204 protein-coding genes, 1 tRNA gene and 2 riboswitches (1 of these 207 running past the window's edge) are annotated in these 230,686 nt (G+C 70.1%); of the genes, 93 read left to right on the top strand and 112 right to left on the bottom strand.

Annotated features, from left to right (window positions below):
* From RZO50_RS08535 to RZO50_RS08490, 10 genes are all read right to left on the bottom strand, one after another.
* Positions 1-50: the 5' portion of a glycosyltransferase family 2 protein gene (locus tag RZO50_RS08535; protein WP_322599289.1), read on the bottom strand. The gene continues 1,681 nt to the left of window position 1, outside the view; the window shows 50 of its 1,731 coding nt (coding positions 1-50); the start codon lies at positions 48-50; its stop codon lies off the left edge, out of view.
* A complete protein-coding gene (locus RZO50_RS08530) occupies positions 40-789 on the bottom strand; it encodes an ABC transporter ATP-binding protein (protein ID WP_194383532.1) in 750 nt (249 codons plus the stop codon). Before RZO50_RS08530 ends, RZO50_RS08535 begins: the two co-directional genes overlap by 11 nt.
* Positions 789-1,664, bottom strand: coding sequence for an ABC transporter permease (locus RZO50_RS08525; RefSeq protein ID WP_322599288.1), 876 nt, complete (start codon positions 1,662-1,664; stop codon positions 789-791). Before RZO50_RS08525 ends, RZO50_RS08530 begins: the two co-directional genes overlap by 1 nt.
* 123 nt (positions 1,665-1,787) lie before the next feature.
* The gene (locus tag RZO50_RS08520; protein ID WP_322599287.1) at positions 1,788-4,568 is read right to left on the bottom strand and encodes an SH3 domain-containing protein; all 2,781 of its coding nucleotides are present in this window, start codon (positions 4,566-4,568) and stop codon (positions 1,788-1,790) included.
* Between the two features lie 72 nt (positions 4,569-4,640).
* On the bottom strand, positions 4,641-5,768 hold the full coding sequence (locus RZO50_RS08515) for a glycosyltransferase (protein ID WP_322599286.1): 1,128 nt from the start codon (positions 5,766-5,768) through the stop codon (positions 4,641-4,643).
* Positions 5,765-7,204: an LCP family protein gene (locus RZO50_RS08510; RefSeq protein WP_322599285.1), complete on the bottom strand. Its 1,440-nt coding sequence runs from the start codon at positions 7,202-7,204 to the stop codon at positions 5,765-5,767. The genes RZO50_RS08515 and RZO50_RS08510 overlap by 4 nt, the downstream gene beginning before the upstream one ends.
* Positions 7,201-7,668, bottom strand: coding sequence for a 5-(carboxyamino)imidazole ribonucleotide mutase (purE, locus tag RZO50_RS08505; protein ID WP_322599576.1), 468 nt, complete (start codon positions 7,666-7,668; stop codon positions 7,201-7,203). Before purE ends, RZO50_RS08510 begins: the two co-directional genes overlap by 4 nt.
* A 161-nt stretch (positions 7,669-7,829) precedes the next feature.
* The gene (locus RZO50_RS08500; RefSeq protein WP_322599284.1) at positions 7,830-8,966 is read right to left on the bottom strand and encodes a 5-(carboxyamino)imidazole ribonucleotide synthase; all 1,137 of its coding nucleotides are present in this window, start codon (positions 8,964-8,966) and stop codon (positions 7,830-7,832) included.
* 73 nt (positions 8,967-9,039) lie between these two features.
* Positions 9,040-9,630, bottom strand: coding sequence for a PH domain-containing protein (locus tag RZO50_RS08495; RefSeq protein ID WP_322599283.1), 591 nt, complete (start codon positions 9,628-9,630; stop codon positions 9,040-9,042).
* A 51-nt stretch (positions 9,631-9,681) separates the two neighbouring features.
* Positions 9,682-10,476: a biotin--[acetyl-CoA-carboxylase] ligase gene (locus RZO50_RS08490; protein ID WP_322599282.1), complete on the bottom strand. Its 795-nt coding sequence runs from the start codon at positions 10,474-10,476 to the stop codon at positions 9,682-9,684.
* A 164-nt stretch (positions 10,477-10,640) separates the two neighbouring features.
* Between RZO50_RS08490 and RZO50_RS08485 the strand changes: the two genes are divergently transcribed.
* Together RZO50_RS08485 and RZO50_RS08480 are read left to right on the top strand one after the other, a co-directional pair.
* Complete coding sequence (locus tag RZO50_RS08485) at positions 10,641-12,230, top strand: acyl-CoA carboxylase subunit beta (RefSeq protein ID WP_322599281.1); 1,590 nt, start codon at positions 10,641-10,643, stop codon at positions 12,228-12,230.
* Complete coding sequence (locus RZO50_RS08480) at positions 12,227-12,478, top strand: acyl-CoA carboxylase subunit epsilon (protein ID WP_322599280.1); 252 nt, start codon at positions 12,227-12,229, stop codon at positions 12,476-12,478. Before RZO50_RS08485 ends, RZO50_RS08480 begins: the two co-directional genes overlap by 4 nt.
* Positions 12,479-12,705: 227 nt before the next feature.
* Here the strand turns inward: RZO50_RS08480 and RZO50_RS08475 are convergent, their stop codons facing one another.
* The 4 genes from RZO50_RS08475 to RZO50_RS08460 form a co-directional block, all read right to left on the bottom strand.
* Positions 12,706-13,785, bottom strand: a complete 1,080-nt coding sequence (locus RZO50_RS08475) for a hypothetical protein (protein WP_322599279.1) — start codon at positions 13,783-13,785, stop codon at positions 12,706-12,708.
* Positions 13,785-15,050 (bottom strand): ATP-binding protein, encoded by a 1,266-nt coding sequence (locus tag RZO50_RS08470; RefSeq protein WP_322599278.1) that lies wholly within the window; start codon positions 15,048-15,050, stop codon positions 13,785-13,787. The genes RZO50_RS08475 and RZO50_RS08470 overlap by 1 nt, the downstream gene beginning before the upstream one ends.
* Positions 15,047-15,712: a response regulator transcription factor gene (locus RZO50_RS08465; protein ID WP_322599277.1), complete on the bottom strand. Its 666-nt coding sequence runs from the start codon at positions 15,710-15,712 to the stop codon at positions 15,047-15,049. Before RZO50_RS08465 ends, RZO50_RS08470 begins: the two co-directional genes overlap by 4 nt.
* Before the next feature lie 98 nt (positions 15,713-15,810).
* Positions 15,811-17,094 carry a class I SAM-dependent RNA methyltransferase gene (locus RZO50_RS08460; protein ID WP_322599276.1) on the bottom strand — a complete coding sequence of 428 codons (1,284 nt, stop codon included), beginning with the start codon at positions 17,092-17,094 and terminating at the stop codon, positions 15,811-15,813.
* Positions 17,095-17,125: 31 nt separating this feature from the next.
* Between RZO50_RS08460 and RZO50_RS08455 the strand changes: the two genes are divergently transcribed.
* The gene (locus RZO50_RS08455; RefSeq protein WP_322599275.1) at positions 17,126-17,779 is read left to right on the top strand and encodes a Maf family protein; all 654 of its coding nucleotides are present in this window, start codon (positions 17,126-17,128) and stop codon (positions 17,777-17,779) included.
* Positions 17,780-17,899: 120 nt separating this feature from the next.
* Complete coding sequence (locus tag RZO50_RS08450) at positions 17,900-19,669, top strand: acetyl/propionyl/methylcrotonyl-CoA carboxylase subunit alpha (RefSeq protein WP_322599274.1); 1,770 nt, start codon at positions 17,900-17,902, stop codon at positions 19,667-19,669.
* Between the two features lie 117 nt (positions 19,670-19,786).
* Here RZO50_RS08450 and RZO50_RS08445 read toward each other — a convergent pair whose 3' ends face one another.
* A complete protein-coding gene (locus RZO50_RS08445; protein ID WP_322599273.1) occupies positions 19,787-21,238 on the bottom strand; it encodes an NAD(P)H-quinone dehydrogenase in 1,452 nt (483 codons plus the stop codon).
* Between the two features lie 82 nt (positions 21,239-21,320).
* Between RZO50_RS08445 and RZO50_RS08440 the strand changes: the two genes are divergently transcribed.
* On the top strand, positions 21,321-22,154 hold the full coding sequence (locus tag RZO50_RS08440) for a purine-nucleoside phosphorylase (protein WP_322599272.1): 834 nt from the start codon (positions 21,321-21,323) through the stop codon (positions 22,152-22,154).
* A gap of 41 nt (positions 22,155-22,195) precedes the next feature.
* Positions 22,196-23,923 carry a phospho-sugar mutase gene (locus RZO50_RS08435; protein ID WP_322599271.1) on the top strand — a complete coding sequence of 576 codons (1,728 nt, stop codon included), beginning with the start codon at positions 22,196-22,198 and terminating at the stop codon, positions 23,921-23,923.
* 179 nt (positions 23,924-24,102) lie between these two features.
* On the opposite strand, the gene RZO50_RS08430 is transcribed toward RZO50_RS08435, so the two are convergent.
* Complete coding sequence (locus RZO50_RS08430) at positions 24,103-26,025, bottom strand: BglG family transcription antiterminator (protein ID WP_322599270.1); 1,923 nt, start codon at positions 26,023-26,025, stop codon at positions 24,103-24,105.
* 152 nt (positions 26,026-26,177) lie between these two features.
* Here RZO50_RS08430 and RZO50_RS08425 point away from each other — a divergent pair, with 152 nt between their 5' ends.
* The 9 genes from RZO50_RS08425 (at position 26,178) to RZO50_RS08385 (ending at position 35,216) form a co-directional block, all read left to right on the top strand.
* Positions 26,178-26,534, top strand: coding sequence for a PTS sugar transporter subunit IIB (locus RZO50_RS08425; protein ID WP_322599269.1), 357 nt, complete (start codon positions 26,178-26,180; stop codon positions 26,532-26,534).
* On the top strand, positions 26,531-26,803 hold the full coding sequence (locus RZO50_RS08420) for an HPr family phosphocarrier protein (RefSeq protein WP_322599268.1): 273 nt from the start codon (positions 26,531-26,533) through the stop codon (positions 26,801-26,803). The genes RZO50_RS08425 and RZO50_RS08420 overlap by 4 nt, the downstream gene beginning before the upstream one ends.
* 15 nt (positions 26,804-26,818) lie before the next feature.
* Positions 26,819-28,510 (top strand): phosphoenolpyruvate--protein phosphotransferase, encoded by a 1,692-nt coding sequence (ptsP, locus tag RZO50_RS08415; RefSeq protein WP_322599267.1) that lies wholly within the window; start codon positions 26,819-26,821, stop codon positions 28,508-28,510.
* Positions 28,507-30,066 (top strand): PTS mannitol transporter subunit IICB, encoded by a 1,560-nt coding sequence (locus tag RZO50_RS08410; RefSeq protein ID WP_322599266.1) that lies wholly within the window; start codon positions 28,507-28,509, stop codon positions 30,064-30,066. Before ptsP ends, RZO50_RS08410 begins: the two co-directional genes overlap by 4 nt.
* A gap of 124 nt (positions 30,067-30,190) precedes the next feature.
* Entirely contained in the window at positions 30,191-30,631 is a 441-nt protein-coding gene (locus tag RZO50_RS08405; protein WP_322599265.1) for a PTS sugar transporter subunit IIA, read from the top strand.
* Positions 30,628-31,776: a mannitol-1-phosphate 5-dehydrogenase gene (locus tag RZO50_RS08400; RefSeq protein ID WP_322599264.1), complete on the top strand. Its 1,149-nt coding sequence runs from the start codon at positions 30,628-30,630 to the stop codon at positions 31,774-31,776. The genes RZO50_RS08405 and RZO50_RS08400 overlap by 4 nt, the downstream gene beginning before the upstream one ends.
* Before the next feature lie 103 nt (positions 31,777-31,879).
* Positions 31,880-33,295 carry a flavin-containing monooxygenase gene (locus RZO50_RS08395; protein WP_322599263.1) on the top strand — a complete coding sequence of 472 codons (1,416 nt, stop codon included), beginning with the start codon at positions 31,880-31,882 and terminating at the stop codon, positions 33,293-33,295.
* Positions 33,292-34,260, top strand: coding sequence for a bile acid:sodium symporter family protein (locus RZO50_RS08390; RefSeq protein WP_322599262.1), 969 nt, complete (start codon positions 33,292-33,294; stop codon positions 34,258-34,260). Before RZO50_RS08395 ends, RZO50_RS08390 begins: the two co-directional genes overlap by 4 nt.
* A complete protein-coding gene (locus RZO50_RS08385) occupies positions 34,257-35,216 on the top strand; it encodes an SDR family oxidoreductase (RefSeq protein ID WP_322599261.1) in 960 nt (319 codons plus the stop codon). Before RZO50_RS08390 ends, RZO50_RS08385 begins: the two co-directional genes overlap by 4 nt.
* A gap of 190 nt (positions 35,217-35,406) precedes the next feature.
* On the opposite strand, the gene RZO50_RS08380 is transcribed toward RZO50_RS08385, so the two are convergent.
* From RZO50_RS08380 to RZO50_RS08345, 8 genes are all read right to left on the bottom strand, one after another.
* The gene (locus tag RZO50_RS08380; protein ID WP_322599260.1) at positions 35,407-36,522 is read right to left on the bottom strand and encodes an adenosine deaminase; all 1,116 of its coding nucleotides are present in this window, start codon (positions 36,520-36,522) and stop codon (positions 35,407-35,409) included.
* Positions 36,523-36,591: 69 nt separating this feature from the next.
* Positions 36,592-37,902: a thymidine phosphorylase gene (locus RZO50_RS08375; protein WP_322599259.1), complete on the bottom strand. Its 1,311-nt coding sequence runs from the start codon at positions 37,900-37,902 to the stop codon at positions 36,592-36,594.
* Positions 37,899-38,312, bottom strand: coding sequence for a cytidine deaminase (locus tag RZO50_RS08370; protein WP_322599258.1), 414 nt, complete (start codon positions 38,310-38,312; stop codon positions 37,899-37,901). Before RZO50_RS08370 ends, RZO50_RS08375 begins: the two co-directional genes overlap by 4 nt.
* 1 nt (position 38,313) lies before the next feature.
* Positions 38,314-39,600: an ABC transporter permease gene (locus tag RZO50_RS08365; RefSeq protein ID WP_322599257.1), complete on the bottom strand. Its 1,287-nt coding sequence runs from the start codon at positions 39,598-39,600 to the stop codon at positions 38,314-38,316.
* A complete protein-coding gene (locus RZO50_RS08360) occupies positions 39,597-40,925 on the bottom strand; it encodes an ABC transporter permease (protein ID WP_322599256.1) in 1,329 nt (442 codons plus the stop codon). The genes RZO50_RS08365 and RZO50_RS08360 overlap by 4 nt, the downstream gene beginning before the upstream one ends.
* Positions 40,922-42,454 (bottom strand): ABC transporter ATP-binding protein, encoded by a 1,533-nt coding sequence (locus RZO50_RS08355; protein WP_322599255.1) that lies wholly within the window; start codon positions 42,452-42,454, stop codon positions 40,922-40,924. The genes RZO50_RS08360 and RZO50_RS08355 overlap by 4 nt, the downstream gene beginning before the upstream one ends.
* Positions 42,455-42,532: 78 nt before the next feature.
* Positions 42,533-43,639: a BMP family lipoprotein gene (locus RZO50_RS08350; RefSeq protein WP_322599254.1), complete on the bottom strand. Its 1,107-nt coding sequence runs from the start codon at positions 43,637-43,639 to the stop codon at positions 42,533-42,535.
* A gap of 132 nt (positions 43,640-43,771) precedes the next feature.
* Positions 43,772-44,887 carry a mannose-1-phosphate guanylyltransferase gene (locus tag RZO50_RS08345; RefSeq protein WP_322599253.1) on the bottom strand — a complete coding sequence of 372 codons (1,116 nt, stop codon included), beginning with the start codon at positions 44,885-44,887 and terminating at the stop codon, positions 43,772-43,774.
* A 218-nt stretch (positions 44,888-45,105) separates the two neighbouring features.
* Between RZO50_RS08345 and sdhC the strand changes: the two genes are divergently transcribed.
* From sdhC to trpS, 8 genes are all read left to right on the top strand, one after another.
* Entirely contained in the window at positions 45,106-45,540 is a 435-nt protein-coding gene (gene sdhC, locus RZO50_RS08340) for a succinate dehydrogenase, cytochrome b556 subunit (protein ID WP_322599252.1), read from the top strand.
* Positions 45,540-45,986 (top strand): succinate dehydrogenase hydrophobic membrane anchor subunit, encoded by a 447-nt coding sequence (locus RZO50_RS08335; protein WP_322599251.1) that lies wholly within the window; start codon positions 45,540-45,542, stop codon positions 45,984-45,986. The genes sdhC and RZO50_RS08335 overlap by 1 nt, the downstream gene beginning before the upstream one ends.
* A 37-nt stretch (positions 45,987-46,023) precedes the next feature.
* Positions 46,024-47,829: a succinate dehydrogenase flavoprotein subunit gene (sdhA, locus tag RZO50_RS08330; RefSeq protein WP_322599250.1), complete on the top strand. Its 1,806-nt coding sequence runs from the start codon at positions 46,024-46,026 to the stop codon at positions 47,827-47,829.
* A complete protein-coding gene (locus RZO50_RS08325; RefSeq protein ID WP_322599249.1) occupies positions 47,829-48,608 on the top strand; it encodes a succinate dehydrogenase iron-sulfur subunit in 780 nt (259 codons plus the stop codon). The genes sdhA and RZO50_RS08325 overlap by 1 nt, the downstream gene beginning before the upstream one ends.
* A 32-nt stretch (positions 48,609-48,640) precedes the next feature.
* Complete coding sequence (locus tag RZO50_RS08320) at positions 48,641-49,897, top strand: YihY/virulence factor BrkB family protein (RefSeq protein ID WP_322599248.1); 1,257 nt, start codon at positions 48,641-48,643, stop codon at positions 49,895-49,897.
* Positions 49,898-49,942: 45 nt separating this feature from the next.
* Positions 49,943-50,791: an exodeoxyribonuclease III gene (locus RZO50_RS08315; RefSeq protein ID WP_322599247.1), complete on the top strand. Its 849-nt coding sequence runs from the start codon at positions 49,943-49,945 to the stop codon at positions 50,789-50,791.
* 105 nt (positions 50,792-50,896) lie between these two features.
* Positions 50,897-52,816, top strand: coding sequence for an NHL repeat-containing protein (locus tag RZO50_RS08310; RefSeq protein WP_322599246.1), 1,920 nt, complete (start codon positions 50,897-50,899; stop codon positions 52,814-52,816).
* Between the two features lie 46 nt (positions 52,817-52,862).
* Positions 52,863-53,867 (top strand): tryptophan--tRNA ligase, encoded by a 1,005-nt coding sequence (trpS, locus tag RZO50_RS08305; RefSeq protein WP_322599245.1) that lies wholly within the window; start codon positions 52,863-52,865, stop codon positions 53,865-53,867.
* Positions 53,868-54,002: 135 nt separating this feature from the next.
* Here the strand turns inward: trpS and RZO50_RS08300 are convergent, their stop codons facing one another.
* Positions 54,003-54,779 (bottom strand): endonuclease domain-containing protein, encoded by a 777-nt coding sequence (locus RZO50_RS08300; protein WP_322599244.1) that lies wholly within the window; start codon positions 54,777-54,779, stop codon positions 54,003-54,005.
* Positions 54,780-55,095: 316 nt separating this feature from the next.
* Here RZO50_RS08300 and RZO50_RS08295 point away from each other — a divergent pair, with 316 nt between their 5' ends.
* A complete protein-coding gene (locus tag RZO50_RS08295) occupies positions 55,096-55,674 on the top strand; it encodes a GNAT family N-acetyltransferase (RefSeq protein ID WP_322599243.1) in 579 nt (192 codons plus the stop codon).
* Between the two features lie 63 nt (positions 55,675-55,737).
* Positions 55,738-56,613, top strand: coding sequence for an Fpg/Nei family DNA glycosylase (locus RZO50_RS08290; RefSeq protein ID WP_322599242.1), 876 nt, complete (start codon positions 55,738-55,740; stop codon positions 56,611-56,613).
* A 3-nt stretch (positions 56,614-56,616) separates the two neighbouring features.
* On the opposite strand, the gene glpK is transcribed toward RZO50_RS08290, so the two are convergent.
* The 3 genes from glpK to RZO50_RS08275 all read right to left on the bottom strand — a co-directional run bounded on the left by glpK (position 56,617) and on the right by RZO50_RS08275 (position 61,893).
* Positions 56,617-58,146, bottom strand: coding sequence for a glycerol kinase GlpK (gene glpK, locus RZO50_RS08285; protein ID WP_322599241.1), 1,530 nt, complete (start codon positions 58,144-58,146; stop codon positions 56,617-56,619).
* A 61-nt stretch (positions 58,147-58,207) separates the two neighbouring features.
* Positions 58,208-60,046: a dienelactone hydrolase family protein gene (locus RZO50_RS08280; protein WP_322599240.1), complete on the bottom strand. Its 1,839-nt coding sequence runs from the start codon at positions 60,044-60,046 to the stop codon at positions 58,208-58,210.
* Positions 60,047-60,171: 125 nt separating this feature from the next.
* Positions 60,172-61,893, bottom strand: coding sequence for a glycerol-3-phosphate dehydrogenase/oxidase (locus RZO50_RS08275; protein ID WP_322599239.1), 1,722 nt, complete (start codon positions 61,891-61,893; stop codon positions 60,172-60,174).
* Between the two features lie 83 nt (positions 61,894-61,976).
* On the opposite strand from RZO50_RS08275, the gene RZO50_RS08270 reads away from it, so the two are divergent.
* Positions 61,977-62,954 carry a sugar-binding transcriptional regulator gene (locus RZO50_RS08270; protein ID WP_322599238.1) on the top strand — a complete coding sequence of 326 codons (978 nt, stop codon included), beginning with the start codon at positions 61,977-61,979 and terminating at the stop codon, positions 62,952-62,954.
* Positions 62,955-63,024: 70 nt separating this feature from the next.
* Here RZO50_RS08270 and RZO50_RS08265 read toward each other — a convergent pair whose 3' ends face one another.
* From RZO50_RS08265 to RZO50_RS08250, 4 genes are all read right to left on the bottom strand, one after another.
* Positions 63,025-64,353, bottom strand: coding sequence for an ABC transporter substrate-binding protein (locus RZO50_RS08265; RefSeq protein ID WP_322599237.1), 1,329 nt, complete (start codon positions 64,351-64,353; stop codon positions 63,025-63,027).
* Between the two features lie 82 nt (positions 64,354-64,435).
* Positions 64,436-65,335 carry a carbohydrate ABC transporter permease gene (locus tag RZO50_RS08260; protein ID WP_322599236.1) on the bottom strand — a complete coding sequence of 300 codons (900 nt, stop codon included), beginning with the start codon at positions 65,333-65,335 and terminating at the stop codon, positions 64,436-64,438.
* On the bottom strand, positions 65,332-66,267 hold the full coding sequence (locus RZO50_RS08255; protein ID WP_416211581.1) for a carbohydrate ABC transporter permease: 936 nt from the start codon (positions 66,265-66,267) through the stop codon (positions 65,332-65,334). The genes RZO50_RS08260 and RZO50_RS08255 overlap by 4 nt, the downstream gene beginning before the upstream one ends.
* Positions 66,264-68,279 carry a beta-galactosidase gene (locus RZO50_RS08250; protein WP_322599235.1) on the bottom strand — a complete coding sequence of 672 codons (2,016 nt, stop codon included), beginning with the start codon at positions 68,277-68,279 and terminating at the stop codon, positions 66,264-66,266. The genes RZO50_RS08255 and RZO50_RS08250 overlap by 4 nt, the downstream gene beginning before the upstream one ends.
* A 140-nt stretch (positions 68,280-68,419) precedes the next feature.
* Here RZO50_RS08250 and RZO50_RS08245 point away from each other — a divergent pair, with 140 nt between their 5' ends.
* The 6 genes from RZO50_RS08245 (at position 68,420) to RZO50_RS08220 (ending at position 73,573) form a co-directional block, all read left to right on the top strand.
* Positions 68,420-69,439 (top strand): LacI family DNA-binding transcriptional regulator, encoded by a 1,020-nt coding sequence (locus RZO50_RS08245; protein ID WP_322599234.1) that lies wholly within the window; start codon positions 68,420-68,422, stop codon positions 69,437-69,439.
* Between the two features lie 54 nt (positions 69,440-69,493).
* Positions 69,494-69,654: riboswitch (FMN riboswitch) on the top strand.
* 69 nt (positions 69,655-69,723) lie between these two features.
* A complete protein-coding gene (ribD, locus tag RZO50_RS08240) occupies positions 69,724-70,764 on the top strand; it encodes a bifunctional diaminohydroxyphosphoribosylaminopyrimidine deaminase/5-amino-6-(5-phosphoribosylamino)uracil reductase RibD (RefSeq protein WP_322599233.1) in 1,041 nt (346 codons plus the stop codon).
* On the top strand, positions 70,765-71,406 hold the full coding sequence (locus RZO50_RS08235) for a riboflavin synthase (protein WP_322599232.1): 642 nt from the start codon (positions 70,765-70,767) through the stop codon (positions 71,404-71,406).
* Positions 71,403-72,680: a GTP cyclohydrolase II gene (gene ribA / locus RZO50_RS08230; protein ID WP_322599231.1), complete on the top strand. Its 1,278-nt coding sequence runs from the start codon at positions 71,403-71,405 to the stop codon at positions 72,678-72,680. The genes RZO50_RS08235 and ribA overlap by 4 nt, the downstream gene beginning before the upstream one ends.
* Positions 72,677-73,153 carry a 6,7-dimethyl-8-ribityllumazine synthase gene (ribH, locus tag RZO50_RS08225; RefSeq protein WP_322599230.1) on the top strand — a complete coding sequence of 159 codons (477 nt, stop codon included), beginning with the start codon at positions 72,677-72,679 and terminating at the stop codon, positions 73,151-73,153. Before ribA ends, ribH begins: the two co-directional genes overlap by 4 nt.
* Positions 73,154-73,219: 66 nt before the next feature.
* Complete coding sequence (locus tag RZO50_RS08220; protein WP_322599229.1) at positions 73,220-73,573, top strand: Fe-S protein; 354 nt, start codon at positions 73,220-73,222, stop codon at positions 73,571-73,573.
* 24 nt (positions 73,574-73,597) lie between these two features.
* Here RZO50_RS08220 and RZO50_RS08215 read toward each other — a convergent pair whose 3' ends face one another.
* From RZO50_RS08215 to RZO50_RS08205, 3 genes are read right to left on the bottom strand one after another with little or no spacing between them, the layout of a single operon-like run.
* Positions 73,598-74,428 carry an ABC transporter permease gene (locus RZO50_RS08215; RefSeq protein WP_322599228.1) on the bottom strand — a complete coding sequence of 277 codons (831 nt, stop codon included), beginning with the start codon at positions 74,426-74,428 and terminating at the stop codon, positions 73,598-73,600.
* Positions 74,425-75,303: an ABC transporter permease gene (locus RZO50_RS08210; protein ID WP_322599227.1), complete on the bottom strand. Its 879-nt coding sequence runs from the start codon at positions 75,301-75,303 to the stop codon at positions 74,425-74,427. The genes RZO50_RS08215 and RZO50_RS08210 overlap by 4 nt, the downstream gene beginning before the upstream one ends.
* Positions 75,300-76,241 (bottom strand): ABC transporter ATP-binding protein, encoded by a 942-nt coding sequence (locus RZO50_RS08205; RefSeq protein WP_322599226.1) that lies wholly within the window; start codon positions 76,239-76,241, stop codon positions 75,300-75,302. The genes RZO50_RS08210 and RZO50_RS08205 overlap by 4 nt, the downstream gene beginning before the upstream one ends.
* A 96-nt stretch (positions 76,242-76,337) precedes the next feature.
* Between RZO50_RS08205 and RZO50_RS08200 the strand changes: the two genes are divergently transcribed.
* Together RZO50_RS08200 and RZO50_RS08195 are read left to right on the top strand one after the other, a co-directional pair.
* A complete protein-coding gene (locus RZO50_RS08200) occupies positions 76,338-77,678 on the top strand; it encodes an ion channel protein (protein ID WP_322599225.1) in 1,341 nt (446 codons plus the stop codon).
* A gap of 100 nt (positions 77,679-77,778) precedes the next feature.
* Positions 77,779-79,707 (top strand): ABC transporter ATP-binding protein, encoded by a 1,929-nt coding sequence (locus RZO50_RS08195; RefSeq protein WP_322599224.1) that lies wholly within the window; start codon positions 77,779-77,781, stop codon positions 79,705-79,707.
* Between the two features lie 39 nt (positions 79,708-79,746).
* Here RZO50_RS08195 and RZO50_RS08190 read toward each other — a convergent pair whose 3' ends face one another.
* Positions 79,747-81,615, bottom strand: a complete 1,869-nt coding sequence (locus RZO50_RS08190) for a phosphoenolpyruvate carboxykinase (GTP) (protein WP_322599223.1) — start codon at positions 81,613-81,615, stop codon at positions 79,747-79,749.
* 128 nt (positions 81,616-81,743) lie between these two features.
* On the opposite strand from RZO50_RS08190, the gene RZO50_RS08185 reads away from it, so the two are divergent.
* Positions 81,744-83,180 (top strand): helix-turn-helix domain-containing protein, encoded by a 1,437-nt coding sequence (locus tag RZO50_RS08185; protein ID WP_322599222.1) that lies wholly within the window; start codon positions 81,744-81,746, stop codon positions 83,178-83,180.
* Between the two features lie 102 nt (positions 83,181-83,282).
* Here the strand turns inward: RZO50_RS08185 and RZO50_RS08180 are convergent, their stop codons facing one another.
* Genes RZO50_RS08180 through RZO50_RS08170 form a run of 3 tightly spaced genes read right to left on the bottom strand, consistent with a single transcriptional unit; the run spans position 83,283 to position 86,043 of the window.
* Positions 83,283-83,933 carry a pyridoxine/pyridoxamine 5'-phosphate oxidase gene (locus RZO50_RS08180; protein WP_322599221.1) on the bottom strand — a complete coding sequence of 217 codons (651 nt, stop codon included), beginning with the start codon at positions 83,931-83,933 and terminating at the stop codon, positions 83,283-83,285.
* Complete coding sequence (locus RZO50_RS08175; protein WP_322599220.1) at positions 83,930-84,724, bottom strand: creatininase family protein; 795 nt, start codon at positions 84,722-84,724, stop codon at positions 83,930-83,932. Before RZO50_RS08175 ends, RZO50_RS08180 begins: the two co-directional genes overlap by 4 nt.
* On the bottom strand, positions 84,721-86,043 hold the full coding sequence (locus tag RZO50_RS08170) for an FAD-binding oxidoreductase (RefSeq protein WP_322599219.1): 1,323 nt from the start codon (positions 86,041-86,043) through the stop codon (positions 84,721-84,723). The genes RZO50_RS08175 and RZO50_RS08170 overlap by 4 nt, the downstream gene beginning before the upstream one ends.
* Positions 86,044-86,162: 119 nt before the next feature.
* Between RZO50_RS08170 and RZO50_RS08165 the strand changes: the two genes are divergently transcribed.
* Positions 86,163-86,762 carry a helix-turn-helix domain-containing protein gene (locus RZO50_RS08165; RefSeq protein WP_322599218.1) on the top strand — a complete coding sequence of 200 codons (600 nt, stop codon included), beginning with the start codon at positions 86,163-86,165 and terminating at the stop codon, positions 86,760-86,762.
* A gap of 14 nt (positions 86,763-86,776) precedes the next feature.
* On the opposite strand, the gene RZO50_RS08160 is transcribed toward RZO50_RS08165, so the two are convergent.
* Complete coding sequence (locus RZO50_RS08160; protein ID WP_322599217.1) at positions 86,777-87,829, bottom strand: methylenetetrahydrofolate reductase C-terminal domain-containing protein; 1,053 nt, start codon at positions 87,827-87,829, stop codon at positions 86,777-86,779.
* Positions 87,830-87,861: 32 nt separating this feature from the next.
* On the opposite strand from RZO50_RS08160, the gene RZO50_RS08155 reads away from it, so the two are divergent.
* Positions 87,862-88,458 (top strand): cyclodeaminase/cyclohydrolase family protein, encoded by a 597-nt coding sequence (locus RZO50_RS08155; RefSeq protein ID WP_322599216.1) that lies wholly within the window; start codon positions 87,862-87,864, stop codon positions 88,456-88,458.
* Positions 88,459-88,578: 120 nt separating this feature from the next.
* Here the strand turns inward: RZO50_RS08155 and RZO50_RS08150 are convergent, their stop codons facing one another.
* From RZO50_RS08150 to RZO50_RS08135, 4 genes are all read right to left on the bottom strand, one after another.
* On the bottom strand, positions 88,579-89,778 hold the full coding sequence (locus tag RZO50_RS08150) for a substrate-binding domain-containing protein (protein ID WP_322599215.1): 1,200 nt from the start codon (positions 89,776-89,778) through the stop codon (positions 88,579-88,581).
* A gap of 103 nt (positions 89,779-89,881) precedes the next feature.
* A complete protein-coding gene (locus tag RZO50_RS08145; RefSeq protein WP_322599214.1) occupies positions 89,882-90,760 on the bottom strand; it encodes an ABC transporter permease in 879 nt (292 codons plus the stop codon).
* Entirely contained in the window at positions 90,757-91,518 is a 762-nt protein-coding gene (locus RZO50_RS08140) for an ABC transporter ATP-binding protein (protein WP_322599213.1), read from the bottom strand. The genes RZO50_RS08145 and RZO50_RS08140 overlap by 4 nt, the downstream gene beginning before the upstream one ends.
* Positions 91,515-92,774: an amidohydrolase family protein gene (locus tag RZO50_RS08135; RefSeq protein WP_322599212.1), complete on the bottom strand. Its 1,260-nt coding sequence runs from the start codon at positions 92,772-92,774 to the stop codon at positions 91,515-91,517. The genes RZO50_RS08140 and RZO50_RS08135 overlap by 4 nt, the downstream gene beginning before the upstream one ends.
* A gap of 190 nt (positions 92,775-92,964) precedes the next feature.
* Between RZO50_RS08135 and RZO50_RS08130 the strand changes: the two genes are divergently transcribed.
* Complete coding sequence (locus RZO50_RS08130) at positions 92,965-93,951, top strand: PDR/VanB family oxidoreductase (RefSeq protein WP_322599211.1); 987 nt, start codon at positions 92,965-92,967, stop codon at positions 93,949-93,951.
* Positions 93,952-93,993: 42 nt separating this feature from the next.
* Here the strand turns inward: RZO50_RS08130 and RZO50_RS08125 are convergent, their stop codons facing one another.
* Positions 93,994-95,319, bottom strand: a complete 1,326-nt coding sequence (locus RZO50_RS08125) for an amidohydrolase family protein (RefSeq protein WP_322599210.1) — start codon at positions 95,317-95,319, stop codon at positions 93,994-93,996.
* A 206-nt stretch (positions 95,320-95,525) separates the two neighbouring features.
* Between RZO50_RS08125 and RZO50_RS08120 the strand changes: the two genes are divergently transcribed.
* A complete protein-coding gene (locus RZO50_RS08120; protein WP_322599209.1) occupies positions 95,526-97,187 on the top strand; it encodes a vWA domain-containing protein in 1,662 nt (553 codons plus the stop codon).
* A gap of 15 nt (positions 97,188-97,202) precedes the next feature.
* Here the strand turns inward: RZO50_RS08120 and RZO50_RS08115 are convergent, their stop codons facing one another.
* Entirely contained in the window at positions 97,203-98,672 is a 1,470-nt protein-coding gene (locus RZO50_RS08115; protein WP_322599208.1) for an NAD-dependent succinate-semialdehyde dehydrogenase, read from the bottom strand.
* 208 nt (positions 98,673-98,880) lie between these two features.
* On the opposite strand from RZO50_RS08115, the gene RZO50_RS08110 reads away from it, so the two are divergent.
* Genes RZO50_RS08110 through RZO50_RS08100 form a run of 3 tightly spaced genes read left to right on the top strand, consistent with a single transcriptional unit; the run spans position 98,881 to position 100,548 of the window.
* The gene (locus tag RZO50_RS08110) at positions 98,881-99,498 is read left to right on the top strand and encodes an SIMPL domain-containing protein (protein ID WP_322599207.1); all 618 of its coding nucleotides are present in this window, start codon (positions 98,881-98,883) and stop codon (positions 99,496-99,498) included.
* Positions 99,499-99,502: 4 nt separating this feature from the next.
* Positions 99,503-99,913: a hotdog fold thioesterase gene (locus RZO50_RS08105; protein WP_322599206.1), complete on the top strand. Its 411-nt coding sequence runs from the start codon at positions 99,503-99,505 to the stop codon at positions 99,911-99,913.
* 59 nt (positions 99,914-99,972) lie between these two features.
* The gene (locus RZO50_RS08100; RefSeq protein WP_322599205.1) at positions 99,973-100,548 is read left to right on the top strand and encodes a polyamine aminopropyltransferase; all 576 of its coding nucleotides are present in this window, start codon (positions 99,973-99,975) and stop codon (positions 100,546-100,548) included.
* Here RZO50_RS08100 and RZO50_RS08095 read toward each other — a convergent pair.
* Positions 100,542-100,841 (bottom strand): hypothetical protein, encoded by a 300-nt coding sequence (locus tag RZO50_RS08095; protein WP_322599204.1) that lies wholly within the window; start codon positions 100,839-100,841, stop codon positions 100,542-100,544. The two genes, RZO50_RS08100 and RZO50_RS08095, sit on opposite strands and share 7 nt — an antisense overlap.
* Positions 100,842-100,939: 98 nt before the next feature.
* Here RZO50_RS08095 and RZO50_RS08090 point away from each other — a divergent pair, with 98 nt between their 5' ends.
* From RZO50_RS08090 to RZO50_RS08075, 4 genes are all read left to right on the top strand, one after another.
* Positions 100,940-101,734, top strand: a complete 795-nt coding sequence (locus RZO50_RS08090) for a transglutaminase-like domain-containing protein (protein ID WP_322599203.1) — start codon at positions 100,940-100,942, stop codon at positions 101,732-101,734.
* A gap of 46 nt (positions 101,735-101,780) precedes the next feature.
* Positions 101,781-102,254: a hypothetical protein gene (locus RZO50_RS08085; protein WP_322599202.1), complete on the top strand. Its 474-nt coding sequence runs from the start codon at positions 101,781-101,783 to the stop codon at positions 102,252-102,254.
* A 74-nt stretch (positions 102,255-102,328) separates the two neighbouring features.
* Complete coding sequence (locus RZO50_RS08080; RefSeq protein WP_322599201.1) at positions 102,329-102,805, top strand: MarR family winged helix-turn-helix transcriptional regulator; 477 nt, start codon at positions 102,329-102,331, stop codon at positions 102,803-102,805.
* Positions 102,802-103,452 carry an NAD(P)H-dependent oxidoreductase gene (locus RZO50_RS08075; RefSeq protein ID WP_322599200.1) on the top strand — a complete coding sequence of 217 codons (651 nt, stop codon included), beginning with the start codon at positions 102,802-102,804 and terminating at the stop codon, positions 103,450-103,452. Before RZO50_RS08080 ends, RZO50_RS08075 begins: the two co-directional genes overlap by 4 nt.
* 35 nt (positions 103,453-103,487) lie before the next feature.
* On the opposite strand, the gene RZO50_RS08070 is transcribed toward RZO50_RS08075, so the two are convergent.
* Both RZO50_RS08070 and glyA read right to left on the bottom strand, forming a co-directional pair.
* Complete coding sequence (locus RZO50_RS08070; RefSeq protein ID WP_322599199.1) at positions 103,488-104,369, bottom strand: bifunctional methylenetetrahydrofolate dehydrogenase/methenyltetrahydrofolate cyclohydrolase; 882 nt, start codon at positions 104,367-104,369, stop codon at positions 103,488-103,490.
* Between the two features lie 103 nt (positions 104,370-104,472).
* Entirely contained in the window at positions 104,473-105,747 is a 1,275-nt protein-coding gene (gene glyA / locus RZO50_RS08065; protein ID WP_322599198.1) for a serine hydroxymethyltransferase, read from the bottom strand.
* A 38-nt stretch (positions 105,748-105,785) separates the two neighbouring features.
* A riboswitch (ZMP/ZTP riboswitch) is annotated at positions 105,786-105,869 on the bottom strand.
* 46 nt (positions 105,870-105,915) lie between these two features.
* On the opposite strand from glyA, the gene RZO50_RS08060 reads away from it, so the two are divergent.
* From RZO50_RS08060 to RZO50_RS08040, 5 genes are read left to right on the top strand one after another with little or no spacing between them, the layout of a single operon-like run.
* A complete protein-coding gene (locus tag RZO50_RS08060; RefSeq protein ID WP_322599197.1) occupies positions 105,916-107,412 on the top strand; it encodes a family 20 glycosylhydrolase in 1,497 nt (498 codons plus the stop codon).
* Positions 107,403-108,587, top strand: a complete 1,185-nt coding sequence (nagA, locus tag RZO50_RS08055) for an N-acetylglucosamine-6-phosphate deacetylase (RefSeq protein WP_322599196.1) — start codon at positions 107,403-107,405, stop codon at positions 108,585-108,587. The genes RZO50_RS08060 and nagA overlap by 10 nt, the downstream gene beginning before the upstream one ends.
* A 9-nt stretch (positions 108,588-108,596) precedes the next feature.
* On the top strand, positions 108,597-108,989 hold the full coding sequence (locus tag RZO50_RS08050; RefSeq protein ID WP_322599195.1) for a YrdB family protein: 393 nt from the start codon (positions 108,597-108,599) through the stop codon (positions 108,987-108,989).
* 8 nt (positions 108,990-108,997) lie between these two features.
* Positions 108,998-110,377 (top strand): FAD-binding oxidoreductase, encoded by a 1,380-nt coding sequence (locus tag RZO50_RS08045; RefSeq protein WP_416211589.1) that lies wholly within the window; start codon positions 108,998-109,000, stop codon positions 110,375-110,377.
* Positions 110,374-110,772 carry an NUDIX hydrolase gene (locus tag RZO50_RS08040; RefSeq protein ID WP_322599193.1) on the top strand — a complete coding sequence of 133 codons (399 nt, stop codon included), beginning with the start codon at positions 110,374-110,376 and terminating at the stop codon, positions 110,770-110,772. Before RZO50_RS08045 ends, RZO50_RS08040 begins: the two co-directional genes overlap by 4 nt.
* Positions 110,773-110,887: 115 nt before the next feature.
* Here the strand turns inward: RZO50_RS08040 and RZO50_RS08035 are convergent, their stop codons facing one another.
* The 6 genes from RZO50_RS08035 to RZO50_RS08010 form a co-directional block, all read right to left on the bottom strand.
* Positions 110,888-111,667: a glucosamine-6-phosphate deaminase gene (locus RZO50_RS08035; protein WP_322599192.1), complete on the bottom strand. Its 780-nt coding sequence runs from the start codon at positions 111,665-111,667 to the stop codon at positions 110,888-110,890.
* Complete coding sequence (locus RZO50_RS08030; RefSeq protein WP_322599191.1) at positions 111,660-112,583, bottom strand: ROK family protein; 924 nt, start codon at positions 112,581-112,583, stop codon at positions 111,660-111,662. The genes RZO50_RS08035 and RZO50_RS08030 overlap by 8 nt, the downstream gene beginning before the upstream one ends.
* A gap of 43 nt (positions 112,584-112,626) precedes the next feature.
* Entirely contained in the window at positions 112,627-113,598 is a 972-nt protein-coding gene (locus RZO50_RS08025; RefSeq protein WP_322599190.1) for a carbohydrate ABC transporter permease, read from the bottom strand.
* On the bottom strand, positions 113,595-114,572 hold the full coding sequence (locus RZO50_RS08020; protein WP_322599189.1) for a carbohydrate ABC transporter permease: 978 nt from the start codon (positions 114,570-114,572) through the stop codon (positions 113,595-113,597). Before RZO50_RS08020 ends, RZO50_RS08025 begins: the two co-directional genes overlap by 4 nt.
* A 103-nt stretch (positions 114,573-114,675) precedes the next feature.
* Positions 114,676-115,959 (bottom strand): extracellular solute-binding protein, encoded by a 1,284-nt coding sequence (locus tag RZO50_RS08015; RefSeq protein WP_322599188.1) that lies wholly within the window; start codon positions 115,957-115,959, stop codon positions 114,676-114,678.
* A 70-nt stretch (positions 115,960-116,029) separates the two neighbouring features.
* Positions 116,030-117,223, bottom strand: a complete 1,194-nt coding sequence (locus tag RZO50_RS08010) for an ROK family transcriptional regulator (protein ID WP_322599187.1) — start codon at positions 117,221-117,223, stop codon at positions 116,030-116,032.
* Positions 117,224-117,385: 162 nt separating this feature from the next.
* On the opposite strand from RZO50_RS08010, the gene RZO50_RS08005 reads away from it, so the two are divergent.
* From RZO50_RS08005 to RZO50_RS07995, 3 genes are all read left to right on the top strand, one after another.
* Positions 117,386-117,844, top strand: a complete 459-nt coding sequence (locus RZO50_RS08005) for a hypothetical protein (protein ID WP_322599186.1) — start codon at positions 117,386-117,388, stop codon at positions 117,842-117,844.
* Positions 117,845-117,947: 103 nt separating this feature from the next.
* Positions 117,948-119,456: a L,D-transpeptidase family protein gene (locus tag RZO50_RS08000; protein WP_322599185.1), complete on the top strand. Its 1,509-nt coding sequence runs from the start codon at positions 117,948-117,950 to the stop codon at positions 119,454-119,456.
* A gap of 74 nt (positions 119,457-119,530) precedes the next feature.
* Entirely contained in the window at positions 119,531-120,499 is a 969-nt protein-coding gene (locus RZO50_RS07995; RefSeq protein WP_322599184.1) for an acetylxylan esterase, read from the top strand.
* Between the two features lie 69 nt (positions 120,500-120,568).
* Here the strand turns inward: RZO50_RS07995 and RZO50_RS07990 are convergent, their stop codons facing one another.
* Positions 120,569-122,788 (bottom strand): NADP-dependent isocitrate dehydrogenase, encoded by a 2,220-nt coding sequence (locus RZO50_RS07990; protein ID WP_322599183.1) that lies wholly within the window; start codon positions 122,786-122,788, stop codon positions 120,569-120,571.
* Positions 122,789-122,917: 129 nt separating this feature from the next.
* On the opposite strand from RZO50_RS07990, the gene RZO50_RS07985 reads away from it, so the two are divergent.
* Entirely contained in the window at positions 122,918-123,370 is a 453-nt protein-coding gene (locus RZO50_RS07985) for a GNAT family N-acetyltransferase (RefSeq protein WP_322599182.1), read from the top strand.
* A gap of 186 nt (positions 123,371-123,556) precedes the next feature.
* Here RZO50_RS07985 and RZO50_RS07980 read toward each other — a convergent pair whose 3' ends face one another.
* The 8 genes from RZO50_RS07980 to RZO50_RS07945 all read right to left on the bottom strand — a co-directional run bounded on the left by RZO50_RS07980 (position 123,557) and on the right by RZO50_RS07945 (position 131,200).
* Positions 123,557-124,597, bottom strand: a complete 1,041-nt coding sequence (locus RZO50_RS07980; RefSeq protein ID WP_322599181.1) for an ABC transporter ATP-binding protein — start codon at positions 124,595-124,597, stop codon at positions 123,557-123,559.
* A complete protein-coding gene (locus RZO50_RS07975; RefSeq protein ID WP_322599180.1) occupies positions 124,597-125,397 on the bottom strand; it encodes an ABC transporter permease in 801 nt (266 codons plus the stop codon). Before RZO50_RS07975 ends, RZO50_RS07980 begins: the two co-directional genes overlap by 1 nt.
* Positions 125,391-126,227, bottom strand: a complete 837-nt coding sequence (locus RZO50_RS07970) for an ABC transporter permease (RefSeq protein ID WP_322599179.1) — start codon at positions 126,225-126,227, stop codon at positions 125,391-125,393. Before RZO50_RS07970 ends, RZO50_RS07975 begins: the two co-directional genes overlap by 7 nt.
* On the bottom strand, positions 126,224-127,312 hold the full coding sequence (locus RZO50_RS07965) for an extracellular solute-binding protein (RefSeq protein WP_322599178.1): 1,089 nt from the start codon (positions 127,310-127,312) through the stop codon (positions 126,224-126,226). Before RZO50_RS07965 ends, RZO50_RS07970 begins: the two co-directional genes overlap by 4 nt.
* 38 nt (positions 127,313-127,350) lie before the next feature.
* Positions 127,351-127,821: a DUF3830 family protein gene (locus tag RZO50_RS07960; protein ID WP_322599177.1), complete on the bottom strand. Its 471-nt coding sequence runs from the start codon at positions 127,819-127,821 to the stop codon at positions 127,351-127,353.
* The gene (locus RZO50_RS07955; protein WP_322599176.1) at positions 127,818-128,585 is read right to left on the bottom strand and encodes a gamma-glutamyl-gamma-aminobutyrate hydrolase family protein; all 768 of its coding nucleotides are present in this window, start codon (positions 128,583-128,585) and stop codon (positions 127,818-127,820) included. Before RZO50_RS07955 ends, RZO50_RS07960 begins: the two co-directional genes overlap by 4 nt.
* Complete coding sequence (locus RZO50_RS07950) at positions 128,582-130,072, bottom strand: aldehyde dehydrogenase family protein (RefSeq protein ID WP_322599175.1); 1,491 nt, start codon at positions 130,070-130,072, stop codon at positions 128,582-128,584. Before RZO50_RS07950 ends, RZO50_RS07955 begins: the two co-directional genes overlap by 4 nt.
* 117 nt (positions 130,073-130,189) lie before the next feature.
* Entirely contained in the window at positions 130,190-131,200 is a 1,011-nt protein-coding gene (locus RZO50_RS07945) for an Lrp/AsnC family transcriptional regulator (protein ID WP_322599174.1), read from the bottom strand.
* A gap of 286 nt (positions 131,201-131,486) precedes the next feature.
* Between RZO50_RS07945 and RZO50_RS07940 the strand changes: the two genes are divergently transcribed.
* Positions 131,487-132,320 (top strand): endonuclease domain-containing protein, encoded by an 834-nt coding sequence (locus RZO50_RS07940; protein WP_322599173.1) that lies wholly within the window; start codon positions 131,487-131,489, stop codon positions 132,318-132,320.
* 130 nt (positions 132,321-132,450) lie between these two features.
* Here the strand turns inward: RZO50_RS07940 and RZO50_RS07935 are convergent, their stop codons facing one another.
* From RZO50_RS07935 to RZO50_RS07920, 4 genes are all read right to left on the bottom strand, one after another.
* Positions 132,451-134,265 (bottom strand): ABC transporter ATP-binding protein, encoded by a 1,815-nt coding sequence (locus tag RZO50_RS07935; RefSeq protein ID WP_322599172.1) that lies wholly within the window; start codon positions 134,263-134,265, stop codon positions 132,451-132,453.
* Entirely contained in the window at positions 134,262-136,100 is a 1,839-nt protein-coding gene (locus RZO50_RS07930; protein ID WP_322599171.1) for an ABC transporter ATP-binding protein, read from the bottom strand. Before RZO50_RS07930 ends, RZO50_RS07935 begins: the two co-directional genes overlap by 4 nt.
* A 353-nt stretch (positions 136,101-136,453) precedes the next feature.
* Entirely contained in the window at positions 136,454-136,963 is a 510-nt protein-coding gene (locus RZO50_RS07925; RefSeq protein ID WP_322599170.1) for a methylated-DNA--[protein]-cysteine S-methyltransferase, read from the bottom strand.
* Positions 136,960-138,498, bottom strand: coding sequence for a DNA-3-methyladenine glycosylase 2 family protein (locus tag RZO50_RS07920; RefSeq protein WP_322599169.1), 1,539 nt, complete (start codon positions 138,496-138,498; stop codon positions 136,960-136,962). The genes RZO50_RS07925 and RZO50_RS07920 overlap by 4 nt, the downstream gene beginning before the upstream one ends.
* A gap of 162 nt (positions 138,499-138,660) precedes the next feature.
* Between RZO50_RS07920 and RZO50_RS07915 the strand changes: the two genes are divergently transcribed.
* Positions 138,661-140,088, top strand: coding sequence for a dihydrolipoyl dehydrogenase family protein (locus RZO50_RS07915; protein WP_322599168.1), 1,428 nt, complete (start codon positions 138,661-138,663; stop codon positions 140,086-140,088).
* 98 nt (positions 140,089-140,186) lie between these two features.
* Here RZO50_RS07915 and purH read toward each other — a convergent pair whose 3' ends face one another.
* From purH to RZO50_RS07900, 3 genes are read right to left on the bottom strand one after another with little or no spacing between them, the layout of a single operon-like run.
* Positions 140,187-141,791 carry a bifunctional phosphoribosylaminoimidazolecarboxamide formyltransferase/IMP cyclohydrolase gene (purH, locus tag RZO50_RS07910; protein WP_322599167.1) on the bottom strand — a complete coding sequence of 535 codons (1,605 nt, stop codon included), beginning with the start codon at positions 141,789-141,791 and terminating at the stop codon, positions 140,187-140,189.
* Between the two features lie 21 nt (positions 141,792-141,812).
* Positions 141,813-142,409: a phosphoribosylglycinamide formyltransferase gene (gene purN, locus RZO50_RS07905; protein WP_322599166.1), complete on the bottom strand. Its 597-nt coding sequence runs from the start codon at positions 142,407-142,409 to the stop codon at positions 141,813-141,815.
* 4 nt (positions 142,410-142,413) lie between these two features.
* On the bottom strand, positions 142,414-143,727 hold the full coding sequence (locus RZO50_RS07900; protein ID WP_322599165.1) for a cell division protein PerM: 1,314 nt from the start codon (positions 143,725-143,727) through the stop codon (positions 142,414-142,416).
* Between the two features lie 136 nt (positions 143,728-143,863).
* Between RZO50_RS07900 and RZO50_RS07895 the strand changes: the two genes are divergently transcribed.
* On the top strand, positions 143,864-145,318 hold the full coding sequence (locus RZO50_RS07895) for an NCS2 family permease (RefSeq protein WP_322599164.1): 1,455 nt from the start codon (positions 143,864-143,866) through the stop codon (positions 145,316-145,318).
* Between the two features lie 3 nt (positions 145,319-145,321).
* Here the strand turns inward: RZO50_RS07895 and RZO50_RS07890 are convergent, their stop codons facing one another.
* From RZO50_RS07890 to RZO50_RS07860, 7 genes are all read right to left on the bottom strand, one after another.
* A complete protein-coding gene (locus tag RZO50_RS07890) occupies positions 145,322-146,869 on the bottom strand; it encodes a polysaccharide deacetylase family protein (protein ID WP_322599163.1) in 1,548 nt (515 codons plus the stop codon).
* Positions 146,866-147,432 carry a hypothetical protein gene (locus RZO50_RS07885; protein WP_322599162.1) on the bottom strand — a complete coding sequence of 189 codons (567 nt, stop codon included), beginning with the start codon at positions 147,430-147,432 and terminating at the stop codon, positions 146,866-146,868. Before RZO50_RS07885 ends, RZO50_RS07890 begins: the two co-directional genes overlap by 4 nt.
* Positions 147,433-147,467: 35 nt before the next feature.
* Complete coding sequence (locus RZO50_RS07880) at positions 147,468-148,211, bottom strand: formylglycine-generating enzyme family protein (RefSeq protein WP_322599161.1); 744 nt, start codon at positions 148,209-148,211, stop codon at positions 147,468-147,470.
* A gap of 28 nt (positions 148,212-148,239) precedes the next feature.
* Entirely contained in the window at positions 148,240-148,680 is a 441-nt protein-coding gene (locus RZO50_RS07875) for a nitroreductase family deazaflavin-dependent oxidoreductase (protein WP_322599160.1), read from the bottom strand.
* Between the two features lie 164 nt (positions 148,681-148,844).
* Entirely contained in the window at positions 148,845-149,747 is a 903-nt protein-coding gene (gene sucD / locus RZO50_RS07870; RefSeq protein WP_322599159.1) for a succinate--CoA ligase subunit alpha, read from the bottom strand.
* A gap of 25 nt (positions 149,748-149,772) precedes the next feature.
* The gene (sucC, locus tag RZO50_RS07865) at positions 149,773-150,939 is read right to left on the bottom strand and encodes an ADP-forming succinate--CoA ligase subunit beta (protein WP_322599158.1); all 1,167 of its coding nucleotides are present in this window, start codon (positions 150,937-150,939) and stop codon (positions 149,773-149,775) included.
* Between the two features lie 100 nt (positions 150,940-151,039).
* Complete coding sequence (locus RZO50_RS07860; RefSeq protein ID WP_322599157.1) at positions 151,040-152,572, bottom strand: FAD-dependent oxidoreductase; 1,533 nt, start codon at positions 152,570-152,572, stop codon at positions 151,040-151,042.
* A gap of 74 nt (positions 152,573-152,646) precedes the next feature.
* Between RZO50_RS07860 and RZO50_RS07855 the strand changes: the two genes are divergently transcribed.
* The 5 genes from RZO50_RS07855 to RZO50_RS07835 all read left to right on the top strand — a co-directional run bounded on the left by RZO50_RS07855 (position 152,647) and on the right by RZO50_RS07835 (position 159,636).
* Positions 152,647-153,318 carry a TetR family transcriptional regulator gene (locus tag RZO50_RS07855; RefSeq protein ID WP_322599156.1) on the top strand — a complete coding sequence of 224 codons (672 nt, stop codon included), beginning with the start codon at positions 152,647-152,649 and terminating at the stop codon, positions 153,316-153,318.
* Positions 153,319-153,392: 74 nt separating this feature from the next.
* On the top strand, positions 153,393-156,098 hold the full coding sequence (locus tag RZO50_RS07850; protein ID WP_322599155.1) for a cation-translocating P-type ATPase: 2,706 nt from the start codon (positions 153,393-153,395) through the stop codon (positions 156,096-156,098).
* 40 nt (positions 156,099-156,138) lie between these two features.
* Positions 156,139-157,368 (top strand): acyl-CoA dehydrogenase family protein, encoded by a 1,230-nt coding sequence (locus RZO50_RS07845; RefSeq protein ID WP_322599154.1) that lies wholly within the window; start codon positions 156,139-156,141, stop codon positions 157,366-157,368.
* A gap of 71 nt (positions 157,369-157,439) precedes the next feature.
* Positions 157,440-158,591 (top strand): AI-2E family transporter, encoded by a 1,152-nt coding sequence (locus RZO50_RS07840; protein WP_322599153.1) that lies wholly within the window; start codon positions 157,440-157,442, stop codon positions 158,589-158,591.
* Positions 158,592-158,616: 25 nt separating this feature from the next.
* A complete protein-coding gene (locus tag RZO50_RS07835) occupies positions 158,617-159,636 on the top strand; it encodes an ATP-dependent DNA ligase (RefSeq protein WP_416211588.1) in 1,020 nt (339 codons plus the stop codon).
* A gap of 4 nt (positions 159,637-159,640) precedes the next feature.
* On the opposite strand, the gene RZO50_RS07830 is transcribed toward RZO50_RS07835, so the two are convergent.
* The 7 genes from RZO50_RS07830 to RZO50_RS07800 all read right to left on the bottom strand — a co-directional run bounded on the left by RZO50_RS07830 (position 159,641) and on the right by RZO50_RS07800 (position 168,458).
* A complete protein-coding gene (locus tag RZO50_RS07830; protein ID WP_322599151.1) occupies positions 159,641-160,114 on the bottom strand; it encodes a nitroreductase family deazaflavin-dependent oxidoreductase in 474 nt (157 codons plus the stop codon).
* 34 nt (positions 160,115-160,148) lie between these two features.
* Entirely contained in the window at positions 160,149-161,180 is a 1,032-nt protein-coding gene (ligD, locus tag RZO50_RS07825; protein ID WP_322599150.1) for a non-homologous end-joining DNA ligase, read from the bottom strand.
* 115 nt (positions 161,181-161,295) lie between these two features.
* Positions 161,296-162,405: an SseB family protein gene (locus tag RZO50_RS07820; RefSeq protein WP_322599149.1), complete on the bottom strand. Its 1,110-nt coding sequence runs from the start codon at positions 162,403-162,405 to the stop codon at positions 161,296-161,298.
* 52 nt (positions 162,406-162,457) lie between these two features.
* Complete coding sequence (locus RZO50_RS07815; protein WP_322599148.1) at positions 162,458-164,929, bottom strand: ATP-dependent helicase; 2,472 nt, start codon at positions 164,927-164,929, stop codon at positions 162,458-162,460.
* 42 nt (positions 164,930-164,971) lie between these two features.
* Complete coding sequence (locus tag RZO50_RS07810) at positions 164,972-165,850, bottom strand: CHAD domain-containing protein (RefSeq protein WP_322599147.1); 879 nt, start codon at positions 165,848-165,850, stop codon at positions 164,972-164,974.
* Positions 165,851-165,859: 9 nt separating this feature from the next.
* Complete coding sequence (locus RZO50_RS07805) at positions 165,860-167,896, bottom strand: ATP-binding protein (RefSeq protein ID WP_322599146.1); 2,037 nt, start codon at positions 167,894-167,896, stop codon at positions 165,860-165,862.
* Between the two features lies 1 nt (position 167,897).
* Positions 167,898-168,458 carry a response regulator gene (locus RZO50_RS07800; RefSeq protein WP_322599145.1) on the bottom strand — a complete coding sequence of 187 codons (561 nt, stop codon included), beginning with the start codon at positions 168,456-168,458 and terminating at the stop codon, positions 167,898-167,900.
* A 418-nt stretch (positions 168,459-168,876) separates the two neighbouring features.
* Here RZO50_RS07800 and RZO50_RS07795 point away from each other — a divergent pair, with 418 nt between their 5' ends.
* The gene (locus tag RZO50_RS07795; protein WP_322599144.1) at positions 168,877-169,281 is read left to right on the top strand and encodes a YccF domain-containing protein; all 405 of its coding nucleotides are present in this window, start codon (positions 168,877-168,879) and stop codon (positions 169,279-169,281) included.
* A gap of 12 nt (positions 169,282-169,293) precedes the next feature.
* Here the strand turns inward: RZO50_RS07795 and RZO50_RS07790 are convergent, their stop codons facing one another.
* Complete coding sequence (locus tag RZO50_RS07790; RefSeq protein ID WP_322599143.1) at positions 169,294-170,040, bottom strand: hypothetical protein; 747 nt, start codon at positions 170,038-170,040, stop codon at positions 169,294-169,296.
* A gap of 114 nt (positions 170,041-170,154) precedes the next feature.
* Here RZO50_RS07790 and RZO50_RS07785 point away from each other — a divergent pair, with 114 nt between their 5' ends.
* From RZO50_RS07785 to RZO50_RS07760, 6 genes are read left to right on the top strand one after another with little or no spacing between them, the layout of a single operon-like run.
* Positions 170,155-170,901, top strand: coding sequence for a CDP-alcohol phosphatidyltransferase family protein (locus RZO50_RS07785; RefSeq protein WP_322599142.1), 747 nt, complete (start codon positions 170,155-170,157; stop codon positions 170,899-170,901).
* Positions 170,898-171,896, top strand: a complete 999-nt coding sequence (locus RZO50_RS07780; protein WP_322599141.1) for a lysylphosphatidylglycerol synthase transmembrane domain-containing protein — start codon at positions 170,898-170,900, stop codon at positions 171,894-171,896. Before RZO50_RS07785 ends, RZO50_RS07780 begins: the two co-directional genes overlap by 4 nt.
* Entirely contained in the window at positions 171,893-172,909 is a 1,017-nt protein-coding gene (locus tag RZO50_RS07775; protein ID WP_322599140.1) for an ABC transporter substrate-binding protein, read from the top strand. The genes RZO50_RS07780 and RZO50_RS07775 overlap by 4 nt, the downstream gene beginning before the upstream one ends.
* Positions 172,899-173,693 (top strand): ABC transporter ATP-binding protein, encoded by a 795-nt coding sequence (locus RZO50_RS07770; protein ID WP_463605618.1) that lies wholly within the window; start codon positions 172,899-172,901, stop codon positions 173,691-173,693. The genes RZO50_RS07775 and RZO50_RS07770 overlap by 11 nt, the downstream gene beginning before the upstream one ends.
* A gap of 11 nt (positions 173,694-173,704) precedes the next feature.
* A complete protein-coding gene (locus RZO50_RS07765) occupies positions 173,705-175,282 on the top strand; it encodes an ABC transporter permease (RefSeq protein WP_322599138.1) in 1,578 nt (525 codons plus the stop codon).
* The gene (locus RZO50_RS07760) at positions 175,279-176,334 is read left to right on the top strand and encodes a glycosyltransferase family 4 protein (protein WP_322599137.1); all 1,056 of its coding nucleotides are present in this window, start codon (positions 175,279-175,281) and stop codon (positions 176,332-176,334) included. Before RZO50_RS07765 ends, RZO50_RS07760 begins: the two co-directional genes overlap by 4 nt.
* Before the next feature lie 122 nt (positions 176,335-176,456).
* On the opposite strand, the gene RZO50_RS07755 is transcribed toward RZO50_RS07760, so the two are convergent.
* A complete protein-coding gene (locus RZO50_RS07755) occupies positions 176,457-177,452 on the bottom strand; it encodes a glycerophosphodiester phosphodiesterase family protein (protein WP_322599136.1) in 996 nt (331 codons plus the stop codon).
* Positions 177,453-177,608: 156 nt separating this feature from the next.
* On the opposite strand from RZO50_RS07755, the gene RZO50_RS07750 reads away from it, so the two are divergent.
* The 9 genes from RZO50_RS07750 (at position 177,609) to RZO50_RS07710 (ending at position 188,417) form a co-directional block, all read left to right on the top strand.
* Complete coding sequence (locus RZO50_RS07750) at positions 177,609-178,517, top strand: Bax inhibitor-1/YccA family protein (protein WP_322599135.1); 909 nt, start codon at positions 177,609-177,611, stop codon at positions 178,515-178,517.
* Positions 178,518-178,760: 243 nt separating this feature from the next.
* Positions 178,761-179,987, top strand: coding sequence for a non-homologous end-joining DNA ligase (ligD, locus tag RZO50_RS07745; protein ID WP_322599134.1), 1,227 nt, complete (start codon positions 178,761-178,763; stop codon positions 179,985-179,987).
* Between the two features lie 73 nt (positions 179,988-180,060).
* A complete protein-coding gene (locus RZO50_RS07740) occupies positions 180,061-180,594 on the top strand; it encodes a pyridoxamine 5'-phosphate oxidase family protein (protein ID WP_322599133.1) in 534 nt (177 codons plus the stop codon).
* Between the two features lie 86 nt (positions 180,595-180,680).
* Positions 180,681-180,753 (top strand) — tRNA-Met (locus RZO50_RS07735).
* 79 nt (positions 180,754-180,832) lie between these two features.
* Positions 180,833-182,083 (top strand): ROK family transcriptional regulator, encoded by a 1,251-nt coding sequence (locus RZO50_RS07730; protein WP_322599132.1) that lies wholly within the window; start codon positions 180,833-180,835, stop codon positions 182,081-182,083.
* 118 nt (positions 182,084-182,201) lie between these two features.
* Positions 182,202-183,560: an extracellular solute-binding protein gene (locus tag RZO50_RS07725; RefSeq protein ID WP_322599131.1), complete on the top strand. Its 1,359-nt coding sequence runs from the start codon at positions 182,202-182,204 to the stop codon at positions 183,558-183,560.
* Positions 183,561-183,564: 4 nt separating this feature from the next.
* Positions 183,565-184,500: a carbohydrate ABC transporter permease gene (locus tag RZO50_RS07720; RefSeq protein ID WP_322599130.1), complete on the top strand. Its 936-nt coding sequence runs from the start codon at positions 183,565-183,567 to the stop codon at positions 184,498-184,500.
* A gap of 1 nt (position 184,501) precedes the next feature.
* Positions 184,502-185,344, top strand: coding sequence for a carbohydrate ABC transporter permease (locus RZO50_RS07715; RefSeq protein WP_322599129.1), 843 nt, complete (start codon positions 184,502-184,504; stop codon positions 185,342-185,344).
* Positions 185,345-185,384: 40 nt separating this feature from the next.
* Positions 185,385-188,417, top strand: coding sequence for an alpha-mannosidase (locus tag RZO50_RS07710; RefSeq protein WP_322599128.1), 3,033 nt, complete (start codon positions 185,385-185,387; stop codon positions 188,415-188,417).
* A gap of 182 nt (positions 188,418-188,599) precedes the next feature.
* Here RZO50_RS07710 and guaA read toward each other — a convergent pair whose 3' ends face one another.
* The 6 genes from guaA to guaB form a co-directional block, all read right to left on the bottom strand.
* Entirely contained in the window at positions 188,600-190,150 is a 1,551-nt protein-coding gene (gene guaA / locus RZO50_RS07705; protein ID WP_322599574.1) for a glutamine-hydrolyzing GMP synthase, read from the bottom strand.
* 89 nt (positions 190,151-190,239) lie between these two features.
* Positions 190,240-190,785: a DUF3817 domain-containing protein gene (locus RZO50_RS07700; RefSeq protein WP_322599127.1), complete on the bottom strand. Its 546-nt coding sequence runs from the start codon at positions 190,783-190,785 to the stop codon at positions 190,240-190,242.
* A gap of 16 nt (positions 190,786-190,801) precedes the next feature.
* Positions 190,802-191,605, bottom strand: a complete 804-nt coding sequence (locus RZO50_RS07695) for an SURF1 family protein (RefSeq protein ID WP_322599573.1) — start codon at positions 191,603-191,605, stop codon at positions 190,802-190,804.
* A 59-nt stretch (positions 191,606-191,664) separates the two neighbouring features.
* Positions 191,665-192,783, bottom strand: coding sequence for a GuaB3 family IMP dehydrogenase-related protein (locus tag RZO50_RS07690; RefSeq protein ID WP_322599572.1), 1,119 nt, complete (start codon positions 192,781-192,783; stop codon positions 191,665-191,667).
* A 171-nt stretch (positions 192,784-192,954) separates the two neighbouring features.
* A complete protein-coding gene (locus RZO50_RS07685; protein WP_322599126.1) occupies positions 192,955-193,233 on the bottom strand; it encodes a DUF2277 domain-containing protein in 279 nt (92 codons plus the stop codon).
* A 182-nt stretch (positions 193,234-193,415) separates the two neighbouring features.
* Positions 193,416-194,918, bottom strand: coding sequence for an IMP dehydrogenase (gene guaB, locus RZO50_RS07680; RefSeq protein ID WP_322599125.1), 1,503 nt, complete (start codon positions 194,916-194,918; stop codon positions 193,416-193,418).
* A 374-nt stretch (positions 194,919-195,292) separates the two neighbouring features.
* Here guaB and RZO50_RS07675 point away from each other — a divergent pair, with 374 nt between their 5' ends.
* The 5 genes from RZO50_RS07675 to RZO50_RS07655 all read left to right on the top strand — a co-directional run bounded on the left by RZO50_RS07675 (position 195,293) and on the right by RZO50_RS07655 (position 199,789).
* On the top strand, positions 195,293-196,552 hold the full coding sequence (locus tag RZO50_RS07675) for a branched-chain amino acid ABC transporter permease (protein ID WP_322599571.1): 1,260 nt from the start codon (positions 195,293-195,295) through the stop codon (positions 196,550-196,552).
* A 9-nt stretch (positions 196,553-196,561) separates the two neighbouring features.
* Positions 196,562-197,542 carry a branched-chain amino acid ABC transporter permease gene (locus RZO50_RS07670; protein WP_322599124.1) on the top strand — a complete coding sequence of 327 codons (981 nt, stop codon included), beginning with the start codon at positions 196,562-196,564 and terminating at the stop codon, positions 197,540-197,542.
* A gap of 28 nt (positions 197,543-197,570) precedes the next feature.
* Positions 197,571-198,569: an ABC transporter ATP-binding protein gene (locus RZO50_RS07665; RefSeq protein ID WP_322599123.1), complete on the top strand. Its 999-nt coding sequence runs from the start codon at positions 197,571-197,573 to the stop codon at positions 198,567-198,569.
* Entirely contained in the window at positions 198,566-199,303 is a 738-nt protein-coding gene (locus RZO50_RS07660; protein WP_322599122.1) for an ABC transporter ATP-binding protein, read from the top strand. The genes RZO50_RS07665 and RZO50_RS07660 overlap by 4 nt, the downstream gene beginning before the upstream one ends.
* 75 nt (positions 199,304-199,378) lie before the next feature.
* Positions 199,379-199,789: a VOC family protein gene (locus RZO50_RS07655; protein WP_322599121.1), complete on the top strand. Its 411-nt coding sequence runs from the start codon at positions 199,379-199,381 to the stop codon at positions 199,787-199,789.
* Between the two features lie 78 nt (positions 199,790-199,867).
* Here the strand turns inward: RZO50_RS07655 and RZO50_RS07650 are convergent, their stop codons facing one another.
* Complete coding sequence (locus RZO50_RS07650; protein WP_322599120.1) at positions 199,868-201,145, bottom strand: ABC transporter substrate-binding protein; 1,278 nt, start codon at positions 201,143-201,145, stop codon at positions 199,868-199,870.
* Between the two features lie 248 nt (positions 201,146-201,393).
* On the opposite strand from RZO50_RS07650, the gene RZO50_RS07645 reads away from it, so the two are divergent.
* From RZO50_RS07645 to RZO50_RS07635, 3 genes are read left to right on the top strand one after another with little or no spacing between them, the layout of a single operon-like run.
* Positions 201,394-201,612 carry a heavy-metal-associated domain-containing protein gene (locus RZO50_RS07645; protein WP_322599119.1) on the top strand — a complete coding sequence of 73 codons (219 nt, stop codon included), beginning with the start codon at positions 201,394-201,396 and terminating at the stop codon, positions 201,610-201,612.
* Positions 201,612-203,831 carry a heavy metal translocating P-type ATPase gene (locus tag RZO50_RS07640; protein ID WP_322599118.1) on the top strand — a complete coding sequence of 740 codons (2,220 nt, stop codon included), beginning with the start codon at positions 201,612-201,614 and terminating at the stop codon, positions 203,829-203,831. The genes RZO50_RS07645 and RZO50_RS07640 overlap by 1 nt, the downstream gene beginning before the upstream one ends.
* On the top strand, positions 203,828-204,142 hold the full coding sequence (locus RZO50_RS07635) for a metal-sensitive transcriptional regulator (RefSeq protein WP_322599117.1): 315 nt from the start codon (positions 203,828-203,830) through the stop codon (positions 204,140-204,142). Before RZO50_RS07640 ends, RZO50_RS07635 begins: the two co-directional genes overlap by 4 nt.
* Positions 204,143-204,178: 36 nt before the next feature.
* On the opposite strand, the gene rarD is transcribed toward RZO50_RS07635, so the two are convergent.
* Both rarD and groES read right to left on the bottom strand, forming a co-directional pair.
* Positions 204,179-205,117 (bottom strand): EamA family transporter RarD, encoded by a 939-nt coding sequence (gene rarD, locus RZO50_RS07630; protein WP_322599570.1) that lies wholly within the window; start codon positions 205,115-205,117, stop codon positions 204,179-204,181.
* 183 nt (positions 205,118-205,300) lie between these two features.
* On the bottom strand, positions 205,301-205,597 hold the full coding sequence (gene groES, locus RZO50_RS07625; RefSeq protein ID WP_194424000.1) for a co-chaperone GroES: 297 nt from the start codon (positions 205,595-205,597) through the stop codon (positions 205,301-205,303).
* A 320-nt stretch (positions 205,598-205,917) separates the two neighbouring features.
* On the opposite strand from groES, the gene RZO50_RS07620 reads away from it, so the two are divergent.
* The 4 genes from RZO50_RS07620 (at position 205,918) to RZO50_RS07605 (ending at position 212,161) form a co-directional block, all read left to right on the top strand.
* The gene (locus tag RZO50_RS07620) at positions 205,918-207,963 is read left to right on the top strand and encodes an Hsp70 family protein (RefSeq protein ID WP_322599116.1); all 2,046 of its coding nucleotides are present in this window, start codon (positions 205,918-205,920) and stop codon (positions 207,961-207,963) included.
* A 15-nt stretch (positions 207,964-207,978) separates the two neighbouring features.
* Positions 207,979-210,480, top strand: coding sequence for a LuxR C-terminal-related transcriptional regulator (locus tag RZO50_RS07615; protein WP_322599115.1), 2,502 nt, complete (start codon positions 207,979-207,981; stop codon positions 210,478-210,480).
* Between the two features lie 121 nt (positions 210,481-210,601).
* Positions 210,602-211,399 (top strand): IniB N-terminal domain-containing protein, encoded by a 798-nt coding sequence (locus tag RZO50_RS07610; protein WP_322599114.1) that lies wholly within the window; start codon positions 210,602-210,604, stop codon positions 211,397-211,399.
* Positions 211,400-211,654: 255 nt separating this feature from the next.
* On the top strand, positions 211,655-212,161 hold the full coding sequence (locus RZO50_RS07605; protein ID WP_322599113.1) for a hypothetical protein: 507 nt from the start codon (positions 211,655-211,657) through the stop codon (positions 212,159-212,161).
* Here RZO50_RS07605 and RZO50_RS07600 read toward each other — a convergent pair.
* From RZO50_RS07600 to RZO50_RS07590, 3 genes are all read right to left on the bottom strand, one after another.
* On the bottom strand, positions 212,090-213,607 hold the full coding sequence (locus RZO50_RS07600) for a dynamin family protein (RefSeq protein ID WP_322599112.1): 1,518 nt from the start codon (positions 213,605-213,607) through the stop codon (positions 212,090-212,092). The genes RZO50_RS07605 and RZO50_RS07600 overlap by 72 nt on opposite strands.
* Positions 213,604-215,487: a dynamin family protein gene (locus tag RZO50_RS07595; RefSeq protein WP_322599111.1), complete on the bottom strand. Its 1,884-nt coding sequence runs from the start codon at positions 215,485-215,487 to the stop codon at positions 213,604-213,606. The genes RZO50_RS07600 and RZO50_RS07595 overlap by 4 nt, the downstream gene beginning before the upstream one ends.
* Positions 215,488-215,623: 136 nt before the next feature.
* Positions 215,624-216,631, bottom strand: coding sequence for a hypothetical protein (locus RZO50_RS07590; RefSeq protein ID WP_322599110.1), 1,008 nt, complete (start codon positions 216,629-216,631; stop codon positions 215,624-215,626).
* 211 nt (positions 216,632-216,842) lie between these two features.
* On the opposite strand from RZO50_RS07590, the gene RZO50_RS07585 reads away from it, so the two are divergent.
* Positions 216,843-218,030, top strand: coding sequence for a class I SAM-dependent methyltransferase (locus RZO50_RS07585; protein ID WP_322599109.1), 1,188 nt, complete (start codon positions 216,843-216,845; stop codon positions 218,028-218,030).
* A 26-nt stretch (positions 218,031-218,056) separates the two neighbouring features.
* On the opposite strand, the gene RZO50_RS07580 is transcribed toward RZO50_RS07585, so the two are convergent.
* Genes RZO50_RS07580 through tsaB form a run of 4 tightly spaced genes read right to left on the bottom strand, consistent with a single transcriptional unit; the run spans position 218,057 to position 220,801 of the window.
* Positions 218,057-218,500, bottom strand: a complete 444-nt coding sequence (locus RZO50_RS07580) for a hypothetical protein (RefSeq protein WP_322599108.1) — start codon at positions 218,498-218,500, stop codon at positions 218,057-218,059.
* The gene (gene tsaD / locus RZO50_RS07575) at positions 218,497-219,585 is read right to left on the bottom strand and encodes a tRNA (adenosine(37)-N6)-threonylcarbamoyltransferase complex transferase subunit TsaD (RefSeq protein ID WP_322599107.1); all 1,089 of its coding nucleotides are present in this window, start codon (positions 219,583-219,585) and stop codon (positions 218,497-218,499) included. The genes RZO50_RS07580 and tsaD overlap by 4 nt, the downstream gene beginning before the upstream one ends.
* Positions 219,582-220,157 carry a ribosomal protein S18-alanine N-acetyltransferase gene (gene rimI, locus RZO50_RS07570; protein ID WP_322599106.1) on the bottom strand — a complete coding sequence of 192 codons (576 nt, stop codon included), beginning with the start codon at positions 220,155-220,157 and terminating at the stop codon, positions 219,582-219,584. Before rimI ends, tsaD begins: the two co-directional genes overlap by 4 nt.
* Positions 220,154-220,801, bottom strand: a complete 648-nt coding sequence (gene tsaB, locus RZO50_RS07565; RefSeq protein WP_322599105.1) for a tRNA (adenosine(37)-N6)-threonylcarbamoyltransferase complex dimerization subunit type 1 TsaB — start codon at positions 220,799-220,801, stop codon at positions 220,154-220,156. Before tsaB ends, rimI begins: the two co-directional genes overlap by 4 nt.
* Before the next feature lie 83 nt (positions 220,802-220,884).
* Here tsaB and RZO50_RS07560 point away from each other — a divergent pair, with 83 nt between their 5' ends.
* Positions 220,885-221,811 carry an alpha/beta fold hydrolase gene (locus RZO50_RS07560; protein WP_322599104.1) on the top strand — a complete coding sequence of 309 codons (927 nt, stop codon included), beginning with the start codon at positions 220,885-220,887 and terminating at the stop codon, positions 221,809-221,811.
* On the opposite strand, the gene tsaE is transcribed toward RZO50_RS07560, so the two are convergent.
* The 9 genes from tsaE to RZO50_RS07515 form a co-directional block, all read right to left on the bottom strand.
* Positions 221,795-222,295 (bottom strand): tRNA (adenosine(37)-N6)-threonylcarbamoyltransferase complex ATPase subunit type 1 TsaE, encoded by a 501-nt coding sequence (tsaE, locus tag RZO50_RS07555; RefSeq protein WP_322599103.1) that lies wholly within the window; start codon positions 222,293-222,295, stop codon positions 221,795-221,797. The genes RZO50_RS07560 and tsaE overlap by 17 nt on opposite strands.
* The gene (gene alr / locus RZO50_RS07550) at positions 222,292-223,395 is read right to left on the bottom strand and encodes an alanine racemase (RefSeq protein ID WP_322599569.1); all 1,104 of its coding nucleotides are present in this window, start codon (positions 223,393-223,395) and stop codon (positions 222,292-222,294) included. The genes tsaE and alr overlap by 4 nt, the downstream gene beginning before the upstream one ends.
* 20 nt (positions 223,396-223,415) lie before the next feature.
* Positions 223,416-223,799, bottom strand: coding sequence for a holo-ACP synthase (locus tag RZO50_RS07545; RefSeq protein ID WP_322599102.1), 384 nt, complete (start codon positions 223,797-223,799; stop codon positions 223,416-223,418).
* Between the two features lie 101 nt (positions 223,800-223,900).
* Positions 223,901-225,868, bottom strand: a complete 1,968-nt coding sequence (locus RZO50_RS07540) for a S16 family serine protease (RefSeq protein ID WP_322599101.1) — start codon at positions 225,866-225,868, stop codon at positions 223,901-223,903.
* Positions 225,869-225,956: 88 nt separating this feature from the next.
* Positions 225,957-227,804 carry a glutamine--fructose-6-phosphate transaminase (isomerizing) gene (glmS, locus tag RZO50_RS07535; protein WP_322599100.1) on the bottom strand — a complete coding sequence of 616 codons (1,848 nt, stop codon included), beginning with the start codon at positions 227,802-227,804 and terminating at the stop codon, positions 225,957-225,959.
* 65 nt (positions 227,805-227,869) lie between these two features.
* Positions 227,870-228,871, bottom strand: a complete 1,002-nt coding sequence (locus RZO50_RS07530) for an HTTM domain-containing protein (RefSeq protein ID WP_322599099.1) — start codon at positions 228,869-228,871, stop codon at positions 227,870-227,872.
* Positions 228,868-229,677, bottom strand: a complete 810-nt coding sequence (locus RZO50_RS07525; RefSeq protein WP_322599098.1) for a DUF5819 family protein — start codon at positions 229,675-229,677, stop codon at positions 228,868-228,870. Before RZO50_RS07525 ends, RZO50_RS07530 begins: the two co-directional genes overlap by 4 nt.
* A gap of 69 nt (positions 229,678-229,746) precedes the next feature.
* Entirely contained in the window at positions 229,747-230,133 is a 387-nt protein-coding gene (locus RZO50_RS07520) for an LPXTG cell wall anchor domain-containing protein (RefSeq protein ID WP_322599097.1), read from the bottom strand.
* Positions 230,130-230,686 (bottom strand): hypothetical protein (locus tag RZO50_RS07515; RefSeq protein ID WP_322599096.1); only part of this gene is annotated, 557 nt, incomplete at its 5' end. The genes RZO50_RS07520 and RZO50_RS07515, both read right to left, overlap by 4 nt.

The following is a 230,686-nucleotide window of genomic DNA, read 5'->3' as shown; positions in this document are numbered from 1 at the left end:
GTGGGGATCACCACCGACAGCAGCACAGCCGTCGACGAGTCAGCGGGCAACCTGATCCACCGCCTCGTCGATGGCTCCGTCGAAGATCTTGCGCCCCTTGCGGATCACGATGCCCCGGGCGCACAGCTCCTTGATCATCTTCGTGTCGTGGCTGACGACGACCATCGTCACGCCGCGGGCGGTCAGCTCGCGGATCTTCGCGTAGCACTTCGCGCGGAACGGTGCGTCGCCGACGGACAGCACCTCGTCCACGAGCAGGATGTCCACGTCGACGTGGATCGCGACCGAGAAGGCCAGCCGCATGAACATGCCGGACGAGTAGTGCTTGACCTCCTGGTCGATGAACTCGCCGATCTCGCTGAATGCGACGATGTCGTCGAACCGCTCGTCGATCTCCTTCCGCCCCATCCCGAGGATGGCGGCGTTCAGGTAGACGTTCTCGCGCCCCGAGAGGTCGGGATGGAAGCCTGCGCCGACCTCGATGAGCCCGGCCACGCGTCCACGCGTGAAGACGCCGCCGGAGTCGGGCTCGAGCACGCCGGAGATCAGCTTGAGCGTCGTCGACTTGCCCGAGCCGTTCAGCCCGAGGATGCCGACCGCCTCACCCTGCCCGATCTGGAAGGAGATGTCGTCGAGCGCGGTGAAGGTGTCGGCGCGGACCTTGCGCCGCTTGATCCAGCTGACGAAGGCCTCCTTGAAGGAGTGCGTGTTGCGGCGCAGGAAGCGCTTGGAGACGTGGTCGACGACGATGCAGGGCGAGGTCGTGGTCTCGACGATGATCTGTGACATCAGAGGTCCTGGGCGAAGGTGCGTTCGAAGCGGCGGAACGTCCACTGTCCCGCCACGAGGGCGATGAGAGTGACCCCCACGGCGACCAGCGAGGCGTAGCCGAACCACTCGGGAAGGACGTAGGACTGGGTGGTCGTCGGCTCCCAGAAGCCGACGTGGAACAGCTCCACGGCCACCGTGAGCGGGTTGGACATGTAGAGGAAGAGCAGCCAGTCGTGACCGCGGAGCGCGTCGGCCACAAGCGCCCACGTGTAGAGCACCGGCGATGTCCAGGTGGAGAACATCTTGATGAGGTCCACGAAGTTCTGCGCGTCGCGGAAGCGGACGTTGAGCCCGCTGAAGAACAGGCCCAGGCCGAGCGCGAAGGCCACCACGAGCAGGATGCCCAGCAGAGCGCCTCCCAAGCCGAGCAGTGTCGGCGTCCAACCGACGAGGAGGCAGACGAGGAGCAGGATGACCAGCTGGGGCAGGAAGTGAACGAAGGCCACGATGATCGCGGCGATCGGGAACAGCTCCCGGGGCAGGTAGATCTTCTTGACCAGGGCGCGGTTGTCGACAATCGCGTTGGTGGCGTTGCCGAACGCCTCATTGAAGAGGTTGACCACAACGACGCCGGCGAACAGGTAAATCGCGAAGTTCTGCACGTCGCGATGGAACTGGAGGATGATCCCCATCACGAAGTAGTAGATGAGGAACTGTGACGCCGGCTTGACGTACGACCAGACCCACCCGAGCACCGAGTTGCGGTAGCGGGTGGCGGTGCCCTTCCTCACCAGCAGGCGGAGGAGGTAGCGCCACTGGAAGACATCGAGCAGGCCGCGACCGCGACCGGGGACGTCGTATTCAGAGACGTCGAGACGGGTTCCTACCGACAAGGCGCATCACTCTCTCCCGTGTGAGGCCCGCTCGGGCCACAGAAGATCCTACTCGACGTGTCCGGGGACGCCGACCGAAGCCAATGCCGCGGGGCGACGCCCGGGCACCCCACCGCTGAACGGTCAGCCACCCGTCAAGCGCTCGGTGTCGGACCGCACAACCCAGTACTCCCCGCCCGGCAGGCGCAGCTTCAGCCAGTCCCGAGCCTCGTTCACCTCCACCGCAACCGCCACCGTGCCCGCGACCAGCGTCATGCTTCCAATCGTGCACTCCGTGTACGGCGCGGAGCGAGCAATCGTGTCCGTGGTCACGACATAGGTCAACCTCGCAGAGCTCGTGTTTGTGGGTTCGACACAAGACTCCAGATTCGTCGCATAGCGCACCGAGGAACGAGGTACCCAGAAGTCACCTTCCGAGACGCTCAGCTTCAGCCACTGACGATCTGCGGACACCTTGACCGCGGTGGCGATCGTGTCGGCCGCCAAGTCCACCGAGCCTCCCGAACAGTGATCGTAGGGCGCTACCCGGCCGGCGACGCCGCTCGTCAACACATACGTCAGCTTCGCCGTGCGCGAATCCGCGGGCTCGATGCAGCGATCGGCGGCGGTCGCATAGTCGACGTCGGATCGCGCAACCCAATACTCACCCTCGGCCAGCTTCATCTTTAGCCAGCTCCCGTCCGCAGTGACTTGGCTCGCGGTCGCAACGGTACCCGCCGCAACATCGATGGTGTCCAGACCGCATTCGTCGTAGGGCGCGATTCGGCCGGTGGTCGCGGATTTTACCGTATACGTCAGCCTTGCCGCGCGGGTGTCCTCAGGCGCGGCGCATGACTCCTGGCTGGTGGCGTAGCGCACCGTGCTTCTGTCGATCCAGCGATCCCCGTCCGGCAACGCCAGCTTCAGCCACGCACCATCGTCGGTAACTTCAATAGCCTTGGCGACCGCTCCGACGGCCAGCTGTGCGCCGTCAGAACACTCCGTGTACGGCGCGGTGAATGTCGAGCTCTCCTCGATGACCGCGTAGGTTAGCTTTGCAGGGCGGGTGCCTAGCGAAGCCTGTTGACAGAGTTCCTCCGCCGTAACCTTTTGGACGGCATCTCGGGGAACCCACCGGTCGCCGAATTCTGTAGTGACGACGAGCCAATCACCCTTATCGGTGCTGGAGTGCGGACGCAAGACTGTCCCGATCGACATCGGTTCCGCATCGCTCACGCACGCACGAGTCGCAGCGGAATACGATGCGGCAGAGTCCGACGTGACCAGGTACGTCATCTGGGCGTCCCGTGTACCAGGGGTGACAGAGCACACGGCAGACGACGAGATGTTCGTGAGGTGATCTCGGTCGATCCACATCTCCCCCCGCCCAGTGGAGACCTTGAGCCAGTCGCGCGCAGTGTTGGCCTCCAGCGCTTGGACGACCACTCCCCCAGAAATGCTCGCGCGTCCGATACCACACGTGGCTTCCGGCGCTGTTCGCGCTGACGTCCCCGCCTCGCGGACCACATAGAAGAGCTTCGCCGGACTGGTGCCACCGGGTGCGGCGCACACCGTCTCGGTGTCAGACGCGCGTCGAAGGTTCGATCGGTCAATCCAGTACGACCGGTCGTAGTAGTCAACCTTGACCCAGTCCTTGTCCGCGCTCACCGCGAATGCCTGCACGATCGTCCCAGCCAAAATTTCAGTCGCATCAGACGCGCAGTCTGAACTGGGGACGGCACGTCCTGTTGCCTGAGCCACGAGTACATAGGCGTACTGCGCTGATCCCGTCTTCGCCGGGAGAGCACATGCCGACTCGTCCGCGGTTGCATAGCGCAGATGCTCACGAGCGACCCATCGTGCGCCGGACTCCGTGTCGACACGAAGCCAACCGTCGACGACAGCAGTTGCCTGCAAAACCGTGCCCTGCGCCAATGCGGAAATGTTCTTGTCACACGCAAGGCTCGGCGCCGACCGCGCGTTGAGGCTGCTTGCCGTCACGACGTACGTCTTGACCGCTGTCCTTGGCGACGATGGCTGGGCGCACGCGTTCACGGGAGTCGTCGTCGAGCCGAACCAGTCGGTGAAGTACTGGTAGAAGTTGCGGTTTCCGTAGGACGAGCAGCCGTCTCCGGTGCCGTATCCCGCCTTGATGGCGGCGGCGTTGGGCTGATACGGCGTGTAGTAGTAGAGGTTCGCGGTGGCCTGATTCTGCACGTAGACGGGCGAGGAACCGCAAGATCGCTCGGGATTCCACAGGATGTTCCAGGTCTTCCCCGGCGCATACCACGTGAAGTACTGGCTCGTGCCGGGCGGGTTGGAGTATCGCTTCAGGTCCCAGGCGCCCTTGTACATCTGATTGAAGAATCCGTACGAGTCTTCCTCGCAACCGTAAGTGTCCGAACAGGTGGCGCCCATCGCCATGTCGAATCGCCACTCTGAGGGCCAGTCATGATTGACGAGGCTTTGCTCCTTCTGGAGCATGACCAGGAGGACCTGAGGATTGATGCCGCACGCCTGGGCGACCTTGTAGATGATGCGCGACGCTCTCTCACGCACTCCGCCCGAGTACGCATTGCACACGGAGTCAGCCGCCATCGATCGGCTCGTGTCGTACCAATCTTTCAGACATGTGTAGCCAGACCTGCACGATGGGACCCTCGTCTCGAGAAAGGACTGGATCTGCGACTCCGTCATTGTCGACGTGTCATAGAAGACCGCGTCGCTGATGATGTTGCCCGCCTGGAACTGCGAAAGATCGGCGGTCTGGATCGCATCTCCGATCGCGGTCTCGGCCTCGAGTGCGGCCTCGATCTCCACCGTGGACGTGACATCCGTCGACTCGGCCGCCGAGGCCGCGGGGGCGACGAGGAGACCGGCGAGCATGGCGAGCACAGCGAGCGTCGGCGCGATCAATCGCCTCATCGACCCGTCTCCTTATTTCACAGCGGATTCTGTGACTAGTGTGGCGAAAGTTACACCTGAAAACAATTGTGACTAGAGTTCGGCGTGCAGCGCCCAGATCTTGTCGGCCGCTTCGAGCCAGGAGAAGACGCGCCCGCGGTCGGCGGCCATGACGGCCAGGCGCTCCGCCGCCGCCGTCGAACCGAGCGCGTCAGCGACAGCCTCTCCGAGCGCACCGGCGGCGTCCTCGCCCGTCGCCACGAGGGTTCCGCCATCCACGACGACCTCGCGCAGCACATCGGAGGCGGACGCGACCACCGGCACACCGACCGTCATCGCCTCGACGGTGCGCCACGGGAAGGCCGCGCGTGCTGACGGGGACACGAACGCGACGGCCGCACCGAACACCGCTCCCCGGTCGGCGTCGTCGAGCGCACCTCGCACATGCACGAGACGCTCCGGAACCCCGGCCGCGGCCGCGAGCTCGGCGATCGCCGGCTCCTCCCCGTCACCCGCATCGATCACGACGACGGGAACCTCATGGCCGCTTCGCGCGACCGCGCCGAACCCGACCGTGAGCGCATCCGAGGGCGCAGCGGTCCCGGACAGGACGACGTACCCCTCGGGAAGACCGAGATCGCGACGCCGGCCGATCTCGTCGTTCGGCACGCGGAACCCTTCGGGTGCCGCGCCCGAGATGACCCGGATGCGATCGCTCAGCTTCGGAGAGATCTCCCCGAGGCGCCGCGCCATCGCATGCGTCGGCACGACAACGGCATCGGCGTGCTTGACCGCGCGCTTGAGCATCGCTTTGTGCCAGCCGGCGCTCGAGCGAGGGAGCTCGTCGGGCGCGTCCCACGGCCGCAGATCCCAGATCGTCACGGTGGTCTGGTCGTTCTCGTGCACCCGGTCGTGCTTGACCAGCGGCGCGAACAGGCTCGGCGCATGGATCATGCCGCCGCCGATCCCCGTCGCGACGCCGAGCTGCAACGCTCCCGCAAGTTCACGGCGAGCCAGCGCGGTCCGACGGACCCCCGCCATGCCGGGGATCGAGAGCGCTGCGGCGCCGTCGCCACCGGCCGCCGGGGCGATCCCCTCCACCTCGCACCCCTGGGGCGCGTGGGCGATGAGGGCGCGTGTGAGCTCCCGCGTCGCGGTCTGCAGGTCGTGATCGGTGGGTGAGACCAGCTGGTCGAGCATCACCCGCAGCACGGCGGTCACGATTCGGGCTCCGGCGCCGGAGTCGGCGGGTGCAGGGTCAGCTGCACCAGTTCGCGGATGTAGTCGTAGTCGGGGTCGTACTCGTCGATGCCACCCTCGGGTGTCAGCTCGATCGTCGACACCGGTTGGTCCTTCGCCTTCACGGCGAGATCGACCAGGTACGGAAGCATCGAGGTGGGGATGTCGGTCTCGACCAGGTCGGCACCGGCACCGGCCAGCTCCTGGAAGCGTGTCAGCACCGTCTGCGGCGTGAACTGGTCCAGCATCGCCTGCTGCAGCTCCCGCTGACGCTCCATCCGGTCGAAGTCGCTGGTCGTGTACCGGGAGCGGGCGTACCACTGCGCGGTATCGCCGTCCATGTGCTGCTCGCCGACCTCGATCCAGCCGATCGCCCACTCCTCGGCGGGCTGTCCCTCGTAGCTCGGGCCGCCGCCCTTCGGCAGGCGCTCGTCGACGGTGATCGTCACCCCGCCCAGTGCATCGACGAGGTCGGCGAACCCCTTCATGTCGACGAACACGTAGTACGGGATCTCGATCCCCATGATGCCCTCGGCGGCATCTTTGGTCGCCTCGACCCCGGGCGAGGATCCTGCGGCGTAGGCGTCGGGATACAGCTCGGTGCCGTCCTGACAGACCTCGACCTCGGTGCGCAGCTGGTTGATGCCGCTGCCCCACCCGCACGTCGGGTCGGCGAAGCCCTCATGACCGTTCGGGTACTTCTCCTGCATCGGCCCCTCGGCGAAGGGGAAATGCGGCATATCGCGCGGGATGCCGGTGATCGTCGTCGCGCCGGACTCGGCGTTGATCGACACGACCGAGATCGAATCGAACCGCATGCTGTCGCGACCCTCGCCACTGTCGGCCCCGAGGAGCAGGATGTTGTAGTAGCCGTCGGAGGGCTCGACCGGAGGGCCGCTCGCCCCGAAGATCGCACCCAGAGCGCCACGTGCTGCGCCCACCGACTGTGCCGCGTAGGCGGCTCCCCCGCTCGCGGCGATCACCAGCGCGATCGCGAGAGCCGGGATTCCCACGCGTGCCACCCCGGCGGTCTTGACCAGACGCACGAGCCGCAACGTGTCGATCGTGAGGACCACCCACAGCGCCGCGTACGCGATCAGGATGCCCTGGGCCAGCAGCAGCACGAACCAGTTCGTGCCCAGGGTGATCAGCATGCCGCGGGCGAACAGTGCGATGAGCACACCGATGATCGCCAGCACCCACATCGTCACCGTCGCCGCCAAGCCGATGCGGCCGAGGCGTCGGCTGCCGGCGAGCACCTGCGCGGAACCGGGCAGGAGGAAGTTCAATCCGACGAGCCACCAGCCGCGCCGGCTCATCACCTTCTCCGACGACACGTCGGGGTAGCGCAACGGCCTTTCCTCGATCGTGCGGGAGCGCGACGAGGTCGCGGGCCGCAGCGGCGCGGCGACACTCACAGCGCGTCCTTGAGCCGCCGGTTCTTCTCCTCGACCTGCGCCTCGAGGTCACGCGCGTACGCCTCGACACGGTCGCCGAGCGCCGCATCCGAGGATCCGAGCATGCGCGCGGCGAGGATGCCGGCGTTCTTCGCACCGTTGATCGACACCGTCGCCACGGGGATCCCCGCGGGCATCTGCACGATGCTCAGCAGCGAATCCATGCCGTCAAGCGTCGCCAGCTGCACCGGCACGCCGATCACGGGCAGGGCGGTGAGGGATGCGAGCATGCCCGGAAGGTGCGCCGCTCCCCCCGCCCCCGCGATGATCGCCCGCAGTCCGCGCCCGCGGGCCTCCCGGCCGTAGCGCAGCAGCTTGTCCGGCGTGCGGTGGGCCGACACGACCTCGACCTCGTGGGGGATGCCGAAATCGGTCAGCGCCTGCGAAGCGTCGCTCATCACGCGCCAGTCCGAATCGGAGCCCATCACCACGCCGACCAAGGGCGCGTCGGAAGAATGCAGCGGTCGGGTCACCCGTCCAGGCTAGGTGCGACGGCTGGAAGAACCCCGCAACGGCACGGCCCAATCACTCAGCACCAGTCGAAGTGCGCCGCGCGTCGCACCGACCGGGCGCGCCTGGGAGCAGCTCAGTCGTCGAAGAAGGCCGCGGCCGCACGGGCCTCGTACGCGACCTCGTCGAGGTCATCGCCCGACACGTTGACGTGCCCGACCTTCCGCCCCGGACGCGGCGCCTTGCCGTACGTGTGGATCTTCGCCGCCGGATGCGCCTGCATCGCCGCGGCGAAGCGCGCGTCCAAGGAGTCCGTCGCCGGCCCGCCGAGGATGTTGATCATCACCGCCCAGTCGGATGCCGCCTTGGCGGATCCCAGCGGAAGATCCAGGACCGCGCGCAGGTGCTGCTCGAACTGACCGGTCACCGCTCCGTCCTGAGTCCAGTGACCGCTGTTGTGCGGGCGCATCGCGAGCTCGTTCACGAGCACACGCTCATCCGTCGTCTCGAACAGCTCCACCGCGAGCATGCCGGTCACGTCGAGCCCCTCCGCGACACCGACGCCGATCCGCGCGGTGACCTCCTGCAGGCGGGCATCCTGGTGGGGCGCGGGCGCCACCACTTCGGCGCACACACCGCCCTTCTGCACGGTCTCGACCACCGGGTAGGCACGGACCTCGCCCGACGGGCGGCGCGCAACCTGCTGCGCCAGTTCGCGCGAGAAGTCGACGAGTTCCTCCACCAGCAGCGCCCCACCGTGGGCATCCTCGGCGAGCGCGGCGAACCAGTCGTCGGCTTCGGTCGCCGCCGACACGACGCGCACGCCCTTGCCGTCATAGCCGCCCCGCGGGGTCTTCACCACCGCGCGCCCGCCGTGGGTGTCGAGGAAGTCCTGCAGCGCGGCGCGTCCGGACACCGCCGCCCAATCCGGCTGCGGCATGCCGAGCTCGGCGAGCCGGGTGCGCATCTCGATCTTGTCCTGCGCGTACCGCAGCGCGTGCGGGCCGGGACGCACCGCGATCCCCGCGTCCACGAGGGCGTTCAAGACATCCTGCGGAACGTGCTCGTGGTCGAACGTGACCACGTCCACCTCCCGCGCGAAGGCGAGCACGGTCTCCGCGTCGCGGTAGTCGCCCACAGCGGTCGCGGCCAGCGAAGCGGCCATCCCCTCGGTCTCGGCGAGCACACGGATCTCGATCCCGAGCTCCACCGCGGGGGCGATCATCATGCGGGCCAACTGACCGCCACCGACAACTCCGACACGCAGCGCCATGCCGCTCCTTCCGACCGGTCCATTGTGTCTCACCGCGGTCCCGCCCCGCACCGCGCGAGCCCCGATCCGACGCTCAGGCCGGCGCGGCGGGCGCGGGCGGCCTCGGCGGAATCCCGGGATCCCCCGTCGGCGTGACGGTCTGCGCGTCGCGATGGGCGAGGATCTGGTTGACCTCCACCTGGTCGACCAGCGCCTCGTGCACGAGCGCCACGTGGGGGATGTTGCGGAGCCGCAGCGGCTCGTCCACCCCGTTGGAGAGGGTGAGCGTTCCGGCGCCCCACATCCGCTGGAGAACCCCACGACGCACGCCGATCGAGTAGCCGCGGACGTGGCTGAGTTCGCGGCGGCGCCGCACGAACACCCCGTGACGCTCGATCACCCGGCGCGTGGTGATCACATACGTGCGCGACCACCACGCCAGGAACGGCAGGAGGACGAGAAGGAAGACGATGACGGCCGCGGCGGTCAGCAGCATCCAGTTCTCGAACGGCGCCGGCAGGTTGCCGTAGAAGTAGCCGACGGCACCGGCGACGGCCAGCAGCACCAGGACCGACCAGAACAGCCGTCGGGCGTGCGGGCGCACCCTCGCGATGCGCAACTCCGGGGTCGGCGCGCCCGGAGCCGGCACAAGCGGCCTCGAGCCCGTCCCGATCGGCTGCGTCATGACCCCATCATGCCGCGAGCGCGAGAGATCGCGCGGATGCCGCGCCCAGCGTCAGCGCACGTGCACCACGTCGCCGGCCGAGACCGCGATGGGGTCGCCTCCGGCATCCACCACCAGTCGGCCCTCGACGTCGATGCCCGAGGCCTCTCCCGCGAGGGCCTCCCCGTTCGGCAACGCCACGGTCACCTGCTTGCCGACGGTCGCACAGCACCGCACCACGTCCGCGTGCAGTCCCGACACCGACGCGTCCCCCGCCGCCGTGACCAGCCCCGAGAGATGCCGGTCCAGCGCATCGAGGTAGTCCGCAAGAAGGCGATCGTCATCGACGTCGATCCCCGCGGAGAGGAAGGAGGTGGCCGTTTCGACCGGGAGCTCCGCGCGCGACATCCGCGTGTTGATCCCCGTTCCGATCACGACGCAATCGGGGTGGCTGGGCACGACCTCGGTGAGGATCCCGCACAGCTTCGCCCCGTCCAGGAGCACGTCGTTCGGCCACTTGAGCGTCGCCTCGTGCCCGCTGGAACCCAGCTGCGCGCGCACCGCCCGAACCAGCGCCGCGCCGGCGGCGAGCGGAATCCAGCCGCGCGCCGCGACCGGCAGATCCGGCACCCGGACGAGTGTGGACACCGCGAGCGCGGTTCCCGGAGGCGCCACCCAGGAGCGGTCCAGCCGCCCGCGACCGGCGCGCTGATCGGTGGTCACCAGCATCGACAGGTGCGGCCACAGCCCCGGCGCGTCACGGACACCCGCGATGACGTCGGCGTTCGTCGAATCGGTCGATTCCGTGACCTGCACGCGAGGGCTGAGCTCTGCAGTACGGGGATATCCGGCGGCGGGGATCGTCATGCGCCCACCGTACGCCGTCGCCCTCCGCCGCAGGCCGCTCTTCCCCTGGCCTCACGCCATCCGCTACGTTCCGCTCGACGCCTGATCGAACGCACCAACGACAGCGAGATCGGTTGTGCGAACCCTCCAACGGATCCGCGGGCGCCGCCGATAGGGTGGACTCCGTGACCGACGACATCGACCTCTCCACCACCGCCGGGAAGATCGCGGACCTGCGGGCGCGCTACCAGGAGGCGGTCGTGGAGGCGGAGAAGACCGCACACGACAAGCAGCACGCCAAGGGCAAACTCACCGCCCGCGAGCGGATCGAGCTGCTCGTCGACACCGGCTCATTCGTCGAGATCGACGAGTACGTGCGCCACCGCACGACCGCGTTCGGCATGGACCGCTCCCGTCCCTACGGCGACTCGGTCGTCACGGGCACCGGCACCATCCACGGTCGCGCCGTCGCGGTGTACGCGCAGGACTTCTCCACCTTCGGCGGTTCCCTCGGCGAGGTCGCCGGCGAGAAGATCATCAAGGTCATGGAGCTCGCGTTGCGAAGCGGGATCCCGATCATCGGCATCCTCGATTCCGGTGGCGCACGCATCCAGGAAGGCGTCGTCGCCCTCGGCAAGTACGGAGAGATCTTCCGCCTCAACACCCGCGCGTCCGGGGTGATCCCGCAGATCTCGATCATCATGGGACCCGCCGCCGGTGGCGCCGTCTACTCCCCCGCCCTGACGGACTTCGTGGTCATGGTCGACAAGAGCAGTCAGATGTTCGTCACCGGTCCGGACGTCATCAAGACCGTCACCGGCGAGGACGTCGGCATGGAGGAGCTCGGCGGCGCGCACACGCACAACACCCGCTCCGGCGTCGCGCACTACCTCGCCGACGACGAGGACGACGCAATCGACTACGTCCGCGCCATGCTCGGGTATCTGCCCGACAACAACATGGCCGAACTCCCCGTCTACGAGACCGAGTTCGAGTTCGAGACCACCGATTCCGACCGCGCGCTGAACGCGGTGATCCCCGACTCCCCCAACCAGCCCTACGACATCCACACCGTCATCGAGGGCGTGGTCGATCAGGGCGAATTCCTCGAGGTGCAGCCCCTGTTCGCCCCGAACATCGTGATCGGGTTCGGTCGCATCGAGGGGCGCTCGGTCGGCATCATCGCCAACCAGCCCTCGCAGATGGCCGGCACTCTCAACATCGATGCGGGTGAGAAGGCGAGCCGCTTCGTGCGGTTCTGCGACGCCTTCTCGATCCCCATCGTCACCCTCGTCGACGTGCCGGGTTACCTTCCGGGCACCGACCAGGAGTGGACCGGCGTCATCCGTCGCGGCGCCAAGCTCCTCTACGCCTACGCCGAGGCGACCGTGCCACTGGTCACCGTCATCCTGCGCAAGGCCTACGGCGGTGCGTACATCGTGATGGGCTCGAAGCAGCTGGGCGCCGACGTGAACCTCGCCTGGCCGACGGCGGAGATCGCCGTCATGGGCGGCCAGGGGGCGGTCAACATCCTCTACCGCGGCGAGATCAAGCGTGCCGCGGAAGCCGGCGAGGACGTCGCCGCCGTGCGCACGAAGCTGGCCACCGAGTACACCTACAACGTCGCGTCGCCGTTCCTCGCGGCCGAGCGCGGGGAACTCGACGGCATCATCGAACCCGCGCAGACGCGCGTGTCGATCGCCAAGGCGCTCCGGGCGCTGCGGGGCAAGCGGGCCAGCCTGCCGCCGAAGAAACACGGGAACATCCCGCTGTGACCGGCCGCGACGACACCGCCGACGCCGACCCCGGCGTCGCCATCGACGTGCGCCGCGGCAACCCCACCGACGAGGAGCTTGCCGCTCTGATCGCGGTGCTCTCGGAGGCGTACCGCACCGAGGTCGACGAAGCGACGGCGCCCGTGCCCCCGCAGCGATCGGCGTGGGAACTCACCCAGCGCGGATTGCGCGCCCCCCTGCGCCGCGACCTCGGGTGGCGACAGGGCGGTTGGCAGCACGGCTGCTGATCGCATTCGGCTGATTCCCAGCTCTTGTCCCCCGAAATACCTACAGACGGCCTGTCGCGGTCGCCACATACTTGAAGAGCTGGAACGCTGCGGCGTTCGGCTGACCTGCCTCCGCATCGCGGACTCGTCAGGTTCGGCCCCTGCGGACGGTTTTCGGGTAATCGTCCGCCCAGGCGGGGAGCAGGCGTCATCGCCGCTCCCCGCCTCTTTTTCCGCCGTCCTGCCGGTCAGCGGCGGGGGTGGGCGATCTCGCGCCAGAGATCCACGGCGTCTTCGTCCGAGAGCCCCGCGCCCGACCCGGAGCGGCCCACGACGGTGACGGCGACGCTCTCGTGGGGAGAGGTGCGCACGTACAGGCGTTCCGATGTGGCCTGGCTGAGGGTCTCGGCCAGCTGACCGCGGATGATCGACAGGGTGACGTCGTCCACGCGATCCAAGCCGCCTTCATCGAGGACGGTGACGCTGGCCCCTCGACGCCGCAGCCGCTCGAGTTCGGCGCGCACGGCGTCGTCGAGCAGGCGGGGTCCGCGCAGCTCGTCGCGCAGACTTCCCTCCGCGATCCGGGCGCCGAGCCGCTCGTCTTCGGTGAGTCTTCCCCGTTCGGCGACGACCCGCATGAGAACGGGGCCGGCGATCGCCAGCGCCCGCTGCACCTTGGTGCGGCGCTCGCGCTGCCGCACGCTCTGCGACGCTTCCACGCCCGAGGCCTGCCGCTGGAGCTTGGTCAGTTGGGCGGTGTCGCGCGCGGCGCGGTCGAGCGAGAGCATGAGCATCTGAGCAACGGCCACCCACACGACCGAGCCGACCAGCCCGAGCCCGAGGGCCGTGAGCGGCCCCATCCACACCGCTGCGGTGACACCCAGGGCCACGATTCCCAGCCACGCGATCCACGGTCGACGCCGGACCATCACCACGACCATGAGCGCGCCGATGCCGCCGAGGTACCACGTCGCGTACGGCGCCGTCACATGGTCGATCCCCACCGCGAGCGACAGGGCGTTCGGCACGACGATGGCCGCCCCGAGGGCGAGGCCGGCCGCCCAGCCGGGCAGTCTGCCGGTGCTGCGTGCGGCATCGAGGGCCGTGTCCACGCCGTCGCCGTCCACCTCGGGGATGGGCTCCGTCCCGGCGCTCGCTCCTCGGCGCGGTTCCCAGAGGACGACGATCCACGTCGTGCCGAGATAGACGAACAACGCCACGACGAGAAGCCCCGGAAGCGGGACCGGCGCGGTCCACCACAGACCACGCGCGGCGAGGTAGGCCGTGAACGCCAGGGCGAGCCCGACGAGGATGTTGCGCACGCTCATCACGCCGACGTCACCCCCGCCCACTCCAGGCGCACCCGGGTGCCGTCGGCCCCGGAACTGACGACGCCGACGCCGCTGACCGCTGCCATCCGGGCGATGATCGACGCCCGGATCCCGAGGCGGTCATCCGGCACCGCGCCCACGTCGAAACCGGCGCCGTCGTCGCGGACCTCCACCACCACCACGACCGGGTCGCCGTCGGCCTCGAGCGACACCTCAAGACCCTCGCCCGCGGCGTGTTGCAGGGAATTGGACACCGCCTGGGTCGCGGCCAGCACGAGCGAGCGAGCGACTCGGCCCGGCACGTCGGCCGCGTCGGGCGCGACCCGGCGTCGGACGGTGAGGCCGGCCCCCATCTCGTGGGCTCCCGCCTCGATCTCGTCGGCGATGCTGTCGGGGGTCCGGCCCGCGTCGCTGCCCTCGCTCGCGTCGCGGTCGGTGTTCGCGAGCCGGGTGAGGGCTTCACGCGCCATCGACACGGCGAGCGCCTGCTCGCGCGGGGTATCGGCACGCTCGGCGGCGATGAGGGCGGCCAGGACACTGTCATGCATGAGGGCCGCGACCGCGACGCGCTCATCCTCGGCGGCGTCGGCGGCCGCGGCTCGCGCATAGAGATCGACCGCGCGGGTGCGTGTCTCGTCGACGTTCGTGGCGATCGAGCGAAGCAGCCAGCCCAGCGTGATCAGCACGCCGCCGAGGATGAGCGCGAACGACACATCCAGGGCGAGGGAGAGCCAGAAGGACGGATCGAAGGCGCCGCCGATGAGGCGGATGACCCCGAACATCAGGGGCGCGAGGATGGTCCATGCGATCTGCGCCGGCAGAGGCAGCACCAGAACGCTCGCGACGGTGGCGACGTTGATGAGGAACCAGATCCACGGCTGCTCGGTCGGCGACGTGTAGAGGCCGACGTTCACGATCGGGAAGACGACGAGCACGACCGCGAACACGCCGATGAACACCCCCGCCGTCACCCGCACCGCACGGCCCACGACGCAGGCCACGAGCATCGCGGCGAGACTTCCGAAGGTCACCACCACGAGGGCGTTCTGCGCGACGGTGCCGGTGGCGAGGGTCCCCAGCGCCGAGATCAGCCCCTGCAGGCCGAGGAAGACCGACCCCAGCGCGATGGCGATCTGCAGCACGCGTTCGATGCGATGTCGCGTGAACGACCCGAGGTCGGGCTCGGCCCCGCGCAGGCGCGGCAGCCTCCCCCAGGCTTCATCGACCGCGGAGGAATCGGTGCGGGAGCGGGGCGATGTCATCGCGCGCCCTCGGCGTCGGCGTGACGGTCGAGCAGCCCGTCCTCCACGGCGCGATGAAGCAGGTCGATCTTCGTCGGGGCGGGACGCCCCACGTCGACGTACTTGGTCCGCACCCGGGTGATGTTCTCCTTGGCCGTCGAGTAGGCCACCCCCAGGCGCTCCGCGACGACTTTCAGCGGCAGGCCGGCCGCGTACAGCCGCAGCACGTCGCGTTCGCGGGCCGAAAGCTGCGCGTCGGCGAAGGCGCGATCGCCTTCCACCGCGCTGGCCCATTCGACGTTGTTCAGCGGCTCCCCCTGCGCCACGCTCGACACGGCATGGAGCACGTCGTCGATGCGGGAGGACTTGGAGACGATCCCGGCCGCACCGGCGGCGAGCGCCTCACGCACCGAGGCGGGGCGGTCGGCGACGCTGTGGATGATCACGCTCGACCCGTCTGCGACCAGACGGGTGACGTTCTCGGTCACGGTCGACCCGTCGCCGAGCGTCAGGTCGAGGACGACGACGTCGGCGGGTCGGACCCGCTGCTCCTGCCGCCAGGAAAGGTACTCCGCAACGGTGCTTCCGGAGAACACCACCGTCGCCGAGCCTTCGCGCGCGCAGCCCGCTTCGAGACCGAGTCGCACCGACTCGTGGTCGTCGATGAGCGCCACCCGTGTCATGCGATCACCTTACCTGTGAGAACGCTCAGACACCGGCGCGCACCGCGCAGTGGCGCGTGCGGTGCCACGCGAACGACGCGACCCCGAAGGGTGGACGCTCAGCGTCGGAGCACCGCGACGGCCTCGACGTGGTGGGAGTTCGGGAACAGGTCGTACGCGTCGATCCGGTCGGCGAGATACCCGGCGTCGCGGAAGGTTCCGAGGTCGCGCGCCAGCGCGACCGGGTCGCACGCGACGTAGACGATCGTGCGCGGACCGAGGGCGGCGACATCCTCCACCACGTGGCGGCCTGCACCCGATCGGGGCGGATCCAGCAGGACGACGCCGCGGGCCAGTCGCGCGCGCTGGGCGTCGGTGGCGGATGCGCGCAACGCCGCGACCCAGCGGTCGACCCGCGCCGTCTCGGCCCGCGCGCCGACCCATTCCGAGAGGTTGTGTCCCGCGTGCTCGGTGGCGCGTTCGTCGGATTCGACGGAGGTGATCCGGGCCGCCTCGCCACCGAGGACGCCCAGCGTCGCGGCGAACAGACCGACGCCGCCGTAGAGGTCCAGATGCCATCCCTCGGGGTCGACGGGAGCGTCGTCGCCGGCGCCGTCGACCAGTCGGCGCGAGACGGCGTCGGTGAGCGTGTGGGCGGCCAGCCGGTGGACCTGCCAGAAGCCCCCCGCGTCCACGCGGAAATCGCGCCCGCCGACGCGCTCGATGATCACCTCGCGCGCGGCGCGGGACCGCTCACCGGACGGCCGCGGCACGATCCGCACCGCACAGTCGGCGGCTTCGACGAGATCGAGGCGTCCGGGCCGGGCGCCGGTGAGACCCGCGAGGGCGCGCTCGACGGCCGGTGTGGCCAAGGGCATCGTCTGCACCGGGATGACGCGGTGGCTCCGCTGCGCGTAGGGCCCGACGGCGCCGTCGTCGTCGACATGGAGACTCACCCGCGTGCGCCATCCGCCGCCGTCGACCGTCTCATTGGCCACGACGGCGCCGTCGGCGTCGCGCAGCGGCGTGGCCGGTGAGATCGTGACCGGCAGGTCGAGTCGGCCGATGCGGGCCAGGGCATCGCGGACCACGTCGAGCTTCAGCGCGCGCTGGGCGGCGAGATCGATGTGGCCGAAGTCGGCCCCGCCCGGACGCTGCTCGGGGGGGACGCCGATGTCGGCGGGCGCCCAGATATGCGGCCGACGCGACGGGGCGGCCTCCACGACCTCGAGCGCCTCGGCACGCCAGAAGGACTTCTTCGACGTCTCGGTCAACCGCGCCCGGATCCGCTCGCCGGGGATCGCATCCGGGACGAAGACGACCCGACCCTCGTGCCGGGCGACGAAGACGCCGCCGTGGGCGACTCCGGTGATCTCGAGGTCGATGATGCTGCCGACGTCCATGCCTCGAGCCTGTCACAGCTATCGTCGTCGCATGCGCGTGTGCCTCGCTTCGACCTCGCCCGCCCGTCTCATGCTGCTCACGCAAGCGGGGATCACACCGGAGACGGCCGCTCCGGACGTCGACGAGGAGGCCGTGGTCGCCGCGGTCGAAGCCGCGGAGGCCCGCACCCTCCTCCCCGACGAGCACGTGCTGCTGCTGGCCCGCCGCAAAGCCGCCGACGTCGCCGCGCGGATCGCCGCCGAGCAGCCGGATTTCGACGGCATCGTCATCGGCGGAGACTCGATGTTCGAGCTCGACGGCGAAATCCTCGGCAAGCCCTACACCCCCGAGAACGCGACAGCACGATGGCACGGGATGCGTGGCCGCACCGGAGTCCTCCACTCGGGTCACGCGGTCTTCCGGCTGGCACCCGGCGAGCCCGCCCGCGAGGCGCACGCGGTGGCGGAGGCCTCGGTGACCTTCGCCGACGACGTCACCGACGCGGAAGTGGCCGCGTACGTCGCCACCGGCGAGCCCCTCCTGGTCGCCGGCGCGTTCACGGTCGACAGTCTCGGCGGGCCGTTCATCACCCGCGTGGAGGGCGACCCGTCGACCGTGGTGGGGATGTCGTTGTCGACTCTGCGACGCCTCACGCGCCGTCTCGATGTGGAGTGGACCTCACTCTGGAGCGCCCCCACCGCGTGAGGCGTCCATCCTGGCGACCGGAGCGCGCGCGGGGCGTTGTACGAGGAAGACCACGTTTATTCATGGGTTTTGTAAGAACCAGTCAAAAGGACCTCGTGCACCGTCGGTAGGCTGACATCCATGCCTCGAATCGCCAAGGTCCTCATCGCGAACCGCGGCGAGATCGCCGTCCGCGTCATCCGCGCCGCGCGTGACGCCGGCAAGTCCTCCGTCGCCGTCTACGCCGATCAGGATCGCGATGCGCTGCACGCGCGTCTCGCCGATGAGGCATACGCCCTCGACGGGTCCACCAGCGCCGAGACCTACCTCTCCATCGACAAGATCCTCTCGGTGGCGCGACGCTCGGGCGCCGACGCCGTGCACCCCGGTTACGGATTCCTCGCCGAGAACGCCGACTTCGCCCGCGCCGTCATCGGCGCGGGCCTCATCTGGATCGGCCCCTCTCCGGAAGCGATCGAGGCCCTCGGCGACAAGGTCACCGCCCGGCACGTGGCCGAGAAGGTCGGTGCCCCGCTCGCCCCGGGCACCCCCGGCCCGGTCGACGGCGCCGCGCAGGTCATCGAGTTCGCCCGCGAACACGGTCTGCCGATCGCCATCAAGGCCGCGTACGGCGGCGGCGGACGCGGCCTGAAGGTCGCGCGCGAGTTCGACGAGGTCGCCGAGCTGTTCGAGTCGGCCACGCGCGAGGCGATCGCCGCGTTCGGTCGGGGCGAGTGCTTCGTGGAGAAGTACCTCGACAAGCCGCGGCACGTCGAAACCCAGTGCCTCGCCGACGCCGCCGGCAACGTGGTCGTCGTCTCCACGCGCGACTGCTCGCTGCAGCGGCGCCACCAGAAACTCGTCGAGGAAGCACCCGCGCCCTTCCTGACCGACGAGCAGAATCGCGTCCTCTACGACGCGTCGAAGAAGATCCTGCGCGAGGTCGGCTACCTCGGCGCCGGAACCTGCGAGTTCCTCATCGGCGCCGACGGCACGATCTCCTTCCTCGAAGTCAACACCCGCCTGCAGGTCGAGCACCCGGTCTCGGAGGAGGTCACCGGCATCGACCTCGTGCGTGAGCAGTTCCGCATCGCCGAGGGCGAGGAGATCGGTTACGACGATCCGGCCCCGGTCGGTCACTCCATCGAGTTCCGCATCAACGGCGAGGACCCGGGCCGCGGCTTCCTGCCGCAGCCGGGCCCCATCCACGTCTTCAAGACCTTCGGCGGCCCCGGCATCCGCCTCGACTCGGGCGTCACCGCCGGCGATGCGGTCTCGGGCGCCTTCGACTCACTCCTGGGCAAGATCATCGTGACCGGACGCGACCGCGCCGAGGCGCTCGAGCGCTCCCGCCGCACCCTCGACGAGTTCGAGGTCGCCGGCATGCCCACCGTGCTGCCCTTCCATCGCAAAGTCGTCAGCGACCCGGCCTTCACCGCCGCAGACGGTCGGTTCGGCGTCTTCACCCGGTGGATCGAGACCGAGTTCGTCAACGACATCCCGGCATGGGACGGCGAACTCGACACGCCGCAGCCGGAGGAGGGCCGCCACACGGTCGTCGTCGAGGTCGGCGGCAAGCGCCTCGAAGTGAGCCTGCCCGACCGCGTCGTCTCCTCGGCGCCGCAATCCGGCCGACCCGCCGTCGCACCGCCGTCGCGACGCTCGCACGCCGCGGCTGTCTCCGGAGGCGGCGCGAGCGGAGATGCCGTCAAGGCTCCCATGCAGGCCACGATCGTGAAGCTCGCCGTCGCCGAAGGTCAGGAGGTCGTCAAGGGCGACCTGATCGTCGTGCTCGAGGCCATGAAGATGGAACAGCCCATCCAAGCCCACAAGGACGGCGTCATCGGCGCGGTCAACGCCACCCCCGGCACCACCGTCTCAGCCGGACACCAGCTGATGACCATCGCCTGACGCGGAACCGCCCCCGGGCATCCCGTCGTCGATGTCGGAGAATCACCCGGATGTCGGATGATTCGACGCGCATCCTCCGACATCGGCGCGCATCTCCGACATCGGCGTGCGTGCGAGTCAGGCGTCGTCTTCGCCGTGGTCGACGATGTGCATCGCGCGCGTCGCGTCGGTGATGCTCGTCGACAGCGACGGATAGACCGCGAAGACACGTGAGACCTGGTCGACGGTGAGGCGCCGCTCGACGGCGATCGCGAGCGGATAGATCAGCTCGGAGGCCTTCGGGGCGACGATCACACCACCGATGACCGTGCCGCTCCCCTGCCGCGCGATGATCTTCACGAACCCGTCGCGGATGCGCTGCATCTTGGCGCGCGGGTTCGCCGCGAGCGGCAGCTTGTGCACGACCCCGTTGATGGCGCCATCGGCGATGTCCTGCTCGGAGTAGCCGATCGTCGCGATCTCGGGTGCCGTGAAGATGTTCGCGGTGATGCGTCGCTGCTCGAGCGGGATCACGACGTCGCCGAGCGCGTGGAAGACCGCCTGGCGGCCCTGCATGGAGGCGACCGACGCCAGCGGCACGAAGGTCGTGCAGTCGCCGGCGGCGTAGATGTTGGGCACCGAGGTGCGGGCGACCCGGTTGACCCGGATGTGCCCGGACGGCGTCATCTGCACGCCCGCGTCCTCGAGTCCGATGTCTTTCGTGTTCGGGATCGAGCCGACCGCCATGAGGCAGTGGCTGCCCTCGACGACACGCCCGTCGGAAAGGGTCACCGTCACCCCGTCGCCGGTGTTCTCGACCGTGTCGGCGCGGGATTTCGACAGCACCGTCATGCCCCCGCGCTTGAAGACCTTCTCGAGCACGGCCGCGGCATCCTGGTCCTCGCCCGGAAGCACCTGGTCGCGCGAGGAGACCAGGGTGACCTTCGACCCGAGGTTCATGTAGGCCGACGCGAACTCGGCGCCCGTCACCCCCGAACCGACGACGATGAGGTGCTCGGGAAGTGCCTTCATGTCGTACAGCTGGGTCCAGGTGAGGATGCGTTCGCCATCGGGTCGCGCGCTGGCCAGCTCGCGCGGCGACGCACCCACCGACACGACGAGGGTGTCGGCTTCGACGCGGTCGAAGTCGGTGCCCCCGGGGCCGGTGGAGACGACGACCGCAGAGTCGCCCTCGAGGCGACCGTGGCCGTTGATGATGCGCACGCCCGCGTCGGCGAGCTGCTGACGCATGTCGTCCGATTGCTGGCGGGCCAGCGAGAGCAGACGCTTGTTGACCGCCGCGAGGTTGATCGCGATCTCCGGCTTGAGGGGCCTGCCCTCCGCCCCCTTCGCGAACAGCTGCACGCCGAGGTCGCCGGCTTCCGCGATCGAGACCGCGGCGTCTGCGGTCGCGATGAGCGACTTGGACGGCACGACATCGGTGATCACCGCCGAACCGCCGACACCGGCGCGCTCGACGAGGGTCACATCCGCCCCCAGCTGCGCGGCCGACAACGCCGCCTCATAGCCACCGGGGCCACCCCCGATGATTGCGACGCTCTGTGTCTGCTCGAAGCTCAACGACGACATGGCTCCATTGTTCCAGTCCCGCGGACGCGCCACGAACGCGTCCTTCCTGGCGGCGACGCCCCGGCGTTCCTAAAGTAGGGACATGCACGACGAGTCCCGCCACCCTCTCGACGACCCGAACACCGACCCGTTCGAGGTCGCCGCGGCCGCCGCCGCCGACATCGCGCGCCTCACCGGCGCGGCATCGCACGACATCGCCCTCACCCTCGGCAGCGGTTGGGGCAAGGCCGCCGACCTCATCGGCGAGACCACGGCCACCATCCCCGCCACCGAGGTCACCGGATTCAGCAAGCCGGCACTCGAAGGGCACGTGGGGACGCTGCGCAGCATCCTCACCGCCGACGGACGGCGCGTGCTCGTCATCGGGGCGCGCACCCACTTCTACGAAGGACACGGCCCGCGCCGCGTCGTGCACAGCGTGCGCACCGCCGCAGCCACCGGCGCGCGCACCATGGTCCTCACCAACGGCGCCGGCGGCATCCGCCACACGTGGAAACCCGGCCAGCCCGTGCTCATCAGCGACCACATCAACCTCACCGGCGCCTCACCTCTGGAGGGCGCGACCTTCGTCGACCTCACCGACCTGTACTCCACGCGTCTTCGTGATGTCGCACGCCGCATCGACCCGACCCTGGACGAGGGCGTCTACTGCCAGTTCCGCGGCCCGCAGTACGAGACCCCGGCCGAGGTGCAGATGGCGAAGACCTTCGGCGGCCACATCGTCGGGATGTCCACGGCTCTCGAGGCGATCGCCGCACGCCAGGCCGGCATGGAGATCCTCGGCTTCTCGCTCATCACCAACATGGCCGCCGGCATCCAGACCACCCCCCTCAGCCACGCCGAGGTCATCGAGGCCGGCCGCGAGGCCGAGCCGGTCATCAGCGACCTGCTCGCCCGCGTCGTGGCGGCCCTGTGATCGCGCCCGATCGCCCCGTCCCGAGCGTCGAGGAGGCCGCCATGGACAGCACCGCACACGAGGATCTGCTCGACCGGGCCCGCGCGTGGCTCGCGCAGGATCCGGATCCGGACACCCGCGCGGAGCTTCGGGCGCTGCTCGAAGCCGCGGAAGTCGGCGACGCCGATGCGCTGGATGCCATCCACGACCGCTTCGCCACGCGCCTGGCCTTCGGCACGGCCGGACTGCGCGGCGAACTGGGCGCCGGCACGAACCGCATGAATCGCGTCCTGGTCGCACAGGCCGCGGCCGGACTGGCCGCCTACATCGCCGAACGGGCGGGCGTGGCCGCCGCCGAGGACGAGGGGGCGGCGCCTGCCCCGCTGCGCCCTGAGGCACCGGTGGTCGTCGTCGGCTACGACGGTCGCCGCAACTCCGACGTGTTCGCGCGGGACTCCGCGGAGATCTTCGCGGGAGCAGGTCTGCGCGCGGTGCTGCTTCCGCGGATGCTGCCCACCCCCGTCCTCGCCTTCGCCGTGAGGCACCTGTCCGCGGCGGCCGGCGTCATGGTCACCGCCAGCCACAATCCCCCCAACGACAACGGATACAAGGTCTACCTCGGCGGCGACGACGAGGGCTCGCAGATCGTCAGTCCCGCCGACGCCGAGATCGCCGCGCACATCCAGCGGATCGCCGATGCGGGCGACATCGCCGCGCTCCCCCGGTCGCTGGCGTTCGAGACGGCACCCGAAGAGCTCGTCACCGCCTACATCGAGGCGACCGCCGCCGTCGCCCCCGCTCCCGAGAGCGCGGAGGGGATGACGTGGGTCTACACCGCGATGCACGGCGTGGGCTGGGAAACGCTCTCGGCGATCGTCGAGCGCGCGGGCTATCCCGCTCCGATCGTGGTGCCCGCACAGATCGAACCCGATGGATCGTTCCCGACCGTCGTCTTCCCGAATCCCGAAGAACCCGGCGCGATGGATCTGTCCTTCGCCGCCGCCGACGAAGCTCAGGCGGACTTCGTCATCGCCAACGACCCCGACGCCGACCGGCTCGCCGTGGCCCTCCCCGATCCGACCGGCGGGTGGCGGCGCCTGACCGGCAACGAGATCGGTCTTCTCCTCGGCTGGCGCGCCGCACGCCTGGCCCAAGATTCCGACGGACCGCGCGGCTCGCTTGCGTGCTCCCTGGTGTCCTCGCCGGGCCTGCAGGCCGTCGCCGAGGCGCACGGCCTGGACTTCCACGCCACGCTCACCGGCTTCAAGTGGATCTCCCGCGCCCCGGGAATCGTCTTCGGCTTCGAAGAGGCGCTGGGCTACCTCGTGAACCCCGAGACCGTTCGCGACAAAGACGGGATCTCCGCCGCCGTCGCGGTGCTGGGCCTCGCCGCCGACGCCCGCCGCGCGGGCCGCACCCTCGCCGATCTGCTCGCCGAGTTCGACGAGACCTTCGGGGTGTTCGCCAGCGACCAGGTATCGGTGCGCACCGACGACGTCGCCGCGGTCGGAACCATGATGAGCGCGCTCCGCGCCCAGCATCCCGAGTCCCTCGGCGGGGTGCCGGTCACGCAGGTCGACGATCTCCTGGAGGGGGTGGACGGGCTCCCGCCCGGCGACGTGCTGCGCCTGTGGTTGGACGACGGATCGCGCGTCATCGTGCGGCCGAGCGGCACCGAGCCGAAACTGAAGGTCTACCTCGACGTCCGCGCTGAGTCCGCCCAGGAGGCCACCGAGCGGCTGGCGAACCTCGCCGACGGCGCCCGCGTCCTGCTCGACGGCCTCGCCTGAGACGCCGCGGCCCGCTACCGGAAGGACCTGCACCGGCGACCGCGTGCACGAACTCAGGCTCAGCCCCTCCGGCACCGGCGTGTCGGCCGCAGTCACGGCTGTCCAGCCTGAGTTGTGGCCCCCGCCGGGCAGGCGGGTGACCGGGGCCGGGGCCGGGGCGGGGCGGGGAGCCGGGTGGATCAGCCGTCGATGACGGCGACCAGCTCGTCGAGGAACGAGGTGAAATCGGTGCCGCGGCGGACGATGCGCTGCACGCTCTCGCGCTCGCTGAAGACCTCGACGAACTGCTCGAAGACGGTCTGGAAGGCCTCGCGGTCGCTCTCCGAGAAGGCGACGAAGGCGACGACCTGCACCCGGCCGTCTCCCCACGGGATGGACGGGTCGGCGATGCCGATGGCGATCGCGGTGCGCGAGGCGGTCATCCCCATCGCATGCGGCACGGCCAAAGCGTCGGTGAACGCCGTCGAGGAGAGCTGCTCGCGCTCGATCGCGCGGTCGACGTACTCGGCGTCGATCGCTCCGAGATCGACCAGGCGCCCGCCGAGGTCTCGGATGACACCCTCTGTTCCCGCCGTCGCGTCGAGACCGCGGAGGAAAGCGGAGGGGGCGAAGTAGCGCTCGATGTCGGCGCGCAGCCTCGCCAGACGCCGCGCGCGTCGGACCCGTCCGGCTGCGGCCTGCACGCGATCCACGTCGCCTTCGGTGAGGAACGGCTGCACGCGGATCGCACGGTCACTGGGCATCGGCGGGTCGATCGTGGTGAGGACGAGATCGGTGTCGAGAGACCGCCAGTCCGGGTCGGCTCGCGTCTCGACGCCGACCACCTCGATCGAGCGGCCGAGGGACCGGTCCACGCTGGAGCGGAGAAGCTCGTGCAGCTCGTAGTACCCGGGGCATACGATCGTCGCCGTCAGCAGCTGGTCCGCGCGACGGCTGCGTTCCAGGCGCCCGCCGACGTGCATGGCGATGTAGGCGATCTCGTCGTCGAGGAGGGGGATGCCCAGCGATGTGTTCAACCCGCTGGCGATGAAGACCGCGACGTCGAAGATCATCGGGTATGTCGATTTCAACGACCGCGTGAGGGGGTTCCGCGACCACGCCTGCTCCTTCGCCCGCGCCCGAAGGTTCTGCACGTGCAACGCCAGACGGAGGATGAAGTCGTCGTGGGCGATGTCGACGAGGAACTGCGCGGCCGCCTGTTCGACGACCTCGCGGACCGCCTGCTCGACCTCCGGATCGAGTCGTCCGCGCACGGAGGGGGCGGACGCACCGGGCGCGACCACGCGGGTCAGCACCAGGGTCGCGAGGTGGTACTGGTCTCCCGCGCCGAGCGACACCCCGAGATGCTGCTCGCACAAGCGTCCGAGGATGGCTTCGACCGCCTCGTTCGAATCCTGCGACTCGTGTGCGATCGCGTCGAGTCCGCGGTTCTGCGCGACCCGGTCCGCGGCGATGGCGATGTGCATGACGACGTCGGCGATGCCGAGCTCGTTGACGTAGTAGCCGAGTGCACCGAGCTCGGCGACCAGGTCGTCTTTGAAGGGCCCGAAGGCACGCGCGCCGACGGAGGCGTCGCCGAGCGTGCGCCGCAACGCCTCCAGATCGAAGGCGCCGGCGTCCATCTCGTCGTGCGCGAGGCGGCTGAGCAATCGCCGCTGCGCCATCTCGTTGCCCCGCAGACGCGCCGTCGACGCAGACCTCTCGAGCGTCAACTCGGTCCCGCCGAGCAGCGAGCGCACGCGCGCGAGGTCCGCCTCGAGCGTCGCTGGGCTCACATGCAGGTCGTCGGCCGTCTGGAACACGTCGATCCCGTCGGGATCCTCCAACAGCAGCCGAACCAGCCGGTGGAGCCGGTCTCGGGGCGTTCCCGCGTCACTGCCGGAACCCGCGCGCTGCGCCGCGCCGGCATCCGGCCCGGCTCGATATCCCTGCGGGCCGGATTCGATGGCGGTCCCGCCGCGGACCCGGGCATTGACCGCCGTGACATAGGAGCGGACACTGCGGGGCGTCACCCCGAGCGCATCGGCGAGCGTCGCCGCCGTGGCCCACTCGCCGTCCCGCACCAGGATGCCGAGCAGGCGATCCTGCCGTGCCTTCGTCAAGGTCTCTCCTCGCCTCTTCCACCCGCAAGTCTTCCATGAGCACCTTCCGGCCGGGCGGAAGGCGACGCCTTTCCTCCGGGGCGGAAGGAGGACTGGTTGTGGCGGGTTCAGCTGATCTCCAGAATCGAATCATCAGCGAGGAGTGTGGATCGATGAGGATCTTGGTGGTGTGCGGCGCGGGAGCGTCGAGCACGTTCGTCGTCCAGCGGCTGCGCCAGGCGGCGCGGGAGCAGGGCGTGGACGTCCATGCCACGGTCGCAACGACACAGTCCCTTCCGATCGACCTGGAAACGGCCGACCTCGTGCTGGTGGGACCTCACCTCCATGGTGAGATCGACCGGATCCGAGCGGAAGCCGCCCATGGCGGAAGCATCGTCGTGCTCATGCCCGCCGATGCCTATGCCGACCTGGACGGATCCCGATCCCTCGCGCTCGTGCGCGAGGCGGCCGCCGGAACCTCACACGACACCACCTTCGCGCACCCCCGCATCAGAGAGGATCACTCATGACCGCCGTCAGCCGCACTGTCCGGGTCGCTTCCGCCCACGGACTCCACGCCCGCCCCGTCAAGCTCTTCGCGCAGGCGGCCAAGGAGACCGGCCTTCCGATCACGATCGCGAAGGGCTCCGGCGCCCCCGTGAACGCGGCGAGCATCCTCGGTGTCATCGCCCTCGGCGTCGAGCAGGGCGACTACGTCACCCTCACGGCAGAGGGCGAGAACGCCGACGCGGCGCTCGACACGCTGGCTGAGCTGCTCACCACCGACCACGACGCGTAAGCGAGGCGATACCCCATGGCACAGTTGCGAGGAGTCGGCATCGGGCTCGGTGTCGCCCAAGGACCGGTGGCCCGCATGGCGCCGCCGGTTCCGGCCCCGGAGGACACGCCCAGCGCTCTCAGCGTCGAGGACGAGACCGCCCGCGCCCGTGAAGCCGTGGGAGTCGTCGCCCGCGAGCTCGAGGCCCGCGGCACCCAGGCCGGCGGCGCTGCACAGGAGGTGCTCGAAGCCCAGGCGATGATGGCGGAGGACCCGACCCTCGAGGAGGAGATCGACTCCCGTCTTGCCCAGGGGAAGACGGCGGAGTGGGCCGTCCACGACGCGTTCGCGTCGTTCCGGCAGCAGCTCACCGCCCTCGGCGGCTACCTCGGCGAGCGCGCCGCCGACCTCGACGACGTCGCCCAGCGCGTCATCGCCCAGCTGCGCGGGGAGCCGGCACCCGGTGTCCCCGACCCGGGACACCCGTTCGTGCTGGTCGCCAAAGACCTCGCCCCGGCCGACACCGCACTCCTCGACCTCGACAAGGTGCTCGCCCTCGTGACCACCGAGGGCGGCCCGACCTCGCACACGGCGATCCTCGCCCGGGAGAAGTCGATCGTCGCGATCGTCGGCGCAGCCGGCGCGAAAGACCTCGGCGACGGCGAAACGGTGATCGTGGATGCCGCCTCCGGCGTCGTCACGACCGACCCCTCGACGGAGGAGCTCGACCGCGCGACGCATCGCGCCCAGGCCCGCGCCGAGGCGTCGAACGCGCCGCTGACCCCGGGCGCCCTCGCGGACGGCACCGCCGTCCCGCTGCTGGCGAACCTCGGATCGCCCGCCGCGGCCGCGGAGGCCGTCGAGCTCGGCGCCGAGGGCGTGGGACTGTTCCGCACCGAGTTCCTCTTCCTGAGCGCCAGCCAGGCTCCGACGGTCGAGCAGCAGCGTGCGTCGTACACGGAGCTGCTCTCGGCCTTCCCGGGCAAGAAGGTCGTCGTCCGGATGCTCGATGCCGGTGCCGACAAGCCGCTGCCGTTCCTCAACGACTCCCACGAGGACAACCCCGCGCTGGGTCTCCGCGGCCTGCGCGCTCTGCGCCAGAGCGAGGACATCCTGCGCGAACAGCTCACCGCCCTGTCCGAGGCGCATGAGGCGACGCGCCGGACCCCCGAGGGGCCGGCCGACCTCTGGGTGATGGCCCCGATGATCTCGACCGTGGAGGAGACGGAGTACTTCGTCACCCTCGCGCGCGAGTACGACATCAAGACCGCCGGTGTGATGGTCGAGGTGCCCTCCTCGGCCCTCCTGGCCGACCGCGTGCTCCGCCACGCGGACTTCGCCTCCATCGGCACCAATGACCTGACGCAGTACACGATGGCCGCCGACCGCCTGCTCGGATCGGTCGCCTCGTATCAAGACCCCTGGCACCCCGCCGTGCTGCGCCTCGTGCGCGAGGTCGGCGACGCCGGGAAGGCCAACGGGAAGCCGGTCGGCATCTGCGGTGAGGCTGCGGCCGACCCGCTGCTGGCCGTCGTCCTGGTCGGCCTGGGCGCGACCAGCCTGTCGATGGCGCCCACCGCCCTTGCAGACGTTCGGGCGACCCTGCTCGAACACACCCTCGACGATGCCCGACGCATCGCAGAAGCCGCCCTGGCCGCCGATGGTGCGGCCTCGGCACGAACCGCCGCGCAGTCCGCGGCGACCCGAGAGAAGGAGACACAGTCATGACAACGGCGTCATCGCCCGCGACGGCGGGCAGCAAGGCGCGAGTCGGAGTCCAGCGCTTCGGCACGTTCCTCTCCGGCATGATCATGCCGAACATCCCCGCGCTGATCGCGTGGGGCATCTTCACGGCCTTCTTCATCGAAGTCGGCTGGACCCCGAACGCCGACCTCGCCACGATCGTCGGCCCCTTCATCCATTACGCCCTGCCGCTGCTGATCGCCTACACCGGTGGATCGATGGTCTACAACGTGCGCGGTGGTGTCGTCGGCGTCATCGCGACCATGGGCGCGATCGCCGGATCCGACCTGCTCGTGGCGAACTTCAACGCCACGCTCCCCGAGGGCGAGAGCCCCCTCGGGCAGGTCCACATGTTCATCGGCGCCATGATCCTCGGCCCGCTGGCCGCGGTGACCATGAAGTGGCTCGACAGCCTGTGGGACGGCAAGGTGCGCGCGGGCTTCGAGATGCTCGTGAACATGTTCTCGGCCGGTATCTGGGGCTTCGTGATGGCCATCGTCGGGTTCTACCCGATCGCGTGGCTCGTGAACGGCCTGATGCAGGCCCTCGGCAACGCCGTGAGCTGGCTGGTCGACATGAACCTGCTGCCGCTGACGAGCATCATCATCGAGCCGGCGAAGGTGTTCTTCCTGAACAACGCCATCAACCACGGCGTCCTGACCCCGCTGGGTGTGACGGAGGCCTCGGAGACCGGCTCGTCGATCCTGTTCCTGCTCGAGGCCAACCCCGGCCCCGGTGTCGGTCTGCTGCTGGCGTTCACCTTCTTCGGTCTCGGTGCCGCACGCGCATCGGCTCCCGGTGCGGCGATCATCCAGTTCTTCGGCGGCATCCACGAGGTGTACTTCCCGTACGCCCTCATGAAGCCGGTGCTGATCGTCGCCCTGATCGCCGGTGGCATGACCGGTGTCACCACCAACATGCTCCTCGGTGGCGCCCTGCGCGCCCCGGCCGCGCCCGGCAGCATCATCGCGGTTCTCCTGCAGACCGCAACCGGTGCCTACTTCGCGGTGATCCTGTCCGTCGTCCTCTCGGCCGCGGTGACCTTCCTCATCGCCGCCGTGATCCTGCGGGCCTCGCGCAAGCGCGACCTGGCGGCAATGGCCTCGACCGATGACGCCTTCGGTGCGGCCATCACCCAGACCGAGGCCGCCAAGGGCAAGAGCTCGGATGCGCTGCGCAACCTCCGCGGTGGTGCGGCGACCCAGGCGGACGGCGACGGTGGCGCCGCCACCGTGACCGAGCGTCAGATCAACAACATCGTGTTCGCGTGCGACGCCGGAATGGGCTCGTCCGCGATGGGCGCGAGCGTGCTGCGCAACAAGATCAAGAAGGCCGGCGTCGAAGGGGTGACCGTCACGAACAAGGCGATCGCCGCCCTCGACTCCAGCGCCGACCTGGTCATCACGCAGAACCAGCTCACCGACCGCGCGCGTCACCAGACGCCGGATGCGGTCCACGTGTCGGTGGACAACTTCATGAACTCGCCGCGCTACGACGAGGTCGTCGAGCTGGTCCAGAACCAGCACGAGAAGAACTCCTGATCGGACACTGCGGGGCCGGGGGCGTCCCCGGCCCCGCAGTCATCCCCCGCGGCACTGGCCGCGGCCCTCGACAGATGCAACAGTGGATGCCGCCGGCATCCGACACGAACGAAAGGCGGCCATCATGGCACGTGACGTCCTCAGCCTCGGCCAGGTTCGCATCCACCCCGGAAGCGCCACGCGCGACGAGGCGATGAAGGAGGCGGCCGACATCCTGCAGGCCGCAGGCGCGGTCACTGCGGAGTACTACGACGCGATGCAGCAGCGCGAGCAGACGGTGTCGACCTTCATGGGCAACGAACTCGCCATCCCCCACGGCACCAACGAGACCAAGGACACCATCCTCGACTCGGCGCTGTCCGTCGTCCGCTACGACGGCGGCGTGGACTGGGACGGCGAGCAGGTCACGTTCGTCATCGGCATCGCCGGCAAGGGCGACGAGCACCTGGAGATCCTGTCGCAGATCGCGATCCTCTTCTCCGAGGAGGACGACGTGGCGCGCCTGAAGGCACTCACCACCCCCGAGGAGATCTACGCGGTCGTCAGCGAGGCGACCGGGTCATGAAGGCCGTCCACTTCGGCGCGGGCAACATCGGGCGCGGGTTCGTCGGGCTCCTCCTGCACGAGGCCGGCTACGAGGTCGTCTTCTCCGACGTCGCCGCGCCGCTGGTCGACGCGATCAACGCCGCGACCGAGTACACGGTGCACGAGGTCGGCGACGGCGGGCGCGACCTGACCGTCACCGGCTTCCGAGCGGTCAACAGTCAGACCGACCCGGACCGGGTCGTCGCCGAGATCGCCGACGCCGATATCGTCACCACCGCCGTCGGACCCACGATCCTCCGGTTCGTCGCGCCGCACATCGTCGCCGCTCTGGCCGAGCGCGACGCGTCCCTGCCCGCGCTGCAGGTGATGGCGTGCGAGAACGCCATCAACGCCACCCACCTCCTGCGCGACGAGATCGTCGCCGCCGCGGGCGACCGGTGGGCCGACCTCGCACCGCGCGCGATCTTCGCCAACACCGCCGTCGACCGGATCGTTCCCGGTCAGCCCGAGGGCGCGGGCATCGACGTCACGGTCGAGCCGTTCTTCGAATGGGCCATCGAGCGCGGCCCCTTCGGGGACGACGCGCCCGATATCCCGGGCGCCCACTTCGTCGACGACCTCGCGCCCTACATCGAGCGCAAGCTGTTCACCGTCAACACCGGGCATGCCGCCACCGCGTACTTCGGCGCCCAGGCCGGGGTGGAGAGGATCTCCGACGCGCTCGCCGACCCGCAGATCGAATCCGCCGTGGCCAAGGCTCTCGAAGAGACCTCGGGCATCCTGCTGGCCAAGCACGAGTTCGACGCCGCGGATCTCGCCGCGTACCGCGCGACGATCATCGGCCGCTTCCGGAATCCGGCTCTTCCCGACACCGTGTGGCGAGTCGGCCGCCAGCCGCTGCGGAAGCTCTCCCGACACGAGCGGTTCATCGGCCCCGCGGCCGAGGCAGCGGAGCGCGGTCTCCCCACGTCCGGACTGGAGACCGCCATCGGCGCGGCGCTCGCCTTCGCCGATCCCGAAGACGAGCAGTCGGTGCAGATGCGGCAGATGCTCGTCGAGCGCGATGCGGCGGCCTTCACCGCCGAGGTCACCGGACTCGATTCCGACCACCCGCTGTTCGACCGCATCCGGGCCCTCGTGGAGGCACGTCAAGCTCAGGGCTGATCCTCGCCACGTCGTCGTGGGTGTTCCGGTGAACGGACGTTAACGCATAGGCTTCTGTGCGTCCGCATCCCGACGGACACTCCACGACGACGTGCGAGGTTTTATGGAGCATCGAAGCCCCTCTCCCCGCCGGTATGCCATCATCGGCGCCGGCCCGTCCGGCCTGTCCGCGGCACGCGCGCTGCAGAAAGCCGGCATCCCGTTCGACGGCTACGAAGCAGCCGGCGGCGTCGGCGGCCTGTGGGACATCGACAACCCGCGCTCGACGATGTACGAGTCCGCGCACCTCATCTCCTCGCGAACGACCACCGAATTCGCGGAGTTCCCGATGGCTTCCACCGCGGACTACCCCGACCACCGCACCCTCAAACGCTACTTCGACGACTTCGCCGCCCACTTCGGGCTGACCGACGCGTTCCGGTTCCACACCGCCGTCACCCGACTCGAGCGCGACGGCGAGGGGTGGATGCTGCACGCCGCGGCGCCGGACGGCCCGACCTCCGCGCACTACGACGGGGTCATCATCGCCAACGGCACCCTCGCCGCGCCGAACGTGCCCACCTTCCCGGGAGAGTTCACCGGCGAGCTGCTGCACACGAGCGCCTACAAGCGCGCCACGCAGCTGACGGACAAGCGGGTGCTGATCATCGGGGCGGGGAACTCCGGGTGCGACATCGCCGTCGACGCCGTGCATCACGCGGCATCCGTCGACATGAGCGTACGACGCGGGTACTACTTCGTCCCGCGGTACCTGTTCGGCAGACCTTCGGACACCCTCAACCAGGGCCGACCGCTGCCGGCGCGTCTCAAGCAGATCGTCGACACCCGGGTCCTCAAGGCCTTCACCGGTGACCCGGTCTCGTTCGGGTTCCCCGAACCCGACTATCGGCTCTACGAGTCGCACCCGATCGTCAACACCCTGATCCTGAATCACCTCGGCCAGGGGGACCTGCGGATCCGGCCCGACATCGACCGATTCGCCGGACGCACGGTCCACTTCCGCGACGGCACGAGCGAGGACTACGACCTCGTGCTCCTGGCGACCGGGTACACCCTGGACTACCCCTTCGTCGACCGGGACGCGCTCAACTGGTCGGGGGCGAGCCCCGAGCTCTTCCTCAACGCCTTCCCCCCGTCCTTCAACGGGTTGTACGTGATGGGCATGATCGAAGCGTCGGGCATCGGATGGCAGGGGCGGTACGAGCAGGCCGAACTCATCGCGACCTACCTCGACGCGCTCGAACACCACCCCGAGCGCGCGGCCGCCTTCCGGCGCCGCGTGCGGTCCGAACCATGGCCCGACCTCAGCGGCGGATACCGGTACCTCGCCCTGGAGCGGATGTCGTACTACGTCAACAAGGACGCCTACCGGCGAGCGGTCCGCCACGCCACCGACGCACTGCGGAAAGGCGATGGCGCCGACGACGGCGGCGCAGTCCGCCGGCCGCGTGGCATCCGACGTCTCCGACCCACGCGCCCGGCCGCACGGCGACAGGACGATGCGGAGGTGACGACGTGAACCCGGACGACGTGCTGCTGAACTTCACGCCCGGGACGATCCTGATCCTCAACGTCGTGCTCGGGCTCATCATGCTCGGGATCGCCCTGGACACCGCGCCGTCGGACTTCAAGATCGTCGCGAAGAAGCCCAAGCCCTTCGTCATCGCGATCCTCGCGCAACTGGTGATCCTCCCGGCCGTGACGTTCGGCCTGACGCTGATCCTGCCGATCAGCGCGTCGATGGCACTCGGCATGATCCTTGTGGCCTGCTGTCCACCGGGGAACATCTCGCAGGTGCTCACGCACCGCTCCGGCGGGAACGTCGCCCTCTCGGTCTCGATGACCGCGGTCGGCAACCTCCTCTACATCGTGGCCATGCCGCTGTCGATCGCCTTCTGGGGGTCGTTGCACCCCACCGCGAGCGAGCTGCTGGAGGTGATCTCGCTCGACGCCGGACAGATGCTGCTGGACATCTTCCTCATCATCGGCCTGCCGTTCCTGGTGGGTCTGGCCCTCCGAGCGAAGTTCCCGCGGTTCGCCCGGCGCGTGCAGCCCTTCGTGAAGTGGTTCTCGCTGATCGCGCTGATGGGATTCATCGTCGGCGCCCTGGCCGGCAATTGGTCGATCTTCGTGATGTTCCTCGGGATCATCGTCCTCGTCGTCACGATCCACGACGCCGTCGCCCTCGCCATCGGCTACGGCACCGCGGTGGTCGGCGGCCTCGCCACTCCCGAGCGGAAGGCCATGACCTTCGAGACGGGCATCCGCAACGCCGGCCTCGGTCTGGGCCTCGTCTTCGCTTTCTTCGACGGGCTCGGCGGCATGGCGATCGTCGCCGGCTGGTGGGGCATCTGGGACATGATCGCCGGGCTCGGCGTCGCCTCGCTCTGGGCGTGGCACACCACGCGCCGGACCGGCTCGGCGAAGGGTGACGCCTCCGGTCGCAGCGGCACCGGCGACGTCACCGCCGAGGCGTCGTCATGACCGGTCGCCGGGTGCTCGTGACCGGGGGCGCCGGCTTCCTCGGCTCACGGGTGATCCACGCGCTGGCCGCCCATCCGGAGGTGGACGCCGTCGTCGCCGCCGACGTGCGCAGACCGCATGAGCGCCCCGAGGGCGTGGTCTTCGCGTCGTGCGACGTGACCGCCGACGACGTCGCGGGCCTTCTCACGCGCCACCGGATCGACGTCGTGGTTCACCTGGCCGCGATCGTCGATCCGGGCCGCGACGTGGCGAGGGAGTACCGTGTCGATGTCGCGGGGTCCCGCCGTGTCATCGACGCCTGCGTCACGGCGGGCGTCCGCCGTCTCGTGGTCTCGTCCTCCGGGGCCGCCTACGGCTACCATCCCGACAACCCCGCCTGGTTGCGGGAGACCGACCCGGTGCGCGGCAACGACGCCTTCCCCTATTCGCGGCACAAGCGCCTCGTCGAGGAGATGCTCGCCGACGCCCGCACCGCGCATCCGGAACTGGAACAGGTCGTCTTCCGCATCGGCACGATCCTCGGTCCGACAGTCCGCAACCAGATCACGGCCCTGTGGGACGGCCGTCTCCTCCTCGGCATCCGCGGCTCCGACTCCCCCTTCGTCTTCGTCTGGGTCGACGACGTCGCCGCGGCGATGCTTCGCGCCGCCACCGACGGTCCGACCGGCGTCTACAACGTCGCCGGATCCGGCCGTCTCACGGTGCACGAGATCGGAGAACGGCTCGGCAAACCGGTCGTCGCCGTGCCGGCCGGAGTGCTCGAGACCGCGCTGCGGGCAGGCCGCGCGTTGCACCTGACCGACCACGGTCCCGAACAGGTGCGATTCCTGCGGTATCGCCCGGTTCTGGCCAATGACGCGCTCATCCGCGACTTCGGCTACACGCCGCGGATGACCTCGGCCGAAGCGTTCGAGGCCTACCTCGCCGCCCACCCCGGCGTCGCCCGCCGCGGGTGACCGTCACCGGCGGGCCGACGCCCGTCGGTAACTCCCGCTCCGCATGCCGGCGAGGGCGCCGGGGACACGGCGGGGACGCCCAGCGAGAGCATTTGAGCCTGCCAGGTACGGGATCGTCGGCAGCCGTCGCGACCCGTCGCAACCGGCGATCTTGAGGAGTTCGCGACAGAACGCGCGGGGCAGAATCAGGTCAGCGTTCGAAGCCCTCGGCGATCAGTTCGATGAGCTCTTCGCGCTCCTCGACGGTCAGGAAGGCCCCCGCGGCGGCATTCAGCTGGAACGTCTCGAGATCGGCGAGGTCGTAGTCGAACGTCTCGGCGAGCAGGTGCAGCTCACGGGTGAGAGACGTGCTGCTCATCAGTCGGTTGTCGACATTGACGGTCACGGCGAACCCCAGCTGGTAGAGCAGATCGAAGGGGTGGTCCTCGATCTCTTCGCCCCACTGGGCGATCGCCCCGGTCTGCAGGTTGGACGACGGCGACAACTCGAGCGGGATCTCACGGTCGCGCACCCACCGCGCCACGTCACCGAACTGGACCTGGACCTCGTCGCCCTCGCGAGACACGACACGAAGGTCTTCGGCCAAGCGCACCCCGTGACCGAGACGGAGCGCGCGTCCATCGATCAGCGCCGAGCGGATCGAGTCGAGACCGGCGGCTTCACCGGCGTGGACCGTGGTCGGGAGGAACCGCGAGGCGAGGAAGTCGAACGCATCGCGGTGCCTGGACGGCGGGAAGCCGTCTTCGGCACCGGCGATGTCGAATCCGACCACGCCGCGCCCCCGCCAGGAGACGGCGAGTTCGGCGATCTCGCGCGAGCGATCGGCGTGACGCATCGCGGTGATCAGTTGCCCCACGCGGATGTCGTGGCCGGCGCTCTCCGCAGCGTCCTCGCCCTCTTCGAGCCCCTCCTGGACGGCCTCGACGACCTCGTCGAGCGACAGACCGCGCGCGAGGTGCTGTTCGGGCGCCCATCGCACCTCACCGTAGATCACACCGTCCGCCGCGAGGTCCTCGACGAACTCGCGTGCCACCCGCGTGAGACCTTCCCGGGTCTGCATCACGGCCGTGGTCACGTCGAACGTCTTGAGGTACTCGACCAGCGATCCGGAGTCGCTCTTCTCGGCGAACCACTCCGCCAGGTCATCGGCGTCGTCCTCGGGGAGGTCGAGATCGATGTCGTCGGCGAGCTCGACGATGGTCGCCGGCCGCAACGCGCCGTCGAGGTGGTCGTGCAGCGAGACCTTCGGCAGGCCGCGGAGCGAAACGCCCTGCAGGCGTGCGTCGCCGTCGGGTTCGATGGGCATGGGGGTACTCCTCGGCTCGGATGGGCGGTATCGACAGTAGCGCCTGCCGACGCGTGACGGGAGGGGCGGTCAGGCGGTGATGCGCTCGCGCACGATCGGCGACGCCGTCGGTGCCTCGTCGGAGAGGTCCCACGCCCCCTCGACCGAGGCCAGAGCACGGTCGAACCGGGCAGCGTCGTCGGCGAGCAACGTGAACAGCGGCTCGCCCTTGCGCACGCGGTCGCCGGGTTTGGCGTGCAGGTCGATGCCGGCGGCATGGACCACCGGGTCCTGCGCGCGCGCACGACCGGCGCCCAGCCGCCACGCGGCGACACCGAACGACAGCGCGTCCAGCCGCGTGACGAAGCCGTCCTCCGGGGCGACGACCGTGTGCGTCTCCTGCGGCGTCGGCAGCGCGGCATCCGGGTCGCCGTCCTGTGCGCGGATCATCTCGCGCCACGCGTCCATGGCGCGTCCGTCGACCAGCGCCTTCTCGACATCCGCGTCGGGCTGACCGGCGAGAGCGAGCATCTCGCGCGCGAGCGCGACGGTGAGCTCGACGACATCCGCCGGCCCACCGCCCGCGAGCACCTCGACGGATTCACGCACTTCGTTGGCGTTCCCGATGGCCAGGCCCAGCGGGGTGTTCATGTCGGTCAGCAGGGCCGTCGTCGACACTCCCGAGTCGGTCCCGAGAGCCACCATCGTGCGCGCCAGCTCACGCGCGCGGTCGATGTCGCGCATGAAGGCACCGGAGCCGAACTTCACGTCGAGGACGAGCGAATCGGTGCCCTCGGCGATCTTCTTCGACATGATGCTGGAGGCGATGAGCGGAATGGCCTCGACCGTGCCGGTGACATCGCGCAGCGCGTAGAGCTTCTTGTCGGCGGGGGCCAGGCCCGACCCGGCCGCGCAGATCACCGCCCCCACGCCCTGCAGCTGCGCGAACAGCTGGTCGTTGGTCAGCGCGGCGCGCCACCCGGGGATGGACTCGAGCTTGTCCAACGTGCCGCCGGTGTGGCCGAGCCCGCGACCGGACAGCTGCGGCACCGCCACTCCGAACGACGCCACCAGCGGCGCCAGGGGCAGGGTGATCTTGTCCCCCACTCCCCCGGTCGAGTGCTTGTCGACGGTGGGTATGCCGAGCCCGGCGAAGCTCATCCGCTCACCCGAGGCGATCATCGCCTCTGTCATGACCCGGATCTCATCGCGCTCCATGCCGTTGAGCAGGATCGCCATCGTGAACGCCGACATCTGGGCGTCGGAGACGTAGCCGCGCGTATACGCGTCGATCATCCATCGCAGCGCCTCCTCGGGGACGGCGGACCCGTCGCGCTTGGCGCGGATCACGTCGACCGCGTCATGGGGCTCGACGGCGGCGGCAGTGGTGGTGTCGGTCACGTCATCTCCGTGGTGCGTTCTGGAGCGAGGTCGCGCGGCCCGAACGCGTCGGGCAGCACGTCGTCGATGGTGCGGATGCCCGAGATCGTCTCGAGCAGCATGCCGGGGATGGCATGTTCGTACAGGAGCTGGCGGCACCGGCCGCACGGCATGAGCGTCCGGCCTTCGCCGTCGACGCACACGAACGCCACGAGCTGCCCGCCGCCGGACATGTGGAGCTCGGAGACGAGCCCGCACTCCGCGCAGAGGGTCACGCCGTACGAGGCGTTCTCGACGTTGCACCCCGACACGATCCGGCCGTCGGTCACCAGCGCCGCCGCGCCGACCTTGAACCGCGAGTACGGTGCGTACGCGCGCTGCATGGCCTCGGTCGCGGCGATGCGAAGCACATCCCAATCGATATCGGTCATGTCACCCCTTGATGTACGGCTTGCCGGCGGCGGCGGGGGCCTTGACCTGACCGGCGAACCCGACCACGGCCAGCACGGTCACGACGTAGGGCAGCATCGCCATGAACTCCGACGGGATCGGCGAGCCCAGGTTGGTCAGCAAGGTCTCGAGGTTCGTGGCGAAGCCGAACAGCAGCGCCGCGAGGGTCGCGCGCACCGGATCCCATCCGCCGAAGATGACCGCGGCGAGGGCGATGAACCCGAGCCCTCCGGTCATCTCCTTGTCGAAGGATCCGACCGAGCCCAGCGTGAAGTACGCCCCGCCGATCCCGGCGATCGCGCCGGCCAGCAGCACGTTCCAGAAGCGGGTCGGGTTGACCTTGATCCCCACCGTGTCAGCGGCCTGCGGATGCTCGCCGACCGCACGCAGACGCAGGCCCCACCGGGTCTTGTACAGACCCCACGCGACCAGCGGCACCGCGACGTACATGATGTAGACGATGAGCGTCTGATTGAACACGACCGGTCCGAGGATCGGGATGTCCGACAGGAACGGGATCGGCAGACGCGGGAAGCGGGGCGGCGAGTTCAGCGTCTCGGAGTTCGGGTTCAGCAGCGCCCCGTGCAGGAAGCTCGTCAATCCGATGATGAGCACGTTCAGCACGACACCGATGATCACCTGCTCGACGAGGTACTTGATCGAGAAGACGGCCAGGACCGATCCGACCAGGGCACCGGCGACCATCGCGCCGACGAGGCCCAACAGCACCGAACCGGTCATCGAGGCGATGACCGCGGAGCTGAACGCCGCGAAGAGGAACTGCGCCTCGATGGCCACGTTGACCACACCCGCGCGTTCGCCGATGACACCACCCAGGGCGCCGAAGACCAGCGGCACCGAGAGCGACACCGCTCCGAACAGCAGCCCGGTCACCGGGACGAGTCCCCCCGCGGCCGACCATGTGAGGAAGGCGAACACGGCCAACAGGGCGAAGACGATCGGCACCCACAGGCCGACCTTGCGGTAGGTCGCGACGGCCCAGAAGGCGTAGGCGGTCAGCAGCGCGAGCACGATCGCGCAGACGGTCACCGTCGCCGCGGTCGGGACGCCGACGTCGCCGAGGTCAATCGACGAGGTCCGGTCACCGAGCCGGTAGGTGCTGATCCCGTCGCGGCCGAACACGAAGGCCATCAGCCAGATCAGCGCCGTGCCGACGGCGAGGGTGATCGGCAGTTTGAAATGCCGCTGCCTCACCCGTTCGCGGGTGATCGCGCCGTCCTGAGCCGAGGTGGTGGTGTCGATGCTCATGCCGCACCCGCCTTCGCCGCGCGGCGGGCTCGTCGCTTCGCCGAGACCTCGCTGTCGTCCTTGGGAAGGAAGAAGATCGTCCGAATGAGCGGCGGCGCGGCGATGAACAGCACGATGAGCGCCTGGACGACCACGACGATGTCGACGGGGATGTCCTGCGACACCTGCATCGTGAAGCTGCCGGCTTTGAGGGCGCCGAAGAGGATGCCCGCGGCGAACACGCCCCACGCCTTGCTCCGCCCGAGAAGCGCCACGGTGATCGCGTCGAAGCCGATGCCGGCATCGATGCCGCTGCCGAAGCCGCTGGTGATCGTCCCGGAGATCTGATTGACGCCGGCCAGTCCCGCCAGCGCCCCGGCGAATGCCATCGCGTAGAAGATGATCCGCTCGACGTTCACCCCGGCGGCACGCGCGGCGAAGGGGTTCTCCCCGACGGCACGCATGCGGAACCCGAGACTCGAGCGCTCCACGAGCCACCACACGAACACGGTGGCCCCGATGGCGACGATGAACCCCCAGTTGACCGTCAGCGGCGCCGGGAACAGCGACGGGAACTGCGCGGTGACCGGGGTCGGCGACGAGATCGGCTGCGTGCCGCCGGGTCGCTGCAGCAGGCCCGGGGTGGCCAGCAGCCACGCGACGAAGTAGAACGCCACGAAGTTCAGCATGATCGTGAGGATGACCTCGTGGGCTCCGGTGCGGGCCTTGAGGAAGCCGACCAGTCCGCCCCACAGGGCGCCGCCGAGCAGACCGGCCGCGATGGTCAGCGGGAGGTGGATCAGCAGCGGCGCCTGCACGGTGGTGGCGACCGTGGCCGCCAGCGCGATGCCCATGAGCATCTGACCGCGGGCACCGATGTTGAACAGGCCGACGCGGAAGGCCAGGCCGACGCCCAGACCCGCTGCGATGAGCGGCGTGGCGAAGTTGAGGGTGTCGGTGATCGGCTTGATCGCCCGCACGAACGTGTCGGCCTCGTAGTTCCAGATCGCGCCGCGGAACAGCGCCGAATAGGCGCCCGCGAAGGACTGCCACACCGCGATGATCGTGTCCTGCGGGCGGGCGAAGAAGTACCCGGCCGCGGACTGGACCTCGGGGTCGGTGAGGGCGACGAGGATGCCGCCGATCAGCATCGCCAGCACGATCGCGAGGATCGTCGTGACGACGTTGCCGCGCAGGAGCTCGCGGATGACCTGGTTCTGCCGCGGCGGCGGGGGCGTCTGGCCGGCCGGCGTCTGGCTCGGGGCTTCACCCGCGGCACTGCGGGTGAGGACGGGATCGCTCCCGCCGGGGCCGAGGCTGCTGCTCTCGGGACTCTGACCGCTCACGCGGTGACCTCCTCATCGGCCGCCTCGAGCGGCGGCTTCTCACCGGCCATCATGAGGCCGAGGACTTCGCGCGGTGCATCACCGGGGACGATCCCGACGATGCGCCCGCGGTACATGACGGCGATGCGGTCGGCGAGGGCGGAGACCTCGTCGAGTTCCGTCGAGACGACGATCACGGGAACGCCCGCGTCGCGGGTGGCGACGATGCGCTTGTGGACGAACTCGATCGAGCCGACGTCGATGCCGCGGGTGGGCTGGGAGGCGACGAACAGCTTCAGGTCGCGGCTGAGCTCGCGGGCGAGGACGACCTTCTGCTGGTTTCCGCCGGACAGTCGCCCGGCGGCGAGGTCGGGGCCCTGCGTGCGGATGTCGAACTCGGCGATCTTCTCCTCGGCGAACGCGCGCAGCACGCCGCGCTTCATCGTGCCGGCCGAGAAGAACGGCGCGCCGCTGGAGCGGTTCAGGATGAGATTGTCGGCGACGCTGAACTCCCCCACGAGGCCCTCGACCTTCCGGTCCTCGGGGACGAACCCGACGCCCTTGTCGATCACCTGCTTGACGGTCTTGCCGGTGAGCTCGTCGCCGTCCAGCGCGATCGACCCGGAGACCTTGCGCTGCAGCCCGATGATCGCCTCGGTCAGTTCGGTCTGGCCGTTCCCCTGCACGCCGGCGATGGCGAGCACTTCACCGGGTCGCACCGCGAAGCTGACGTCGTCGACGACGATCTGGTCGGCTTCGTCGACGACGCGGAGGTTCTCGACGACGAGCCCGCCCTCGCGCAGCTGCGGCGCATCCTTCTGCACCGTCAGTTCGACCGCGCGACCGACCATGAGCGAGGCCAGTTCGGCGTTGTCGGCGGTGGGGTCGGCTTCCCCGACGACCTTGCCGAGGCGGATCACCGTGATGCGGTCCGCCACTTCGCGGACCTCTCGCAGCTTGTGGGTGATGAAGACGATGGAGGTGCCCTCGTCCCGGAGCTGGCGCATGATGCCCATCAGCTCGTCGGTCTCCTGGGGCGTGAGGACCGCGGTGGGCTCGTCGAAGACGAGCACCTTCGCGTCGCGCGAGAGCGCCTTGATGATCTCGACCCGCTGCTGGGCGCCGACCGGCAGGTCGCCGACCAGCGCATCCGGGTCGATCTGGAACCCGAACCGCGCAGCCACCTCGTTGACGTGGGCGCGGGCCTTGTCGAGGTCCAGGGCGCCGATGCCCGTGGTGTCCTCGTGGCCGAGCATCACGTTCTCGGCGACGGTGAAGACCGGGATGAGCATGAAGTGCTGGTGCACCATGCCGATGCCCGCGGCCATCGCGTCACCGGGTCCGGCAAAGTGCTGCACCTCACCGTCGATGACGATGTCGCCCTCCTCCGCGGTGTACAGACCGTAGAGCACGTTCATGAGCGTGCTCTTGCCGGCACCGTTCTCTCCCAGGAGGCAGTGGATCTCTCCCGGCTCGACCACCAGATCGATGTGGTCGTTGGCCACCAGCGCTCCGAAGCGCTTGGTGATCCCTCGAAGCTCGAGCGTCATATCCGCCAATCTATCGATTCGAAAGGCGGCCGGACAGATGCACGCATCTGCCCGGCCGCCGGGGTGTTCCCTCGTCGCTTACGGCGAAGCGGGCGAGGTGGCGTCGATCGAACCGTCGATGATGCCGGCGCGGATCTCCTCGAGCTGCGCGGCCAGGTCGGCGTCGACCATGTCCTCGAAGTCGTGGAAGGACGAGATGCCGACACCGTCGTTCTCGAGCGTGCCCACGAACGGGGTGACGTCGTACTCGTCGTTGGCGGCCTGGACGGCGGCCTCGTACACGGCGACGTCCATGCCCTTGAGGATCGAGACGAGCAGCAGGTCGGCGACCGACGGGTCGGTCTCGTACACGTCGGCGTCCACACCCATCAGGGCGATGTCGCCGCCCGAGTCGCGGATCGCCTCAGCGGCCGACTGGTAGATCGGGCCGCCGACGGGCAGCAGCACGTCGACGTCCTGGTCGATGATGCCCTGCGCGACCTGCTTGGCCTTGTCGTTCGCGGCGAACTCCTCGGTGAACTGGCCCTCCTGCGACTCGATGTCCCAGCCGACGACCTCGACGTCGGTGCCGTTCTGCTCGTTGAAGTACTCCACGCCGAGCTGGAAGCCGTCCATGAAGATCGTCACCGGCGGGATCTTCGCGCCGCCGAAGGTGCCGACCTTGCCCGACTCGGTGTACGACGCGGCGGCGTAGCCACCGAGGAACGCAGCCTGCGCGGTGTCGAACACCAGCGGCTTGATGTTCGGGGCGTCGGTCTCGCCGTCGAAGTCGTTGTCGGCCCAGTCGTCGATGATCGCGAATTCGACATCGGGGTTGGCCAGCGCGGCGGTCACCGTCGGGGCGCTCAGCAGGAAGCCGACCGAGACGATGAAGTCGCAGCCGTCGGCCACGAGACCGTCGAGGTTCGCGTCGTAGTCGCTGGCCGACGAGGACTCGGTCGTGGCGATCTCGAAGCCGAGCTCGTCCTCGGCGGCCTCGAGGCCCGCCAGGCCCAGCTGGTTGAACGACTTGTCGTTGAAGCCACCCTCGTCCGAGACCATGCAGGCCTTGAAGTCGGACATGCCCTCGGCGGCGCTGTCGGTGGTCGTGTCGTCCTCCGGAGCCGAGCCGCAGCCGGCGAGGGCGACGAGCAGGCCCGCGGCGGCTGTGACGCCGACGAGCTTCTTGGTGCGTGAGATGGTCAACTCAGCCTCCACATCTCGCCCCGCGACTCTCGCGGGGACTGCATCAAGTTACACAGTGTTAAGTGAAATCGACAGAGATCCCGCACGCTCGCAGGCCAATGGTTACAAACCTGCAATAAGTGCTCCCGCGGGTCAGAGCACGTCGCCTCGGCCGGAGAGTTTGAGAGCGTCGACGACACCCTTCACGCGCTGGGCGTTCTCGCTCGTGGTCACCAGCAGGGCGTCCTCGGTGTCGACGACGACGATGTCGCGCACCCCGATGAGACTGATCACGCGCGAGGTCTGGCTGACGACGATCCCGCTGGCGGCATCCGACAGGATGCGGGCGTTCTCACCGAGGATGGCCAGGTCGTTGTGGCGCCCGTGCGAGTTGAGTTTGGCCAGGCTCGCGAAGTCGCCCACGTCATCCCAGTCGAAATGGCCGGGGATCACCGCGAGGCGCCCCTTGGCCGCCGCCGGCTCGGCCACGGCGTAGTCGATGGCGATCTTGGTCAGCGACGGCCAGACCCGGTCGACGACCGGGCCGCGGCGCTCACGGTCGTCCCACGCCTCGGCGAGTTCCATCAGCCCGGCGTGGAGTTCGGGCCGGTTCGCCTCGATCTCGGCGAGGAGCACGTCGGCGCGCGAGATGAACATGCCCGCGTTCCAGAGATACGAGCGGTCCGCGAAGTAAGCCTTCGCCGTGTCGAAGTCGGGCTTCTCGACGAAGCTCTCCACGAGCGCCGCTTCGGGGGCACCGTCGATGACGATCCCCTCGCCCTTCTTGATGTAGCCGAACCCGATCGAGGCCTCGGAGGGCTGGATGCCGATCGTGCAGACGTATCCCTGGCGCGCGGTCTCGACCGCCTGCCGCACCGCCCAGTCGAACAGGTGGGGTACGCGGATGACATGGTCGGCGGCGAAGGACCCGATGATCACGTCCGGCTCTCGGCGGTGCAGGATGGCCGCGGCCAGTCCGATCGCGGCCGCGGAGTCCCGCGGCTCGGATTCGAGGAAGACGTTTTTGTCGGGGATGCCCGGAAGCTGCTCCTCCACCGCGGCGCGGTGGGCGCGACCGGTGACCACCGAGATGCGGTCTGACCCGGCGAGCCCCTCCAGGCGGTCCCACGTGTCGCGCAGGAGGGTCTGGCCCGATCCGCTCAGGTCGTGCAGGAACTTCGGTGCGTCCGCCCGGGACAACGGCCACAGCCGGCTCCCGATCCCTCCGGCGGGGATGACGGCGTAGAAGTCGTTGATCGGCTCAGGCATGCGGCCAGGGTAGCGGCCCCGTGCGTCGGCCACCTGACAGCGGCTCGCGACCCGCCACCGCGACGTTTCTCTCGACGTCGAGAGAGTTAGGTCGCCCTAATCGCCGGATCCGCGCGGCGCCGAATAAGCTGTGCACAGCGCCCGCGTGACGCAAGGGACCGCCTGGTCCCCGAGAGGGCACCTCGCTCTCACCGTGTACGAGTCCAGGGAGGACGACCGTGTCTGCTCCAGCACGCGAGGTACCGACGGTGTCGCAGACGACATCGCGAGTACCCCGAGGAACGCTCTACCGCGGCAATGAGGGGATGTGGTCCTGGGTCCTGCACCGCATCACCGGTGTCGCGATCTTCTTCTTCCTCCTCGTGCACGTCCTCGACACGGCGCTGATCCGCGTCTCCCCCGAGGCCTACGACATCGTCATCGGCGCCTACAAGAACCCGATCATGGGGATCGGCGAGATCGCGCTCGTCGGCGCGATCGCCTACCACGCCTACAACGGGCTGCGCATCATCCTCGTCGACTTCTGGTCCCGGGGCGCCCGCTACCAGCGGCAGCTCTGGTGGGGTGTGCTGGGGCTGTGGGCCGTCACGATGGCCGGCTTCGTGCCGCGGCACCTCATCAACGTCTTCTCCAACGTCGGAGGGGGTCACTGATGTCCGCGACCATCGCCGACCCCCGCTCCGCGCGCCCCACGGGACGCCGCCGCGGCAACCTCGAGAAGTGGGGCTGGATGTACATGCGCGCCTCGGGCGTGCTCCTTGTGGTCCTCATCTTCGGCCACCTGTTCGTCAACCTCATGACCGGTGACGGCATCCACCAGATCGACTTCGCGTTCGTGGCCGGAAAGCTCGCCAGCCCCTTCTGGCAGTGGTGGGACGTGCTGATGCTGTGGCTGGCGCTCATCCACGGCGCCAACGGCATGCGCACCATCGTCAACGACTACGTGACCCACGACACCACGCGCCGCGTGCTCGTGTGGGCGGTGTGGCTGGCCGCGGGCTTCCTCATCGTCCTCGGCACGCTGGTCGTGTTCACCTTCGACCCCTGCCTCGGCGTGACCCCCGAGAGCATCCTGTGGGCCGACTGCCAGGCCGCGTGAGCGACGAAACCCCTCAGAGACGAAAAAGCGAGAGCCTGTGAGCACCGACACCGCGGACAGCTACGTCAAGGACGGCGTCCACTACCACCAGTTCGACATCGTCATCGTCGGCGCCGGGGGCGCCGGCATGCGTGCGGCGATCGAGGCGGGTCCCGGCGCGAAGACCGCCGTGATCTCGAAGCTCTACCCGACGCGCTCGCACACCGGCGCGGCGCAGGGCGGTATGGCCGCGGCGCTCGCGAACGTCGAAGAGGACTCGTGGGAGTGGCACACCTTCGACACCGTCAAGGGCGGTGACTACCTCGTCGACCAGGATGCTGCGGAGATCCTCGCGAAAGAGGCCATCGACGCGGTCATCGACCTCGAGAACATGGGCCTGCCCTTCAACCGCACCCCCGAGGGCAAGATCGACCAGCGCCGTTTCGGCGGACACACCGCCGAGCACGGCAAGAACCCGGTGCGCCGCGCCTGCTACGCCGCCGACCGCACCGGTCACATGATCCTGCAGACGCTGTTCCAGAACTGCGTCAAGCTCGGCATCAACTTCTTCAACGAGTTCTACGTGCTCGACCTGCTCACGGTGAAGGACGACGACGGGACGACCAAGGTCTCCGGCGTGGTCGCGTACGAGCTCGCCACGGGCGACCTGCACGTGTTCCAGTCCAAGGCGGTCGTGTTCGCCACCGGCGGCTTCGGAAAGATCTTCAAGACCACCTCCAACGCGCACACCCTCACCGGAGACGGCGTCGGCATCGTGTGGCGCAAGGGTCTGCCGCTGGAGGACATGGAGTTCTTCCAGTTCCACCCGACCGGACTCGCCGGACTGGGCATCCTCCTCACCGAAGGCGCGCGAGGAGAGGGTGCGATCCTCCGCAACGCCTCGGGCGAGCGCTTCATGGAGCGGTACGCCCCCACCATCAAGGACCTCGCCCCGCGCGACATCGTCGCACGGTGCATGGTCCAGGAGGTCGCGGAGGGCCGCGGCGCGGGCCCGCACAAGGACTACGTGCTGCTGGACTGCACGCACCTGGGCGCCGAGGTGCTGGAGACCAAACTCCCCGACATCACCGAGTTCGCCCGCACCTACCTCGGCGTCGACCCCGTCGTCGAGCCGGTGCCGGTGATGCCGACCGCCCACTACGCCATGGGCGGCATCCCCACCAACGTCAAGGCCGAAGTCCTCAGCGACAACGACACCGTCGTGCCGGGCCTGTACGCCGCCGGGGAGTGCGCGTGCGTGTCGGTGCATGGATCGAACCGCCTCGGCACCAACTCGCTCCTGGACATCAACGTCTTCGGCAAGCGCGCCGGCCGCAACGCGGTCGAGTACGTCAAGGACGCCGAATTCGTCCCGCTCCCCGACGACCCCGCCGGCGCCGTCCGCGACATGATCGAGGGCGTCCGGTCCGGCCAGGGAACGGAGCGCATCGCGGTGCTGCGCAAGACGCTGCAGGACGAGATGGACAAGAAGGCGCAGGTCTTCCGCACCGACGAGTCGCTCGGCGAGATGCTCGAGACGATCGAGGAGCTCCGCGAGCGCTTCAAGAACATCCACGTCGACGACAAGGGCAAGCGGTTCAACACCGACCTGCTCGAGGCCGTCGAGCTCGGGTTCCTCCTCGACATCGCCGAGGTCGTCGTCGTCGCCGCCCGCAACCGCAAGGAGAGCCGCGGTGGGCACATGCGCGACGACTTCCCCAAGCGCGACGACGAGAACTACATGCAGCACACGATGTCCTACCTCACCGGCGACCCCCACTCCTCGCACGCCGACGACCACATCACGCTGGGATGGAAGCCCGTCGTGATCACCCGCTACCAGCCGATGGAGAGGAAGTACTGATGTCCACCGCTCTGGTCGAGCCCGACGCGATCGCCGACACCGAGGCGAACGATGACACCGGCATCCAGTCGTTCCTCGTCACCTTCATCATCCGTCGCTTCGACCCCGAGGTCGACGCGGAGCCGCGCTGGGTGGACTACGACGTCGAACTGTTCTCCACCGATCGTGTGCTGGATGCCCTGCACAAGATCAAGTGGGAGGTCGACGGGTCGCTGACCTTCCGGCGCTCGTGCGCCCACGGCATCTGCGGCTCGGATGCGATGCGCATCAACGGCCGCAACCGCCTGGCCTGCAAGACCCTCATCAAGGACCTCGACATCTCGCAGCCGATCTACGTCGAGGCCATCAAGGGCCTGCCGCTGGAGAAGGACCTCGTCGTCGACATGGAGCCCTTCTTCGCGTCGTACCGCGAGGTGCAGCCGTTCCTCATCTCCGGCTCGGCACCCGAGCCCGGCAAGGAGCGCGTCCAGTCCATCAAGGACCGCGCGATCTTCGACGACACCACCAAGTGCATCCTGTGCGCCGCGTGCACGTCGTCGTGCCCGGTGTTCTGGACCGACGGTCAGTACTTCGGGCCCGCGGCGATCGTGAACGCGCACCGCTTCATCTTCGACTCCCGCGACGACGCCGGCGACGTCCGTCTCGACATCCTCAACGACAAGGAGGGCGTGTGGCGCTGCCGCACCACCTTCAACTGCACCGAGGCGTGCCCGCGCGGCATCGAGGTCACCAAGGCGATCGCCGAGGTCAAGCAGGCGGTTCTGCGCGGCGGCGCGTGAGCGTCATCCGATCGACGTCATAGTCTGAAGGCGTGAGACGCGCGCGACACGGTCATCCCGAGACCCCGGTCTCCGATGAACCGCGCGATCTGACCGTCGCCGAGGCGACCCACCAGGAGCAGACCCTCCGCGCCCGGTGGGAGTCGACCCAGGAGGCTCTGCGCGAAAGGTTCGAGCAGCCGATCGATCGCGCCACGACGCTGACGCGCAAGACGCTCGCGTGGTTCCCCGTGCGCGTGTGGCGGCACTTCCTGCAGCACAACGGCTTCCTGCTGGCCGCCGGTGTCAGTTATCAGGCGCTGTTCGCCATCTTCGCCACCATCTACGTCGCCTTCGCGGTCGCAGGCCTCTGGCTCGGCGGCAGCCCCGAGGCCATCCAGGCCCTGATCACCGCGATCAACAGCTACATCCCCGGCCTCATCAGCGACGACGGCGAGGGGCTGTTCACGACGCAGCAGGTCACCGAGATCGCCACCAGCAGCACCGGAGTGCTCGGGGTCACCGGTATCGTCGCCCTCGTCACCCTGATCTGGACGGCGATCGGCTTCATCACCTTCGCGCGACGCGCGGTCCGCGACATCTTCGGGATCCCGCCGGATCGGCGCAGCTATGTCCTCCTCAAGGCGCGCGACCTCCTCGCCTCGGCGATCTTCGGCGCCGCCCTCTTGGTCGGCTCCGGGCTGGGGTTCGTCGGCACGTGGGCGTTGGGTCTGCTGTTCGACCTCCTCGGCTGGCCCACCACCTCCACGATCTACAACGCCCTCGGCCGCGCGGCGGCCCTGCTGGTGTCGTTCCTGCTGTACTCGGCGGCCCTTGCATCGCTGGTCAAGTTCCTCACCGGCACGTCGCTGCGGTGGCGGCAGATCGTGCCGGGAGCGGTGCTCGGCGGTGCCGCGATCACGGTGCTGCAGATCGGAGCCGGATGGCTGCTGATCTACACGCCGTCCAACCCGCTGCTGGCCACCTTCGCGATCTTCGTCGGCCTGCTGCTGTGGTTCCGCATCATCGGGGTGATCATCCTCGTCGCCTCGTCATGGATGGCGGTGGCGACGATGGACGAGAACCTCCCGATCCTGCAGCGCACCGAGGAGGAGCGACTCGCCGCGGAGCACGCGGCGCTGCTGACGGCGGCGCGGGTGCGGGTGCGCAGCGCGCGGGCCGCGGCCGACACAGCACCGTGGTATCGCCGGCTCGCCGCCCGCCGCACGCTCGCCGAGGCCGAGAAGGAGCTCGCCGACGTCGAACACGCCGCGCCCGCGCCGGTGAAGCAGGGCTCCCTCTTCGAGTAGCCCCTGTCGGCCGGGGTGTCGGAGGGCGCGGTTAGGCTGGCGGGCGTGCCAGAAGCTCTTCGCATCGTGTCCGTGAACGTCAACGGCATCCGAGCCGCCGTCCGGAAGGGCATGCTCGAGTGGCTCGATGCCGCGGAGCCCGACGTGCTCGCCCTGCAGGAGGTGCGCGCAGATGCGCAGCAGCTCCGGGCCGCGCTCCCGGGATGGGAGATCGTCTCGGACGAAGCCACCGCCAAGGGTCGCGCCGGGGTGGCCATCGCCACACGCGCCCCCGTCGACGCGGTACGCACCCAGATGGGCGAGCCCGAGTTCGACTCGGCCGGGCGCTGGATCGAGGCGGACCTCGACGTCGCCGGAGAGCGCATCACCGTCGTCAGCGCGTACGTCCACACGGGTGAGGCCGACACTCCCCGCCAGGATGAGAAGTGGTCGTTCCTCGACGCGATGGACCAGCGGCTCCCCGCACTGCGTGCGCACTCACCACTCGCCCTGGTGATGGGAGATCTCAACGTCGGTCACCGAGAGCTCGACATCAAGAACTGGCGGGGCAACCGCAAGAAGAGCGGCTTCCTCCCGCGCGAACGCGCCTACTTCGACCGTTGGCTGGGCGACGAGGGGGCCGAGATCGAGTCTGTGGACGGCACCCGCGGAACCGGCCTCGGCTGGGTCGACGTCGGTCGCCGCCACCACGGCGACGTGGAGGGGCCCTACACCTGGTGGTCGATGCGCGGCCGCGCGTTCGACAACGACACCGGGTGGCGCATCGACTACCACCTGGCCACACCCGAGCTCGCGGAACGAGCCGTCGACTACCGCGTCGACCGTGCGCCTTCGTGGGACGCCCGATGGAGCGACCACGCGCCCGTGATCGTGGACTACCGCCTCGGAGCCTGACCCGTCTCGCGCGATAACCATGGCGTCACGGCTGCCTATGAACGCCGGGACCTCCCGCACGCATCTCGATAGGGTGGGGCCGTCCACAAGCACTGGGAGGCATGGATGGGCCATCGACGTGCGTACGCGCGCCTCACCTTCGCGATGGCGGCGGCCATCGCCGTCGCGCTCACCGGTTGCGCGGCGATCACCGAGTCATCGGATGCCGATGGCGGCATCCACGGCTCGGTCGATCCCGTGACCGCCGGCGCCCCCACGGCCGGCTGGGAGGTGCGGGCTTGGGCCATCGGCGCGGGCGCGCCCCTCGAACTCGGCACGACCATGACCGATGACGAGGGCGACTTCCATCTCGATGCCGTCGCTGTGCCCGAAGACCGCCTCCTTCTGCTCGAAGCCGCCCTCGACGGCGCCGAGCGCGCCGATCTCGTCACGGTCAGCGCATCCCCCGAGACCACCGATATGACGGTGAACGAGCGCACGACGGTGGCGGCCTCCTATGGTCTCGCGCAGTTCTTCGGACGCGAACTGCCCTCCGGAGAAAACCCGGGCCTGACGAACGCCGCGGCGATGGCGGCGAACCTCGCCGACCCGGCCACCGGCGCGTACGGAGACGTCCTCCTGACCTCCCCGAACGCCTACGAGACCCAGACCCTCCCGACCTTCACGTCGCTGACCAACGTGGTCGGCGCGTGCCTCGTCGACCGCGAGGTCTGCCGAGACATCCTCGAGACGGCCGGGGCGGGCGACACCGCGTCGCTTCCCTCCGCCCTCGCCGCGATCGCGCGGGACCCTTCCGCCCACGCCGATGACCTGTTCGAGCTGTCGCAGCTGGGGCAAGGCGATCGTCCGGGTCTGGATGCGGCGCCGGCAGCCTGGACCCTCGCGCTGCGGTTCGACGGCGACGGCACCGACCTCGCCGGACCGGGCAATTTCGCGATCGATCCTGACGGCAACATCTGGATCAACAACAACTACGAGTACAACGCCGACCCGCAGACCCCCGTGTGCGGGTCGGACCAGATGTTCGCCTTCTCGCCGACCGGCGAGCTCCTGGCGACGTATGAGGGCGGCGGACTGTCCGGCTCCGGCTACGGCATCGACTTCACCAGCGCGGGCCTGCTGTGGTTCAGCAACTTCGGGTTCGCCGCTGCCGCCCCCGGGTGCCCGGAAGACCAGCAGCCACCGCACAACAGCATGTCGCTGTTCACCTACGACGGCGAACCGCTTTCCCCGGACACCGGCTTCACCGGCGGCGACCTCAGCTGGCCGCAAGGAATCGAGGTCTCGGCGAACGACGACGTGTGGATCGCCAGCTGCGGCAACGACACCGTCTCGCTCTACCCCGGCGGCGACCCCGAGCAGGCCGTGAACTTCGCCGACCTCGGTCTCGAACAGCCCTTCGACGTCGTTGACAACGGGGAGCACATCTACGTCACGGGCATCGCGAACAACACCGTCGCCGTGCTCGGGCGTGACGGAACGCCGGTCGACGGCTCGCCCGTCACCGACCCGGGCCTGCAGAACCCGATGGGGCTGACGGTCGATCCGCGCGGAAACGTCTGGGTCGCCAATTCCGGGACGACCACCCTCCCCTGCCCCGATCGTCCGGCTGACGCCGAGGGGACGCCCTCCGTTTCGCTGATGAGCAGCGACGGCGCGTCGGTGGCCGCGACGTACAGCGGTGGCGGAGTGACCCGCCCGTGGGGGATCGCCACAGACGGTGACGGCAACGTGTGGGTCGCGAACTTCGCCGACCAGCGGCTGTCGGCCTTCTGCGGGGCGGATCCGACCACGTGCCCCCGCGGCCTCGACACCGGCGACGCCATCTCCCCCGATGACACCGGCTACGCCTTCGACGGCTTCACGCGCAACACCGGCGTCGCCGTCGACCCGTCCGGGAACGTGTGGGTGGCCAACAACTGGGAGAACGTCCCGGTCCAGACCAACCCGGGCGCGCATCAGATCGTCGCGTTCGTCGGCGCGGCGGCACCGCTGCCGGTCGAGCCGTTCACCACCGCGGGATGAGCTCAGCCGGAAAAGGGTCGCGCGCGGGCACGCCTAGGATTGCAGGGTGAACAAACCGCGCCTGTACTCCGGAATGCAGCCCTCGGCCGACTCGCTTCAGGTCGGCAACTACATCGGCGCGCTCATGCAGTGGCGCGATCTCCAGGAGTCCTACCAGGCGTTCTTCTCCGTCGTCGATCTGCACGCCCTCACGCAGCCGAACGATCCCGCGGAGCTCCGCGCGAAGACGCGGCGCACTGCGGCGCAGTACATCGCTGCGGGCATCGAACCATCCAAGTCCACCCTGTACGTGCAGTCGCACGTGAGCGCGCATGCCGAGCTCGCCTGGGTGCTGTCGACGGTCACCGGCTTCGGTGAAGCCGGTCGCATGACCCAGTTCAAAGACAAGTCGTCGCGATACGGCACCGATGCGACCTCCGTGGGCCTGTTCACCTACCCGGTGCTGATGGCAGCCGACATCCTGCTCTACCAGACCGATATCGTGCCGGTCGGCGACGACCAGAAGCAGCACGTCGAGCTGACGCGCGACCTGGCGGAGCGCTTCAACGCGCGCTACGGCAAGACCTTCCAGGTGCCCATGCCGGTGATCCAGCAGGACACCGCCCGCATCTACGACCTCCAGAACCCGACGTCGAAGATGTCGAAGTCCGCCGAGTCCGACGCGGGCGTGCTGTGGCTGCTCGATGACCCGTCGAAGTCCGCCAAGAAGATCATGCGGGCCGTCACCGACTCCGAGGGTGCGGTGCGGTACGACCGCGAGAACAAGCCCGGTGTCTCCAACCTCCTGGTCATCTACGCGGCCCTCACCGGCCGTCAGATCCCGGCCATCGAAGACGAGTACGCCGGCCGCGGCTACGGTGACTTCAAGAAGGGGCTGGCCGAGGTCGTCGTGACGGAATTCGGACCGGTCCGCGAACGCGCCCTCGCTCTGCTGGACGACCCGGCCGAACTCGACCGCGTGCTCGCCGCGAACGCCGCGAAGGCCGAAGAGGTGGCCGATCGCACGCTGGGAGACGTCTACGACAAGATCGGCCTCCTCCGCCGCGTCTGACCGGCCCTCGCCCGCCCGAGCTACGCGCACCAACTCAGGCTGTGCGAGCGGGCACGCCCGGGAGCGGCGCGCAACGGCGCGGTGACTGCTGCCCCAGGGCGGCTCGCAGCCTGAGTTCGTGCCGTCGCCGCCCGCTCAACGGCCGCGGTGGGCTCCGAGGAGACCGCGAAGGCCGGCAGCGACCTCCTGAGGCTGGTACAGGATCTGCGCGGCGGTGACGCGCCAGGTCGCGTAGCCGCGCTGCGCGAGTGCGAGGTCGCGACGTCGGTCCTTCAGCTGCTGACGCCACGAGGAGTGGAATTCCTCGCTGTCGCACTCGATCACGAGCCAGCCGTCCACGAGGATGTCGACCCGACCGACGCCGTCGATGACGACCTGCAGGTCGTAGGTCGCGCCGGCGGCTCGAACCATCAGCCGCATCAACGTCTCCGTGCCCGACTCGGCCCGGTGATCGAGCAGCGCACGCACGATGCGGTACTTCGACGGCAGCGAGGCGAAGATCTCCGCGATCTCCGCCTCGCCGACCAGTCCTCGATGCAGCGCGCTGTCCAAGGTGGCGACCGCATGGCGCGCCGGCTGGCAGCGCACCGCGTGCGCGAGCGCATCGACCACGTGCACGCATGGGTCGTCCGCGCCGAGGGTCCGCAGCAGCGGCACCCAGTGGAGGACGACCTCGCGCGTATCCCGGCCGGCCAGAGGAGTGGCGCGATCGAGGGGGGACCGCATTCGACTGGCATTCGCAGACATCTGCACGTGGAGTCCCCCACGGGTGAAGACGAACACCTGCAGCAGACGGAGGAGGGCGAGGCAGGTCAGTCTCCCACCGACACGCACCGCGCGGATCAGGTCGGCCGGCGCGGTCGAGGCGAGGTAGCGATCTCTTCGGGCGCGGACGAGCCACCCCTGGTCCACCGCCCTCTCTATGCCCTGACGACTCATCCCCTCCGCTCGCAGCTCGCCACGGGTCCGTATCCGCCATTCCGATTCCACTGCGGCATCCTGCTGCCGGAGCGAGACCGCCACGCACCGCCGCCCGCCGGCTGTGGATGGCGGGCGGCGACCCCGCACGTGCGCAGGGGCGCCCGGCATCGCGCGGCGAGGCTCACCTCTTGCACCAACTCAGGCTCAGACCGCTCCTGGCCGCCTGCCGTCGGCTGCTGTCGCCGTTCAGCCTGAGTTCGTGCATGGAGTGACCGGAAGGCGGGATCGGGGGACGTAGGCTGGAATGATGCGTCCGGTCACCCTCACCTCCGACCGATTCGTGATGTCGGTGCCGGTTCCCGGAGACGCCGAGGCCGTCTTCGGCGCCTGCCAGGACCCTGAGATCCAACGCTGGACGACCGTGCCGTCGCCCTACGAGCGGGCGCACGCGGTCGAGTACTGCACCACGGCCGCCGCGCAGTGGCAGTCGGGTGCCGAGCAGCTCTGGGTGATCCGCGACGGCGGCCTCCTGCTCGGGGTGATCGGACTTCACCGGACCTCCGACGACTCCGCGGACCTCGGGTACTGGATCGGCCCGACGGCCCGCGGACGCGGAGTGCTGACGGAGGCGGCGCGGGTGGTCCTCGACTGGGGTTTCGCCGCGGACGGCGGCGCCTATGCGCGCATCGGGTGGCGGGCCGCCGCCGGCAACCGGGCGTCGGCACGCGCAGCCCGCGCCCTCGGCTTCCGCTTCGAAGGCACATCGCGCATGGCGTTTCCCAGCGCCCGCGGGCGTGAAGACGCGTGGTTCGCCGGGCTCCTCCCGGATGACGACCGGGTCCCCCGCGACTGGCCGATGCTCGCGGCGGCTTCGTCGCCGCCCTGAGGATGCGAGCCGGTCGCGGGAGGATCCGGCCCCGGCGTGGGCGACCCGTGCCAGGATGAGGGCATGCCGGAGATGCCGGAGGTCCAGGGACTCGTCGATTACCTCGACGGGCGGATCGCCGGGCTGAGCATCGCGAAGGTCACGGTCGCGAGCATCGCCGCGCTCAAGACCTACGACCCACCGGTGCACACGCTCCACGACGCGGCGATCGCCGGTGTGGCGCGGCGGGGCAAGTTCGTCGACGTGTCCGCGACCGCGCCCGACGGTGCCCCGCTGCACCTCGTCTTCCACCTGGCGAAGGCCGGGTGGCTGCGCTGGTACGACGCCCTTCCCACCACCGTGATCCGTCCGGGCAAGTCACCGATCGCCGTGCGCGTCGCACTGTCGGACGGCTCCGGGTTCGACCTCACGGAAGCGGGCACCAAGAAATCGCTGTCGGTGTCGGTGGTCAGGAGTCCGGATGACGTGCCGGGGATCGCCCGGCTGGGTCCGGATCCGCTGGATCCCACCTTCACCATCGACGCGCTCGCCTCCGTTCTCGCGGGGCGTCGAACCCAGATCAAGGGCGTGCTGCGCGATCAGAGCCTCATCGCCGGTATCGGCAACGCCTATTCCGACGAGATCCTGCACGCGGCGCGGATGTCACCGTACGCGCTCGCGTCGACGCTGGACGCCGAGACCGTCTCGCACCTGTACGACGCGATGCAGACCACCCTCGCCGAGGCGATCACGGCGGCATCGGGCAAGCCTCCGGCCGACCTCAAGGACGCCAAGCGACGCGGGATGAAGGTCCACGCCCGCCGCGGCGAGGCGTGCCCGGTGTGCGGCGACGAGGTACGCAGCGTCTTCTTCGCCGACAACTCCCTGGAGTACTGTGCGACGTGCCAGACGGGCGGCAAGGTCCTCGCCGACCGGCGCATGTCGCGCCTGCTCAAATGACGTTCAGTCGTCGGCGGTGCCCATGAGGACCCGGGCGTCGTCGTCGACCCAGTCGAGGGACTTCGACACCGCCTTCCGCCACAGCCGCCGGCGACGGGAACGCTCGTCTTCCGCCATGGTGGGCTCGAAGCGGCGATCTTCCTGCCAGTGCGCGCGCAGTTCGTCGTGGTCGGCCCACACCCCGGTCGCCAGGCCCGCGGCGTAGGCCGCCCCGAGGGCGGTGGTCTCGACGACCTTCGGACGGACGACCGGGATGCCGAGGATGTCGGCTTGGAACTGCATGAGCAGGTCGTTCTTGGTCATGCCGCCGTCGACGCGGATCTCCTCGAGCCGGTGGCCGGTGTCGGCCTCGACGGCTTCGATCACGTCCCACGACTGGAACGCCGTGGACTCGAGGGCGGCCCGCGCGATGTGATGGCGGTTGACGTAGCGGGTGAGGCCCACGATCGCCCCGCGCGCGTCGGGTCGCCAGTGCGGGGCGAACAGGCCGCTGAAGGCCGGGACGAAGTAGGCGCCGCCGGCGTCGTCGACGCCTCCGGCGAGGTCCTCGACCTCGTCGGAGGAGCGGATGATCCCGAGGTTGTCGCGAAGCCACTGCACGAGCGACCCGGTGACGGCGATCGACCCCTCCAGCGCGTAGCGCGCGGGTTCGTCGCCGATCCGGTATGCCACGGTGGTGATCAGCCCGTTGCCCGAACGGACGATCTCGGTGCCGGTTCCCACGAGGAGGAAGTTGCCCGTGCCATAGGTGTTCTTCGACTCCCCCGGCTCGAAGGCGGCCTGGCCGAACGTCGCCGCCTGCTGATCGCCGAGGATTCCCGCGATCGGAATGCCGGCCGCCGTGGCGGGTTCCACCACCTCGCCGACGACAGCGGAAGACGGGCGGATGTCGGGAAGCATCGAGCGGGGGATGTCCCACACCCGCAGCATCTCGTCGGACCAGTCCAGGGTCTCGAGGTCCATCAGCAGCGTGCGGCTGGCGTTGGTGACATCGGTGATGTGCTCGCGCCCGCCGGTGAGCTTCCAGATCACCCACGAGTCGGGCGTGCCGAACAGCAGGTCGCCGGCCTCGGCGGCCGCGCGGGCGCCCTCGACGTTGTCGAGCATCCAGGCGACCTTGGAGGCGGAGAAGTAGGTGGCCAACGGAAGGCCCGTCGTCCCGGCGAAGCGGTCCACGCCGCCGTCGGCGGCGAAACGATCGATGCGCGGTTGCGTACGGGTGTCCTGCCACACGATCGCATTGCCGATCGGGCGTCCGGTGTGACGGTCCCACACCACCGCGGTCTCGCGCTGGTTGGTCACGCCGATCCCGGCGATGTCGCCCGCGGAGAGCCCGGACTGCTCCAGCACCGTTTCGAGGACCCACGACGTATTGGTCCAGATCTCGTCGGGGTCGTGCTCGACCCACCCCGCTTTGGGGAAGATCTGCTCGTGCTCGCGCTGCGCGCTCGTGACGATGGACCCGCGGGCATCGAACACGATCGCCCGGGTCGAGGTGGTCCCCTGATCGATCGCGATCACGTGTTCGGCCACGTCGCCTCTTTCTTCTCGGATGGGATGCGGGGCACCCGTGGGCCGGGTGCCCCGCATCGGGTCATACGACGTACGTCAGCGTATTCGACGCGGAGATCATGGCAACGGCCGCCGCCATGATCAGCCCGCCGATGTACGGGTTGGACGTCTCTCGGTAGATCTTCCGCGACACGATCGCCGCGACCGGGAGGATCACCAGTACCGGGAACAGCCAGATGCTGAAGATGCCTCCGAAGCCCGGGATGAGGTGACCGCTCGACGCGAAGGTCACGTACTGCGCGACGACCAGCACGAGCGGGCCAAGCGCATTGAAGAACGCCAGCAGGGCGGTGTTGATCCACTCACGACCACCGATGGTCACACGGTTGAAGACGTTGACGGCGACGGAGTTCGCGACGAAGTAGATCACGAACAGCGGCAGGACGATCAGCGCGAGGCCGATCTTGTCGGGGGTGAACGCCCGCACCGCGAGGACCCACAGGCGGAAGTCGGTCTGGAAGAAGTAGTCCACGACGAACACGAGTCCGAACGCCGCGACCACGGTCAGCAGCGCGACGGCGACGCCGGCGCCGAACGGTCGCCATCCCTGCCAGAGACCGCGGACGGCGAGGTCGGCATTCCTGCCACGCAGGGTGAACCACCACGCGGCCACGAGCACCACGAGGGTGAACACGCCGTTGACCGCCGCCCAGAAGCCGATGAAGTACGGCGGACTCTGCGGGATGAACGGCGGCACCAGGCCGGTGAAGGCCTGCTGGCTCAACCACACATACGTGACGGCGCTGACGACGGCGGACACCGCCAGGCCGCCCCAGAACCACAGCTTCGCTGCGCGTCCGGCCAGAGGTTGCGCGTCAGGGGCGGGGAGGCGGGCCGCTGCGAACATCTTCGTCGTCACCAGAGCACGGGCGAACGCCACGAGGAAGATTCCGAATCCGATCAGTCCGAGGGTGTTGAAGAAGACCTTCCACTGCCACACCTGATCGGCGGCGTCGATCGGATTCGGCGACTCGAACACGGTGTCGAAGAATTCCACCAGGTCGCCTGCCGCCGTCGCGGAGGTGTGGGACCACGGGTGGGTCTGGTCCAGGCTGTAGATCACGCGGGAGCTGTCGGTGCCGTCGATGGTCTCGTCGTAGTAGACCCCGGCCTCGCGCTCGTCGGTGAACGACGATGGTTCGGCTCCGAAGTGCAGGAAGGACTGCGCGTTATCGGTCGTGACGTAGTCCCGAGGGGCGGTGAGCACGACGCCGTTCTCGTCGTAGGTGCGGAAGAAGAACTCGTCGTACTTCGCCTGGATGAGACCCGTGTCGCGGGCGCCGTAGACGTTGACCCACTCCCCCGTCTCGGGATTCTGGTAGATCGGGTCGTTGTCGACCAACAGGACGGCGGCGATGAGCGTTTCGGCGGCTTCGTTGTCCTCGAGCACGGAGAAATTCGCGGCACGGGCGCCGTTGGAGTGACCTGTCACGCCGATCTTCTGAGGATCGACGTATGGCAGGTCATGCATGAGCTTGACGGCGTCGTACATGCCGGTCCCGGCCACGGCCTCCTCGCCGGGGACGAGCCAGTCGCTGTCGCCGTGACCGTACATGTCGATCGACATGACCACGAATCCGCGCCGCGCAAGCTCGACGTAGTTCAGGTCCTGCATCTCACGGTTGTTGAACCAGCCGTGGCTGGCGACGACACCCGGGGCGGGGTTGTCGGCGGTGGCACTCTCAGGGACGTAGAGCAGTGCGCTCATCGTCTTCCCGGTGGGCGTCTCCCAGCGCAAGTCCTCGATCTCGACGCTTCCGGCGTCGGTCTGGACGAGCGAAGCCCCGACGCCGGACACGGCGACGAGGATCAGGGAGAGCACCAGCCAGAAGGCATTCCGGCGGTACAGCTGCGGTTTCACGTGGACACTCCTTCGTGAGTCGGGTGGAGTCGCAGGATCGATCACGTCACCGTGAGATCCTGCGACTCCGGAACCCTAGCCAGCGGGTGAACACCGTCGCAACCGCCGTGCACATATGTGCATTCTCACGCCGGAATGTTCGCGTCGGCCGCTGCCTGCCATCCGTGGAGGGCGGCCAGCTGGTCCATCGTGCGCGCGATCTCGGAGCCGACGCGGGCCTGATCCCATTCCAGGACCGGCGCGACGGCCTCGGCGACCTCGGCGAAGATCTCACGGGACAGCCGCCCCGTGAACGCGAGATCCGAGCGCCGCTGAAGCAGGTCGGCGAGGCGCTCGACGTCCTCGGTGAGCGCGAGGAATCGCAGTTCTCCCGTCGAGAAGTCCGGGAGGGTCTCGAGTGCGCGGTCGTCGTCATCCTCGACGATCGCGTCGATCACCTCGCGCGCGATCGTGCCGTAGCGCGCAAGGAGGACGGCCGCGCGCTCGCGTCCGACACCGTCGGCGTGGCGCTCCACCCACGCCTGACGCGATCGCTCGTCAGCCGGGTAACCTTTGCCGCCGCCGATCGCGAGGCCTCGCGTGGTCACCGAGCGCTCGCGGCCGAGCTCTTTCAGCGTGTCGTCGGTGAGGTGTTCCGCCGACGCGCGGAAGGTCGTCCACTTGCCTCCGACGAGCGTGATCAGGCGCGGCCCCCCCGCGACCAGCTCGCCATGCTCGACGCGGTAGTCACGAGAGACGAAGCCGGGCGGCAGGTCCTCGTGGCTGGGCAGCGGCCGCACGCCGCTGAAGCGGTAGACGATCTGAGATCGGTCGACGGCGATGTCGGGCAGCACCTGCGCGATGAGGTCGATGAAGTAATCGACCTCGTCTTCCGTGCACACCGCCGGCTCCGTGATGTCGTGCTCGAGGTCGCTCGTGCCCACCAGCACGCGGCCCTTGAGGGGGTGGATGAGCACGATGCGTCCGTCGCTGTTCTCGAAGAACAGCTCGCGCCCGCCGGTCGCGTCCAGCAGCTCGGGGTGGTCCAGGACGATGTGCGAGCCCTTCGTCCCGGCCATGTAGCGGGTCTCTCGCCCCAGTGCGTCGTTGACGAGGTCGGCCCAGGGGCCGGCCGCGTTGATGACGATCTGAGCGGAGAAGGGGATCCGCCGCCCGGTCGGCCCGTCTTCGAGCACCACCTGGTCACCGTCGATGGCAACAGCGGCCGTGTAGTTGACCGCGCGGGCGCGGTCACCCCCGGCTGCGCGCGCATCGCGGACGAGGTCCTGCCCGAGTCGCTCCGGGTCGCGGATCGCGGCGTCCCAGTACGTCGCGGTGTACTTCACGCCCGGACCGAGGTCCGGGAGCGCGCGAAGCGAACGCTTGCGCCCGTGGAACTCGTGCCGGGGAACGCGTCCGCCGTTGCGGGAGAAGGAGTCGTAGATCGTCAGCCCGACCTTGATCAGCAGCGCCCCGCGCTCCTTCGGCTTCCCCGACCGGTGCGTGAGCATGCGCAGCGGGGCATTGAACAGCCCCGAGAAGGCCGAGTGGATCGGGATGGTCGTCTGGAGGGGCTTGACGTGGTGCGGCGCCGTGCCGATGAGATCGTTGCGCTCGCGGACAGCCTCGTGGACGAGGCGGAACTCGCCGTTCTCGAGGTAGCGCACCCCGCCGTGGATCATGTGGGACGACCCGGCCGAGGCGCCGCTGATGAAGTCGTTCTTCTCGACCAGCGCGACATCCACCCCCTGCAACGCGAGGTCGCGGAAGGTGGCGACACCGTTGATGCCACCGCCGATGATCAGAACCTCGGCGTGAGGCCGGGCAGCGAGGTCGGTGCGGAGGGAGGGCGCGTTTCGATCCGTCATGGTCGTCCTTTCGATCCGGTATCCATCATCACACCGCTGCGCGATATTTCAGCGGGTGTGCACACATGTGCAACCATGTCGTCATGGACGATATCGACGACGGGCGCGACGGCGCGTTCCGTGTAGACCGCGCGCACACCGCGGCGCACCTGTACTACGTGCAGAACCGCACCATGGATGCGATCGCCCGGGAACTGCGCACCTCGCGCTCGACGGTCTCCCGGCTGCTCTCCTACGCGCGCGCCCAGGGCATCGTCGACATCAGGATCCGCTCGCCGCACGAGGCCCCTCATACGCTGGAATCGCGCATCGCGGCGCGCTTCGGCGTCACCGCGCACGTGGTGCCGATGCCCGGCGACCTGCCCGAAGCGGAACGTCTGGCGCGCGTGGCCCTCGGTGCTGCGCATGTGATCCACGACCTCGTTCACTCTGAGCTCACCGTCGGCGTCGCATGGGGGTCGACGCTGGCCGCGGTCAGCACACACCTCATTCCGAAACCCGTGCACGACACCACCTTCGTGCAGCTGAACGGCTCGGGGAACACGCATACGACCGGCCTGCTCTACGCCAGCGAGATCCTCAGCCGCTTCGGCGAGGCGTACCGCGGAAGCGTCCAGCAATTCCCGGTCCCGGCGTTCTTCGACGACCCCGAGACCAAGCGCCTGCTGTGGCGCGAGCGCAGCACGCGGCGCATCCTCGAGACGCAGGACAAGATGGGCCTCGTGCTCTTCAGCGTGGGGTCCGCATCGGCACGGGTGCGCAGCCACGTCTACTCCGGCGGATTCCTCGACCCGGCCGATCTCGACACCCTCGCCCGTGACGGGGTGGTCGGCGATGTCGCCACGGTCTTCTACCGCGCCGACGGTTCGAGCGACGGAATCGCCCTGAACGAACGTGCGACCGGACCGGACTTCGACGCGTTCCGCAAGGTCGCGCGCCGTTGCTGCATCGTCGCCGGCGAGTCGAAGCTGACGAGTCTGCGTGGTGCCGTCGCCGCGGGTCTGGTCACGGACCTGGTCATCGACGAGGGAACCGCCCGCACCCTCGCCGAAGCCGACTGACGCCTCCGCGGCACGGATGCGACGCCGGTGCGTCGACAGCGTGCCGCGGAGGCGCCGGGTCATCGTCGGATCACTCCGCGACGGGGATGGACTGCGCCTCGAGGGTGGCGATGGTCGACTCCTGAGCCGACTGGAGCGCCTCCTCGAGAGTGCCCTGTCCGGTGACCGCACGCTGGAAGCCGTCTGAGACGTCCGCGTAGGTCTGCGTCATGGTCGGGCCCCACAGGAAGTCGGGGTTGACCTCGCCCGCCGCCTCGGCGAAGACGTCGTAGATGGCCTGCCCGCCGTAGAACTCCACACCCTCGGCGAGAACGGGCAGCTCCAGGCCCGCTTCGGTGGCGGGGTACAGGTTCGCCCCCTGGTTGAGGGCGGTCAGCGCCTCTTCCGAGGTGTTCAGCCACAGCGCGAACTGCGTCGCCTCGTAGAGGTGCTCGGTGCCCTGGAAGACCGCGGTGGAGGACCCGCCCCAGTTTCCCGCGGCCGCTTCGCCCGCGTTCCACTGCGGGGACGGGGCGACCGACCAGTTCCCGGCGGTGTCCGGGGCGCCGCTGGAGATGGAGTTGGCGCCCCACACGGCCGAGTTCCAGGTCCAGACCTCTCCCGAGTTGTAGGCGTTGTTCCACTCCTCGGTCCAGGCCGGGTAGGTGGCGACGAGGTCGTCGTCGATCATGCCCTGCCAGTACTCGGCGACGGTCTGCGACTGTCCGCCGGCGAGGTCGACGGTCCAGGCGTCGCCCTCGGTGGAGAACCAGTCGCCGCCGGCCTGCCACACGAATCCTGCGAACTGGTTGATGTCGCTCGTGGAGAAGTTGGTGATGTACCCGCCCTGTTCGCGGACCGCCTCGGCGGCGGTGCGGTACTCGTCCCACGTGGTCGGCACGTCGATGCCGGCCTGCTCGAACAGGTCCGAACGGTAGAACAAGGCCATCGGGCCCGAGTCCTGCGGCACGCCGTAGACGCCGTCCGAACCGAGGGTCACCTGGTTCCACGTCCACGGGATGAACTGGGACTCGGCGGCGACGACGTCCTCGCAACCGGAGAGGTCGGCCAGGCCGTCCTGCACCCGGAAGCTGGCCAGGGCGTCGTACTCGATCTGCCCGAGGTCGGGGGCGTTTCCGGCCTCGAGCTGGCTGAAGAAGTTCTGGTACGTGCCGGAGTTGCCGTTCGGGCCGGTCTGCACCTCGACCTGGACGTCGGGATTCGCATCGTTCCACAGCGCCACGACGTCTTCGATCCCCGGGATCCACGAGGTGAATTCGAGCGTGACGGGACCGTCGGCCGGGGTGCAGGCGGCCGCGTCGCCGCCGTCACCCGATCCACCGTCGGAGGTGCAACCTGCCAGCGCCACGGCGCTGAGCAGTACGACGCCGGTGGCGACTGCTCTCTTGGTGTTGTGCATGATGTGCGTGCTTTCTGTGAGGGACGGACTTACTGATGGATGCCGGAGCCGGACTCCGACGTTCGGATTCCTGCGCGCCGGGTCATTTGACCGAGCCCGAGCCGAGGCCCGTGCGCCAGAAGCGCTGCAGCAGGAGGAAGGCGATGATGAGCGGGATGATCGACAGCAGCGACCCCACGAGGACGTACGTGCGAAGTTCCGGGATCTGGTTCAGCTGCGTGTTCCAGGTGTAGAGACCGTAGGTGACCGGGAACAGCTCCTGGCTGCGCAGCATGATCAACGGCAGGAAGAAGTTGTTCCAGATGGTGACGAACTGGAACAGGAACACCGTCACCAGGGCGGGTGTCATGAGACGGATCGACACGGTGAAGAAGGTGCGCACCTCCCCCGCGCCGTCCAGTCGTCCCGCCTCGATGAGCTCATCGGGGACGCTGGATGCCGCGTAGATGCGACTGAGGTACACCCCGAACGGGCTCACGATGCTGGGCAGCAGCACGGCCCAGATCGTGTTGGTCATGTTCACCTCGCTGAACAGCAGGAACAGCGGGAGGGCGAGGGCCGTGGCCGGGACGAGGACGCCGCCGAGGACGACGTTGAAGAACAGCTCCCTCCCGCGGAACGGGTACTTCGCCAGGGCGTATCCGCACATCGCGGCCAGGAAGGTCGCCACGAGCGCTCCGAATCCGGCGTAGAGCAGGCTGTTGCCGAGCCAGCGGATGTAGACGCCGTCGCTGTAGGCGAGCAGATCGCCGATGTTGGCGAACAGGTTGAAATCGGCGAACCACAGCGCGTTCGTCGTCAGCAGCTGACCGCGATCCTTGGTCGACGAGATGAACAGCCACCAGATGGGCACGAGGAAGTAGAGCGTGAACACGCCCATGATCAGCAGTGCGGCACCGCGGGAGAGCAGGCTCTCACGAGGACCCTTGCCCGTGCGGAGGTCGTCGGAGGTCGCGCCGGCGGTGCGGGTCAGAACGCTCATGAGTCGGCCTTCCGCTGGGTGAGCTTCAAGAACGTGAACGACAGCACGAACGTCGCCAGCGCCAGCACGACCGAGAAGGCCGCGGCGAGGTTGACGTTCGGGATGGAGTTGGTGGCGTACACGGTCATGTTCGGGGTGAAGGTGCTCGAGACCGCGGAACTGAACGAGCGGAACACCTGGGGCTCCGCCAGAAGCTGGAGGGTGCCGATGATCGAGAAGATCGCGGTGAGGATGATCGCCGGCATCACCATGGGGATCTTCACCGACCAGGCGATGCGGATCTGGCCCGCGCCGTCCAGGCGCGCCGCTTCGTACACCTCCGAGGGGATCGCGAGCAGAGCGGAGTAGATGATCAGCATGTTGTAGCCGACGTAGACCCACGTGACGACGTTGGCGATGGACCACAGCACGAGCTCGGGCGAGAGGAAATCGACCGCGCGGGTCACATCGGTGAACGGCGACAGGTTGGGCGAGAAGAGAAAGCCCCACATGATCGCGGCGATGACCGTGGGAACGGCGTAGGGCACGAAGAAGGCGAGTCGGAAGAACTTCTTGCCCTTCAGGACGGGCGAGTCCAGGAGCAGCGCGAACAGCAACGCCAGCCCGAGCATGACCGGCACCTGCACGATGCCGAACAGCAGCACGCGGCCGACCGACTCCCAGAACGGGCCGTTCTGCATCACGAGCGCGTACTGGGTGAACCAGCCGAAGACCTCCTCCGGCGCACCGTACGTGCCGTCGCGCTCGACGACGAGCAACGACTGCCAGACCGCGTACCCGATGGGCAGCAGGTAGAACAGCAGGAAAAGGATGCCGAAAGGCACCGTGAAGATCGCGATCGACGAGCGGTGGCTCACCGCACCGCGACCGGGCTTCGCGCTCCGCCGCCGCCCCGGAACCGGGACGGTGCGGGGCATGACATCGGCGGTCATGAGGCGCACTCCTCTCTGATGATGCGCACGGTGCCCGCGGGCACCTCGCAGGCGCCGCTCACCGGCGTCTGCGTGATGAGGTCGAATCCGGCCGCATGGACGCGGACATCCTCGACGGTGTGGTTGACGACGAACAGGTAGGAGCGGTCGTCGCCGCGGCGCCGCACCACCTCGACCTCGCGAGGTGCTCCCTCCACCCGGGCAGCGGGCGCGGCACCTGCCTCCGCGGCGATCCTCGCCGCGATGCGCCCGTACGTCTCGGCGTCCGGAAGGGTGGCCAGGTACCACGCCGCCCCATCGCCCCAGGCGTTGCGGGTGAGGGCGGGGGAACCCGCGGCGGGTCCGTCGACGACGGTGTCGATCACCTCGGCGGTCGTGGGGCGCATGCGCTCCGACCAGAGCGTCGCGGCACCCCCCGACTCGAGTCTCAGCACGGCGTCGACCGGCACGGGCGCGAACTCTTCGACGCGCACGCCGAGGGCCTCGCGGAACGGGCCGGTGTAGCCGCCGGTGTAGATGCGGTCTTCGGCGTCGACGGTTCCCGACAGGAACGTCACCAGAGCCGTGCCGCCGCGCGCCACCCAGTCCGTGATCACCGCCGCCTCCGCCTCGCGGACGAGGTGCAGGCCGGGCACCACGACCAGCCGGTAGTCCGCCAGCGGCGCGCCCGGCGCGACGATGTCCACGGTGAGGTGCAGGCCGGCGAGTGCCGCATAGGCCGCGTGCACCTGGTCGAGGTAGCCGAACGCGGCGCTCGGGCGGGTCTCGGCGTCCGTTGCCCACCACGACTCCCACGAGAACACCAGGGCCACGTCGGCGACCACGCGGGTCCCGGCGACCTCCCCGATGCGCTCGACGGTCTCACCCAGGTCGACGACCTCGCGCCACAGCGCCGAGTCGGTGCCGGCGTGCGGGAGCATCGCCGAGTGGAACTTCTCGGTTCCCTGCACGGACGCGCGCCACTGGAAGAAGCACACCCCGTCGGCGCCGCGCGCGACGTGGGTGAGGGAGTTCCGGGCGAGCTGCCCCGGGGCCTTGACGTGGTTGACCGGCTGCCAGTTCACCGCTCCGGTGGAGTGCTCCATGAGGATCCACGGCGTCCCGTGGGCCAGTCCCCGCGTGAGGTCGGCGGCGAAGGACAGTTCCGTGCGCGGGTCGCCGAGACGGTGGTCGAGGTAGTGGTCGTTGGCGATCACGTCCATGTCCCCGGCCCACTGCCAGTAGTCCATGTTCTCGATGTGCGCGGCGACCATGAAGTTCGTCGTGATCGGCACCTCGCTGTGGCGGCGGATGACCGCGGCCTCGGCGCGGTACAGCTCCAGCAACGCGTCGGAACTGAAGCGGTGGAAATCCAGCGCTTGGCCGGGGTTCCGCGCCGACAGCGCGGCCCGGGGGGTGAGGATTTCGTCGAAGGAGCCGTACTCCTGGGACCAGAACGCCGTCCCCCACGCGTCGTTGAGGGCCGCGACCGTGCCGTAGCGGGTTCTCAGCCAGCGACGGAAGGCGTCGGTGCTCGCGTCGCTGTGCGACAGCGCGTTGTGGCAGCCGAGTTCGTTGGAGACGTGCCACAGCGCCACCGCAGGGTGCGCGCCGTACCGCGAGGCGACGGCCTCGACGAGCCGGAGCGCGGCGTCGCGGAACACCGGAGAGCTGGGGCAGAAGGCCTGACGACCACCCGGATAGCGGTGCGTGCCGTCCTCGGTGACGGGGAGGATCTCGGGGTGCCGGTGCGCCAGCCACGGAGGCGGTGAGGCGGTGCCGGTGGCGAGGTTCACCCGGATCCCGGCGGCGTGGAGCATGTCCAGGATGCGGTCCAGCCCGGAGAAGTCGAACTCCCCCGGGCGGGGTTCGACGCGGGCCCATCCGAAGACGTTGACCGCGACGAGGTCCACCCCCGCTTCGCGCATGAGCGCCACGTCCTCGGCCCACACCGACTCGTCCCACTGCTCGGGGTTGTAGTCACCTCCGAAGGCGATGCCGTCGTGGGCGAAGGTTCGTGCGGGGGCCACCATGGTCTCCTCGAATCTGTGAACGTGCACAGATGATGATGAATCGTCATCGATACAGCTTGTGTGAACGTGCACAGACTATACACACCCCGACCGGACGGTCAACACCGCGGCGGCTGTGCGCGTGCACCTACGATGGTCCCGTGGATCAGCCCCAGCGCCGCCGTCGTGCCACGGTGCACGATGTCGCCGTGCAGGCGGGAGTCTCCCGCGGCACCGTCAGTCGCTTCCTCAACGGCCAGCGATACGTCTCCGACGACGCGCGGCAGGCGATCGAAGCGGCGATCGTGAAGGTCGGATTCGTTCCGAACCGCGCCGCACGCAGCCTCGTCATGCGACGCTCGCAGGCCGTCGGGCTCATCGTCCACGAACCCCACTCCCTCTTCGTGGAGGATCCGAACATCGGGTCGATCCTGCTCGGCGCCAACGAGACGCTCTCGGAAGCCGACTACCAGATGGCCACCCTCATCGCCGACTCTCCGCGCGATATCGCCCGCCTCGGCAACTACCTCAGCGGCGGCCTCATCGACGGCGTCATCATCGTCTCCGCCCGGGAGGGAGACGCGATCACCCGCGCCGTGTCGCGGCTCGACATCCCCGCGGCATACGTCGGGCACCCTCGTGACATCGGGCAGGCGGCGTATGTCGCGATCGACAACCGGCGTGCCGCTCACGCGATCACCACCCGCCTCCGCGAGACCGGACGCTCCCGGGTCGGGATGATCGCGGCCGCCCTCGACCGCGACTCGGGCGCCGACCGACTCGCCGGCTTCACGGACGCGCTGGGAGATGCGTTCGACGCGAGTCTGGTCGAAGCGGTCCCGCTGTACTCCTACGGCGACGGACAGGCCGGGATGCGCGCCCTCCTGGCGCGCCATCCCGACCTCGACGGCGTCTTCGCCTCCAGCGACGCCGTCGCCGCCGGCGCGGTGGATGTCCTCCAGGCATCCGGTCGCCGTATCCCGGAGGACGTCGGAGTCGTCGGATTCGACGACAGCAGCTGGGCGATGCGGTGCGAGCCGGCACTGTCCACGGTGCGACAACCGGCCGGTGACCTCGGGCGCGCCGCCGCTGCGGCGGTGCTGCGCCAGATCGACGGCGACCCGGCGACGGGGGAAGGGACCCTCCTCGACTGCCCCGTGATCTGGCGGGGATCAGCGTGAGCATGACGGCGGGAATGGATACCCGCGCGCCGCGTTGACCTAGAATGAGCTTCGACGTGCTCCGGGGTCGGTGAGAATCCGAACCGGCGGTGAGAGTCCGCGAACCCGCGACGGCATCGAACCAGATGCCCGATCGGGTTGATCCGGTGGAACTCCGGAACCGACGGTGATGCGATGGGGAGACCCACCGCGAGTCCGGATGGGAGGAAGCACGAGCGACGCTTCGCGCGTCGCCGCTTCCCGTTGCCCGCGCGCGCAGACCAGCCGTGACGAGGAGAAGACGGATGTCGGCCACACCGGTGGAGACCGAGGCGATGAGGCGCGCCCTCTCGCTCGCGCACCGGGGACCACGGGGCGCGAACCCCCAGGTCGGCGCGGTCATCCTCTCCCCCGACGGCGACGTCCTCGCCGAAGGCTGGCATCGAGGTGCGGGGACCGCCCATGCGGAAGTCGACGCCCTCGCGAAACTCCCCGCCGGCGCCGCGCGCGGCGCCACCGCGGTGGTGACCCTCGAGCCATGCGATCACACCGGGCGCACCGGCCCCTGCAGCGAAGCGCTGCTCGCGGCGGGCGTCGCCCGCGTCGTCTACGCCGTGGACGACCCCGGAGACGCCTCCTCGGGCGGCGCGGAGCGCCTCCGCGCCGCGGGTGTCGAGGTCATCGCCGGCCTCCTCGCGGACGAGGGCGGCCACCTGCTCACCTCCTGGCTCGACGCCCAGCGCCTCGGCCGGCCGCACGTGACCGTCAAGTGGGCGCAGTCCCTCGACGGTCGCGCCGCGGCAGACGACGGCACGAGCCAGTGGATCACCGGCACCGCCGCCCGGGAGGACGTCCACCGGCGCCGGGCCGACGCGGACGTCATCGTCGCCGGGATCGGCACCATCCTCGCCGACGACCCGGCGTTGACGGCGAGGACCCCCGGAGGCGATCTGCACGACCGGCAACCGGTGCCGCTCATCCTGGGGAGCCGAGACATCCCCGAGACGGCCGCCGTTCGCCGCCATCCGCGTCCTTTCCTCCACCGCCGCGGTCACGACCTGCCCGCCCTCCTGGCCGAGCTCCACGGCCTCGGTTTCCACCGCGTGTTCGTGGAGGGCGGCCCCACCGTCGCCGGCGCGTTCCTTCGCGCGGGGCTGGCCGACGAGATCCTCGCCTATGTCGCGCCGATGCTGCTGGGGGGTCGACACGCGGCGATCGGCGACATCGGCATCACCACCATCCGAGATGCGAGACGGCTGCAGACCGTCTCGGTCGACATGCTCGGCGACGACCTGCTGATCGTCGCCCGCCCCGCCCCGACGGCGGACCCCACGAAAGGCAACTGAATGTTCACGGGAATCATCGAGGAGCTGGGCGAGATCGTCGCCGTCACACCGTCCGGCGACGGCCTCCGTATGACGGTGGGAGCCCCGCTGGCCGTCTCCGACGCCGGCCACGGCGACTCGATCGCCGTCTCGGGCGTGTGCCTGACGGTCGTCGACCGGGGCGAGGACTGGTTCGCCGCCGATGTCATGAAGCAGACGGTCGACATGTCCACGCTCGCCGGGGCCGCGCCCGGCCGACGCGTCAACCTCGAACGCGCCACCACCACCGGGGGCCGCCTCGGCGGGCACATCGTCCAAGGCCACATCGACGGCACCGGCGAGGTGCTCGACGTGCGACCGGGCCACCAGTGGCAGGTCCTGAGGATCGCCCTGCCCGGCCATCTCGCACCGCTCGTCGTCGACAAGGGCTCGATTGCGGTCGACGGCGTCTCCCTCACCGTCAGCGCGGCGTCCGTGCCCGACGAGGAGACCGCGTGGTTCGAAGTGTCCCTCATTCCCGAGACCCTGACGGCGACGACCCTCGGCGAGCGTGCCGTCGGGGACCGCGTCAACCTCGAGACCGACATCCTGGCACGCCACGTGCAGCGCCTGCTCGCCTTCGCGCCGACGGCCGGCGCCGTTCCGGAAGGAGGCTCACGATGAGCCTTTCCCCCATTTCCGCGGCCCTCGAGGCGTTGCGCGCGGGCCGCCCGGTCCTCGTCGCCGACGACGAGAACCGCGAGAACGAGGGCGACGTCGTGCTGTCGGCCGAACTGGCGAGCCCGGAGTGGATCGCCTGGACCGTCCGATGGTCCAGCGGTTTCATCTGCGCGCCGATGCCCGCCGAACGCGCCGACGCTCTCGACCTGCCCCCGATGGTCGAGACGAACCAAGACGCCCGCGGCACGGCGTACACCGTCAGCGTCGACGCGGCCGACCGCATCTCCACCGGGATCAGCGCCGCCGACCGGGCCCACACCCTCAATGTCCTGGCGAACCCCTCCTCCACACCGACCAGCGTCATCCGTCCGGGCCACATCCTGCCGCTGCGCGCCGTCGACGGCGGCGTCCGCGAGCGCAGCGGACACACCGAGGCCGCCGTGGAGCTGATGCGTCTGGCCGGTCTCGAGCCGGTCGGTGCGATCGCCGAGGTCGTCGCCGAAGACGGCTCGATGATGCGCCTGCCGGGACTGCTCGAACTCGGCGAGCGCGACGGCGTGCCGGTCATCACCATCGAGCAGCTCATCGCCCACCTCGCCGAGGTCGACCCCGACGGTGCCCCCTCCGCGCACACCCACCGGCGGCGGGTGAGTCTGCGCGCCGAGTCCCGCGTGCCCACCGCACACGGTTCGTTCCGGTTCCTCGCCTACAAGGACCGTTCGACCGGGACCGACCACCTGGCGGTGGTCTCCGGGGACCTCTCGGCCGACGCGCCGCTCGTGCGCGTGCACTCGGAGTGCCTCACCGGCGAGGCGTTCCACTCGCTGAAGTGCGAGTGCGGCCCGCAGCTGGACGCGGCGCTGGATGCCATCGAGCAGGACGGCGGGGTGGTGGTGTACATGCGCGGGCACGAGGGACGCGGCATCGGCCTGATCAACAAGCTGCGCGCCTACGGACTGCAGGAGCGCGGGTACGACACCGTCGACGCCAACCTCGAACTGGGTCTCCCGGCCGACGCACGAGACTACGCCGCCGCCGCGGGCATCCTGGCCGACCTCGGCATCGAACGGGTGCGTCTGCTCACCAACAACACCGACAAGGTGCAGCAGCTGCGCGATTTCGGGCTGGACATCGTCGAGCAGGTGCCGCTCCTGGTCGGTGTCGGCCCCAACAACCACCAGTACCTCGAGACCAAACGCGACCGGATGGGTCACATCATCGCCGAGGACGACCTCGCCGACGCCGTCGCGCAGATGAAGGAAGGAGCCGGCGCATGAGTGGCACCGGAGCACCGAACACCCCCACCCCTGTCGACGCCTCCGGGCTGTCGGTCGTCGTCATCGCCGGCACGTGGCATGACACGATCACCGACGGCCTCATCGCCGGCGCGCGCCGCGTGCTGGATGCCGCCGGGGCCGACCACCGCCTCGTGCGGGTCCCCGGCTCCTTCGAACTCGCCGTGGCGGCGCAAGCCGCCTTCGCCGGCGGCGCCGACGCCGTCGTGGCGCTCGGCGTGATCATCCGCGGGGGAACGCCCCACTTCGACTTCGTCGCAGCCGCCGCCACCGACGGCCTCACCCGGGTGTCGCTCGATGCCGGCCGGCCGGTCGGGTTCGGGGTGCTCACCCTCGACGACGAGCAGCAGGGCCTGGACCGCGCCGGTCTCGAGGGGTCGACGGAGGACAAGGGCGCCGAGGCGGCGGATGCCGCCGTGCGCACCGCCCTGGTCGTGCGCTCGCTTCGCGGCTGACCGCATCCGCCCGGTGAGGGCGACCTTCCTGGCGGGAGGGTCGCGCCGGGTCGTAGGTTGTCACCCATGGAGATCGTTCGCCACCTCGTCGTCCTGGTCCACCTCGTGGGCTTCGCCCTGCTCTTCGGCGCGTGGGCGGTGGAAGCCTTCGGGGGACGTCAGCGGATCACTCGACTGATGAATGGGGGGCTCGCGGTCGCGGCGGTCGCGGGTCTGGCGCTGGCCGCCCCGTGGGGGACCGACGGCGATCTGAACTACGCCAAGATCGGCGTCAAGCTCGTCATCCTCCTCGTGATCGGAGCACTGCTCGGCATGGGCTCGGCCCGACAGCGCAAGAGCGGATCGGTCCCCGCAGGCGTCTTCTGGTCGATCGGTGCGCTGACCTTGGTCAACGCGGGAATCGCGGTGCTCTGGACCTGATCCCGTCGTCGATGCGTCGGCGGGTCAATCGAGGAACAGCGCGCGCAGACGTCGGGTCGTGAAAACCAGACCGACGGCGATCATCACCGCGAAGTAGAGCACGTGCCACAGCATGTCGGCGGTGAGGACCCCGATGGTGAGACCCCGGATGAGCTCCACCGCATGCCACAGCGGGAAGGCCATGATGATGTGCTGGATCGCCTCCGGGTAGACCGAGATCGGGTACAGCGTCGCCGAGAACAGGAACATCGGCAACAGGACGAAGTTGATCCAATCCATGTGCTGGAAGGTCTTCATGAAGCTCGTGACAGCCATGCCCACCGCGGCGAACCCGAACGCGATCACCAGCACCGCGGGAAGGGCGAGGATCGCCGTCCACGCCAGGTTGAGGCCGGCGATCTGCATGATGACCAGGAAGCCCGACGCGTAGACCAGTCCGCGCAGCAGCGCGTAGAGGATCTCCCCGAGAGCCACATCCAGCGGCCCGAGCGATGTCGCGAGCATCCCCTCGTAGAGCTTTCCGTAGTTGAGCTTGAAGAAGACGTTCCACGTCGAGTCGTAGATCGCCCCGTTCATCGCCGACACCGCCAGCAGCGCCGGAGCGATGAACGCGGCATACGAGACCTGCACGCCCTGGGCGGTCTGCACGTCGCCGATGATCACACCGAGGCCGATGCCCATCGACAGCAGATAGAACACCGGCTCGAAGAAACCCGAGAGGACGACGACCCAGCTCGAGGAGCGCGCGGCGATCAGGCCGCGCTGCACCACCGCCTGAGGGTTTCCGGCCCACAGCGACCGGACCCCGCCGGCACGCGTCGCGGGCGCAGTGCGGGTCGCCACGCCCCCGCTCATGCCGCGAGCCGCTTCGCGAACAGGCGGCGCCCGAGGACGAGCCCGCCGATGGTGAGCAGCAGCAGGTAGGCGAGGTGGACGGCGATCATCGCCGCGTCGGACTCCTTGCCGTAGGTGACCACGCGGCCCAGCTCGGTCGCGTGCCACAGGGGCGAGATCCAGCCGATCCACTGCAGGCCGATCGGAAGGTTCGTCAGCGGATAGAACGTGCCCGAGAACAGGAACATCGGCATGAACACGAATCGCTGCACCAGCGCGAACTGGCCCTTGTCGTCGACGATCGACGCGGCGTAGGCCAGCAGCGGCACGCCGAAGGAGAGACCGGCGAGCAGACCGATCGGCACCGCGAGCCACGCCGTGCCGACCACCAGCGCGTCGGGCTGGAGCACGGCGAAGAACAGGGCGATGAAGACGAAATAGAGCACGACGGTGACCATCATGCGAGCCGCCGCCCCCGCGACCACGCCGGTGGCGATCTGCCCCGGCGACAGCGGCGAGGCCGAGAAGCCGTAGAAGTAGCGCCGCCACTTGAAGCCGGCCATCACCGGGTAGGTGAACTCCTCGCTCGCCACCGCGATCGCCGAGGTCATCAGCAGGGCCGGGGCCACGAAGACGAGGTACGGCACCTGCTGTCCGCCGTCCTCGATCGGGGCCTGGATGAGCGCGGCCAGCCCCACGGCCAGGCCCAGCAGGTAGAGCACGGGTTGGCCGAGCGCACCCACGATGATCGTCCACCCGTAGGCGCGCATGGCTCGCACCATGTGCTCGGTGACATACAGCGCCCCCCGGGCGCGCGGCCGGCGACCCCACGCAAGGGCTTCCTCGCGCAGCTCGTCCAGAGCCGCCGACGGTGTGTCGGTGTCGTGCGGAATCATTCGATCAGCGACCGTCCGGTCAGGCGCAGGAAGACGTCTTCCAGGCTGGATCGACGCACCAACGAGGTCCTCGGGTGCAGGTTCCGCGCGGTGACCTCCTCGAGGGCCCGTTCACCATCGGGCGCGTAGACCAGGATCCGGTCGGGAAGCACCTCCACGCGGTCGCCGATGCCCGCCAGCTGCGCCGCGACCTGCTCGTTGCGGTCCGAGCCGAAGCGCACCTCCAGCACTTCCCGACTGGAGTGTCCGCGGATGAGCGATGCCGGCGATCCCTCCGCCATGATGCGCCCCTGGTCGACGACGATCAGTCGATCGCACAGCTGCTCGGCCTCGTCCATGTAGTGCGTCGTGAGCACGAGGGTGGTGCCGCGCTCCTTCAGCCGGAACAGGCGGTCCCACAGGACGTGGCGCGCCTGCGGGTCCAGGCCGGTGGTCGGTTCGTCCAGCAGCAGGATGCGGGGGTCGTTGATCAGGCCCCGTGCGATCGTCAGGCGCCGCTTCATCCCGCCGGAGAGCTGGTCGACCTTGTTCTTCGCCTTCTCCTCGAGCTGTGCGAAGGCCAACAATTCATCGGCCCGGCGATGGCACTCCCGCGACGGCAGCCCGAAGTAGCGGCCGTAGATGTAGAGGTTCTCCCGTGCGTTCAGCTCTCCGTCGAGGTTGTCCTGCTGCGGGACCACCCCCAGTCGGGACCGGATGTCCGGACCGTTCCGGTCGGGGTCCAGGCCCAGGATCGATAGGTCGCCCCCGGTGCGTCCCGAGACCGCACCGATCATCTTCATGGTCGTGGACTTCCCGGCCCCGTTGGGGCCGAGCAACCCGAACGACTCTCCGGGTTCGACCTGGAACGACAGGTCGTCGACCGCGACGAAGTCGGCCTTCCCCTTCACCCGATAGGTCTTCCGAAGGTGTCGCGCGGAGATCACGGGTTCGGGCACCAGGAGAGGATAACCCCACGGGGGCAGACCCGGTCCCCTATCCTGGCAACGCGCCGTCAGCCGCACGGACGGCGCTCGATGACCTTGGGGGTTCTGATGGCCGACGCCGATGCCCGTCCGGTTCCGGAATTCGGTCGCGAACACGATCACGCCGTGGCCGCGCGCCCCTCGCCCACCAAACGACTGCTCGCCCTGTCGCTGCCCGCGCTGCTGATCGGCATCGGCAGCGCGCTGGGGCTGATCGTCCTCGACCTCGCGGCGCTCGCCCTCGAAGACCTTCTGTGGGAGGCGCTGCCGGCGGCCGGCGGGATCGACCCCGACAGCGCCGGCTGGATCATCGGCATCCTCACCGGTGCGGGGCTGGCGACGGGCCTCATCGTGCGCTTCGCCCCGGGGCACGCCGGCCCCGACCCGGCGACCGAGTCCTTCTTCCCCCCACCGATGCCGCTGTCGACCCTTCCCGGTCTGGCTGCGGCCGCCATCCTCACCCTCGCCACCGGCGTCAGCCTCGGCCCGGAGGCGCCGATCATCACGATCAACGTCGCCCTGGCCGTCTGGGTGTGCCGCCGGCTCGTGCCGAAGATCCCCACGAAGCTCATCGTCCTCATGGTGGTGACCGGCACGTTCGGCGCCCTGTTCGGCTCCCCCGTCGGCGCCGCCCTCCTGGTCACGTCGGTCGCCGCGACGATCGCCTCGAAGGAACTGCTGTGGGATCGACTGTTCGCCCCGCTCGTCTCCGCGGCAGCCGGCTCGATCGTGATGCTCATGTCGCACCACGCCAGCCTCGCCATCCCGCTCCCCGACTTCGAGCTCGACATCCTGCGCGACCTGGGCTTCGCACTGGTCGTGGCTGCGGCGGCGATCGTCGCCGGTCTCGGGCTCCTCTTCGCCTTTCCCGTCGCACACCGGCTCTTCCACCGCTGGCGCGACCCCATCCTGCCCCTCACCGTCGCCGGGCTCCTGCTCGGACTGCTCGGTGCGATCGGCGGCCCGATCACCCTCTTCAAAGGCCTCGATCAGATGGCCCAGCTCGCCGAGTCCGCCGACGACTACACCGCCTGGCAGCTCGCGCTGATCGTCCTGGTCAAGCTGGCAGCCCTCCTCATCGCCGGCGCCGCGGGGTTCCGCGGCGGGCGCGTCTTCCCCGCCGTCTTCATCGGCGCCGCGATCGGCGTGCTCGCCTACGCCGTCTTCCCCGACATCCCGCTCACGATCGCGGTGTCGGCCGGCGTCCTCGGGGTGTGTCTGGTCGTCATCCGCGACGGCTGGCTGTCGTTGTTCATCGCCGCCGTCGTCTCGGGCGACCCCACCATGGTCCCGATCCTGTGCATGGTCGTGCTGCCGGGCTGGCTGGCGGTCGCCCGGTTGCCCGAGATGCGGATCACCCCGCCCGGCGGTCACGACAGCGGCGCGGACGCGGCCGCCAAACCCGCCTGAGCCGGCACACCCCGCCACATCGTTCGCGCACGGCGTCGTCGGGGCGCCGCGAAGCGAAGTACGGTCGAAGGTGAACCGTCCCCCTTCCCGAGGTCCCCGCATGTCCGCTGACACCCGCTCCACCCGCCCCCGTCGAGGATTCGGCCGCGGCGCGCCGGATGCGGGACCACGGGCGAGCTTCCGGCAGTTGCTGCCGTTCCTCTTCGAGCACCGCGCGGTGCTCGTGATCGTCGCGATCCTCAGCGTGTTCGGGGCGGTGACCACCCTCGCCCAGCCGCTTCTGGTCGGCCAGGTCATCGAATCGGTGCAGGCCGGCGAGTCCCTCGGGATGCTCGTGTGGGCCATCATCGCCCTCGTCGTGGTGTCGTCGGTGATCTCGGGCTACCAGCACTACCTGCTGCAGCGCACCGGAACCGCCGTCGTGTACTCCAGTCGGCGACGGCTGATCTCCCGCATCCTGCACCTGCCCATCAGCGAGTTCGACGCGCGCCGCACCGGCGACCTCGTCTCGCGCGTGGGCACCGATACGACCCTCCTGTACGCGGTGCTCACCCAGGGGCTGGCGGACGCGGTGGGCAACGCGCTCATCTTCCTCGGCGCGATCGTCGCGATGGCCCTGATCGATCCGCTGCTCCTGGGTGCGATCGTCATCGTTCTCGGTGTCTCGATCCTGGCCGTGGTCACCCTCAGCGGCCGGATTCGCAAAGCCACGTCGGAACAGCAGGTGAAGGTCGGCGAGCTCGCCTCCGGCGTCGAGCGCGCCGTCGGATCCATCCGCACCGTGCGTGCCGCCGGCGCGAGCGACCGCGAGGAAGCGGCGCTCAACGGCGTCGCGCGGGACGCCTACGGGGTGGGTGTGCGGATCGCGAAGGTGTCTGCCCTCGTCGTGCCGATCGCCGGCATCGCCCTGCAGGTGTCGCTGCTGGCGGTTCTCGGCCTCGGCGGCTACCGGGTCGCCGACGGGGCCATCGGCGTGGCAGACCTCGTGACCTTCGTCATGTTCCTGTTCCTGCTGGTCGGGCCGCTCGGGTCGTTCTTCGGCGCCATCACCTCGGTCAACCAAGCGCTGGGCGCGCTCGGACGCATCCAGGAAGTGCTGGATCTCCCCACCGAGACACAGGACGACGCCCGTATCGCCGCGACGGTGGCCCCCGAGGCCACGATCCCCGGCTCCCCCGCCGCCGTGGAGTTCCGTGACGTGCGGTTCGGCTATCCGGAGAACGTCGTCGCTGCGCGCCGCACGGCCGAGACCGAAGCGCGCGCGGTGCTGGAGAGCGCGCACGTGGACACCTCCGCCGTGCCCCTCTCCGATCACACCGCCGTCGCGTCGCCGGCCGCCGCGGGGTCGAACGAAGTGCTCCGCGGGGTGTCCTTCCGCGTGCCCCGTGGGTCGCGCGTGGCCCTGGTCGGACCGTCCGGGGCGGGGAAGAGCACCACTCTTTCGCTCATCGAGCGCTTCTACGACCCCACCGGCGGAGCGATCCTCCTGGACGGGCGGGACGTACGCACCCTCGACCGCGACGATCTGCGCGCGCGCCTCGGCTACGTCGAGCAGGATGCCCCCACCCTGGCGGGCACGATCGGGGAGAACCTGCGCCTGGCCTCCCCCGAGGCCGGCGACGCGGACTGCGAGCGGGTCCTGCGCGCGGTGAACCTCGGCGACGTGCTCGACCGCAGCCCCGAGGGCCTCGACGCCGCCGTCGGAGAAAGCGGCGTCATGCTCTCCGGCGGTGAGCGTCAGCGTCTCGCGATCGCGCGCGCCCTCCTCGCCGCGCCTCCCATCCTGCTCCTGGACGAGTCCACGTCCTCGCTCGACGGCCTCAACGAACAGCGCATGCGCGAGGCGATCGACGCCGTCGCCGCGGGGCGCACGTTGATCGTCATCGCCCACCGCCTGTCCACCGTCGTCGACAGCGATCTCATCGTCGTGATGGAGCACGGTCGCGTCGTGGGCGCCGGAACCCACTCCGAGCTCGTCCAGTCGACGCCCCTGTACCGCGACCTCGCCAAGCATCAGCTGCTGGTCTGACCCTCGGGTCCGCCTCCCGCCCGCCGGCCCGGGAGGGGGTCAGGGGTGGGTCAGGCGGTAGCGCAGGGCGTCGAGCTCGGCGCGCAGCGCGGCGGGGACACGTCCGTCGAAGGTGTCATAGAAGCCCTCGGTCAGCTCGACCTCGCGCAGCCACGAATCGCGATCGATCGCGAACAGCGCGTCGAGGTCGGACGGCGGCACGTCGAGGCCCTCGAGGTCGAGGTCCGAGGTCTCCGGCAGACGACCGATCGGGCTGTCCACCGCGGAGACCTCACCGTCGATGCGGCGGATGATCCAGTCGATCACGCGCGCATTGTCCCCGAATCCCGGCCACAGGAAGCGACCGTCCTCACCCTTGCGGAACCAGTTGACCTGGAAGATGCGGGGAGCCCGATCGAAGCGCAGGCGCTGTCCGATCCGGAGCCAGTGGCCGAAGTAGTCGGCCATGTTGTAGCCGCAGAACGGCAGCATCGCGAAGGGATCGCGCCGCAGCTCGCCGACCGTCCCCTCCGCCGCCGCGGTGCGCTCGGAGGAGATGTTCGACCCCAGGAAGACGCCGTGGGTCCAGTCGGTGGCCTCGACCACCAGCGGTACGTTCGTCGCGCGGCGCCCGCCGAACAGGATCGCATCCAGCGGCACCCCCTGAGGCGCATCCCAGTCGGGCGCGATCTGCGGGCACTGGGCGGCGGCGACGGTGAACCGGCTGTTCGGATGCGCGGCGGGCCGACCGGAGTCCGGGGTCCACGGCCGCCCCTGCCAGTCGATCAGGTCGGCGGGCGGGGTGTCGGTCAGCCCCTCCCACCACACGTCGCCGTCCGGACGGAGCGCCACGTTGGTGAAGATGGTGTTGCCCCAGAGCGTCTCGACGGCCGTGAGGTTGGTGGACTCCCCCGTGCCGGGCGCGACTCCGAAGAACCCCGCCTCGGGATTGATCGCCCACAAGCGCCCGTCCTCGCCCGGCCGCAGCCACGCGATGTCGTCGCCGAGGGTCTCGACGCGCCATCCCGGGATCGTCGGTTTCAGCATCGCCAGATTCGTCTTGCCGCAGGCCGACGGGAAGGCCGCCGCGACGTGGTAGGCGCGACCGGCGGGGTCGATGACGCGGATCAGCAGCATGTGCTCGGCCAGCCACCCCTGATCGCGCCCGATCACCGAGGCGATGCGCAGGGCGAAGCACTTCTTGGCGAGGATCGCGTTCCCCCCGTATCCGGAGCCGTACGACCACACTTCGAGCGTCTCCGGGAAGTGGACGATGTACTTCTCGTCGTTGCACGGCCACGCCACGTCGCTCTCGCCGGGCGCGAGCGGGGCGCCCACCGAGTGCACGGTCTTGACCCACGACGCGCCCGCGGCGATCTCGCGGAGCACGTCGGACCCGACCCGGGTCATCACCTCGATCGAGGCGACCGCGTATTCGCTGTCGGTCACCTGCACGCCGATATGCGACAGCGGTCCGCCGACGGCGCCCATCGAGAAGGGCACGACGTACATCGTGCGGCCCCGCATCGACCCGTCGAACAGCGGCGTGAGCGTACGACGCATCTCGTCGGGCGCGGCCCAGTTGTTGGTCGGTCCGGCATCCTCCTCGCGCTCGGACGCGATGTAGGTGCGCCCTTCGGTGCGGGCGACGTCGCTCGGGTGGGACCGGGCGAGGTACGAGCCGGGGCGCCACTCGGGGTTCAGTTTGATGAGCTTGCCCTGCTCGACCATGCCGCGCAGCAGGGCGTCGTTCTCGGCGCGCGAGCCGTCCACCCAATGGATGCGGTCGGGCCGGGTCAGCGCGGCGATCTCGTCGACCCATCGGATGAGTTCTGCCATGCCGTCGCCGTCGACGCGGGGTCGGGTGCCGAAGCGTCGCTGCTGCGGGGCATCGTCGGCGATGCGGGGGGAGATGTCTGCGATGGCCATGTCGCTCCTCGTGCGGTGGGGTCGGTCCAGGTCAGAACGTCGATCTGCACCCACTATTCGCCGAAACAGACCGCATTTACATGCCGAAGAGGGCGTATATTTCAAGAATCTTTCGTTATGCTCAAGGAATGCATGCGACCCCGCTCGAACTGTCGACCCTCGGCCACCGCATCCGGCACCAGCGCACCAGCAACGGCATGACCCTGGACGAGCTCGGCGCGAAGGTGGGCGTCGCAGGCAGCCACCTCAGCCTCATCGAGAACGGCAAGCGCGAGCCGAAGCTCTCGCTCCTGCAGGCCATCGCCGCCGCGACCGGGGTCGACGTCGGCGACCTGCTCTCCCCTGAGCCCCCCAATCGGCGGGCCGGGCTGGAGATCGAGCTCGAACGGGCGCAGAGCGGATCGGTCTTCCGCCGGCTCGGCATCGAACCGGTGCGGGTCACGAAGGGGATGAGCGACGAGACGATCGAGTCCATCCTGGGGCTGCACCGTGAGCTGCAGCGGCGCGAGCGCGAAGCCATCGCGACGCCCGAGGAAGCCCGCCGCGCCAACACCGAGCAGCGACTGCGGATGCGAGCGGTCGACAACTACCTGCCCGAGATCGAGCGGCTCGCCGAGAAGCAGCTGAAGTCGGCCGGGCACTCCACCGGAGCCCTCACCCACCGCACGGTGAGCATCATGGCCGAGCAGATCGGCTTCGAACTCATCTACGTCAACGATCTGCCCTCCTCCACCCGATCGATCACGGATCTCGAGAACGGCCGCATCTACCTTCCGCCGGCGTCGATCCCCGGCGGCCACGGCCTGCGCTCGATGGCCCTGCAGGCCATGGCCCACCGCCTCCTCGGGCACGAACGCCCGACCGACTACGCCGACTTCCTCCAGCAACGGCTGGAGATCAACTACTACGCCGCGTGCTGCCTGATGCCCGAGACCGCCGCCGTCGGCTTCTTGCAGCAGGCCAAGAAGGACCGGAACCTCGCCGTGGAGGACTTCCGCGACGCGTTCGGCGTGACCCACGAGGCCGCAGGAATGCGGATGACCAACCTCATGACCCATCACCTGGGGATGAGATTGCACTTCCTGCGCGTCGACGGCAACGGCGCCATCTCACGCGTGTACGAGAACGACGATCTGCCCCTGCCGGCAGATGTGACCGGCGCCGTGGACGGGCAGGTCGCGTGCGCGAAGTTCTCCGCGCGATCGGCCTTCTCCGAGCAGAACCGCACCACCGAGCACTACCAGTACACCGACACCCCGAGCGGCACCTTCTGGTGTTCGACGCAGACCGGCTCCACCGCCGACGGCGAGTTCTCGATCACCGTGGGCGTCCCCTTCGACGACGCCCGCTGGTTCCGCGGGCGCGAGACGACCAAGCGCGCCGCGTCGACCTGCCCGGACGAGGCGTGCTGCCGTCGCCCCGACATCGACGCGACGGCGCGATGGCAGGGCAAGGCCTGGCCGAGCGCCCGCGTCCACATGCAGATGTTCTCGCCCCTCCCCCGCGGCGCATTCCCGGGCGTCGACGAGAGCGAGGTGTACGCCTTCCTCGACCGTCACGCCTGACGCGGCGCGATCCATTCCCTCCGAGCCGCCCCTTTCCCGCCGAATCACCCCTTTCGCGACGTCGACAAAGGGGTGGTTCGCACCGAAAGGGGCGGCTCGGGGTCAGCCGGGGAGCGGACGGACGGTCCAGCCGGCACCCGAGGGGGTGTATTCGAGGCGGCGACTGGGCGCACCGGGGTGCGAGACCCAGAACAGCCAGCGCTCGGGGGCGACCGTGAAGCCCACCCACCCGGCGGGAGGCTCGGGGTCGGGATGCTCGGCGGCGAACCGCCGCCACCCGTCCTCGCGCTCGCCACGCGGGCGCGAGGCGAATTCCTCGGTGTTCACCCACGCCAACTGGCGCAGGTACGGCGATCGACGCGCGTAGGCCGCGGCCGCATCCTCGTCGGATGCGCGGGACGCGAGGCCTTCGACGACCAGCTGGCGGGTGAACCCCGGCCACAGGATCGTCAGGGCGACGCGAGGAGCGACCGCGAGGTCGGCGACCTTGCGGCTGCGCGCATCGGTGTGGAACGAGAATCGCGCTCCGTCGAAGTCGCTCAGCATCACCGTCCGCGCGTGCGGGGCCCCGTCGGGCGACACGGTCGACAACGTCATGAGCATGCGATCCTCGTCCGGCCCCGGAAGCCACTCGGCAGCGAGTGCCGCCGGGTCCGCGGGAGGCTGCTCCGCGTGCACCGGATCGGTCGCGTGGTCGATGACGGGCACCCGGACCGACATCGAGGTGGCAGCAGGATGCGCGGTGCCGCTCATGCGAACTCGAATCCGTCGATCTCGGCGAGCGCTTCGGTGACGAAGTCGACGCCACGGTCGAAGAGCACCTTGCCGTGGGCCGCGTTGGCCCCGGTCGCGTCACCGATCACTCCGGTCGGCCCGAAGTCGTCGCTGGTCCACCCGAACATGACCGGCTTGCGGTTGAAGCCGATGTGGGTGTGCCCGGCGATCTTCTCCGGCACGTTCCGGGGCGGCATCTCGGGCGCGACGAGGTGGGGTGCGAGGTGCATCACGATCGAGGTCTCCCCGTACCCGGCATGGATCCCCTGCCCCATCTCGTCCGGACCCTCGACCCCGTCGCCGGCGCCCCCGGCTCCCGAGGGCATCGAGAAGGACCGGAGACCGTAGCGGCGACGCAGCTCTCGATTCAGCCACCCCAGCAGCATGACGTTGCCGCCGTGCCCGTTGACCCACGCGACGCTGCGAACGGGGGTCTGCGCGATCGCGGCGCCGATCTGGACGAGTTCGTCCAGCAGTGTGGTGCCTTCCACCCACAGCGTTCCCGGTGCCCAGTAGTGCTCGTCGGACTTCGCGTAGGCCACCGTGGGCAGCAGCCAGGCGTCGATGCCGGCCGCGACCGCGCGGTCGACCGCGGCGGTCGCGACCGACTCGGCGATCAGCGCGTCGGTTCGCAACGGCAGGTGCGGGCCGTGGTGTTCGATCGCCCCGATGGGCACGACCGCGATGGACCGGTCGCTGGTGGCCGCGGTGATCGCGGGACCGGACAGATCCGCCCAGGCCCGGCTGGACGGGGTGAACGGGGCGGTCATCGGATGGCTCCCTTCGTGGGGCCGGCGTAGGCGGGATTGAGTTTGCCGGGGTTCAGCAGACCGTCGGGATCGGTCTCACGTGCGAGGGCGATCGTCTCGGCCAACCGGAAGTCGACGTTCCACTGGTGCGGATTGTGGGTCGACACGCCGAGTTCGTGCAGCGCCTCCATCCCCGCGTACACCGCCTCGGGGCTCTCGTAGATGCCGGCGAGCATGCCGATGGGCACCGTGTGACCGGCCTCGATGTGCAGCAGGCCGCCGGGGTAGACCGCATGCACCTCGTCGATCCGGTCCACGAGGGCGTCGCCGGACACCTCGACGTGGAAGTAGACGCCGGGCTCGGACTTCTGCAGCCACTCGATGGGATGGTTGTAGCTGAGCACCGAGATCGCCGACGAGACGGTCGGACCCTCCCGGACGTCTTCGATACGGCCGCCGGCGGCTTCGATCATCGCGGTCGCCTCGGCGACCGTCGACAGGTCAGCGATCATTCGGAGCGAACTCCGCCCCTCGGGGAAGGCGTCGTCGGGCGGCAGCTGCGCCGTCACCTGCGGCGTGTCGGCCGAGACCAACCGCGGCGACGGGGTGAGGCGTCCGAGCGGGCGGATCACGGACAGGGCACCGGAGAAGTCGGGGAACGACGCATACAGGCCGCGCCATTCCTGAAGCGGCTCCAGGCGCACGGTGGCGCGGGCGATGATGCCGGCGGTGCCGTAGTTGTGCACGAACCCCTGCGCGTGCTCGCCCTCGACGTGGACGAGGGTGCCACCGGATGCCGGGGTGGCCACGTCCAGCGCGACGACGAAACCGCGGTCGTTCGACCCGTGTGCGATGGTCCCCGTCCCGCCGGATCCCCCGCCGAGGAAGCCGCCGAGACTGGAGTGCACCGTCGAGGGGTACATCCACAGCTGTCGGCCGGCGGCACGGGCGGCCTGCTCGAGGGCGGTCATCGGCGCGCCGGCATCGGCCGTGATCGTGTCATCGGCGACCTCGACGATCGTCCGCGCCCGAGACATGTCGAGCACGAGACCGCCGGGCATGGGGATGGCCTGCCCGTAGTTGCCCGTCCCCTTCCCGCGCGGGGTGATGGCCACGCCATGGCGCGCCGCGAGACCCACCGCGGCGGCGATCTCTTCCGCCGTCGTGGGGAAGGCGACGAGGTCGGCGATCCCGAGAGGCAGCTGCTCGGCAATGATCGGCGACATGCGCGAGCCGTCCACCGACGCCTTCTCGCGCTGGCGCATGTCGGAACTCACACCGCGCGGGCCGAGAAGGTCGGCCAGATCTCGCTCGAGGGCGGCGTAGTCGGGGGTGGTCATGGGTGTCCTCCTTCATCACATCTCCCGAAGGCGGTGCGCGATGAGCCGGGTGATGAGTCACTCGTCGCGCGGGGTGGAAGCTGGCGGATGGCGACGCGCCGGCCGGGTAATCTGCTGGCATGGCCGAAGCGAGGGCGAAGCGTGCGGTGAACGACCCGGCGGACCCCGATGAGGCCGCGAGAGCCCTCGGGGCACGCATCCGGGTGTTGCGCAAGACGCGGGGCGCGACGCTGACCGAGATCGCCGCCGAGGCGCAGCTGTCGCACTCGTTCCTCAGCCAGGTCGAGCGCGGACTCGAGCGACTCAGCATGACCTCGCTGTTCCGCGTCGCCCAGGCGCTGGGAACCACCCAGCAGGCGCTGCTGACCGAGCAGCCGCGCGAGCGCTCGGACGGCGGCTTCCACCTGTTCCGACGTCAGGACGACTCGGCCGTCGACACCGAGAGCGGGCCGGTGCACGTCATGGCGCCGCAGTCCGGTCGCTTCGTCCCCATGATCATGATCGGTCCCTTCAGCGACGACGGTCTGTGGTGGGAGCATGCCGAGGACGAGTTCGTCTACGTGCTCGAGGGCGCCCTCGTCGTGGTCCTTGAGGACGCCGAGCACGAATTGCGCGCCGGCGACGCCACCTACTACGAGGGTTTCGTCCGTCACAAGTGGCGCACCCCCGCCGGTGAGACCAGTCGCGTGGTGGTCGTCAAGGAGCAGCACCGGTCCTGAACAGCTGGCGTCGGTCATCCGCCACCTCCGAGTTCGCGTGCGATCGTCGCGAGCGCCCGCGCGTACGGCAGCTCATCCCCGCGGCGGGCGCCGCCGGCCACCACGACGCCGGCCACCCCTGCGACCTCCAGCAGCGCGGAGCCGTACTCGATGGCGAGCCGGATGCCCTCGTCGCGCATGTCGCGCGCGGAGCGCAGTCGCTCGGCGTACCCGCGCGGCAGCAGCGCGGCGTGGAAGGAGGCGAGCAGTGCCGCGCCGTCGTCGTCGATGATCACCGGCACGCCGGGGAGGACCGGGGCCGTGGCGCCGGCCCGCCGACAGGCCTCGACGAAGTCCGCCACGTCGTCGACGTCGCCGCCGTACTGGGTCAGGCACAGCCGCCCGCCGGCGCGCTGCTTCTCGGCCACGCGCGCACCGCGCGCGGCGACCGGCGGCGCCGCGGGGGACTCGGCGAAGGACGCGAGCAACCCGGCGGCCGTCGCGCGGGGCAGAAGCGTGGTGGACTCGAGGTCGAACACCGCCGCCGCTTCCGGCCGGTCCCCGGTGTCGGTGTGGTCGCCGGTGACGCAGTGCACCCCGGCGACGCCGGCATGGTGGAGCGCGGCCAGTTCGCCCTCCAGAGCCACCCGGTTGCGGTCTCGGGCGTTGACCCCGATCCAGGCACGCACCCCGGCAGCGGTCATGAGGTGGCCTCGGTACGACGGCGGGAACTGGGTGCGTGAGGTCGCCGCATCCCCCGAGAGCGCCGCATCGGCGTGCGGCGCGAGGATGTCCGCGACGCGGCGGACGTCGTCCGCTGCCATCGGCCGGGTCGGGAACCCCGTCATGATGAGCGGGCGCCGGGCGAGGATGTCGGCGACCTCGCGCGCCGCGGCGGTCGCGGCGGGGACGCCGGCGCCGGCGGGCGGAACCGCGGACCAGCGCACCGGCAGGTCGCGCCCCAGGAAGACGCAGGGGTCAGGGTGCACCTCGCACGACCCGTCGGGGTTCACACCCCCGCAGGGGCCGTACGTCATGGACTTCGGGCACGCCGTGAGGGTCACGGCGCCGCCGGCGCGCGTGGTCATGGCCGCCGTCCCCCCGTGCATAGACTGCGGCGATGGAGATGACCACGCACGACGCACCGCTGGGCACCTGGACCGACCGCCTCGCGACCCCCGTCCCCGACCCGGGCGGCGGTGCCGCCGCAGCCGTCGTGACGGCCATCGGGGCCGCCGTCGCCGCGATGGCCGACGGGTACGTCGATGACGACCGGCCGGATGCCGCCCGACTGCGCGAGGCGCGCACCGAGGCCTGGGCGGTCGCCGATCGTGACGCGCAGGCCTCCGCCGACCTGGCGGAGGTGTTCGCCGTCGCCCCGGCGCAGCGCGACCCGGAACGGTGCCGGCGCATCCTGGAGCAGGCCGCCGCGTCGGCCACGGCCGTCACCGATCTCGTGGTCGGAATCGCTCCGGCCCTCCCCCGGATCGCCGAGCGGTGTCCGGATCCGCTCCGACCCGACATCGCCGTGGCGGCGCGTCTGCTGGCGGCCGGCGCGCGCGCCGGAGCCGTGAACGTCCGCGTCAACGCACGCGGCTGCCAGGACGCCGGGAGCGGAACGGAGGTCGTGGCGGCCCTGCGGGAGCGGGAGCGTCTGGCGCTCGCCGCGGCCGACGCCCTGGACGAGCTGGCCGCGGCGGTGACCGAGTCGCTCTGATCGCGTACGACCTCGACGACGAAGACCCCGCGGGTCGTCCGCTCCTCCGGCGACGGCAGTGCGTCGCACGGCGATGGCGGAAGGACGGCCCACGGGGTACTCCGGTGTCGATCGGGTCGGTCAGTCCATCGAGATGGACGTGTCGATGAACTCGTTCGTGTAGAGGTCGTCGATGGAGATCTCCTCCGCGTCGGCGGCGCTGATGCTGCCCGACTCGATGAGGAACGGCACGAACTCCTTGAGGATCGATTCCATGCGCTCGGGGTCGAACTGACCGAACACGCCCGAGGCCTCATCGTTCTGCACGATGCCGAGGGCGACCTGCTGCTCGACGGAGAAGTCGGCGACGCCCTCCGAGTAGGTCCAGCCGGTCTGGTAGGTGTCCACGAGCTCGACGATCAGCGCGTTCGTGTCGGCCGGGTCGGCGAGGTAGTCGATCTGGGACTGCTGCATGATCGGAACGAGCTTGGCCAGGCAGTCGCCGTACTCCTCGATCGCGTCGGCGCGCACCGCCAGCGGCTCCGGGTAGATCGTGTAGCCGACCTCGCTGAGCAGCTGGAACCCGACGGGCTTGCCCCACTCGGAGATCTCGTTCTCGTAGATGTAGGGCTCGGCCGTGGCGAACCCCTGCTGCAGGATGCTGGGGTCGGAGACGAACCGCTGCGCCGTGCCCTCGTAGCTGAGGTCGATCTGCGAGCTGTCGATGATCCCCTGCGCCAGCAGCATGTTGGGGATCACATCGCCCGAGGTCACCACGGGCGCACCGTCGGCGGTCGCTTCGGCGATCGTGGTCGCGCCGTCGTGGCTCTCGGGGTCCCACATGAGGATCTGGGGGCTCCAGGTCATCTGCGAGGTCACGGCCACGGTGGGCTGGTCGGCCGCCGCGACGATGGCCGCATCGGTGTTGACCGCGCCGATGAGGATGTCCTCGTCGAGGTACATCAGCGCCGGCACCGGCTGGAAGTTGACGTTCGGGCCGCCGGGCCGCACCTCCACGTCGACTCCGGTGTCCACTCCCTGGGCGACGAGGGAGCCGGTGACGCTCTTGATGTCGTTGTCGATCGTGTAGTCGTCGCCGACGAGGGCGTACATGGCGCCGTGCTCGGCCTCGGGCTGCCAGTCCTGCTGCATGACCACCGTGGCGGGGCACACATCCGACAGATCGAGCGCGCTGCCGGCTTCGGCGGTGGGTGCGGCCGGGGTCGTGTCCGCGGCGGGCTCGGCCTCGTCGCTGGCACAGGCGGCGAGCCCGAGGGCAGCCACGGAGAGGGCGATTCCGGCGGCGACGGAGCGGCGCATGCGGGGGTTGCGGGGTGTCATCTCGAAGTCCTCCTGGACGTGTGTGGGGTGGTGCAGGGCAGGGTGGAGCGAGGTGGTGCTGCGGGAGGTGGAGCGGGGTGGGACGACGGAAGAGGGGATGCGGTCAGCGGTTCTTCCAGCCGAACAGCCGCCCGACGACGGCACGGTCGAGCGCGGCGAAGACCGAGAAGACCGCGACGCCGAACAGGGCGGTGAAGATGATGGCCAGGAACAGCGGCTCCATGTTCAGGCGCAGCGTGTAGGTGCGCAGGAGCCCGCCGATGCCCTGCGAACCCTGCTGGAAGAAGAAGTCGCCCACGATCGCGCCGATCACCGACAGGCCCGCCGCATTGCGCAGACCGGTGAAGATCGAGGGGATCGCCGCCGGCAGCTGCAGCTTCATCAGTCGCTGCCATCGCGAGGCCTTGTTGAGGGTGAACAGGTCGTGCGCCGACGGGTCGGCCGACTGCAGGCCGAACAGGGTGTTGGAGATCATCGGGAACACCGCGATGATCACGCACACCACCACGCGGGCGGGGATGCCGTATCCCATCCAGATGCCGATCAGCGGCGTGAGGGCGAGGATCGGGATGGTCTGCAGGATCACCGCGTAGGGATACAGGACCTTCTCGGCCAGGTGTGACTGCGACATGAAGATCGCCCACGACATGCCGATGATGACGGCGATCGCGAGGCCGATGAGGGCCACCATCGTGGTCTGTCCGAGCGCCGCCAGCATCGGGCCGATGATCTGCGGGTTGCCGAGGGTCTCCAGGACGACCTCGTGCGGCGGGGGCAACAGGAATCGACGACTCTCGGTCAGCAGCAGATACGACACGGCGTACCAGATGACGAGGATGCCGATGATCGCCAGGATGATCGGCCCGGCGCTCGAGCCCGCGCGGCGCAGCGCCGACGGTCGTGCGGCGCGGGTCTGGGGCGGCGGGGCGGCGAGCTCGGCCGTGGCCGTGGCCGCCGGGGCGGTGAGGGTCTGCTCGCTCATGCGTGGGCCTCCAGCGTCTGGGAGAGGTGGCCGGCGATGCGGCCGAACTCGGGCGAATAGCGCAGCTCCGGCGGGCGCGGGTAGTCCCACGGGATCTCGATGTCTTCGACGATGCGACCCGGTCGGCCGCTCATCACCAGCACGCGGCTGGAGAGGTAGACGGCCTCGGAGATCGAGTGGGTGATGAACATGGCGGCGAAGTTCTTGAGCTGGAAGATGCGCTGGAGCTCGGTCTGCATCTTCAGTCGGGTGATCTCGTCCAGCGCGCCGAAGGGTTCGTCGAACAGCGCCAGCTGGGGTTCGGCGACGAGCGCGCGCGCGATCGACACGCGCATCCGCATGCCCCCCGAGAGCTCGCGGGGGTGCTGCTTCTCGAAGCCGTCGAGACCCACCAGGGCGAGGGCCTCCTGTGCGCGGCGCGCGCGCTCGGCCGCCGGCACACCGGCGAGCTCGCCGACCAGCTCGACGTTCTTCTGCGCACTGCGCCACTCCAGCAGGGTGGCGTCCTGGAACACGAAGCTCGTCACCGCCGCGTCGACCTCGAGCGTGCCGTGGCTGACGGTGTCGAGGCCGGCCGCCAGGCGCAGCAGCGTGGACTTGCCGCAGCCGGACGGCCCGACCACCGAGACGAACTCGCCTCGGGAGATGTCCATCGATACGCCGGTGAGGGCGCGGGTTCCGGTGGCGAAGTCCTTCGTGACATCGCTCAGGGCGAGGGTCGGTGCCGTGGTGACAGGCGCCGCGGTCGCGGTGGTCATACCGAGATCTCCTTCGAGACGTGGGTGTCGATGTCGACGGTGGCGGTGGACAGGTGTCTGGTCGCGACGACTCGGCCATCGCGCACGACGACCCGGTCGGGGGCGCGCTCGGCGAGGGCTTCGGCGATCGACCCGGCCCGAACCAGGAGCATGTCTGCGACGTCGCCGTGCGCCCCCTCCGCCGTGGGCAACCCCAGCAGGCTCCGTCCGGCTGCGGCCACCTGCCACGCCTCGTCGGGCGAGAGGTGCCCGGCGATCACGAGCGCGGCCGCCACATCGACCATGTCGCCGTTGCCGAGGGGATTGAAGGGATCCTGGACGTTGTCGCCCCCGGCCGCCAGCGCCACGCCGGCGCGTCGGATGGCGTGCAGGGGCGGGATCGCGCGCGGCGTCGCCACGGGATGCTCCCAGCCCTGCAGGTAGAGGTTCGTCAGCGGATTGGTGATGATGCTCAGGCCCGCCGCCGCGGCGGCGGCGAGGACGTCGTCGAGGACGTCCTCGGGCTGAACGGCAAGGCTCACGCAGTGACCGGCGGAGCGGGTCCGCCCGGCCGGCCAGGCCGCGGTCAGGCGGGAGAGGTGGACGATATCGAGTGAGGCGGGGTTCAGCGTTTCGTCGGTGTGCAGATCGACGCCGATCCCGGCCTCCTCCGCCAGCGCGATCGTCCGATCCATCTCGGCCGCGGGATCGGGAGACAGGTGGGGTGCGCCGCCGAGCAGATCCGCCCCCACCGCGATGGCCTCGCGGACGAGGTCGGAATCGTGGAGGTGACCGTGCATCGCGACGACCTGGAGGTCGACCAGTCCGGCGAACTCCTCGCGCAGCGCCACGACGGCTCGAAGTCCGCGCAGCGGGTCCTCCCCCTCGTGGAAGTTCACGTGTGTGCGCACCGCCGTCACGCCCGCACGCAACGCCGCTGTCAGCGCGCGACGCGCGTGCGCGGCGATGTCGGCCTGGGTGAGCCGCGCCCCGAAGGTCTGCCAGCAGGCGACGGCGTCCTCGAGGGAACCGGCCGGGCGTCCGGCCATCTCCCACGTGTACGCCTTGTCGATGTGCGCGTGCATATCGGCCAGCGGCGGGAGCAGCATCCATCCCGACGCGTCGATGCCCGCCGGTCCGGCGATGTCGTCGAGCGCCGTCGAGATCATCCCGTCGACCACGGCCACATCGCCGGTCGTCCCATCGGCGGTGGTGACGTTGCGGAGAACGTTCAGCGCGGCACCGGGGGCGAGCGTGTCGGGCGTCGGGAGGGTCATGGCGCTCGCTTCCTCGAGGGGTGACGGTTTGGGGAACTCTGTTGGCTTGACCAACAATGGCCATTGAACGCCGACCCTGTTTCGACGACCGACCGACCGTGTTGCGGGCCTGTTACGGCTCGCGGGATGCACCGGATCGGCGCGGATCGTCGATTACGGTCGACCCTCAGAACCACCCCGAGGAGCACCCGTGAGCTATTTCAGCGACGTCGAGAGAGACCTGGTCATCACCGCGCGAACCGAGGTCGCCGAGGGCGTCCTCGCCCTGGATCTGGCATCCCACAACGGCCGCGACCTGCCCGCCTGGACGCCCGGATCGCACGTCGACGTCATACTTCCCGGACCGACCCGGGGTGAGGTGCTCGAACGCCAGTACTCGCTGTGCTCCGACGCCGCCGATCGCGGCACCTGGCGGATCGCCGTGCTGCGCGAGGAGGACGGACGGGGCGGTTCCGTGCGGGTCCACGACACCGCCGAGGTCGGAGGACGTCTGCGGGTGCGAGGGCCCCGCAACCACTTCCCGTTCCACCCGGAGCCCGGACTGTCGTACCGCTTCGTCGCGGGCGGTATCGGCATCACCCCCATCCGCGCGATGGTCGCCGCCGCCGTCGCCGCCGGCGCCGACTGGCACCTCGACTACGCCGGCCGCTCCCGGCGCACCATGGCGTTCGTCGACGAGCTGCTCGCAGATCATCCTGAGCACGTCACCGTCCACGCCGCCGATCGCGGCGACCGGTTCGATGTCGGCGCCCTCGCGGCCTCCGCCGACGAGCGCACCCGCATCTACGCGTGCGGCCCGGCGCGACTGCTGGACGCGCTCGACGCTGCCCTCCCCGGCGAGGACGGCACGCGGCTGCACGTGGAGCGGTTCGAGGCGAAGGAGTTCGGCGACCCGGTGTGGCCCGAGCCCTTCGACGTCGAGTTGGCGCTGTCGGGAGACGTCGTGACCGTCACCCCCGGGCAATCGGTGCTCGACGCGATCGCCGAGCAGTCGCCCGAGACGGTCGTCCTCTCCAGCTGTCGACGCGGCACGTGCGGCACATGCGAAGCGCCGGTTCTGGAAGGGGAGGTCGAACACCGGGACTCCGTGCTCACGCCGCTCGAACAGCAGGACAACACCGTCATGATGGTGTGCGTCTCGCGAGCGGCCTGCCCTCGCATCGTCCTCGACCTCTGACCCGCACCGGCGACGGCGCCCGCCCCGCTGCCCCGCGTCGGGTCAGGGACGGATGCGGGTCATGAGGTCGTGCACGAGCGTCGCCTCGTCGGCGGTCACCAGCCGCCCGTCCCGGACCACCGCCGCTCCCCCGACGAACACGTCGCGAGGGCGTCGACCGGGGCATGCCCACAGCAGTCCCGCGATCGGATCGGCGACTCCGGCGTCGGCGACGCCCGAGACATCCCATACGCACACGTCGGCGCGGGCGCCGGTGCGGAGGTGTCCGAGATCGGCGCGTCCGAGGCCCCGCGCGCCCGCCTCGGTGGCCATGTCCAGCGCGGTGCGCGCGGGCAGCTGCGCGCCGACCAGCCCGGAGACCTGCATCGCCAGCCGCGCATCCGCCAGCAGGTGACCGGCGTCGTTGGAGCCGCCGCCGGAGGTCCCGAGGCCCACGACCACCCCTGCGGCCTGGAGGGCCGCGACCGGCGCGATCCCCCAGCCCATCGGCACATCGCAGCCGGGCGCATGGGTCGCGGTCACCCCGGCATCGGCCAGTCGATCGATCTCGGCGTCGGTGACATCGCACAGGTGGGCGATCGTCACGCCCGCTTCGAGCCACCCCCACTCCTCGAGAAGATCGAGCGGCCGACGGCCGTAGCGGGCGAGGGCGATCTCGGTGTCGACCTGCTCGTTCGCCTGCGTCCGGCGGCGCAGACCGTGACGCGCGGCCACCTCGCCCAGACGCCGGAACGTCGCCTCTCCATCGGAGTGCACCCCGGCGGGGCCGACGGCGACCTGCAGCATGCCGTCGTCGGCGACGCCCCGCTCGTGGCGCCCCCGCAGCAACGACTCAACGATCGCCTCGGCGCCGTCCGCGGCGACGCCCGCGTCGTCGCGCGCCGTGCCGCGGACGAAGACCAGGCGAGCGCCCAGCTCGCGCGAGGCCGCGGCGATCGCGGCGGCGATATCGGCCACCTCCCGCGCCGGTTCGGCACCCGGTGACGGCCAGTTGAGCTGATGGTCGGCGATCGTCGTCACCCCGGACAGCAGGGACTCGGCGATGCCCACCGCCGCGGTTCGCGCGACCAGCGACGGGTCGATTCCGGCGTCGGCATATGCCCCGGCCATGGCGGGGAGCCAGTCGCGCATCGCCACGCCGCGCGTGCCCGGCAGCGTCCGGAAACCCGACTGCAGAAGATGATGGTGGGCGTTGACGAGTCCCGCCGTCACCACGCATCCCGAGACGTCGATCTCCTCGACGCGGTGGGCGTCGCGGGTGTTCGGCGAGGGCGGTTCGATCACGCGACCGCCCTCGATCCACACATCGTCGGCGTGCTCGCACCGGCCATCGACGAGCACTCGCACCGCGCCCCGCAGTCTCAGCATCCCCCGTTGATATCACGCCCGCCGTTCCGGCATGTTTCGTCGATGCACATGAGTATTCGATGAGTATCGACCTCGCCGGGGCGGCATCCCATTCCGCACGTGGGAGCGGTTCCCTAGGCTGTGGCCACCCGTCGTACGACGCCGTGCTGTCCGGTACGGGGTCGACCCACCCGCGGGCATCACCTGCCAGTCTCCCGGAGTACCCCGTGCACCGAGCGCACCCGAACGCGCCCTCGACCGACGCCCCGAGCCCCGGCCCGTACCGCCGCCCCGTCGTGGTGCTGGCCGTCGTGGTCTTCGCGCTCCTGGTGGCCCTCGTCGCCGTCGTGACCGTCATGTTCGCCCGCGGCGCGGCGACCGCGACCGCGCCGAGCGAGGCGGATCCGCCGGGGTGCCTGCCCGCGGAGATCCGCGTGACCACGGACCCGGCGCTGGCCGACGTCGTGGACGCTGTCGCCGCGGACCTCGCCGCCGCCGGCGCCGCCTGCCCACCGGTCACGATCACCGTCGAGCCCAGCCGAGCGACCGCCGCGTCGCTGGCCGCGGGGGACGCCCCGACCTTCGACCTGTGGATCCCCGACTCGGCGATGTGGCCCGCGTGGGCGGCCGCGCAGGCCGAGCGCACCGAGACCCCCTCTGCAGGGCTCCTCGTCGGACCGACCGTGGCCACCTCGCCGGTGGTGTTCGCAACGACCGCCGAGACCGCCGCGACCCTCGGTGACGCACCCGGCTTCGCGACCGTCGCCGGCGGCGAGGTCGCCACCGTCATGGCCGACCCGGGAGCCGACGCGTCGAGCGCCGCGGCGCTGCTCGGCCTCCAGGTGGTCCTCGGCGGTGACGCGCGGGCCTTCACGGCGCTCGCACTCGCGTTGGACACGGCCGCGACTTCTTCGGCCTCGGAGGCGCTCGCCGCCGCTGGGGCCGCGACCTCGCCCACCCTCGCGGTGACGACCGAGCACGCGCTGCGCGCGGCGGACTCGTCGTTGACCGCCGTGCTGCCCGCGGACGTGACACCGGTCGTCCGCGCCACCGTGGTCACGCCCGAGGACGCAAACGACCAGGCGATGACCGCCGTCGAGCAGTTCGCCGGCGCCATGGTCTCCTCGCCGGAACTCCTCGCCGCTCACGGATGGCGGGGACCAGACGGCGAAGCCTTCGACAGCGCGACGACCGATGTCGACACCGCCGCCGACCCGGCGGGCGGCGCGAACGAGGCCGAGGCACTGCGCACCTGGCAGATGCTCACGGCGCCCTCGCGGATGCTGTCTCTCAACGATGTATCCGGCTCGATGCGCGAGCCGGTCACGGCGGACATGCGCCGCATCGACCTCTTCGAGCAGGCCGCCGTCCGTGCCATCAACTCCCTCTCCGACGATTCGTCCCTGGCGACCTGGGTCTTCTCCAGCAGACGCATCGGCGGTCAGGACTGGCAGGAGATCGACCCGTTCGGCCCGCTCGGCGACGCTGCCCACAAGGAACGGGTCATCGAGACCGCCAACGGCCTGGACCGCCTCGTCGGCGGCGGCACCGGGCTGTACGACAGCGTGCTGGCGGCCGTGACGTACATGCGGGAGACCTACGAACCCGACCGGGTGAACCTCGTGCTGCTCAACACCGACGGTCTCAACGAAGACGATCAGGGTCTGGATCTGCCCGAGCTGCTCGTCGAGCTCGAGAAACTGCGCGATCCGTCCCGACCCGTCGCCGTCATCGCCATCGGGTACGGTCCCGACACCGACCAGGCCGCCCTCGAGCAGATCGCCGCCGCGACCGACGGCGCCGCCTATCAGGCCCTCGAACCCACCGACATCGGGACGGTGCTGGTCGACGCGGTCACCCAGCGCGGCTGTCGGCCGAACTGCGGGTGACCCGCACCGATCGACTCAGAACGGGTTCGGGGTCAGGGTGTACTTCGTCTCCAGGTATTCGTGGATGCCCTCCGCTCCCCCCTCGCGACCGAGCCCGGACATCTTCCATCCCCCGAAGGGTGCTGCCGCGTTGGAGACGACTCCCACGTTCAGGCCCATCATCCCGGTCTCGAGGCGTTCGATCATGCGCTGCCCGCGCGCGAGGTTCTCGGTGAAGACGTAGGAGACCAGGCCGTACTCGGTGTCATTGGCCAGGTGCACGGCCTCGTCCTCGTCGTCGAACGGGACGATCGCCAGCACCGGGCCGAAGATCTCCTCGCGGAGGATGTCGCTGCCCGCCGGCACGTCGGTCACGACCGTGGGTTCGAAGAAGGTGCCGGCCCCCTCGAGAGGCGACCCGCCCGTGGCCAGACGCGCGCCCCGTTCCACCGCGTCCGCGACGAGCGTGCGCGCCTTCTCGACCGCCCGGTCGTCGATGAGCGGCCCGATGGTCACGCCCTCCTCGGTACCGCGTCCGATGCGCATCGTCTCGACGCGTTCGGTGACCCGGCGCGCGAACTCGTCCGCCACCGACCGGTGGACGATGAACCGGTTCGCGGCCGTGCAGGCCTGGCCGATGTTGCGGAACTTCGCCAGCATGGCCCCGTCCACGGCCTTGTCGAGGTCGGCGTCGTCGAAGACCACGAACGGGGCGTTGCCGCCGAGCTCCATGGAGGTCCGCAGCACGCCGTGGGCGGCCTGCTCGAGCAGCTTCCGCCCGACGGGGGTCGACCCGGTGAACGAGAGCTTCCGCAGACGGGGATCGCGGATGATCGGCTCGGAGACCGCCGCGCTGGCGGAGGTCGTGATGACGTTGACGACGCCGTCCGGGACTCCGGCGTCCTGCAGCAGCTTCGCGAACAGCAGGGTCGTCAACGGCGTCAGCTCCGCGGGCTTGACCACGACGGTGCACCCGGCCGCGAGTGCGGGGGCGATCTTGCGCGTGGCCATCGCCAGCGGGAAGTTCCAGGGGGTGATGAGGTAGCACGGGCCGACGGGATGCTGGGAGACGATCATCCGGCCGGTCCCCTCCGGATTGGCGCCGTACCGCCCCGAAGCACGCACGGCCTCCTCGCTGAACCACCGCAGGAATTCGCCGCCGTACGCGACTTCACCGCGTGCCTCCGCGAGGGGCTTGCCCATCTCGAGGGTCATCAGCAGCGCGAAGTCCTCCTTGCGCTCCTGCAGGAGGTCGAAGGCCCGGCGCAGCAGCTCCGCCCGTTCGCGAGCGGGCGTGCGCGACCAGGCAGCGAAGGCCTCCGCCGCGGCGTCCATCGCCGCGGCGCCGTCGGCGACCGACGCATCGGCGATCGTGAGCAGCCGGTCCCCCGTCGCCGGGTCGAACACCGGGAGGGTCGCTCCGCCCTCTGCCGCCCGCCACGCACCGCCGATCAGCAGCCCGTCCGGGACATGTGCCAGCAGTGCGCTCTCTCGGTCCAGCGTCATCGTCGAGTCCTCCTCCGTCGCGGTGGCCGTCCCGCCCATTGTGCCCGCCCGCGGGGGTCTCGGCGCTGTCCACGGTGTACAACCGCATACGCCGACCGGACGGCGCGGCGACCGTCGGATGCGGCGCGGCGATGGCGCCGACCGCCTCGACGTGGTTGCATGAGGGCGCAGGCGACGGCGCCCGGACCCGCCGCGCGGGGAGGCACCCATGACCGTCATCACCACCGTCGGATCGGCCGAGCGGCACATCGCGGCCGAACGCGCGACGCTCATCGCGCGCGTGTCGGTCTCGCACCACGATCGCGGCACCGCGATGGCGGAGGGGACCGCGCTCCACAACCGCCTCGCGGCGCGGGCGGGCGAACTGCACGCCTCCGGCGACGCGACATGGCACCACGCGTCGACGTTGTCGACGGGCATCCGCCAGTGGATCGACAACGACGGATCCCCTCACCGCGAGCACGTCGCATCCAGTTCGGTGCAGGTGAAGCTGTCGAATCTCGATCGCGTCGCCGGCACCGTCGAGGAGTTGAGCGCCATGGGCGCCTCCGTCCACACGTCGTGGGCGCTGACCGAGGTGACCCGGATGCGGGTGACACGCGAGATCCGGGCCGCCGCCGTCAGCGATGCGCGCGTCGAAGCCGACGACTTCGCGGCCGCGCTCGGCACGACCGTGGCCCGTGTCGCGACCCTCCGCTCCGGCGAGGCAGGACCTGCCCCGATGGGGCTTCGCAGTGCCGCGATGAGTGCCGGCGAGAGCGCCGAGGTCTCGGTCCCCGATATCACCGTGCGCGTCGAGGTGACCGCCGAGTTCGAAACCTCCTGACGTCATGGTCGATGCGCACGCCACCGCGCACTCCCGGCGGATCGCCGCGGAAGACGGCGTCATCGCCGCGCTCGGCATCCGCGTGGACCGCGCCGAACCGGGCTACGCCGCGGTGCGCATGACGGTGCGACGCGACATGGTCAACGGCGCCGGCGTGACGCACGGGGGCATGGTGTTCGCCCTCGCCGACACCGCGATCGCCCTGGCGAGCAACGACACCGCGGAGGCCGCACTGGTGGCGGGGGCCGATGTCGTCTTCCTCGCCTCCTCCGCGGAGGGGGACGAGCTCGTCGCGATCGCCGAGGTGCGCGCGGTCAGCGGTCGCACCGGGGTGTACGACGCGCGCGTCGAGAAGTGCGGCCGGGTGATCGCCGAGATCCGCGGCCGAGTGCGTCGACCCCGCGAGTCGCCGTGAGTGCCCGCACCCGTCCGACCTGGACGACATATCGCGCCTCGATCGGGGATCGTTCTGCGATGTTCGACGCGGTGCACCAGATGTGGGGCGTCGACCGTACGCTGTATGCGGGATCGTACGTCGACGCGTCGCCGTCGACCGCCATCCGGTCCGTGGACTACGTCGACCTCGATCGGCGGGCCGAACGGTACTTCGCCGACGCGGATGCGGTCCGCGCCGAGCTCCACGCACACGACCCGCACCGCGAGGACGCCGTGTTCCGCTTCCACCGCGCGGACTACCGCGAACCGCTGGACATTCCGGATGCGTCGGTCGACCTGCTGATCTCGCTCTACGCCGGCCCCGCCTCGGACCACTGCCGCCGATACCTGCGCCCCGGCGGACTGCTCCTGGCCAACACGAGCCACGGGGACGCCTCGCTCGCCGCCCTCGACCCCGCGTTCGACCTCGTCGGGGTCATCACCCACCGCGACGGCCGGTATGGGCTGCGCACCACGGACCTCGCGAAGGACCTGGTGCCCGCATCCCGCGTCGGCGTCGATGCCGATGTGATCCGCGCGTCCGGGCGCGGGGTGCGTTACACCCGGACGGCCTTCGCGTACGTGTTCCGCATCGCCGTTCCGGCCGGTCAGTAGGTCTCGGAGACCAGGCGCACGTTGTACTCGGCCACCCGCTGCGGAACCCCTGCGAACATCTCGGCGCGCGCGTCCGATGCGAGGTAGGCCTCCTCGCGCGCGAGGAAGGCCTCGGCGTCACCCTCCGCGCTCACCGCCCAGACGAACTCGTTCGTCTCGCGGATGCCGTACGCGAACTCGATGGTGAACCCGGCCGCGGCACGCACGCGGGGCATCCGCTCCGTGAACCAATCGACGAATGCGTCGTACTCCCCGTCGACGAGCGTGTATCGGCGAAGCTGAACTGTCCTCATGACTCCATCCTGCCTTCTCGACGCGGCAGCCCTTCGCGAACGACTCGCGGCGATGTCAAGCCTCGACGACATCGGCGCGGCTCCCCCAGACTCGGAGTATGCAGAGGAATGTCTCCGCCCATATCGCCCTCGACGTCACCGGACCCGCCGAGCTCGTCTTCGCGATCTCGGTGTCGCGCCACCACACACCCGAGGAGACGCTGACGGTCCGGCTCGACGGAACGCCCCTGGGCGTCGACGAGCTCCCCGATGCGCACGGCACGCGACTGCACCGCGTGAGGAGCGACTCCGGCCGCCTCGAGCTGTCCTATGAGGCCGACGTCGCCGGGACGGGTGACCCGGACACGGCCACCGACACCGATCTGGTCACCTACCTGCGCCCCAGCCGCTACGCCGAATCGGACGCCCTCGCCCCCACCGCCGCGGCCGAGTTCGCGGGGATCGATCCCGGCCCGGCCCTCCTCAAGGCGGTGTCATCCTGGGTCGGCACGAGGCTCTCGTACGCGCCGGGATCGAGCCTTCCGACCGACGGCGCGGTGCGCACGCTCCTGAACCGACGCGGCGTGTGCCGCGACTACGCGCACACGTGCGTGGCGCTCCTGCGCGCCCTGGGCGTGCCCGCCCGCCTCGTCGCGGTGTACGCGCCCGGCCTGGACCCGATGGACTTCCATGCCGTCGCAGAAGCCTGGATCGACGGAGCCTGGCGGGTCGTCGATGCCACGACCCTCGCGCCGCGTGCCACCCTGCTGCGCATCGCCACCGGGCGCGACGCGGCCGACACGGCGTTCCTCACGGTCACCGCCGGCGGCGCATCGCTGGTGTCGATGGAGGTGTCCGCCACGGCGGACCGGCTGCCCGACGACGACCTCGAACGCCTCGTCGGCCTCACCTGAACCGCGACCGCATGCACCCGGCGACCCGACATGCCAGGCTGGTGCCATGAAGACCTGGGTCGTACGCCTTCTCACCCTGTGGGCGTTCAACGTCATCGTGCTGCTCGTGATCGCCCTCGTGATGGGCCAGGTCGTCGCCGTCGGCTGGGCCGCCCCCTGGGCGGCACTGCTCCTGACCATCGCGACGGTGTGGCTGCGGCCGGCGATGCGGCGGTTCTTCCAGAAGCGCGCGGCCGGCTCGGTCCACAAGCGCACGAAGGTGGGAGAGAAGATCCTTCAGCTGGGAATCGTGCTCCTGGTCGCGCTGATCGTGTGGATCGCCGTCGTTCTGCTCTCGGGGGTGAACACGAGCGGGTGGATCTCGTGGTGGGTGTTCCCCCCGATCATCCTCGCGATCGCCTGGATGGTGTGGGATGCCATCGCCGCGCGCGTCGAAGCCAAGGGCCAGGAACTCTACGTGAAGGCCCTCGGCGGCCCCGCGTCCCCCGAGCCCGCCCGACCTCGCCGAGACCACCCCTGAGCTGGTCACCGCGACGCCCCGGCGCGAGGTGTCAACACGTTGACACGCACTGAGTAAACAGGTTTACTCAGTGCGTGGCCGATCGACTGACCTTCACTCTCCACGAACTCGTCGCCGAGATCGATGCGTACGCCGACGATGCCCTGCGCACACGACACGGTGTGACCTTCTCGGTCTTCGAGTTCCTCGCGGTCCTCGCCGACGCGCAGCCCGCCGACATGACGACACTCGCCCGGTGCCTCGGCGTGACCAAGGCCGCCGTGAGCAAGCGGGTTCCGGCGCTTGTCGAGCAGGGGTGGGTCCTTGCCCGCAACGCCCCGGGCGAGGGCCGCAGCATCCGCCTGTCGCTGACCTCCCGCGGAGCCGATCTCGTCCGGATCGCGGGAGATGACCTCGAAGCGGAGTTCCGCTCCGTCATCGCCACCTCCGCGGACGCGGGCGGGATCGCCGCACTCAACGGTCAGTTGAACACGCTCACCGACCTGTTCCGCCGGAAGAACTCCGCACCGCCCCCGACGAACACCCCTCACGAACGTGGAGACCTCGAATGACCGCCCCTCGCATCCTGGTGGTCGTCGGCACGCCCCTTGCCGACAGCCTCAACCACGCACTCGCCCGTGCCTACATCGACGCCGCGCGCGACACCGGCGCGGAGGTGCGTGTCACCGACCTGGCCGCCGCGCCGATTCCGGCCTTCCCCCGAGCCCGCGACGAGCTGCGGGCTCCGCGGACGGCCGGCGACGCGCCCCTCGACCCTGCCGCCGCCGCGTCGATCGACGACGTCGTCTGGGCCGACCATCTGGTGTTCTTCTTCCCCCAGTGGTGGGGAGGCGCCCCGGCGGTCCTGAAGGCCTGGATCGACCGCGTCTTCCTGTCGGGTTCCGCGTTCCGCTACCGCGAAACCGGTCGTCTGTGGGACAAGCTGCTCACCGGACGAACCGCTCGCATCATCATGACGATGGACTCGCCGGGATGGTGGAACGCGCTGACCTACCGCGACGCGGCGATCCGCCAGCTCCGCTCAGCCACTCTGCGGTACTGCGGCGTCGCCGTGCGCGGCGTGACCCGATTAAGCGAGGTGCGCCACCGCCGCCCGGCCGATCGCGACCGGTGGGTCGACGCGATGGCTTCGTTCGCCCGCACTGACGGCGAGGCGCTCCGAGCACACCCTCGCGCCCGCGTCGCCGTGGCGGCCTGACCGGCGACCCCCGGCTCAGATCAGCCGCGCGGCGATCAGGCCAGCGAGCGCTCTGCGGCCTCGACGACGTTCGTCATGAGCAGGGCCACCGTCATCGGCCCTACGCCGCCGGGGTTCGGCGAGAGGAATCCTGCGACCTCGGCCACATCCGGATGCACGTCGCCGTACACGACGCTCTTGCCGGTGTCGGGGTCGGTCTCGCGGGTGACACCGACGTCGAGCACGGCTGCGCCGGGCTTGACGTCGGCAGCGCGCACGATGTGCGCGACCCCGGCCGCCGCCACGATGACATCCGCCTGCTTCAGGTGGTGCGCCAGGTCGGCGGTGCCCGTGTGGGTGAGGGTCACGGTGGCGTTGATCTCCCGGCGCGTCAGCAGCAGCCCGATCGAGCGCCCGATGGTCACCCCGCGGCCGACGACGACGACATCCTTGCCGTTCAGGTCGTAGCCGTTGCGCTGGAGCAGTTCGATGACGCCCCGCGGTGTGCACGGCAGGGGGGTCGTGATCGGTGCGTTCACGTTCAGGACGAGGCGGCCGAGGTTGGTCGGGTGCAGGCCGTCGGCGTCCTTGGCGGGGTCGATCCGCTCCAGCACGGCGTCGGTGTCGATATGCGCGGGCAACGGCAGCTGCACGATGTAGCCGTGGCACGTCGGGTCGGCATTGAGCTCATCGATCAGCGCCTCTACGTCGGCCTGCGTAGCATCGGCGGGCAGCTCCCGCTGGATGGAGTTCATCCCGATCGCCTCGCTCGCGCGGTGCTTCATCCCGACGTACAGCTGCGAAGCCGGATCGGCGCCGACGAGCACGGTGGCGATGCCGGGGACGACGCCCTTCTCGGCCAGCGCGGCCACCCGGACCCTCAGCTCATCCTTGATCGCCGCCGAGGCGGCCTTTCCGTCCAGTTTCGTCGCGGTCATGACGTTCCCTCTCGGATCGATGAACCCCATCCGCCCCGAGACATCGGGCGTTGCGCGATGTCTCGGGGCGGACGTGGTGTGTCGGATGTCGCCGGTGCGGCGCTTACTGCTGCAGCTCGGGGTAGAGCGGGAAGGCGGCGGTGAGGGCCGCCACGCGGGCGCGCAGCGCCTCGACGTCGGCGCCGGGCTGCAGGGCGAGCGCGATGACGTCGGCGACCTCGGTGAACTCGGCGTCGCCGAAGCCGCGGGTGGCCAGGGCCGGGGTGCCGATGCGCAGACCCGAGGTGACCATCGGCGGACGCGGATCGTTCGGTACGGCGTTGCGGTTGACCGTGATGTGGATCTCGTGCAGCAGGTCTTCGGCCTGCTTGCCGTCGATCTCGGCCTCGCGCAGGTCGACGAGCACGAGGTGCACGTCGGTGCCGCCGGAGCGGACGGCGACGCCGGCCCCGGCGACGTCGTCGCGGGTGAGGCGTTCGGCGATGATCGACGCGCCACGCACGGTGCGCTCCTGACGGTCGCGGAATTCCGGCGTGCCCGCGAGTTTGAAGGCGGTGGCCTTCGCCGCGATCACGTGCATGAGCGGCCCGCCCTGCTGACCGGGGAACACCGCGGTGTTGATCTTCTTGGCGATGTCGGCGTCGTTGGTCAGGATGAAGCCCGAGCGCGGTCCGCCGATGGTCTTGTGCACCGTGGAGGAGACCACGTGTGCGTGCGGGATCGGCGACGGGTGCACGCCGGCGGCGACGAGTCCGGCGAAGTGCGCCATGTCGACCCAGAGGTAGGCGCCGACCTCGTCGGCGATCTCGCGGAAACGGGCGAAGTCGAGCTGGCGGGGGTAGGCCGACCATCCCGCGATGATCACCTTGGGGCGGTGTTCAACGGCGAGGCGGTGCACCTCGTCCATGTCGATGACGCTCGTCTCGGGGTCGACGCCGTACGCGACGATGTCGTAGAGACGCCCGGAGAAGTTGATCTTCATGCCGTGCGTGAGGTGCCCGCCCTGGTCCAGGGCCAGTCCGAGGATGGTGTCGCCGGGGCGCGCGATCGCGTGGAGCACCGCGGCGTTGGCGGTGGCGCCGGAGTGGGGCTGGACGTTGGCGTACTCGGCGCCGAAGAGCTCCTTGGCGCGCGCGATCGCGAGCTCCTCAGCGACATCGACCTCCTCGCAGCCGCCGTAGTAGCGACGTCCGGGGTATCCCTCGGCGTACTTGTTCGTGAGCACCGAGCCCTGCGACTGCAGGACCGAGACGGGCACGAAGTTCTCCGAGGCGATCATCTCGAGATAGCCGCGCTGGCGGTCGAGCTCGCGCTGGAGCACCTCGGCGATCTCGGGGTCGACCTCGGCGAGCGGGGCCGTGAAGAAAGAGTCGGTCATGGCGTTCTCCTTGCAGACGGGATCGGGATTCCGAGCGGTTGATCGGCCCAGGCGTGCGGTCGACGTGCCATGCGGTCGCTTCCCGGTGGTCTTCCACCTCAACGCCAGTCGCGACATCCCCGAGCATAACGGATGACGTCCGCATCCGAGTTTGTTAGGTTTCCTTACATGACCCTGCCGCTGGTGCCCCACCCGACGTCGGTCCGCGAGCACGATGCTCCCGCTTTCCGCGTCGGCGACCGTGTCGGGATCACCGGAGACGACGCCGCCACGGAGGTGCTGCGCCGAGGCCTCGCCCGTGTCGCCGGGGCCACCGCCGAGCGCGGCGAGGGGATCCGGCTCGAGATCGTCCCGGGCCGACCCGCCGAGTCCTATGCGATCGAAGCGGGGTCCCGCGGGGTGCTCGTCACGGGCGCAGACCCGGCCGGGCTCTTCTACGCAGCGCACACCCTGGTGCAGCTGCTGCGACGCGACGACACGGGTTGGCATGTGCCGGCCGTGTCGATCGCCGACGGCCCCCGGTTCGCCTACCGCGGGGTCATGCTCGACGTGGCACGCCATTTCTTCGACGTCGACACCGTGTGTGCCTGGATCGACCGGGCCGCGGCGCTGAAGATGAACCACCTTCACCTGCACCTCAGCGACGACCAAGGCTGGCGGATCGCGCTCCCCTCCCGACCCGAACTCGCCGCCCGGGCCTCGCAGACGGCGATCGGCCACGACCGCGGCGGTCACTACACCGCCGCGGACTACCGACGGATCGTCACCCACGCCGCACAGCGGCACATGACGGTCGTGCCGGAGATCGACATGCCGGGCCACACGCACGCCGTCGGGCTGGCATACCCCGAGCTCGTCGCCGAACCCGTCATCACCGACGACGTGCGCACCGCCGTCGAGACCTTCGGCGGCGGCCTCCCCCGCACCGGCACCCCCTACCAGGGTCTCGCCGTGGGATTCTCCTCGCTGCGGATCGCCGAACCCGCCACCGACCGTTTCGTCACCGACGTGTTCACCGACCTCGCCGCCCTCACCCCGGGTCCCTACCTCCACCTCGGCGGAGACGAAGCCCTCGGCACCGACCCCGCCCTGTTCGCCTCGTTCGTCGCCCGAGCGACCGAGGTGATCACGGCCCTCGGGAAGACCCCCGTCGCGTGGCATGAAGCCGGCGCGGCCGAGGCCCTCGCCCCCGGAACCGTCGGCCAGTACTGGGGGCTCGCGACACCCGCCGACGGCATGGACGACAAAGCCCGCCGGTTCGTGACCGGTGGCGGGTCCCTCATCCTCTCCCCCGCCGACGCGGTCTACCTCGACATGAAACCCGAGCCCGACTTCCCTCTCGGCCTCACCTGGGCCAACGGTCACACGTCGGTGCGCCGCGCGTACGAGTGGGAGCCGGCCGACGTGATCGACGGGATCGCCGAGACCGACATCCTCGGCGTCGAGGCGCCGCTGTGGACCGAGACCGTGCGCACCGCCGAAGACATCGACGCCCTCGCCTTCCCGCGCGTCGCCGCGGCCGCCGAGGCCGCGTGGTCGCCCGCGATGCGGGATTCCCCCGAACGCACGTGGGAGTCGTTCCGGTCGCGCGTGGGTGCGCAGGGGCCGAGGTGGCGCGCCGAGGGGATCCGCTACCACGCGTCGGAGGAGATCCCGTGGGTGTGAGCATCATCCACTCGGCCCGGCTGGTCTCTGGCACGGTATCGACCCGCGACGCCTGGGTCCGCTTCGACGGCGGGCGCGTGGCCGCCGTCGGCACCGGCGACGCCTGGCGCGCCGGGACGGATGCGACCACCGACGTCGTCGACGCCACGGCCGTCGCGGGGGCGGGCGCGATCCTCACACCGGGCTTCGTCGACCTGCACGGCCACGGCGGGGCCGGGGTCGCCTACGACGACGGAGCGGATGCCATCCGCACCGCCCGCGCCCTCCACCGTCGGCACGGCACGACCCGGGCGCTGATCTCCCTGGTCACCGCCTCGATCGACGACCTCGCCGCGCGAGCCGGGACGATCGCAGATGTCGCCGCCACCGACCCCGACGTCCTCGGTTCGCACCTCGAAGGCCCGTTCCTGGACCCAGCGCACAAGGGTGCGCACGACGCGCGCCTCCTCATCGATCCGAGCCCCGACGCGCTCGCGCGTCTCCTCGAGGCCGGGCGCGGCACCGTTCGACAGGTGACGATCGCCCCCGAGCGGCCCGGGGCCATGGCGGCGATCGCGGCGCTGCGCGACGCCGGAGTGGTCCCGGCCGTGGGACACACGTCGGCCGACGTCGACCTCGCCCGCGCCGCCTTCGAGGCCGGCGCCGGGATCCTCACCCACGCCTTCAACGCCATGCCGGGGCTGCACCACCGCGCCCCGGGGCCCGTGGCGGCGGCAGCCGCGTCGCCCGGTGTCACCCTCGAGCTCATCGCCGACGGCGTGCACCTGCATCCCGACGTCGTTCGCCTCGCCTTCGCCGCCGCCCCCGGCCGCATCGCACTGGTGACCGATGCCATGGCCGCCGCCGGCGCCCCGGACGGGCGCTACGTGCTCGGCGGGCTCGAGGTCGACGTCGAGGGCGGGGTCGCACGACTCGCGGGCGGAACGCGCGCGATCGCGGGGTCCACCCTCACGCAGGATGCCGCCCTGCGGCGGTGCGTCGAGGCCGGGGTCCCTCTGGGCGAAGCCGTCCACGCACTCACGTCGGCGCCGGCGCAGGCGATCGGCCGCACCGACCTCGGCGCCCTCGCACCCGGGGCGTACGCCGACGCCGTGCTGCTCACCGCCGACCTCGCGGTCCGTCACGTCTGGACCGCCGGTGTCGGCACCCCGGGCGCCGACGGGCACGCGGCGTAGAATCGCAGAATGCCCGAGAACGCCTCCCCCTCGTCGGCCGCGCCCGCAGCCCCCGCGCCGGGCATGCGCGCCCCCCTCACGCCGTTGGACATCGTCGCCTTCGTCTGCGAGCTGTTCGCGATCGGCTCGCTCGCCCTGTGGGGGTTCGTCGCCTTCGATCTTCCCTGGAACATCGTCGTCGGCATCGGCGCCCCGGCCCTCGCGCTCGTCATCTGGGCCCTGTTCGTCTCCCCGCGCGCCGTCTTCGCCGTGCATCCCTTCGTCCGCGGCATCGTCGAACTGCTCGTGTACGCCTCGGCCACGATCGTCTGGTGGAGTCTCGGCTACGCGTGGATCGGCCTCGCCTTCGCCGTCGTCGCCGTGGCCACCGGAGTCCTCGTCGGGCGTCGCCGCTTCTCGTGACCGACGCCATCGAGGTCGTCGCCCGTCTCGCCGACGCGCTGGGCGACCGCGTCGACGTGACCTTCGATTCTCGGCGCGCCGCACGCGCCGACAAGTCCGGCCATGCCGCCGCGGGGCTGCCGATCGCCGTGGTCCACGCCGAATCGGTCGAAGACGTGCAGGCCACCCTCCGCGTGGCGACCGCGACCCGGACCCCCGTCGTCACCCGCGGCGCGGGAACGGGCCTGGCCGGGGCCGCGAACGCCGGCGACGGGGAGATCGCGCTGTCGCTGCGGGGAATGGACCGCGTCCTCGAGGTCCGTCCCGACGACCTGCTGGCGGTCGTGGAGCCGGGCATCCTGAACGCAGATCTGAACGAGCGCCTCGCCGAGCACGGGCTGTGGTGGGCGCCCGATCCGGCCAGCCGCGCGATCTCGACCGTCGGCGGGAACATCGCCACGGGTGCCGGCGGACTGCTGTGCGCGAAGTACGGTGCCGTGCGCGACGCCGTCCTCGCCCTGGATGTCGTCCTGGCCGACGGGCGCCTGCTGCGCATGGGGCACCGCACCGTCAAGGGCGTCACGGGACTCGACCTCACCTCGCTCCTGATCGGATCCGAAGGCACCCTCGGGGTCATCGTGGGAGCGACCCTGAAACTGCGGCGGATCATCCCGGGCGAGACGTGCACGATCGCCGCGACCTTCGCCGGCGTGCGGGATGCCGCCTCGGCCGCTGCCGCCGTGACCGCCACCGGTGCGCAACCGGCCATCATGGAGCTGCTGGATGCGGCGTCGCTGGCCGCCATCCACGCGCACCTGGGGCTCGACGCGCCGCCGCCGGGCACCGCGCAGGTGACCGTGCAGACCGACGGCGCGACGGCCGCCGACGATGCCGCCGTGATCGCGCGGGTGCTCACCGGGTCGGGAGGCCGCGTCGCGATCACCCGCGATCCGACCGAGGGTGAACGACTCCTCGCCGTCCGACGGGCCTTCCACGGCGCGATGGAACGCCTCGGTACTACCCTGATCGAAGACGTCTCCGTGCCGCGCTCCGCCCTTCCGGCCATGTTCGACGAGATCAGCCGCATCGAACGCGAGTACGGCCTGGTCATCCCGACCGTCGCGCACGCCGGGGACGGCAATCTGCATCCCAATTTCGTCTTCGAGGCCGAAGCCGACTCCGCAGGGGTGGTGGAGGTCCCGCCGCGGGTGTGGGAAGCCGCCGACGCTCTGTTCCGTGCGGCGCTGGCCCTCGGCGGCACCCTCACCGGCGAGCACGGTGTGGGCACGCTCAAGAGCCGCTGGCTGGCGGACGAGCTCGGCGACGATCAGTGGGAGATCCAACGCCGGATCACGCGGGTGTTCGACCCGGACGGCATCCTGAATCCCGGGAAGGTCTTCGTCCGGTGAGCGCCACGATCCAGGTCTCGGCCGCCGTCGTCGTCTCGGACGACGCACGCACGCTCGTGGTGCGCAAGCGCGGTGCACGGGTGTTCCAGCAGCCGGGCGGCAAGCCCGATCCCGGCGAGGACGCGCTCGCGGCGGTCGTGCGGGAGGTGGCGGAGGAGACCGGGATCGTCGCCGCCCCCGGGGACTTCGTCCCGCTCGGACGCTTCACCGACGCGGCGGCCAACGAGCCCGGCCACGAGGTGGTGGGCGATGCGTTCCTGCTGCGGGTGCGGACCGCCGAGGCGACGGCGTCCGGCGAGATCGAGGAGGTGCGCTGGCTCACCGAGGACGATGTGCCCGACACGCCGCTGGCGAACCTGAGCCGCAACCACCTCATCCGTTTCGCCTGGCGCTGACCCCTTCGCCGAGCCGCCCCTTTCGCGCCGACCCACCCCTTTCTTCCCCGCAGGAACGGGCCGGGTCGGCGCGAAAGGGCCGGGTCGGCGAGTCGGGGGCGCGAGTCGGCGGGCGTCAGAGACCCTGCCAGGCGGGTTTGTTCGCGTAGGTGTAGCGGTAGTAGTCGGCGTGGGCGAGGCCGCGCGCGGCCGCCTCGTCGACGACGACCGTCACGTGCGGATGCAGCTGGATGGCCGACCCCGGCAGCGACGCCGACACCGGCCCCTCGACGGCCGCGGCGACGGCGTCCGCCTTCCCCTCGCCGAAGGCCAGCAGCACGAGGTGGCGTGCCCGCAGGATCGTGCCGAGACCCTGGGTGATGCAGTGCATCGGCACATCGTCGATCGAGGCGAAGAACCGCGCATTGTCGCGCCGCGTCTGCTCGGTGAGCGTCTTCACGCGGGTCGTCGAGGCGAACGAGGAACCCGGTTCGTTGAACCCGATGTGCCCGTCGGTGCCGATCCCGAGGATCTGCAGGTCGATGCCGCCCACCGCCTCGATCTCCGCCTCGTAGTCCTCGCCCGCGTGCTCGATGCCCTCGAGCGCCCCGTCCGGCACACGCACGAGCGCGGGGTCGAGCCCCAGCGGACCGACCACCTCGCGGGAGATCACCGACCGGTAGCTCTCCGGATGCGACGGGTCCAGTCCGACGTATTCATCCAGGGCGAAGCCGCGGACCCGGGACAGATCGGCGCCGGCGAGCCGCACCCGCAGCGCGTCGTACACCGGCAGCGGCGTCGATCCGGTGGCAAGGCCCAGCACCGCATCGGGGCGCCGCGCGATCAGACCCGCGATGGCGTCTGCGACGAGGCCACCGGCCTCCTGTGCGGTGGGGACGATGACCACTTCAGCCATGGGCGAGGACCTCCTCGGACGTGCGTCCGACCAGCGCGGCGCCGAGGGCGGCCGCCGGCGATCCGGCCGGCAGCAGCGTGGCGCGCTCGCGCAGGCGGAGCGAACGGATGAACGCGGAGGCGGCGGCCCCCGCGTCGAGCTCTGCCGCGACCGGCACCAGCAGCCGGTCGCCCAGGGCGCTGAGCCCCCCGCCGATGACGACCGTGTCGACGTCGGCGGTCAGGACCAGGATCCGGATGGCGGCTGCCACGCCTCGCGCCAGGTCGTCGCGCAGTGCGACCGCGCGCGGGTCGCCGGCGTCGGCGGCGTCGAACACGTCACGCACCGGCAGCGCACCGGGGCGCCCCCAGCGCGCCGCGACGGCGCCACCGCCGGCGAGCGCCTCGATGCACCCCCGTTGTCCGCACCGGCAGGCGGGACCGGCGGGGTCGATCGAGATATGACCGACCTCACCCGCACTGCCTCCCGCTCCGCGCCACAGCTGTCCGTCCACGACGATGCCCGCCGCCACCCCCGTCCCGACGTTGAGGTACGCCATCGTGCCGGACCCCTGTCCGTGCAGCGCGTGGGCTCCCCGCGCGGCGGCTTTGACGTCGTTCTCGACGCGCACGGGCAGGCCGAGCACGGGTTCCAGGATCCGGCTGACATCGAGTTCGTGCACGCCGAGGTTCACCGCGTGCACGACGCGGTTCGAGTCCGGGGCGACCTGCCCGGGCATCCCGATTCCGACCGACCGGATCCCGTCCCGGGCGATCCCGGCCTCCCCGGCGACGAGGTCGACCGCGCGCGCGATGGTCGCAGCGACGGCGTCGACCCCCCACCCGGTCGCCAGCCGCGTGCGGGCCAGGACCCGTGCGTCGTCGTCGACGACGACGGCGTCGGTCTTCGTGCCGCCCACGTCGAGCCCGACCCTCATCGGCCGCTCTCCCGACGGGAGGCGGCGGTGGTGCGCCGGACCATCAGCCCTTGACCGCCCCGGCCACGAGGCCCCCGGTCATCTTGCCCTGGACGATGAGGAAGAAGATCATCACCGGGATGGCGATGAGCGTCGACCCGGCCATCACGGCCCCCCAGTCCACGGATCCGCCGACACTGGAGGACTGGAAGGCGTTCAGCCACGGCATGAGGGGGAGGTTGTAGCCGCTCATGAGCAGCAACGCCATCGTGAATTCGTTCCACGACTGGATGAAGGCGAAGATCCCGGTCGAGATCAGTCCGGGCGCCAGCAGCGGGAAGGTGACCTTCCAGAACGCCTGCGACTTCGTGCACCCGTCGATCATCGCGGCTTCCTCGAGGTCGGCCGGGACCCCGGCGACGAACCCCCGGAGCGTCCAGATCGTGAACGGGATGACCGCCGCCGTGTAGACGATCCCGAGGCCGAGCAGCGTGTTCATCAGCTGCCAGTCGTCGATCATCCCGTAGATGGTGAACATCATCGCCTCCCCGGGGATCATCTGCACGATGAGGACCGAGATGATGAACCCGCGGCGCCCCTTGAAGTGGAAGCGGGCGACGGCGATCGAGGCGAGGAAGGCGAACAGCAAAGTGGCGACGAGCACACCGGCGGTCACCGTCAGCGAGGTCATGAGCGCGTGCGGGAAGTCCGTCTGCCCCGGCGCGGCCTCGCGCGTCCAGGCCGTGACGTAGTTCTGCAGCGTGGCGTCGAACGGCAGGAAGCTCGGCTCGCGCGTGATGATGTCGCTGTTGGGTGTCAGCGACATGTTCACCATCCAGTAGACCGGGAACACGCTCATGCCGAACACGATCGCGGCGGCGGAGTTCAGCAGCGTCCGGACGACGACGCGCCGACGGGACGGGCGGCGGGCGTGCAACGACCCCGGCTTCGGCGTCTTGGGCGACCCGGGCTCGCCGAGCACCTCGTCGACACCCACGGTGCCGACCTGGGTGGCGGTGGTGACCTGTGTGCTCACAGCTCCTCCTCCTTCAGGGTGGTGCGCACGTATCCCCACGACAGGACGAGCAGCAGGATGACCATGACGACGCCGATGGCGGCTGTGGAGCCGAATTCGCCGACGCCCTGGCGGAACAGGTAGGTGCCGAGCACATTCGTCTCGGAGGCCAGGCCCCCGCGGCTCTGCAGGGCGTAGACCTGGGTGAAGATGCGCAGGTTCCAGATGATCTGCAGCACGAGCACGACGGTGAGGATGCTGCGCAGGTACGGGAACACGATGAACCAGAAGCGCTTCCACGGGTGCGCGCCGTCGAGGGAGGCCGCCTCGAGGACTTCGCCGGGCACCTGTCCGAGGCCGGCGTAGGTGGTGAAGGCCACGAACGGCACCGACTGCCAGACGATGATGATGGTCAGCACGAAGAAGAACGACCACGGATTCAGCAACCACGAGTGGTTCGTCCAGTCGGTGGTGCCGGTGAGCGTGTTCATCGCCCAGTTGACGACGCCGTACTGCGTGTCGAAGATCCATCCCCACACGACGGTGGCCGTCAGGGGCGGCATCGCCCAGGCCAGGAGGAGACCGATCGACACGACGATCCGCCACGCCCGCGACAACCGCGTCATCAGGACGGCGACGAGGACGCCGAGGGACATGTTCAGCACCGTGAGGACGACCATCAGCCCGAGACTGCGCATGAGCACCGCGGGGAAGTCGGACTGGGTGAACAGGTCGATGTAGTTCTCGAACCCGATGAAGGCCGGGAGGGTGCCCTGGACCTTGTTCTTGACGGTGTAGTCGGTGAAGGACTGGATCACCATCAGCACGGCGGGGTATCCGACCATCACCCCGAGGATGATCAGCGACGGACTGAGCAGCGACCAGGCGCCGCGGGCTTCGCGACGACGCCGGGAGCGCTCGCGCGGGGTCAGCGACACGGTCGGGCGTCGCCCGGAGGACGGGCGCCGGACGGTGAGGGCGCGGGTCTCGCTCATGTCGCCTCCTCTCTCGATGGTGCGGATGCGGGGGTGCCGGCTCGACGCCGGCGGAAGGTGAAGGGGGCCCGGAGCCCGGGCCCCCTTCACCGGCGGACCGGGGTCAGCCGTTGAGGATGGCCTCGACCTGCTCGTCGAGCGTCGTGGCGATCTCGGTGACGTCGCCACCCTGGGCGATCTTGACCAGCGCATCCGGGATGATCTGCGCGGCTTCGACCTCGGCCCAGTTCGGGCTGGCGGGGGTGCCCTTGGAGTTGGCGAGCGCGGCGGCCTGAGCCTGGGCGACGGGGGTGTCCGGCAGCGCCGAGGCGGCCGAGACGATGCCCGGGGTCAGCCCCTGCTCCGCCAGCAGGACCTGGTAGTCCTCGGAGAGCATGATCTCCAGGGCCGCCTTCGCCTTCTCCGGGGCCGCGCTCTTGGTGGCGACGGCCACATTCGAGCCGCCGGCGAAGATCGGCGCGGTCTCGCCTTCGGTCAGGCCCGGCAGCGCGAAGGCGCCGAGGTCCTTGGCGTACGTGTCGGGGCATCCTTCGGAGACCTCTTCGCCGGCCGCCTCGTCACCCCACGGCCAGGCACCGGTCAGGTTGCCTTCGGCCCACGCGGGGCTGGAGATGAACCCGGCCTCGCCGTTGCAGAACGCGATGTTGGCCATCAGCTCGTTGCCGTCCGCCGGGGCGACCGAGGCGTTGAGGTAGACCTGCTGCAGCAGCTCGAGCCCCTCGAGGCTCTCCGGACTGGAGAACTGCGCGTCCCACGTGTCGCCGTCCTGCACGGCGATCTCGCCGCCGTAGGCCCAGATGTACGGAAGGGCGTTGTACCAGTCCTTACCCGGCGCGTAGATACCGGAGACACTGTCGGTGGTCAGCGCCTCGCCTTCGGCGACGTACTCCTCGAGGGTCGCAGGGACCTCGTCGACCATCATCGGGCTGTAGAAGACCACACGGCCGCCGGCGTAGTACGGGGCGGCGTACAGTGCGCCGTCGTAGGTGCCCGCGTCGACGAGACCGCCGAGGAGGTCGTCGCCACCGAGGTCCTCCTGGATGTCGGAGATGTCGAGGAACAGTCCGGCGTCGGCGAAGCCGAGCGCCTGGGTGTTGCCGACCTCGACGACGTCGGGGCTGTCGTTCGAGGACAGCGCCGCCGTGTAGGTGTCGGAGACGTCCGCCCAGGTCTTCTCCTCGATCGTGAGCGTCCAGCCCTCGTTCTCGGCCTCGAAGGTCTCGGTCAGGTAGTCGCGCGCCGTCTGGGGGGTGTCGGTCCCGACGAGCCAGACCGTCAGATCGCCGGTCTCCGGCTCTGAGGAGGCGGCGTCATTGCCACCGGCGCAGCCGGCGAGAGCGACAGCCGAGGCGCCCACGAGCGCGAACGCGCCGAGCTTGTGCTTCATGGTGTCATCCTTCGTTTTCTCTTGGTGGGGACGGGTCCGGGTGACCCGCCGGTGAGGGTGGTGCGTGGACCTACGAGACGCCGAGCTGTCCCGACAGGACCATGACGGCGGCGCCGCGCAGGACGATGTCCTGGCCTTGCTCCGTCATGCGGACCCGTACGCCGTCGTGGAACTGGGCGAGCGTGCGGGCACGGAGGGTCTCGACGGTCTGTGCGGCCAGCGCGCCGTCGAGCAGTTCACGGGGGCCGGAGAGAACGATCTCCGACAGGTCGAGCACACCCACGATGGGTGCCAGCGCGATTCCCAGGCGCTCCCCCGCGTCGCGGAGGACGGAGGTCTCATCGTCGGCCGCGGCGATGCGGGCGCTCAAGGCCGGCACCGCCAGCCAGGCCTCGAGACAGCCGATCTTGCCGCACGCGCAGCGGGGGCCGCCGTCGGTGCCGACGGTGACGTGGCCGATCTCGCCGGCTGCGAATCGCGCGCCCCGCATCGGCTGCCCGCCGGCGAGCAGGCCCGAACCGACACCGCGCCCGACCCGCACGAGCAGCACGTCATCGCGCGCGCCGCCGAAGGTGTACTCCGCGAGGACGGCCGCGTTGGCGTCGTTGGCCACGAGGACGGGAAGATCCAGGGCCGCGCGCAACTCGCCTTCCAGATCCAGACCGTCCCATCCGAAGTTCGGTGCGGTGAGGATCACGCCGTCGGCGTCGACGACACCGGGCGCGCCGACGCCCACGCCGAGCACGGGAGCGTGGGCGTCGTCCACGAGGTCGCGGGCGAGGCCGATCACCGCGGCCAGCGCCTGAGCGGCATCGGCGGGAACGGGGACCTCGGCCCGCGCGACGAGGTCGCCGTCGAGGGTGAGCACGGCGCCGAGGAACGTGTCGCTGCCGGAGAGGTCGAGGCCGACGATGCGGTGCCCGTCCCGATCGAGGTCGACGAGGATGGCAGGCTTGCCCGGCCGGGAGGACTCGCGCACGCCCTTCTCGGCGAGGAGCCCGTCGGCGATGAGACCCGCCACGAGGTCGGAGATCGTCACCCGCGTCAGCCCCGTCTCGCGTGCCAGATCGGCGCGGCTCATCGCGCCGCCGTGGAAGAGGGTCTGCAGGACGAGCGAGCGGTTGTGCCCGCGTGCGTGTTCGGGGAGCACCTTCGCGCCGGCGCGGTGGGCGCGGGCTCGCACGAAGGCGCCGGCGCCCGATGTCTCGGGGCGGAGCTCGCCGCCCGAGGAAGGGGTTCGGCGCTGCAGGTCCGGTGCTGACATGTTTGTTAGTAGACCTTACGAATTGAGCGCCCGCAACCCTTTCGCCCTATTTGCACGGCGTGTTTACAAAACCGTTACACGGCGGCCAACCGCGTGTGAGCGGATTCTCACGATCGCGTGGAGCGCCACTGGCCTACCCTGAGGAGACGGCGAAGGAGATCCATGAACCGCACCCTCACCGGCCTTGTCCTGTCGACCTCGGCCCTTCTCGCCCTCACCGGCTGCACCGGGGGCGGCGGGTCGGCCCCGCCGGACGACCCGGCCTCGCAGACGCAGGATGCCCCGGGCGACGACGGCCAGTCGGTCGCGGAAGCGTGCGAGGTGATCGCGGAGACGATCACCTCGGCCACGGCGCAGTTCGACGAAGGCGCCGGGGGCGATCTCGCGGACGTCGTCGCGGCGATGGAGGCGGCCTCGGCGGAACTCGCGACGACGACCCAGGCGATCACGAACGACGAGGTGGCCGCCCTGCTGCCGGACCTGCAGCGGATGTTCACCGAGGCGGAAGAGGTCTTCCAGGCCCTCGCCGACGGCGATGTGTCGGGCGCCGAAGACCTCGAGGAGATCGGCGGACGCTTCCAGGAGACCGGCGCCGCCTTCGAAGAGCTGTGCGCGAGCTGACCCCGGGCGGGAATCTTCAGCAGACCGTGATGATTCCGTAGCCGCCCCGTCGCCGCCCTCGCCTACCATGGAGAGGACGTGCAAGGCAGGCGGGGGTGAGCGCGTGACGGATGTCGTGACACGGCCGGGATCAGACGAGAACACGGCGGAGCTCGACGGTTCGCCGTCGACCCCCGATGGGACGCAGGCCGCACCGACCGAGCCGACCTACGAGTGGGCCCCCGCCGAAGCCGAGCCGCGCACGCGCCGGATCGGACTGTGGGCGGGGATCGGTGCGGGCATCGTCGCCCTCGGCGCCGCAGCCGCCTCGCTGGTGCTGATCGCCCCGGGGACCTCCGTCGCGGGGGTCGACGTCGGCTTCATGACGCAAGGCGCCGCCGCCGACGCCATCGCCGCGAACCTCGCGGACACGACCGTCGTCCTCACCGGTGACGGTGGCGGAGCGGCCATCACCGGAGCGGATCTGGGCGCGTCGATCGACGCGCGCGGGCTGGCCGAGACCGCCTTCGCCGAGCACCCGATGTGGAAGGTGACGTCGTGGTTCGCCGATCCCCTGCCGGGCACGATCCAGCTCGATGAGGCGGTGGCGTCGGCGGCCCTCGGCGCCGCGGTGCCGGCGATGTACACCGACCCGGTCGACGCAGAGGTCGCCTTCGACGACGAGAGCGAGACCTACGTCGTCACGCCGGGAATCGACGGCGCGGGCGTCGACGTCGCGTCGGTGCACGACGGACTGTCGACGGCGTTCGCCGCCGGACAGGCGACCGCGGAGATCGACACGGTCAGCGCCCCCGTGGTGCCCGAGCGACAGACCTACGTCGCCGAAGCGACCGCCGCGCGATTGAACGCGATGCTCGACGAGGCCGGGTTCTATGTCGGCGACGAACGCGTCGTCGCCGTCGAAGCGGCATCCCTCGCGTCCTGGATCACCCTCACGCCGGGTGAGCGCGGCACACTGGACATCTCGGTCGACCAGAGCGCCGTCCAGAAGGTCGTCGATTCGCTGCCGGAGACGGTGAACCGGGAAGCCGTGAACAACAAGGTGCTCGTCAACCTCGCCGGCACGACGATCGGCGGCGAGAACGAGGGCACGGTCGGACGCGAACTCGAGACGACCGACGGTATCGCCGCGGGCTTCTCCGAGCAGGTCGCAGCCGCCAACGGCGTCTACCAGCTGCCGGTCGTGGAGACCCCCTACGAGACCGCTGAGGTGGTGCGACTGCTCGAGGTCGACCTCAGCTCGCAGATGCTCTACCTCAAGGAGAACGACAACGTCGTCGACAGTTGGGCCATCTCCAGCGGCGTCAGCGACAAGCCGACCTACACGGGCCGCTACACGGTCCATGCCCACGTGCCGATCCAGACCATGCGGGGCTACGAGACCACCAACGGTGAGCGCATCTACGACGCCGACGGCGAGCCCGTGATGTACGAGACGCCCGATGTGAAGTGGATCATGTACTTCAACGGCGACCAGGCCTTCCACGGCGTGTACTGGCACTCCAACTGGGGAGCGCCGATGAGCCATGGGTGCGTCGGGATGCCCGAGTGGCGGGCCCAGCAGCTGTACAACTGGACCGCCCACGGCACCGACGTGTGGATCCACGACTGAGCATCGTCACGCGCTGCGGTGCGCCCTCTGCGCGCCGCCGGAACGCGCGGGAGCGCCGCCGCTAGCCTGACGGCATGCCGCGATTCGATCTGCCGCCGCACGAGCTGGACGCCTACCGGCCCGACATCGTCGAACCTGCCGACTTCGACGCGTTCTGGAGCTCGACGCTGGCCGGCTCCCGCGCGGCCGGCGACGACGTCGTCGTGTCGCCGGTGGACACGCCCCTGACAGAGGTGGATGTCTTCGATGTGACCTTCCCCGGGTTCGCCGGAGACCCGGTGAAGGCGTGGCTGTGGGCGCCCCGAGGCCGGGTAGGCGCGTTGCCCACGATCGTCGAATACAACGGCTACGGCGGCGGCCGGGGCCTGCCGCACGAGCGCCTCGCGTGGGCGGCGGGCGGGTACGCGCACCTGTTCATGGACACCCGCGGGCAGGGTTCCGGGTGGGGTGCGGGCGGCGAGACGGCCGACCCGCACGGCACCGGCGCGTCGACCCCCGGCTTCATGACGCGCGGCATCGATGACCCCGAGGGGTACTACTACCGTCGCGTGTTCACCGACGCCGTGCGCCTGGTCGATGCCGCCCGCACCCTTCCGATCGTCGATCCGGCCCGCATCGCCGTGGCCGGCGGCAGGCAGGGAGGCGGGATCGCGATCGCCGTGGCCGCCCTCTCCGACGGCATCGCCGCGGTGATGCCCGATGTGCCGTTCCTGTGCCACTTCGAGCGTGCCGTCGGTCTGACCGACCGCGACCCGTACGACGAGATCGTGCGGTACCTGCGCGTACACCGTGGCGCCGAGCAGAGGGTCTTCGACACCTTGTCCTACTTCGACGGTGCGACCTTCGCGACGCGTATCGATGCGCCGGCACTGTTCTCGGTGGGCCTGCACGACCTGACGTGTCCCCCGTCGACGGTCTACGCCGCGTACAACCGGCTCGCCTCGCGCACCCGCCGGATGGATGTCTACCCGTTCAACGACCACGAGGGCGGCCAGGCCTATCGCTGGCCACGGCAGGCGGCCTTCGTCGCCCAGCACGTCTGATCAGGCCGACAGAGACGGCGAGACGCCCCGACCCGCACGGGGTGGGGCGTCTCGTCGAGAGGGCCTCGCTCAGCTGAGGTCGTCGATGATCGCGTTCAGCGTGGCAGAAGGGCGCATCACGGCGTCGACAGCGGCACCGTCGGGTCGGTAGTAGCCACCGATCTCGACCGGAGAGCCCTGCACGGCGGCGAGCTCGTCGACGATCGTCTGCTCGTTGGCGGCCAGCGCCTCGGCGACAGGCGCGAAGATCTCCGCCAGCTCAGCGTCGGCCTCCTGAGCCGCCAGCTCCTGCGCCCAATACAGCGCCAGGTAGAAGTGGCTTCCGCGGTTGTCGATCGAGCCGAGCTTGCGCCCCGGCGACTTGTCGTTCTCCAGGAAGGTCCCCGTCGCCGCATCCAACGTGTCGGCGAGCACCTGGGCCCGCGCGTTGTCGGTCGTCGTGGCGAGGTGTTCCAGCGACGCGGCGAGGGCGAAGAACTCGCCGAGCGAGTCCCAGCGCAGGTAGTTCTGCTCCACCAGCTGCTGCACGTGCTTGGGCGCGGATCCGCCCGCCCCGGTCTCGAACAGACCGCCGCCGGCGAGCAGCGGGACGATCGAGAGCATCTTGGCGCTCGTGCCGACCTCGAGGATCGGGAAGAGGTCGGTGAGGTAGTCGCGCAGCACGTTGCCGGTCACCGAGATCGTGTCCTCGCCGCGGCGCATGCGCGCCAACGTGTAGCGGGTGGCCTCAGCCGGGGGCAGGATCACGATCTCGACGTCGGAGGTGTCCAGCAGAGCGAGCCCCTGGTGGACCTTCGCGATCAGCTGCGCGTCATGTGCCCGGTTGACGTCGAGCCAGAACACCGCCGGCGCGCCGGTGGCCCGCGCACGCGTGACGGCCAGCTTCACCCAGTCCATGATCGGGATGTGCTTGGTCTGGGTGGCGCGCCAGATGTCACCCGTGGCCACGGTGTGCTCGATGAGCACGGTGCCCTCGGAGTCGACGATCTGCACGACACCGGGAGCGGCGATCTCGAACGTCTTGTCGTGGCTGCCGTACTCCTCGGCCTTCTGGGCCATCAGGCCCACGTTCGGGACGGTGCCGATCGTGGCGGGGTCGAGCGGACCGTTCGCGATGACGTCGTCGATCACGGCCTGGTAGACGCCGGCGTAGGACGAGTCGGGGATCACCGCGAGGGTCTCGGCCTCGCCGCCGTCCACGCCCCACATCTTGCCGCCGTTGCGGATGAGGGCGGGCATCGACGCATCCACGATCACGTCGCTGGGCACGTGCAGGTTCGTGATGCCCTTGTCGGAGTTGACGTAGGACAGACGCGGTCCGGATTCCAGCGCCGCGGCGATCTCGGCCGTGATCTCCGCGCCCCCGTCCACGCGCTCGAGCCCGCTGAGGATCGAGCCGAGACCGTTGTCGGGGGTGAGCCCCGCGGCGGCGAGGGTGTCGCCGTGCCGTGCGAACACGTCGGGCAGGAAGGCCTTCACGACGTGGCCGAAGATGATCGGGTCGCTGACCTTCATCATGGTGGCCTTCAGGTGCACCGAGTAGAGCACATCGTCGGCCTCGGCCTGCGCCAGCGTGTCGGCGAGGAACGCATCGAGGGCCGCGGCCGACAGGAAGGTCGCGTCGATGACCTCGCGCGGCAGCACCTTCAGGTCGTCCTTCAGGATCGTCTCGGTGCCGTCTTCGGCGATGTGACGGATCGTGAGGGTGTCGTCGTGCGCGGCGACCCATGACTTCTCGTTGCTCTTGAAGTCGTCGTGACCCATCGTGGCCACGCGGGTCTTCGACCCGGCGGCGAACGGCTTGTTGGTGTGCGGGTACTTGCGCGCGTAGTTCTTCACCGCCCCCGGCGCACGGCGGTCGCTGTTGCCCTCGCGCAGCACCGGGTTGACCGCGGATCCCTTGATGCGGTCGTAGCGCGCACGCACGTCCTTGTCCTCGATGGAGGTCGGGTCGTCCGGGTAGTCGGGGATGTCGTACCCCTGCGACTGGAGCTCGGCGATGGCCGCCTTCAGCTGCGGGATCGACGCGGAGATGTTCGGCAGCTTGATGATGTTCGCTTCGGGGAGCGTGGCGAGCCCGCCGAGTTCGGCGAGGGCGTCGCCGACGTGCTGTTCATCGGTCAGCCGCTGCGGGAAGGCCGCGAGGATGCGGCCGCCCAGCGAGATGTCGCGGGTTTCGACGTCGACACCCGCCTTGCCGGTGACGGCCTTGATGATCGGGAGGAACGACGCCGTTGCGAGAGCGGGAGCCTCGTCGGTGTACGTGTAGATGATGGTCGAGTCGGTCACCTGTTCGTCTTTCGCTCGGTTGCGGATCAAGCCTAACGCAGGCGGTCGATTATCTTGATGTCAAGATAAATTCACCGCCGTGTTACGGGAAGCGTGTGCCGTGGCGGGGTTTGCGGCTAGCCTGTGCGTATGGCTGAGCTGCGACTTGTCGAACTGTCCGCCGCGACGATCGTCGCAGTCAACAACATGTCCCTCAAGCCCGGCCAGGAGCAGTACCTCGCTCCGGTCAGCTACGGCATCGCCGCCACGGTGGCCGATCCGCGCACCTCGTGGCAGCGCGTCGTGGTCGACGGCGACGAGGTCGTGGGCTTCGTCAGCGCCGGCTTCGACCCCGATGCGCCGGAGGAGCATTTCCGGTCCGTCCTGTGGCGCATCAACGTCGACGCCGACGATCAGGGGCGCGGTATCGGTCGATTCGCCATCGAGAAGCTGCTCGAAGAGGCCCGCGACCGCGGACTGGACAAACTGACGGTCATCTACGAAGAGGGGGAAGCAGGCCCGGAGGCCTTCTTCGCCCGAATGGGCTTCACCCCGGTCGGTGAGACCGAGTACGGTGAGGTCATCGCCGAGATCCGTCTCTGACGCACCGGCGACCGGCCGCTCCCGTCGAAGGTCCCGGCCGCCGCGTTCCGGCGGCGGGGCCTCGGATTCCCCTCCCCCACCGAGGCTCCGTCGCCCTCGCTCGGGAACGGCCGGAAGACCGCGGCGACGCCGGATGGCATGGGGGGCTTGCCACCCGACGCCGGCGCGGTCCGCCGGCCGCCTCGCTCAATCGGCGATCCAGCGCGCCGCCCCGTCGTGCCAGCGCACGGCCGCCGGCCCGGAGGGCAGAAGATCGGCGTGCCGGGGCATGACGATCCGCACCTCGTCCGCGCCCACGCGCGCGACGTAGACGACGTCGGCGCCGCGGTAGATGTGGGCGACGACCTCGACGGCGAGCGAGGCTCCCGCACTGCCTGCCGGAACGAGCTCGAGGTCTTCCTGACGCAGCATCACCCGTCCGGGACCATCGGCGCCTTCTCCGACCACGAGCACCTCGTCCTTCGTCGCGGACACCTGCGCGTAGCGGCCGGAACGGGTGGCGGGGAGCAGGTTCGCGGCGCCGATGAAATCGGCGGCGAAAGCCGTCTTGGGGGCCGAGTAGATCTCCTCCGGCGCCCCGACCTGTTCGATCACGCCGCCGTTCATGAGGACCACGCGATCCGACAGGCTCATGGCCTCCTCCTGATCGTGGGTGACGAAGACCGTGGTCAGTCCGAGGGAACGATGCAGCTCCTTCAGTTCGATCTGCATGTCTTCGCGCAGGCGCGCGTCGAGGTTGGACAGCGGCTCGTCCAGCAGCAGCACACGCGGTTCGACCGCGATCGCGCGAGCCAGGGCCACCCGCTGCTGCTGCCCACCGGACAGCTGCGGCGGCATCCGGTCGCCGAGGTGCCCCATCTGCACACGTTCGAGAGCTGCCTGCGCGAGTTCGCGTTGGCGCGCCTTCGGCTGATCCCCCGCCATCCGGAGCCCGAAGCGGACGTTCTCGCGGACCGAGAGGTGCGGGAACAGCGCGTAGCTCTGGAACATCATGCCGAGGTGCCGCTTCTCCGGCGGCAGGCCGGTGACATCCTGCCCGGCGATGTGGATGCTCCCCGACGAGGTCGTCTCGAGACCGGCGATGCACCGCAGCAGCGTCGTCTTGCCGCAGCCGGAGGGCCCCAGCAACGACAGGAACTCGCCGGAGGCGGCTTCGAGGGAGATGCCCTTGAGCACCTGGGTGCCCTTGAAGTCCTTCTTCAGGGCGGCGATGGTGAGAGTGGCCATCAGACGAACAACCTTCCGAGTCCGATGATGCGCTCCAGGGCGATCATGAGTACGACGGTGAGCAGGACCATCAGCGTCGAGACCGCAGCGACCGTCGGCGACGTGCTGAACTCCAGCTGCCCGTAGATCGCGATGGGCAGGGTCTCGAGCTGCGGCGTGCGCAGGAACAGAGCGATGACGGCGTCATCGAAGGAGATGTTGAAGGCGAAGAACGCCCCCGCGGCGATTCCCGGACGCGCCACCGGCAGCACCACCAGCCGGTAGCGATTCCAGGTCCCCGCGCCCAGGGTTCGTGCCGCCTCCTCGGTGAAGCGGTCCGCGCGGGCCATCACACCGGTGACGGTGCGCATCACGTACGGGATCGCGATGACGGTGTGCACGAGGATCAGCACGCCGACGTTCGGTGCCCCGATCGTGAGCGATGCGACCGACAGGGCACCGATGGCGAGGATGATGGTCGGGATCGTCAGCGGCGACATCAGGAACGCCTGGATCGCCCCGGCTCCCGGGATCGGGAAGCGGGTCAGGGCGAGGGCTGCAGCCGTGCCGACCACGGCAGCCAGAAGGGCGACGGTGACCCCCACGAGCAGACTCAGCCGGAACGGCTCCAGGTAGGTGTCGCTCGTGAGCGCGTCGACGTACCAGTCGAGGGTGAATCCGGTCGGCGGGAAGGTGAGGAATCGACTCTCGCCGATCGACGCGCCCGCGACGACCAGAAGGGGCACGAGCATGTACGCCGTGACGAAGACCCCGAAGACACCCGCGAGCACCTTCGTCCACAGCGGAAGAGATCTCACCATGCGGTGGCCCTCTGCTTTCCGATTCGGGCGACCGCGGCCAGCACCAGCATGACACCGGCGAACAGCAGCACAGCCTGGGCGGCGGCGAAGGGCCAGTCGAGGTTGGTGGTCGCGTCGATGTAGATCGTCTGCGCGAAGACCGGGATCTGCACGCCGCCGATGAAGCGCGGCGTGATGAACGAGCTCACCGACAAGACGAACACGAGGGACGCCCCCGCGACGATGCCCGGAACCGACAGCGGCAGCACGACAGTCCCGAGTGTCCGCCAGAAGCCGGCTCCGAGCGTGCGGGAGGCTTCTTCGAGCTGCGGGCTGATGCCCGCCATGACGCCGAGGATGCTGAGCACGGCGAACGGCAGGAGCACCTGGACCATGGCGATCACGATCCCCGCCTCCGTGCCGAGCAGGCCCTGGGTGCCGCCGACCAGCTCCTGCAGTCCGGGGATCTGCATGAGCGGACCCGCGGGGCTCATCAGCACGACCCAGCCGAAGGTGCGCACGACCACACTGGTCATCAGGGGGAGGATGACCACGATCAGCAGCAGCGATCGCAGGCGCGATCCCGCCCTCGCCATGATGTACGAGAGCGGGATCGCGATGATCAGCGCGACGACGGTCTGGATCACGCCCAGCCGTAGCGACCGCCACGCCGCCTGCATGTAGTAGTCACTGGAGAACAGCCGGATGAAGTTCTCCAGGGTGAACCCGCCTGCGGGCGTCTGCACGCTCATGAGGAGCATGCCCGCCACGGGTGTGACGAAGCCGATCCCGAGCAGGGCAGCCGCGGGCAGAAGAAGGAGCCAGGGCTCCTTGCGGGTTCGCACGCTCATCCGGTGATCAGCGCATTCCACTCATCGGTCCACGCGGTGCGTCCCTCGGCGATGTCCGCCGGGGCGTACACGACGACCTCGTCGAGGTCATCCGCCGAGAGGACCGAGTCCGCGGCGTCGCCGGAGACCTCGGTGGTCGTGTTGACCGGCGAGTACCGCATCTCCTCGGCGAAGACGGCCTGCGCCTCGGGGCTGAGCTCGTAGTCGACGAACAGCTTCGCCAGCTCCGGGTTGTCGCGACCGGCGACGACGTTCGACGTGATGAGCGAGGCGGTCACGCCCTCCTCCGGCACGATGAACTCGACCGGCAGACCCGCGTCGATCAGGGTGCCCGCGTAGTCCATCGCGTAGGGGGCCAACCACGTGTCGCGCTGCGCGAACGCCGTCTGCAGGTCGGGCGAGGTGGGCACGACGATCGCGTCGCCGTCGGCCGCCAGGGCACCGAGTTCGCCGATCGCCTCGCTCGGGTCCTCGATGCCGCCGCCGAGCGCATCCGACACGCGCAGCATCGAGAGCACGCCGTAGGTGTTGGAGAAGTCGGTCAGGGCGACATGCCCGGCGTAGGCCTCGTCGAACACGTCGAGCCAGCTGGTGGGCGCCGGGGCTCCCGACTCGGTGTTGTAGACCAGCCCGATGGGGGCGAGCTGGATGACCGGCCCTTCGCCGCGCTCCAGGCCCGCCGCGGCCACATCGATCAGATCGCCGGAGGTGGCCAGCTCGTCGGCCGCGATCGGCTCGAGCAGGCCGTCCGCGGCCGCGGTGTACTCCTGGCCGCCGGAGAAGTGGACGACATCGATCTGCGGAGAAGCCGCCTGAGCGGTGATCTGGGCCAGGGCGTCGCCGGAGTACAGCGTGACCAGCTCGACCTCGGCGCCGGTGTCGGCCTCGAAGGGCTCGACGACGGCCTTGATGAAGGCCGTCTCCCAATCTCCGCCGAAGGAGGTGACGACGAGAGTCTCGCCGGCGTAGTCGAGATCGGCGGAGGCGTCGGACGACGACGTGTCGTCGCCGGCGGAGCAGGCGGCCAGGACGAGCGCTCCGGAGACGGCGATCGCACCACCGGTGAGGATTCTGCGGGTGTTCATGTGGGGCTCCTTGTTTCGGGTGGGGGGAGGGAGGCCGCTCAGGAGACGCGGCCGATGGTGAGCTGTTTGGCTCCGTCGATGCGGATCGCCGCGCTCTCGCGCGCGAACTCCTCGAGACCTTCGGTCACCGAGGCCCAGATGTTCACGGGGGTCCATCCGAGGGGTCCGAGCACGCGGGCACCGCGGTCGTAGAACACGCCGACCTCGTACCATTCGAACGGCAGGCCGCCCATCTGCATGGGCTGCTGCCAGTACCACATCAGGTCGCCGGGGGCGGGGACGACCTGCTGGTTCTCGAACGGCACCGTCTGAGGGTCGAAGTTCTGCGCCTCTTCGGGAAGGCCGACCATCACCTCGGGGCCAGCGTACATCGCGTGCAGCGCCTGCATGGTGCGGGGAGTCTCGAACGCGCCCCACAGAGCCTCGCACGTGCGGGGGGCGTGCTCTTCGAGGAGCGTCGCCACGGCTCGCACACCGCTGTCGTACTGGAGGAAGATCTTCTTGGTCACGGAATGGTCTCTCTGATCGGGTTCGAGGGGTCGGTACGCATCTGGTGCGCGTGGGCCGCGGCGACCAGCGCCGCGAACAGGGGGGCCTCGGCCGCCGCTTCGGCGGGGTCGAGGAGCTTCTCGGGATGCCACTGGACCGCCCAGAAGGGCCATCCGTCGGGCCCGTCGAGGCCTTCGACGACGCCGTCGTCTGCTCGGGCACTGACCCGGAATCCCTCCGCGACGACATCGACGGCCTGGTGGTGGATCGTGTTCACGCGGTGTCGGGTGGTCCCGTACACCGCCGCGAGCGCGGATCCGGCGACGATGTCCACGTCGTGGCGGATGCGTGCTTGGTCTGCGGCGGCGAGCACGGGTGCGTGGTCGGCTGTGGCGGGGAGGTCCACCACGAGGGTCCCGCCGAAGGCGACGTTGACGACCTGCAGACCGCGACAGATTCCGAGCAGCGGCAGCCCGCGCTCCCGCGCGCCCCGCACCAGCGCGATCTCGAACGCGTCGCGCTCCGGGTCGTAGCGACGTCCGGATTCGGGGGCGCAGCCGTATCGGCCCGGATGCACATCCTGCCCGCCGGAGATCACGAGCCCGTCGAGCGAGTCCAGGAGCTCGTCGACGCCGGCGGTCGGCGGGAGCAGCACGGGAACCCCGCCGGCGGCCTCCACCGGATCGGCGTACTCGACGCCGAGCGAGTGGACGGGCCGCTGCGGGCCGAGGTCTGTGTCGACATGCCGCAGCCAGGTCGTGACGCCGACGAGCGGGCGGGTCATGACAGGTCGATCCAGGTGGTCTTGAGGTCGGTGAACTTGTCGATCGCGTGCAGGCTCTTGTCCCGCCCGTATCCCGATCCCTTGACGCCGCCGAAGGGGATCGTCATATCCCCCTCCTCGAAGCAGTTGACCCAGACCACGCCCGCTCGCAGCCGTCGGGAGACGCGGTGGACGGCCTTGAGGTCGTCACTCCACAGCGCGGCAGCCAGGCCGTACTCGGTGCCGTTGGCGATTCGCAGCGCATCGTCGAGGTCGTCGTAGGCGATCACCGACAGCACCGGACCGAAGATCTCTTCGCGCGCCACCTCGTGGGAAGGGTCGGCGGCGATGACGGCGGGGGCGAAGTAGCTGCCGCCGGGGATCACCTCTCGGCGCGCGGCCGATCCGGCCACCACGCGTGCGCCATCGTCCGGCGCGCGCCGGACGAACCCGGCGATGCGCTCGAGCTGGCGATCGCTGACGATCGCCCCCATGCCCGTGGCGGGGTCGAGCGGGTCGGCCGGCTCGGAGTCGGCCGCGACGGCCGCGGCGATCTCGAGCGCCTCGTCCCGCCGCGCGCGGGGCACGAGCAGCCGCGACGACGACGTGCACATCTGCCCCTGGTTGTAGAAGCAGCCATCGGCGGTGGCCCGCACCGCCTTGTCGAGGTCGGCGTCGGGCAGCACGAGGCTCGCCGTCTTGCCGCCGAGCTCGAGCCAGACACGCTTGCCGTTGGAAGCCGCGGAGTACCCGAGGAACCGACGGCCGACCTCGGGCGACCCGGTGAAGGTGAGGACGTCGACATCCGGATGCTCGCCGAGCGCGCGCCCGGCCACGGCGCCGTGCCCGGGGACGACGTTGAACACGCCCGCCGGAAGCCCGGCGTGGGCGGCGATCTCGGCCAGCAGCAGAGCCGAGTGGCTGGTGTGTTCGGCCGGCTTGACGACGACGCTGTTGCCCGCCGCCAGCGCAGGAGCGACCTTCCAGGCGGTCATCGTCAGCGGGAAGTTCCAGGGCACGACGGCGGCGACGACCCCCGCCGGCTCGCGTGTCACCAGCGCCAGACTGTCGTCACCGGTGACGGGCGACTCGTCGATCAGCTTGTCGGCGGCCTCGCCGTACCAGCGGAAGCAGTTCACGACGGCGCGCATCTCGGTCTCGAGGGCTTCGCGGATCGGCTTGCCCATTTCCAGCGCGATCAGCAACGCGAGCTGGTCGGCTCGCGCGTGGACGGCCTCGGCCACGTCCCGCAGCACCCGCCCCCGCTCACGCGGTGCGAGGCGGGAGAACTCCCCCTCGTCGAAGGCGCGCCGGGCCGAGCGCACCGCCGCGTCGACGTCGTCGGGGGAAGCGGCGGCGATGACCGGAAGCGCCCGGCCGTCGCGGGGTGCGGTGAGGGTCAGCGGGTCTCCGTGGCCGAGGACGATGCGCCCGTCGACGAAGGGACCGTCGTGGAAGGTCAGCGCGTCGATCCGACCGACCCAGTCCTCGCCCTGCGCACTGAACACTGACCGACCTCTTCTCCCGCGACCATCGCGTGGGAGAGAGTCTTGCCCTTTTCAGCCGTTTCAGCAAGCTTTGGTGGCGGATTTCGCCACAATTAACATTCCTGTAGCAATTTACGGCTACTCCGCGGCGTTCTCGTCCTCTCGATCGGGGCCCTCGTCGATCACGAGCGATCCGCGGAGGACGGGGGTGACGACCACGAGCGACTCGACGACCTCGAGGCCGTCGTTCTCGGCGATGACGGGGCTGGTGAGGAAGCGGTAGAAGTCGTCCTCGTCGCGCACGAGGACGTTCGCCAACAACGGCGTCGAGCCCGTCGTGGCCACGACGAACTTCACCTCGGGCGCGGCGGCGAGCGCCCGGCCGATCTGCTCCATGCGGGCCATCGGAGCCCGCATCCACACGAGCGCCTCCAACCCGAGTCCGAACAGGGCGGGCACGACCTCGGTCCTCGGATGCATGAGACCGCGTCGGTGCAGCGAATCCAGCCGACGCCGCGCGGTGGTGGCATTGACCTCGAGAGCGCGCGCGAGCTGCGCGATCGGCATCCGGCCCTCCAGGAGCAGCAGATCGATCAGGCGCTCCTCATCGGGCGAGATCGCATCGGCCGGATCGGCCGGCGGAGCCGTCTCGCCGCGCAGGGTGCGCGCCTGCTCGGCGGTCAGCAGCCCCGGGGCGATCCAATCGCTCCCCGAGCGGAAGAAGCGCAGCACCCGCGCGACGTTGACCGAGACGATGCCGGGGATGGCGGGGATGTCCCGGTAGAGCAGGCGCCGCACGGCCGCGTCGTCGCGGGGAAGCAGCATCGCGCCGACGTCGTTGCTGCCCTCGAGCACCGACACCGACGATGCATCCGTACGGCGGGACAGGGCGCGGGCGACATCCCACAGCGCCGCCGGCTCGGTGGTCACGCGGAGGACGGTCGCTCGGGCATGGAGGACGCGGGCCACGTCGACGTAGGTCGAGATGCGGACCCAGCCGCGATCGAGCAGACGCTGACCGCGCCGCGCGACCGTGCGCTCCGGCATGTCCAGCACGCGCGCGACCTCACCCCACGCCGCACGGCCGTTCACCTGCAGCGCAGCCGCGATCATCCGATCGACGTCGTCCGCTTCGTCCTGCGCCGCCACGGGCATCCCTGGAGTACTCACCTGCACGCCACCCGACGATACGGGACTCCCGCGTCGCTCCGATCCGCATCCCGGCCGCCACGCCGCCCACCCGCCGGCGAGCGGCGCGATGTCGGAGAATCGGCGCAATGTCGGAGGATCTGGCTCATATCCTCCGACATCGGCGCGACTCTCCGACGGCGCAGGCGGGGTTCCCGCCCCTCCACAGGTGCCGGGAGAGCCCTCCGCCGTCCACAGACGGCGTGACCGGCGGTCATCCACCGCGGCGCGGGGCCAGCCTTGCGGCATGGATCTGGTGGAATGGCTGGCCGTACGCGCGGGGATCGCGCACCGCGACGACGTGGCCCGGGCCGGCTTCACGCCGCGCGTGGTGGACGCCGCGATCGCGGCAGATCGCGCGCGCCGTGTCAGACGCGTGTGGATCGCGCTCGCCCACGCGGATGCGGAGCTGACGCGCGCTGCCGGTCTCGGGGGCCGGGTGGCCTGCCTTTCCGTCGCACGACGGCGGGGCTGGTGGATCCCCGAGACCGCAGACACCCGACCCCACCTCCACTTCCGCCCGCACGGGAGGGCGGAGCCGTTCGACGGGGTCTCGCATTGGACCAAGCCGATCTCTCCGGTGCCGCCGACATCCCTGCTGGAGTCCGTCGAGGATGCCCTCTCGCATATTGCGTCGTGCGTCGACCCGGAGACGTCTCTCGTGGTGTGGGAGTCGGCGATCCGAACCGAGAGGCTGTCCCTGGACGCGCTGCGCCGGGTCCGCTGGCCCTCGCGCGCCGCCGCCGCCTGCGCGGCCGAAGCCGACGGTCTGTCCGATTCCGGGCTGGAGACGATCGCCATCGTGCGCCTGTCGCGCTGGGGCGTGCCGATCCGACAGCAGGTGTTCCTCGCGGGGCATCCCGTCGACCTGCTGATCGGCGAGCGGCTCGTGGTCCAGCTCGACGGGTTCGCGCATCACTCCACGTCGAAGGACCGTACCCGCGACCTCCGGCATGACGCCGAGCTTCGATTGCGCGGCTTCACCGTGCTGCGCTTCAGCTATGCCCAGGTCGTCCACGACTGGCCGGCCGTCGAACGCACGATCGGGCGCGCCATCGCCGCAGGAGACCACCTCGCGTGACCGCCGCATCCGCTGACCATCGGCCCGATGTCGGAGAATCGGCGCAATGTCGGAGGATGTGGCTCATATCCTCCGACATCGGCGCGATGCTCCGACATCGGTGCGGCGAGAAGCCACCGGGGTGCAGGCGTCAGACCAGGGACTGCTGCCACGCGCTGTGGAGCTGCGCGAACTTGCCGTCACCGGCGATCAGGGCTGCCGGGGCGTCGTCCTCGATGATGCGCCCGTGCTCCATCACGAGCACCCGGTCGGCGATGGCGACCGTCGACAGGCGATGCGCGATGATGATCGCCGTGCGATCGGCCAACAGGGTCTGCAGCGCATCCTGGATGAGGCGCTCGCTCGGGATGTCGAGCGAGGCGGTCGCCTCGTCGAGGATGAGCACGGCCGGGTTCGCCAGGAACGCCCGCGCGAAGGAGATCAGCTGCCGCTGACCGGCCGACACCCGCCCGCCGCGCTTGTTCACGTCGGTGGCGTACCCATCGGGAAGGGCTTCGATGAAGCCGTGCGCACCGACCGCGCGCGCCGCATCCTGGATCTCCTCCAGGGTCGCGTCGGGCTTTCCGAGCGCGATGTTGTCGGCGACGGTCCCGCTGAACAGGTAGGCCTCCTGCGTCACCATGACGATCGCGCGGCGCAGGTCCTTGGGATGCATGCGTCGCAGATCGACGCCGTCGAGCGTGATCGCACCCCGCGTGGGGTCGTAGAAACGCGAGACGAGCTTGGCGAGGGTCGACTTGCCCGCACCGGTGGTACCCACCAGAGCGATCGTCTGCCCAGCCGGGATGTCGAGGGTGAAATCGGGGAGGATCGTCCGGTCCTCCGAGTATCCGAACCGCACGTCGTCGAAGCGCACGTGGCCGCGGGCCTCCCACAGGTCCACGGGGTCGCGCGGATCGGGCACGGTCGGCTCCTCCTCGAGCACCCCCGACACCTTCTCCAGGGCCGCCGTCGCCGACTGGTAGGAGTTCAGGAAGAACGCCACCTCCTGCAGCGGCGAGAAGAAGTTGCGGACGTACAGGACCGCGCCCACGAGCGTGCCGATCGCGATGGCGCCGTCGGCGACCCGCACGCCGCCCCAGAAGACGATGAGCGCCAACGAGAGCGACGCGATGGCCATGAGGCCCGGCTCGAAGGTGCCGAACAGGCGGATGGAACGCATGTTGACGTCGCGGTACTGCATCGCGAGGCCGCCGAACTCGTCGTCGTTGCGGGGCTCCTTTCGGAACGCCTTGACGGCGCGGATGCCGGTCATCGTCTCGACGAACTTCACGATCACCTGCGCACTGATCACCCGCGACTCGCGGTAGACCAGCTGCGAGCGCAGGTAGAACCAGCGCATCAGGAAGAACAGCGGAATGCCCATCACGACGAGGATGACCCCCGACTGCCAGTCCAACAGGAGCAGCGCGACGAGGGTGAAACCGCCGTAGAGCAATCCCGAGACGAGCTCGTTCAACCCACCGTCCAGCAGCTCCCGGATGGTGTCGAGGTCGCTGGTCTGTCGCGAGATGATCCGCCCGGAGGTGTAGGACTCGTGGAATTCCAGACTGAGGCGCTGGGTGTGCAGGAAGATCCGCTTGCGAAGGTCGAGCATGATGGCCTGCGTGAGCCGGGCCGCCACGACCGCGTACCAGCCGACGAGCCCCGCGCCCCCGAAGGCGGTGAGCAGGTAGACGGCGACCACGCCGATCGTGGGCATCCAGTCCATGCGATCGGTTGCCGCCGGGAGCGCGGTGTTGATGCCGTAGGTGATCAGCGCCGGCCCGGCCACCCGCAACGCCGTGGAGACGATGAGCACGGCGGCGGCCAGCACGAGCTGCCACCGCAGGTTGCCCACGAGGGACCCGAGCAGGCGCAGCGAGCGCCGCCGGATCGCCCGGCTCTCTTCGCGGGTGTAGTCGGAGCGGTCTTCGCCGCTGGTTCCGAGGATCGCGGTGCTCACAGGTTCACCTCCGTCTCGCGCGCACGCGCGTGGTCGTCTTCGAGGCTCGAGATCACATGACGGTAGTGGGCGCTTTCGCGCAGCAGGTCGGAGTGCGCCCCGACCGCGGTGACTCTCCCGGCTTCGAGCAGCGCGACCCGATCGGCCAGCATGACCGTGGACGGGCGGTGTGCGACGATCAACGCCGTGGTGTCGTGCAGCACCTCGCGAAGCGCGTCCTCCACGAGTGCCTCCGTGTCGACATCGAGCGCCGACAGCGGGTCGTCCAGGACGAGGATCGCCGGCCGAGCCGCCACCGCACGCGCAAGGGCGAGCCGCTGTCGCTGCCCGCCGGACAGGCTGAGGCCCTCCTCGCCGATGACGGTGTCCACGCCGCGCGGCAGGTCGTCGACGAAGTGCGCCTGCGCGACCTGCAGGGCTTCGCGGAGGATGCGCTCGGCTTCCTCGCTCCCCGGCTCGAGGTCCTCGCGCCCGAGCAGCACGTTCTCGCGCACCGTCTGGGAGAACAGGGTGGCGTCCTCGAACGCCATCCCCACGTGGGTGCGCAACTCGGCGAGGGTGAGGTCTCGCACGTCGACCCCGTCGACGGTCACGCTCCCCGCGGTGACGTCGTACAAGCGCCCCGGCAGGGTCGTCAGGGTCGTCTTGCCCGATCCGGTCAGTCCGACCAGCGCCATCGTCTCCCCCGGCCGGAGGGTCAGATCGACGCCGTCGAGCAGGTCGCGCTCGTGGTCGCGCGCGTCCTGGTAGCGGAAGTGCACACCCTCGAAGGCGAGCTCGCCGCGGGGCTCGGCGACGGTCTTCGGCTCGGCCGGATCGACGATGGGGTTCTCCTCGTCGAAGACCTCGAAGATCCGATCGGTCGCGGTGCGCGCATCCAGCAGGAACGAGAACAGGAACCCGATCGACTCGACCGGCCAGCGCAGGATCGTCGTCATCGCGAAGAACGCCACGAGCTCCCCGACGCCGAGCTGGCCCATCGCGACGAGGTAGATGCCCGCACCGAGGCACAGGGCGAAGGCGATGTCGGGCAGCAGCACGAGCCAGAACCAGATCCAGCCGACCGCGCGGGCCTTGTCGAGCTCGGTCTCGCGCAGGGTCTCGGCCTGGCGGGTGAACTTCTTCAGTGCGTGCGGACCGCGCCCGAACGCCTTGAGCACGCGGATGCCGTGGACGCTCTCCTCGACGCTGGTGGCGAGGTCTCCCGCTTGGTCCTGGCTCTGCCGCGCGAGGATGCCGTACGTCTTCTCGAAGCGGTAGCCGGCGTACCAGAGCGGTGCGGACGTGACCAGGAAGATCGTGCCCAGCGCCCAGTGCCAGCGGAACAGCAGCGCGGCGCCGACGAGGATCGTGAGGACGTTGACCACGAGCAGCACGAGACCGAAGGCGATCCAGCGACGCAGCATGCTGATGTCCTGCATCATCCGGCTCAGCAGCTGACCCGACTGCCAGCGATCGTGGAAGGCGACGGGCAGACGCTGCAGACGCGAGTAGAACGTCTGGCGGATGTCGTACTCCATGAGGGTGGCCGGAGCGAGGACGAACCACCGGCGCAACCACACCAGGAGGGCTTCGGCCAGACCGAGCCCCAGGATCGCCGCGGCGCCCCAGGCGATGAGCACCGTCGAACCGGAGGCGATGGGCCCGCGAACGACCTCCTCGAGGATCAGCGGGATCATCAGCGCGAGGATGCTCGCGCCGAGCGCGCTGACGGCGCCGAGCGTCAGGCGCGGGAGGACGGGCTTGGCGAACGGCAGGAGCCGTGCGAGGGCTCGGGGGGTGGAGAGGCGGTGCGGAGTAGGAGCGGCCTGGTCAGCGGAGGCGGTGGTGGTCATGATCCTCGTGGGAGTGGTGGAGCGAACCGCGGTGGCGGTGGAAAGGCGCCGATCGGCGCGGAAGACGAGGGCGTGCGTGAGAGACAACGCACGCGAGCGGTGGAAGATGCCCGGGCGGCGCTCCCGGGCGGGCGAGCGGCCCTCAGCGCGAGCGGTCGCGCGCCACCCCGGAACGGATGACCAGGACGGATGCGCTCTTCACAACGGCGGCGTGGGACATGGCATCCTCCTCGGTTCCGGGAAACGTCGCGATCGGCGACAGCCGTTCAGAATATCGGCGTCGCGACGGAAACCGCAAGCGCTTTCTCGATACGCGCGTCCTCACCCGACGGCACGGCGGCGGGGCGGGCTGGTCAGGCCACCGCTTCGCGGGCGAGGAGTCGATCCTTCACGTCCAAGCCCCAGGCGAATCCGCCGAGGGAACCGTCCGACCGCACCACGCGGTGACACGGCACGAACAGGGCCGGGGCGTTCCGGGCGCAGATCGCCGCCGCGGCCCGCACCGCGCGTGGCGAACCGAGCGACGCCGCGAACCCCGTGTAGGTGAGCGGATGCCCCGGCTCGATCCGACGCAGGGCATCCCACCCGGCGCGCTGCAGGTCGGTGCCCTGCTGCGACACGGCCACGTCATCGATCGCGCGGAGGTCGCCGTCGTAGTAGGCGCGGACCGCGTCGGCAGCCGACGAGGCGGGCCGGTCCCCCGTGACCGCCCGGACGTCGGCGGGGCGGCGGCCCGGGTGCAGTCGGCCCAGGATCGCGACGTCGTCGGCGGTCCATCCGGATACGAGCACCCGTCCCCCCTCGTCGGTGAGGATCGTGAACTCCCCGTCGGGCGTCTCGAGGGTCTGCAGAACGGCGGTCATGGTGCCTCCCGGGTCAGATCGACGGTCGGTTCGGATGCGGGCGCACCGGGTGCGCGACGCCGCGTCGTGCGGCGCACCGGCGCCGGCGCCGCGGCCCACAGGTGCGCGGTGAGGTAGCTCCGCCAGGGCGCCAGGCGCTCGGCCCATTCGGCGAAGCCCCGGGGGTCTGCCGGGATGCCGAGCGCGGCGGCGCCCGCGCGCACGGCGACGTCGCCGGGCAGGGTCACATCGGGATCGGCCAGCACGCGCATCCGCACGTAGTCGGCCGTCCACGGCCCGATGCCGGGGCGCGCGAGGAGCGCGGCACGCTGCTCGGCACCGTCGTCCCCCGGGCCGAGGGACAGCTCCCCCGATGCCAGAGCCGCGGCGGCTCCGGTGAGGGCACGGATGCGTGCCGCCGGCCCGCGCAGCACCTCGTGGCCGCGCTCGGCGATGGCCGCCATCGTCGGGAAGAGACGATCGCTGCCCTCGCGGGACTCGATGCGCTCGCCCAGCCGGTCGGTCAGCGTCGTCAGCGCCGTGCGCGCGGCGGCGACGGTGATCTGCTGACCCACCATCGCGCGGATGAGCATCTCGTGGGCGTCAGCGGCCCCCGGCACACGGATGCCGGGCAGCGCGGTGACGCGCGACGCCAGTTCGGGATGCTGCGCAAGAGCCTCGTCGACGGCGATCGGGTCGGCGTCGAGATCGAACAGTCGGCGCACCCGCGTGACCAGCACCGGGAGATCGCCGAGATGATCCACGCGGGCGCTCAGCCGCAGTCGGTCACCGTCCGCGCGCACGCGGAACCACGCCACGCCGCCGGGCAGACGGACGGTGCGCGCGAAGGAGGTCGAGGTGGCGGCCTCGACACCCGGGACGGCACGCGCGGCCATCCACGCGAACAGGCCCGCCGCGTCCAGCGGCCCCCGGTACGGCAGCGCGAGGTCGATGGCGCCCTCGGCCGGTTCGTCGGCGCGCGGTGCACGCCGACGCGCGCGCAGCTCGCTCGGGGTCATCCCGAACACCTCGCGCACGGTGTCGTTGAACTGCCGGACGCTGGCGAACCCGGCCGAGAAGGCCACCTCGGCGGCGGGCATGTCGGTGCCCACCAGCAGCATCCGCGCGGTGTGGGCGCGGTGCGCCCGGCTCAGTGCGAGCGGCCCGGCGCCGAGCTCGGCCGTGAGCAGGCGCGTGAGGTGACGGGCGGAGTACCCGAGACGCCGGGAGAGCCCCGGCACGCCGTCGCGTTCGACGGTCCCGTCGGCGATCAGGCGCATCGCGCGAGCGGTGACATCGCCGCGCAGGTCCCACTGCGGCGAGCCCGGCGCCGCTTCGGGGAGGCAGCGCTTGCAGGCGCGGTAGCCCGCCTCGTGCGCGGCAGCGGAGGTCGCGTAGAACGTGACGTTCGCCTCTTTCGGCGTGCGGGCTGGGCAGCTGGGGCGGCAGTAGATCCCGGTCGAACGCACGGCCGTGACGAACTGACCGTCGAAGCGACGGTCTCGCGAACGGATGGCGGCGTACCGTTCGTCGAAGCCCGTCAGCGCCGTGGTCATGTCTCCACCCTGCCACGCCTGCCGACCGGACACTGGCGGAAATCGGCCACGACGGTCGGGGCGGTGACGCGCGGCGCGGGCGCGCACCGCGGGCGTTGCATGCATGACGCGGGCACGCAAGACCCGGTGCGCCGCAACGACCGCGGCGGTAGCGTGACGCGCATGGCGCACACAGAGTTCGATGTCATCGTGATCGGAGCCGGAGCGGTGGGCGAGAACGTCGCGGACCGCGCGGTGCAGGGCGGTCTGCGCACCGCGATCGTCGAGGCGGAGCTCGTCGGCGGCGAGTGCTCGTACTGGGCCTGCATGCCCTCGAAGGCGCTCCTGCGCAGTGCCGCCGCGCTCCGAGCCGCGCGGGCGGTCGATGGGGCGAAGCAGGCCGTCACGGGAGAACTCGACGTCACCGGGGTGCTGCGACGACGCGATGCCATGACCCACGATTGGGACGATTCGTCCCAGGCGGACTGGGTGGCGGATGCGGGAATCGAGCTCATCCGCGGACACGCGCGCTTCACGGGCGAGAGGACCGTGACGGTGACGGACGCCGACGGCGTCGAGCAGACGCTCGTCGCCCGTCACGCCGTCGCCGTCTGCACCGGATCCGCTGCGCTGCTCCCGGACATCCCCGGGCTCGCCGAGATCGAGCCGTGGACCAGCCGCGATGCCACGAGTGCGAGCGAGATCCCCCCGAGCCTCGTGGTGCTCGGTGGCGGGGTCGTCGGTGCCGAGATGGCCACCGCGTACGCCGGCTTCGGCACCGAGGTCACCGTCATCGCGAGGTCGACGCTGCTGAGCGGCGCCGAGCCGTTCGCCGGCGACATGGTGGCCGAGGCGCTCACCGCTCGGGGCGTCACCGTCCGCACCGGCACAGAGGTCACCGCAGCACGCCGGACCGATGACGGCGCCGTGCTGGAGCTCTCGGACGGCTCCCGCGTCGAAGCCGCGCGGGTCCTCGTCGCCACCGGTCGCGTCCCCCGCACCGGCGACCTCGGGCTGGAGTCGATCGGGCTCGAGCCCGACACGTGGCTGACCACCGACGACACCCTGCGCGTGAACGGCGTGGACTGGCTGTATGCGGTGGGCGATGTGAACCACCGCGCCCTCCTGACCCATCAGGGCAAGTATCAGGCGCGGGCCGCCGGCGACGCGATGGTCGCGCGCGCATCCGGCGCCGCCGTCGACGACGAGCCGTGGGGCACCCACGTCGCCACCGCCGACCACGCCGCGGTGCCGCAGGTGACCTTCACCGATCCGGAAGTCGCATCGGTGGGATTCACGGCGGAGGCGGCACGCAAGGCCGGCATCGCGGTGCGCGCCATCGACTACGACCTGGCCTGGGTGGCGGGATCGGCGACGCACAGCGACGACTACCGCGGTACGGCGCGGGCGGTGATCGACACCGACCGAGGGGTGCTCGTCGGGGCGACCTTCGTCGGGGCCGATGTGGCCGAGCTGCTCCACGCCGCGACGATCGCCATCGTCGGCGAGGTGCCGCTGGAGCGCCTGTGGCACGCCGTCCCGGCCTATCCGACGATCAGCGAGGTGTGGCTGCGATTCCTCGAGGAGTACGGCCGCCCCGCCTCCCCCTGACGCAGCATGTCCCACTTTCCGTCGCCATGGTCATCGACCGGAGACGGAAAGTGGGACATGCAGGGGGGTGAGGATGCCGCGAGGGCATCCCGCGCGCGTCAGTGGAAGAAGTGGCGCTCGCCGGTGAAGAACATCGTGATGCCCGCGTCGCGGGCGGCGTCGACGACCTCCTGATCGCGCACCGAACCACCCGGCTGGATGATCGCGCTGATCCCGGCGTCGATGAGCACCTGGGGGCCGTCGGCGAAGGGGAAGAAGGCGTCGGATGCCGCGATCGAGCCCGCCGCGCGGTCGCCGGCGCGCTCGACGGCGAGACGGCACGAGTCGACACGGTTGACCTGGCCCATGCCGATGCCGACGGTCGCCGAGCCCTTGGCCAGCACGATGGCGTTCGACTTGACCGCCCGGCAGGACTTCCACGCGAAGATGAGGTTCGTCATCTCCTCGTCGCCGGGATGCTCGCCCGAGACGAGTTCCCAGTTCTTCGCGACGGACTCGATGTCGTCCGGGAAGCGGTCAGCGTCCTGGAGGAGGAGCCCGCCGGAGACCAGTCGCACGTCCATGCCCTCCTGCCGCCAGTCGGCGGGAAGCTGCAACACGCGCAGGTTCTTCTTCAGAGCGAAGACCTCGAGCGCCTCCGGCTCGAAGTCCGGGGCGACGATGACCTCGGTGAAGATGTCGCGGAGGTTCTCCGCCATCTTCAGCGTCACGGTGCGGTTGGCCGCGATGACCCCGCCGAAAGCCGATACCGGGTCGCATTCGTGCGCGCGCAGGTGGGCACTGGCGATGGGGTCGAGTGCCTGTGGGGCGGCAACGGCGATCCCGCACGGGTTCGCGTGCTTGATGATCGCCACGGCGGGCTTGACCATGTCGAACGCGGCGCGCAGGGCGGCGTCGGCATCGACGTAGTTGTTGTACGACATCTCCTTGCCCTGCAGCTGCGTCGCCTGGGCGATGCCGTGCCCGCCGACGCGGGAGTAGATCGCGGCCCGCTGGTGGGAGTTCTCGCCGTAGCGGAGGGTGGCCAGGCGCTCCGCCTTGATCGTGAGGTGCTCGGGGAGATCCTCTTCGACGAGGGTGCCCTCGGCGAACCACGTCGCCACGGCCGTGTCGTAGGCGGCGGTGTGGCTGAAGGCGCGGGCGGCGAGGTCCTTCCGCTGCGTGAGGCTGGTGCCCCCGGAGGAGACCGCGTCGATGACGGCGGGGTAGGACTCGGGCGAGACGACGATGGCGACGTTGGCGTAGTTCTTCGCCGACGCACGCACCATGGCCGGGCCGCCGATGTCGATCTGCTCGACGACCGCGTCGCCCTCGGCGCCCGAGGCCACGGTCTGGACGAACGGGTAGAGGTTGACCACGACGAGGTCGAAGGGCGCGATACCGAGCTCCGAGAGCTGCTTCTCGTGGTGCTCCAGGCGCAGATCGGCGAGCAGTCCCGCGTGCACGCCCGGGTGCAGCGTCTTCACCCGCCCGTCCAGCGACTCGGGGAACCCGGTCACCGCGGCCACATCGGTCACCTCGTGCCCGGCGTCGCGGATGGTCGCCGCCGTCGAGCCGGTCGACACGATCTCCACGCCGGCGGCGGCGAGGGCGCCTGCCAGCTCGAGCAGGCCGGACTTGTCACTGACCGAGACCAGCGCGCGGCGGATCGGGACGATGTCGCGGTCGCGGTACAGGGACGGATCGTGGCTGGGACCGGCCATGGGACTCCTTCGTTCGGGTGTTCAGGTCGCGGATGCGGCCGCGACCAGGTCGAGATCTCCCGTCGCGATGCGCTGCACCACGTCGATGAGAAGACGGCGCTCGACCGGCTTGATGCGGTCGTGCAGGGTGTGCTCGTCGTCGGTGGGCAGCACCGGAACCCGCTCCTGCGCCAGGATGGGGCCGGTGTCCACGCCGTTGTCGACGACGATGACGCTGGCCCCTGTGCGGTCGACTCCGGCGGCGAGGGCATCGCGCACGCCGTGGGCGCCGGGAAACTCCGGCAGATACGCGGGATGCGTGTTGATGATGCGGGGCGCCCAGCGCTCCACCAGAGCCGGCGGCAGCAGGCGCATGAGCCCGCTGAGAACGACCAGATCGGGATTCCACACCTCCAGCTGGGCGCCGAGCTGCGCCCCCCACTGTTCACGGGAGCCGTACTCGCTCCACGGGACGAGGAAGGTCGGGATGCCGTAGGCCTCGGCGTGACCGAAACCGTCGGCCTCCCGGTCTGCGCCGACCGCGATGACACGCGCGGGGAAGCCGGGTTCGGCCGCCGCGTCGAGAAGGGCCCGGAGGTTCGACCCGGCGCCGGAGATGAGGACGACGACCGAGAGCACCCGGTCAGTCTAGCGGCGGTGTCGGGCGCTCCCCACGGGTGCCCAGGTCGACCGTCTCGGACGCGCGATCGGGCGCTCCGAACCCGGCGGCGTCGGGCGCGTCCTCTCCCGCCATCCAGGCGAGGGCGCCGCGGGGGGACAGCAGCAGGATCGCCGCACCGACGAACACCTCGAGACCGACGGCGAGCGCGACGGCCCCCGCCTCGGGACCGACTTCGTCGAGGCGTCCCGGCCCGATGGATCCGGATGCCGCCCAGGACAACATCGCGACAGCACCGGCCGCGCCGGCGGCGATGCCGACCAGGGTCACGATCCGCGGCGCCCACTCCTCCACTCCCGAGGTCGCCAGGCGGGAGCGGGCGACCCAGCCGGCGAACGCGCCGACGGCGATCGGCACGAGGACGAGCAGCAGCAGCCATGTCGAGGTCGCCTCGGGAACGACGCCGAGCAGGGGGATGCCCGGCAGCACCCCGACGGTGGTCCCGCCCGGCGCGGCGGCGGCGCCGGTTCCGAGGAGGACGCCGGGACCGGCCACGAAGGACATGCCCCACACGATGAGGGTCGGCAGGTACGCGAACTGTCCGAGAGTCAACAGCACGGCGCCGAGGCCGTCGACGTGCGCCGACTGGTACAGGGCGAGGATCTCTCCGATCCGCACCGTGATCGCAAGCGCCACCAGGAGGGCCCCCGCTCCCACCAGCGCGCTGACCGAGAGCGCGATCCCCCGCGCGATCTCGCCCGGCACCTCGCTCCACCGGCCGGACTCACCTTCGGCACGATCGCGCACATCCGCCACCGGCCCTTCCGCGGCCTCGCGCCACTCGGTCACGATCGCCGCGAGGACCAGCGGCACCGCGTACACCAGCGAGGGCGCGACGACGGCCAGGACAGGGTCGGTCGCGGCGGTCTCATTCGCGGCCGTGAGTGCCACGGCCAGAGCGAGCGCCGTGAAGACCACGCCTCCGGAGAGGGCCCCGGTCATCCAGGCTTCGGCGCGCGATGCACGGATACCCGAGCGGATGCCGGCCACGGCCGTGAACACCGTGAAAGCCAAGGGTGCGAGGGACACCGTGAAGGTCGCGGCATCGTCGCTGACGCCGGCGTGCACGAGGTAGTCCTCGGCGAGGGAGATCTCGACCGGCACAAGATGGCCGAGCTGCCAGATCGTCGCGGAGGCCGGCCACAGCGCACCCCAGTCGACGGCGGCCAGACCGAAGACCCACACGAGGGTCATCGGCGCCAGGACCGCCGTCACGCCGACGGCCGCCGCGACAACGGAGTCGACGGCGGCGAGGAGGGCGACGGTGAGGCGATGCATGCGCCATCGACCCTACCCACGCGTCGGCGGCACCCCGTGCACGGCGCGGCGCGCTCCCACCGCACTGCCAGCGTGCCGGTGAAGCGCCGATCCTGCACTACAGTGATGCGGTCGCCCCCCGAGCCCCGAGGTCTCCATGACTCACACCCCCGCATCCGACGCGGCCGCCCCGGCCTCGCCGATCGACCGTTTCTTCGAGATCACCCGGCGCGGCTCGACGCCCGCCGCCGAGGTGCGCGGCGGGGTGGTGACCTTCGTCACGATGGCCTACATCGTCATCCTGAACCCGATCATCCTCTCCTCCGGTGTCGACGTGGACGGCGGGCGATTGCCGTTCGCGCAGGTCGCGGCGACCACGGCCCTGACCGCCGGGGTGATGACGGTGCTGTTCGGCCTCGTCACCCGCCTGCCGTTCGCGTTCGCCGCGGGGCTGGGCATCAACTCCTTCCTGGCCGTGGCGGTGGTCGGACAGGTGTCGTGGCCCGAGGCCATGGGGCTGGTCGTGGTCAACGGCGTGCTCATCGTGATCCTCGCCGCGACCGGCCTGCGTCGCATGATCTTCGACGCGGTGCCTCTGGAACTGAAGACGGCCATCACCGTGGGCATCGGACTGTTCATCGCCTTCATCGGCCTCGTCGACGCCGGATTCGTCACCGCCACCGGCCAGGCCTCTCCGCCGGTCGGTCTCGGCATCGACGGGTCGGTCGCGTCGGTGCCGACGGTCGTGTTCGTCGTGACACTGCTGCTCACGGCGATCCTGATGGCCCGCCGCGTCGCGGGTGCCATTCTGCTGGGCCTGGCCTCCGGCGCGGTGCTCGCCGTCATCGCCGAAGCGCTGTGGCGGGTGGGACCGCGCGTGGCCGCCGACGGGACCGTCGACCCGCGCGGGTGGAGCCTGACGGTGCCCACCCTGCCGGATCGGTGGGTGAGCCTGCCCGACCTGTCACTGGTCGGGCAGATCAGCTTCGGGGCGTTCGACCGCATCGGGGTGCTCGCCGCGACCATGCTGGTGTTCACCCTGGTCTTCACGAACTTCTTCGATGCGATGGGCACCATGACGGGCCTGTCGCGCGAGGCGGGACTGGCCGATGCGAAGGGCGACTTCCCGCGGCTGCGCTCGGCGCTGATCGTCGAGGGCGTGGGCGCCGTCGCCGGCGGCGTGACCTCCTCATCGTCGAACACCGTCTTCATCGAGTCCGGGTCGGGGATCGGCGAGGGCGCGCGCACGGGCCTGGCGAACCTCGTCACCGGCGGACTGTTCCTGCTCGCGATGTTCTTCACCCCGCTGACCTCGATGGTGCCGAGCGAGGTGGCCGCGGCTGCGCTGGTGCTCGTCGGCGCGTTGATGATGGCGCAGATCCGGCACGTCGACCTCACCGACCTGACCGCCCTCATCCCGGTCTTCCTGACGGTGACGATCATGCCCCTGACCTACTCGATCGCCAACGGCATCGGCGCCGGCTTCATCAGCTGGGTCGTCATCCGCGCCCTGACCGGTCACGCGCGCCGGGTCAGTCCGCTGCTGTGGATCGTCGCCGGCGGCTTCGTGGTGTTCTTCGCGCGCGGTCCGATCGAGGCGCTGACCGGATAGAGCTCATCGCCCGGATTGCCAGGCGCCGCGTTCGGGAAACGATCCGCCGAACAGCTGCGCGACGGTCACCAGCACGAACCCGCGGTCGCGCAGTCCCGACATCACGCGGTCCACGGTGCGACCGGTGTTGGCATGGATGTCGTGCTGGAGCACGATCGATCCCGGCCGCGGCTCGGTGACCGCCCGGCGCACGAGCTCGTCATCCCCGGGCTGCTTCCAGTCCTCCGTGTCGACGTCCCACAGGATCGCGGGGAGCCCGGCGACGCGGAGCACCTCGCGGTCCCAGGCCCCGTACGGCGGGCGGAAGGCGCGAACGGGTTGTCCCGAGGCCGCCCGCAGCGCCGCCGATGTGTCGTCGATCTCGGCACGGATGCGCTCGGGCTCCAGGGTCGTCAGGTCCGGATGGTTCCACGTGTGGTTCTCGACGAGGTGACCCTCGGACGTCGCGCGCGCGATCGTGTCGGCCCATGCCGCCGCCTTCTGGCCGAGCGCGAAGAAGGTCAGTCCCGCGTCGTGCTCGCGCGCGGCGTCGAGGATCGTCGGGGTCCAGTCGGAGGGACCGTCGTCGTAGGTGAGCGCGACGCACGCGAACAGGGCGCAGTCGACGTCCCGTCGACCCTCTGGCGGGCCCGCGGGCGCGGTGAAGGGGTCACCGCTCACGACGGCGGCGACGACGTCGGCTCCGATGGCGCTGACCAGCTCCGCCGAGCGCGGGGGCGCGATCGCGACCGGCGTGGCCGTGGTCGTCGCGGTCATCCCGAGCGCCTCCAGTTCCGGCGCGGTGAACCCCGCCGGGATGGTGACGACGAGAGAACCGTCGGACGCGGGCACCGTGGTGGCCAGAGCGGCATCGACGAGGGCGACGGCCTGTCCCTCGGGCGGGGCGACCGGGGCGAGGGAGAGCGACCCGGCGTCACGGCGGATCGCGTCGACGATGTCCTCCCACAGGCGGCTCGCGGCATCGCCGCGCCAGAGCGCGGCCGCATCGACCGTGCGCCCGTCGGCGGTGTCGACGTAGCGCAGGACCGCGGAGTCGGAGACGGCGTCGCCGTCCGCGGCGACCGTGCGAACGCGTTGGCCGAGGATCGTCCCGGCTGCCACGACGATGTCGCAGACGACCGCCGCCCCCCGGCCGCCGGTCGGGCCGAGCGCGGTGTCCGCGAGCACCTCGGCGGCGGGCAGCAGCGTCGAGCCCGTCACGCATGACCGGTCGCCGAGCCGCGCCTCGGTGCCGAACACCTGCGGTGCGTAGGCGACGCCGGTCGCCGCCTCCTGCGCACGGATCGCCTCCCGCACCGCGGTCAGCGCGCCTTCTTCCACCGCCGCGGAGCCGGGCAGCCGCATCCACCGCGACTGGATGCCGATGTCGTCGTTGCGAAGCCGCTCACCCACGAGGCCGGGCACCGACGCCGCGTCGAGAGGGCGGGGCGGGTCGACGACGCTCACATGCGGAGCGGGCCAGGTCGGCGGACTCCAGCTCGGATCGGTCGGCACGGCGCAGGAGGTGAGGGCGAGGGCTCCCGCGAGCGCGACCGCCGCGACCCGTCTCATGCGTCGCCCTCGGCGACGGGGGCGGAGGCATCGATCCGGATGCCGTCGAGGATCATCGCCAGCGCCGTGTCGTAGCGGCCGAGCTCGGCGCCCGGCGCCGCCTCGGCACGGACCACCACGGCCGTGCGGCCGGAGCCGACCGCCGCGACGAAGCCGTCGGCCGCGAACACGTGCCGCGCGTCCAGGCCGGAGGCCAGGCGCTCGGTGACCGCACCGGGCGCATCGGTCGCTACGGCGAAGGCCGCGTCGACCCCGGCATCGGTGGCCACCAGCGAGACGGTCAGCTCGGCGTCGGGCGACCCCACCCGGAGGGCGCCCTCACCCACCGCGGACCGCTGGAGGACCCAGCCGGCGGGGACGAGGACGCTGGCCTCGTCGCCGTCGGCGATCGGCACGCGGGTGTCGGCCTCGACCGCCTGCGCCGACAGATTCGCCAGCGCCGGGGGCAGCACCGTCAGGGCCAGGATTCCGACGAGCACGGCGATCACCGCCGAGATGCCCGCGATCACGATCAGCGCCTCGCGAACGCGCCAACGCGCCGCGGTGTCCCCAGACGACCCCATGCGGACAGGTTATCGAGCGCGAACGACTCCCCCGGTCAACGGCGCGGCGTCCACCCCGATGGCAGCGGCCCGTCGGGCTCGCTCCGCTCGGCGTCGGCGCGCGCCGACCAGCCCTGCGCGGCATCCACCGCATCGAACCCGCCGCGCGCCAGGCGCATCCCGACGTCGTCGTGGTGCATACGCGGCCCGCCCCCGCGCCGGGTGCCCGCCCGTACGCTGTGCGCGTCGTCGGCGAATCCGCCGCCGCGGAAGACGCGGTAGCCGCCGTACCGCGCGGGATCCAGATGGTCCCAGCACCACTCCCAGACGTTGCCGAGCGTGTCGAACAGGCCGAACAGATTCGGATGCCGCCCGCCGACGTCGTGCGGCGCCGACAGGCCGTCGGCGGCCGTCCAGGCGATCTCGGACAGCGGCCCGTAGTGCGCACCTGTCGAGCCCGCCCGGCACGCGTACTCCCACTCCGCTTCGGTGGGCAGCCGATACCCGTCGGCATCCACGTGCCAGGTGACCTCATCGCCGTCGACGCGGTACGCGGGGTCGAGCCCCTCCCACTCCGACGCCGCATTGCACACGCGGATCGCACGCAACCACGAGATGTCCGTCGCGGGCCGGCGCGGGTGCTCCGCGGTCTCTCCCAGGAGCTCGCCGAGCTCGGCCTGGGTCAGCGCGAAGCGTGCGATCTCGAAGGGCTCGAGGTCGACGGCGCGGCGGATCTTCCGTCGGGCGTCGTGCAGCACGACGCGGCCCGCCGGGATGCGGACGGTCTCGATGTCGTTCATCGCGCCGGTCCGATCCGGTCGGTGGACCTCACCCCTCGCGGGGTTCGAGGAGGAACACCGCGATCAGACGGTCGGTCTTCGTCTGATACTCGTCGTAGTCGGGCCACACCGCCGCCGCGCGCGCCCACCACAGGTCCCGTTCGGGCCCGGAGAGCTCACGCGCGTCGTAATCGCGCCTGTCGGCGCCGTCCTGCAGCTCGACGTGCGGGTGGGCGCGCATGTTGCCCGCCCAGCGCGGTTCGTCGGGAGCGCCGCCCTTGGAGGCGACGACGGCGTAGCGACCGTCATGTTCGACCCGCATGAGCGCGGTCTTGCGCAGGCCGCCGCTGGTGGCCCCGACCGTGGTCAGGACGATGATCGGCACACCGCGCATGGTGTTCGCCTCGGTCCCTCCGGAGGCCTCGAACTGCTCGGCCTGTTGACGGGCCCATTCGGACGTGGACGGGATGTACTCACCACTCAACGGCATACCGCCACCCTACGCGCCCCGCGTCCCCCCATCGCCACCCCTCCGGCCCTGCCCGCCGAGCCACCCCCGTACACACGAGCCGCCCCCTTGCACACCGCCCCGAAAGGGGCGGCTCGTGTGCAAAGGGGCGGCTCGGTGGAGCGCTCGCGAGAGACGCGCGCGAATCAGAGCGATTCGATGATCTCGCGCATCAGGGCGGCGGTCTCGGACGGAGTCTTCCCGACCTTCACCCCGGCGGCCTCGAGGGCCTCCTTCTTCGCCTGGGCGGTTCCGGCCGAGCCGGACACGATCGCGCCGGCGTGGCCCATGGTCTTGCCCTCCGGCGCGGTGAAGCCCGCGACATAGCCGACGACGGGCTTGGTCACGTTGGCCTTGATGAACTCCGCCGCACGCTCTTCGGCGTCGCCGCCGATCTCGCCGATCATCACGATCGCCTGGGTCTCGGGGTCGGCCTCGAACGCCTCGAGGGCGTCGATGTGGGTGGTGCCGATGACCGGGTCCCCGCCGATGCCGATGGCGGTCGAGAAGCCGAGATCGCGCAGCTCGAACATCATCTGGTACGTCAGGGTGCCCGACTTCGACACGAGACCGATGGGTCCCTTTCCGGTGATGTTGGCCGGGGTGATCCCCACGAGCGACTCGCCGGGGGTGATGATGCCCGGGCAGTTCGGTCCGATGATGCGGGTGGTGTTGCCCTTGCTCTTGGCGTAGGCCCACGCTTCGGCGGTGTCACCGACGGGCACGCCCTCGGTGATGACCACGAGCAGACCGATCTCGGCGTCGATGGCCTCGACCATCGCATCCTTCGTGAAGGCCGGGGGCACGAACGCGATCGAGACGTCGGCGCCGGTCTTCTCCATGGCCTCCGCCACGGAGCCGAACACCGGCAGCTCGACGGCGTTGCCGTCCTTGTCGGTGTGCGAGACGGTCGTGCCGGCCTTGCGGGCGTTCACGCCGCCGACGACGTTCGTGCCGGCCTTGAGCATCAGCGCGGTGTGCTTGGTGCCTTCGCCGCCGGTGATGCCCTGGACGATGACCTTGGAATCCTTGTTGAGGTAGATCGACATTTTCTGGTCCTTATCCGGATGCGGTTCAGGCGGCGGCCAGCTCGGCGGCCTTGTCGGCACCCTCGTCCATGCCCGCGGCGAGCGTGACGAGGGGGTGGTTCGCGGCGGCGAGGATCTCGCGGCCTTCCTCGACCTGGTTTCCGTCGAGACGCACCACGAGGGGCTTGGTGGCCGCGTCACCGAGGATCTCCAGGGCCTTCACGATGCCCTCCGCCACCGCGACGCACGAGGTGATGCCGCCGAAGACGTTCACGAAGACGCTCTTGACCTGCTCGTCGCCGAGGATGACGTCCAGCCCCGCGGCCATGACCGTCGCGGAGGCACCACCGCCGATGTCGAGGAAGTTGGCGGGCTTGACGCCGCCGTGCGCTTCACCGGCGTAGGCGACGACGTCGAGGGTCGACATGACCAGACCTGCACCGTTGCCGATGATGCCGACCTCGCCGTCGAGCTTGACGTAGTTGAGGCCGGCTTCTTTGGCCTTGGCTTCGAGCGGATCCGCTGCACCCTTGTCCTCGAGCTCTTCGTGCTCGGGGTGACGGACCTCGCTGGCGTTGTCGTCGAGGCTGACCTTGCCGTCCAGGGCGATGACGTCGCCCTCTTCGGTACGCACGAGCGGGTTGACCTCGACGAGGGTGGCACCCTCGCCCTTGTACACGTCGTAGAGCCGCACGAACACGTCGGAGACCGCCTCGACGAGGTCCTCCGGGAAGTTCGCAGCCCGGGCGATCTCGACGGCCTTGGCCTTGTCGACGCCGGCGAGCGGGTCGACCTCGACGCGGGCGAGGGCCTCGGGCTTCTCGACCGCGAGTTGTTCGATCTCCATGCCGCCCTCGACCGAGCACAGGCTCAGGTAGGAGCGATTCGCCCGGTCGAGCAGGACCGAGAAGTAGTACTCCTCGGCGATGCGGGCTCCCGCGGCGACCATGACGCGCTGGACCACGTGGCCCTTGATGTCGAGGCCGAGGATGCTCTTGGCCGCCTCGTAGGCCTCGTCCGGTGTCTTGGCGACCTTCACGCCGCCGGCCTTGCCGCGGCCTCCGGTCTTGACCTGGGCCTTGACGACCACGACACCGCCGATCTTCTCGGCCGCCGCGCGCACCTCCTCCGGCGTGTCGGCGACGATGCCCGGGAGCACCGGCACCTCGTACTTCTCGAACAGATCGCGTGCCTGGTACTCGTACAGATCCACAGTGCGTTCCTTCGCTGTTGCGATGGGTGGGTGATGTGGTGAACCTTCTCGGCGCCGAGGGATCGCTTGACGTCGAGATATCGACCAGTCATCGAGCCTACTATCTCGCGACCGGCTCCCCGGGCACACGGGGAAGGCGACGCAGATCGCACACCGCGGGCCCCTCGATCCTCGTTCCTTCGGCGGTGAACCGGGACGCGTGCAGGGGGCAATCCCACGTCGACTCGCTGTCGTTCCACGCCAGCACGCCGCCCAGGTGCGGGCAGACCGCGTCGACGGCGCGGGTGACGCCGTCGACCGTGGAGATGCCGATCGGTCGCACGCCGCGGTGCGCGACCACGCCCCGGCCCTCCTCGGGCCGGGTGACCGGCACGGCGCGACGGTGGGCGTTCATCCACCCGGATGCGGCCTCCCATCCCACACGGAGGTTCTCGACCCCGCCGCGTCCGATGTCAGCCGGGACGGTCAGCCGACGGGAGATGGTGTTCATCCACGCGGGACGATCGCGGCGGGGCGTGCGGATGATCTCGGCGGTGATGCGCTGCGCGGCGGCGGGGCCGTTCGAGAGCCCCCACTTGCCGAATCCCGTCGCGAACCGCACGCGCCCCAGGGTCCGCGGCATGGCCCCGACGAACGGGATGAGGTCGTGGGACTCGTAGTCCTGCGCCGACCAGGACGCGACGGGATCGGCGCCGGGGAAGTGCTCACCGGTCCAGGCGATGAGGTCATCGACGGCTGCGCGCGGTGACGCCGAGCGCCCGACCGGGTGGCCGTTGCCGCCGATCACGAGACGGGCGCTGCCGGTGGGACCGTCGGCAGCGGTGACCGATCGCAGCGACCGGCTCGGCGCGTCCACGGAGAGGTAGAGGCCCTCGGGGACGTCGCCGTCGACGTCGAACGCGACGCAGTACGACCGCAGGCCGCGGGTCTTGGCGAAGTACAGGCCCCGATCGGTCAGGGGAGCGCCGGTGGCGAGCACCACATCGTCGGCCGCGACGAACCCGGCGCTGGTGTCGAGCACGGGGTGCGGCACGACCCGGACCCCCGTCACCCGCACGCCGGTGTGGAGGGTCACACCGGCCGCGAGCGCCGCGCGGGCCAGCGCTGTGACGACGCGGTACGGGTCGATCGCGACCTGGTCGTCGAGGGCGACGGCGTCGAGGATCGGGAACGGCAGATCCGCGTCCGGTGTCGCGCGCCGCACGGGCAGGCCCGCCTCGGCGGCGGCCCCTGCTTCAGCCGCCACCCCCGCGACGCCGTCGGCGGACTGCGCGTACGAGTACGCGGTCCTCCTCGAGAAGGGCACCCCGGCCTCCTCGGCGAAAGAGGTCAGCCACTGCGCGCCGTCGCGGTTGGCGTCGACGTACGCGCGCACGAGCGACGCGGGGTGGTGCCGCCGCAGCGTCGAAAGGACCGCCCCCTGGAGCAGGGAGAGCTTGCCGGTGTTCGATCCCGATGCGAGAAGGGCGACCTCCCCCGCCTCGAGCACCGCGACGTCGCGGCCGGCGCGAGCGAGCATGAGCGCGGTGGAAAGCCCCGTGATGCCGGCGCCGACCACGACGACGTCGGGACGCCTGCCATCCCATGGAGTCGACGGGATCGGTTCGGGCGTCTGCGTCCACAAAGAGGTCATGGGTCCATGCAACGCCTCCGTCCGGGGCGGCGGCACTGGGTTGACAGGCGCGTCCGGTCTAGGCTCGGGGCACCATGAGCGACGCATCCGCGAGTCCCGACACCCGCACCGCGGTGATCGCCGCCGCCCTCGATTTGTTCGCCGCGCGGGGATTCGAGGCGACGTCGGTGGAGCAGATCGCGCAGGCCGCGGGGGTGTCGCGATCGACGTTCTTCCGGCAGTTCGGCGGCAAGGACGACGTCGTCTTCGCCGATCACGAACTGCTGCTCGACCGGGCGCGGGAGTGGCTGGCGAAGGGGCATGCGGACCCGTGGGAGGCCGTGTGCCGGGCATCTCTCGACGTCTACCGGCATTTCGCCGCCGATCCGGACCTTGCCCGGCGCCGCTACACGGTCGTGCGGGGCGTTCCGGCACTGCGTGACCGCGAGATCGTCACGGTGTTCCGATACGAGCGCCTTTTCGACGAGTACCTGCGCGGAGCCCTCCCGGGACTCGACCCGGTCGATGCCGTCGGATTCTCGGCCGCTGTGACGGCCGTGCACAATCACGTGCTGCGGCGCCTCCTGCGAGGCCCGAAGCGCGTGCCGGCCTCGACACTGCGCCACGCCCTCGACGGCGTACGGCGACGCTTCGGCGTCCTCGCCGACGACGCGGCCGGCGAGGACGAGGTCGTCGTGGCGGTGTTCCCGAAGCGGATGCCGCTGGCAGAGATCTCGCGACGCCTGCGCGACCGGATCGAGGACTGAACCCGCGCGCCGTCCACCCCGCACCGGACGCGGAGGGGGTGCCGTTCGCACGCCGAGGCGAGTAGCTTTCGGACATGACCACCGTCGATCCTCGCCCGACGACCTCCTGGTACGACCAGTCCGCCGATGCGGCGCTGACCGCATTGAGCACCGACCGCGACCGCGGACTGTCGGCGTCCACGGCCTCGACGAGGCTGGCCGAGCACGGCCCGAACGCCATCGTCTCCGAACCCCCGCCGTCGGTGTGGCAGGTCGCGTTGCGCCAGCTCGCCGACCCGATGAACGTCATGCTCGTCGTCGTCGCCATCGTGAGCCTGTTCATCGGTCAACGCAGCGTCGGGATCATGGTCGCCGCGCTCGTGGTGCTGAACGTCGTGCTCGGTACGCGCCAGGAGATGAAGGCCAAAGCTTCGGTCGACGCCCTGGCGAAGATGCAGGTTCCCCAGGCGAAGGTGATCCGCGACGGGTCGGTCCGCGAAGTGGATGCCACGACCCTCGTCCCCGGCGATGTCGTCACCCTTGAGGCCGGCGACATGGTGCCCGCCGACGGCAGGCTGCTGCGCGCGGCGACCCTGGAGACCCAGGAGGCCGCGCTCACCGGGGAGAGCGCGCCCATCGCCAAGGACGCCGGCACGGTCCTCGACGCCGACACGACCCTCGGCGACCGGGTCAACATGGTGTTCCAGAACACCCAGGTGACCCGGGGAACGGCGACGATCGTGGTGACCGACACCGGGATGGGCACCGAGATGGGCCGCATCGCCTCGATGCTCTCGGCGGTGGCCCCGGCGAAGTCCCCGCTGCAGCGGGAACTGGACTCCCTCACCGGTGTGCTCGGGTGGATCGCGTGGGGCGCGGTGGCCGTGATCGTCGTGTTCGGTCTGGTCCGCGGCCAGGAGATCGCCTCGGTGCTCCTGCTCGGCATCTCGATGGCCATCTCGGCCATCCCGACGGGCCTGCCCACGTTCGTGCAGGCGATGCTCTCCAACGGATCGCGTCAGCTGGCCGAGCACAACGCGGTGGTCAAGAACCTCACCGACGTCGAGACGCTGGGGGCCACCAGCGCGATCAACTCCGACAAGACCGGCACGCTCACCATGAACGAGATGACCGTGGAGTCGCTGTACTACCTCGGCGAGTGGTACTCGGTGTCGGGGAGCGGCTACGCCAAGAGCGGCGAGATCCGCCACGCCGCCGGCCAGGACGTGCCGGAGTTCCACCGCCTCGCGTACGGCCTCACGCTGTGCAGCGACGCCACCGTCTCGGACGACGGGGCCGTGGTGGGAGACCCGACCGAGGCGGCCCTCATCGTCCTCGCCGCCAAGATGGGGGTGGATGCCGAACTCAGTCGCGCCCGGTACCCCCGGCTGACCGAAGTCCCCTTCGACTCCGAGTACAAGTTCATGGCGACCTTCCACCGCGTCGACTTCGGCCACGGAGAGGTGCAGGGCGCCTTCGTCAAGGGCGGCCCGGATGTGATCCTCGCCCGCTGCGGCTCCGCGGCCACCGCCGACGGCGTGGTCCCGATCGACCACGAGCGCGAGGCGATCGTCGCCGCCAATCGCTCGCTGTCGGAGAAGGGGCTGCGCGTGCTCGCCTTCGCGTATCGCCGGCTCGCGGACGACGCGGCGATGCCCACGGACCCGATGGGGGCCGTGGACGACCTCACGTTCGTCGGGCTCGTCGGCATCATCGACCCGCTGCGCCCGTCCTCGAAGGAGGCCGTGCGGATCGCCCGCGAGGCCGGCATCGAGGTGCGGATGATCACCGGGGACCACGCCATCACCGCCGCGGCCATCGGCGCCAAGCTCGGTCTCGGCACCGGCGCCGCCAGCGGCGCCGAGATCCAGGCGATGAGCGATGAGGAGCTCACCGCGAGGCTGCCCGACCTGCACGTCTTCGGCCGCGTGACCCCGCAGGACAAACTGCGCCTCGCCCGTCTCATGCAGGAGGACGGCGCGGTGGTGGCGATGACCGGCGACGCGGTCAACGACGCCGCGGCGCTCAAACAGGCCGACATCGGTGTGGCGATGGGTTCGGGCAGCGACGTGACCAAGCAGGCGGGGAAGATGATCCTCGTCGACGACAACTTCGGCACCCTGGTGGAGGCGGTGCGGCTGGGGCGGGCGATCTACGACAAGGTCGTCAGCTACGTCCGGTTCCAGATGTCGCAGCTGTTCGCCCTGGTCCTGCTCTTCCTCACGGCGAGTGTCTTCGCCATCAACGAGGGCGTGCCGCTGACACCGGTGATGGTGTTGTTCCTGAACTTCTTCATCACGATCTTCCCCGTGATCGTGATCATGATCGATCCGGCGCCGGACGGGATCATGCGAAAGCCCCCGCGCGACCCCGCCAAGACGATCGCGAACCCGGGCGCGGTGGGACTGTGGCTGCTGTACGGCGGCACCCTGTTCCTCGCCACGCTCGTGCCGCTGCTGCTGTTCCCGGACCAGCTCAGCCCGACCGAACCCAACGCCCCCGTGACGATGTCGTTCGTCGTGATCGCCCTCGGATCGGTGCTGGCGGGTCTGGTCATGCGCCACGATCCCGAGAGCGGGCTGGTGGCGCTGATCCTCGGCGCGGTGAAGTGGTTGTCGATCCCCGCCGCGTTGACGGTCGCGGCCGTCGAGGTGGGGTTCCTGCAGGAGTTCCTCGGCACCACGGGTCTCGACGGCACGCAGTGGCTCACGGCACTGGGCCTCGCCCTGATCCTGCCGACGGTCGTCGAGATCGAGAAAGCGATCCGTCGCCGCCGTGACACTCAGTACCGCGCCACGTGACACTGCGTGTCGCTAGAGTGGTGGGGAGCGAAAGGATGCCATGGACGACACCTCCCTCCCGGGTGAGCGCATCGCGCGGTACGACCTCGACGCGCGCCTCGACACCGACTACTACGCCGTCTTCGCCGACCTCGATCCGGCCGATCGCGCGGTATGGGACCGGGCGAAGACGCTCGTCGACGAGACCGCCCCGCGCATGCGCGACGCGTGGGACACCGCGGCGTACCCCGTCGACGTCGTCCGACGGTTCGGCGAGCTCGACCTCCTGACCGACGGGATCGATCACCCCGACCTCACGCCCATGTCGCCGCTGGCAGCCGGCCTGGTGAACATGGAGGTCTCTCGCGGGGACGGCTCTCTGGGCACCGTGCTGGCGGTGCAGGGCGGTCTCGCCCTGCGCACCCTGGCCCTGTTCGGCAGTCCCGAGCAGCAGGCGCGCTGGCTGCAACCGCTCGCCCGCGCCGAGGTTCTCGGCGCCTTCGCCCTGACCGAGCCCGACCACGGCTCCGATTCGGTCTCTCTCGAAACCGTCGCCCGGCGCGACGGCGACCAGTGGATCCTGCGCGGAACGAAGAAGTGGATCGGCAACGGCGCATCGGGCGGCATCACCTTCGTGTGGGCCCGGGTCGAGGACGACGGGGCCGAGGACCACGGCGCGGTGCGCTGCTTCCTCGTCGAGCAGGACACCCCGGGATACACCGGGACCGTCATCACGGGAAAGGTGTCGCTGCGCGCGATCCACCAGGCCCACATCACCCTCGACGACGTACGCGTGGCGCGGGATGCGGTCCTCCCCGGCACCCGCTCGTTCAAGGACGCCTCCGTTGTGCTGTACTCGACCCGCTCGGGTGTCGCCTGGTCGGCGCTGGGCCACGCCACCGCCTGTTACGAAGCGGCGCTGTCGTATGCCCAGCAACGCACGCAGTTCGGCAAGCCGCTGGCGAGATTCCAGATGGTGCAGGAACGGCTTGCGCAGATGCTCGAAGAGCTCACGGCGATGCAGTTGTACTGCCGCCACCTCGCCGACCTCGAATCCACCGGCGGGCTGCGCCCGACCCAGGCGTCGCTGGCCAAGTACCACAACACGCGCACGGCGCGGCGGATCGCCGCGACCGCTCGGGACCTGCTCGGCGGCAACGGCATCCTTCTGGAGAACGGTGTGATGCAGCACATGGCCGACATCGAGGCGATCCACACCTACGAGGGGACCGAGAGCATCCAGGCCCTGCTCATCGGCCGCGACATCACCGGGATGAGCGCCTTCGCGTGATCCCTTGCCGACGCGGGTGACCTCCCGCAAGGGGGCCCACCCGCATCGGCGGTGTCGGTAGCCTCGAGCCCATGGGCCTCTTCCGCCGCGAACCACAGCACGTCCAGCTCGACCCGTCCCTGGCCGAGGAGCAGACGCGGCGCGCCCCGTGGCGACTGTGGACCGACGGCTTCGGGCGCCTGGCGACCCGGGCCCTGCAGATCATCGTCGTGGTCATCGTCGTCGCCGCGGCGATCTGGGGCATGCAGCAGCTGACCGTGGTGGTCATCCCGCTCATGCTCGCTCTCATCATCGCGTGCGCCTTCTGGCCGGTCATGGGGTGGATGCGCGCCCGCGGCGTCCCCTCGATCCTGGCCACCCTGCTCGCTCTGCTGGCGATCGTGCTCATCCTCACCGGCGTCGGCTGGCTCATCGTGTGGGCGGTGCGGGACCAGTGGGACGAGCTGTACTCGTCGGCGCAGGATGGGATCTCCTCGGTCATCGCGTGGGCGCAGGACCTGCCGATCGCGCCGTCGCAGGAAGACATCGACGCGTGGCTGGCGACAGCGACCGACTTCATCACCAGCGCGCAGTTCGGTTCCGGTGCGCTGGCCGGTGTGAGCGCGGTCGCGAACTTCGTCACCGGCTTCGTGCTCCTGGTGGTCATCCTGTTCTTCTTCCTGAAGGACGGTCCGCAGATGTGGGAGTTCCTCCTGCGTCCCTTCCGCGGCGACGACTACGTCCGGGCCCGCCGGATCGGCGACAAGACGGTCTCGGTGCTCGGGTCGTACGTGCGGGGAACGGCCACGGTGGCGCTCGTCGACGCGGTGGGCATCCTCATCGGCCTGCTCATCCTGCAGGTGCCGCTGGCGATCCCCCTCGCCGTGCTGGTGTTCCTGCTGGCATTCATCCCGATCGTCGGGGCGACCCTGGCCGGCACCCTCGCCGCGCTCGTCGCACTGGTCGCCAACGGCTGGGTGAACGCGCTGTTCGTGGTCGGCGTGGTGGTGCTGGTCAACCAGCTCGAAGGCAACTTCCTGCAGCCCTTCCTCATGGGTCGTTCCATGAAGCTGCACGCGTTCGTCATCCTGGTCGCGTTGACCGTCGGCACCGTGCTCGGCGGCATCGTCGGCGCGGTCTTGGCCGTGCCGATCGCCGCCGCGGCCTGGGGCGTCATCCAGGTGTGGGACGGCCCCGGCCGCCCCGCGCGCTGGGCGCGTCCGAAGGATCCGATCGAGGCCTGACGTGATCCATCAGATCCCGCAGCCGATGCTCGCCTCGTCGGTGGCGAGCATCCCGGATCCGGCGAAGACGCCCGGAGGCCTCGCGTTCGAACCGAAGTGGGACGGCTTCCGCGCCCTGGTGGCCTTCGACGGCGAACGGGTCGAGATCGGCAGTCGCGGCTCGAAGCCGTTGACCCGCTACTTCCCCGAGCTCGTGGCGGCGTTCGCGCGGAGCCTCCCGGAGCCGTGCCTCATCGACGGCGAGATCGTGGTTCCCCGTGGCGCCCCCGGAACCCAGCGTCTCGATTGGGAGGCTCTCACCCAGCGCATCCACCCCGCCGCGTCGCGCGTGGCCTTGCTGTCCGAGCAGACCCCCGCGATGCTGATCGCCTTCGATCTGCTCGCGCGCGGCGAGCGGGACCTGCAACCCGAGCCGTTCGAGACCCGTCGCGCCGAGCTGGTGGATCTGCTGGGAGAGGTTCCGCATCCGGTCCATGTCACCCGCACCACCGACGACCCCACCGTCGCCGAACGGTGGCTGGCGCAGTTCGAAGGGGCCGGCCTCGACGGCGTCATCGCCAAGCCGCTCGCGCAGCCGTACGCGCCGAACAAGCGCGCGATGTTCAAGATCAAGCACGCCCGCACCGCCGATGTGGTCACGTTCGGCTACCGCGTGCACAAATCAGGGTCCGGCGTCGGCTCGCTCCTGGTCGGCCTCTACGACGGCGACGGGAAGCTGTGGAACGTCGGCGGTGTCGCCGCCTTCACGGACAAGCGCCGACGAGAGCTCATCGACGAGCTCGAGCCCCTCGTCGTCCGGGACGACGAGGGGGCGGCGGTGACCGGCGAGACCGAGAAATCCAGGTTCTCGGGGGGTCGAGACGCGGGCTTCGTCCGTCTGCGCCCGGATCGCGTCCTGGAAGTGCGCTACGACCAGCTCGAGGGGCGCCGCTTCCGCCATACGGTGCAGTTCGCCCGCTGGCGGCCGGACCGCGAACCGGCGTCGTGCACATACGACCAGCTGGAGACGGTCGCCGCCTACGACCTGGGTGACGTGCTCGTCTGACCGCTCACCCGGCTCGCGGCGGGGTGAACTCGATCACGGGGATCACCGCGTCACCGCCGGCGATGCTGTCCATCGCGCCCTTGAGGTGCTTCCAGGCGGTGGGGTTCGCCCGCGCGTACGCGGCCAGCACACGGTCGGATTCCGCTGCGGACAGGATGCGCACGCGCGCCGGAACGCGGCGAGCCCTCCCGGTGGACAGGTACGCGACGCCGTTCGCGACGAGGTTTCTGTACCACTGCGACCGGGTGCCGAACCCCGAGGCGACCCGGATCACGTTGCGATCGCGCGAGATGATCTCGACGACGACGAAGCGCGGCTCGCCGCTGGAGCGCCCGAGGTGTTCGATCATGACGAAGCGGTCCCCGAGCATCCACCCGAACCCGTGACGGTACATCGGGATCGGCAGCCTCATCAGCCGCGGCGTGGCGAGCAGGCGTGCGAAGACGCGGTCGAGCAGGGGCGCATCGGCAGCGATCAAGACGGTTCCTCCCGCGGGCGGTGTCGCGTCGAGCCTAACCGTCCTTCTTCGCGCGACTGGGCTGCACGCGGGGCGGCTCACCCGGCATCTTCGGGAAGTCGGGTGGGAACGGCAGCTCGCCCAGACCCGCGTCGAGGTCGCGTGCCCACCACTCCAGGAGGGTGTCGATCCGTCCGGGCCGTGCGGCGAAGTCCGCCCACGGATCACCGACGGACTCGAGCCGCTCCGGGATGCTCCGGACCGTGAACGCGGCCGGGTCGACCCCCGCCTCGAGCTCGTCCCACGCGATCGGCGTCGACACCGGTGCGCCGGGCAGCGCACGAGGGCTGTAGGCACCGGCCATCGTGCGGTCGCGATTGGCCTGGTTGAAGTCGACGAACACCCGATCGCCGCGCTCCTCCTTCCACCACGCCGTGGTGACCCGATCGGGGAGGCGACGCTCGAGCTCGCGGCCGACGGCGATGACGGCGTGTCGGACGTCGAGGAACTCGTGGGTCGGCTCGATCGGGCAGAACACGTGCAGTCCCCGGCTGCCGCTGGTCTTCACGCAGGGCTCCAGCCCCGCGTCCCGGAGCACCGCGCGAAGCTCGGGCGCCACCGCCGCGGCATCGTCGAAGTCCGTCGCCCCGTGCGGATCGAGGTCGATGCGCAGCTCGACCGGCCGGTCGGTATCGGCCGCGAGAGAGGCCCACGGGTGGAACACGACGGTGTTCATCTGGACCGCCCACACGGCGGCAGCCGCTTCGGTGAGCACGAGTTGCGGATGCCGACGCCCACTGTTGTAGGTGACGGTCACCGCTTCGACGAACCCCGGCGCCCCTCTGGGCGGATTCTTGGAGTAGAACCGCTCACCGTCGATGCCGTCGGGGAAGCGTTCGAGCGAGACGGGGCGTCCGCCGTTCGCGGCGAGGAACGGCCCGGCGACGGCGACCACGTACTCGGCCAGGTCGCGCTTGGTGATCCCTTCATCCGGCCACAGCACGCGGCGAGGACTGGACAGCCCGACTTCGCGGTCGCCGCCGCCGTCCGGTCCGGGAACGGTCAGGGTGATGCGCTCGGACGCCATATCCCGACCCTAGGCCGCGCACCGCATCCCCGAAACCACCAGGATGCGACGAAACCACCCCGACACGAGGCGGATTCGGGGTGGTCTCGACGAGAAGGGGTGGTTTCGGGTGCGGTCAGGCGAGTGCGATCACCGGCGCGAGCTGCTCGCGGCTGAGCCGGATCCACGGGCCGGCGGGGTCGATCACGACACCACCGATCTCGGGGTCGGCGGTGAGGGCCCCGGCCAGTTGGGCGGCGGTGATCGGCGCGGGCTGATCGTTGCGCTTCATCGCCGCCACTTCGAGGGGATGGGTGAAGACCTCGAGGTAGCGGGTGCCGTCGTCGGCTCGGCCCTGGGCGATGCCCATCTTCTCGCCATCGGCTGCCTTACCCACGGCCACCCACAGCCGCGCATCCGGGATGGCCTCGACGACCGCATCGGCAGTGGTCTCGGTGCGCGGAGTCGACAGCAGGGTCTTGACCGCCAGCTTCTCATCGGCCTGCTCGAGCATCTTCTCGATCAGCTCGCGCGGCACGACGGCGCGAGCGGGCGCCGATGCCGGATCGATGATCAGGCCCGCGTAGGAGCCGCCGAGGACGTACTTCAGAACCGCCGGCACGGGCTGCCCGACCGCGGAGGTCTGCGCATCGTTGTCGGCGGCGAGGCTCTTCTGCAGGGCCGCCCCACTGCTGTAAGCGAGGACGAACTGCTTGTCGCCGATCTTGGTGACCGCCAGCGGCAGGCTCTTCCCCTCGGACAGCAGGGCGCGCGCGTCGCCCTTGACCCGCAGGAAAAGGTGCCCCTGCAACAGCTGGCGCGCGACATCCATCAGCCCGTCGGCCGGTGCGGCGTCGGGCAGCTTCTTGATGGCCTCGCGCACCGGCACGTTGTCGCGCACACCCGGGATCGACTCGGCGCGCACCGGTCCGCCCGAGGCCGACCGGGGCGCGGCGTCGCCGGCCGGTTTCGATCCCGCGGCGGCCTCGGCATCCGCGACCATCGACGAGGAGGCATCGGATGCCCGCGGCGTCGACGGTCTCGCCGGGCCGCCACCCAGCCCGCGGAACGCCGACGTCGAGATGTTCATGGATGCGGCGGCCTGCGCAGCGGCCGCATCGGCCTCTGCGGTCGAGGCGACGTCAGCGTCGGTCGGGGCGTCCGTCGACTCCGTGGGCTCGGACGCTCCCTCACGGGAGCGATCGGGCTGGGGGTCTTCGCGCTTGCGGCGGGAGAAGAAAGCCATCACTTCGAGCCTAGCCCGTGACCGCCGGCGAACCACCCGATGCGGCGTACCCTCAGCCGATCTTCTCGATCGGCGCGATCTTGACCAGCAGCTTCTTCGACCCGGCACCGTCGAAACGCACGTGCGCGACGCGCTTGGCGCCCTCGCCGGTGATCGTGTCGACGCGTCCCTCCCCGAAGTCGTCGTGGCGGATCCGATCACCGGGGGCGAGCGCCATGTCGCCGTTGTCGCGAACCTTCGCCGGAATGCGATTGGTGAACTTCTCCAGGCCCGGCTTGGGCTCGCGTCGCCCCAACGGGACGAGGTCGTCGCCGTAGCGACCGCCGCCCCCTCCCCGGGGCGAGCCGCCGCGAGCGTTCAGCGCGCGCGAACGCGTTCCTCCGCGGGAGTTGACGTCTCCCGGCGATTGTCGCCAGTGGAGCAGCTCGGCCGGGATCTCCTGCAGGAAGCGGCTCGGCATGGCGACGGTCACCTCGCCGAACTGCGCGCGCGTCATCGCCAGCGAGAGGTAGAGGCGCTTGCGCGCGCGGGTGATGCCGACGTAGAAGAGCCGACGCTCCTCCTGGGGCCCGCCCGGCTCTCCCGCCGAGATGCGGTGCGGAATGAGGTCTTCCTCCACGCCGGTGACGAAGACCGCGTCGTACTCGAGCCCCTTCGCGGTGTGCAGCGTCATGAGCGACACCGACCCCGAGGCGTCGTCGAGGTCGTCGGCGTCGGCCACGAGCGCGACTTCGGTGAGGAAGTCGATGACGGTCCCTTCCGGGTTGTTGCGCGCGAATTCGCGCGCCACGGCGACGAGCTCGTCGAGGTTCTCCAGGCGCGCCTCGTCCTGCGGGTCACGGCTGGCGCGCAGCGCATCGGAATAGCCGCTCTTGTTCAGGAGCAGCTGCAGCCCTTCGGCGACGACGGTCGGCGACGGGATCTCGCCCGATCGCGGCAGCATGAGGTCGGTGGCCTCGGCGATCACGGCATCGAGCTGCGCGATCGCCGCCTGGATCTTCGGCCCCACCCCGAGTGCAGAGGAGTTGGCGAGCGCGTCGCGGAAGGTGATCTGTTCGTCGGCGGCATAGCGGGCGATCGCCGTCTCGGTGACGTCGCCGATGCCGCGACGGGGCTTGTTGAGGATGCGCCGCACCGCCATCTCGTCGGCGGGATTGGCCACGGCGATCAGGTAGGCCAGGGCGTCCTTGATCTCGGCACGCTCGTAGAACTTGGTGCCGCCCATGATCTTGTACGGCAGCGCGGAGCGGATGAAGATCTCCTCGAGCGCCCGCGACTGACTGTTGGTGCGGTAGAACACAGCGATCTGGGAGTAGTCGACACCGTCGCGGTGCAGCCGCTCGATCTCGTCGGCGACGAACTGGGCCTCGTCGTGCTGCGAGTAGCCGGTGAAGCCGACGATCCGCTCCCCGGCACCGACGTCGGTCCACAACTTCTTGTCCTTGCGGTCGAAGTTGTTGCCGATGACGGCGTTGGCGGCGGAGAGGATGTTCTGCGTCGACCGGTAGTTCTGCTCGAGCAGCACGACCTTGGCGCCCGGGAAATCGCGCTCGAACTCGCTGATGTTCCGGATGTCTGCGCCGCGGAAGGCGTAGATCGACTGGTCGGAGTCGCCCACGACCGTCAGCGACGCCGCGTCGCCCTCGTCCGGCTCCGCATCCCAGATCATCAGGCCCCCGCCGCCGTCGACAGGTTCGGCGTCGGTGCCCGGCGGACGGGTGAGCTCGTGGATCAGCGCGTACTGCGCGTGGTTGGTGTCCTGATACTCGTCGACGAGGATGTGCCGGAACCGACGCCGGTACGTGTCGGCGACGTTCGGGAACGCCCGGAAGAGATAGACGGTCTGGGCGATGAGGTCGTCGAAGTCGAAGGCGTTCGCCCGCTGCAGCGAGCGCTGGTAGTCACCGAAGACCTCCACGAACACGCGCTCGGCGGGGTCGCTCATGTTCGCCTGACGCGCGTAGGACTCCGCGTCGGCGAGCTCGTTCTTGAGCTTGGAGATCTTGGACTGCACCGCTGCCGGGGTGAGCCCGAACGCGTCGGCCTCGTGCTCTTTGACGAGCCGCTTGATCAGTGCGCGCGAATCGCCCGAGTCGTAGATCGTGAACGACCGGGTGAAGCCGAACTGCTCCGCCTCACGGCGGAGGATGCGCACGCAGGCCGAGTGGAAGGTGGAGATCCACATGCCCCGTGCCCGGTCGCCGATGAGCTGTTCGACGCGCTCGCGCATCTCGCCGGCGGCCTTGTTGGTGAAGGTGATGGCGAGGATCTGGCTCGGCCACGCGTCGCGCGTGCGGAGCAGGCTCGCGATGCGGTGGGTCAGCACGCGCGTCTTGCCGGAGCCGGCTCCGGCGACGATCAGCAGCGCCTTGCCCCGGTAGGTCACGGCGTCGCGCTGGGGCGGGTTGAGCCCGTCGACGAGGTCGGCATCGACGCGGTCCGCGCCGGAGCGGGGGCCGTGGTCGGGGTCGACGATGAGAGGGACGGATGCCGCGTCGGAGGCGGCCGCGGAGGCGTCGGTCATTGCCGCACCAGTCTACGGCGCCCCGCCGACACGCCGTCGGCGTCAGCCCAGCGCGCGGCGTGCTTCGCGGATGCGGGCGAGAGGCTCCGCCAGCGCCGGCGGCTCGGCCCCGATGTCCTCGAGGGTCGACCGTTCGATGTCGTCGTACACGTCCGTGGGTTCACCCGCGCGTCCCGCGAGCACGGCGTGACGGCGGACCGCGGCGGCGAAGGTGTGGGCGTCGCGGTACGCGCCCAGGCGGTCGTGCACGGCATCGCCCGCCTCGGCGAGCGCCGACACCTCCGCGGCGTGCAGATCGGGGGCCGCCGCGGCCACGGCCTCGGCGATGTACCGCAGGCGGCGTCCGGCCTTCCTCAGGGCATGCACCGTCGCGTCGGTGCCGTCACGCTCGCGCGCGCGCCGTCGCACCCGTCGTGCTTCGTGGCGGAGCACCGTCGAGACCAGCACGCCGGCGTCGGAATCAGCGTCCGTCACGCGGAGATCGCCGACGAAGTGGGCCAGCAGACGCGCGCGCTCGCGGGCGCGACGAAGATCGCTCATCTCGACCAGGCGCGCGTGTGCGCGGGCGTACTCGGCCCGGGGCTCGTCGACGAGGCGCTCGAAGGCGGGACCGTCGGCGATGCCGCGCGCCTCGAGCGCCTTCTCGGCCGCGGCGGCGAGTACCTCGACGTCACGTGCCACGCCGAGTTGCCGACCCCACTCGGCATAGAGCACGCGCAGTCTTTCGACCGCCGGCTCGTCGAGCGAGCCGCGGAAACCGGCGAGCACGCTGCGAAGCCGCCGCACGCGGGTGCGGTGCTGGTGGAGTCCGTCCGGGACGTCTTCGAGCATGGGACGGTGCGTCGACTCCATCTCCGCAGCGGCGGTGCGCACGATGTCGGAAACGAGATCGCCCGCGCGGGGGTCGGGCCGGCTGGACATGCCCACACTCTAGGGGCGCGGCGAGGACGCCGCGGTCTCCAGCGGCAACATCACGGTGAACTCCGCCCCCTCGCCGAGTGCGCTGCGCAAGGTGACATCGCCGCCGTGGGCGCGCGCGATCCGGCGGGTGAGAGTCAGGCCGAGGCCGGTCCCGGTGTGCTGCCGCGCCAGTGACGAGTCGATCTGGACGAAGGGCTCGAAGACCGCCTCGCTCATATCGGGCGCGATGCCGATACCGCTGTCGCGCACCACGATCGCGAGCGCATCCCCCCGATGCTCGGCGGTGACCTCGATCCGCCCGCCGACGGGGGTGAACTTCGCGGCGTTGCCGAGCAGGTTGATCACCATCTGCACCACGCGCCGACGATCGGCGGTGATGCGCGGCAGCACGGGGGGCGTGCGCACCACGAGGCTGAGGTCGCGCTGGTCGGCCAGTTCGCGCACGACCGACGCCGCCTCGTGCACCGCCTCGACGAGGTCGACCTCGGCCACGTCGAGGGTCAGTCCCTCCGCGTCGGACTTGGCGGCGTCGAGGATGTCGTTGATGACGCCCAGCAGGTGCCGGCCACTGCGCTCGATGCGCACGACGGCGTCCCGTTGTCGTTCGTCGAGGTCGCCGTAGATCCCCCGACCCAAGATGGAGGCCAGGCCGATGACGGAGTTCAGCGGCGTCCGCAGCTCGTGGCCCATGCCGGCCAGCAGGTCGTCTTTCGCGCGTGCCGTGCGCTCGGCGGTGTCCTTGGCACGCCGCAGCTCCGCCTCGATCTCCTTACGAGCTGCGATGTCCCGACCGATCAGCGCCGTGACGGGCGAGCCGGAGATGGTCGAGCGCACGACGGTCACCTCGACCTGGACGTCGGCGCCGTCGACGGTCTGGACCGACAGGTCGATCGCCTCACCCGACGTCAGGGCCGCCATGGTTCGTTCCCGGTACTCGCGTCCCGTTCCCGCGGGCAGGAGGCGCCGCAGCGGGGACCCGATGAGGTCCTCCCGGGAGGTCGCGAACATGCGCGCCGCGGCGGCATTGGCCCCCTGGATCACCCCGTCGTCACCGAAGGTCAGCATCGCGTCGGCGGCTTGGGCGAAGATGGCGCGCGCCAGCTCGGTGACATCGCGCTCGCGCTGTTCGGCGACGCGACGGTCGTGCTCGGCATCCGTGGCGGCGATCAGACTGCCCGCCGCCGCCGCCAACGGGGTGAGGTAGTCGATGGCCCAATCGTCGAACCCGTCCGGCGCGTTCGCGAGGGCGATCACGCCGAACACGGAGCCGCCGCGGACGATGGGCACCGCGACGATGTTGCGGAGCTCCTGCACCGTCTCCGGCACGCCGGACGCCGCCGCCTGCGGGTCGTTCGACAGCAACGGAGCCCGCGTGCTCACCACCAGGCCCAGGGGGTTCCCGACGATCGGGATCTCGCACATCGACCGGCCGTCGGGAAGGACCTGCCGACCCTGTCGAGGGTCCCAGTGGAACCGCGAGGTCGCCCAGCTGCGCAGGTGCGGCGCCTCCTGATCGCCGCGCATGTCGGCGATGATCCCGTGCTCGGCACCGAGCGAGTCCATCAGCGCCTTCAGGACGTCTTCGAGCAATGCGGCGAGCGCGTCTCCGGCCAAGAAGCCCGTCTGCATCGAGGTGACGGCATGCAGGAGTGCGTTCGACCGCGTCAGCTCGTGGTCGGCGCGGGTGAGGTCGGTCACATCCTCCATGACGCCCTCGAAGAAGGACACGGCACCGTCCTCTCCGGCCACCGCGCGCGAGCGCACGCGGACCCACACCCGCGTGCCGTCCAGTCGGCGCAGCTCGATCCGCTCGGCGGGCACACTCTCACCGGCGAGCGCACGATTGAGCAGGAACTCCCGGCGGGTGGGATCGGCGTACAGGTCTCGCACGTTCACGGCAGCGAGGGAGTCGAACGACTCCGCGCCGAGCAGCTCGACCAGCGCGTCGTTGCCGGCGACGAAACGGCCGTCGACGGTCGTCCGGTAGACGGCGACGGGGAGCCCGGCGATGATGTCGCCGAGCACCGCGGAGTCGACGGGCGACACGTCAGTCCAACGCCTCGAGGGTCTCGGTCATCACCCGGGCGAGCTGATCGAATTCGAGCGGCTTGTTCAAGACCGAGTGACCGAGGGATTTCGCACGGGTCAGCACCTCGGCGCTCTGCGACGCGGTGACGAAGACGACGCGCATCTTCTCCAACCCGTCGATGGCGGGCAGTCGCCGTGCGACCTCGAGGCCGTCGATGCCCGGCATCATGACGTCGAGGAAGAGCAGCTGCGGCTGTTGCGCACCGCAGGCGACGAGGCCCTCCCAGCCGTCGAGCGCGGCGCCCACGGTCACGGACGCGTCGACGCGCCGTGTCGCCGCCCGCACGATCTCGGCGGTGACCGGGTCGTCGTCGATCACGAGCACCGACAGCTCCGCGCGGATGCCGAGGGACTCCGCGAGGTCTTCCAGCTCGCGCCGGCGGGCGGGGTGCGGTTCGCTGCGGCCGCGCTCCCAGGAATTGATCGTGGGATAGGACACGCCGAGGCGACGCGCGAGACCCTCCTGGGTGTCGCCGTTCGCACCGCGGATGCGGGCGACGAGATCGGAGGTGGTGAGCACAGGATGATGATACAAGACTTTATGAAGGTTTACGGTGCGGGCGGATAGATGCTTGTCGACACCGACGCCCCTCGACGCGCGGACGATGTCCGGGCGTCGGAAGCCGGCGAGAGCGTCGGCCAGGAGCGCGCGGCGGTCCTTCGACTGGGGGCACTCGACCCCGCGCGCTCGACTGGCGTGAGCCCGGGCGTTGCATCGGGCGCCGGTGTCGACAAGGACGGCCGGGCGCGCCGCACGCACGCCCGGCCGGATACGCGACGGAGACGGCAGGACTGCCTCTTGGGGGGTTCGGCAGTTCGGCTCATCGCCCTCCCCTTCCGTCAGGACCGTCGCGATCGCCTCCACTCTACATAACTTTATAGCTCCTCATAGCGTCGCTCCCAGAGGTTTTCCCGAAGAGCACGACAGGATGGGATGCATGCGCTTCGTCCTCAACGTCATCTGGCTCGTGCTGTCGGGCTTCTGGATGTTCCTCGCCTACCTTCTCGCCGGCGTGCTGCTGTGCATCCCGATCATCACCATCCCGTGGGCGATCGCCTCTTTCCGGGTCGGGCTCTACGCCCTCTGGCCCTTCGGTCGCACCATCATCGACAAGCCCGGCGCCGGCGTCGGGTCCTTCCTCGGCAACGTCATCTGGGTCGTCTTCGCCGGGATCTGGCTCGCCATCGGACACATCACCACGGGGATCGCGATGTGTCTGACGATCATCGGCATCCCCCTCGGGATCGCCAGCTTCAAGCTCGTCCCGATCTCACTGATGCCGCTGGGCAAGGACATCGTCGACGTCGACGAAACCCGGGCCGTGCCGCTCGTGCGCGCCTGACATCCCGCGCGGTCAGCGCGCGGCAGTCCCCCGGGGCGGTCGCTGGCGTTGCGTCGCGAGGGCCCAGCCGGCGGCGACGAACACCCACACGAACAGGGCGAACACCGCCGCGACGTAGAGCGTGCGCAAGACCGGACTCGCCCACACCGTCGCCCAGAACCCTCCGGGGCCGGCCACCGACATGGCCGCGAGGATCACGACACAACGCCCCACCAGCGCGCCGCCCGCCGCCGCGAACACCGGCCAGGGCGATCTCCGCCATGCCGACAGGCGCAGCACCACCGCCACCGCACCCCAGGCCAGGACGGTGACGACGAGCTCGGTCACCGCCAGGAAGGACGCCTGCACCACGCTCGTCCCCACCACCAGCGCCGCCGGCACCCCGAACGTGAGTCGGCGATCCAGCGGCAGCATTCCGAGTGTGGACTCGCGGGCGCGCCACGGACGGGTCGAGGACAGCCACGTCGATCGCGCGGCCGCCGCACCGGGGCGCCGGACCAGGCGTGTGCGTGCCGCAAGCATCCCGATCACCAGCCACGCCGCCGCCAACCCCAGCAGGACACGGGCCACCCACGCCATCGCGACATCCCGATCGGCGCGCTCGGCGGGGGTGATCGGATCGAACGAGGCCTGCTCGAGCGCACCGGCCCAGCGCCGCAGATCCTGCTCGGGGACGACCAGGGCGAGCACCGTCCCGATCGCCAGCAGGAGGAGGAAGGTGACCACGGCGAGGGTTCCTCGCCGCGCCGCCGTCGTCATGTGATCACGTTAGTCGATCCGCACGCGCGCTCTCGACGACGTGGTCTCTACCACAGCGACCCCGCCGCCGTCATGACCGGCGACGAAGCGGGTCCGCGTTGCTAGCGTGCCGACATGACCACTGCCGGCCGCCTGCGCGCACCTCGACACGCACGTGCGTCCCGCGTGCGTGCGACGCGGTCGCTCACGCTGCGGTTCGCCGGGTGGTCGGCGGCGTGCGCGGCCACCGTCGTCGTGGTCGCCGCCTCGATGCGGCTCCCCGCACCGGCCATCACCGTCGCCGTCGCGCTCCTCGCCGGCGCGCTGGCCGTGGCGGTCACGACGATCGGCGCGGGACACCCGCACCCCCGGATCGGCGCGGCGAACGTCGTCACCCTCGCGCGGCTGGGCCTGGTCGCCCTGTTGGCCGCCGTCCTCTTCGGCGGGTCCGAGCGCCCCGCGACGGTGATCGCGCTCGGAGTCGTCGCCCTCGCGCTCGACGGCGTGGACGGCCACCTGGCTCGCACCCAGCGCCTGTCCTCCCGCTTCGGCGCGGCGTTCGACATGGAGGTCGACTCCGCCTTCGGGCTCGTCCTCGCCCTCTTGGCGTCGACCGGTCCCGCCGGTCTCGCGGCGCTCGCCCTCGGGGTCCCTCGCTATCTCTTCGGGGCCGCGGCAGCCCTCGCGCCCTGGCTGAACGGCGACCTCGCGCCCCGCACCAGCCGCAAAGTGATCTGCGTCCTCCAGCTGATCGCGCTCCTCGTTCTGCAGCTGCCCGGCCTGCCCGTGTGGACCGCGCTCATCATCGTGGCGGCGACGACCGCGGCGCTCGCCTGGTCGTTCGGCGTCGACATCCTCGCGCTGCGCAGAGCCGCATCGTGAGCGCCCCGCACACCCCGGCGGGCACCCGCGCCAGGTGGGTCCGGCTCGCTCAGGCCGGCGTCACGATCCTGTTGCTCGTGCTGCTGTGGCGGCTGGTGGACGGTGCCGACGCGCTCGCCCTCCTCGCCTCCGCCGATCCGCGGTGGCTGGCCGCGGCAGTCGCTCTCGTGATCGCCCACACCCTGCTGGTGGCATGGCGGTGGAAAGTGACCGCCGCACCCCTGGGCCTGCACCTGTCGGCCCGCACCGCGGTCGAGGAGTACTTCCTCGCGCAACTGATCAACTCCGCCCTGCCCGGCGGCGTGCTCGGCGACGTCGGGCGCGCTGCGCGCTCTCGCCACCGTGCGAGCCTCCGCGTCTCCACGGGCGCCGTGGCCGTCGAGCGCGGCGTCGGCCAGGTCGCACTCGTGACGGTGTTCACCGGCGGCGTGATCGCGACGCTCCTCACCCCCGCCGGCTTCCGCCTCCCCGATGGCTGGCTCACCGGCGTCGCCGTGGCCCTCGCCGTCGCGTCCGTCATCGGCGCCGGCGTCTTCGCCGCGGGGATCGTCGCCGCTCGCCGACCGGGCTCGTGGGCCGCGCGTGTCGCGCGGGGACTCCACCTGAGCGCCCTGTCGCGGCGGGTCCTGCCCGCTCAAGCCGGGCTGAGCCTGGCCGCCGTCGCGTGTCTGCTGATCGCCTACGGATGCTGCACCATCGCCGTCGGTGCGCCCCTTCCCGCCGGCGCGCTCGTGACGCTCGTGCCGCTCATCCTGATCTCGATGGTGCTGCCGATCTCGATCGGAGGCTGGGGCGTCCGCGAGACGGCCGCCGTCAGCGTCCTCCCCGCCGCGGGTCTCACCGGCGCTCAGGCCCTCGCCTCCAGCGTCGCCTTCGGGCTCGTCGCCCTCGTGGCGACCCTGCCCGGACTGCTCACGCTCTGGACCTCGCGCCACCGCCCGCCGCTCCCCCACGCATCCCACCCGCCTCGACCCCTGCCGGAGGATTCGCCATGAACGACAGACTGCTCTTCACCCGCCGGACGCTTCTCGGCGCGGGCCTGGTCGGCGCCGTCGGCCTGGTCGGCGCCGCCTGCGGTGTGCCCGGGCGCACCGACGACGCCGCCGCGACACGGGCCGCGACCTTGCAGCTGTCGTGGTTGCACTCCGTCCAATTCGGCGGCAGCTACCTCGCATCGGACCGCGGCTGGTGGCGCGACGCGGGCCTGCAGGTCGACCTCCTCCAGGGAGGGCCGAACGCACCGGTCGAACCGCCGGTCGTGGCAGGCACGGCGCTGGTCGGGGTCTCGGCCGCCGACTACACGGCCGCGGCGGTCGCCGAAGGTGCGCCGTTCAAGATCATCGGCGTGGCGATGCAGAAGAACCCGTTCGTCATCGCCTCCCTCCCGGAGCGCCCCGTGAACGTCCCCGCCGACCTCGAGGGGATGCGCATCGGCATGGCCACCGCGAACACGCCCGTCCTCGAGACGCTGTGCACCCTCAACGGCGTCGACATCGACGCCATCGAAGTCGTCCCCACGCAGTACTCCGCGCAGCCTCTCCTGGCCGGTGAGGTGGACTGCCTGCTGTGCTGGGAGACCGATCTTCCGGTCGCGATGGCCGTACAGGGCGTCGAGAGCGTGACGATGCTCATGGCCGACCACGGCTACGAGCTGCACTCGCAGACCTACATCGCCACCGAACAGTCCCTCGCCGAACGCCGCGACGATCTCGTCGCGCTGATGAGCGGCGAGGTGCGCGGCTGGGATGCCTACCGCGACGATACCGACGCGGCCGCCGCCCTCACGGTCGAGATGTTCCCGGATGCGGGATTGGACCTGCAGACTCAGCAGCTGCAGGCCGAGCGGCAGGTCCCCCTGATGTTCTCGGAGACCACCGACCGCAACGGGTTCGCCTGGTGGACCGACGAGTCGGTGCAGCGGAACATCGAGACCCTGGCCCTCCTCGGCCAAGACGTCGACGCGTCGCTGTGGGATCGATCCATCCTGGAGCAGGTGCATGGCGGCTGATCCGACGAAGCCTCCCCGGGTGCAGATCCGGGCCGCGGCGAAGACCTATCCTGACGGCACCGAAGCGCTCGCCCCGATCGATCTGGAGCTCGGATCGGGCCTGACCACCGCCCTGGTCGGCCCTTCGGGGTGCGGCAAATCCACACTGCTGCGAATGATCGCCGGCCTCGAGGAGGCGACGTCCGGAGAGGTGCGCATCGAGAGCGACGCCCCCGGCGCCGTCGCGGCGCGGGGTGAGCTGGCCGTCGCGTTCCAAGACCCGTCGCTGCTGCCGTGGCGGACGGTGCGCCGTAACGTCGCGCTGGCCCGCCGGCTCGCAGGACGCCCCGCCGACGACGCGGCGGTCACCGAGATGATCGGCCTCGTAGGCCTGGGCGGGTTCGAGGACGCCCGGCCGGCGGCGCTGTCGGGGGGCATGCGGCAACGCGCCGCCATCGCGCGCGCGCTGGTCACCGCACCGCGTCTTCTGCTCCTGGATGAACCGTTCGGCGCGGTGGACGAGATCACCCGCGGCGACCTCGTCGCCGAGCTGCCCCCGCTCTGGCGGCGCCGGGGCACGACGACGCTGCTGGTGACCCATTCCCTCCGCGAGGCCGTCCGCATCGCGGACCGCGTGGTGGTGCTGAGCCCTCGCCCCGCGCATGTGGTGGCCGACATCGCGGTGCCCCTCCCGCATCCTCGCACCGACGACGTGGCCCACGGCCCCGACTTCGCGTCGCTGGTGGACACGGTCGCGGCCGCCCTCGCGCGGTCGCGACGGACCGGACCCGGCGCGCGATCGTGACGGCGCCGGTCGTGTCCGCACCCCAGCGGCCACTGCGCCGCCGGCGCAGCGAGGTGCTGGTCGCTGCGGCGGCCTCGCTCGTCGTCTGGGAACTGGCCGCCCGCGCCCTCGGTGGCGCCTACGTCCTGGCGGCGCCGACCGAGATCGCGGCGGTGATGTGGACCGACGCCGACCTGCTGTGGCGCGCGCTGGTGACGACCGGTCGCGCGGCCGTGATCGGGTTCGTCCTCGGCAACCTCGCCGCCATGCTGCTGGCCATAGTCGCCGTGCTGCTCCCGGTCACCGAGCGCGTGATCACCGCCGTCGCGCTCGTCGTGTTCTGCCTGCCGCTGGTGGCCACGGGGCCGGTTCTGCGCGTGGTGTTCGGCGCCGGCGACGGGCCGCAGATCGTCCTGGCGGCCCTCGCGGTGTACTACACCACCATGATCCCCCTCCTGGTGGGCGTACGCGCAGCTCCGGCCGCCTGGTTCGATCTCGTGCGCAGCTACGGGCGGGGACGATGGACGCAGCTGCGCGTCGTCCGCGCACGGGCCGCGGCGCCGTACCTCATCGCCGGACTCCAGATCGCCGCGCCCGCGGCCTTCCTCGGCGCCATGGTGGGAGAGTTCACCGGAGCGGAAAGCGGCATGGGGGTCCTGACCCTCCGGGCCTCCCGCGACCTCGACGTCGATCTGACGTGGGCACTGGCGGTGATCGCCACCGCCGTGTCGGTCCTCGCGTACGCGGCGATCGGCGCCGTCGGCAGGCGATGGGACACCGGGCGCCCGGCTCTGATCCTCGCACCGGTCCGCGCCCGGGCGTCCGCCCGACACCGCGCCCGGGACGCCCTGCTGACGGCCCTCGGCGCGACCGCCGTGCTCCTCGGGCTGTGGTGGGGCGGCATCCAGGCGATCGGGCTGTCCCCTTTCTTCGCCCGCACCCCGTGGGATGTCGCCGTGGTGCTGTCGGGGACCGTCGACGGTGGCGCGGTGGTCGGCGCGCTCCTGGACGCCGTCGGCGAGACCGCCGCCCTCGCCCTGCCGGGCTACCTCGCGGGGCTGGTCGCGGGGGCCGGGCTCGCGATCGCCCTCACCCTCGCCCCACGAGCCGCCGCGGTGTCGATGCCGTTCGCGATCGCACTGCGCGCCGTCCCGATCGTGACCACCGCCCCGTTGGTGGTGCTCCTGCTCGGCCGCGGCGTCGTCGGGGGCGTCGCCCTCGTGGCGGTCATGGTGTTCTTCCCCACCCTCATCGCGAGCCTGGAGGGGCTGCGGCAAGCTCCCGGCCAGGCGCTGGATGTGCTGCGCTCCTACGCCGCACCCCCGCTGACGCAGCTGATCCGAGTGCGCATCCCCGCGATGCTGCCGGCGTTCTTCGCCGCCGCGCGCATGAGCGTTCCCGCCGCCGTCTTGGCCGTGACCGTCGTCGAGTGGCTCGCCCTCGGCACGGGCGTCGGCAGCCTCATGGCGTTGGCCGCTTCCCGGTCGGGCTACGACCTGCTGGCGGGCGCGGTGGTCGTCGTGACCGCACTGTCGGCGGTCGGCTACGCGCTGGTGAGCGCGATCGAAGCGCGGGTGCTGCGCATCTACGCCCCGGAGCAGGGCACGTGAGGTCGGCGGCGTTCGCCGTTCCCGGCGACCTCGACACGGTCACCGGCGGGTATCTCTACGAGAAGCGCCTGCTGCACGGCCTGCGCGAGATCGGCGTGCCCACCCGGCACATCCGGCTCGGCGGGTCGTTCCCGGACCCGACCGCGGCCGACGAGGCTCACGCGCGCTCCGCGCTGTCCGCCGTCCCCGCGGACGTGCCGCTCATCCTCGACGGGTTCGTCTTCGGCGCGCTGTCTCCGGCCGCGCTCACGGCGGTGTCCGCCCCGGTGATCGGGATGGTGCACCATCCGCTCGCGCGCGAGGAAGGACTCTCCCCCGAACGTCGCCGCGCCCTCTACGACACCGAGCGTGCGAACCTCCACCGTGCGGACGCGGTCCTCGTCCCGAGCCCCCACACCCGACGCATCCTCATCGCGGAATATGATGCGGATCCGCGTCGCATCACCGTCGCGCGCCCGGGCACCGACCCGGTTCCCGCCGGCACGCTCGGCGCCTCGGAGCCGGGCCCGCCGCTGATCCTGTCGGTGGGGATCCAGCACCCCCGCAAGGGTCACGACGTGCTGCTCCGGGCCCTCGCCCTGCTCGACGACGTGGAGTTCCGCGCCGTCATCGCCGGAACGGAATACGACCGCTCTCATACCGCGGAGCTCGCCCGTCTGCGCGACGAACTCGGCCTCGCCGATCGCGTCCGACTGGCCGGTGGCATCCGCGATGCCGAACGCGACCGCCTGGCCCGCGCCGCGAGCGTCTTCGCCCTCGCCACGCGGTACGAGGGCTACGGGCTGGTCTTCGACGAGGCCCTCGCGCACGGCTTGCCGATCGTGTCCTGCCGGGTCGGGGCCGTCCCCGACACCGTGCCCGCCGACGCGGGCCTGCTGGTCGCTCCCGAGGACCCCACCGCCTTCGCCGCCGGCCTGCGGCTGCTGCTCACCGACCCCGCACGGCGCGACGCGATGGCCGAGGCTGCCGCCCGCGCCGGCCACGGCCTTCCCACGTGGCGCGATACGGCCGAGACGGCCCGACGCGTCCTGGAACACGTCTCGCCCACCTGAGCCAGGGCCTGCCGCCCTTCCCGCGCGATGTCGGAGAGTCTCGCCGATGTCGGAGAATCCAGCCCGAATCCTCCGACATCGGGCCGCATCTCCGACATCGGGGGGGGCGGGTCGGGGGGCTGTCAGGAGTGGAACAGGGACACGCCGAGGTCGGGATGGTCCACGAACACCCCGTCGACGCCGGCATCCCGCAGCAGCATCCACTCGGAACGCCAGTCGCCGTGGGCGGCGCGACCGAGGCCTGAGCGGAACTGCGGGATGAGGAAGGCGTTCTCGGGCCGGCACGTCCACGTGAACACCGACAGGCCCCGGTCATGGGCGTCGGGGATGATGCGCGAACGGTCGGTGGCACGACCGAGCGCGTCGGGCGCCAGCAGCATCCGTTTGGGGACGCTGATGCCGTCGACTGCTCCGACGAGGGCATCCAGGCCGTCGGGCGTGGCGACCGAGGCGTAGGTCGGCGCGTCGGCGCCATCGCGCGCGACGAGATCGGCGGGGCTCCCCGAAGCCTCCAGCAGATACACGAAAGAGGCCACGACCCCCTGCGCACGCACGTCGGCGAGCACCGTCTGCTCGAACGATTCGACCGTCAGCGGGAGGGCGCCCTCGCGCCACCCCGCTACGGCGAGTTCCGCCGCGACGAGTGCGGCGACGTCCCACCCGATGTCGGCGAAGAAGGTCGCGTGCTTGATCTCCAGCACCACGCCCACGCGTCCACCGCCGGAGACCCGCACCAGGTCGAGCACGTCGCGCAACCGCAGCACCGGGTCGCGGTCATCGTGCGCTGCACTGCCGGGGCGCAGCGCCGGAAGCCGTTCCCGGCAGCGGAGGGTCGACAGCTCCTCCCACGTGAAGTCCTCCACGAACCAGCCCGTCCACTCGACGCCGTCGATCGTCTTCGTCGTGCGCCGCTCGGCGAACTCCGGCCGGTCGGCGACGTCGGTCGTGCCGGAGATCTCGTTCTCGTGCCGGACCACCAGCACCCCGTCTCGGCTGATCACGACGTCCGGTTCCACGGCATCCACCCCTGAGGCCAGGGCGAGCTCGTACGCGGAGCGGGAGTGTTCCGGGCGATGACCGGATGCACCGCGATGGCCGATCACGAGGGGGCGGGACACCGCTCCAGGCTACGGCGTACGACTCCGCGCGCGTGCCACCGGCATCCGTTCATAGCCCTCTCACAGCCCGCCGACTCCCGTGGAATAGCGCGGTTCCGTTAGTGTTGAAAAACAGCACGATGCTGTGAAACCCCGCGACTTTGGAGTGTGAGAGCAGTGGCCCTCAACAACCCCGCATTCAACAACCCGGCGTTCCAAGACGCACGCGCCGTGCAGAGCTATCCGGGAGGTGCGAACGCGGCCAACCTCGGCGGCGCCACCTCGACCGCACAGCGCGCCGGCACCGACGCCGCCGCCCAGGCCCACCTCGAGGGCATGTATGCCGCGCCCCCGGCCGGCTCGTCCGACACCGGCCGCATGACCGTCGAGGACACCGTCGCCAAGACCGTCGGCCTGTTCGCGATCCTCCTGGTCGGCGCCGTGGCCGGATGGCTGTGGACGATGTCCCCGGTCACCGCGCAGAACCCCGTGCCGACCGCCCTGCCGATGATCGTCGGCGGCCTCGTCGGCTTCGTCCTGTCGCTCGTGGTGATCTTCACCTCGCGCAAGAAGGTGCGCCCGGGCCTGATCTTCGCCTACGCCGCGGCGGAGGGCCTGTTCGTCGGCGGCATCTCGGCGTTCTTCGAGTTCATCTACCCCGGCATCGTCACGCAGGCGACCCTCGGGACGCTCGTGGTCGTCGGCGTGACCCTGGCGCTGTTCGCCAGCGGAAAGATCCGCGCCTCCAAGCGCGCCACCAAGATCTTCCTCATCGCGATGGTCGGCTACCTGGTCTTCTCGCTGGTGAACGTCGGCCTGATGCTCTTCGGCGTCACCGACAGCGCGTTCGGTCTGCGCAGCGAGGTCCAGATCTTCGGCATTCCGCTCGGTGTCATCATCGGCCTGCTCGTGGTCGTCATGGCCGCGTACTCGCTGGTGCTCGACTTCGACCAGATCCAGCAGGGCGTCCGCAATGGCGCCCCGCGTCAGATGGGCTGGCTCGGCGGCTTCGGCATCATGGTCACCGTCGTCTGGCTGTACGTCGAGATCCTGCGCATCATCGCCATCGTCCGCGGCGGTGAGTGACACCCCCTCCACATGAAGGGCCGTCCCGCTCGGGGCGGCCCTTCGTCGTTCCCGCCCACCCCGCGGCACGAATTCAGGCTGAGCGAAGAGGCGACACCGTCGGGGCGCGAACGTCACACCCGCGCCCCGCTCCCAGCCTGAGTTGGTGCACGCCACGCGGCCACACCGCGTGGCGTCTACGCATAGGTGCGGAGAGGAGGCAAGCTCTGGCCGCAGCGAGGCGGTCCGGGTAACGTCCGGCGCATGACACCCGCGAAGGGACGCGCCGAGATCCTCGAGATCGACGGCGCCGAGGTGCGTATCTCCAGTCCCGACAAGGTCGTCTTCCCCGACCCGGGACTGACCAAGCGCGACCTCGTGCGGTACTACCTCACCGTCGCCGACGGTGCGCTGCGCGGCGCGGGAGGCAGGCCGATGGTCCTCAAGCGATTCCCCCGCGGGATCGACGTCGAACCGTTCTTCCAGAAGCGGGTGCCCGAGAACCACCCGGCCTTCATCGACACCGCCACCCTCCACTACGCCCGAGGCACATCCGCAGAAGAGACGGTGATCCGGGATGCCGCCGGGCTGGCGTGGGTGGTCAATCTCGGCTGCCTGGACCTCAACCCGCACCCCGTGCGCGCCGAGGACCTCGAGCATCCGGACGAGCTCCGCATCGACCTCGATCCGATGCCGGGGGTGGGCTGGAGTCAGATCGTCGACACGGCGTTCGTCGCGCGTGACGTGCTCGACGACGTCGGGCTCGTCGGATACCCGAAGACCAGCGGCTCGCGCGGCCTGCACATCCTGGTGCGGATCACCCCGTCGTGGGACTACCCGGCCGTCCGCCGCGCCGCCGAGACACTGGCCCGCGAGATCGAGGCGCGCGCGCCGGGCTTGGCGACCGCACGGTGGTGGAAGGAGGAGCGCGGCGAGAGCGTCTTCGTCGACTTCAACCAGAACGCCAAAGATCGCACCGTCGCCTCCGCCTACTCGATCCGTCCGCGCGCGGATGCGCGAGTGTCGGCGCCGCTGCGGTGGGACGAGGTGCGCGAACGCCGCCCCGAGGAATTCACCGTGGTGACGGTGCCGGAGCGCTTCGCGGCGATCGGCGACCCGCACGCCGCGATCGATGAGACACCGGGCGACCTGGCGGCCCTCCTCGCGCTCGCCGACGAGATGGGTCCGCCCGACAAGCCCCCGAGGCTCAAGGATGGCTCGGGGCGACGGTCGAGCTCGATGCCCCTGATCGAGGTCGCCCGCACCGAAACACGGCGCGAGGCTGAGGCGGCTTTCGAGACATGGCGCACCCGGCATCCACGCGCGGCCGCGCAGCTGCATGCCGCCGACGTCCTCCTCGACGGGATGCGCGGGTCCAGTTCGCTCTGGTACCGCGTGCGGGTGAACCTCCAGCACGTAGAGGACGCCGACCGACCGCCGCAGGAGGAGCTCGTCGCGACGTACGATCCGTGGGCCGGGCGCTCAGCCTGACACACGCCGTCACACCCCTTGCTCCCGGCTCACCACGGCGGGATCCTGGAGGAAGCAACGGGAAGGAGAAGCCATGACCACCTCCACCCAGCACCACCTGAGCACCGCGGAGTGCTGGACGCTCATCGAAGGGGAGAGCGTCGGCCGCCTGGCGATCGTTCGAGACGACGGCGGACCCGACCTGTTCCCCGTGAACATCGCCTCCTACGAGGGCGCGGTGTATTTCCGCACGGCATCGGACACGAAGGTCGTTCGCCTGACGACGCACCCGGCCGCCGCCTTCGAAGTCGACGGACACGACGACGAGGGATGGTGGAGCGTCGTGCTGCGCGGACGGGCCGTGCGGCTCGCCGACCCCGCCGAGATCGAGCGCAGCGGAGTGTCACGCCTGCTCACCGCGAGCCCGCGCTACAAGCCGCACGTCTTCCGCCTGACTCCGGATTCGATCACGGGACGACGGTTCGCCGACCGGGACGTCGTGCGTGCCCCGAGGCACACGACGGTCGTCGACCAGGAGACCGGAGCGCCGGCCGACACACGGGCGCCGCGGCCGGCTCACGAGCGCCACGAGCGCCCCACGTCCATCCCCTCCCACCGCCCGTACTGAACACGACGGCCGTCTCGCACCACCGACGGCGTCATCGGGCGACACACTCCCCCGCCGGCGGCTGCGTCCCGCTAGCGTGGGGACATCGCGGCGATCCGGGCGGTCCCGGGCGACGGTTCATACCCGATCGCGTTGCGGGTTCGACTCCCGCCGTCGCGTCTGAATCAGCCGCCGCAGCCCCCAGCGGCCGCGCATCCCCCGGGCATCCCCGCGTTTTCCGTGAACCGCCGTATGATCGGTGGCCGCAACATATTCCTCCGGGGGGACGATGAAACGCGGCTCGAATCTGCCGGCGGTCGGGACCTACAACCAGACGCTCGTGCTCGACCTCATTCGGCGTGCGCCGCGCGGACTCAGCCGTGTCGAGCTCGCCGATCGGACGGGCTTGAGCGCGCAAACCCTCAGCAATGTCGCCCGCCGACTCACCGAGGGCGGTCTGATCATCGAAGGTGCGAAAGTACGTTCCGGGCCCGGCAAGCCACGGACCATGCTGGCCCTCAACCCCCGCGCACGTTACGCCGTCGGCGTGCACCTGGACCCCGCGATCGACACGTTCGTCGTCGTCGATCTCGCCGGAACCGTCGTCGCACACGCCGAACATCCTCCGCGCTCGAGCGGATCCACCACGGAGCTGATCGAAGGCGTCGCCGATGCGATCGCCGACCTGGTCGCCCGTGCCGAGGTTCCCCGAGAGAGTCTGCTGGGCATCGGCGTCGCCGCACCGGGCCCCCTGGATGGCGAAACCGGCACCCTGCTGAATCCTCCCCTGCTACCCGCGTGGCACGGCGTAGCCTTGCGCGACGAGCTGGCAGCTGCGACAGGTCTTCCAGTCGAACTCGAGAAGGACGTCACCGCCGCGATGGTCGGCGAGATGTGGGTCGACACGGACGACGATCTGCGCGACGCGATGTTCCTGTACTACGGCGCCGGCGTCGGTCTGGGACTGGCCGTCGACGGCGCCGTGGTTCGCGGTCGCACCGGCAATGCCGGCAACATCGCCCATCTGCAGGTCGATCCGCAGGGCATCCGTTGCGAGTGCGGCCATCGCGGGTGCCTGGGTCAATCCATCGAACCGGGGCACCTGCTTCGCTCAGCGGGCATGCGAGCGTCGACGGACGACGAGCTTCGCCTCCCCGACGCGCGCCTCGAGCTCGACGCGTTGCTCCGACGCGATGACGAGGGCGATGCGGCGGCCAGCGCGACACTGACCCATACCGCGGGCCTCATCGCCCACGCGATCGTGGCGCTGAACAACCTTCTCGACGTGGACGTCGCGGTGATAGGCGGACCCGTGTGGACCCGCCTCTCGCGCGGTCTGCTCGAGCGTGTGCGCCTCGCAGTCGCCACCGACGCCTCGGCGACCACCACCCGCACCACGCAGATCTTCGAGACGCGACTCGGCACCGACGTGGCTGCCCTCGGGGCCGCGTGTCTGGTTCTCGACGGTGCTTTCACCGCCCGTCCCGCCGACATGATGATCACCCCCTGACCTGGGACGAGCGGCTCAGCGAGGCACGGCGAAGATTCTCTTCTTGACGAGTTACTCCATTTGATTTATAAATGTGAGTGCGCGCAACGCAGCCCGATTCCAAGCAAGGGAGCTTCACATGAAGAAGAGCACGCAGGCGACCCTGGGAGTGGTCGCCGTCACCGGCATCACCGCCGCACTGGCCGGATGCTCCAGCAGCGGCGGTTCCGACGGCGACACCATTCGCGTCGCGTACCAAACCACCGCCACCTTCAACTCCATGCAGCTTCTCATGGAGGCCGCCAAAGAGCAGTTCGAAGCCGCCAACGAGGGCGTGACCGTCGAGCTCGTTCCGATCCAGGCCGAAGGCGCCGACTACTACACCAAGCTGGCGCTGATGAACGGCTCTGCGAGCACCGCCCCCGACGTGCAGTACGAAGACACCTTCAAGGTTCAATCAGACGCTGCTGCCGGATACCTCCTCCCCCTCGACGAGTACCTCGCCGAGTGGGAGGACTGGGACCAGTTCGCCGAAGGCGCCAAGCAGGCCGGCCTCGGCCCCGATGGCCAGACCTACGGCGTCTCGCTGGGCACCGACACGCGCGCACTCTGGTACAACACCGAGCTCTTCGAGCAGGCCGGCATCGACACCCCGTGGGAGCCGCAGAGCTGGGACGACGTCATGGACGCTGCGGAGAGGATCAAAGCCGCGCTGCCCGACGTCATCCCGATGAACCTCTACTCCGGCAAGGCCGCCGGAGAGGCCGCCTCCATGCAGGGCTTCCAGATGCTCCTGTCGGGCACGCCGGACTGGCTCTACGACTACGACACCCAGAAGTGGGTCGTCGGCAGCCAGGGTTTCAAGGACTCGCTGCAGTTCGTCGCCGACCTCTACCAGAACGAGCTCGGACCGACTCCGCAGCAGGCACTCGACCCGAACATCTTCACCAATGTCACCGCAGAGTGGCTGCCGAACGCCGAGCTCGCCATCGCGCTGGACGGATCCTGGCAGTCGGCGGCGTGGGTCGAAAGCGGAACCTCCCCGTGGCCGGAGTGGAGCGAGGTTCTCGACATCGCCCCGATGCCGACGCAGGATGGCCAGGAGCCCGGCGCGACGAGCATGTCCGGCGGCTGGACCCTCGCCCTCGGCGCGAACACCGACAACCCGAAACTGGCGTTCGACTTCCTCACCACGGCGCTGAACTACGACAATGCCCTGTCGTACGACGTCGACAACAGCCAGATCGCCGTGCGCGCGGACGTCGCCGAATCCACGGACTACATCGACGCGAACCCGAGTTTCGCCTTCTTCTCCAGCCTCGTCGAGGTCACGCACTTCCGGCCCGCCACGGAGGACTACGACCAGATCTCCAACGAGATCGTCGTCGCCATGGAGGCCGTCATGACCGGTCAGCAGAGCGTCGAGGACGCCGCCGCGGCATATGACGCCGCCGTGATCGGGATCGTCGGCGAAGAGAACACGCAGACGGCCGACTGATCGCATGACCACCACAGCCCCTCACGTCACACCGACGGGCTCGAGCACCCCGGGGTCGCGCGCCAAGGCGCGCGGCCTCCGGGTCGCCGGACGCTCGCTGCCGCTGCTGCCCGCGACGATCCTCCTGACGATCTTCCTCGTCGGTCCGATCATCGTGTCGCTGTGGGGCTCACTCACCGACGCGACACTCTCCGGCACGTCCGCCGTCTCGACGACCTTCGTCGGACTCGACAACTACGTCGCGCTCTTCCAGGACCCCGACTTCCCGATCGCGGTCGTCAACACCGTCGTCTTCGTCCTGTTCTCCGCCGTCATCGGTCAGAACATCCTCGGACTCGGGCTGGCATTCCTCATGCGGGGAGCGAGCCGCGTGGTCGGGGCGGTCGTCGGCACGATCGTGGTCACCGCGTGGGTGCTGCCGGAGATCGTCGCCGCGTTTGCCATGTACGCCTTCTTCCGCGACGACGGGTCCCTCAACACGGCACTCGAGCTCTTCGGGGTCCCCACGACGAGCTGGCTGTACGAGTTCCCCATGCTCATCGTGATCATCGCCAACATCTGGCGTGGAACGGCCTTCTCGATGATGGTCTATTCCGCCGCCCTCGCCGACGTCCCGCCGGAGATCACTGAGGCCGCCCAGATGGACGGCGCCAGCGGGGCCAAGCGCCTCTTCCTCATCACCATTCCGATGATCCGCCCGACGATCGCCACGAACTCCATGATCGTCACGCTCCAGACCCTCTCGGTGTTCACCCTCATCTTCGTCATGACCGGCGGAGGCCCGGGCGTGAACAGCACCACGCTGCCGATCCTCGCCTACCAGGAGGCCTTCAAGTTCGGCCAGCTCGGCTTCGGCACCGCGATCGCCACGATCATGCTGATCGTCGGAGCGGTCTTCTCGATCTTCTACATTCGCGCCCTGCGCTCGGAGACCCGCTGACATGACCACCTCGATGTCCTCCCCGAACCGCACCGGCATGCGCGCACTGTCCAACGGTGTGCTCATCGTCATCGGGCTGCTCTTCACGATCCCCTTGGTGTGGCTGATCACCGCCTCCCTCGATGCGGACCCGACCCTCGCGATCGGCATCCCCGAGGTGATCACCCTCGACAACTTCGCGGCAGTGCTGCAACCGGACCTCACCTTCATCCCGCTGTGGAACAGCATCCTGCTGTCGGGTTCGACCGCCCTGCTGACGGTCGTGTTCGCCGCCCTGGCCGCCTACCCGCTCTCGCGCTACAACATGCGGATCACCAAGCCCTACCTGTACGCGATCCTGTTCGGGACGTGCCTGCCGATCACGGCGATGATGGTCCCCGTCTACAGCCTGTTCGTGCAGTTGAACCTGATCGACTCCCTCGCCGGAACGACCCTGTTCATGACCGCCTCGTCCCTGCCGATCGCAATCTGGATGATGAAGAACTTCATGGACGGCGTACCCGTCGAGCTCGAAGAAGCCGCGTGGGTCGACGGCGCCTCGTCGATGCGGACCCTCACCCGCATCGTGCTGCCTCTCATGCGCCCGGGAATCGCGGTGGTCTTCATCTTCGTGTTCATCCAGGCATGGGGGAACTTCTTCGTCCCCTTCGTCCTGCTGCTGACCCCTTCGCTCCAACCGGCCGCCGTAAGCATCTTCAACTTCTTCGGGTCCTACGGAGCCGTCGCCTACGGCCAGCTCGCCGCCTACTCCATCGTGTATTCGCTGCCGGTGCTGCTGCTGTACGTCGTCATCCAGCGCGGCATCGGCGGATCGTCGGCGCTCGCCGGTGCCGTCAAGGGCTGACCCATCTTTCTTCCCCTCCCGTCCCGGAAAGGACGACCTCATGCACGACCGTACGGCTCTGGCCGAACTGCGCATCGACCGCTTCATCCGTGAACGCCTCCAGGCCAACATCCACCGGACCACCGCCCCGCTACAGGTGACCGCCTGGGAGGCCCCGGGGGAGCCTGTCTCCTTCGAAGAGGCCGCGGCGGGCGACTTCCAGCCCTTCGCCACCGGACATCTGTGGGGCCGCCCCTGGGGCACGACCTGGTTCCGGGTCACCGGCGACCTCCCACGCTCCTGGCGCGATGACCACGGGAGCCTGCCGGCGAACACCCGCGCTGAGGTCGTGATCGACCTCGGATTCACCAGCGGGCAGTCTGGATTCCAGTGCGAGGCACTGCTCTGGCGCCCCGAAGGAACCCCCCTTCGCGGCATCGCCCCGTTCAACAACGTCGCCGTCGAAGCAGTCTCCGACTCGGGATCCATCGACGTGTTCGTCGAGGCCGCATCCAACCCCGACGTCGGAAGCCTCTTCACCTTCGAGCCCACCGACGTGGGCGACCCGGAGACCGCCGGCACGGACCCTCTCTACCGACTGCGGCAGGTCGATGTGGCACTGCGCGACCTCGAGGTCTCCGCCCTCCTCGCCGACACCGTCGCGCTGCGCGGACTCGTCGCCGAACTGGATACCGGCTCCCCCCGTCGCGCCGAAGTCCTGGTCGCCCTCGAGCGGATGATCGACGCCGTCGATCCCCACGACGTCGCAGGCACCGCTTCCGCCGGACGCGCCGTCTTGGCGCCGCTGCTGGCACGCGGCGCGCACGACAGCGCCCACACCCTGCACGCGATCGGCCATGCGCATATCGACTCGGCCTGGCTGTGGCCGGTGCGCGAGACGGCCCGGAAGGTCTCCCGCACCTTCTCCAACGTGCTGTCACTGATGGACGAAGACCCCGACTTCGTGTTCGCGAGCTCTTCTGCACAACAGTTCGCGTGGATCAAACAGCACTACCCCGACCTCTGGGAACGTGTGAAGGCGCGTGTCGCCGAGGGCCGATTCATCCCCGTCGGCGGGATGTGGGTCGAGTCCGACACGAACATGCCCGGCGGCGAAGCCCTGGCCCGGCAGTTCGTCCAGGGCAAGGGCTTCTTCCAGCGCGAGTTCGGCATCGACACCCCTGAAGTGTGGCTGCCCGACTCCTTCGGCTACACCGGCTCCCTGCCGCAGATCGCCAAGGCCGCGGGCGCCCGCTGGTTCCTGACCCAGAAGATCTCGTGGAACGAGACCAACCGGATGCCGCACCACACGTTCCTGTGGGAAGGCATCGACGGCACGCGGCTATTCACGCATTTTCCGCCGGTGGACAAGTACAACTCCGACGTCTCATCGGCGGACCTCGCCCACGCCGAGCGCAACTACTCCGACAAGGGACGCGGGACGGTCTCGCTCCTGCCCTACGGGTACGGCGATGGCGGCGGCGGCCCGACCCGCGAGATGACGGCGATGGTGGCCCGCACCGAGTCGCTGGAGGGATCCCCGCGCGTCGTCCACTCCACCCCGCGCGCGTTCTTCGAGGCCGCGGAGAACGAGTATCCCTTGCCCGAGGTGTGGGCCGGCGAGCTGTACCTCGAGTTCCACCGCGGCACGTACACCAGCCAGCTGGCGACCAAACAGGGCAACCGCCGCTGCGAGCACCTGCTGCGCGAGGCCGAGCTGTGGGCGACCACCGCGTCGGTCCGCACGGGGGCGGCCTACCCCGCCGACCGTCTCGCCGAACTGTGGCAGACGGTCCTCCTCCAGCAGTTCCACGACATCCTGCCCGGCTCGTCGATCGCGTGGGTGCATAAGGACGCGGAGCGCAACTACGCCCACGTCGCCGCGGAACTCGAGAAGATCATCGGCGACAGTCTCCGAGCCCTCGCCGGTACCGGGTCGCGACGCCTCGAAGCCAACGCCGCACCGCACACCCGCGACGGGATCCCGGCCCTGGGCGCATCGGCCGCCACGCCGGCCGCACGGGTCACCCCGCTCGCGCACGACGACGGCTACGTGCTCGAGAACACGCGGGTCCGCGTGGTGATCGACGGGCGCGGCGTGCTCAGCAGCATCCGCGACCTCCGTGCCGACCGCGAAGTGGTCGCCCCAGGACGCGTCGCGGGGCTCCTTCAGCTCCACCGCGACACCCCGACCCAGTGGGATGCCTGGGACATCGACACGCACTACCGGCATCACGTCGAAGACCTCCTCGGTGCGGACGCGCTCGAGCTGGACGGCGATGCCGTCGTGGTGACGCGCTCCTTCGGCGACTCGCGCATCGTGTCGCGCATCTCGCTGGCCGCAGATTCGAGCGTGGTCGACTTCGACTTCGACATCGACTGGCACGAGCGCCAGAAGCTGCTGAAACTCGCATTCCCCGTCGACCTCCACACCGACAGCGCCGCCTCAGAGATCCAGTTCGGCCACATCGAGCGTCCGACCCACACCAACACGTCGTGGGACGCGGCACGCTTCGAAACCGTGGCACACCGATGGGTGCGCGTGGCCGAGCCCGACTTCGGCGTGGCCGTGGTCAACGACTCGACCTATGGTCACGACATCACCCGCGACGCGCGAGACGGCGGAGGGACCATCACCGACGTGCGACTCTCGCTCGTGCGCGGCGCCCTGTTCCCCGACCCTGGTCAAGACCAGGGCCGCCACGTGCTCCATGTCGGCCTGGTCGTCGGCGCGGACGTATCGGACGCGGTCGTCGAGGGGTACCGTGCGAACCTGCCCGTGCGCTCCGTCACGGACTCCGCCGTCGACGAGATCGCACCGCTGGTCTCCGTGGCGGACGCCGGGGTCGTCATCGAAGCCGTGAAGCTCGCTGAAGACGGATCGGGCGACGTCGTCGTGCGCCTCTACGAGGCCCTCGGCCGGCGAGCCCGGACGACCCTTTCATGGGGCTTCGCCCAATCCGGCACGCACGAGACCGACCTGCTCGAACGCCCCCTGCCCGCCGATGCGCTGACGGCCGAGTCGGAAGCCGTGGTCGAGCTGTCGCTGCGTCCGTTCCAGCTCGTCACGCTACGGGTCTCCCCCGCGCGCTGACGTTCCGCTGGAAACCGGGCCCGCCCTCTCCGGAGGATGGGCCCGGTTTCGTCGTCCACCCGGTATCCGACCGCCGTCCCGAACAACGAACGCCGCCCCGGAGGACGGCGTTCGACAGCGGGCTCACTCCCACTCGATCGCTGACGCGACCGAGTGCCACCGGCATCAATGCGAGCGGGAGCTCACTCCCACTCGATCGTCCCCGGGGGCTTGGACGTCACATCCAGCACCACCCGGTTGATGTCGCGCACCTCGTTGGTGATGCGGTTGGAGATCTTCGACAACACGTCGTAGGGCAGACGCGTCCAGTCCGCCGTCATGGCGTCCTCGCTCGAGACCGGACGCAGCACGATCGGGTGACCGTAGGTGCGCCCGTCCCCCTGCACCCCCACGGACCGCACGTCGGCGAGCAGCACCACCGGGCACTGCCAGATCTCACCGTCGAGGCCGGCCTTGGTCAGCTCCTCGCGGGCGATCGCGTCGGCGTCACGCAGGATCTCGAGACGGTCAGCGGTGACCTCACCCACGATCCGGATGCCGAGGCCGGGCCCCGGAAACGGCTGCCGGGAGACGATGACCTCGGGCAGTCCGAGCTCCCGGCCGATCGCGCGCACCTCGTCCTTGAACAGCGTCCGAAGCGGCTCGACGAGTTCGAACTGCAGGTCTTCGGGGAGCCCGCCGACGTTGTGGTGGCTCTTGATGTTGGCCGTGCCGGTTCCGCCGCCGGACTCCACGACGTCGGGGTACAGCGTGCCCTGGACGAGGAAGCGGATCGGCTCCCCCTCGGCTGCCGCTTCGGCGATGAGGTCGGCCTGCGCCTTCTCGAACGACCGGATGAACTCCCGGCCGATGATCTTTCGCTTCTGCTCGGGGTCGCTCACGCCCTCCAGAGCGGAGAGGAACTGCTCGCGCGCATCCACGGTGACCAGACGCACCCCGGTCGAGGCGACATAGTCCTGCTCGACCTGTTCGCGCTCGCCCTTGCGGAGGAGCCCGTGGTCGACGAAGACCGCGACCAGCTGGTCGCCGACCGCTTCGTGCACCAGAGCCGTCGAGACGGCCGAATCGACCCCACCGGACAGGGCGGACAGCACGCGGCCGGTGCCGACCTGCGCGCGGATCTTCTCCACCTGCTCGGCGATGACGTTGCCGCTGTTCCAGTCGGCAGGGAGCCCCGCCGCCTTGTGCAGGAAGTTCTCCAGCACGGCCTGGCCGTGATCGCTGTGCTTGACCTCCGGATGCCACTGCACGCCGTACATGCGGCGCTCGTCGTTCCCGAACGCCGCGACCGGCGTCGCTTCCGTCGAGGCCAGCACGTCGAAGCCGTCGGGCGCGCGGGAGACCTGGTCGCCGTGGCTCATCCAGACGTTCTGCGTGGCCGGCTGTCCGCCCAGCAGCACGCCGCCCTCACCCGCGAGAGCGGCGTCGGTCGCGCCGTACTCGCGAAGACCCGTGTTGGCGACCTCGCCGCCGAGCGCACGGGCCATCACCTGGAAGCCGTAGCAGATACCGAGTGTGGGCACACCGAGGTCGAACACGCCTGCGTCGAGCGAGGGCGCGCCCTCCTCGTACACCGACGAGGGCCCTCCAGACAGGATGATCCCGAGCGGGTTGCGGGCCGCGATCTCGGCGGCGGATGCGGTGTGCGGCACGATTTCGCTGTAGACGCCGGCCTCGCGCACACGGCGGGCGATCAGCTGGGCGTACTGCGCACCGAAGTCGACGACGAGCACCGGCCGGAACTCGGTGTCGCCCTCGAGCGCGGGGCTGGTCTCAGCGCCGTCGAACGTGTCGGCGCGGTCGATGTGGTCGGGGGATTCTGTCACCGGTGGTTCTCCGTGGGAATCTCGTGGGTCAGCGTCGAGTGGGCGGCGTGGGTGTGGAGCTCGGCGTCTTCGCGGCTGCGCAGGTAGTCCTTGACCTCGCGGGCGACACGGGCCTCCATGAAGAACGACAGGAGCGGAACGATGCCGCCGAGGGCCAGGGTGATGAAGCGCCCGAACCGCCACCGCATGAGACTCCAGATGCGGAAGCAGGCGAACAGGTACACCACGTAGAACCAGCCGTGCGCGACGAGGATGAACAGCGAGATGTTCAGCCCGTCGCCGGTCGAGATCATCTCGCAGTCGTTCGTCGAGGGCGCGAACAACGACCACCACTGGCAGTCGGCGCCCGGGATGACGGTCGCGAACCACAGCGCTCCACCGGAACCCCCAGCGAACAGCTCGACGTGCAGCGGCGTGTACTTCAGGATCATCTCCGCCACCAGCAGCAACAGGCCGACCCCGGTGATGATCGACGCCACCTGGTAGAACTTCAGAGCGCCGCGGATCGCCGGGAACGAGGAGAGTTTCGGGGCGCGCGGCATGTCTTGATTCTACTCGTCACGCCTGGGCGGCCGATCCGCGCGACCCGTCGGCGGCCGCGTCCTCGATGTCCTCGACCTCCTTCTCCCACGCGTCGCGGGCCAGGCGGTACCACATGTAGAACGCGAAGCCCGCGAAGATCGCCCATTCGGCGGCGTAGAAGACGTTCAGCCAGTTGACGCCGGCCCCCTGGTCGGGCGGCCGTGTCGTGATGTCCTCGAGCGGGCCGGACGCGGTCTCGGACACGAGGTACGGCCGGTAGACATCCAGATCTTCCACATCGCTCCAGCGGCTGAGGAGCGCCGCGGGCGACATACGCGTCAGGGTGGACGGATCGGCGCTCTGCGGCGGCGGGACAGGGCCCTCGTCAGAGATCAGTCGGCCGGTGATCGCGAGCGCCGCAGCATCGGGCGCGCGGGTCGCGGCCGTTTCGGCCAACTCATCCATGGCGGCCAACGCCTGCTCCACGGTCGCCGCCCACCCCACGGCCACGGCGACAGAGGTCGGCTCGTCCGCCGTCGCCACCCGGAACTGCCCGGTCACCCAGTACCCCTCGACCCCGTCGTTGAACCGGGAGGAGACGATGACGAAGTCGTCGGCGACGAACTCGCCGGTGACCGTGACGCGTTGGCCGACCAGGGGCTCGGGGAGGTACTCCCCCGGCGGCACGACCTCGTCGATCGGCTGCACCTGCTCGGTGACGCCCTCGGGGAGCGGCTGCATGTCGATCGCACGTGCGAGCTGCCACTGGCCGAGCCACGCGAAGACCCCGGCGACCACCAGACACAGGCCGAGGACGCCGAGCCACTGCGGCCGCAGCATGACCTCGCGCAGCGTCGGGGGGAAGACCTCCGGTGGCGCCGGGTCGGTGTCGGGTGCGGTCATCCTGCGTGATAAGGCGCGACGACGACCTCGCAGCGCTGGAATTCCTTGAGATCGGAGTATCCGGTGGTGGCCATCGACTTCTTCAGCGCACCGATGAGGTTCACGGTGCCGTCGGCGACCGGGGCCGGGCCGTAGAGCACCGCTTCGAGGGTCGCGAGCTGGTTCACCGCGACGCGTCGGCCGCGCGGGAGCTTCGGGTGATGCGCTTCGGGCCCCCAGTGGTAGCCGAGGCCGGGAGCATCGGTGGCGCGGGCCAGGGCGACGCCGAGCATGACCGCGTCCGCCCCCATCGCCAGAGCCTTCACGACGTCTCCCGAGGTGCCGACACCGCCGTCCGCGATGACGTGCACGTAGCGTCCGCCCGACTCATCGAGGTAGTCGCGACGAGCGCCCGCCACGTCGGCGACGGCGGTGGCCATCGGGGCGTGGATGCCGAGGGTCGCCCGGGTCGACGAGCTCGCCCCGCCGCCGAAACCGACGAGCACGCCGGCGGCGCCGGTGCGCATCAGGTGGAGAGCCGCGGTGTAGGTGGCCGCACCGCCGACGATGACCGGCACATCCAGGTCGTAGATGAACTTCTTGAGGTTCAGCGGGGCCGCAACGGACGAGACATGCTCGGCGGAGACGGTGGTGCCGCGGATGACGAACAGGTCCACCCCCGCGGCGACGACCGTCTCGTACAGCTCCTGCGTGCGCTGCGGGGTGAGCGATCCCGCCACGGTGACGCCCGCGGCGCGGATCTCGGCGATCCGGTCGCGGACGAGCTCGGGCTTGATCGGCTCGGCGTACAGCTCTTGCATGCGACGCGTGGCCTGCTCGTCGGGCAGCGACGCGATCTCGGCCAGGAGCGGCTCCGGGTCGTCATAGCGGGTCCACAGACCCTCGAGGTCGAGCACGCCGAGTCCGCCGAGCTGACCGAGCATGATGGCCGTCTTGGGGCTGACCACCGAGTCCATCGGCGCGCCGAGGACGGGGATGTCGAACTGGAACGCGTCGATCGTCCACGCCGTCGAGACGTCTTCGGGGTTGCGCGTGCGGCGGGAGGGCACGACGGCGAGGTCGTCGAACGTGTATGCGCGGCGGGCGCGCTTCGCGCGGCCGATCTCGATCTCCATGCTCACCGGGCCAGCCTACCGGGACCGCCCGACGCCCGCCGCGCCGCCCGCCCGCATCCCCTGTCGGCACCCTCATGCCGATGTCGGAGAATCGGCCCGATGTCGGAGAATGCCGCGTCGATCCTCCGACATGCACGCGATTCTCCGACATCGCGGAGAGGGATGCGCGGGTCAGGCCGCGGAGTATCGTCCCTGCGCCTCAGCGCGGGCGCGCTTCTTCGCGGCCTCGGCCTCGCGATTCTTCGGCGGCGCATGGGTGACGAGATCATCGAGAAGGTGCTGCGTCGCATGCGCGATGTCGGCGACAGCACGATCGAACGCCTCGCGGTTGGCCGCGGACGGCTTCGAGGTCCCCGCGATCTTGCGCACGTACTGCAACGCTGCCGCGTGCACCTCTTCGCCCGTCGCCGCCGGCTCAAAGTTGTGGAGCGTGTGGATGTTCCGGCACATGCCGCCGAGGGTACGCCCCGTCCGGCCCCGCGTCACCCCGTGCCCCCTGCTCCGGGGATCCTCAATGCCGATGTCGGAGAATCGGCCCGATGTCGGAGACTGCCGCGTCGATCCTCCGACATGCACGCGATTCTCCGACATCGGCGGAGGGATGCCCGGGTCGGCGCTCGGAGCGACCCGGGTCAGCGCTTGTAGTTGGGGGCCTCGACCACGATCTGCACGTCGTGGGGGTGTGATTCCTTCAGCCCCGCCGAGGTGATCCGCACGAAACGGCCCTTCGACTTGAGCTCGTCGATGGTGCGCGCGCCGACGTAGAACATCGACTGACGCAGGCCGCCGACCAGCTGGTACGCGACAGCCGAGACCGGGCCGCGGTAGGCGACCTGACCCTCGATCCCCTCGGGGATGAGCTTGTCGTCGTTGGGGACATCGGCCTGGAAGTACCGGTCCTTCGAATAGGAGGTCTTCTTGCCGCGCGTCTGCAGCGCGCCGAGCGAGCCCATCCCGCGGTACAGCTTGAACTGCTTGCCGCCCTGGAAGACGACCTCGCCCGGAGACTCGTCGGTCCCGGCCAGGAGCGAACCGAGCATGACGCTCTCGGCGCCGGCGACGAGCGCCTTGGCGATGTCGCCGGAGTACTGCAGACCGCCGTCGGCGATCACCGGCACCCCGGCCTCGCGGGCGGCCAGCGACGCCTCGTAGATGGCCGTCACCTGCGGCACGCCGACGCCGGCCACGATGCGGGTGGTGCAGATCGATCCCGGGCCGACGCCGACCTTGACCGCATCCACACCCGCGTCGATCAGCGCCTGAGCACCCTCGCGGGTCGCCACGTTCCCGCCGATGACGTCGATGTGGTCGAACGACGAATCCGCCTTGATGCGACGGACCATGTCGATGACTCCCGCGGACTGACCGTTGGCGGTGTCGACGACCACGACGTCGACGCCCGCATCGCGGAGGGCCTCGGCGCGTTCCCACGCGTCCCCGAAGAACCCGATGGCGGCGCCGACCCGCAAGCGTCCGTGCTCGTCCTTGGTCGCCAGCGGGTACTTCTCGCTCTTGTCGAAGTCCTTGATCGTGATGAGTCCGGCCAACCGGCCTTCGTCGTCGATGAGCGGAAGCTTCTCGACGCGGTGCTCGGCGAACAGCGCGATGACCTCGTTCGCGCCGATCCCCACCTTCGCCGTGACCAGGCCCTCGCTGGTCATGACGTCTTTGACGAGGGTGGTCTGCCGCTCGAAGCCCGACACGAAGCGCATGTCGCGGTTGGTGACGATGCCCACGAGACGCCCGTCGTCGTCGACCACGGGCAGCCCCGAGATGCGGTACTGCGCGCACAGCCCGTCGACCTCTTCGATGGTCGCGTCGGGCGTGGTCGTGATCGGGTCGGTGATCATGCCCGACTCACTGCGCTTGACGCGGTCGACCATCGCGGCCTGATCGGCGATGGAGAGGTTGCGGTGGATGATGCCGATGCCGCCCTCACGCGCGATCGCGATCGCGAGCCGCGTTTCGGTGACGGTGTCCATCGCCGCCGAGATGAGGGGGGTCGCCACGGTGATACGGCGGGTGACACGACTGGAGGTGTCCGCCTCGCTCGGGATCACGTCGGTGTGTCCCGGAAGAAGCAGGACATCGTCGTAGGTCAGTCCGACGAAGCCGAAGGGGTCGTGGTGCTCCATGGGTCCTCCTGCGCCGTGACGGACGGGCGCGTGCAGATCGGGGATGTCGACGGCCGAGGCGAAAAGCCGGCGTCTCGATTCTAAGGCGCGCAGGTCGTCATTCATTCCCGCCTCTTTAGGATGCGACGCTCGCGAAGACAAGGGGTTGCGGGAGCGCTCTCTTGTATCGAGATCAAAAAGTGATCCATGCCACGAATGTGTTGTTGGCCTGAAACAACGGCGACACATTACGCTCGTACCGTCGATCATCACAGCCGATGCGACTCGAAGCTTCGGTGCGCTGATGTGCCGAACTGGGAGGTTCAGTGAGTCCTTCGACCACGATCGCGACGCCACGATCGCGTCTGCGCGCGATATCGGTCGTCTTCGGTCTGATGCTGGCGCTGCTGGGCGTCCTCGCGGCCGCGACACCGGCGAGCGCTGCAGAAGGCGACCCGTATCGCATCAGCGGAAACGTCCAACTCGACGGTGAGCCGTTGCCCGGCGTCGTCCTCGTCATCGACGGGCCCGGCGGCGCGCAGGAGGTGGAGACGGACGAGAACGGCCAGTGGAGCGTGCAGGTCCCCGAGCGCGGTGATGAGAACGAATACACCGTGACCCTGGACGAGAACTCCCTACCCGAAGGCATCGCGGTCGTCGACCCCGAGGACGACACCCCGAACGTGCTCGAAGTGGTCGTCGGCCCCGGCGGATTCGCGGCGGTCAACTTCTTCATCGGCGAGGGCGAGCGCAACGTCACCTCCTTCTTCGACCAACTCGTCCAGCGGGTCGTGCAGGGCATCAGCTTCGGCCTCATGCTCGCCCTCGCGGCGGTCGGCCTGACCCTGGTCTACGGCACGACCGGCATCTCGAACTTCGCGCACGGCGAGATGGTCACCTTCGGCGCGATCGTCGCCTTCGTCCTGGTCGGCCCCGCGAGCCTCGCCCTCCCCTGGTGGCTGGGCTACCCGCTGGCGGTCGTGTTGAGTGCGGCTCTCGGGCTCGTGATGGATGCGGCGCTGTGGCGGCCCCTCCGTCGGCGCCGGGTCGGTGTGGTGCAGCTGATGATCGTCAGCATCGGCTTGTCCCTGGCCCTTCGCTACACGTTCCAGTTCTTCATCGGCGGCGGCACGGCACAGCTGCCGGGCGCCTCGGCACCGAAGATCCCGCTGTTCGGCGCGGTCCAGATGAGCGTGATCGACCTGGCATCGATCGTCATCTCGATCGTCGTGATCATCATCTTCGCCCTGTGGCTGACGCGGTCGCGGATCGGAAAGGCGACGCGGGCGATCTCCGACAATCCCTCCCTGGCGGCCGCCTCCGGCATCGACGTCGACTACGTCGTGCGCGTGGTGTGGGTGCTCGCCGGAGCCCTCGCGGGCCTCGCGGGCATCCTGTACGCCTACTACCGCCCCGGCATCCGCTGGGACATGGGGGCTCAGCTGCTGCTGCTGATGTTCGCGGCGGTCGTCCTCGGCGGCCTCGGCACCGCATACGGCGCCCTCATCGGCGCGCTCATCGTCGGCATCGTCGTCGAGGCGTCGAGCCTGTGGATCCCGTCGGATCTGAAGTTCGCCAGCGGACTGTTCATCCTCATCGTGATCCTGCTGTTCCGACCACAGGGCATCCTCGGTCGACGCGAGAGAATAGGTTAGGCGCAGACAATGGACTGGCTTCAGATCCTCTCCAACTCGGCAAGCTCGATTCTGAGCCCTGCCACCATCGGCTACGCCCTCGCGGCGCTCGGCCTCGCGATGCACTTCGGCTACGGCGGCCTGATCAACATGGGTATCGCCGGGTTCATGGCCATCGGCGCATACGGCTATGCGATCTCGGTCCTCACCTTCGGGCTGCCGTGGTGGCTCGCGGCGATCCTGGGGCTGGTGGCCGCGGCGATCTTCGCGCTGATCCTCGGCATCCCGACGCTGCGGCTGCGAGGCGACTACCTGGCGATCGTCACGATCGCCGCGGCGGAGGTGGTGCGACTGCTGTTCCTCACCACCGCGTTCGACGACGTCACCGGTTCGGCCGACGGGCTGAGCGGCTACCACGCGAGCTTCCGCGCATCCAATCCGATTCCGGACGGCACGTACGGGTTCGGGCCGTGGACGTACAACGAGACCCAGTGGTGGGTGCGCATCATGGGCCTGCTGACCCTCGCGTTCGCGGTGCTGGTGGTGTGGATGCTCACGCACAGCCCCTGGGGACGCGCCCTGAAGGGCATCCGCGAGGACGAGGACGCCGTGCGCTCGCTCGGCAAGAACGTCTTCGCCTACAAGATGCAGACCCTCGTGCTCGGCGGTGTGATCGCCGCCGCGGGAGGCATCGTCTACGCCCTGCCCGCGGCCATCAGCCCCGGCGTGTACGTGACGTCGCTGACGTTCTTCGTGTGGACCGCTCTCCTGCTCGGTGGCGCCGCCACCGTGTTCGGTCCGCTTCTCGGGTCGCTCATCTTCTGGGTGCTGCAGACCTTCCTCTCCAACGTCCTTCCCGCGATGGCCTCGGCCGGTCTGCTGTTCGGCATGTCGTCCATCCAGGCGGCGACGCTGCGATTCATCCTCGTGGGCGTGGCTCTCATGCTGCTGGTGATCTTCATGCCGCAGGGCCTGCTCGGCAACAAGAAGGAGCTGACCTTTGTCAAGTGATACGCCGGCGGGCGCCGAGCCGTCCACGATGACCTCTCCCACGCCGCGCCCGAAGACGACGGGTCTGCACAAGGGCGACCCGGCGCCGGGATGCGCCAAGGTCGACCCGATCATCGTCGCCGACAATGTGCGCCGCTCGTTCGGTGGCGTGCACGCCGTCGACGTCGATCACCTGGAGGTCCCACGCGGGGCGATCACCGCCCTCATCGGGCCGAACGGCGCGGGAAAGACCACCCTGTTCAACCTCCTGACCGGGTTCGACAAGCCCGACGAGGGCACGTGGAGCTTCGACGGACGCGATCTCGCGGGCGTGCCCGCCTACAAGGTCGCCCGGATGGGCCTGGTGCGCACGTTCCAGCTGACCAAGGCCCTGGGCCTGCTCACGGTGCTCGACAACATGAAGCTCGGCGCGACCGGTCAGCGGGGCGAGAGCTTCTGGGGCGGCCTGTTCCCGCCGCTGTGGCGCAAGCAGGACAAGGACATCGAGACCCGTGCGACGGGGATTCTGAAGAAGTTCAAGCTCGACACCAAGTCGGCCGACTTCGCCGCGAGCCTGTCCGGCGGTCAGCGGAAGCTCCTCGAGATGGCGCGCTCGCTCATGACCGACCCGACGCTGGTCATGCTCGACGAGCCCATGGCCGGTGTGAACCCGGCGCTGACCCAGTCGCTGCTGGACCACATCCTCGATCTGAAGGACGAGGGCATGACGGTGCTGTTCGTCGAGCACGACATGCACATGGTGCGGCACATCGCCGACTGGGTGGTCGTGATGGCCGAGGGCAAGATCGTGGCCGAGGGCGACCCGCACTCGGTGATGAAGGACCCCGCGGTCATCGACGCCTACCTCGGCGCACATCAGGACGTCGACCTCGGCGAGGTCACCGGTCGCATCCCCGTGCAAGGCGAGGGCTCGGTCTCGCCCGGCGTCTCCAAGGCCGACATCGAAGCCGAGGCCGAGGCGGAGCTCGCGGCCGAGGAGGCCGCCCACTCCGCCAAGCGGCGTCACGACGAGGAGGATGCCCGATGAGCACCGCCACCACCACCGACACGGTCGTCTCCGTCGATGACGTGCACGCCGGCTATCTGCCCGGCGTCAACATCCTCAACGGCTGCAACCTCGTGGCACGCCAGGGCGAGCTGATCGGGATCATCGGACCGAACGGCGCGGGCAAGTCGACGCTGCTGAAGGCCATCTTCGGGCAGGTGAACGTCCGCAGCGGCACGGTGACGCTCGAAGGCGACGACATCACCGGCCTCAAGGCGAACAAGCTCGTCGCCCGCGGCGTGGGCTTCATTCCGCAGACGAACAACGTCTTCCCCTCGCTCACGATCGAGGAGAACCTCCAGATGGGCCTGTATCAGCGCCCGTCGGTCTACGCGGAGCGCCTGGAGTTCGTCACCGGCATCTTCGCCGAACTCGGCAAGCGCCTCAAACAGCGCGCAGGGTCACTCTCCGGCGGTGAGCGCCAGATGGTCGCGATGAGCCGCGCGCTGATGATGGACCCGAAGGTCCTTCTTCTGGATGAGCCCTCGGCGGGCCTGTCCCCGGTGCGGCAGGACGAGGCGTTCATCCGGGTGTCGGAGATCAACAAGGCGGGCGTGACCTGCATCATGGTCGAGCAGAACGCCCGTCGGTGCCTGCAGATCTGCGACCGTGGCTACGTGCTCGACCAGGGGCGTGACGCGTACACCGGTTCTGGACGCGAGCTCTTGAACGACCCCAAGGTCACCGAGCTGTACCTCGGCACGCTCGGGGCCTGATCACGCGAAGGGTCCGCGGCTTCCAATCCGGGAGCCGCGGACCTTTCGCGCGCGGGCGGGAGTAGGGTCGGCGCCATGAGCGACGATGCACACCTCGACCTGGGCGCTTTCTCGGTGAGCCTGGCCGTCCGCGACCTGGCCGCCTCCACCGCCTTCTACGAGAAGCTCGGCTTCGCCTCGATCGGCGGGGATCCCGCCTCCGGGTGGCGGATGCTGCGCAGCGGCGGCACGGTGATCGGTCTGTTCCAGGGCATGTTCGACCGCAACATCCTCACCTTCACCCCCGGCTGGTCGGCCGAGGGCCCCACGGGTGCGCCCTTCACGGACGTGCGTGACCTGCAGCGCGCGATCCGCCAGCGGGGTGTCGAGATCGTCGACCCCGTCGACGACGCCGGCGACGGACCGGCGAGCGTCACCGTGATCGACCCGGACGGCAACCCGGTCCTCATCGATCAGCACGTTCCCCGCCCCACGTCCGAGGCGTGACCGCCCCCCTCACGGGGTGCGTACGGGAAGACCCCCGGGAGCCGAAGCTCCCGGGGGTCTTCCGTGGGTCGGCGGGGCTCAGCCCTGCCAGGCGGCGTAGGTGTTGTCGTCGCCGTACTCGTAGATGCCGATCGACGCCTCGGTCGGGTCGCCGACCTCGTCGAAGGTGATCGGACCCGAGACACCGTCGTAGTCGGCGGTGCCGCCGCCCACGATGATGTCGGCGCACTCGGCGTACGACGTGCAGGTCTCACCGTCGCCCGAGCCGCCGGACACTTCCTGCAGCGCCGCGGCCATGTCGGCCGGGTCGGTCGAGCCGGACGCGAGCGAGGCGAGGGCCAGCAGGATCGTGGCGTCGTAGGACTCCGCCGCGTAGCTGTACTCCTCGAGCGGGTCCGAGCCCTCGGCCTCGAGGAAGGAGTCCAGCTCACCGGTGAACTGACCGAGCGTGTCGATCGAGAGACCGGGCAGCGTGCCCTTCGCGCCGGTGAGCGAGCCCTCGGGGAACTCGTCGCCGAAGTTCGACAGGTTGCCGTCGACGAAGTACATGCTCTCCGCCGGGAACTGACCGAACAGGCTCGGCAGGATGGTGGTGATCTCCTCGAACGTGATCAGGGCGATCGCGTCGGGGTCCGCCGCCAGCACCTCGTTGATCTGCGCATCGAAGGTCGTGTCACCCGTGTTGTACGTCGGCGCGGCCACGACCTCGCCCCCGGCGGCCTCGAAGGCCTCGGTGACGTATCCGGCCAGGCCGGTGCCGTAGGAGTCATTCAGCACGATCATGCCGAGGGTCTGGGCGCCGTCGGCGGCGATCAGGTTGCCGAGCACCTCGCCCTGCAGCACGTCCGACGGAGCGGTGCGGAAGTACAGGCCGCCGTCGTCATAGGAGGTGAACGCGTCGGAGGTGTTGGCCGGCGAGAACTGGATGACGCCGGCACCGGTGACCTGGTCGATGAACTGCAGCGAGACGCCCGAGGAGGCCGCACCGATGATCGCGGAGACGTCCTCGCCGAGCAGGCGCGGGATCTCGGTCTCGTAGGCCTTGTTGTCGGTGTCGCCCGAGTCGCCGTAGACGACGTCGATGCTGAGGCCCGTGGTGTCGGAGACCTCGTTGATCTGCGAGGCGGCGTAGGCCACACCCGCCTCTTCCGGCGGTCCGAGGAACGCGAGGTTTCCCGTCTGGGGAAGAGCCGTTCCGATGGTCAGGGTCATGTCTTCGACGGGACCGGCCGCGTCGCCGCTGTCTCCGCTGTCGTCACTCCCACCCCCGGCACAACCCGCCAGGACGAGAGCGCTCACACCGACGACGGCCAGGCCGCCGAGAGTGGTCGCGCGCGAACGTGTGATGACGCTCATGTTGCTCCTTGCTGTGTGTGTTTTCCACGGGAAGGCTCGGGCGCCCACCCAGTGATCACAACCTAGCCGCGTCGACGTCTCGCCGATGTTGCCGTTCGTTAACGATCTGTAACGGACGCCGCGAGAAGGTCACGATCCGGCAACGGCGACTTTGCACGGAATCCCGCGCGCGGCTCGCGGAATACCCACCGGGGGTATCGTGTTGGGCTGAGAGCCGGGACCCCGGCGATCGACGGACAGGAGGCACCATGAGCTCCCCCACCACCCACTACCTCGTCACCGGGATGACCTGCGACCACTGCGAACGGGCCGTGGCGGAAGAGGTCTCCCGCATCCCGGGTGTGACCGCGGTCGAGGTCACCGCACCCTCGGGACGCCTCACGGTGAGGACCGACGGCACCGCGCTGGCCGACGCCGACGTCTTCGCCGCGGTGGACGAGGCCGGCTACGCGGCGTCTCGCGCCTGATGCCCACCGCTCACGGGGCGCCGACCGCGGCGGTCGACCTCGATATCCAGGGGATGACGTGCGCATCGTGCGCCGCACGCATCGAGAAGCGCCTGAACCGACTGGAGGGCGTGAGCGCCACGGTCAACTACGCCACCGAGCGGGCACACGCGGACCTGCCCCCGGGTGTGGACGCCGACAAGCTGATCGCCGAGATCCGGCGCACCGGCTACGACGCGAGCATCCCCCACCCGGAGGCCGACGACGACGCCCGGGCCGCGGCGGCGGCGCGGGGACTGCGGACCCGGCTGCTGGTCGCCGCGACGCTCGCGATCCCGGTGATCGCCCTCTCGATGGTTCCGGCATGGCAGTTCCCGGCGTGGCAGTGGGTCTCCCTCGCCCTCGCCCTGCCCGTGGTGACCTGGGCGGCCTGGCCGTTCCATCGCGCCGCCGTGGTGAACCTGCGCCACGGCAGCGTCACCATGGACACGCTGATCTCGCTCGGCGTCACCGTGGCGACGCTCTGGTCGCTGTACGCGCTGCTGTTCACTCCGGCGGGAATGATCGGGATGACCCACGGCTTCGAGTGGTTCGCCTCCTCCGAGCCGGCGGTGTACCTCGAGGTCGCCGCCGGGGTGACCATGTTCCTTCTCGCCGGCCGATACGCCGAAGTGCGCGCCACGCGGCGGGCAGGAGCCGCCCTGCGGACGCTGATGGAGCTCGGCGCGAAGGACGCGGCGGTCCTGCGGGACGGCGCCGAGGTCCGCGTGCCGATCGCCTCGCTGCGCGTCGGCGACGAGTTCATCGTGCGCCCGGGCGAGAAGGTGGCCACCGACGGGATCGTCGTCTCGGGCGACAGCGGCATCGACACGGCTCTCGTGACCGGCGAGTCCGTACCCGTCGACGTGTCCGCGGGCGACGACGTCGTCGGCGCGACCCTCAACGTCGGTGGCCGGATCGTGGTGCGCGCCACGCGCGTGGGCGCCGACACGCAGTTGGCGCAGATGACGCGCCTGGTCGAGCAGGCCCAGTCTCGCAAAGCCGACGTGCAGCGCCTCGCCGACCGCGTCTCTGCCGTGTTCGTGCCCGTCGTCATCGCCGTCGCGCTGGCAACGCTGGTCACGTGGCTCGTGTTCGGCGGCTCCGTGCAGGCCGCCTTCACCGCCGCGGTCGCCGTCCTCATCATCGCCTGCCCGTGCGCACTGGGCCTGGCGACGCCGACGGCCCTGATGGTCGGCACCGGTCGCGGCGCGCAGCTGGGCATCCTCATCACCGGGCCCGAGGTGCTCGAATCCACGCGCACGGTCGACACGATCGCCCTGGACAAGACCGGGACCGTCACCAGCGGCCGCATGACCGTCACGGACGTCACGCCGACCCCGGGCACGGATGCGGACGAGGTCCTCCGTGCGGCGGGAGCGGTCGAGGACGCCTCGGAGCACCCGCTGGCACGCGCGATCTCCTCGGCGGCGCGTGCCCGATTCGGCACGCTTCCCACGGTCGAGGCGTTCACGGGGACCGCGGGCACCGGGGTCGCCGGCGTGGTCGACGGGCGACGCGTCCTGGTCGGTCGCGACGCGTTGCTGCGGGCCTGGGGCATCGACGCGCCCGCCGGGGGCGGCCCGGATCGCACGACCGTGCTCGTCGCGTGGGACGGTGAGGTCCGCGGCACGATCACGCTCGAGGACACCGTCAAGGCCACCAGCGCCGAGGCCGTCAGCCGACTGCGCGCTCTCGGGCTCGAACCGATGCTGCTCACCGGCGACGGCGAGCAGGTCGCTCGTCGGGTCGCGGCACAGGTCGGCATCGACCTCGTCGTGGCCGAGGTCCTCCCCCACGACAAGGTCGCCGCGATCCGCGCACAGCAGGAGCAGGGTCGGACGGTGGCGATGGTCGGGGACGGTGTCAACGACGCCGCCGCCCTCGCGCAGGCCGACCTCGGCATCGCGATGGGCACCGGAACGGACGCCGCGATCGCCGCATCCGACCTCACCCTGGTGCGCGGAGACCTGCTCGCCGCGGTGGACGCCCTGCGGCTGTCGCGGGCGACGCTGCGCACGATCAAGACGAACCTGTTCTGGGCCTTCGCGTACAACACCGCCGCGATCCCGCTCGCAGCCCTCGGGCTGCTCAACCCCATGATCGCCGGCGCGGCGATGGCGTTCTCGAGCGTCTTCGTCGTGGGCAACAGCCTGCTGCTGCGCCGCTTCCGCAGCACCGTCCCCGAGGAGCTCCGATGACCGACACCACCTCGCACACCGAGGAGTCCCACGCCCATGGCTACATCACCGACAAGGATCGCTATCTCAACCGTCTCAAGCGGATCGAGGGGCAGGCGCGCGGCATCCGCACGATGGTCGAGGATGAGCGGTACTGCATCGACATCCTCACCCAGATCAGCGCCCTCACGAGCGCACTGGACACGGTCGCCCTGGGACTGCTCGACGATCACCTGAGGCACTGCGTGGTCGATGCCGCCCGCGCCGGCGGCGTCGAAGCCGAGACGAAGCTCGCCGAAGCGTCGCAGGCGATCGCACGCCTGGTGCGCTGAGCCCGCCGAGCGGCGGACCGAGGAACGCGGGCGCGCTCAGGCGAGGTCGGCGACGTCCGCGACGGCTCGGCGTGACCCCCGCGCTGCGATCACCGAGTCGATCGACAGCACCGCGAGCGCGATCCACACGAGAGCGAATCCGATCCAGCGCTCGAGAGGCATCGGCTCCTGCAGGATCCACACCCCGATGGCGAACTGCAGGATGGGGGTGACGAACTGCAGCAGCCCGATCAGCGTCAGCGGCACGCGGCGCGCGCCCGCGGCGAAGAACAGCAGCGGCGTCGCGGTCACCACCCCCGCGAGCAGCAGCACGACCGCGTGCGCGGGTCCGGCGGCGCCGAGCGTGATACCCGTGCTCATCGCGACCAGCGTCAGCTGGACCACCGCGACCGGAGCGAGCCAGAGGGACTCCAGCGTCAGACCGCTCACGGCGTCGACGGAGGGCCCGATCCGCTTCTTCACGAGCCCGTAGAGCCCGAACGAGGCCGTCAGCGCCAGCGCGATCCAGGGGAACGCGCCGTAGCCGACCACGATGACCACGACCGCCACGGCGGCGACGGCCACCGCCGCCCACTGCGCCGGCCGCAATCGCTCCCGCAGGATGACCACGCCCAGCAGCACGGTGAAGAGCGGGTTGATGAAGTATCCCAAGCTCGTCTCGATCACGTGGCCGGTGAGCGTCGCGAGGACGAACACCTGCCAGTTGACATAGATGAGCAGGCCCGCGGCGACCGTCCACAGCGCCAGGCGCGGCGAGCGCAGCACGGCGCGCAGCCGCGGCCACGTGCGGGCGGCGGTGAGCAGGATCGCGCAGAACACCAGTGACAGCAGGATGCGCCACGCGACGACCTCCCATGGTCCCGTGGGCGCCAGTGCGATGAAGTAGAGCGGCAGAAAGCCCCAGATGACATAGGCGGAGAATGCAGAGATCCCCCCGATGCCACGGGCGCGTGCCGGCTCATCGGCCACCGTCACGCCGGCAGTCGCCGCAGCGTCCTCACCGAGGTGCGGAGCCTCCCCGGTGGCGTCGTCGGGGACCGGACCCGACACCTCTGGACTCACCGGCTCATCCTACGGCCGCACGCCACCCCGGCAGGCCCGGAACGGACGGAGGGCCCGGATGCCGAAGCATCCGGGCCCTCCGTCTACGCGGGTGTCTCAGCGGACGACGACCGCCAGAACGTCACGCGCCGACAGCACCAGGTACTCGTCGACACCGAACTTCACTTCGGTGCCACCGTACTTGCTGTAGATGACGCGGTCGCCGACGGCGACGTCGAGCGGGACGCGGTTGCCGTTGTCATCGATACGACCGGGGCCGACCGCCACGACCTCGCCCTCCTGGGGCTTCTCCTTGGCGGTGTCGGGGATGACCAGACCGCTGGACGTGGTCTGCTCGGCCTCGACCTGCTTGATGACGATGCGGTCCTCGAGCGGCTTGATGGAAACCGACACGGGTCTACCTCTGCTTTCCTATGAGACGTCAAGACTCGTTAGCAAACTCGGACTGAGAGTGCTAACAGCAAGTCTAGGGAAGCGTTGGCACTCTTGCAACGCGAGTGCCAGATTTCGCTCGAGTGGTATCACCGAGGCCCTGGTCGACTCCCCTCCTATGTGTGTACGATGACACCACCGAGACCGGGTCAGCTGGGTGACCTGGCATCGGATGCAGACGACGGCGTTCGCCTCACGGGCGCGACACCGGTCTGCCGCACTGGGAACAACTGGGACTAACACGGGCTCTCGCCAGTCCGCGCCCGATCCGTGGGGGGATCATGGCAACGGCGTATTTTCTGGGTATCGATGTCGGAACGAGCCGGACGGCCGCCGCGACGGCGCGCTCCGCGCCCGACGGAACACTCGACACCCGCAGCTTTCCGCTCGGACGCAGCAGCGACAGCGCCCCGTCGTCGGTGTTCGTCACCACCGACGGCCTGCTGTTCGGTGACGCCGCGGAGCGACGCGGCATCAGCCAGCCGGACCGGCTGATCCGCGAGTTCAAGCGCAGCATCGGCGACGACGTGCCGTTGTCGGTCGGTGGGCGCACTCTGCCCTCCGACCTGCTGTACGCCCACACCGTCGCATCGGTGATCGAGACCGTGATCCAGCGGGAGGGCGGTTCGCCCGACGCCGTCATGCTCACCCACCCGACCGGGTGGGGCGGACACCGGATCGGATTGGTGCGTCGCGCTCTCGAACGCGCCGAGGTCGGCGACGTCTCGCTGATCACCGAGCCGGAAGCCGCCGCCCGACAGTACGAAGCCGGGAGGGTGCTCGAAACGGGACGGTCGCTCGCCGTCTACGACCTGGGCGGCGGGACGTTCGACTCCGTCATCCTGCGAAAGGACGACGCGGGCGGATTCGCCCCGATCGGCACCGCATCCGGAATCGACAACCTCGGCGGCGCCGACTTCGACGATGAGGTGCTCCGGCACGTCCTGCGCACCGCCGGTGTCACCGCCGCCGATCTCCAGGCCGACGACACGGACACCCGCCTGGCGCTCTCGCAGCTGCGCCGCGAATGCGTCGACGCCAAGGAAGCTCTCTCGTTCGACTCGGACGTCACGATCCCGGTCCTGCTGCCCACCGGCGCGTCGAGCGTGCGGTTGACCCGCGCCGAGTTCGAGGACATGATCGCCCCGGCCGTCGCGCGGACCGCCGACACCCTCGAGGACACCCTCGACACCGCCGGCCTCGCGCCCGACGATGTCGAGAGCATTTTGCTCGTCGGCGGCTCATCCCGGATTCCGCTGGTCGCGCAGATGCTGTCGGAGCGATTCGACCGTCCGATCGCGATCGACGCCGATCCGAAGTCCTCCATCGCGCTCGGCGCGGCGCGCGCCGTTGCACCTGCCGCGGTGCCGACCATCGGTCTCGCCGTCGTGTCCGCCGGCGCCGCCGCCCTCGACACGGACGCCGCCGCCGGTCCGACAGCCGCCGACCCCGCGGCGGCCCCGAACGTCACTCCGATCGCCCCGCGCAGATCGCGGGCGATCCCGATCGCCGCCTCCGCGGCCGGGGCGCTCGTGCTCGCCAGCGGGCTGGTCCTGGCCAACGCGACGGGTCTCGGAAACAGCACCCTCGCCGCCGATACGAGCCCGCAGTCGCTGAGCCAGTGGCTGGGGATGGAGTTGGCCAGCAGCTCGCAGCGCGCCGTCGAAACCAGCGACCCCGAGGCCGCCGGCGAGGAACCCGCCGCCGCGGCTCCGAAGCAGGCACCTCAGCCGAAGGCCGACACCGGCGGGTGGACCACACCGCGCAGCAACCCGATGGCCCATAACACCCGGACGACCCCGACGTCATCGTCCTCGAGCGCGACGCAGGGTCGGCCGTCACCGTCGAAGTCCACACCGCCCCGCTCCACCGGGTCGTCGGGGTCCGGGTCCGCCGGATCGAGTGGTTCGAGCGGCTCGAGCGGTGCAAGCGGCTCCGCCGGCTCCTCGGGGTCCTCGGGGTCCTCGGGGTCCACGGGTTCCGGTGGGTCGTCGACGCCCCCGCCCGCCTCGACGCCGACACCGACGACGCCGAGCTCCACGCCGACACCGACGACGCCGAGTGCGACGCCGACGCCGACCGCCACGTCGACCCCGACGACGGACCCGACCCCGACGACCGACCCGTCACCCACCACCGATCCCTCGCCCTCGAGCGACCCGACGCCGGCGCAGACGACGCCCCCGGCGGCCGAGCCGACCAGCGATCCCTCGCCGTCGACGTCGAGCGCGCCCACGACCGCGCCCGATCCGACCCCCTCCGAGACCCAGACGACTCCCCCGACGTCACCGAGCCCCGAACCGTCCGGCACGACGGTGGCGGGCTGACGTGCGGGGGCGGAGATGAACAGACTCGCCGACACCACCGATCCGGCGGTCGAAGCGCTCCCCCGGGCTGCCCATGCGCTCGGCGCTCTCGACGACCTCGTCACGCGCAGACCCCCACTGCGCGCCGCGATCGTCGGGGGCGCCGGCTCGGGCAAGTCGGACGCGCTGGCCTATCTGCGCACGCGACTCGAGCGGGAGGGCCGGCCCACTCGCGCCCTGTCGCCGCGCATGGAGGTCGCGGCCGTCGAGGACGCCGTGACGCTCCTGGTCGACGACGCACAGGAACTCGACGACGCGCACCTCGGCGCGCTCCTGGACCGTGCGAACCGCCCCGAAGCGGGCCTCGTGATCGCCTACCGGACGTGGCCCGCCCCCGCGGCTCTGGTGGAGATCACGCGGATCGTCGAGCACGACAGCCCGCCTCTTCTGCTCGGCGAGGTGACCCTCGCCGAGGTGCGCACCGACCTGATGTCGGCCGACGCCGGATGCGCTCAGCACATCCTCGACGCCACCGGCGGCATCGCGTGGCTCGTGGCGGCGTGCGTGGAGGCCCACGACCTGCAGGACTGCACCGCCGACCCCGAGCATCGCGAACTCGCGCGCGTGGTCCACCGCCGGATCCGGCATCGCCTGGACACCGTCTCACCGGCCCTCCGGCGCCGCATCGAGGTCCTGAGCCTCGGAGCCCGCGACCGGGTCGGGACCGAGGACATCGATTCCGCGGGGGTGGTGGCCGAGGGGTGCGCCGAAGGGCTGCTCACGGCCAACGGCCGCCCCGTGCCCCTGGTCGCCGAGGTCGCCCGCGCGAGCACGTCTGTCGATGTCCTGATCGAGCTCATTCGGCACGGGTCGCTCGACCTCGTCCCCGGTTCCGATCTCGCGGCGTGTCTGGACGGGGTCGTCGACCCGGCGCTGGGCGCCGCGATCGCCGAGCGTGCCCGTGCCGAGGTCTCCTGCGATCCGGCACGCGCCGCGGTGCTGTTCGAGCGCGCCGTCGCCTGCGGTGTGCCGGAGTCCGAGATCGCAGCGGTACGCGCCCATGCTCTGTGGGCTGCCGGGGACGGCGACAGCGCCGGGCTGCTGCTCGCCGGCGTGGGGATCGGCAGGGATCACGCCGACCACGACCTGGCCGCCGACATCCTCGCGGTCACGTGGGCCGATCGCGGAATGATGACCGTCGCCGACCACACCTATCGCGCGATGCCCCCGACCTCGGCGGCGGGGGGCACGCGGGCTCTCGTCGCCGCAGCCGGCGCAGGCGCCATCGATCCGCCCCTGGCGCCCCTCCCCGAGCGGGCGCCGAGCGGTCCCGCCGCCCCGTCGACCCTCGGCGTCGCCCTCGACCTGCTCGATCGGGGACTCCGCGCCACGCTCAGCGGCGAAAGCCCCCGAGAGGCCGTCGACGACCTTCGGCGGGCCGCCGACCTCTCCTGCGCCGCCCGTGACACCGCGCCGACCCCCGAGCTTCCCGCCGTGATCGCCGCGACCGCGGCGATCGGCATCGGCGACCTTGAGCTCGCGCACACCGTTGTCTCCGACGCGCTCGGGCACAGCGAACGGTGCCGCCGCTGGCGCCCGCGGCTCCTGCTGTGGAACGCGTGGATCGCGGTGCAACGCGAGCAGGTCGCCGAGGCACGGCGATCGCTCTCGGAGGCGACCGGCGACGAGGCGGCCCTCACGGCACGCGACGAACTGATCGCGGCGGCGATCACCGTCGAACTCGCCCGCCGCTACGACGACGCCGCGGCCCTCTCCGCCGCGTGGGAATCGCTCAAGAGCAGCGTGCGCCGCGTGGAACCCGACCTGTACACGCTGCTGCCGCTCAGCGAGCTGGTCATCGTCTCGGCGCGCCTGGGCGACGCCGACTGGATGCAGCCGGCGTTCCGCGACGCACTGGGCCTGGTCGACCGCCTCGGCCAGCCATCGGTGTGGGCCACCTCGCTGCACTGGGCCGGCATCCAGCGCGGAATCCTGCAGAACCGCCCCGACGACCTGGCGCCGCACGCGAAGGCGCTCGTCGACGCGGCCCGCCGGAACCCGTTGGCTGCCCGCATGGCGCAGGCCGGGCGCGTGTGGACCTCCGTGCTCGCCGGCACGATCGACCCGGATGCGGTCGAGGCCGCCGCCCGCGGGCTCGCCACCGTGGGCCTGGCGTGGGACGGGGCTCGCTTGGCCGGCCACGGCGCGCGTCGCAGCAAGGACAAGAAGGTGGGGGCGCGCCTGCTCGCCTGCGCGCGCGAACTGCACCCGCGGGAGACCCCGGCACCGCGCGAGGCGGCCACGGGGCCGGTGTCCACCGCCTCGGTCGGCGGACTCAGCGAGCGGGAACAGGAGATCGCCCACCTCGTGGTGCAGGGACGCACGTACGCCGAGATCGGCGCGGAGCTGTTCATCTCGCCGCGCACCGCCGAGCACCACATCGGGCAGATCCGCCGTCGGCTGGCGGCGACCTCCCGCTCCGACCTGCTCGCGAAGCTGCGTGTCGCCCTGGGTGCCACCGAAGGAGCCCCACGATGACCCCGGTCACGCACTCCGGACCCCTAACGGCCCACCGAATCTTTCGGGCAAACCCCCGATTCCGAACCTCGCATATCTGCATAGCCTCGAGATCGAGTCTCGAAACGACAGGAGACAGACCATGACCACCCCGCTGGCGACCATCGCCGATGCACTGATCGAGTTCATCCTCAGCCTGCTGCGCGACCCGGAGGCGGCCGCGGAGTTCGAGGCGGACCCCGAGGGCACCCTCGCGGCGAACGGCCTGTCGGACATCTGCGCCGACGACGTCCGCGCCGTCGCACCTGTCGTGGTCGAACGCCACGACGTCCACCCGAACCCGCATCCGCACCCCCACCCGCCGGGCCCGAAGCCCACGCCGGTGGAGGAGATCAACACGATCACGCAGACGTTCACGATCGACAACCGGGCGACCATCGTCGATCAGTCGGTCAACCAGAACATCTGGGCCAACGGCGACGTCAACCAGATCTTCGACAACGAGGCGATCGTCAACAGCGGCGACTACGGCGCCGCAGCCGGCGAAACAGCCAGCGTGGACACGTCCGACACCGACATCGAGACCGGCGACATCGCGATCGGCAACGAGACGACCGATGTCGACATCGACGGCTCGTTCAACGACGAGTCGACGAACACGAACACCGAGACCGACGCCGCGATCGACGAGTCGTTCAACAGCGAGACCGACGAGGCTTCCGCCGACGTCAGCGTCGACGAGTCGTTCAACGACACGTCGGCGGAGGTCGACAACACGCAGACGACCGTGAACAACGGCAACGTGGGCGGCGATGTCGCGGTCGAGAACGAGGTCGCGGTCGAGACCGCCTCCGTCGAGAGCGATTACGGCTACGAGGCCGACACCTCCGCCGACTTCGTCGAGGAGCCGATGGAGATGGAACTCGAAGAGCAGCCGTAAGGCGCGCTCGTGTCCCCAGATCGCAGGCCCCCTCACCCGCGCGCCGAGGCCTCGTCGCGGCGCGCGGGTGAGGTATCACGTAGACCGGAGCCCATCGTGTCGCAGACATCGACCTCGCCCGCCCGTCAAGAGATCCCGCCTCGCCCGCCGCTCCCGGCTCGGACGCAACCGGGACGGTCCGGGACGCAGCCGCCTCCGAAGCCTCCGAGAGACGCCCCGGAGCGACCGACGCTCGCCAGCGGCAACAGCGCCCCGGTGCTCACCAAGGCTCCGCCGCCGTTCTCGGTGCGGCTCAGCCAGTTCCTGTGGGTGCTCAGCCTTGCTTTCGGCGCCGTCACGGTGGTCTTCTACTTCGTCATCCGCGAAGACCAGCTGCCGCTGATCATCGACGCGATCAAGGCGGTCAGCGAAGACCGCACGGACGACACCTACGAGGCCGCCGCCGACATCGTGTACTGGTCGGTGTTCGCCGTGATCGTCACACTGGTGCTGATGCAGATCGTGCTTCTGGTGTCGTTCTCGAGCCGCAAACCGGGCGCACGATGGTGGCAGTTCGCGACGGTCATGGTCCAGATCGTGGCGTTCCTGATCGCCCTCGAGCTGGTGGGCGGGGGCGAGTACGGCTCGATGCTGCGTCAGCTGTTCATCGGCGAAGCGGGGTTCGCGGTGCTCGCCCTGCTGCTCTCGACGCTACGAAGCGCCCTGGCCTGGACGGCCCGCAAGCACGACGTCCGGCGATCCGGTGACAGCGGGGAGTACTGAGACGATCTCCTCGAGGCTGCGGACGACCACCCGACAGACCTCCGCGGCGCTGCGTTCGGTGAGCGGGGACTGACCCAGCCCGCGCCAGCGGGCCAGCAGGCGGTCCGCCTCGTCGCGGACCGCCTCGTCCGATGCGTCGTCGGCGAGCCCGAGACGCGCGGTCGCCGAGGTGCCCTTGCCCCCGATGAGCCGCTCGGCCTCCGCCGCGTCGGCGGGCGTGAGCGGCAGTCCGTCGGCTCGCGCACGCGCCAACGTGGAGAGCTCGCGCAGCGCGTGCGCCGTGACGCGGATCCGCTCGATCCCCGCCCGCACGTCGTCGATGTCGTCGCGGGGGAAATCGGTGAGCACCTGATCGAGACCGTCGAGCACGCCGCGGATCTTCAGGATCGCCGCCCGGGTGCGGAACTGATCGCGGACGAACTGCTGCAGCTCGTTCAGTCCGCTCTGTTGCACGAGCATCTCGGCGAAGTCCGTTGATGTCGGCGTCGAGCGCCGCAGCAGCGCCGTCGCCAGCCGGACGCCGAAGATGCCGAACCGCGCGAGCAGCGCACGGCGGGCGTCGACTCCGAGCGCCGTGGCGTCGGAGGGTCGCACGAACCGGTCCGCGGAGATCAGCAGGCGCTCCCGCGCCTCGCGGTCGAGGCCGGCGAGTTCTTTGAACGCGGCGTATTCGTCCTCGCGAAGTGTGCGGGCGCTCTCGGCGAGCAGGCCCGCCACCGGGATGACACCGAGCGCGAGAGAGGCGAGGTCGCCGTCGAGCTCGTACCGCCGGGCGACCTTGTTCGCCGAGAGGATCGAGTCGATGCGACCGGAGCCGATCTCGTCGGCACGCGAGAGCACGGCCACCGCGTTGACCGTCTGCGACGCCCCCGCGGCCGTGTCGCGGAACGACTCGAGGAATTTCATGTCGGAGGCGTGCAGATGCCGCATCAGATAGATGATCGCGTCCGCCGACGACGGCTTCGCCTCGGGCACCAGGAAATCGGTCGAGCGTGCGGAGACATCCAGCGACAACGACGCGATGCCGGGGGTGTCGATGAGGATGAGCGACCGGAGGCCGCTCGACGGCCAGCCGACGTCGATCCAGTCGACCTCGTCCGCCGACGCCTCACCGAGTTCGAAGACGAGCCGCCCGCGGTCGCGGTGGATCGCCAGACGCCGTTGTTCGCCGTCACGACGGTGCAGGGTGACCGACGGCGTGTCCGCGTAGCGATACCACGTGACCACCCGCGTGCACTCTCCCGCGTCGGTCGGGGCGATCCGCTCGCCGAGCATCGCGTTCAGCAGCGTGGACTTGCCGGCCTTGACCATACCCGCCAGCGCCAATCGAAGCGGCTCGTGCAGCCGACGATCGAGGGCGTCGAGCTGCGCGGTCGCCTCGGCATCGTCGGCGTAGACCGCACGGGTCTGCTCGAGCAGCCGCGCGGCGTCGTCGCGGACGCTCACGAGCGCGCCGTCGCGAGCTGCTTGGCCGGGGCGACCGCCGGGATCCTCCCCTTGAGGGTCTCGAGCTGCCGGATCTGCGCCTGCAGCTCCTTGACCCGGGTGTCGCGCCCGGCGGCATAGGTCGATGCGGCCTGTTTGGCGGCCAGAACGGCGTCGCCGAGCGAGCGGTGCAACTCATCGGCCATGCCGCCGAAGTGGTCACGGGCCGCCCGCTGGACCAGCCGCAGGCGGTCCTTCAGCTGCTTTCCGACCTGGAAGATCACCTCTTCGATATGGCGACGGACGACCGTCTTGGCCTCGAACCGCCGTCGCGCCAGCCGATTGGTCATGTCCTCGCGGTACGCGCGACGGCCAACCACGACGCCGGCGAGCAACGACAGCGGGTTGATGAGCGACAGCCCGATGAGGCCCGTCGCCAGGCCCACCATCAACACACCGCCGTACGAGCCGCGCACCCCGATGAAGATCTTCTCCGCTGCGCCCATCTGCCCGGAGTCGACGTCGCCGATGCGGTCCACCGGGTCCAGCACCCCCTCGGTGTCACCGACGGCGAACAGCGGGATCTCGGTCTGCCCCTCGAAGAACTGCTCGGCGACCTCTTCGCAGAGCCATCGGGAACGCTCGTCGGTCCACACGAACGTCTCGGAGACGGCCGCGTTGATCCGCTGGTCGATCCACTCGGTGATCTGATCCCAGATCGGGCCCGGATCGCCCTCGTCGATCGAGGCCTCCGCCTCGCGCTGCACGCGGCGCAACCGGTCGCGGAGATCGTGCTCCATGTCGGAGATGAGGTCGGCGACACCGTCGTTGAGGGTGGTCTGCCACTTCGAGGATCGGCCGCGGAACTCATCCGCTCGCGCTTTGGCGTCTTCGAGCTGCGCGATCATCCTGGGGGTGTCTTCCGGGTGGAGGATCGCGTTCAGCTCCGAGGTGAGCGAGATCTCCATCTGGTCGACCACCGATACGACGTCGTGCACGGCGCTCCGGGCGTGGATCACCTCGGCGTGGCCGAGCACCTCCCCGCGCAGGTGGTGCACGAGCTCGGGGAACCCGGACTCCTGGTTCAGCTCACGGTCGTGATGCTCCGCCGCCAGCAGGCGCAGATCGCTGGAGACCGAGAAGATCGGGACGTCACCGACGTCGCCGAGGTGGGAGCGGTCGATGCGCTCGATGTCGCGCCACTGCGGGTACAGGTCGGTCTTCGACAGCACCGCGGCCACGTTCGGCGAAACCCGCATGGCGTGTCGGAGGAACTGCACCTCGGGCTCGGTGTACTCCTGCGACGCATCCGACACCAGCAGCACCGCATGCGCCGACGACAGCGCCGCGAGGGTCGTGAGGGCGTTCGTGGAGTCGAGCCCGCCGACGCCCGGGGAATCGACGAGTCGCAGGCCGCCGCGCAACAACTCGCGGGGCAGCACCACTTCGGCCGACAGCAGTCGCTGCTCGTTGCTCGGATTGCCGCGTTCGGAGACGTAGTCGGCGAGCGCCTCGAGCGGGATGTCGAGCTCTTCGACGACACCCGGTTCGTCGCCCTTCTGCTGTACGACCCATGCGCGGGGGGTCTCGGCGTAGCCGACCGCCGTCGGCACGCTGGTGGCCACGTCATCGTCGACGGGACACACCGGCGCGTTCACGAGCGCGTTGATGAGCTTGCTCTTGCCCTTCTTGAATTCGCCCACCACGATGACTCGCACGTTCGGGTCCTGCAGGCGCTTGCGGGTGTGGTCGAGCCGCTCGGCGAGGTCGGCCCGGCCCGTCGCCGACGCCAGCTTCTCGACGTTGTCGACGAGGGCGACCAGCTGCTTCCCCGTCTGCGGCGACACCAGCGCCGCCTCGTCCGTTTCCTGCCCGTCTCGCTTCGCGATGTCGTCGCTCACGCATCCCCCTCGAATCCGTCCCCGCGCCCACGCTATCCCGATCCCCGCGGCGGGGGTAGGGCGTCGTGCGGACCGATGACACGACCTCGCCCGGTCGCCTCGAGGGCGGCCGGGCGAGGTGATGATCAGCTGACGATCACAGGTCGAACTCGACCACGTCTCCGCCGGGGCTGAAGATGTTGCCGTTGTTCTCCCACTCCCAGTCGTTGTCGACGTCGGAGTCGAACTCGTTGAAGGAGTCCTCGACCTCGACCTCGATCTCGGTCTCCTGCTCGAAGCTGTTGAACGAGTCCTCGATCTCCATCTCGTACTCGGTCCACGTGTTGCTGGACTGGTCGTTGAACGAGTCGGCGATGTGGGTGTCGATCGTGGTGTTGCCGATCATGACGTCACCGACCGAGATGGTGGTCTCGGTGTTGTTGACCTCGGCGTCGTCACCCGCGGCAGCTCCCCAGTCACCGGTGTTGACCACGGCTCCGTTGGCGAAGCCCTGCGTGACCGGACCGTCGGCGCTGATCGCCTGGTTGACCGACTGGTCGACCTGCGTGGCGCGGTTGTCGATCTCGATGTGCATCGCAGCCGCCCCGGCCGCGGCGGCGCCGGCACCGGCCATGCCGCCGACGTGGAAGTCACCGAAGCCGGTGTTGTACTGGCGCACGCCGACCGTGACCGACTCGTCCTCGAGGTTCGTCGAGTTGTCGATCTCGATCTCGGTGTCGTTGTAGGAGTCCTGGTTGTAGGAGTCCTCGTAGTCGTTGTACGAGTCCTCGTCGTTGTAGGAGTCCTTGTCGTTGTAGGAGTCGTTCGTCGAGTTGTCCGACTGGTCGCGAGCGTCGAGGTCGACATCGAGGTCGATCGAGTTGTCCGAGTTGTCCGAGTTGTCCGACTGGTCGCGGTTGTCGGAGTGGTCGTCGAGCTCGTTGTTCGACAGCAGGTCGTTGTACGAGTTGCTGTTGCCCGAGTCCTCGTTGCCGACGACGCTTGCGACGTTGTTGTCTTCGATCTCGACCTCGGTCTCGACCTCGGTGTTGCCCGAGTCGTTGATCGAGTTGTCGTTGTCGGAGAAGTTGTCGGAGAGGAGCTCGTTGTCGTTCAGCGAGTCGTCGACGATCGTCCCCAGGTTCAGGTCGTTCCCGTTAGCCATTGTCCCAGTCCCTTCGAGTGAAGCCTTCAGCGGCCTTGCGGATCCATAGTCCGCCCGATCGCGTCGGGAGACATCCGGGATACCCCCGGAGCCTTTCCGGGATCCCCTAGGGGTCTCATCCGGGGTTCGGGGTGCGGGTCCGGGGTTTCGCCGGGCCCCACACCGCACGGCACGGCGCGGCGCTGACGCGGCAACGCCTACGCTGGATCGGATGGAGTCGTCGGAACTGACCGCCCTGCTCACCCCCGACGGGCTGCGGATGCTCGCCGAGATGCCCCCGGTGCGCTCATCGGCCGACGTCGAACGCACGGTGTCGACTCTCCGCGCGGCGGGACACTCCCCCGAGCTGGTCTCGGCGCTGGTGGGTCAAGCCCGACTGCGCGAGAAAGCCGGAGCGAAGTTCGGCGACCTCGCGCACCGCATGCTGTTCACCCGCGCCGGTCTCGAACAGGCGACCCGCATGTCGGTCGCGTCGCTGCACGCGGGCCGCTTCCGGAATGCCGGCGCCACCCGCGTCGCCGACCTCGGCTGCGGGATCGGCGGCGACGCGCTGGGTCTGGCCGGCCTGGGCCTCCACGTCGCGGCCGTCGACGCCGACGAGATCACCGCGGCCATCGCCGCCTACAACCTCGCTCCCTTCGGGGATGCCGTCACCGTCGCGCACGGCCGGGCGGAGGACCAGGACCTCTCCGGCGTCGACGCGGTCTGGCTCGACCCGGCACGACGAACCGCCGGCCGCGGCGAGACCTCCCGCACGCGGCACGACGAGTGGTCGCCGTCGCTGGAGTGGGTGTTCGACCTCGCACGCAGACGCCCGGTGGGTGTCAAGCTCGGACCGGGGCTGGACCGCGATGTCATCCCCGAGGACGTCGAGGCGCAGTGGGTGAGCGCGGACGGCTCCACGATCGAGCTGGTGCTGTGGTCGAAGCACCTCGCCCGGCAGGGCGTTCGTCGCGCGGCCCTGGTCACCCGCGGCGACCAGGCGTGGGAGATCACCGCGGGTGCGGATGCCGAGGACGCTCCGGTGCGCGATCTCGGCGCATTCGTGCACGAACCCGACGGCGCGGTCATCCGCGCGCGACTCATCGGCGACGTCGCCCGGTCACTCGACGCGGGCATGCTCGACCCCCGCATCGCCTACCTCACCTCCGACGTCGCGCTGACCAGCCCGTTCGTGTCCTCCTTCCGGGTCCGCGAAGAGCTGCCGCCCGACACCAAGGCGCTCGCCCGCGCGCTGCGCGCCCGCGGCATCGGGCGCCTGGAGATCAAGAAGCGCGGCGTCGACGTGGATCCCGCCGCGCTCCGAACCTCTCTCAAGCTGCGTGGCGAGGACTCCGCGACGCTGCTCCTGACCCGCGTCGGCGAGACCAGGCGCGCGATCCTCGCCGACCGCGTCTGACCCGGCATCCCCCGGGGGCGACTCGCTCAGCTGAACAGGCTCGCACTGTAGGCGGCGAAGACCAGCCAGCCGGCGCTGAAGACGACCGAGGCGGCGGCGATGCAGATCGCCCAGATCGCCATCGCGCGGTCTTCGACGAGGCGACGCAACGCCATCGCCGCCACGACGATCGCGATGAGTCCGAGGGGGAACGCCCACCCGACGAAGAACGACACCACCAGTCCGAGGATCGCGACCCCCAGGGCCCAGCCCGACAGCGCACTGCGCAACGGCGGAGCCGGGGTCGCCCACGAGTCGGTCGGCGGCGCCGCCTCCGGCTCGGGCGGGGCCGTCATCTCCGTGATGCCGAGCGGACCCGTCGGGAGGCGCGAGAAGCCGCCGCGGTGCTCCCCCGGCAGTCGCGACTCACCGGCGACCGGCGCAAGGTCCTCCGAGGGAGGCTCCGCCGGGGTCTCTTCGCGTTCGCTCATGCGGCGTCCGTCCGTCCGTCGGTGCTCTCGGCGACCTGGATCTCGGTGACCGGCAGAGTCGAGTCGGCGCCGAAGGCGAAGGTCGAAGGCGGCCGCCCCGACATGATCAGCTGCGACGCCAGCGCGGCGATCATCGCCCCGTTGTCGGTGCACAGCGACAGCGGGGGGATGCGCACGGCGACACCTGCCGCTTCGGCCCGTTCGAGGGCGACGTCCCGCAGGCGCCGGTTCGCGATCACCCCACCGCCGAGCAGAAGGCGCGGCACGCCGTAGGCGGCGCAGGCGTCGAGCGCCTTGGTGACCAGGACATCCACGACAGCCTCGCGGAAGCTCGCCGCGACATCGGCGACCGGGACGTCCCCCCCACCGGCACGCGTCTGCTCGGTCCAGCGCGCGACGGCGGTCTTCAGGCCCGAGAACGAGAAGTCGTACCGGTGCTCGGCCCGGTCGCTGGCGCGGGACAGGCCGCGCGGAAACCGGATCGCATCCGGGTCGCCGCTCGCCGCAGCCCGGTCGATCTCGGGACCGCCGGGGTAGGGCAGACCGAGCAGGCGGGCGACCTTGTCGAAGGCCTCCCCCGCCGCATCGTCGACGGTCTCCCCCAGGAGTTCGACGTCGGTGGTGAGGTCGCGGACCAGCAGCAGCGAGGTGTGGCCGCCGGAGACCAGCAGCGCGACGGTCGGATACTCCAGCGGGGGCGCATCCGCATCCAGGATGTCGGCGGCGATATGCCCGACGAGGTGGTTCACCGCGTACAGCGGGCGGTCCAGCGACACGGCGAGCGCCTTGGCCGCACCGACGCCGACCATGAGCGCACCCGCGAGGCCGGGCCCGCTCGTCACCGCGACCGCGTCGATGTCCGCCAGGGACACGTGCGCCTCGGCGAGCGCGGCCTCGATCGCCGGCTGCAGTGCCTCCAGGTGTGCGCGCGCGGCGACCTCCGGCACGACACCGCCGTACCGGGCGTGCTCGTCCATCGACGACGCGATGGTGTTCGACAGCAGGGTGCGGCCGCGGACGATCCCGATGCCGGTCTCGTCGCAGCTGGTCTCGATCCCCAGCACCAGGGGTTCGTCGCGATTCACGTGCACGCTCCTGCCTCGCCGCGTTCGTCGGAGATCCGGCCCGATGTCGGAGGATTCGCGCCCGATTCTCCGACATCGGCCCGATTCTCCGACATCGGGGAGGAGGATGCGCGGGCCGCAGCCCATCCGGGCACGTCCAGGCGCATCACGATCGCGTCGACGTTGCCGTCGGGGTAGTAGTTGGGGCGGCGGCCGATCTCGAGGAAGCCCTCGGAGGCGTACAGCCGTTGAGCCGGCGGGTTGTCGGCACGGACGTCGAGGAACACCTCGCGCACGCCTCGGCGCGATGCCTCCGCCAGCAGGGCACGGAACAGCGTCCGACCCCGCCCCCGTCCGCGCGCGGACCGGTCGAGCGCGATCGTCTGCACATCGGCGTCCTTCGCCCCGTCTGGAGCGCGCAGCCCGGCATACCCGACGAGACGCCCGGCCTGCTCGGCGACGATGTAGTGGTTGTGGGGCGAGGCCAGTTCGGCACGCATGGCCGTTTCGCTCCACGCATCCCCCTGGAAAGAAGCACGCTCGAGGGCCATGATCGCGTCGAGGTCCGCTGTTCCGCCCGGCCGGAGCCTCATCCGCCCACTCGCTTCGGTGCCGTCGGGGCTGACACATCCGGTGAACGCAGGTAGAGCGCGTCATCGCCGGCGATGCGGCGTCCGGCGGCCACGGCGCGGGCGGCGGCGAGAGCCAGCATCCCCGCCGGCACGACGGTGGCGTCGAGGCGGCGGGCGCCGAGCGCTTCGAGGGTCGCGTCGATCTCGTCGCGGGGCACCAGCGCGGGGTCGGTGACGCGGACGGGCAGGCCGTCGTCGTCCATGCCCTCGTAGACGGTGTACGCGAATTCGCGGCGCCGGGCGTCGGTCACCACGGCGAAACGCTCCTCGCCGGCATCGGTGAGGGCCGCGAGCAGCAGGCGGTCCAGGGCGACGGCGTCGTGGCTGACCACGGGCACCACGGGAATGCCTCGACCCAGCGCGAAGGTGCGTGCGGCGGCGATACCCACGCGGAGTCCCGTGAACGGACCCGGGCCCATGCCCGCCGCGACGTGGGTGATCTCGCCGCTCGAGATCTGCGCTTCTGCCAGCGCTCGCGCGAGGTGGTCGCCGATCACCTCGGCGTGCCCGCGCGGGTCGCCGCTGTCGAGCTGCGCCCGCACGACACCGTCCGGCTCGATCACCGCCACGGCGGTGCCGATCGACGTGTCGATGCCCAGAATCACGCCTTCCAGCGTAATCGGAGAGCAGGTCTGCGAGCGCGGCGACGATCCGATCCGGCGCGCGGCCACGAACACCCCGTATGCGGATGCTCCCCCGGTACGTGCGCGAACGCGGCACTCCCCCGTTGGTCGCCGAGCCGGCGCGCTTCCGCTGGCGCACCGTGAGCGTCGCCACCGGTGTGGGCGATCTGACCGCGCGGGTCTCGCGGCGCACCGGTCCGGTCGCGACCGTTCTCCTCCACGGCGCGGCGGGAACGTGGACGACGTGGACGCCGCTCGCCGCATACGCCGAGGGCAGCGGCCGCGCACTCACCGACGTGGTCGCCGTCGACCTGCCCGGGTGGGGCGACAGCGCTCCCCTCGAGGAATCCACCACCGTCGCCGACGTGTCTCGCGCGGTCGCGGAGGTGGTCGTCGCACTGGGCTACGAGCAAGCGATCGTGGTGGGTCATTCCCTCGGCGCCCTGGTCTCACTCGACGTCGCCGCGCGGGAGCCGGACACGACGCTCGGCGCGGTCCTGGTCTCCCCCACCGGCGCCGCGGCGCTCGACGCTTCCCGCCGACCGCTCCGGGGCGGGATGCGACTGCCGGGCTTCGCCGGGATGCGGGCCACGATGCGTGTGCTCGCCGCTCTCGGGCCGGCCGGCGACGCGGTCGTCGGCGCGGTCGCCGCCGCGGGCCTCCTTCCTGCGCTGGCCCGCCCGCTGTTCGCCGCTCGGGTCGACCCCACGGTGGTCGCGGCGTTCCGCTCCGAGATCCGCCCGGCCTCCTTCGCGCGGGTCGCGCGGGCGGCTGCCGTCTACGACGAGGATGCGTGGCGCGCGATCCGGTGCCGGGTGGTCTCGGTCCGCGGCCCGGCCGACGTGTTCGCCTCACCCGGCGACGACGCCGCGTTCGCCGCGCGCATCCCGCGCTTCACCGTTCATCCGGTCACCGGCGCCGCGCACTTCGCCCATGTCGAGCGCCCCGACGCCGTCCTCGATGCGATCGCGGAGGTCAGGGACGGCGCGTGACGGTCACCGCCCGCGGCGAATCGGCGTCGAGGTCGGCCTCGTGCGCGGTGACTCCGCAGGCGGTGTCGACACCGCGGCCGTGCCACTCGCGATCGAGTTCGATCTCCCACCACATCTCGCGCAGTCCGTCGACCATGCCGGCGCCCCATTCGACGATCACCACCGAAGCGTCCACGTCGATGTCGAGGTCGTCGAGCTCTGCGGCGGACCCCAGCCGGTAGGCGTCGACGTGCACGAGGGGTGCGCCTCCGACCAGTGACGGATGCGTGCGGGCGAGCACGAACGTCGGACTCTGCACCGGCCCGCGCACCCCGAGACCCTCGGCGATCCCGCGGGTCAGGGTCGTCTTGCCCGCGCCGAGTGGGCCCGTGAGCACGACGAGGTCGCCGGCCGACAGCATCCGTCCGATCTCGACGCCGAAGGCGTGCATGTCGGCGGGACTCGTCACTTCCCGCGTGCCGAGCATCGCATCCAACCCCGTCATGACGGGCTCCCGTAGACGCGGGGCACGCGCGATCCGATGCGGGTGACGATCTCGTAGTTGATCGTCCCGGCCGCGTCGCCCCACTCGTCCGCCGAGGGGGCGCCCAGGGTGGGATCTCCGAAGAGGATCGCCTCATCGCCCACCGAGACGTCATGGTCTCCGACGTCGACGACGAACTGGTCCATCGCGATCCGTCCCGCGACCTGGAACCTCTCGCCGCCGATGGCCACCGGCCCCTGTCCGGAGGCCTGCCGCGGCACCCCGTCCGCGTATCCGAGCGGGATGAGCGCGAGCGTCGTCGGGCGGACGGCCCGGTAGTCGTAGCCGTACGAGACCCCCTGCCCCGCCGCCACGCGCCGGACCGCGGCGACGCGCGCGCGCAACGTCATCGCCGGGCGCAGGCCGAGGTCGGCGGACGTGCGGTCGTCGAAGGGTGACAGCCCGTACAGTCCGATGCCGATGCGGACCGCATCCAGCCGGGTCTCCGGGAGCGAGATCGCGGCGTTCGTGGCAGCCAGATGCCGGATCTGCGGCGTGAGGCCGAGGGACGCCGCCTCGGCGACGCCCGCCTCGAACGCCGTCAGAGCAGCCCGGTCGTCGTCCGGCGAGGCGTTGGAGAGGTGGCTGAAGATCCCCCGCACCCGAAGCCGCCCGATCCGTTCGAGGCGCGCGGCTTCGGCGAAGACGACACGGTAGTCGGCGGGGGCGATGCCGTTGCGGCCGAGCCCTGTCTCGAGCTTCAGATGCACCGCGGTCGGTCGCCCTGCGGTGGCCGCATCCGCCGCCGCGACGAGCTGATCCATGCGCGAGACGCCGATCTCGACCCCGGCCGCGGCCGCGTCGGCGAAGGAGGCGCCCGGGGCGTGCAACCACGCCATCAGGGGCGCATCCACCCCCGCGCGACGAAGCGCCAGAGCCTCGTCGAGGTCCGCGACGGCCAGACGCGACGCGCCGCCCTCGAGAGCGGCGGCCGCCACGCGCGGCGCGCCGTGCCCGTAGCCGTCGGCCTTGACGACCGCGATGACGGGCACCCCGGCCAGCGCACGGAGGTGACGCACGTTGGCGGTGATCGCATCGAGATCGACGGTCGCCTCGCGCATGTCGCCGTGGTGGATGCCTCTCACGGGGTCTCCTCTCGCGAAGACGGCGACACCTCGCCGTCGGCGACGACGTAGGCGATGGCGAACCCGGCGTCGTGCGACATGGTCAGATGCAAGGTCGTGATCCCTCGCGCCGAGACGACGTCGGCGGTCGATCCCGACAGCGCGAACCAGGGGCGTCCGGAGGCTTCACTCGTGACCTCGATGTCGGTCCAGTGCACACCGTCCGATCCGCCGAGCGCCTTGATGAGCGCCTCCTTCGCGGCGTACCGGGCGGCAAGGGAGCGGGGCTTGAGCGGGCGTTCGGCAGGCGAGAAGAGTCGCTCGAGGAGACGGGGCGTTCGGGAGATGGTGCGTTCGAAGCGGGCGATGTCGACCAGATCGACGCCGATTCCGACGATCATCGCGCTCCCTTCGCCGTCCGCCGTGGCGTCCGACGACGCCTGGCCAGCCTATCGCGGCGCCCGCCGTCGGTCGCGAGCCGGCGCCGTCGGTCGGCGCGCACCTACCGCGAGTCGGCCGCCTCGGCCGCATAGCCTTCGCGCTCGAAGCCGCCGGCGTAGGCGAGGATGCGTGTGAGGACGTACGCGGCCGAGTACTGGGCGATGGCGGAGAACTTCTCGGACAGGTCGCCCTCGCGAGCGACGCCGGCCTGCTCGTACGCGCCGGCTGTCAGGACCGGGTCCGTCTCCTGCGCCTCGAGGGCGGCGATCCCGGCCGCAGACTGGTCCCGGCCGTTCTCGAGGGCGTTGGTGAGCACCGCCTCCGACGCGACGCCGACGAGTTCGAGGTTCTCGTCGAGCACGCCGTTGTTGTAGTACTTCTCGATCAGCAGGGCATTGCGCGCGTAGTTGGCGTAGCCGTATCCCATCGTCGCGAAAGGCGCGTTGCCGCCCTCGGCCAGGTATCGCTCGATCGACGCGACCGATTGTTGCGCCGTGTAGGACAGCGCCACGTCCAGGTCGACGGCGGCCAGGGCGTTCCGGAAGACGTCGTTGGACGCGCCCCGCTGCTCGGCCGCGGGCTGGATCACACCGGTCTCGAAGGCCGCCCAGTCCGCGTCTGCGGCGCGACGGAAGAACGAGGCGATCGCCTCGAGGTCGGCATCGGGCTCCAGGGCGGCGCCGCCGTTGTCGCGGCCCACCTCGAAGACCGCTTTGGCGAACTCGAGATTGCCACGAGCGACGTCGTAGTAGACGAGGGGCATGAGCGCGTCGAAGAGCAGGCTGTCGAGGTCCGTGTACGTCGCTGCGGCGATGCCGGCGGCGACCTCCTCGAGCGCCGCGGTCGCGAACTGCAGCAGCGTGTACGAGTCGAAGGCGTTCCCGTAGGCGGTGATCAGCGCTTCGGCGTCTCCCAGGGTCTCGGGTTCGAAGGTCCCGAGCTGATCGAGGAAGGCGAGGAATTCCCCCTCGGCCGACGCAGCGGAATCCAATCGTGTGGATATGGCGTCACCGCCGGTGATGAGAAGGTCCTGCACCGTGCGGAACGCCGAGGCGGTGGCATCCATGAGCAGAGCCGCCTGGGAGGCCTCGTAGAACGCGCCCCCCTGAAGACCCTGCGCCTGCAGCGAACGCGATCGTTCGGCGTACGCCGCGGCATCCTCCGGGATGGTGCCCGCCGCGGCTTGGAGGGACGCGTCGAGACTGGCGAAGTCGCCGCGGGCACGCTCGTAGGTGGCCAGCATCCCGTCGGTCGCGCTTCGGAACTTGTCGTATCCGGCCGCACTGACCGCGGGTGCTCCCGATGCGGCGGGGCCGGGAAGGGTCTGTCCGGTGACGAGCGGATACGCCGTGGCGATGTCCGCGACCTCGACGACATCCACTCCGCCCGCCGCCCCGAGCGCGACCACGTCGATCTCCTGGCCGGCGGCGTCGATGACGTTGCGCTGTCCGGTCGGGATCAGCACCGTGGTGATCCCCCCGTGCTCGATGACACCGCGGACCTTCTCGGGGATGCCGCCGACGGTACCGATCGTCCCCATCGGATTGATCGTTCCCGTCATCACGACGTCCGGCGCGAGCTGATGACCGTGGAAGAGCGAGAGCAGCGCGACCGTCGTGATCGCCCCCGCGCTCGGACCGTCGACGCGGCCGTCGAAGGCGAAGCGGTAGGACTGATCCAGTGGAGCGCCGGTCAGCAGCGTGGCGACGGAAACGGCGTTCCACGATGCTGCCTGTGTCATGTCTCCGACGCCCGCCACCTCGTCGTGCGAGATGTCGATGCTGAGCTCTCCGTCACCGGAAGGCTCGACGGATATGCGTTGGACGGCCACACCACCGCTGTCGCCCGCCGCGTAGAGGATCGGGACCTCCGCCTCGGCGAGGCGATAGCCGACCGAGAGGCCGTCAGCACCGAGAGGAACCGCCCCGTTCGTGTCGTACGCGCACCCGGAGAGCACGAGCGCAGCGACCGTGAGCGTCGCGGCCACCAGGGCTCTGAGGGTCCGACGGCGGCCAGGCGATTCGATCACCCCTCGACGGTAGTGACGTCGGAGGCGACGCGGGTGAACTCCGCGCGAACGCTCCATGAGAGCACGATGAGAGCGCTCCCCCGCGCGGTCACTCCACCGTGACGGACTTGGCGAGGTTGCGGGGCTGATCGACGTCCAGGCCCTTGGCGGTGGAGAGCCCCATCGCGAAGATGTGCAGCGGCACCACCGACAGCAGCGGCTCGAACAGCGGCCCGGCGAGCGGGATGCGCAACACCTCGTCGGCCTTGGGCAGCACGGCCGCGTCGCCCTCCTCGGCGACCGCGATGACCCGGGCGCCGCGGGCGCGGATCTCCTCGATGTTGGAGACGACTTTGGCGTGCAGCAGCGCGGAGTGGCGCGGCGATGGGACGAGGACGAAGACGGGTTGACCGGGCTCGATCAGCGCGATCGGGCCGTGCTTGAGCTCACCCGCGGCGAAGCCCTCGGCGTGGATGTACGCGAGCTCTTTAAGCTTGAGCGCACCCTCGAGCGCGATCGGGTAGCCGACGTGACGGCCGAGGAACAGCACGGAGCGGGTGTCGGCCATCCAGTGGGCGAACTGCTCGATGCGCTCCTGCTCGGTCTCCAGGATCCGGCGGATCTTGCCCGGGACGGCCTCGAACTCTTCGATCTGGGCGGCGACGTCGTCCGCGGCGATCGCACCGCGCACCTGCCCGATGTGCAGCGCGAGGAGGTACAGCGCGGTGATCTGGGCGACGAACGCCTTCGTGGAGGCGACGGCGACCTCGGGGCCGGCGTGGGTGTAGACGATCGCGTCGGATTCGCGCGGGATCGTCGCTCCCTGCGTGTTGCAGATCGACAGGGTCTTCGCGCCGCGCTCCCGTGCGTACTTCACCGCCATCAGCGTGTCCATCGTCTCCCCGGACTGGCTGATCGAGACGACCAGGGTGTCGGGCCCGATCACCGGGTCGCGGTAGCGGAACTCGTGCGCAAGCTCGACGTCGACCGGCACCCGCGCCCACTGCTCGACGGCGTACTTGGCGACCATGCCCGCGTACGCCGCGGTGCCGCAGGCCACCACGATGACCCGCGAGATGTCGCGGAAGAGGTCGTCGAGGCCCTCAAGCTCCGGGATCGCCACGGCGCCGTCCCGGATGCGTCCGCGGAGCGTGTTGGCCACCGCCTCGGGCTCTTCGGAGACCTCCTTTGCCATGAACGACGACCAGCCGCCCTTGTCGGCGGCATCGGCATCCCACGTCACCTCGAACGGCTCGACATCGACCGGCTCGCCGAAGAAGTCCGTGACCTCCACGCCGGACGGGGTGATCGCCACGATCTGATCCTGCCCGATCGCGAGGGCGTTGCGGGTGTGCTCGACGAACGCGGCGACGTCTGACCCGAGGAAGTTCTCGCCGTCGCCGAGGCCGATCACCAGCGGCGAGTTGCGACGTGCACCCACCACGAGACCGGGGTGGTCCTCGTGCATCGCCAGCAGAGTGAAGGCGCCTTCCAGCCGCGCCACGACCGCGCGGAACGCCGCGACGAGGTCCCCGCCGTTGCCCGCGTACTCGCGCCCGAGGAGGACGGCGGCGACCTCGGTGTCGGTCTGGCTCCGGAACGGGTGCCCGTCGAGTTCGGCGCGCAGCTCACCGAAATTCTCGATGATGCCGTTGTGGATGACGGCGAGCTTGTCGTCGTCGGCGAGGTGCGGGTGCGCGTTCTCGTCGGTGGGGCCGCCGTGCGTGGCCCAGCGGGTATGACCGATGCCGGTGGTGCCATCGGTCATCGGGTGACCGGTGAGGTCATCGCGCAGCACCTGCAGCTTGCCGGCGCGCTTGCGCATGTCCAGGGCGCCGTCGTCATCGATCACGGCGATGCCGGCCGAGTCGTAGCCCCGGTACTCCAGGCGCGAGAGCCCTGCCAGGAGGATGGCCTGGCTCTGCCGAGGGCCGACGTATCCGACGATTCCACACATGAGGTCAATCGTAGGAGGCGCGGGGTGCGAGGACGCTGAGCGAACCGCCCGCCGCTGAGCCGGTGCTACGCCGCCGCCCGATCGGCATCGACGAGATCGACCGCCCGCCTCGCGTGGCGCACGCGTGCCCCGACCCATCCGACGGCGGCGCGCCACGATGCGTCTCTGATGAGGAGGAGATCGAGGGCGATCATCGCCAGCGAGAAGGGCCAGAGACTCAGCAGGAGACCGATTCCGAGGTGCATCCCCGTGATCAGTACGACGGCGGCGTAGCGAGTGGGGCGCCACAGGATCAGCACCGGGAACAGCAGCTGCACCCACAGCGACACCCACGTGCCCAGCACGATGACCGGGGTGAACTGCCAGACGAGGTCGCTGAGCACCCCGAACACGCGGAACTGATCGATGTTGAGGGCGTAGTAGATCGCGGTGCCGTCGAGCCATTCCTCACCCTGCAGCTTCAGCACGGACGAGACGAGATACACCAGGAGGATCTGGTAGACGCACAGGATGAGCGCGGTGTTGTGCAACCACGGCGCGACCCAGTCGGGGATGCGGCGACGGCGGATCGTCCGCGCCGGAGCGGTGCGCGGTCGACGGCGGCGCAGCCAGGCATCCACCGAGAAATGACGGCTGAGGTCGGCGAACACGACGAACAGCAGCACGATGCGCATGAGGGTGTCGCCGCCGTTGGTGAGCACCGTGCTGTTGGTCGACAGCGCCACCCAGAACAGCAGGAGCACGGGCGTCACCCAGCGCGTCCGGAAGCCCGCGATGAACACGACGACGAGGACGAGGAGGGCGCCGTAGGCGAGGTCGAACAAGAACATGCTGTCTTGGGAATACAGCGCCCGGACCCACTCCCACCAGCCTCGACGACTGGCCTCCGGCTCGGTCCACCACGCACCGGGACCCCACAGGTAGTGCCGATCGGGCAGGCTCGGGACGAGCACGATCAGCATCGCGATCCCGAAGAGGATGCGCAGGATCGAGAAGCTCACGGTCGCCCGCTTCTCGCCCGTCAGCCACGCGAGGAAGCGCGGCCACACCGACGTGATCGCCGTCATCGTCCCGCGTACCTCTCGATCACGTCGTCGTAGATCTCGGCGACCGCCGGATCGACCTCGCTCCACGGCATCCGCCACCCGAACGTCGTCGTGGTCACCTCGGTCTGCCTCTCGTCGTCGAATCGGTGCAGGAAGTCGTTGGGCTTGTCGCGCACGACCCGCCATCTCACCCGCTCGACGTCTTCGTCGAAGTACGCCTCCCCGACCGCCTGCGCGTACCGCATGAGCATGTAGTCGTAGCGCAGGAACCGGATGACGCTGCTGCGGCTGTCACCGAGCTCGTCGATCTCGTCGATGAGTTCGGAGTTCGGGATCGCCCGGAAGTCGCCGCCGTCGGCCGCCTCGATGAACGTGTCGCGCACGCGGTCGCGCTGATCGTCGGTGAGCGCCACGTAACGGCTCATGTAGGCGGACATCGCGTTGTAACTGTTCTTCGAGATGCGCGAGGGCGTCGGGATGCCGCGCACGGCGGCGTACTCGATGTCGGTGAGGGCGATCCAGTCGCTGTGCACGAGTTCGCCGTCTTCGCGCCACTGCACCTGGACCTCCAGCTCGCGATTGGCCTTGAGGATGTTCGGGGCGAAGACGTTCCACCGCTGCGTGAAGTAGGGCGAGAGCACCTCGCGGACGGCGGTCTCGACCGGCGAGGACGGCGTGACGTACGCCATGCTCACAAAGACGTACGCGGCCATGATCGCCGCGGTGAGGATCCCGGCGACGGTCGCGCCTCGCCCGGGGGTCCGGGGTGTTCGCCTCGGCTGCGGAGTCGCGTCGGCATCGGCGCTCGGTGCTGCGCTGTCGTGCACGGTTCCTCGCTTCATCGAGTGGAATGCCGGAACGGGCGCGCCTTGCGACGCGCCCGTTCCTCGAGGATGTCAGATCGTCGCCTTCTTCCTGCGGAGGACGTACAAGGCAGCTCCCGCCAGGATGGCTCCGATCCCGAGTCCGCCGATCAGCAGACCGTCTCCGCCGCCGCCGGTGGCCGGCAGGGCCGGCGCGGTGACGGTGAAGTCGGTGGTCTCCCGATCCATCGGCAGCGCACCCGACTCGGATCCCGTCACCTCCACGCGGTGGGCTCCGAGGTCGAAGTCCGCGTCGACGGCGAAGGCGAACGTCACGTTGCCCGCCGCGTCGGCGACCTGCGGTTCGAGGTCGAACGGCGTGGAGTAGACCGTCGCGGTGACCGTCTCCCCCGGCTCGAACCCGGTGCCGTAGACCTCCTGCGTCACACCCGTGCCGCGCTGAATGGTCGTGTACTTCACCGTCGCCTCGGCCGTGGAGTCACCACCGTCGGCATCGGCGTCCGCATCCGCATCCGCATCGGTGTCGGCATCCGCGTCCGCATCGGCATCCGCGTCCGCATCCGCATCCGCATCGGTGTCAGCATCCGCGTCCGCGTCAGCATCGGCATCGGCATCGGCATCCGCGTCAGCATCGGCATCCGCATCCGCATCGGCATCCGCATCCGCATCCGCATCCGCATCCGCATCCGCATCCGCGTCAGCGTCAGCGTCAGCATCCGCATCCGCGTCAGCGTCAGCGTCAGCATCCGCATCCGCATCCGCATCGGCGTCGGCGTCGGCATCGGCGTCGGCATCGGCATCGGCATCGGCATCGGCATCGGCATCGGCATCAGCATCAGCATCGGCGTCCGTGTCGGCGTCGGCATCCGCATCCGCGTCCGTGTCAGCATCAGCATCAGCATCAGCATCAGCATCAGCATCAGCATCAGCATCAGCATCAGCATCAGCATCAGCATCAGCATCAGCATCAGCATCAGCATCAGCATCAGCATCAGCATCAGCATCAGCATCA

The sequence above is a fragment of the Microbacterium xanthum genome, from assembly GCF_034531355.1.
Lineage (GTDB): Bacteria > Actinomycetota > Actinomycetes > Actinomycetales > Microbacteriaceae > Microbacterium > Microbacterium xanthum.
The sequence above is the reverse complement of the archived record's forward strand: the minus strand, read 5'-3'. Positions and strand labels throughout refer to the sequence as shown.

Excerpts from the sequence above, each read along its gene's own strand:
- RZO50_RS08530 (WP_194383532.1), bottom strand. The coding sequence starts at position 789 with ATGTCACAGATCATCGTCGAGACCACGACCTCGCCCTGCATCGTCGTC.
- RZO50_RS08520 (WP_322599287.1), bottom strand. The coding sequence starts at position 4,568 with ATGAGGCGATTGATCGCGCCGACGCTCGCTGTGCTCGCCATGCTCGCC.
- purE (WP_322599576.1), bottom strand. The coding sequence starts at position 7,668 with ATGGGCTCCGATTCGGACTGGCGCGTGATGAGCGACGCTTCGCAGGCG.
- RZO50_RS08500 (WP_322599284.1), bottom strand. The coding sequence starts at position 8,966 with ATGGCGCTGCGTGTCGGAGTTGTCGGTGGCGGTCAGTTGGCCCGCATG.
- RZO50_RS08495 (WP_322599283.1), bottom strand. The coding sequence starts at position 9,630 with ATGACGCAGCCGATCGGGACGGGCTCGAGGCCGCTTGTGCCGGCTCCG.
- RZO50_RS08490 (WP_322599282.1), bottom strand. The coding sequence starts at position 10,476 with ATGACGATCCCCGCCGCCGGATATCCCCGTACTGCAGAGCTCAGCCCT.
- RZO50_RS08475 (WP_322599279.1), bottom strand. The coding sequence starts at position 13,785 with ATGAGCGTGCGCAACATCCTCGTCGGGCTCGCCCTGGCGTTCACGGCC.
- RZO50_RS08470 (WP_322599278.1), bottom strand. The coding sequence starts at position 15,050 with ATGACATCGCCCCGCTCCCGCACCGATTCCTCCGCGGTCGATGAAGCC.
- RZO50_RS08465 (WP_322599277.1), bottom strand. The coding sequence starts at position 15,712 with ATGACACGGGTGGCGCTCATCGACGACCACGAGTCGGTGCGACTCGGT.
- RZO50_RS08460 (WP_322599276.1), bottom strand. The coding sequence starts at position 17,094 with ATGGACGTCGGCAGCATCATCGACCTCGAGATCACCGGAGTCGCCCAC.
- RZO50_RS08455 (WP_322599275.1), top strand. The coding sequence starts at position 17,126 with ATGCGCGTGTGCCTCGCTTCGACCTCGCCCGCCCGTCTCATGCTGCTC.
- RZO50_RS08450 (WP_322599274.1), top strand. The coding sequence starts at position 17,900 with ATGCCTCGAATCGCCAAGGTCCTCATCGCGAACCGCGGCGAGATCGCC.
- RZO50_RS08445 (WP_322599273.1), bottom strand. The coding sequence starts at position 21,238 with ATGTCGTCGTTGAGCTTCGAGCAGACACAGAGCGTCGCAATCATCGGG.
- RZO50_RS08440 (WP_322599272.1), top strand. The coding sequence starts at position 21,321 with ATGCACGACGAGTCCCGCCACCCTCTCGACGACCCGAACACCGACCCG.
- RZO50_RS08435 (WP_322599271.1), top strand. The coding sequence starts at position 22,196 with ATGGACAGCACCGCACACGAGGATCTGCTCGACCGGGCCCGCGCGTGG.
- RZO50_RS08425 (WP_322599269.1), top strand. The coding sequence starts at position 26,178 with ATGAGGATCTTGGTGGTGTGCGGCGCGGGAGCGTCGAGCACGTTCGTC.
- RZO50_RS08420 (WP_322599268.1), top strand. The coding sequence starts at position 26,531 with ATGACCGCCGTCAGCCGCACTGTCCGGGTCGCTTCCGCCCACGGACTC.
- ptsP (WP_322599267.1), top strand. The coding sequence starts at position 26,819 with ATGGCACAGTTGCGAGGAGTCGGCATCGGGCTCGGTGTCGCCCAAGGA.
- RZO50_RS08410 (WP_322599266.1), top strand. The coding sequence starts at position 28,507 with ATGACAACGGCGTCATCGCCCGCGACGGCGGGCAGCAAGGCGCGAGTC.
- RZO50_RS08405 (WP_322599265.1), top strand. The coding sequence starts at position 30,191 with ATGGCACGTGACGTCCTCAGCCTCGGCCAGGTTCGCATCCACCCCGGA.
- RZO50_RS08400 (WP_322599264.1), top strand. The coding sequence starts at position 30,628 with ATGAAGGCCGTCCACTTCGGCGCGGGCAACATCGGGCGCGGGTTCGTC.
- RZO50_RS08395 (WP_322599263.1), top strand. The coding sequence starts at position 31,880 with ATGGAGCATCGAAGCCCCTCTCCCCGCCGGTATGCCATCATCGGCGCC.
- RZO50_RS08385 (WP_322599261.1), top strand. The coding sequence starts at position 34,257 with ATGACCGGTCGCCGGGTGCTCGTGACCGGGGGCGCCGGCTTCCTCGGC.
- RZO50_RS08380 (WP_322599260.1), bottom strand. The coding sequence starts at position 36,522 with ATGCCCATCGAACCCGACGGCGACGCACGCCTGCAGGGCGTTTCGCTC.
- RZO50_RS08370 (WP_322599258.1), bottom strand. The coding sequence starts at position 38,312 with ATGACCGATATCGATTGGGATGTGCTTCGCATCGCCGCGACCGAGGCC.
- RZO50_RS08365 (WP_322599257.1), bottom strand. The coding sequence starts at position 39,600 with ATGAGCATCGACACCACCACCTCGGCTCAGGACGGCGCGATCACCCGC.
- RZO50_RS08355 (WP_322599255.1), bottom strand. The coding sequence starts at position 42,454 with ATGACGCTCGAGCTTCGAGGGATCACCAAGCGCTTCGGAGCGCTGGTG.
- RZO50_RS08345 (WP_322599253.1), bottom strand. The coding sequence starts at position 44,887 with ATGCCTGAGCCGATCAACGACTTCTACGCCGTCATCCCCGCCGGAGGG.
- RZO50_RS08335 (WP_322599251.1), top strand. The coding sequence starts at position 45,540 with ATGTCCGCGACCATCGCCGACCCCCGCTCCGCGCGCCCCACGGGACGC.
- RZO50_RS08325 (WP_322599249.1), top strand. The coding sequence starts at position 47,829 with ATGTCCACCGCTCTGGTCGAGCCCGACGCGATCGCCGACACCGAGGCG.
- RZO50_RS08310 (WP_322599246.1), top strand. The coding sequence starts at position 50,897 with ATGGGCCATCGACGTGCGTACGCGCGCCTCACCTTCGCGATGGCGGCG.
- RZO50_RS08295 (WP_322599243.1), top strand. The coding sequence starts at position 55,096 with ATGCGTCCGGTCACCCTCACCTCCGACCGATTCGTGATGTCGGTGCCG.
- RZO50_RS08290 (WP_322599242.1), top strand. The coding sequence starts at position 55,738 with ATGCCGGAGATGCCGGAGGTCCAGGGACTCGTCGATTACCTCGACGGG.
- RZO50_RS08275 (WP_322599239.1), bottom strand. The coding sequence starts at position 61,893 with ATGACGGATCGAAACGCGCCCTCCCTCCGCACCGACCTCGCTGCCCGG.
- RZO50_RS08270 (WP_322599238.1), top strand. The coding sequence starts at position 61,977 with ATGGACGATATCGACGACGGGCGCGACGGCGCGTTCCGTGTAGACCGC.
- RZO50_RS08265 (WP_322599237.1), bottom strand. The coding sequence starts at position 64,353 with ATGCACAACACCAAGAGAGCAGTCGCCACCGGCGTCGTACTGCTCAGC.
- RZO50_RS08260 (WP_322599236.1), bottom strand. The coding sequence starts at position 65,335 with ATGAGCGTTCTGACCCGCACCGCCGGCGCGACCTCCGACGACCTCCGC.
- RZO50_RS08255 (WP_416211581.1), bottom strand. The coding sequence starts at position 66,267 with ATGACCGCCGATGTCATGCCCCGCACCGTCCCGGTTCCGGGGCGGCGG.
- RZO50_RS08250 (WP_322599235.1), bottom strand. The coding sequence starts at position 68,279 with ATGGTGGCCCCCGCACGAACCTTCGCCCACGACGGCATCGCCTTCGGA.
- ribD (WP_322599233.1), top strand. The coding sequence starts at position 69,724 with ATGTCGGCCACACCGGTGGAGACCGAGGCGATGAGGCGCGCCCTCTCG.
- RZO50_RS08235 (WP_322599232.1), top strand. The coding sequence starts at position 70,765 with ATGTTCACGGGAATCATCGAGGAGCTGGGCGAGATCGTCGCCGTCACA.
- ribA (WP_322599231.1), top strand. The coding sequence starts at position 71,403 with ATGAGCCTTTCCCCCATTTCCGCGGCCCTCGAGGCGTTGCGCGCGGGC.
- ribH (WP_322599230.1), top strand. The coding sequence starts at position 72,677 with ATGAGTGGCACCGGAGCACCGAACACCCCCACCCCTGTCGACGCCTCC.
- RZO50_RS08220 (WP_322599229.1), top strand. The coding sequence starts at position 73,220 with ATGGAGATCGTTCGCCACCTCGTCGTCCTGGTCCACCTCGTGGGCTTC.
- RZO50_RS08215 (WP_322599228.1), bottom strand. The coding sequence starts at position 74,428 with ATGAGCGGGGGCGTGGCGACCCGCACTGCGCCCGCGACGCGTGCCGGC.
- RZO50_RS08210 (WP_322599227.1), bottom strand. The coding sequence starts at position 75,303 with ATGATTCCGCACGACACCGACACACCGTCGGCGGCTCTGGACGAGCTG.
- RZO50_RS08200 (WP_322599225.1), top strand. The coding sequence starts at position 76,338 with ATGGCCGACGCCGATGCCCGTCCGGTTCCGGAATTCGGTCGCGAACAC.
- RZO50_RS08195 (WP_322599224.1), top strand. The coding sequence starts at position 77,779 with ATGTCCGCTGACACCCGCTCCACCCGCCCCCGTCGAGGATTCGGCCGC.
- RZO50_RS08190 (WP_322599223.1), bottom strand. The coding sequence starts at position 81,615 with ATGGCCATCGCAGACATCTCCCCCCGCATCGCCGACGATGCCCCGCAG.
- RZO50_RS08185 (WP_322599222.1), top strand. The coding sequence starts at position 81,744 with ATGCATGCGACCCCGCTCGAACTGTCGACCCTCGGCCACCGCATCCGG.
- RZO50_RS08180 (WP_322599221.1), bottom strand. The coding sequence starts at position 83,933 with ATGAGCGGCACCGCGCATCCTGCTGCCACCTCGATGTCGGTCCGGGTG.
- RZO50_RS08175 (WP_322599220.1), bottom strand. The coding sequence starts at position 84,724 with ATGACCGCCCCGTTCACCCCGTCCAGCCGGGCCTGGGCGGATCTGTCC.
- RZO50_RS08170 (WP_322599219.1), bottom strand. The coding sequence starts at position 86,043 with ATGACCACCCCCGACTACGCCGCCCTCGAGCGAGATCTGGCCGACCTT.
- RZO50_RS08165 (WP_322599218.1), top strand. The coding sequence starts at position 86,163 with ATGGCCGAAGCGAGGGCGAAGCGTGCGGTGAACGACCCGGCGGACCCC.
- RZO50_RS08160 (WP_322599217.1), bottom strand. The coding sequence starts at position 87,829 with ATGACCACGCGCGCCGGCGGCGCCGTGACCCTCACGGCGTGCCCGAAG.
- RZO50_RS08155 (WP_322599216.1), top strand. The coding sequence starts at position 87,862 with ATGGAGATGACCACGCACGACGCACCGCTGGGCACCTGGACCGACCGC.
- RZO50_RS08150 (WP_322599215.1), bottom strand. The coding sequence starts at position 89,778 with ATGACACCCCGCAACCCCCGCATGCGCCGCTCCGTCGCCGCCGGAATC.
- RZO50_RS08145 (WP_322599214.1), bottom strand. The coding sequence starts at position 90,760 with ATGAGCGAGCAGACCCTCACCGCCCCGGCGGCCACGGCCACGGCCGAG.
- RZO50_RS08140 (WP_322599213.1), bottom strand. The coding sequence starts at position 91,518 with ATGACCACCGCGACCGCGGCGCCTGTCACCACGGCACCGACCCTCGCC.
- RZO50_RS08135 (WP_322599212.1), bottom strand. The coding sequence starts at position 92,774 with ATGACCCTCCCGACGCCCGACACGCTCGCCCCCGGTGCCGCGCTGAAC.
- RZO50_RS08125 (WP_322599210.1), bottom strand. The coding sequence starts at position 95,319 with ATGCTGAGACTGCGGGGCGCGGTGCGAGTGCTCGTCGATGGCCGGTGC.
- RZO50_RS08115 (WP_322599208.1), bottom strand. The coding sequence starts at position 98,672 with ATGACGCTGGACCGAGAGAGCGCACTGCTGGCACATGTCCCGGACGGG.
- RZO50_RS08110 (WP_322599207.1), top strand. The coding sequence starts at position 98,881 with ATGACCGTCATCACCACCGTCGGATCGGCCGAGCGGCACATCGCGGCC.
- RZO50_RS08105 (WP_322599206.1), top strand. The coding sequence starts at position 99,503 with ATGGTCGATGCGCACGCCACCGCGCACTCCCGGCGGATCGCCGCGGAA.
- RZO50_RS08100 (WP_322599205.1), top strand. The coding sequence starts at position 99,973 with ATGTTCGACGCGGTGCACCAGATGTGGGGCGTCGACCGTACGCTGTAT.
- RZO50_RS08095 (WP_322599204.1), bottom strand. The coding sequence starts at position 100,841 with ATGAGGACAGTTCAGCTTCGCCGATACACGCTCGTCGACGGGGAGTAC.
- RZO50_RS08090 (WP_322599203.1), top strand. The coding sequence starts at position 100,940 with ATGCAGAGGAATGTCTCCGCCCATATCGCCCTCGACGTCACCGGACCC.
- RZO50_RS08085 (WP_322599202.1), top strand. The coding sequence starts at position 101,781 with ATGAAGACCTGGGTCGTACGCCTTCTCACCCTGTGGGCGTTCAACGTC.
- RZO50_RS08075 (WP_322599200.1), top strand. The coding sequence starts at position 102,802 with ATGACCGCCCCTCGCATCCTGGTGGTCGTCGGCACGCCCCTTGCCGAC.
- RZO50_RS08070 (WP_322599199.1), bottom strand. The coding sequence starts at position 104,369 with ATGACCGCGACGAAACTGGACGGAAAGGCCGCCTCGGCGGCGATCAAG.
- glyA (WP_322599198.1), bottom strand. The coding sequence starts at position 105,747 with ATGACCGACTCTTTCTTCACGGCCCCGCTCGCCGAGGTCGACCCCGAG.
- RZO50_RS08060 (WP_322599197.1), top strand. The coding sequence starts at position 105,916 with ATGACCCTGCCGCTGGTGCCCCACCCGACGTCGGTCCGCGAGCACGAT.
- RZO50_RS08050 (WP_322599195.1), top strand. The coding sequence starts at position 108,597 with ATGCCCGAGAACGCCTCCCCCTCGTCGGCCGCGCCCGCAGCCCCCGCG.
- RZO50_RS08035 (WP_322599192.1), bottom strand. The coding sequence starts at position 111,667 with ATGGCTGAAGTGGTCATCGTCCCCACCGCACAGGAGGCCGGTGGCCTC.
- RZO50_RS08030 (WP_322599191.1), bottom strand. The coding sequence starts at position 112,583 with ATGAGGGTCGGGCTCGACGTGGGCGGCACGAAGACCGACGCCGTCGTC.
- RZO50_RS08020 (WP_322599189.1), bottom strand. The coding sequence starts at position 114,572 with ATGAGCGAGACCCGCGCCCTCACCGTCCGGCGCCCGTCCTCCGGGCGA.
- RZO50_RS08015 (WP_322599188.1), bottom strand. The coding sequence starts at position 115,959 with ATGAAGCACAAGCTCGGCGCGTTCGCGCTCGTGGGCGCCTCGGCTGTC.
- RZO50_RS08010 (WP_322599187.1), bottom strand. The coding sequence starts at position 117,223 with ATGTCAGCACCGGACCTGCAGCGCCGAACCCCTTCCTCGGGCGGCGAG.
- RZO50_RS08005 (WP_322599186.1), top strand. The coding sequence starts at position 117,386 with ATGAACCGCACCCTCACCGGCCTTGTCCTGTCGACCTCGGCCCTTCTC.
- RZO50_RS07995 (WP_322599184.1), top strand. The coding sequence starts at position 119,531 with ATGCCGCGATTCGATCTGCCGCCGCACGAGCTGGACGCCTACCGGCCC.
- RZO50_RS07985 (WP_322599182.1), top strand. The coding sequence starts at position 122,918 with ATGGCTGAGCTGCGACTTGTCGAACTGTCCGCCGCGACGATCGTCGCA.
- RZO50_RS07980 (WP_322599181.1), bottom strand. The coding sequence starts at position 124,597 with ATGGCCACTCTCACCATCGCCGCCCTGAAGAAGGACTTCAAGGGCACC.
- RZO50_RS07975 (WP_322599180.1), bottom strand. The coding sequence starts at position 125,397 with ATGGTGAGATCTCTTCCGCTGTGGACGAAGGTGCTCGCGGGTGTCTTC.
- RZO50_RS07970 (WP_322599179.1), bottom strand. The coding sequence starts at position 126,227 with ATGAGCGTGCGAACCCGCAAGGAGCCCTGGCTCCTTCTTCTGCCCGCG.
- RZO50_RS07965 (WP_322599178.1), bottom strand. The coding sequence starts at position 127,312 with ATGAACACCCGCAGAATCCTCACCGGTGGTGCGATCGCCGTCTCCGGA.
- RZO50_RS07955 (WP_322599176.1), bottom strand. The coding sequence starts at position 128,585 with ATGACCCGCCCGCTCGTCGGCGTCACGACCTGGCTGCGGCATGTCGAC.
- RZO50_RS07940 (WP_322599173.1), top strand. The coding sequence starts at position 131,487 with ATGGATCTGGTGGAATGGCTGGCCGTACGCGCGGGGATCGCGCACCGC.
- RZO50_RS07930 (WP_322599171.1), bottom strand. The coding sequence starts at position 136,100 with ATGACCACCACCGCCTCCGCTGACCAGGCCGCTCCTACTCCGCACCGC.
- RZO50_RS07925 (WP_322599170.1), bottom strand. The coding sequence starts at position 136,963 with ATGACCGCCGTTCTGCAGACCCTCGAGACGCCCGACGGGGAGTTCACG.
- RZO50_RS07920 (WP_322599169.1), bottom strand. The coding sequence starts at position 138,498 with ATGACCACGGCGCTGACGGGCTTCGACGAACGGTACGCCGCCATCCGT.
- RZO50_RS07915 (WP_322599168.1), top strand. The coding sequence starts at position 138,661 with ATGGCGCACACAGAGTTCGATGTCATCGTGATCGGAGCCGGAGCGGTG.
- purH (WP_322599167.1), bottom strand. The coding sequence starts at position 141,791 with ATGGCCGGTCCCAGCCACGATCCGTCCCTGTACCGCGACCGCGACATC.
- RZO50_RS07900 (WP_322599165.1), bottom strand. The coding sequence starts at position 143,727 with ATGCATCGCCTCACCGTCGCCCTCCTCGCCGCCGTCGACTCCGTTGTC.
- RZO50_RS07895 (WP_322599164.1), top strand. The coding sequence starts at position 143,864 with ATGACTCACACCCCCGCATCCGACGCGGCCGCCCCGGCCTCGCCGATC.
- RZO50_RS07890 (WP_322599163.1), bottom strand. The coding sequence starts at position 146,869 with ATGAGACGGGTCGCGGCGGTCGCGCTCGCGGGAGCCCTCGCCCTCACC.
- RZO50_RS07885 (WP_322599162.1), bottom strand. The coding sequence starts at position 147,432 with ATGGGGTCGTCTGGGGACACCGCGGCGCGTTGGCGCGTTCGCGAGGCG.
- RZO50_RS07880 (WP_322599161.1), bottom strand. The coding sequence starts at position 148,211 with ATGAACGACATCGAGACCGTCCGCATCCCGGCGGGCCGCGTCGTGCTG.
- RZO50_RS07875 (WP_322599160.1), bottom strand. The coding sequence starts at position 148,680 with ATGCCGTTGAGTGGTGAGTACATCCCGTCCACGTCCGAATGGGCCCGT.
- sucD (WP_322599159.1), bottom strand. The coding sequence starts at position 149,747 with ATGTCGATCTACCTCAACAAGGATTCCAAGGTCATCGTCCAGGGCATC.
- RZO50_RS07860 (WP_322599157.1), bottom strand. The coding sequence starts at position 152,572 with ATGACCTCTTTGTGGACGCAGACGCCCGAACCGATCCCGTCGACTCCA.
- RZO50_RS07855 (WP_322599156.1), top strand. The coding sequence starts at position 152,647 with ATGAGCGACGCATCCGCGAGTCCCGACACCCGCACCGCGGTGATCGCC.
- RZO50_RS07850 (WP_322599155.1), top strand. The coding sequence starts at position 153,393 with ATGACCACCGTCGATCCTCGCCCGACGACCTCCTGGTACGACCAGTCC.
- RZO50_RS07845 (WP_322599154.1), top strand. The coding sequence starts at position 156,139 with ATGGACGACACCTCCCTCCCGGGTGAGCGCATCGCGCGGTACGACCTC.
- RZO50_RS07840 (WP_322599153.1), top strand. The coding sequence starts at position 157,440 with ATGGGCCTCTTCCGCCGCGAACCACAGCACGTCCAGCTCGACCCGTCC.
- RZO50_RS07835 (WP_416211588.1), top strand. The coding sequence starts at position 158,617 with ATGCTCGCCTCGTCGGTGGCGAGCATCCCGGATCCGGCGAAGACGCCC.
- ligD (WP_322599150.1), bottom strand. The coding sequence starts at position 161,180 with ATGGCGTCCGAGCGCATCACCCTGACCGTTCCCGGACCGGACGGCGGC.
- RZO50_RS07820 (WP_322599149.1), bottom strand. The coding sequence starts at position 162,405 with ATGGCTTTCTTCTCCCGCCGCAAGCGCGAAGACCCCCAGCCCGATCGC.
- RZO50_RS07815 (WP_322599148.1), bottom strand. The coding sequence starts at position 164,929 with ATGACCGACGCCTCCGCGGCCGCCTCCGACGCGGCATCCGTCCCTCTC.
- RZO50_RS07810 (WP_322599147.1), bottom strand. The coding sequence starts at position 165,850 with ATGTCCAGCCGGCCCGACCCCCGCGCGGGCGATCTCGTTTCCGACATC.
- RZO50_RS07795 (WP_322599144.1), top strand. The coding sequence starts at position 168,877 with ATGCGCTTCGTCCTCAACGTCATCTGGCTCGTGCTGTCGGGCTTCTGG.
- RZO50_RS07790 (WP_322599143.1), bottom strand. The coding sequence starts at position 170,040 with ATGACGACGGCGGCGCGGCGAGGAACCCTCGCCGTGGTCACCTTCCTC.
- RZO50_RS07785 (WP_322599142.1), top strand. The coding sequence starts at position 170,155 with ATGACCACTGCCGGCCGCCTGCGCGCACCTCGACACGCACGTGCGTCC.
- RZO50_RS07775 (WP_322599140.1), top strand. The coding sequence starts at position 171,893 with ATGAACGACAGACTGCTCTTCACCCGCCGGACGCTTCTCGGCGCGGGC.
- RZO50_RS07770 (WP_463605618.1), top strand. The coding sequence starts at position 172,899 with ATGGCGGCTGATCCGACGAAGCCTCCCCGGGTGCAGATCCGGGCCGCG.
- ligD (WP_322599134.1), top strand. The coding sequence starts at position 178,761 with ATGACACCCGCGAAGGGACGCGCCGAGATCCTCGAGATCGACGGCGCC.
- RZO50_RS07740 (WP_322599133.1), top strand. The coding sequence starts at position 180,061 with ATGACCACCTCCACCCAGCACCACCTGAGCACCGCGGAGTGCTGGACG.
- RZO50_RS07725 (WP_322599131.1), top strand. The coding sequence starts at position 182,202 with ATGAAGAAGAGCACGCAGGCGACCCTGGGAGTGGTCGCCGTCACCGGC.
- RZO50_RS07720 (WP_322599130.1), top strand. The coding sequence starts at position 183,565 with ATGACCACCACAGCCCCTCACGTCACACCGACGGGCTCGAGCACCCCG.
- RZO50_RS07715 (WP_322599129.1), top strand. The coding sequence starts at position 184,502 with ATGACCACCTCGATGTCCTCCCCGAACCGCACCGGCATGCGCGCACTG.
- RZO50_RS07710 (WP_322599128.1), top strand. The coding sequence starts at position 185,385 with ATGCACGACCGTACGGCTCTGGCCGAACTGCGCATCGACCGCTTCATC.
- RZO50_RS07700 (WP_322599127.1), bottom strand. The coding sequence starts at position 190,785 with ATGCCGCGCGCCCCGAAACTCTCCTCGTTCCCGGCGATCCGCGGCGCT.
- RZO50_RS07695 (WP_322599573.1), bottom strand. The coding sequence starts at position 191,605 with ATGCTGCGGCCGCAGTGGCTCGGCGTCCTCGGCCTGTGTCTGGTGGTC.
- RZO50_RS07690 (WP_322599572.1), bottom strand. The coding sequence starts at position 192,783 with ATGGAGATCGAGATCGGCCGCGCGAAGCGCGCCCGCCGCGCATACACG.
- RZO50_RS07685 (WP_322599126.1), bottom strand. The coding sequence starts at position 193,233 with ATGTGCCGGAACATCCACACGCTCCACAACTTTGAGCCGGCGGCGACG.
- guaB (WP_322599125.1), bottom strand. The coding sequence starts at position 194,918 with ATGGAGCACCACGACCCCTTCGGCTTCGTCGGACTGACCTACGACGAT.
- RZO50_RS07675 (WP_322599571.1), top strand. The coding sequence starts at position 195,293 with ATGCTGGCGCTGCTGGGCGTCCTCGCGGCCGCGACACCGGCGAGCGCT.
- RZO50_RS07670 (WP_322599124.1), top strand. The coding sequence starts at position 196,562 with ATGGACTGGCTTCAGATCCTCTCCAACTCGGCAAGCTCGATTCTGAGC.
- RZO50_RS07665 (WP_322599123.1), top strand. The coding sequence starts at position 197,571 with ATGACCTCTCCCACGCCGCGCCCGAAGACGACGGGTCTGCACAAGGGC.
- RZO50_RS07660 (WP_322599122.1), top strand. The coding sequence starts at position 198,566 with ATGAGCACCGCCACCACCACCGACACGGTCGTCTCCGTCGATGACGTG.
- RZO50_RS07655 (WP_322599121.1), top strand. The coding sequence starts at position 199,379 with ATGAGCGACGATGCACACCTCGACCTGGGCGCTTTCTCGGTGAGCCTG.
- RZO50_RS07650 (WP_322599120.1), bottom strand. The coding sequence starts at position 201,145 with ATGAGCGTCATCACACGTTCGCGCGCGACCACTCTCGGCGGCCTGGCC.
- RZO50_RS07645 (WP_322599119.1), top strand. The coding sequence starts at position 201,394 with ATGAGCTCCCCCACCACCCACTACCTCGTCACCGGGATGACCTGCGAC.
- RZO50_RS07640 (WP_322599118.1), top strand. The coding sequence starts at position 201,612 with ATGCCCACCGCTCACGGGGCGCCGACCGCGGCGGTCGACCTCGATATC.
- RZO50_RS07635 (WP_322599117.1), top strand. The coding sequence starts at position 203,828 with ATGACCGACACCACCTCGCACACCGAGGAGTCCCACGCCCATGGCTAC.
- RZO50_RS07620 (WP_322599116.1), top strand. The coding sequence starts at position 205,918 with ATGGCAACGGCGTATTTTCTGGGTATCGATGTCGGAACGAGCCGGACG.
- RZO50_RS07615 (WP_322599115.1), top strand. The coding sequence starts at position 207,979 with ATGAACAGACTCGCCGACACCACCGATCCGGCGGTCGAAGCGCTCCCC.
- RZO50_RS07610 (WP_322599114.1), top strand. The coding sequence starts at position 210,602 with ATGACCACCCCGCTGGCGACCATCGCCGATGCACTGATCGAGTTCATC.
- RZO50_RS07590 (WP_322599110.1), bottom strand. The coding sequence starts at position 216,631 with ATGGCTAACGGGAACGACCTGAACCTGGGGACGATCGTCGACGACTCG.
- RZO50_RS07585 (WP_322599109.1), top strand. The coding sequence starts at position 216,843 with ATGGAGTCGTCGGAACTGACCGCCCTGCTCACCCCCGACGGGCTGCGG.
- RZO50_RS07580 (WP_322599108.1), bottom strand. The coding sequence starts at position 218,500 with ATGAGCGAACGCGAAGAGACCCCGGCGGAGCCTCCCTCGGAGGACCTT.
- rimI (WP_322599106.1), bottom strand. The coding sequence starts at position 220,157 with ATGAGGCTCCGGCCGGGCGGAACAGCGGACCTCGACGCGATCATGGCC.
- RZO50_RS07560 (WP_322599104.1), top strand. The coding sequence starts at position 220,885 with ATGCTCCCCCGGTACGTGCGCGAACGCGGCACTCCCCCGTTGGTCGCC.
- tsaE (WP_322599103.1), bottom strand. The coding sequence starts at position 222,295 with ATGACGGGGTTGGATGCGATGCTCGGCACGCGGGAAGTGACGAGTCCC.
- alr (WP_322599569.1), bottom strand. The coding sequence starts at position 223,395 with ATGCGCGAGGCGACCGTCGATCTCGATGCGATCACCGCCAACGTGCGT.
- RZO50_RS07545 (WP_322599102.1), bottom strand. The coding sequence starts at position 223,799 with ATGATCGTCGGAATCGGCGTCGATCTGGTCGACATCGCCCGCTTCGAA.
- glmS (WP_322599100.1), bottom strand. The coding sequence starts at position 227,804 with ATGTGTGGAATCGTCGGATACGTCGGCCCTCGGCAGAGCCAGGCCATC.
- RZO50_RS07530 (WP_322599099.1), bottom strand. The coding sequence starts at position 228,871 with ATGACGGCGATCACGTCGGTGTGGCCGCGCTTCCTCGCGTGGCTGACG.